Below are 230,686 nucleotides of genomic sequence, written 5' to 3'. Positions count from 1 at the left end.
GTTCGTACGGCTGTCGCGGCGCGCCGCGCACGGCTTCGTGCCGGTGGCCGAGGGCCGCACCGACGGCGACGGCCGCATCCGGGACTGGACGCCGCTGGGCCGGGAGTGGGACCCGGCCGAAGATCCGCGCCCGGGCACCTACCGGCTCGTGTTCGACACCGGCGCCTACCTGGGGGACGAGGCGTTCTTCCCCGAGGTGAGCGTCGTGTTCGCCATCCGGGAGGCGGGCGAGCACTACCACGTGCCGCTGCTGCTGAGCCCGTTCGCCTACTCGACCTACCGGGGGAGCTGACGTGGCCGTTCTGGGGCCGAACAGGTATGGCAAGGCCGAGACGAGGGTCGTGCGGGTGACCCGGCACGGCGACGCCCACCGGATCAAGGACCTCACGGTCAGCACGTCGCTGTCGGGCGACATGACCGAGGTGCACCTGAGCGGGGACAACTCCGCCGTCCTGCCCACCGACACACAGAAGAACACGGTCTTCGCGTTCGCCAAGAAGCACGGCGTCGGGATGATCGAGGACTTCGCGCTGCTGCTGGCCCGTCATTTCGCGGACTCCCAGCCCGCGATCCACCACGCGAGGGTCGCCGTCGAGGAGCACGCCTGGGAGCGCAACGGCGCGTTCGGGCACTCGTTCGTCCGCTCGGGCCGGGAGGTCCGCACCTGCGTGGCCCACCACGACGGGACGCGGTCCTGGGTGGTATCCGGGCTGCGCGACCTCGTCGTGCTCAACACGACCAACTCCGAGTTCTGGGGCTTCGCCAGGGACGAGTACACGACGCTGCCGGAGACCCGCGACCGCGTCCTGGCCACCGCGGTGGACGCGGCGTGGCGGCACGCGGACGCCTCCCAGGACTGGGACAAGACCTACGAGAACGCGCGGGGCGCCCTGCTCGCGGCCTTCGCCGACACCTACAGCCTGTCCCTGCAGCAGACGCTGTACGCCATGGGCACGCGCGTGCTGGCCGAGTGCCCGGGGGTCTGCGAGGTGCGGCTGTCGCTGCCGAACAAGCACCACTTCCTGGTGGACCTCGCGCCCTTCGGGCTGGACAACGACGGTGAGGTCTTCTTCGCCGCCGACCGGCCGTACGGGCTGATCGAGGGCACGGTGCTGCGCGAGGACGCGCCCGCCGCCGGCCCGGCCTGGGAGTAGCCGATGGACTTCCTGCGACCGCTGACCTGGGTGGACGCCCTGACGCTGAAGGCCGAGCGGCCCGAGGCCACACCGATCCAGGGCGGCACCGACGTCATGGTGGAGATCAACCTCGACAAGGGCCGCCCGGCCGCCCTGCTCGACCTCACCCCGATCGCCGAGCTCCGGGAGTGGTCGCGGGAGGGCGGCGAGATCCGCGTGGGCGCGGGCGTGACCTACTCCCGGCTGATCGCCGAGCTCGGGGCCGAACTTCCCGGCCTGGCCCAGGCGTCCCGCACGGTCGGCTCGCCGCAGATCCGCAACCGGGGCACGGTCGCGGGCAACCTCGGCGCGGCCTCGCCCGCGGGCGACAGCCACCCGCCGCTGCTGGCCTGCGGCGCGGTCGTGGAGGCCGAGTCGGTGCGCGGCACCCGGCTGATCCCGATCGGGGAGTTCTACACCGGCGTGAAGCGCAACGCGCTCGCACCCGACGAGCTGATCCGCGCCGTGCGCGTCCCGGCCGCCGCAGGACCGCAGTACTTCTCCAAGATCGGCACCAGGAACGCCATGGTGATCGCGGTGTGCTCGTTCGCGGTCGCGCTGGACCCGTCCGTGCGCCGGGTGGGCACCGGCATCGGCTCGGCCGCGCCGACCCCGCGCCACGCCCCCCGGGCCGAGGACTTCGCGGCAGGGGCACTGGACTGGGACGGCCGCGGCCCGCTCGATCCCGGTGCGGCGCGCCGCTTCGGCGAACTCGTGGCCGCCTCCGCCGCGCCGATCGACGACGTGCGGGGCCGCGCCGCCTACCGCACGCACGCGCTGGCCGTGATGGCGCGCCGCGCGCTCGGCTGGGCATGGGACGACTTCAGAGCCGGCGACCGCAGGGGGAGCGCATGAGGGTGAACCTCACGGTGAACGGCCGCCCGATGACGGCCGACGACGTGTGGGAGGGCGAGAGCCTGCTGTACGTCCTGCGCGAGCGGCTCGGCCTGCCGGGCGCCAAGAACGCCTGCGAGCAGGGCGAATGCGGCTCCTGCACGGTCTATCTCGACGACACCCCGGTCTGCGCGTGCCTGGTCGCCGCCGGTCAGGCGGAGGGACGCGAGGTGGTGACGGTCGAGGGCCTGGCGGCCTCCGGCGGCGGGCTGGACGGTGAACTCGGCGGCGGGCTGAACAGCGGACCGAACAGCGGACTGAACGACGTGCAGCGCGCGTTCGTGGACGCGGGGGCCGTGCAGTGCGGCTTCTGCACGCCCGGTCTCGTCGTCCAGGCCCACGCGCTGCTCACGGGCGCCGACGGCGTGCCGCCGGACGCCGACATCCGGGAGGCCCTGGCCGGCAACCTGTGCCGCTGCACCGGATACGAGAAGATCCTCGACGCGGTGCGCCTGGCCGCCGCCCGCCGCGCGGGGACGGCCTAGGTCCCGCCCATGACGAAACCACGATCCCGCCATCGTCCGCCTCCGGGGGTCCCGTTGCCCGAAAGCCCGCGTCCGGTCGTCATCGAGAACGCCTACGTCGTCCCCGTCGCCGGGGAGGAGAGCGCGTCCGGCCACGTCGTCGTGGAGGACGGTCTGATCACGGCGGTCGGCCCCGGCCCGGCGCCGCGCGTGCCGGAGGGGGCGGAACGCGTCGACGGCTCCGGCTGCCTGGCCACTCCCGGCCTGGTCAACACCCACCACCACCTCTACCAGTGGGCGTCCCAGGGGGTGACACCGGACGGCACGCTGTTCGAGTGGCTGGTGGCCAGCTACCGGCTGTGGGCCCGGATGGACGCCGAGGTGGTGTCGGGCGCCGCGACGGCGGGGCTGGCCTGGCTGGCCCTGTCGGGCTGCACGACCTCGACCGACCACCACTACGTCTTCCCCAAGGGCAGGGGAGACCTCTTCGAGGCGGAGATCGAGGCCGCGCGGCGGGTCGGGCTGCGTTTCCATCCCTGCCGGGGGTCGATGGACCGGGGCGCCTCGCGCGGTGGCCTGCCGCCGGACGAGGTCGTGGAGGAGGTCGACGAGATCCTCCAGGCCACCGACGACGCGATCCGGAAATATCATGATCCGTCGTTCGGGTCGATGCTGCGCGTCGCGGTCGCCCCCTGCTCGCCGTTCTCGGTCAGCGGCGAACTCATGACCCGTTCGGCCGACCTCGCCCGCGCCCACGGCGTACGGCTGCACACGCACGTGGCGGAGACGGCCGACGAGGACGAGCACTGCAGGGAGCAGTTCGGCGTGCTGCCCGTCGAGTATCTCGACCGGCTCGGCTGGCTGGGCCCCGACGTGTGGCTGGCCCACTGCGTCCACCTGACCGACAAGGACGTGCGGCGCTTCGCCGAGACCGGCACGGGCACGGCCCACTGCCCGTCGTCCAACGGCCGTCTCGGGGCGGGCATCGCCCGGATCTCCGACCTGCTGGCCGCGGGCGCGCCGGTCGGGCTCGGCGTCGACGGCGCGGCCTCCAGCGAGATGACCCCGCTGGCCGGGGAGATCCGCATGGCCGTGCTCACGCAGCGGGCCCGTTACGGCCCGCGCGCGCTGACCGCCCGCCAGGCCCTGGAGATGGCCACGCTCGGCGGCGCCCGCTGCCTCGGCCGGGAGACCGAGATCGGCTCACTGGAGCCCGGCAAGCTCGCCGACGTGGCGCTGTGGCGGCTCGGCGGCTTCCACGCCGCTATCGACGATCCCGTGGTCGCCTTCGCGTACGGCGCGACCCCGCCGCTCGCCCGGCTGCTCGTGGGCGGCCGGACCGTCGTGGACGACGGCGAACTGCGCACGGTCTCGGGAGAGGAGGCCGCGCGGGCCGGGGCCGACGCCCATCGCCGGCTGACCACCATGGATCATGTCTGAGGCGTTCCCGGACACGATCGAAGGGCCACAGGTGAGCCAGACCATGACAGGACACGTCGTCATCGCACCGGACAAGTTCCGAGGGTCGCTCACCTCGCCCGAGGTGGCCGCGCACGTGGCCGCCGGGTTGGGGAACGTCCCGGTCGTCGAGCTGCCGGTGGCCGACGGGGGCGACGGCACCGTGGACGCGGTCGTGGCGAGCGGGTTCACCCGGGTCGAGACGGAGGTGACCGGGCCGGCCGGCGATCCGGTCACCGCGAGCTACGCCGTGCGGAACGAGCCCGGCGCACGGGTGGCCGTGATCGAACTGGCCGAGGCCTCGGGCCTGCGCCGGTTGCCGGGCGACCCGGTGCCGCTGACCGCCACCAGCCGAGGCACGGGTGAGCTGATCGCCCACGCCGTACGGCACGGCGCGACGCGGATCGTGCTCGGCCTCGGCGGCAGCGCCTGCACCGACGGCGGCGCCGGGATGGCCCAGGCCCTCGGCGTGCGGCTGCTCGACGCGGCCGGCGACGACCTGCCGCCGGGCGGCGCCGCGCTGCGCGACCTGCACGCCGTCGACGCCTCCGGCCGCCTGAGCGGGTTCGAGGTGATCGTGGCGAGCGACGTGGACAACCCGCTGCTCGGGCCGTACGGCGCGGCGGCGGTGTACGGCCCGCAGAAGGGCGCGAGCCCGCAGGACGTGGCCGTGCTGGAGGCCGGGCTGGCCCGGCTGGCGGCCGTCGCCGCGCACACCCACGGCCTGGCCGGCGCCGCCGAGCACGACGGCGTCGTGCGTGCGATGGGCGTGGCCGGGCGGCCGGGGGCGGGCGCCGCCGGCGGGGTGGGCTTCGGCGCGCTGACGTTCCTCGACGCCGAGATCCGCCCCGGCATCGGCTATCTGCTGGATCTGGTGGAGTTCGACCGCCACGTGGAGGGCGCCCAGCTGGTGATCACGGGCGAGGGCTCGATCGACGAGCAGACCCTGCGTGGCAAGACGCCGGTCGGCGTCGCGGCGGCCGCGGCCAAGCACGGCGTGCCGGTCGTGGCCGTCTGCGGGCGGCGCACCGTCGGCGACGAGGAGCTGCGGGCGGCCGGCATCGAGGCGGCGTACGCGCTGACCGACGTCGAGCCCGACGTGCGGCGGTGCATGGCCGAGGCCGGGCCGCTGCTTGAGCGGCTGGCGGCGCGGATCGCCGCCGGACATCTCACGACATGAGGAGTGGCGCGTGGGGGAACCGTACGACCTGGTGGTGAGGTCCCGGCGGACCGTGACCCCGGAGGGGGAGCGCCCGCTCGCGGTCGCCGTGCGCGGCGGCGTGATCGCGGCCCTGTGTCCCTACGACGAGCCGCCGGCGGCGGAGGAGTCCGCCGACCTCGGCGACCTGCCGCTGCTGCCCGGGCTTGTCGACTCCCACGTGCACGTCAACGAGCCCGGCCGCACCCACTGGGAGGGCTTCGCGACCGCCACCAGAGCGGCGGCGGCCGGGGGCGTGACCACGATCGTGGACATGCCGCTCAACTCGCTGCCCCCGACCGTGGACGTGGCGGCGCTGGAGGTCAAGCGGAAGGCCGCCGAGGGCCGGTGCCACGTCGACACGGGCTTTTGGGGCGGCGCGATCCCCGGCAACCTCGCCGATCTGCGGCCCCTGCACGAGGCCGGGGTGATGGGTGTCAAGTGCTTCCTGTCCCCGTCCGGGGTGGACGAGTTCCCCTCGCTCGACCGCGACGGGCTGCGGGCCGCGCTGGCGGAGGTGGCGGCCTTCGACGGCCTGCTGATCGCGCACGCCGAGGACCCCGGGCTGTTGTCCGACCCCGGCGGCCCCGCGTACGACGACTTCCTGCGGTCACGCCCGCAGGAGGCCGAGCGCCGGGCCGTCGAGCAGGTGATCGCCCTCGCGGCGGAGACGGGCGCGCGGGCGCACATCGTGCACGTGTCGGCCGCCGCCTGCGTCGAACCGCTGCGCGCGGCGCGGGCGGCGGGGGTGCGCGTCACCGCCGAGACCTGCCCGCACTACCTGACCCTGGCGGCCGAGCAGGTCACCGGGCCCGCCTACAAGTGCTGCCCGCCGATCCGGGAGGCCGCCAACCGCGACGCGCTGTGGCAGGCGCTCGCCGACGGCGTGCTCATGGGGATCGTCTCCGACCACTCCCCGTCGACGCCCGACCTCAAGGTGCCCGACTTCGCCGCCGCCTGGGGCGGCATCTCCTCGCTCCAGGTCGGCCTGCCCGCCGTGTGGACCGCGGCCCGCGCCCGCGGGCACGGCCTGGCCGACGTGGCCCGCTGGATGGCCGAGGGACCGGCCCGCCTGGCCGGCCTGCCCCACAAGGGGGCGATCCGGGAGGGCGACGACGCGGACCTCGTCGCCTTCGACCCCGACGCCGAGTTCACGGTGGACGTCGCGACGCTCCACCACCGCAACCCGGTGTCTCCCTACCATGGCGCGCGGCTGGCGGGCGTGGTGCACACCACCTGGTTGCGCGGCACGCCGGTCGACTTCGCCAGGCCGCGTGGCCGGCTGCTGACGAGGGGAGCCCGATGACCGGCTTCACCCGCCTGCCCGATCTCGCCCTGCGCACGTACGGCGGGTCGGTCGTGGCCGCCAACGACGAGTCGTTCGCCGAGCGGGAGGCCCTGATCAGGCCGGGACCGGCCGAGTTCCGGCCGCACACCTTCGGGGCCAAGGGCCAGGTCTACGACGGCTGGGAGACCCGGCGGCGGCGCGAGCCCGGCCACGACTGGGCGATCGTGCGGCTCGGCCTGCCGGGGATCATCAGGGGTGTGGTCGTGGACACCGCGTGGTTCCGCGGCAACTACCCGCCGTACGCGTCGGTCGAGGCGTGCGCGGCCGAGGGCTGTCCCGCGCCGGACGAGCTGGACGGCTGGGTGGAGGTCGTGCCGAAGAGCCCGCTGAAGGGCGACGCGGTCCACGAGTTCGTCGTGACCGATCCCCGCCGCTTCACCCATGTGCGGCTGAACATCTTCCCCGACGGCGGCGTCGCGCGGCTGCGGGTCCACGGGCGGGTCGTGCCCGACCCGGCGTTCCTGGAGGGCCTGACGGTCGACCTCGCCGCGCTGGAGAACGGCGGCCTGGTGACCGCGTGCTCCGACGCGTTCTACTCCTCGCCGAACAATGTCCTCGCGCCCGGCCTGGCCCGCAACCAGGCCGAGGGCTGGGAGACCGCCCGCCGTCGCGGCGGCGGCAACGACTGGCTCGTCGTCGCCCTGGCCGGGCCCGGCCGGGTGGCCGTCGCCGAGATCGACACGACCAATCTGGTGTTCAACGCTCCCGGCTGGGCGTCGCTGAAGGGCGTGGACGCGGACCGGGCGCCGCTGGAGGACGAGGACGCCTGGTTCCCGCTGCTGCCCAGGACGCGCCTGCAGCCCGACACCCGCCACCGCTTCCGCCTCGACGACGGCCGCCGGATCACCCACGCCCGGCTCGACATCTACCCCGACGGCGGCCTCGCCCGTCTCCGCCTCCTCGGCACCCTCACCCCCTAGTCCCCGCCCTGACGGCGGGCTCATCCGTCTCGCTTCGTCACCGGAGCCGCTTGACGCTCCTGTCTGGGCACCGCGCCGCCGGGCGGTGCCCGTGAGCACGGCGGTGGCCGCGAACGGGATTCGGTAAGGCTTCCGAATTCGGGTGTTCGGGACGATCACGACCGCTGCGCCGCGTACCGGCGGACGACCGGTTCCAGGTGGTCGACGTGGGGCCCGCTGAGACGCGCGAGTTCGGCGGGGGAGTGGACAAGGGCGATCCGGTCCAGCTCCGGGTCGCGACCCAGAGCCGTCTCCGACTCCACGAGATCCGCGAATCGTTCGCGCAGGAACGACGCGGGCCGGGGCGGAGCGAGGAACAGGACACCGGCGCTTCCGTCCTCACCCCGGGTGACCAGCCACAGGGTCAGATCACCGGGCGCCGTGTCGACACCGATCTCCTCGGCCAGTTCCCGCGTGGCATGCCGGCGCAGCGCGGCCGTGTCGAGGAGCCCGCCGTCCTCGGGAGGCTCGGCGGAACCGCCCGGAAGTTGCCAGCGGCCCGGAGCGGCAGTCCACGGCGACATCCGCACCACCAGGAGGCGCCCGTCGTCCGACGGCTGCACGACGCTGACGAAGAGGGACGGCAGCCACACTGTGGCGCCCGGGACACGGCGCAGGGCATGGAGCCGGTAGGTCGTCCGTGCCCAGGTGATGACCAGGCCGTCCGGATCATCCCGTGCCAGCCCCGCGCACGACACGGCCGGTCCGTCGAAGAGGGTCGGATTGGCCCGCACCGCCTCATCCCACGCGCGGTTCACGGCCGCCTGCTCTTCGGGCGGGATCCGCGGCGCGGCGGCTTCGACGAGGCGGAGCCGGCGAGTCTCCAGGAGTTCGACGACGGAAGGTTCTGGCAGAGCGTCGCTCACCGGCTCATGTTCGCACGTACACCCCCCGGCCGGCTGTGACTCGTACGGCACAGGGGGCGCGTCCCGGCACGGCTCGTGTCTCCGCTCCGCCCTCGGCGACGCGTACGGTCAGGCGCCGCCGGCCGGCCGCGCGGCTCCGCGCCGGGAAGCGGCCTCGGACAACCGTGCGACCGGGCCGTACGCGACCGGATACCCGGCGTCAGTGCCAGATGGTGATGGCGGTGCCCGCGGGCTGCTGGCCGAGCGGGTTCTCGCCGATCACACGCTGGGTGCCCACGCCCGCCAGCTTGCGGACGTTCACCTTGAAGCCGGCCGCCTTCAGCTCGTTCACCGCGTCCTTCACGAACTTGAACCGTACGTCGGGCACGTTGACGACGGCGGGCGGGTTCTGGGTGGGGTCGGCGGGGTTGTTCTCCCACGGCCAGTGGAAGCCTTGGTCCGGCCCGCGTGACACGGTCAGGTGCACGATCGCCCCGGACACCACCTCGGCGCCTCCGGGAGGGTCCTGCGCGATCACGGTGCCCGGCGGGGCGTCGTCGGCGGTCTCGTCGATCTGGACGTTGAAGCCCTTCTCACGCAGGAACTTCTCCGCCTGGTCGCGCATCATCTGCGTGACGTCCGGCATCAGCAGTCCGGCGCTGACGACGAAGTTGACCGTGCTGCCCTTCTTGACGCGCTTGCCCACCGGCGGGTTGGTACGGATGACCTGGTCACGGGGGACGGTGTCGCTCGCGCTCTTGCTCACCCGCCCGGGAGTCAGTCCGGCCTCGGCGATCTTCGCCCGGGCGTCCGTCAGGCTGTACCTCTCGACCACCGGCACGGGGACGGTCTCCGGACCTGCCGACGGGATGAGGGTGAGCACCGAGCCCTTGACCACCTCGGCGCCCAGTCCCGGCTCGGTGTCGAGAACGATGTCCTTCGGCACCTTGTCGTCGAACCGCGCCTTGCCGATCCGGACCTCGAAACCGGCCTGCTGCGCCACCTGCCTGGCGGCCGTGACGGGCTTGTTCACCAGGTCGGGGACCTTCGTGTAGCGGCCCTGGGAGAACCACCAGCCGGTGAAGGCGACGCCCGCGAGCATGACGAGGGCCAGCGCGGCGACGAACCAGACGGGCCTGATCCTGCGTCCCCTGCGCCGCTCCGCCTCGGCCGGGCCGGTCAGCAGTTCCGAGCGCGGCTGGATCATCGTGTGCCCGTGCGGTGACCCGGGCTCCGCGAGCGCGTGCTGCGCGGTGCCGAACGACGAGGCCCCGCCGGCCGGCGGGGTGGTCCGGTGCGCGCCCGTCCGTATGCCGCTGTGGGCGCCGGTGTCCGGGGCCCCGTGCGGGGCGGCGTGCGCACCGGTGTGCCCGGTCTTCGGCAGCGTACGGTGGACCTCGACGGCGGCGACGAGCATGGCGGTCGCGTCCGCCGGGCGCCCGGCGGGGTCCTTGTCGGTGGCCGCGGCGACGAGCGCGTCGATCGGCGGCGGCAGTTCGGGCACGATCGAGGACGGCGCGGGGACGGTCTCGTGCACGTGCCGGTAGGCGATCGACATCGGCGTCTCGCCCGCGTACGGCTGCCGCCCGGTGAGCAGCTCGAACAGCATGATCCCGGCGGCGTACACGTCGCTGCGGGCGTCGGCCGTGCCGGTCGTGACCTGCTCGGGCGACATGTAGCCGATCGTGCCGATCATCATGCCGGTCTTGGTCTGGTTGGTCGCCTCGATCGCGCGGGCCAGGCCGAAGTCCACGACCTTCACCCGGCCGTCGTCGGCGAGCAGCACGTTCTCGGGCTTGACGTCGCGGTGGATGAGCCCGGCCTGGTGGGCCGCGCCGAGGGCGGCGAGCACCGGGATGACCATCTCCAGGGCCTCGCGGGCCGGGAGGCGGCCGCGCCGGCGCAGGACGTCGCGCAGCGTCCGCCCCGGGACGTACTCCATCGACAGGTAGACGTGCGCCCCGTCGGTGCCCTGGTCGAAGACCTGCACGATGTTGGGGTGCGAGAGGCTGGCCACCGACTTGGCCTCGCCGATGAACCGCCGCACGAACTGCGGGTCCTCGGCCAGCGAGCGGTGCATCACCTTGACGGCGACCGTGCGGTCGAGCCGGACGTCCAGAGCCAGATAGACAGAGGCCATGCCACCCCGGGCGATCCGGGACTCGACGCGGTAGCGCCCGTCGAGCAACTGCCCCACGAGCGGGTCGGTTAGCGTCGTGTCCACTCGCCAGAGTTTACGGGTGATTTGCCGCCCGGCGTGTTCCCGAATCCCAAACCGAGACCTATTCGGCCGCCTCTCCTGCCATCCGAAAAGCCGCGCCGATTCCGAAAACCGGGCTTACCAGACGTGAGATCGCCCGCCTTTGCCCGCCCGCGCGGACGTCCCGGGACGGGCGGGCGAGGGGAGGACGGCTGGTCGCGGCGACGGCGGGTTCAGGACGGGCGGGCGGGCGAGGACGCCTCGGCGTAGCGGCGGCGTGGGATGCGCCCGGCGAGGCGGGCCAGCCGCCCGGCCGTGACCGCCTGCCGCATGGCCGCGGCCATCAGACCGGGCCGGTGCGCCCGGGTCACGGCGCTGGCCAGCAGCACGGCGTCGCAGCCCAGCTCCATCGCCAGCGCGGCGTCGCTGGCCGTGCCGATGCCGGCGTCGAGGATCACCGGCACCGTGGCGGCCTCGACGATCAGCTCGATGCTGTGCGGGTTGCGGATGCCCAGCCCGGAGCCGATCGGGGCGCCGAGAGGCATCACGGCGGCGCACCCGGCGTCCTGGAGCCTGCGGGCCAGCGCCGGGTCGTCCCCGATGTACGGCAGCACCACGAAACCGTCGGCGACCAGCCGCTCGGCGGCGTCGAAGGTCTCGATCGGGTCGGGCAGCAGGGTCCGCTCGTCCGCGATGACCTCCAGCTTGACCCAGTCGGTCTCCAGCGCCTCGCGGGCCAGGCGTGCGGTCAGCACCGCCTCCCCGGCGGTGAAGCACCCCGCCGTGTTCGGCAGCACCTTGATGCCGCGGGCGCGCAGCAGGTCGAGCACCGAACCGCGGGACTCCGGGTCGAGCCTGCGCATCGCGACGGTCGTCAGCTCGGTGCCGGACGCCTCCAGCGCCTGGTCGAGCACCTCCAGCGACGGCGCGCCGCCTGTGCCCATGATGAGCCGCGAGGTGAACTTCTCCCCGCCCAGCACGAGGACGTCGTCGGTCATGCTCACCCTCCCTGCACGGCCGTGAGCACCTCGACGCCGTCGCCGTCGGCGACCTGGGTGGAGTCCCAGGCGCTCCGGCTCACGACTTCGCCGTTCAGCGCCACCGCGACCCCGGACGTGAGGGGCGTGAGGGTCCGTACGGCGTCGCCGATCGTGGCGCCGTCCGGCAGCTCGGCCGCGCCTCCGTTGATCGTGACTTTCATTGGCTGAATCTCCCTGGATCGCAGAACCGGGCGACCGGGGGCACCTCGTCGCCGGTGAGGAACGCGGCGACGGCGTCGGCGGTGATCGGGGACAGCAGCACCCCGTTGCGTCCGTGCCCGGTCGCCGCGAGCACGCCGGGCGGCCCGGCCGGGCCGATGAGCGGCAGGTTGTCGGGCGTGCCCGGGCGGAAGCCGGTCGTCGTCTCGGCCAGTTCGAGCTCCGTGATGCCGGGCACCAGTTCGCGGGCGTCGCGCAGCAGCTCGTACACGCCTCCTGCGGTGACCCGCGCGTCGAACCCCATCTCCTGGGTCGTGGCGCCCAAGGTGATCTCTCCGTCGCCCCGGGGGACCAGGTAGGCGGGGGCGCCGTGCACCAGCCCCCTGACGCACCGGGTGAGGAAGCCCCGGGGCCCGCGCAGCCGGAGGATCTCGCCCTTGACCGGGCGTACCGGCAGGCCGGGCAGCAGGGACGCCGACCACGACCCGGCCGCCACGACGACCTGACCGGCCGCGACGGCGCCGCCGGACTCCAGCCGTACGCACGGAGCGCCGGGCCCCTGGGCGTCGATCCCGGCGACGCGCTCGGTCACCAGCGTGCCGCCCGCCTTCTCGAACGCCGCGAGGAGGGCGCGCACGACCCTGCGGGGGTTGACCCACGCGTCGTCGCGGGCCAGCAGCCCACCGCGTACGGAGGGGGAGAGCATCGGCTCGAAGGAGCGGCACTCGCGCCCGGTGAGCCGCTCGACCCGCAGGCCGAGCGTCCGCTCGAAGGCCGCGAGGTCGTCGAGGACGGCCATGTCGTCCGCGCCGCGGGCGACCTCAAGCGTGCCCTCGGTCCGGTAGTCGAGGTCGTCGCCGGTCTCGTCCTCCAGCTCCGCCCGGAACGCCGGCCAGGCCGCCAGCGACGCGAGGCCGAGCCGCAGCAGCGGCTCCTCCGTGTAGGTCACCTCGCTGACCGGCGCGAGCATCCCCGCCGACGCGTGAGTGGCGCCGCCTCCTGGCGCGGGGTCGACCACCGCCACCGACAGGCCCCGCCGCGCGGTGCGCCAGGCCGCGGCCAGGCCCTCCACCCCGCCGCCCACGATCACGACGTCGTAGCCGGACTGCGCGCCGGACTGCACGCCGGACTGGGCGCCGGATGGCGGTGTGCGGGACACAGCGCTCCCTTCGCCGGCATTACCCGGATCAGGTCGGGGCGGTCGAGAGCCTCACGCTCTCCTCTCAGCCCGATCCGCCGGGCTCCCGCGCGTCTTACGCCCACAAGGGTAGTACGCCGCCCATAACGGCCGATCGCCGGATCGGCGGGTCCGGGGCCGTACGCGGGCGCATGATGGCGCGACGTGGATCGACCCGACGGAGGTACCCCATGGCCACGATGCTGTATTCGGCCACCATGTCCCTGGACGGCTTCATCGCCGGGCCGGGCGGCGACATGTCCTGGCTGACCGAACATCTCGGGCCCAACCCGACCGTGGACGCGCTCGTCGGCGACATCGGCGCGCTGCTCGTCGGTAACCGCACCTTCCGCGGTGACGACCCCTACCGGGACACCCCCCAGGAGGGCGAGCCGTTCGGCGGCGGGTGGAGCGGGCCGCAGTTCGTGCTCACCCACGATGTCCCGGCCGCGCCGGTGCCCGGCGTGACCTTCGTGACGGACTTCGGCGCCGCCGTCGCGGCGGCCAAGTCGGCCGCGGGGGACAAGTACGTCAACGTGCTCGGCGCGGACGTCGCCGCGCAGTGCCTCGACGCGGGCCTGCTCGACGAGATCCTCGTGTGCGTGGCGCCGGTCATGCTCGGCGACGGCGTCCGGCTGTTCTCCCACCCCGGCGGCGACCGGGTCCGGCTCGAACGGATCGGCCTCACGCACGTGCCGCACGCCACGAACATCTGGATGCGCGTGGTGCGGTGAGGACCCGGTGTCCTTCACAACGTGGGCCCCCGCGGAAGTGCGCGTCAATTGCCCAACTCGTTATGGGGGCCCCGTTGGCCAGGGCCCCCGTTGACAATCTATGGTCAAGCTGTGGATCACGTCGTGGTGGTGGGTGCCGGCCTTGCCGGCGTGCGAAGCATCGAGGCGTTGAGGGCCGGTGGATTCACCGGCCGCATCACGCTCATCGGCGAGGAACACCATCGCCCCTATGACCGGCCGCCGCTGTCGAAGGCGGTGCTGCTCGGAGAGACCGACTCCACCGTGGTCGACTCCGATCTCGACGCCCTCGACGTGCGGCTGTGCCTCGGCACGGCGGCCAAGGGCCTGCGCGACGGCGTGCTGGAGACGACCGAGGGCGAGCTGGAGTACGACGGCCTGGTCATCGCCACCGGCGCCACGCCGATCCGCCTGCGCGGAGAGGGCCGCCAGCACGTGCTGCGCACGATCGAGGACGCGCTCGCGCTGCGCGAGCGGCTGGTCCCAGGCGCCCGCGTGGCCGTCGTCGGGGCCGGCTGGATCGGCGCCGAGGTCGCCACGGCGGCGGCCAAGGCGGGGTGCGCGGTGACCGTGGTGGAGGCGGGGGAGAGTCCGCTCGCCGTGGCGCTCGGGCCCGCCGTGGGCAGCCACACCACCGACTGGTACGCGCGGGCGGGCGTTGAGCTGCGCCTCGGCGCGATGGTCGGCACCGTGGACCCCGACGGTCTCACGCTCATGTCCGGCGCCCGGGTGCCGGCCGACGTGGTCGTCACCGGTGTCGGGGTGCGCCCGGCCGTCGACTGGCTGAAGGGGTCGGCGGTCCGGCTCGACGACGGGGTGGTGGTCGACGAGCACCTGCGCACGTCGCTGCCCAACGTGGTCGCGGTGGGCGACTGCGCGAACTGGTGGTCGCGCAGGTTCCGCACCCGGCTGCGGGTCGAGCACTGGGACACCGCGCTCCAGGCCCCCGACACCGCCGCCGCCACCCTGCTGGGCGAGGAGGCGGTCTACGACCCCGTGCCGTACTTCTGGTCCGAGCAGTTCGGTCACATGGTGCAGTTCGCCGGTCACCGGGAGGCCGGCGACCGCATGGTGCTGCGCGGCGACCCGCGCAGGGACGCGAAGTGGTCGGTGTGCTGGCTGACGGCGGACGACAGGCTCGCCGCGGTGCTCACCGTCGACCGGCCGCGCGACGTGGTGCAGGGCCGCAAGATCATCGAGAGTGGCCGGCGGCTCGATCCCCTGCGGGTGGCGGATGCGGCCGTGGCGCTCCGCGACTGCATTATGGCCTAATCGAGGTGTTTCCCGGCAGCTCGCCTGTGGTAATGGTGGACCCGTGACGCTTACTGTTGCGCAGATCGACCGGGAGACCGACCAGCTCGTAGGGGAGTGGCTCCCCCTCTCGGATGCCGCCAAGAAGCTGGCACTCAGCATCGGCCGTGCCAAGCAACTCCTCAAGGACAAGAAGCTCGTCGGCGTCCGGCGGGGCGGCGGCGAGCCGCAGATCCCGGCGGTGTTCATCGCGGACGGCGAGGTGCTCAAGGGCCTGCCCGGCACGCTCACGGTCCTGTCCGACGCCGGGTACGACGAGGTGGAGTCGATCCGGTGGCTGTTCACCCCGGACGACTCGCTACCGGGGTCCCCGATCGACGCGATCGTGAAGGGCCGGCACACCGAGGTCAAGCGCAGGGCCCAGGCCCTGGGCTTCTGACCCCGCCGCCGCGTGGCATTGTGGTCGGGTGAACGACATCCGGCGACAGCGGCTCGCGCAGGCCAGGCTCTACCTCTGCACTGACGGCAGGAGGGACCGCGGCGACCTGGAGAAGTTCCTCGACGCGGTCCTGTCCGGCGGCGTGGACATCGTCCAGCTCAGGGAGAAGGGCCTGGAGGCGCGCGAGGAGCTGGACCTGCTGGAGGTCTTCCGCGCGGCCTGCGACAGGCACGGCGCGCTGCTGGCGGTCAACGACCGGGCGGATGTGGCCTACGCCGCCCGGCCCGACATCCTGCACCTCGGCCAGGACGACCTCCCGGTCCCGGTGGCCCGGGAGATCCTCGGTCCCGATGTGCTGATCGGCAGGTCCACGCACTCGGCGGCCGAGGCGTCGGCCGCGGCCGTGGAGCCGGGGGTGGACTACTTCTGCTGCGGGCCGATCTGGCCCACGCCCACCAAGCCCGGCCGTCCGGCGCCCGGCCCCGCGCTGCTGGAGCACGCCGCGCGCCTGGGCGCCGACCGGCCGTGGTTCGGCATCGGCGGCATCGACCTGGGCAACCTCGACGAGGTGATCGCGCACGGCGTGCGCCGCGCCGTGGTCGTCCGGGCCGTCACCGAGGCCGACGATCCGGGCGCGGTCGCCGCCGCGCTCAAGGCCCGGCTGTCCGCCGTCCCGCTCTGAGCGGAACGCCTTCTCCGGGCCCGTCCCGTCGCCCGCGACGCGGCCCGGTGGCAGGCGTCGGCCCGGTGGTGCCTGCCCAGTGGTGCCTGCTCAGGGCTGCCTGCTCGGTGCTGCTTACTCAGTGCGGCCGCCGGTCCTGCCGACGCGTCGCGTCAGGTGCGGCGGGACGTGGCGGCCACGGCCAGGGCGGCCAGTGCCGTGCGGGCCTCCTCCTCGATCGGCGCCTGGTCGAGGGCGTGCAGCGCGTCGTCGAGGTAGCGCTTGATCATGCCTTCGCACGCGGCCAGCGCGCCGGTCTCCTCGATCACCGTACGCAGCCGCCCGACCCCCTCGGCGTCCAGCCCGGGGTCGCCGAGCAGGGCCCGTACGACCGCCGTCTGCGCGGGGGTGGCCGAGGCGAGCGCACGCGCGATCAGGACGGTCCGCTTGCCCTCGCGAAGGTCGTCTCCGGCGGGCTTGCCGGTCTCCGCCGGGTCGCCGAACACGCCGAGGATGTCGTCGCGGAGCTGGAAGGCGATGCCCACCTGCTGGCCGTACTGCACGCAGAGCCGGTCGATCCAGGCGTGCGGGGCCCGGGCGGCGAGGACGAGCCCGAGCCTGAGCGGCTGCTCGACCGAGTATTTGCCGCTCTTGTACAGCGCCACCCGCAGCGCGCTGTCGAACGTGCTCTCGCCCTGCGCCTGTTCGAGGAGGTCGAGGTACTGCCCGCACATCAGCTCGGTGAGCATGTAATCGTGCAGCGGCTGAGCGGCGGCGATGGCCTCGGGCGCCAGGCCGCTGGTGCGCCACATCTCCCCGGACCACACCAGCAGCAGGTTGCCCAGCAGCACGGCCGTTCCCTCGCCGAACTGCCGCCCGGAGCCGTGCCAGCCCGCTTCTGCGTGCATCCGTTCGAACCGGCGGTGCGCCGACGGCATGCCCCGGCGCACGTCGCTCGCGTCCATGACGTCGTCGTGGATGAGCGCGCTGGCCTGCAGGAGTTCCAGCGAGGCGGCGGCGAAGTGCAGTCCCGGGTCGTCGCCTCCCCCGGCGGCGCGCCAACCCCAGTGACAGAAGGCGGGGCGCAGCCTTTTGCCGCCCGCTAGGAAGTCCTCCGCGGCGGACAGCAGGGTGGCCAGATGAGGGTCACCGAAGTGTGGTCGCTGCCGGTCGAGGAACTCCCGGAGTGCGCGGTCCACCTCCGTACGGATGGAATCGAGCGAGGCGGCGGAAGCGGTCATGCTCAGAGACTAACCGGGGTTGATCCGGGCACCCAGCAGCAGATCCCCTCCAAGTGGGCCAACTCACTCTGATAGGGCAAATGTCCACATAGCAAGACCGCGGGGGCCGTGAAAACCGCCATCGCTGTACTCTTGCCGGTATGGCTCTCGGTCTGCCCTCGCGGCTTCCTGATCGCGTCCCGACGGTCCGCGAACTGCTGGCCGCGGGCGAGCGCTCGTTCTCGTTCGAGTTCCTCCCGCCGAAGACCGACGAGGGGGAGCGCCAGCTGTGGAGGGCGATCCGCGAGCTGGAAGGGCTGCGGCCGACGTTCGTCTCCGTGACCTACGGCGCCGGCGGCTCGACCCGGGACCGCACGGTGGACATCGTCGAGCGGCTGGCGCACGAGACGACGCTGACCCCCGTCGCCCACTTCACCGCGGTCGACCACTCGATCCGCGAGCTGCGCCACCTCGTCGGCAGGTTCGCGGACGCGGGCGTGCGCAACATCCTCGCCGTGCGCGGCGACCCGCGCGGCGGCAACCCCCTGGACGAGTGGGTCAAGCACCCGGAGGGCGTCCTGTACGCCGAGGAGCTGGTGCGGCTGATCCGCCAGGCGGGCGACTTCTGCGTGGGGGTGGCCGCCTTCCCGTACAAGCACCCCAGGTCGGCGACCATCGAGTCGGACACCAAATATTTCGTGCAGAAGTGCCGGGCCGGCGCGGACTACGCGATCACCCAGATGTTCTTCCGGGCGGAGGACTATCTGCGGCTGCGTGACCGCGTGGCGGCCCAGGGGTGCGACACCCCGATCATCCCCGGCATCATGCCCGTGACGCAGATGAGCACGATCGCCCGGTCGGAGCAGCTGTCCGGTGCGCCGTTCCCGCCGGAGGTGGCCGAGCGGTTCGAGGCCGTCGCCGACGACCCGGCCGCGGTCCGCCGCCTCGGCATCGAGCACGCCGTCGAGCTGTGCCAGAAGCTTCTCGACGAGGGCGCGCCCGGCATCCACTTCATCACCTTCAACCGGTCGAGCGCGACCCGCGAGGTGTTCCAGGCGCTGCACAGCGTGCCCGCCGCCGTGGCCGGCTGAGCCGGCCGGTCCCGTCAGCCTTCGCGGGCCCCGGGCTCGGGCAGCGGCAGGCGCACCCCGGCGATGACGTACTCCTCGTAACCGCCCGGGAAGACGAACCGGGTCATCAGGTCGGCGAACCCGACGTCCCGGTAGAGGTGCCGGGCCACGGTGGGGGCGTCGTGCGTCGACAGCACGGCCGTGCGCTCCGGGCGGCCCTCGCACAGCGTGTGGATCAGCCGCCGGCCGATTCCCCGGCCCTGATACTCGGGGCGCACGTGGATCTCGGCGATCTCCAGGGCGTCGCCGAACCAGGCGTTCGCCACCACCGGCCCGGCCCGGTCCTGCAGCGCCCCGCGTACGACGTCGTGCCACCATTGCCCCTGGCCGCCGTGGAAGCCGTACGCGAAGCCGGCGATGCCGGAGGCCTGCGTGTCCTCCGCGAGCACACAGTCGAAGTCGGGATAGGTGGCGTGGTTGCGCATGATCGCCAAGCGGCCCGCGAGCTGGTCCGACGGCGGGCGCATGGCGACCGTGTAGATCTCCAGCACGGTGTCCAGCACCGCCCTGAACTCGTCGGGCCCCACCCGTCGCAGTTGGATCACTCGTCGCACACTAGCAAAACGACGCCGGGCCGGTCCGGCAGGCGTCACTCCACCTCGGCGGCCGTGCCCCCGGTGATACGCAGCAGCTCGTCGTAGGACGTGGGGAAGACGGTGTGGGGGTGCCCCGCGGCGGCCCACACGACGTCGTGCTTGCCCAGCCAGGTGTCCACCAGCGTCCGTACGGGCGCGGGGTGCCCGACCGGGGCGACGCCGCCGATGGGCTGCCCGGTGTGCTCGCGGACGAACTCCGGCGTGGCCCGCCGCACCTTCGCCGCGCCCACGAGCCGCGCGATCAGATCGGTGTTCACGCGGTGGGCGCCGCTGGTCAGCACCAGCAGCGGCGCGCCGTCCGCGTCGAAGATCAGGCTGTTGGCGATCGCGCCGACCTCGCAGCCCAGCTGGGCCGCCGCCGCGGCGGCCGTCGGGGCGGCCTCGTCGAGCACGACGACCTCGCCCGTCACCGCGTGGGCCCGCAGGGCCTCCTGAACCCGGACGACGTTCGGATGCAACTTTTCTGCCACCCGGTCACTCTAAACGGATTGCCAGGACATACGCGGCCGATTATGGCCACTTACGATCACGCGGCTCACAATCGGACCGTAAGGTGAGTCCTTTGATCGAGAAACGGGTTTATGAGGGGGTTGGTCATGATGAGGGGTCGACGGCGACTGCTCGTCGCGGTGGGGGCGGCGACGTTCGCGGCTGCCTTCGCGGCGACCGGCGTGAGCGGCACGGCGCAGGCGCGCACCGCCGTGCCGGCGGGGACCGTCACGGCGGGGACCGCGCTCCCGGCGCTTCAGGCGTCCTCGGCGCTCCCCGCGTTCCCGGTGCGAAGCGCCGTTCCCGCCCGCGCCGCCGGTTACCCGCCGTTCACCGCCCCGGGCAAGACGCTCAAGCTCGGCGCCAAGGGCTCCGCCGTGAAGGAGCTGCAGGCCCGGCTCAAGGAACTCGGGTACGTGCCCGGCAGCGTCGACGGCCGGTACGGCGGGGCCACGCTGACGGCGGTCTGGGCGTTCCAGAAGGTGCAGGGGATCACGCCGACCAGCACGGTCGCGGCCCGCACCTGGAGGGCGCTGGAGAACCCCCGGCTGCCCAAGGTCCTGGTGCCCAGGGGCAAGGCGACCCGCGTCGAGGTGAACCTGACCAAGCAGGTGATGGTTCTGTATCGGGGCGGCGCGCCGGTTCTGATCAGCCACATCTCCAGCGGCAGCGGCATCCCCTACACCGAGTACGCCACCTGGAACGGCAAGCGGCAGCGGTTCTCCGGCAGCGCCCGCACGCCGACCGGCGACTACGCGACCACCTGGCGGGCCAAGGGCTGGCACCGGTCCTACCTCGGCCAGCTCTACAACCCCATCTTCTTCAACGGCGGCATCGCGCTCCACGGCGCGCTGTCGGTGCCGCTCTACCCGGCGTCGCACGGCTGCGTGCGGCTGCCCATGAACGTGGCCGAGATCCTGCCCGGCATGCTCGGCAAGGGTGTCCCTGTGCACGTCAGGGGCGCTTTCAGGCGCTAGCGCCATCCCCGGAGGGGCCTCGCGCGAGGTGGTCGCGCGGGGCCCCTCCGCCGTCTGCGGCCCGTGTTTCGAACGTGGTCCTCGAACACATATTCGTTGACAGCCTTGACAGAGGACATGATCGAATCTATGTTCGATGGAGTGGGCGTGGGACTCGCGGCTCGCGCCCACCCCGTTGGATTCGTGCCTTCGTCGTCGGCGGAGACGGATGCGGCACGGCCCGCGGCGTGGGCCGGACGGGGAGAGGGGAAGCTCCTCGTCCGGCCGCCCACGGGAGCCTGAGAAAGCGTCGGGCGATCTCGAGCGGTTCACGGGATCTCCCGGCCGGCGGAATTGTCGGTGCGATCTGCGACTGTGAAGTCACCGACGGCTTTCGCCGGAGTGCCACGACTCAAGGAGGCGGGCATGACTGAGCAGAACGACGATCAGAAGAGCGGGCCCCGGCTCTCGCAGGCGGTTCTGGCACACCTCGCGGACGCCAGGGCGTGCCTCGCGGACGCCACCGTCGGGCCCACCCCCGCGGACCGCTACGTGTCGGCCCACCTGGCGGCCCTCCGTGCGGCCGCCGGGATCCTCGCGGCCCGTCCGCGGCCGATGGACGGCCGCAGGCGGCGGCTGCGCAGCGCCTGGGAGCTGCTGCCGGAGGCCGAGCCCAAGCTCGCGGACTGGGCGGCCTACTTCGCGGTGAGCGCGACCAAGCGCGCGGCGGCCGAGGCCGGCATGGTCCGAGCCGTCACGCAGAACGACGCAGAGGAGATCATAGCGGAGGCGGACAGGTTCGTCGGCGAGGTCGAGTCGATCCTCGGCCTGCCCGGCCGTCCCACTCTGCCCATGGCCGGCTGACCTCCGTCTCCGCCCATGGCCCCGCTCGCCCGTCCGGCACGGCCCAGGCGCCCACTGGGCCCGCGCCAAGGTCGGCCAGGAGCCGGGGCACCCACGGTGATGCCGGGAACGAGGCGCACGCCGGGGTGATCAGACGGGGTCGCGCTCCAGCGGGCAGCTCATGCACCGTGGCCCGCCGCGCCCGCGGCCGAGCTCGCTGCCCCGGATCGTGATGACCTCGATGCCGTGCCTGCGCAGGTGGTTGTTGGTCGTGGTGTTGCGCTCGTAGGCCACGACCACGCCGGGTTCCAGCGCCAGCACGTTGCAGCCGTCGTCCCACTGCTCGCGCTCGGCCGCGTGCACGTCCTGCGTCGGCGTGAGGACCTTGATGTCGTCAAGGCCGAGGGCCCGCGCGATCGCCTTGTGCATGTCCTCCGGCGGGTGGTCGGTGACCTTCAGCTCCTTGTCGGTGTCGCCCGGCTCCACCGTGTACGACGGGAGCATGCCGAGCCCGGCGTACTTGGTGAACACGCCCACGTCGACGTTGGTCATCACGGTGTCAAGGTGCATGAACGCACGGGTCTTGGGCAGGTCGAGCGCCACGATGCGGGTCGCCGACCCCGCCCGGAACAGATTGGTCGCCAGCATCTCCACGGCCTGCGGCTGGGTGCGCTCGCTCACCCCGACGAGCACGACGCCGTTGCCGAGCACCAGGACGTCGCCGCCCTCGATGGTGGCCGGGGCCATGCGCACGCCCTCGTACCAGACGTTGAACCCGCCGGCGTCGGGGTTGCCGTATCCCGCGGCGAACAGCGGGTGCCACCGGTAGACCGCCTCGTAGTTGACGGTCTCCCGCCTGCGCGCCTTCTTGCGCATCGCGTTGATCGACACCCCGTCGTACACCCAGCAGGAGGTGTCGCGGGCGAACAGGTGGTTGGGCAGCGGCGGGAGGACGAAGTCGTCCATGCCGAGCGTGTGGAAGGCGATGGAGCCGGGGTCGCAGCCCAGCTCCATGATCTCGCGTTTGGTGATCCCGCCGGTCAGCAGCGGCGCGAGCGTGTCCGCGTCGAGGGCGTCGAGTGTGTTGCGGATCGCGTCGGCGGCCAGCGGGCCGAACCAGTGCTCGTCGACGCTGCCGTCGAGGATGTGCTTGCGCGCGTCGGGGATCTCGATCACCTCCCGCAGGAGGTCGCCGAGGTGGTGCACCGTGACGCCGCGCCCGGCCAGCACCTCGCACCACTCCCGGTGCTCCTCCAGCGCGCGGTGCACCCACAGCACGTCGTCGAACAGCAGGCCGTCCTTGTTGCCCGGGGTGAGCCGCTTGAGCGCGAGTTCGGGTATGTCGACCAGGACCCGGCGAAGCCTGCCCACCTCGGAGCCCACGTAAAACGTCATGTCCTGACCTATCCCCGCGTGGCGGGAATCACTCGTACCGGCGGCTCCCCCTTGCGGAGGCGCCGCCCGTGACTACGCCGGAGAGGACGGGCATCGGCGCGGGGAGCCGCGTACGAACCGGGCGGGAGGTCAGAAGGACTCGACGGCGCGGCGGGCCTCGGCGTCGAGCACACCCCAGTGGATGAACTCCTCGGTCAGCTCGACCGGCGACTTGTCATAGATGACCGCGAGCGAGCGCAGGTCCTCCTGCCGGATGGACAGCACCTTGCCGTTGTAGTCGCCCCGCTGGCTCTGAATGGTGGCGGCGTAACGGGCAAGCGGGCCGGCCTTGTCCTTCGGCAGCTGCGACAGCCGCTCCAGGTCGATGACCAGCTTGGGAGCGGGCGCAAGCGGGCTGGGGGCGGCTCCGCCCGGAAGAAGCTCCGACACCGGCACTCCGTAGAAATCCGCGAGCTCGGCGAGCTTCTGCACGGTCACCGCGCGGTCGCCCCGCTCATAGGAGCCAACGACGACGGCCTTCCACCGTCCGCGGGACTTCTCTTCCACACCGTGCAGGGACAGCCCCTGCTGGGTCCGGATGGCGCGCAGGCGCGCGCCCAGCGACTTGGCGTAGTCAGACGGCATCGTGTGGCCCCCGGCTTTCTATGACTCTTCTCACTTGATTGTGCGTCCTTGTCCTAAGCGTTCCGAACACCGGGGCTGGTGCCCGTGACCGGCACCTTCGGTGACCGCTGCGTCGGGTTTTACCCAGGAAGGTCGCGTGTTGTGGTTACGGACAGTGACGGTAAAGCCGACACTCCCAAAGGTCAAGCTGATTGGAAAAAAGAGCGTCAAACAGTGCTCTCACCGAAATCACCGACACCCGGCGCGATGCGGCTTCCGATCCCGGCCCGCCCCCCGCCCGGCCCCCGAACGTCCCGGAACGTGACCGGAACGTCACCGGAAGGTTCCCGAAGGTCCCCGGCACGTCTCGTCACGCCGAGGGCGAACGACTCCTCCGGGGCCATCACCCCTGGCGGGAGGGGGGTTCGCAGACGGCCCTGATACTCTAAGCAGAACCGACACCCTTTTAAGACCCGTCCCGTGAGGCGGGAAAGGCGGTGACTTTTTCATGTCTGATGCCCGAAATCAGGCCCGTGCCGTCCTGGAGGGGCCCGACATCCACCGGGCGCTCACCCGGATCGCACACGAGATCCTCGAACGTACCAGGGGCGCGGAGAGCGTCGTCCTGCTCGGCATCCCCACCCGCGGCGCCACCCTCGCGCATCGCATCGCCGGGCGCATCGCGCAGTTCGAGGGGATCAAGGTCCCCGTCGGCGCCATCGACGTCACGATGTACCGCGACGATCTGCGCCTGCGGCCCGCGCGCCCGCTCGGCCGCACCGAACTGCCCCCGGACGGCGTGGACGGCAGGACCGTCGTCCTCGTGGACGACGTCCTCTACTCCGGCCGCACCGTGCGCGCCGCACTCGACGCGCTGAACGACGTGGGCAGGCCCAGGGCCGTCCAGCTCGCCACGCTCGTCGACCGCGGCCACAGGGAGCTGCCGATCCGCGCCGACTACGTCGGCAAGAACCTGCCGACCTCCAAGAGCGAGAAGGTCAAGGTCTTCCTGGAGGAGACGGACGGGCGCGACGCGGTCGTGCTCATCAAGGAGGACGACCGATGAAGCGTCACCTGATCTCGACCGGCGACCTCACCCGCGACGACGCGCTCCTCATCCTCGACACGGCCGAGGAGCTGGCGCGGGTCTCGCAGCGGTCCATCAAGAAGCTGCCGACGCTGCGCGGCCGCACGGTGGTGAACCTCTTCTTCGAGGACTCCACCCGGACCCGCATCTCCTTCGAGGCCGCGGCCAAGCGCCTGTCGGCCGATGTGATCAATTTCTCGGCCAAGGGGTCGAGCGTGTCCAAGGGCGAGTCGCTGAAGGACACCGCGCTCACCCTGGAGGCCATGGGCGCCGACGCCGTGGTGATCAGGCACAGCGCCTCGGGCGCGCCGCATCGCCTGGCCACCTGGGTGCGCGGCAGCGTGGTCAACGCCGGGGACGGCACCCACGAGCACCCCACCCAGGCGCTGCTCGACGCCTTCAGCATCCGCCGCCGGCTGGGCCGGCTGGAGGGCCTGAAGATCGCCGTCGTGGGCGACGTGCTGCACAGCCGGGTCGCCCGGTCCAACGTGCTGCTGCTGCACACGCTCGGCGCGGAGGTGACGCTGGTCGCGCCGCCGACCCTGCTGCCGGTGGCGGTCGGGACCTGGCCCTGCCAGATCTCGTACGACCTCGACGCCGTGCTGCCCAAGTCGGACGTCGTGATGATGCTGCGGGTCCAGCTGGAGCGGATGAACGCGGCCTACTTCCCCTCGGCGCGGGAGTACAGCCGCCGCTACGGCCTCGACCGCGACCGCTTCGCCCGCCTGCACGACGACGCCATCGTCATGCACCCCGGCCCGATGAACCGCGGCATGGAGATCTCCGCGGAGGTCGCCGACTCGCCGCGCTCGACGATCGTCGAGCAGGTCGCCAACGGCGTGACGGTCCGGATGGCCGTCCTCTACCTGCTGCTCGGCGGTTCCGAGCCCGCGATCGGAGGCGCCGAATGAGCACGTACGACCATCACGAGGAGACTGTGACCACCATCCTCATCAGGGGCGCCCGCATCCTGGGCGGCGCCCCGAGCGACATCCTGCTGCGCGACGGCGTCGTGGCCGAGACCGGCGACCTCGCGGGCGCGAAGGCCGACCAGACGGTCGACGCCGACGGGCTGGTCGCCCTGCCCGGCCTGGTGGACCTGCACACCCACCTGCGCGAGCCCGGCCGGGAGGACGCCGAGACCGTCGAGACCGGCACCCAGGCCGCGGCGCGGGGCGGGTACACCGCCGTCCACGCGATGGCCAACACCTCCCCGGTGGCCGACACCGCCGGCGTGGTGGAACAGGTCTGGCGGCTCGGCCAGGAATACGGCCACTGCGACGTGCAGCCCGTGGGCGCCGTGACCTCCGGCCTCGAGGGCCGCCAGCTGGCCGAGCTCGGCGCGATGGCCGACTCCGCGGCCCGCGTGCGGGTCTTCTCCGACGACGGCAAGTGCGTGTCCGACGCCGTGCTGATGCGCCGGGCGCTGGAGTACGTCAAGGCGTTCGACGGCGTCGTGGCCCAGCATGCCCAGGAGCCGAGGCTGACCGAGGGCGCCCAGCTCAACGAGGGCGAGGTGTCGGCCAGGCTCGGCCTGACCGGCTGGCCGGCGGTCGCGGAGGAGGCGATCATCGCGCGCGACTGCCTGCTCGCCGCGCACGTCGGCTCCCGGCTGCACGTCTGCCACGTCTCCACCGCGGGCTCCGTCGAGATCATCCGCTGGGCCAAGTCGAAGGGCTGGGACGTGACCGCCGAGGTCACCCCCCACCACCTGCTGCTGACCGACTCCTGCGCGGAGAGGTCGCCGCTCGGGCCGTACAACCCGATCTACAAGGTGAACCCGCCGCTGCGCACCGCCGAGGACGTGCGGGCGCTGCGCGAGGCGCTGGCCGACGGCACGATCGACTGCGTGGCCACCGACCACGCCCCCCACCCGGTCGAGGACAAGGAGACCGAGTGGGCCGCGGCGGCCATGGGGATGATCGGCCTGGAGACCGCCCTGTCCGTGGTCCAGGAGGCCATGGTCGAGACCGGGCTGCTCGACTGGGCCGGCGTCGCCGACCGCATGTCCGCGCGGCCGGCCGCGATCGGCCGCCTGACCGGGCACGGCCGCCCGATCGAGCCCGGCGCCCCCGGCAACGTCACGCTGTACGACCCGTCGGTCCGGCAGACCGTCGACCCTGCGGCGATGGCGTCGAAGAGCCGCAACACCCCCTACGAGGGGCTGACCCTGCCCGGCCGCGTCGTCGCCACGTTCCTGCGCGGCCGGCCCACCGTTCTCGAAGGGAAGCTCGTATGACAGCCCTGCTCGTGCTCGAGGACGGACGCGTCTTCGAGGGAACGCCGTACGGCGCCGTGGGCGAGACGTTCGGCGAGATGGTCTTCAACACCGGCATGACCGGCTACCAGGAGACGCTCACCGACCCCTCCTACCACCGCCAGATCGTCGCGATGACCGCCCCGCACATCGGCAACACCGGTGTCAACGACGAGGACCCCGAGTCCCGCAGGGTCTGGGTCGCGGGCTACGTGGTGCGCGAGCCGTCCCGGATCCCGTCGAACTGGCGCTCCCGCAGGACGCTCGACGACTACCTGCGCGACCAGGGCGTGGTCGGCATCGCGATGCCCGGCACCCGCGCCCTCACCCGCCACCTGCGCGAGCGCGGCGCGATGCGCGCGGGCATCTTCAGCGAGGGCGGCGAGATCGCCGACCTGGTCGAGCGGGTGCGGCGCTCGCCCGGCATGGAGGGCGCCGACCTGGCCCGCGAGGTCAGCACGGCCGAGCCGTACGTCGTGCCGGCGGTCGGGCGCAAGCGCTTCACCGTCGCCGCGGTCGACCTCGGCATCAAGGCCATGACCCCGCAGCGGATGTCCGAGCGGGGGTGCGAGGTGCACGTGCTGCCCGCGACCGCCAAGGCGGCCGACATCCTCGCCCTCGACCCCGACGGCGTCTTCTTCTCCAACGGCCCCGGCGACCCCGCCGCGGCCGGGTACGCGGTCGAGTCCCTGCGTGAGGTGCTGGACGAGAGCGTGCCGTTCTTCGGCATCTGCTTCGGCAACCAGATCCTCGGCCGGGCGCTCGGCCTCGGCACCTACAAGCTGCGGTACGGCCACCGCGGAGTGAACCAGCCGGTGCAGGACCGCAGGACCGGCAAGGTCGAGATCTCCGCGCACAACCACGGCTTCGCCGTGCGCGCGCCGCTCGACGGGCCCTTCGAGACCCCGTACGGCGCGGCCGAGGTGAGCCACGTCAACCTCAACGACGACTGCGTGGAGGGGCTGCGCCTGCTGGACCGCCCCGCGTTCAGCGTGCAGTACCACCCCGAGGCGGCCGCGGGCCCGCACGACGCGGCGTATCTGTTCGACGAGTTCTGCCAGCTGATGGACGACAAGAAGGGGGCCAAGGGTGCCTAAGCGTACGGACATCAGGTCCGTCATGGTGATCGGCTCCGGCCCGATCGTCATCGGACAGGCGTGCGAGTTCGACTACTCCGGCACCCAGGCCTGCCGCGTCCTGCGCAGCGAGGGATTCCGGGTCATCCTCGTCAACAGCAACCCCGCCACGATCATGACGGACCCGGAGTTCGCCGACGCCACCTACGTCGAGCCGATCACGCCGGACATCGTCGAGAAGATCATCGCCAAGGAGCGGCCCGACGCGCTGCTGCCCACGCTGGGCGGCCAGACGGCGCTCAACACCGCCGTGGCGCTGCACGAGGCGGGCGTGCTCGACAAGTACGGCGTCGAGCTGATCGGCGCCGACATCGACGCCATCCAGGCGGGGGAGAACCGCGAGCGGTTCAAGGAGATCGTCGCCAAGGTCGCCGCCGAGCACGGCCTCAACGCCGAGTCGGCGCGCAGCCTGATCTGCCACACCATGGACGAGTGCCTGCGCGCGGCCGGCGAGCTGGGCTACCCGCTCGTCGTGCGCCCGAGCTTCACCATGGGCGGCGCGGGCTCCGGCTTCGCCCACGACGAGCAGGAACTGCGCCGCATCGCCGGCGCCGGCCTCGACGCGTCCCCGACCACCGAGGTGCTCCTGGAGGAGTCGATCCTCGGCTGGAAGGAGTACGAGCTCGAGGTCATGCGGGACCGCAACGACAACGTGGTCATCGTGTGCTCCATCGAGAACATCGACCCGATGGGCGTCCACACCGGCGACAGCGTGACGGTGGCGCCCGCGCTGACGCTGACCGACCGCGAGTACCAGAACATGCGCGACGTCGCGATCGCGGTCATCCGCGAGGTCGGCGTGGACACCGGCGGCTGCAACATCCAGTTCGCGGTCGACCCGCAGACCGGCCGGATGATCGTCATCGAGATGAACCCGCGCGTGTCGCGGTCGTCGGCCCTGGCGTCCAAGGCCACCGGCTTCCCCATCGCCAAGATCGCCGCCAAGCTCGCGATCGGCTACACCCTCGACGAGATCCCCAACGACATCACCAAGGAGACCCCGGCGTCGTTCGAGCCGTCGCTCGACTACATCGTGGTCAAGGTGCCGAGGTTCGCGTTCGAGAAGTTCGCCGGGGCCGACCAGACGCTGACCACCCACATGAAGTCGGTCGGCGAGGCGATGGCGATCGGCCGCTCCTTCCCCGAGGCGCTGCAGAAGGCGCTGCGGTCGCTGGAGAAGAAGGGGTCGTCGTTCAGCTGGGCGGGCGAGCCCGGCGACCTGGACGAGCTCCTGGACGCCTGCCGCACGCCGCACGACGGGCGGCTGCGCACCATGCAGCAGGCCATCAGGGCGGGCGCGACCCCCGAGCAGGTCCACGAGGCCACGTCGGTGGACCCGTGGTTCGTCGACCAGCTCTTCGCGATCGACGAGGTCGCCCGGTCGATCACCGCGCTCGACCGGCCCACCCTTGAGCTGGCCAAGCGGCACGGCTTCAGCGACGCGCAGATCGCCGAGATCCTGGGCGTGCCGGAGCCCGAGGTGCGGGCCAGGCGCCACGAGCACGGCGTCCGGCCCGTCTACAACACCGTGGACACCTGCGCCGCCGAGTTCGCCGCGCGCACGCCGTACCTCTACTCGACGTACGACGAGGAGAACGAGGTGCCGGTGGGCGACCGGCCCAAGGTGATCATCCTGGGCAGCGGGCCCAACCGCATCGGCCAGGGCATCGAGTTCGACTACGCCTGCGTGCACGCGTCGTTCGAGCTGGCCAAGGCCGGCTACGAGACCGTGATGGTCAACTGCAACCCCGAGACCGTCTCGACCGACTACGACACCTCCGACCGGCTCTACTTCGAGCCGCTCACGCTGGAGGACGTCCTGGAGGTCGTGCACGCCGAGCGGGAGACCGGGCCGGTCGTCGGCGTCATCGTGCAGCTCGGCGGTCAGACGCCGCTCGGGCTCGCCCAGGCGCTCAAGGACGCGGGGGTGCCCGTGGTCGGCACCTCGCCCGAGTCGATCCACCTCGCCGAGGACCGCGGCGCGTTCGGGCAGGTCCTCGCCGAGGCCGGGCTGCCCGCGCCGAGGCACGGCACCGCGACGACCGTGGAGGAGGCGCGGGCGGTCGCCGAGGAGATCGGCTACCCGGTGCTCGTGCGGCCGTCGTACGTGCTCGGCGGCGCCGGCATGGCCATCGTGTACGACGAGGACACCCTCGGGGCGTACATGGCGAAGGCGGCCTCCGAGCACCCGGTGCTGATCGACCGGTTCCTCGACGACGCCATCGAGATCGACGTGGACGCGCTGTTCGACGGCGAGGAGCTCTACCTCGGCGGCGTCATGGAGCACATCGAGGAGGCCGGCATCCACTCCGGCGACTCGGCGTGCGCGCTGCCGCCGATCACGCTGGGCGGCTTCGACATCAAGCGGATCCGCGCGGCCACCGAGGCCATCGCCCGCGGTGTGGGCGTGCGCGGCCTGCTGAACGTCCAGTACGCGATGGCCGCCAACGTGCTGTACGTCCTGGAGGCCAACCCCAGGGCCAGCCGTACGGTGCCGTTCGTGTCCAAGGCCACGGCGGTGCCGCTGGCCAAGGCGGCGGCGCGGCTGATGCTGGGCGCGACGATCGCCGAGCTGCGCGCCGAGGGCATGCTGCCGGCCGACTACGACGGCGGCACGCTGCCGATGGACGCGCCGGTCGCGGTCAAGGAGGCGGTGCTGCCGTTCAACCGGTTCCGCGGCGTGGACACCGTCCTCGGGCCGGAGATGCGCTCGACCGGCGAGGTCATGGGCATCGACGAGTTCTTCGGCACGGCCTTCGCCAAGTCGCAGTCGGCGGCCTACGGCGCGCTGCCGACCAAGGGACGGGCGTTCGTCTCGGTCGCGAACAAGGACAAGCGGGCCATGATCTTCCCCGTGAAGGCGCTCGCGGATCTCGGCTTCGAGATCCTGGCCACGGAGGGCACGGCCGAGGTGCTGCGCCGCAACGGCGTCCGTGCCAAGATCGTGCGCAAGCACAGCGACGGCACCGGTCCCGACGGCGAGTCGACGATCGTGCGGCGCATCCTCGACGGGGAGGTGGACCTCATCGTGAACACCCCGTTCAGCAGCCCCGGCCAGTCCGGGCCGCGCCTGGACGGGTATGAGATCCGCACCGCCGCCGTCAACCGCGGCATCGCCTGCATCACGACCGTCCAGGGCCTGGCCGCCGCCGTGCAGGGCATCCAGCACATCGTCAGAGGCGACATCGACGTGTGTTCCCTCCAGGAACACGCCAGGAGGCTGCGAGACTAGCCCGGGACACGCGGAGGGCTTGGGCGCCCGGAGCCGCGCGAGCGGAGCGAGCGCCAGGAACAGGGAGCAGGGAGTGGCCGGCAGTCCGGTTCAGGTCACGGGCACGGTGCTGACGACGCGCCGCGTGGACGCCTACCATGCGCTGACCGTCGTCGCGCCGGGCATCGCCGACCGGTTCCGGCCCGGCCACTTCGTCACGGTCGCCGTCGGGGGCCGCGACTCCTCGATGCTCACCCGGCGGGCCTTCACGATCCACGACGTGAAGCCGGACTACGGTGGCACGGTGGAGCTCGTCTTCGGCGTGCGCGGTGCCGGGACGGCCTGGCTCGCCGACCTGCGGGCGCGCGACACGCTCGACATGGTCGGCCCGCTCGGCCGTCCCTTCCCTCTGCCCCGCGACCCCTGCACCTGCGTGCTGGTCGGCGACGAGCACGGCGCGGCGCCGCTGTTCGCGCTGGGGGACGCGCTGCAGCAGCGGGGCTGCCGCATCGACTTCGTGCTGGGGGCGCCGTCGGCCGACCGGGTCTTCGGGGCGCTGCGGGCCCGCCGGATGGGCGAGACGACCACGCTGACGACCGAGGACGGCTCGCTGGGCATGCGCGGCAAGGTGACCGACGTGCTGCCCGGCGTGATCGCCGACGCGCGGGCCGACGCGGTCTACGCGTGCGGGCCGATGGACACGCTGCGCGGCGTCACGGCGGTCGCCGTCGAGCTCGGCATCCCCGTGCAGGTGGCCGTGGAGGAGTCCATGGCCTGCGGCATCGGCGTCTGCATGACGTGCGTGGTGCCGGTCATCGGCGACGACGGGGTGACCCGCATGGTCCGCGCCTGCACCGAAGGGCCGGTGTTCCGGGGCGAGCGGGTGCGGTTCGACGACGTCGGCACGATCCCGTTCGACGCGCTCGGCGCGCCCGGCGGACGGCATGTCTGAGCCGGGGCGGGGGAGGCGGCCGTGACCGCCGACCTGCGGACCTACCTGGCCCATGTCGAGCTGCCCAACCCGGTGCTGACCGCCTCAGGCTGCGGCGGGACCGGCCGCGAGCTGGCCCAGTTCTCCGACGTCCACCGGCTGGGCGCGTTCGTCACCCGGTCGATCACCATGGCCCCCCGTGCGGGACGGCCGACGCCGCGGATGGCCGAGACCCCCTCCGGGCTGCTGAACGCCGTGGGCCTGCAGGGCCCCGGCGTCGAGGCGTTCCTGGAGCGCGAGCTGCCCTGGCTGGCCGAGCGCGGGGCCCGCACGGTCGTGTCGATCGGCGGCGGCACCGTGACCGAGTACACCGCGCTGGCGCGGCGCCTGGCCGGCGTCGACGGCATCACCGCCGTGGAGATCAACCTGTCGTGCCCGAACGTCGAGGACCGCGGCAGGGTGTTCGCCCGCGACGGGGCCGCCGCGGCGGAGGTCGTGGCCTCGGTGCGCGCGGCCACGCCGTACGAGGTGCCGGTGATCGCCAAGCTGTCCCCGGACGTGGCGGACGTCGTCGCGGTCGCACGCGCGTGCGTGGACGGCGGCGCCGACGCCCTCGCGATGATCAACACTCCGGTCGGGATGAGCATCGACGTGGACACGATGCGCCCCTCGCTCGCGGCGGGCACCGGCGGCCTGTCCGGCCCCGCCGTACGGCCCCTGGCGGTGCGCTGCGTATGGCAGGTCCACGCGGCGCTGCCGGGAGTGCCGATCATCGGCATGGGCGGCGTCTCGACCGGCAGGGACGCCCTTGAGCTCGTCCTGGCGGGCGCCTGCGCCGTCGCGGTGGGCACGGCGCTGTTCCACGACCCCTACGCCTGCCCGCGGGTCCTGAGGGAGCTTGAGGAGCTTCTGCAGGAGCGCGGGTTCGACCGGCTCGCCGACGCCGTGGGCCTGGCCCACCGCCCGGCGGGCGCGCAACCACGAAAACGAACAGATCTCGAGGAGAGTTCGCTTTGACCACGCCCGCTCCCATCGCCGTCGCCCTGGACGCGCCCGACCTGGAGACCGCGGCCCGCTGGGCCGGCTTGGTCACCCCGCACGTCACCACGGTGAAGGTGGGACTGGAGCTCTACCTGCGGTACGGGCCCGACGTGATCGCCTCGGTGCGCGGCGCGAGCGGCGTGCAGGTCTTCCTGGACCTCAAGCTGCACGACATCCCGAACACCGTCGGCGCCGCCGCCCGGGCGGTCGCCCGGCTCAAGCCGACGTACCTCACCGTGCACGCCGCGGGGGGCCCCGCGATGGTCAGGGCGGCCGTCGAGGGGGCCCCCAACACCCAGATCGCGGCCGTGACGCTCCTGACGTCGCTTTCTGAGGCCGATCTCCGCGAGATCGGTATCCAGGGACCCCCCGCGGACGCCGCGCGCCGTATGGCCGCCGTGGCCGTCGGGGCGGGCGCCCAGGCCCTCGTCTGCTCGCCCAGGGAGGTCGCCGCCGTACGCGCGGAGGTCGGTCCGGACGTGACATTGATCACCCCCGGCGTACGGCCCGTCGGCGCCGACACCCAGGACCAGGCGCGGGTGGCCACTCCGGAGGACGCGATCGCACACGGGGCCGACCTCCTCGTGATCGGACGGCCCATCACCGGGGCGCCCGACCCGGGCGCGGCGGCCGCCGCGATCGCCGCCGCGCTGCGCCGTGTGAGCCCCTGATCGAGCGCCGGGCGGTCTCCGGCGCCGTCACCATGCGTCATCCCGCTCCGGGCCTGCTGAGGCGGTTTTGATCTACGAAGAGTGACTTTTCCAATACCAAAAGTAGTAAAATCAATTTTGTAGTCCGAGAAACCGCCCTTGACGTTGCCGTTACGGCCAAGACCAGCTAGTTTCCCCTCCCGTCCGAGTACATCGACAAGAAATTCGAGGTGACCCGGCGTGGCTCTTCCTCCCCTGACCCCCGAGCAGCGCGCCGCAGCTCTTGAGAAGGCTGCCAAGGCACGCAAGGAGCGTGCCGAGGTCAAGAACCGGCTCAAGCACGGCGCGGTTTCTCTGGCTGAGGTGCTGAAGGATGGGCAGACCGACGACGTCATCGGCAAGATGAAGGTCTCGGCTCTGCTGGAGTCGCTCCCTGGCGTCGGCAAGGTCCGCGCCAAGCAGCTCATGGAGCGCCTTGGTATCGCCGAATCCCGCCGCGTGCGGGGTCTCGGCGCCAACCAGCGCGCCTCCCTGGAGCGCGAGTTCGGCGGCGCCGAGAGCTGATCTCGGCGGCGTACGAGCGAGTTTCACGGGGGTACGGAGTGACCGACACGTCCCGGTCCGCTGGAGATCGGGCCCACGAGGCAGTCGCGACCAGCGGGTTCAGGACGCGCGGCGGTGACTCCAGGCCTCGCCCGCGCCTGACGGTCCTGTCCGGTCCGTCGGGTGTGGGGAAGTCCACGGTCGTCGCCGAGCTCCGGCGGTCCCACCCTGAGGTGTGGCTGTCGGTCTCGGTGACTACCCGGAAGCCCCGTCCGGGGGAGCAGCACGGCGTGGAGTACTTCTTCGCCGGCAACGACGAGTTCGACGAGCTCGTCGCCTCCGGCGAGCTTCTGGAGTGGGCCGAGTTCGCCGGCAACCGGTACGGCACGCCCAGGCGGCCGGTGCTGGAGAAGCTGGCGGCAGGCGTCCCCGCTCTGCTGGAGATCGACCTGCAGGGCGCCAGGCAGGTGCGTACGACCATGCCCGATGCCCTGCTGGTGTTCCTGGCCCCGCCGAGCTGGGAGGAGCTGGAGCGGCGGCTGCGCGGCCGCGGCACCGAGCCTCCCGACGTGATCGCCCGCCGCCTGGAGGTGGGCCGGATCGAGCTGGCGGCGGAGAAGGAGTTCGATCTCACGATCGTCAACACGTCCGTCAAGGGCGTGTGCCACCGGCTGATAACCTTGATGGGACACTCACCTAGCCAGGGGAATCACTGACGTGGCAAGCAGCTCCGCCTACGCGGAAGGCATCACCAACCCGTCGATCGACGCGCTTCTCGACATCGTCGACAGCAAGTACAGCCTTGTGATCATGGGTGCGAAGCGGGCGCGCCAGATCAACGCTTACTACTCTCAGCTCGGCGAGGGCCTGCTGGAGTACGTGGGGCCCCTCGTGGAGACCCACGCCCAGGAGAAGCCGCTGTCCATCGCCCTGCGCGAGGTCTCCGAGGGCCTGCTCACCTCTGAGCCCATCGAGGGCTGAGCACCACTCCGTCGATGACGTCTGTCGTGCTGGGCGTGAGCGCCGGCATCGCGGTCTACAAGTCCTGCGAGCTGCTCCGCCTGTTCACCGAGTCGGGTCACGACGTGCGCGTCGTGCCGACCCGGGACGCTCTGCGGTTCGTGGGCGAGCCGACCTGGGCGGCGCTGTCGGGCAATCCGGTGACCACCGAGGTGTGGGAGTCGGTGCACGAGGTGCCGCACGTGCGCATCGGGCAGTCCGCCGATCTGGTGGTCGTCGCCCCGGCGACGGCGGACGTGCTGGCCCGCGCCGCGCACGGCATGGCCAACGACCTGCTCACCAACACCCTGCTCACGGCGCGGTGCCCGGTGGTGTTCGCGCCCGCGATGCACACCGAGATGTGGGAGCACCCGGCCACGCGGGCGAACGTGGCGACGCTGCGCGAGCGCGGCGCGATCGTGATCGAGCCCGCCGTCGGCAGGCTCACCGGCGCCGACACCGGTCCTGGGCGGCTGCCCGACCCCGCCGAGATCTTCGAGGTGTGCCGGCGTGTGCTGGCGGGCCGGCGCGAGGACCTGGCCGGGCGGCACGTCGTCGTCTCCGCCGGGGGCACCCGCGAGGCGATCGACCCCGTGCGGTTCATCGGCAACCGGTCTTCCGGGCTGCAGGGATACGCCCTCGCCCGTACGGCCGTCGCCCGGGGCGCGGAGGTCACGCTCGTGGCGGCCAACGTGACGCTGCCCGATCCCGCCGGCGCGAAGGTCGTGCGGGTGGAGTCGGCGCGGCAGCTGCGCGACGCGGTCCTCGCGGCGGCCGAGCACGCCGACGCGGTCGTGATGGCCGCCGCGGTCGCGGACTTCCGGCCCGTACGGCAGAGCGACACGAAGATCAAGAAGTCGTCCGCCGAGCCCGACCCAATCCATCTGGTGAAAAATCCGGACATCCTGGCCGAGCTGGGGGAGGTTCGCCGGGCCAGGCTGGAGGCGTACGCCGCGGGCGCCGCGGCGGCGGGCGGCGGGCGCGAGACCGGCGAGGGTCTGGCCGCCGCGAAGGAGGCCGGGGCGGACGGGCCGCGTCCCCGGGTGATCGTGGGATTCGCGGCGGAGACCGACGACGTCCTGGCCAACGGCCGGGCCAAGCTGGAGCGCAAGGGCTGCGACCTGCTCGTGGTCAACCAGGTCGGGGAGAACCTGGCGTTCGGCACGCCGGACAACGCTGCCGTCGTCCTCACGGCGGAAGGCGGGTCCGTGGAGATTCCGAGGGGTCCCAAAGAGGATCTCGCCGACGTAGTGTGGGATTTGGTGGCGCAGCGTCTCGCCTGACCTTCGCGTGGTGCCGGCGCGGGCGCCCGCCCCGCCCCCACAGGTCGTGTGTCGAGGGAGCGATCGCCATGCCGGTGTCCGCCACGATCAGGGAGCGCTGCCGGGCGATGCTCGGTCCCGGCGAGGACATCCGCTACGTGTTTCCCGCGGTGGCCCTGCCGCCTCCCGCCACGATCGGTTTCCTCGTCGTGGTGACGGACCGGTCGATCACCCTGTTGTCCACCAAGATGTTCAGCAGGGACGAGCCGTCAGGGGTGTGGGCGCGCTACCCCCGCCGCACCCGCCTCGGGCCGGTCGAGTTCGGGTCGGGGCCCCGCATCGAGATCGGTGGCATGACCCTGGAGGTCGACGACGAGTACGCCGCCGTGGTGGCGGCGGCGGACGCGGAGGCGTTCTCGCCCGGTGACCTGCCCAGAGATCCCCTGCCCGACCTCTGACACGCCGTCCGCGAGCGCGGCGGGTCTTCCCGCCGGCGGCCGACCCGGCGACCCGAACCCGGATGGCTTCGCGGCTCCGCAGCGCCTAGGGCTAGACTCGCGTGAGCATCGAGTGGCCGCGGTGGGGCTGGGCTCTACCGCCGGTCACTCATGGACGTCAGCAGCCGCTGCATGAGGAGCCCTGAGTTGTCCCGTCGCCTGTTCACCTCCGAGTCGGTCACCGAGGGCCACCCGGACAAGATCGCCGACCAGATCAGTGACGCGATTCTCGACGCCATGCTCAAGGACGACCCCAAGAGCCGGGTCGCCGTCGAGACGCTCATCACTACTGGCCAGGTCCACGTCGCCGGCGAGGTGACGACGGAGACCTATGTCGACATCCCCGCCCTGATCCGCGAGAAGATCCTCGAGATCGGCTACGACGCCTCCCACAAGGGCTTCGACGGCGCCTCCTGCGGCGTGTCGGTGTCCATCGGAGCGCAGTCGCCGGACATCGCGCAGGGCGTGGACGACGCCTACGAGCACCGCGCGGGCGAGGGTTCCGACGACTTCGACCGTCAGGGCGCGGGCGACCAGGGCCTGATGTTCGGCTACGCCTGCCGTGAGACCCCCGAGCTGATGCCGCTGCCGATCCAGCTCGCGCACCGGATGGCCCGGCGCCTGTCCGAGGTGCGGAAGAACGGCACCGTTCCCTACCTGCGCCCGGACGGCAAGACCCAGGTCACCATCGAGTACGACGGTGACCGGCCCGTCCGCCTCGACACCGTTGTCGTCTCCACGCAGCACGCTCCGGAGATCGACCTGCGGGAGATGCTGACGCCCGACATCCGCGAGCACGTGGTCGAGCCGGTGCTGGCCGACCTGGAGATCGAGACCGAGGGCTACCGCCTGCTGGTCAACCCGACCGGCCGCTTCGAGATCGGCGGGCCCATGGGCGACGCCGGGCTCACCGGCCGCAAGATCATCATCGACACCTACGGCGGCATGGCCCGGCACGGCGGCGGCGCCTTCTCCGGCAAGGACCCGTCCAAGGTCGACCGCTCGGCCGCGTACGCCATGCGCTGGGTCGCCAAGAACGTCGTCGCGGCCGGCCTGGCCGACCGCTGCGAGGTCCAGGTCGCCTACGCCATCGGCAAGGCCCAGCCGGTCGGTCTGTTCGTCGAGACGTTCGGCACCGAGAAGGCGCCGGTCAACGTGATCCAGGACGCGGTGCTCCAGGTCTTCGACCTGCGTCCTGCCGCGATCATCCGCGACCTCGACCTGCTGCGCCCGATCTACTCCGAGACCGCCGCCTACGGCCACTTCGGCCGTGAGGGCTTCTCCTGGGAGTCCACGGACCGGGCCGACGCCCTGCGTAAGGCCGCGGGCCTGTGACCTGCGCCTGACGAGCTCCGCGATCATCGTCGCACCGGGCGGCGCCCGCCACTGAGGGCGGGCGCCGCCCGCGCGTGCCCGGCGGATACCCGGACGTCCACAGGCGGCGGGCGTACGTGTGATTACGGCTCGCGGGGTCTGGTAGGACGGAGACGTGACCGAGCCGACCCGCGCCCCGCATCCTCAGGAGGCGCTCCTTCCGGCGCCCCCGGCCGCCCCGCAGCGGCCCACCGAGCGGACGCGGGGAGGCACCGAGCGGACGCGCGGGACGGCTGAGCGGGCGCGCGGAAGCGCAGGGCGGGCGGGCGCGTCCAAGGGCGCGCGCGAGGCGGCGCCGAACCTTCCCGTCGCCAGGGTCGTCGTGGACACGCCGCTGCCGCACCTCGACCGGCCCTTCGACTACCTCGTGCCCACCACGATGGACGCCGAGGCGGTGCCCGGCTGCCGGGTGCGCGTCCGCTTCGCCGGGCAATTGGCCGACGGCTACCTGCTCGAACGGCTCTCCGAGAGCGAGCACGAGGGCCGGCTGTCCTTTCTGGAGCGGGTGATCTCCCCGGAGCCCGTCCTCACCCCCGACATCGCGCGGCTGGCCCGCGCCGTGGCCGACCGGTACGCCGGGACCATGTCCGACGTCCTGCGTCTGGCCGTTCCGCCGCGGCACGCCCGGGTCGAGGCCGAGGCGAGGACCCCCGCGCGCCGGGCGGCTTCCCCCGGCGCCGCCGACGGCGACGCATCCCCGCCTGCCACCGGGCCCGTACGCGCGACGGCGGACGCCGGTGGCCCGCGGTCAAGCCCCGTCGAGGGCGCGGGGCCCGCAGAGCAGAATGCGGGATTCACAGAGCAGAATGCGGGATTCACCGGGCAGGATGCGGCCCACGAAGACGCGGCACCCGCGGCGGCGATCCACGCGGTGACGCTCCATGGGGAGGCGACGCCAGGGGAGGCCGTGCCACACGAGGCCGTGCCACACGAGGCCGTGCCACACGAGGCCGTGCCACACGAGGCGGCGGGGCGGCGGGCGGTGCGGGCCTACGGCGACGCCTGGAGGGCCTACCCGGCGGGTGCCTCCTTCCTGGAGGCGCTGGCCGAAGGCAGGGCGCCGCGCGCCGTGTGGACGGCCCTGCCCGGCACGGACGCCGGCGGGCCCTCGTGGCCGCACGCCATCGCGGCCGCCGCGCGGGCGACGCTGGACGGCGGCAGGGGCGTCGTCGTGGTGGTGCCCGACGGCAAGGACGTGGCGCTGGTGACCGCGGCGCTGGGGGAGACGCCGCACGTGGCGATCACGGCGGACCTCGGGCCCGCGGAGCGCTACCGGCGGTGGCTCAAGGCGTTGCGCGACGAGATCGGGATCGTGGTGGGCAACCGCCCCGCGGCGTACGCGCCGGTGGCCCGCCTCGGGCTGGCGGTCGTCTGGGACGACGGCGACGACCTGCACGCCGAGCGCCACGCGCCCTACCCGCACACGCGGGAGGTCCTCGGCCTGCGGGCGCACCAGGCCGGGGCGGGCCTGCTCGTCGGCGGCTACGCCCGCACCGCCGAGGCCACGGCGCTCGCCGAAACGGGCTGGGCGGCCCCGCTCGTCCCCGACCGGACGGCGGTCAGGGCCCGGGCGCCCCGGGTGCGCCCGGCGGGCGACGACGCGGAGCTGGCCCGCGACCAGGCGGCCAGGGCGGCCCGCCTGCCCAGCCTCGCCTGGCGGGCGCTGCGGGAGGGACTGGAGCACGGTCCCGTGCTCGTCCAGGTGCCGCGCAGGGGCTACCTGCCCGCGCTGGCGTGCCGCCACTGCCGCGCCCCCGCCCGCTGCTCGGGCCTGCCGCCGGTGCGCCCGGTCCCGGCGCCCGGGGCCGCGGAACCCGTGCTCGCGGAACCCGTGCTCGTAGAACCCACGGCCACCGGACCCGTGTGCTCGGGCCCGCTCGCGCTGCGCGGCGGGCACGCCGTGCCCTACTGCCGCTGGTGCGGCCGGATCGCGGGCGACTGGCGCTGCCCGTCCTGCGGCGGGACCGGCGTGCGGGCCGTCATCGTGGGCGCGCGGCGCACCGCCGAGGAGCTGGGCCGGGCCTTTCCTTCGGTGGCCGTGCGCACCAGCGGGCGCGACGGCGTGCTCGCGACGGTGAGCGGCGCCCCCGCGCTGGTCGTGGCGACGCCAGGGGCCGAGCCGGTGCCGGACGGCGGCTACGCGGCCGCCGTGCTGCTCGACGGATGGGCGCTGCTGGGCCGCCCCGACCTGCGCGCGGCCGAGGAGGCGCTGCGGCGCTGGACGAACGCGGCCGCCCTGCTGCGGCCCGCGGGCGAGCTGGTCGTCCTGGCCGACGCCGCGGTGCCCGCCGTACAGGCGCTGCTGCGCTGGGACCCCGTCACCTTCGCCGAACGCGAGCTCGACGAGCGGGCCGAGCTGGGTTTTCCCCCGGCCGTGCGGATGGCGACGCTGACGGGCCCGGGCGCGGCGGTCAGGGAGACGCTGGCGGGCGCCGGGCTGCCTCCCGGGGCGCAGGTGCTGGGCCCGGTGCCGGTGGAGGACGGGCTGGAACGGGCCATGGTCCGGGTGCCGCGCCACCTCGGGTCCGCGCTGGCCCGCGCGCTCAAGGGAGCCTCCGGTGTGCGCTCCGCGCGCAAGACGCCCGACGTGGTACGTGTGAACATTGATCCGCTCGACCTCATCTGACCGATTCGCCTCGCACAAAGCGAGCCGTTAGCGTGCCTGTGTGTCGATCGAATGGGTGAACCGGGCCGTCGACGGCCTGCGCGCCTGGGGGCGCGAGCGGAACGTCGAGGTCGACGTCGACGAGGTACGTCTGCTGTGCGACTACGCCAGCGACTACCTGGAGGTGAACGAACTGGGCGATTTCCGGCCGGGCACCTTCGAGGAGCTCCTGCTGGAAATCTACCCGCGCAAGGTCATCGCACCGCCGGAGAGCGCGCCGGAGACGGTCGCCGCGGCGCGGACACTGGTCGAGTTCCTGCTGGACACGGGCGAGATCGGCAGCAAGACGGCCGCCCGGATGCGGGAGACCATCGACCGCATCGAGCCGGAGATGCCGCAGGCGCTCGCGGACACGTCCAAGTTCGGCATGGCCAAGAGCCTGTTCAGCGCCATCGGGCCCGACTCCCTGGAGCTCGACGCGGCCCGGGGGGTGGGGACCCAGGGCGCGGCGGACGGCGACGAGTGCGACTGCCCCGGCTGCGCGCCCCTGCCGCCCGTACGGCTCGCGCCGCGCGAGGATGTGGCGCTGGCCGTGCGCGAGGTGCCGCTGCTGCGCGACGCCCACCGGGTGGTGACGTGGCTGGTGGAGGGCGGCCGCACGGTGACGACGCGCCGGTCGCTGCGCGTCAGGGACGCGCGGGCGTGCACGGCCGAGCTCGGCGTCGAGTGTCCAGAACCGGCGTGGCGCCTCGCGCTCGACCTGGGCCTGGCCCGGCTCGACGGCACGGCCGTCGTGGTCGCGGAGGACTTCCGTGAGCTGGACGCGCGCGGTGAGGACGAGCTGCTCGACCTGTGGCGGTCGGCGCTGGAGTTCCTCGTCGAGAGGTCAGTGCCGCTCACCGGGGAGGCGGTGGTGGACGAGGGGATGTCCCAGATCCACGACCTGCTCTACCGGCTGCAGTCGCCCGTCCCGGTGGACGCGCTCGCCGACTACCTGCGCGAAGTGGCCGCCGGGCGGCCGGTCGGCAGGCTGGACGAGGCGCTGAGCGCTCTGGCGTACGCGGGAACGGTCCAGCGCACCGAGGACGGCCTGGCCCTGACCTCGCACGCCCTGTGGGGCCTGCGGGAGGTGTACGCCGGCATGGGCCTGGACGCGCCGCTCGCGCCCGCACCGGCCGAGGGCGACGCGAGCGGGCTGATCGCCGGCCTGATCGGCGACGGCACGGCGGACGAGGCGGCCGAGCGGGACATCGCCGAGTGGCTGTCGCGGCGCACCCCGGAGCAGGCGGCGTCGGAGCTGCTCGCCGCCGTGGCCGGCGCCCCGGCGGAGGTGCGCGGGGTCGCCGTGACCATCGTGGACCGGCTGGGCGTCGAGGCGGCGCCGGTCGTGCGGTCCTACCTGGACGACGCCGAACTGCGCCCGCACGCCATCCACTGGCTGTCCTCGCGGGGCCTGGACGCGCCCGCGCTCACCCCCGAGGAGGTTCTGTGGGTGAGCGTCGACATGCTCGCGCTCGCACTGCCCGCCGCCGAGGCCGACCCGGAGGGTTTCGCGGAGAACATCGCGGCCTCTGGGCCGCCCGCGCATCTGATCGAGGACATGTGGCGGGTGGACCACCCCGACGTGGTCGAGGTTCTCGAACTGCTCGGCAGCACGCTGCCGGACCAGGCGGCCGCCAAAGCCGCCCGGAAAGCGGCGTTCAAGGCTCGTTCGCGGGGCATCAGGTGACTGCTGTGCAGTAAGTTGCTGGAATGGCCGACAGCGACGTGCTCACCTTCCCGCCGGTCGACATCGCCCCCGACGAGCAGCTCGTCCACGCGGTGCGGGAGGTCCCGCTCGTGCGGGACGCCCGCCGCATCGCCAAGTGGGTCGGGGCCCGGTGCGCCGCCTCTCCCCGGGGTGTGTGCGAGGTGACCGAGCAGGGGCTGCCGCACCCCGCCGAGGCCGAGGCGGTCGTCGCCGAGCTGGGCCTGGAGGCAGCCAGGCTGCGCCTGCTGTGGGTGGTCGCGGTCAACGGCCGTCTCGTGGAGGTCACCCGGCAGGGCGCCCGCCCCGGGCCCGGCGTGCCCGACCCCATGGAGTTCTGGGACGGCGTGGTCATGGACGTGCTCGACCGGACCGAGGAGGGCCTGACCGGGTCGGCCGTCGTCGACGAGCACCTCACCGAGATCCTCGCGACGATCTACTCGGTGCGTGAGGGCATGCCGCTCGCCGCCCTGGCTGGCGGCATCCTCCAGGCCCACGAGGTGGGCTGCGAGGCGCGGCCTGCGGACCTGCGGCGGCTGCGGATGACCCTGCCGGGGGAGCTGGCGGCGGCCATGGCGCTGCTGGAGTACTGCGGGCTGATCGAGCTGAGCGGGGAGCTCGTCCGGCTCAGCCAGCCGGGCGTGTGGGCCGTGCGCCGCGACCTGCTGAGGGAGGGGCACGACGCGCCGTCGCTCGGCGAGGTGGCCGCGCTCGCCGAGCTGGGCGCCGCCGACCTCATCGACGCCATGCTGACCGGCCGGGCCTCCGCCAGCGCCGCCACGCTGTGGCTGGAGCGCCGGGTGCCGGAGGACGCGGCGCGTGAGCTCATCAAGATCGCCGCGTCGGGCAACGCCGCCCAGCGCGGCACCGCGGGGACCGTGCTCGAGGAGCTGGGCCCGGAGGCCGCGCAGGCCGTGCGGGAGGCCCTGGACGAGCCGATGATGTGGCGCTACGCCGCGGCCTGGCTGGGCGTGCGGGACCTGGAGGCACCGGCCCTCGGCGAGGGTGACGGGGCCTGGGTGGCGGTGGACACCCTCGCCGCCCTGCTCTACATCGGCGCGCCGGTCGACTCGGTGGCCCATTTCGACCTCCTCGGGGAGGATCTGCTCACGCTGGTGCCCGAGATGGGCCGGGCCGACCATCCCGACGCCCTCGCGGTGCTGGAGATGCTCGGCAGGCACCATCCCGATCCGCTGATCGCGAAGACCGCCAGGAAGACGGCGATGAAGGTGCGTTCACGCCCGTAGACTGGGGTGATCCTCCTCGTGTACGTGACGTGAACGGAGCCAACCCTTGGCCATTCAGCCGATCCGCCTGTTCGGCGACCCGGTGCTGCGCACTCCGGCCGAGCCGGTGGTCGACTTCGACAAGGAACTGCGCAAGCTCGTCAAGGACCTGACCGACACGATGATGGACGCGCCGGGCGCGGGCCTTGCCGCGCCGCAGATCGGCGTCGGCCTGCGCGTGTTCACCTACTACGTGGACGATCAGCTCGGGCACCTCATCAATCCCGAACTCGACCTCGGCGGCGAGACGGACGAGGAGGGCGAGGAGGGCTGCCTGTCCTTCCCCGGCCTGACCTTCCCGACGCCCCGCGCGATCAGGGCGGTGGCCAAGGGCTTCACCATGCACGGCGAGCCGGTGACGATCGAGGGCACCGACCTCATGGCGCGCTGCTTCCAGCACGAGACCGACCACCTGGACGGCGTGCTGTTCATCGACCGGCTGGACGCCAAGCAGCGCAAGCTCGCCATGAAGGCGATCCGCGAGGCCGAGTGGAGCGGCCTGTCGGCACCGGTGGTGAAGATCTCGCCGCACGCCACGCAGGGAAGGGCCCTGTAGTGCGCCTGGTCTTCGCCGGCACGCCCGACACCGCGCTCCCGTCGCTGCGCGCCCTGCTGGACTCGCCCCGTCACGAGGTGGCGGCCGTGGTGACCCGGCCGGACGCGCAGTCGGGCCGGGGACGCAAGGTGCACCCCAGCCCGGTGGCCCAGCTCGCGGAGGAGTCGGGGATCGAGGTGCTCAGACCGGCGAAGGCCGGAGACCCGGAGTTTCTCGACCGGCTGAGGGCGATCGGCCCCGACTGCTGCCCCGTGGTCGCGTACGGCGCCCTCTTGCCGCAGGCAGCGCTCGACATCCCCCCGCAGGGGTGGATCAACCTGCACTTCTCCGTGCTGCCCGCCTGGCGCGGCGCGGCGCCCGTGCAGCACGCCGTGCTGCACGGCGACGACGTCACCGGCGCCTCGACCTTCCGCATCGTGAAGGAGCTGGACGCGGGGCCGGTGTTCGGCGTGCTCACCGAGCGGATCCGTCCGGACGACACGAGCGGCGCGCTGCTGGCCCGGCTCGCGGAGGCGGGGGCGGGCCTGCTGCTGGCCACCCTCGACGGCGTCGAGGACGGCACGCTTGAGGCGCGTCCGCAGCCCGCGGACGGCGTCAGCCTGGCCCCGAAGATCACGGTCGAGGACGCCAGGATCGACTGGGCCGCGCCCGCCATGCGGGTGGACCGGCTGGTGCGGGCCTGCACTCCGGCTCCTGGTGCGTGGGCCGAGTTCCGCGGCCAGCGGGTCAAGATCGGCCCGGTGCGGCTCGCGCCCGACGCGGACAAGCTCGCCCCGGGAGAGATCGCGGCCACGCGGAAGGCCGTCCTCGTCGGGACCGGCACCCACCCCGTGGAGCTCGGCGAGGTGCAGCCGCAGGGCAAGCGGCAGATGAGTGCGGCCGAATGGGGCCGCGGCGTCCGGTTCGCGGACGGTGAGACCCTGGTCTGAAGGGCCCCGCCCGCCGGGATCCCGGCCCCGGCACCGTGCCGGGCGGACGGCATGGCGGGTAGCGGAGAGCGGGCCGCTGAGCCGGAGCCGTCTCGGTGAGCGGCGGAGCCGAAGGCAGCGGATCAGCGAGTGACAGGGTCGTAGGCGGCAGCGTCGAAGGTGGCAGGGTCGAGGGTGACACCGTGAAGCAGGGCAGAGGTCAGGGCGGCGGCGGGCGGCGCGGCCAGGGGAGCGGCCAGAGCGGCGGCACTGGTGGCGGCACTGGTGGCGGCAGAGGGCAGGGCCGCCCGGGACACGGCGGCAGGGCGGGCCACGGCGGGCAGGCCGCGCACGCGGCTAAGGCCGGGCAGCCGAGGCAGGGCCGCGGGCGCCCGCCCCGCGACGAGGCGCGCAACGCCGCCTACGACCTGATGCGGGCCGTCGACGAGCGCGACGCCTACGCCAACCTGCTCATGCCGACCCTGCTGCGGCAGCGGCGCATCACGGGACGCGACGCGGCCCTCGCCACCGAGCTGGCGTACGGCACGCTGCGCGGCCTCGGGACCTACGACGAGGTCATCGCCGCGTGCAGTGATCGGCCGCCTGAGGAGGTGGACCCGCCGCTGCTCGACGCGGTGCGTCTCGGGGTCCACCAGCTTCTGCGCACGCGGATCCCGCCCCACGCGGCGGTCAGCGCCACCATCGACCTCGTACGGCTGCGCGTAGGGCCGGGCCCGTCCCGCTATGCCAACGCCGTGCTGCGCAAGGTCGCGGGCCGCACGCTGGAGGAGTGGCTGGAGATCGTCGCCCCGCCGCGGGCGCAGGACCCGGTCGGCAACCTGGCGGTCACCTACAGCCACCCGCGCTGGATCGTCACCGCCCTGCGCGACGCGGTGGGCGGGGACGTGGACGAGGCGGCCGCGCTGCTGGAGGCCGACAACGAACGGCCCCGCGTGGCACTGGTGGCGCGGCCGGGACGGGCCACGGTGGAGGAGCTGGTCGCGGCCGGGGGCGAGCGGGGCGCCTACTCGCCGTACGCGGTCTACCTGCCGGAGGGCGACCCGGGCTCCATCCCCGCGGTGGGGGAGGCGCGGGCCGCGGTGCAGGACGAGGCCAGCCAGCTCGTCGCGCTCGCGCTGACCCGCGTGCCGCTCGACCGGGACTCCACCTGGCTGGACATGTGCGCCGGCCCCGGAGGGAAGGCCGGGCTGCTCGACGCGGTGGCCGCGCAGCGGGACGCCCGGCTGCTCGGCGCCGACGTGCAGTATCACCGCGCCCGGCTGGTGTGGGGCACCACCCGCGAGGCGAAGGTGATCACGGCCGACGGCACGCGGCCCGCCTGGCGGCCCGGCGCGTTCGACCGGGTGATGCTCGACGCCCCCTGCACCGGGCTCGGCGCCCTGCGCAGGCGGCCGGAGGCCCGGTGGCGGCGCGACCCCCGGAGCATCCCCGAGCTCACCGCGCTGCAGCGGCGGCTGCTCGACTCGGCGCTGGAGGCCGTCCGCCCGGGCGGCGTCGTGGCGTACGTGACCTGCTCGCCGCACCTGGCCGAGACCCGGGCCGTGGTGGAGGACGTGCGCGACCGCGTCGAGGTGCTGGACGCCCGCGCGTACCTGCCCGAGGTGCCCGGCCTCGGCGACGGCCCGTACGCGCAGTTCTGGCCGCACCGGCACGGCACGGACGCGATGTTCCTGGCGCTGCTGCGCCGCTCCTGACAGGGATCGTCGTCATCGACCGCGGACGAGGGCGAGCATCTCATCCACTGAACCGGCCGGATCGCTGATCGGAAACTGCACCGCCCGGATGATCGCGTCGGGGTCGACCAACAGGGTGAGGCGCTTGAAGCGGTCGACGCCGGCCGTTCGGAAGGTCGGCAGCAGCAGCCCGGCGGCGAGTTTGCTGTCCTGGTCGGACAGGAGGGGGTAGGACAACCTCGCGTGCGTGACGAAGGCTGCCAACTGGTCGGGGCGCTGGGTGCTCACGCCTCGGATCGTGGCACCTGCCGCCTCGAAGTCGGCACACCGTGACGCGTAGGTGAGAGCCTCCAAAGTGCACCCCTTCGTCCCCGGGATGTCCGCCCAACCGGGCGGGTAGCCCTGAGTGCCCGGGGCGAAGGCGCCGGGGAAGAAGTAGAGCACGGTCCAGACGCCCGCCGCGTTGGGCGTGACCGGCTCGCCGTCATGTCGCTCCAGCACGACATCCGGCATTTTCCGGTTGACCAGCTCGCGCACGCGACGGCTCTCGGCGGACCCGCCCTCGCTGGTCGCGGTCAGCGCCCCATCGCCCATCACATGTCTGGCGCCCCAATCCTGCAGGGCGATGAGCGCCGGCAGCAGGCCTTCACCCTTCGTGGTCAGCACGTAGTCGTAGCGCGGCGGGCGATCGGAATAGGGCCGCCTCTCGAGCAAGAGGCGCCGGATGGGAATCGACAGTGGAGGTGGGGCGGGCGTCTTCTGGCGGTGGTGGACGGCCGGCACGACCAGCGCGGTCGGCTCGGCGGTAGGCGCAGTGGCGCTGCCGCTGACGGCCTTGACGGTGCTCGACGCCTCCGCGCTCGAGATGGGCATGATCGCCGCCGCCGGTTACGTCGCCTGGATCGTGATAGGCCTGCCCGCCGGGGTGGTGGTGCAGCGACTCCCCATGAGAAGGGTCCAGGTCGGCGCCGACCTGATCCGCGCGGCGGCGGTCGTCTCCATCCCGCTGACCTGGTGGCTGGACCGGCTGACGATCGCCCAGCTGGTGATCGTGGCCCTCGTGATGAGCTTCGCGAACGTCGTCTTCGACGTCGCCAACTCGACCTTCCTGCCGTCGATCGTGACCAAGGAGCAGTTGCAGTCCCGCAACAGCCTGACGTCCGGCACCCATGCCACTACTCAGCTCGGTGGGCCGTCGGTCGGCGGCCTCGTCGTCCAGGTGCTCGGGGCGGTGCCCACCCTCCTCGTCGACGCGGCCGGCTACCTTGTCTCAGCCCTGCTGCTGCGGACCCTGCCCGAACGCCGCGCAGAGGCCCCCGACCGCTGGCCACCGGTGCGCGCGATGATCCGCGAAGGCTGGCGCTTCGTCGTGCACCACCCGGTCATGGGTCCGTGCATGTGGGCCGCCACCGCGGCCAACACGGTCTGCGGGGCACAGCACGCGCTCTACGCGTTGTACCTCGTACGCGAGCTGCACGCCGAACCCGGCCTCGTCGGCCTGCTGCTGGCGGCGGACGGCGTCGGCACGCTGATCGGCGCGGCTTTGACGAACCAGGTCACGGCCAGGCTCGGCACCGCCCGCACCCTGATCGTCGCCGGCTTCGTCGCGGTCGCCGGGGCGCTCGTCGTTCCCCTCGGCACCGGTTGGCAGGGCTTCGCCGCATTCGCCGCGGGCAACGTGGTATTCGCCGCCGGCGTCGTGATGCTCAGTGTGGTGACCCGCACGTACCGGCAGATCGCCAGCCCGCCCGACCTGCTGCCTCGGGTGATGGCCACGGTCCGCTTCGTCTCCTGGGGTGCGATCCCGATCGGCGGGTTGATCGCCGGACTGATCGCCGGGGTGCTCGGCGGCCGGGTCACCCTGATGATCTTTGTCGTCGCGGCCGTCTGCATACCGCTGGTCCTGCTGGCCTCGTCGATCCGGCACCTGCGCGACCTCACCGACTATCAGCAGAGCGACGAATCCACCGGCTCGCCATCGCATCGCCGGCAGCTCGCCCCTGACGTCCAGGCGGACACATCCAACCTGTAAGCCCAGGTACGCGAACTCTCGCCTGTCGACGGGAGCCGGACACAGGGCCGGGCGGACGCCCGGGCGAAATAGACTGCAGGCACTATGGCCGTTCAGATCTCGCCCAGCATCCTGTCCGCAGACTTCGCCCGCCTCGCCGACGAGGCCGCACGGGTGGAGAACGTCGCCGACTGGCTCCACGTCGACGTGATGGACTACCACTTCGTGCCGAACCTGACGCTCGGCCTGCCGGTCGTCGAGTCGCTGCTGAAGACCACCTCGACGCCGATCGACTGCCACCTCATGGTCCAGGACCCGGACCGGTGGGCGCCGGACTACGCGGAGGCGGGAGCCGCCAGCGTCACCATCCACGCGGAGGCGGCCAAGGCCGCCGTGCGTACGCTGCGGGCGATCCGCGCCGCGGGGGCGAGGGCCGGTCTGGCGCTGAACCCGGCGACCGCCGTCGAAGGGTACGAGGACCTGCTGCCCGAGATCGACATGTTGCTCGTCATGACCGTCGAGCCGGGCTTCGGCGGGCAGCGCTTCCTCGACATCGTGCTGCCGAAGCTGGCGCGGGCGCGGGCGCTGATCGACAAGTACGGCGGCGAGGTGTGGCTCCAGGTCGACGGCGGCGTCTCCGTGGAGACGATCGAACGCTGCGCCGAGGCCGGGGCCGACGTCTTCGTGGCGGGCAACGCCGTCTACGGCGCCGACGACCCCGCCCGCGCCGTCGCGGAACTCCGCAGCCTCGCCGAGCGGGCCACCCCGCCCGCCTGAGCGGACGCTCCCCTGCCCGGGAAAGCCGCCTCCTTATCGGTCCGTCAGGCCGTGCCGTACGGCACGGCCTGACGAGGCGAGCGCCCGCTCGGCGGGCTCACTCACCGGCTGCGAACCCGTGTGCTCGCGTCAGGCGAGGGCGGGGTCGAGGACCACGTCCTCACCCTGCGTGGTGGGCGCCTCGGGGAAGTGGCAGGCGGTCAGGTGACCCTCGCGGTTGCCGCTGAGCCTGACCAGGGGCGGCACCTCGGTGGCGCACTTGTCCTGGGCCTTCCAGCAGCGCGTGCGGAACCGGCACCCGGACGGCGGGTTGATCGGCGAGGGCACGTCTCCGGCCAGGCGGATGCGCTCGCGCGGCTCGCTCGACACGTCCGGCTCGGGCACGGCCGACAGCAGGGCGTGCGTGTACGGATGCCGGGGCCGCTCGTAGATCGACTGGCGGTCGCCGATCTCGACGATCTTGCCGAGGTACATGACGGCGACGCGCTGGGAGAAGTGCCGTACGACGGCGAGGTCGTGCGCGATGAACAGGAACGCGATGCCGAGGTCGCGCTGCAGTTCCTGCAGCAGGTTGACCACCTGGGCCTGGATGGAGACGTCCAGCGCCGACACCGGCTCGTCGGCGATGATGAGCTTGGGGTCGAGCGCCAGGGCCCGGGCGATCCCGATTCGCTGCCGCTGACCGCCGGAGAACTCGTGCGGGAAGCGGTTGAAGTGCTCGGGGTTGAGTCCGACGATCTCCAGCAGTTCCTGGACCCGCTTCTTGCGCCCGCCGGACGGGTTGATGTCGTTGACCTCCATCGGCCCGCGGATGATCGTGCCCACGGTCTGGCGCGGGTTGAGCGAGCTGTAGGGGTCCTGGAAGATCATCTGGATCTCGGGGCGGATCGGCTTGAGCCGCTTGCGCGAGCTGTGGCTGATGTCCTGGCCCCGGTAGAGGATCTTGCCCGAGGTCGGTTCGAGCAGGCGGGCCGCCAGGCGGCCGGTGGTGGACTTGCCGCAGCCCGACTCGCCCACCAGACCGACGGTCTCGCCCGCGCCGACCGTGAGGTCGACGCCGTCCACCGCGTGGACGGCCCCGACCTGACGCTTGATCAGCGTGCCGCCCCGCACGGGGAAGTGCTTGACCAGCTCCTTGAGCTCCAGCAGCGTCTCGTTCATGCGCGGTCCTCGGTCTTCGCGGTGCGGAGTTCCCTCTTCTGCTCGAGGGTGAGGTAGCAGGCGTCGCCGTGCCCGGTCTCCGGGGAGATCGACGGCCGCTGGTTGAAGCACAGCTCCGGCCCGGCGAGCTTCGGATAGTCGCAGCGCGGGTGGAACGGGCAGCCGGACGGCGGGTTCAGCATGCTCGGGGGAGTGCCGCGCACCGGCCTCAGCGGGACGTCCACGGACGAGTTCAGGCGCGGCATCGACGACAGCAGGCCCCAGGTGTAGGGGTGGCGCGGCTCGCGCAGCACCTCGCGGACGGTGCCGCGCTCGGCCGCCCGGCCGGCGTACATGACCAGGACGTTGTCGGCGGTGCCGGCCACGACGCCGAGGTCGTGGGTGATCAGGATGATCGCGGTGCCGAACTGCTGCTGAAGCTCCTTGAGCAGGTCGAGGATCTGCGCCTGCACGGTCACGTCGAGCGCGGTCGTCGGCTCGTCGGCGATGAGCAGGTCGGGGTCGCACACCAGCGCCATCGCGATCATCGCGCGCTGCCGCATGCCGCCGGAGAACTCGTGCGGGTAGTGGTCCACCCGCGTCTCCGGCTGGGGGATGCCCACGCGCCGGAGCATCTCGATGGCCCGGTCGCGGGCCTCCTTCTTGCTCGCGCCCTTGTGCTTGCGGTAGACCTCGCCGATCTGCCGGCCGATCGTGTGGAACGGCGACAGCGCGGTGAGCGGGTCCTGGAAGATCATGGCGACGCGGTTGCCGCGGAGTTTCTCCATCGTGCCGCGGCCCGCCGAGATCAGCTCCTGGTCCTCCAGCCAGATCTCCCCGCCGATCTTCGTGTGGGCGGGGTCGTGCAGGCCGAGGATGGCGAGGTTGGTCACCGACTTGCCCGATCCGGACTCGCCGACGATGCCGAGCGTGGTGCCCTTCTCCAGATCGAAGGACAGGCCGTCGACGGCGTGCACGATGCCGTCCTCGGTGCTGAACTCGACGCTCAGGTCGCGGACGGACAGGAACGGCCCGGGGCCGCGCGAGGTCCCCGGCTCGCCGCTCCACGACACGGTGGTCACTTGCTGCTCCAGTTCCCGGTTCGACTTGGTTGGGCGTTCGACGTGATGGGCGGGGCTCAGCTCAGGCGGACCCGCGGGTCGATGAACGCGTAGAGCACGTCCACGACGATGTTCAGCAGGACGATCGCCGCCGCGCCCACGATGGTCACGCCGAGCAGCATCGGCAGGTCGGTGTTCTGCACGGCGCGTACGGCCAGCTCGCCGATGCCGTGCAGGCTGAACGTCTGCTCGGTGATGATCGCGCCACCAAGGAGCGTGGCGAGGTCGACACCGAAGATCGTGAGGATGGGGATCATCGCGCCGCGCCAGGCGAACCGGAAGAACACCGACCGGCTCGACATGCCCTTGGCGCGCGCCGTGCGGACATAGTCCTCGGCGAGCTGCTCGACCATCTGGGAGCGGGTCATGCGGGTGTAGTTGGCGGTGAAGATGATCGACAGCACCACCCACGGCAGCATCAGGTGGGTGAACCAGTCCAGCGGGTTCTCGGTGATCGGCACGTAGGACGGGCGCGGGATCAGCTGCATGGTGTCCACCAGGTAGAACGCCAGCAGCGGCCCGACGAAGTAGATCTGGAGCGAGGCCCCGATGACCGACGAGGAGCTGGCGATCTTGTCGAGCGGCTGCCCGACCTTCCAGGCCGCGATCATGCCGGTGAGGATGCCGAACGCCAGGATGACCACCGAGGCGCCGAGGGTGAGCGACACCGTCACCGGGAAACGGTCGACGATGGCGCTGAAGACGGGCTCCTGGGTGGCGAAGGAGTAGCCGAGGCAGGGCGCCGGGCAGGAGCCGAACTGGACGAACTCCCGGCCCGCGAAGATGCCGACCAGCCAGTGCCAGTACTGCACGAACAGCGGCTCGTCCATGCCCAGGTTGTGCCGGATCAGCGCCAGCGTCTCGGGCTGGCAGATCTTGCCGCAGAACGCCCGGGCGGGGTCACGCGGGACGGCGTAGAAGAGGTAGAACGTGATCGCGCTGATGATCATCAGGATCACGAGTGCGCCGGCGACGCGGCGTACCAGATAGCTGGTCATGGTCTCGCACTTGCTCCTGAGGGCGGGACGGGCCTGGGGCCCGCCGCCCCGCGGAGGGGCGGCGGACCCGGGTTGCCGCTACTTGACGAAGATGTCGAGCGCCGACTGCTCGCCCTCGACCGGGTCGAACTTGACCCCGCCGAGGCCCGAGCCGTACAGGCCGAAGTAGGTCTGGTAGAACTCGGGGACGATCGCGGCCTGGTCCATGATCTGCCGGTCGATCGCGGCCCACGCCTTGCCCGCCTCGGCGGCGTCGGCGATCGCGTTGGCCTTGTCGATGGCGTCGTTGATCTCCGGCATGTTGAGGTGCGTGTAGTTCGGCTGGTTGTCGGAGATCAGACGGCCGTCGTACTGCGGCTGGATCGCGGTCGAGCCGGTCGGCCAGTCGGCCGCCCAGCCGCCCCAGTAGATGTCGTACTTGTTGTCCACCGGGCCGATGGCGTCGTAGTAGGTGCCCGCGTTCAGCGGCTTGGCCACCACCTTGAAGCCGGCCTTGCCGAGCGCCTCCTTGATGGCGACGGTGACCTTCTCCTGGGTCGGCGTCTGGTTGTAGGCGTAGACCACGGTCGGGTTCGGGTTGCCCGCCTTGGCGAGCAGCGCCTTGGCCGCCTCGGGGTCGCCCTCGGGCTTCTGGAGCTTGTTGTACAGGTCGAACGCCTCGTAGCCGAGCACCGTCGGGCTCATGACCGTCGTGGCGATCTTGCCGGCCGAGATCTCACCACCCTGGAGCTGCTGGATCTGCTTGGACGGCCAGGCCGTGATGATGGCCTTGCGGACGTTGACGTCGGTGATCCGCTTGGTGTTGATGTTGTAGAAGGTCGTGAACGGCGTCAGGCCCTGCAGCGACCGCTTCATCAGCTCGGGGTCGTTCAGCACCTCCTGGGTGCGCTCGGGCGCGACCGGGTTGTGGAAGGTGAACGCCTGCTTGTCGTTGCCGGCGTCGGCCATGAAGCGCTCGGTGGTCTGCTGCGACTGAAGGCCGAACTCCATGTGGAACTTGTCCGGGTAGGCGTGCCGGATCGGGTCGGTCTTCGGGTCCCAGTTCTCGTTGCGCTCCAGGTCCATCGACTTGTCCGTGATGTGGCTCACGATCTTGTACGGACCCGAGGAGAACGGCTGCTTGTCGTACTTCTGCTTCGTGTCCTGCGCCTTGGGCACGGCGCCGTAGCCGGTCATGGCCACGGTGAAGTTGAAGTCGGGGTGCAGCCCGTTGAGGTGGAAGATCACCGTCTTGTCGTCCGGAGTCTCGATCGTGTCGAGCTCCTTGCCGTCGTACGGGCCCTTGTACTGGTCGCGGAACGGCTTCTTCGGGTCCGGGACCAGCCAGGTCTCGGCGTAGTCCGGGCCCTCCGTGATGAAGTCGGCGAACAGGCGCTCGAAGCTGTACTTGATGTCACCGGAGGTGATCGGCGTTCCGTCCTGCCACTTCAGGCCGTCCTTGAGCGTGAACTTCCACGTCTTGCCGTTGTCGGTGGTGGTGCCGGTGTCGGTGGCCAGGTCGCCGACGAGCTTGATGTTGCCCGAGTCGTCGTGCTTGTACGCGGTGAGCTGGCGGGTGAACAGGTGGGACACCGAGGAGTTGTAGTTCACGTAGACGCGGCCCGGGTCCAGGTGGCTGAAGTCGTCCCGGTCGATCATGTAGACCGTGCCGCCGGACTTGGCGCCCTGCACCTCGGGGGCGGGGCCGGTGGAGTCGGCCGCGGTGCCGACCGAGATGGCGCTGACGGCCTTGTTCTCCAGCGGCTTCTGGGAGGCGCCCCCCGCGCTCTGGGGCGCTCCGCCCCCTCCGCCCTTGGCGCAGCCGGCCAGGGCCAGCGCGCCCGCCGCGAGCACGGCCGTCATCGAGGCGATCCGCCTGCTATGGGATCTCATGTGGTCCTTCCTATGGGGGAGAGCGCGCGTGGTCAGCGCTTTGTCTTGGGGTCGAAGGCGTCGCGGATGGAGTCCCCGAGCAGGTTGAAGGCGACGACGAAGATCAGCATCGACACGCCGGGGAACAGGAGGTAGGTCACGTCGGAGTGGTAGACGTTCGCGCCCACCTGGAACATCCGGCCCCAGTCGGGGGTGGGCTCGGTCATGCCGACGCCGAGGAAGCCGAGACCGGCCTCGGCGCCCACGTACAGCGGGAGCGCGAGCGTGGCCTGGATGATGATCGGCGTCCAGAGGTTGGGCAGCAGTTCCTTGAAGATCACCCGCGCCGGCGACGCACCGGTGACGCGGGCGGCCTCCACGAACTCACGAGCCCGCAGCGACAGCACCTGGGCGCGCAGCAGGCGGGCGATCGTGGCCCAGCCGAGGACGGTGAGGACGACGCAGATGGACACGTAACGCAGCCAGACCGGCGTCTCCTCCTCGGGCAGCACGAACGCCGCCTCGACGACCGGGAGGAAGACGATGAGGAAGAGCTGCGAGGGAAAGGCGAGCAGCGTGTCGATGACCCGCCCGATCACGTAGTCGGTCTTGCCGCCGATGTAGCCCGAGGTGATGCCCATCGCGATGCCGATGATCGTGGACACCACGGTGACGATGACCGCGATGCTCAGCGAGGTGCGGATGCCGTACACGAGCTGCGTGAACACGTCGCGGCCCAGGCCCGGCTCCAGCCCGAACCAGAAATCGCCGCTCACGCCGCCGTTGGGCGCGATGGGATAGCCGAACTCGTTGAGCAGGCCGGGCTGATTCTGGCCGTAGGTCGTGTACGGGTCCTTGCCGTACAACGCCGCGATCACGGGAGCCAGAAGCGCGATCAGGAAGAACGCGAGCACGATGATCGCCGAGACCACGCCCGTCTTGTCGCGCCGGAAACGGCGCCACATGAGCTGGCCGGGCGAGCGGCCGACGACGGCGGAACCGGAACCGGCCGTGCCCGCGGTGTCCGCGGACTCCGCGGCGGCGTCGGTCGCGGTCGAGGAGGGGAACGTCATGGTGCGGTGCTCCCGGATGGACCATTAACGATCGGAAGAGATCCGACTATAGGGAACCCTGGCAACTAATTTTGCGGGGGTCAATCACTTGAGGCGGGTAGTTCGCCACTTGCCTGCTTCGTTGTGCAAAGTAAATCACCTTGTGTCCTGCGACCGCATTGACCTCGGTATACGTGGCACGGAACACTACTTATTACACAAATGCTTTTGTGTCACAGCTTTGTGACACAACCCGCACATGGTTGAGACCAACCGCATCCGGTTAACCGTGTGCCGCAGATCACCACAATCCCGCCCTAGGGCAACGTGCCGGGCATGGCTACACTGACGGGTAGCAGAGCAGCGTGCTCCGGGGTCGGTGTAATTCCGAACCGGCGGTGACACCCCTGTCCCCAGGGGTGACAGTCCGCGACCCGGCCGAAGCCATCGGCCGGTGGACCTGGTGAGATTCCAGGACCGACGGTGAAAGTCCGGATGGGAGGAAGCGCGCGAACGGGCGGCCGTGGTGTCGCCGGGCGGCCGTGTGGCCGCGCCGGCAGCGAGGCCGTCCGTGCAGGTGATGCGAGGCCGCATCCCGAAGGATCCCCGGGGCCCGCCGTAGACAACGGCGAGAGGAAGACCGGGGTGACCTCAGCGGACATCCTTCACATGCGGCGCGCGATCGCGCTCGCCGCCCGGGGCCTGGGCGGCACCAGCCCCAATCCCGTCGTCGGCTGTGTGATCCTCGACCCGTCGGGCGAGGTCGCGGGAGTGGGCTTCCACGCCTACGCCGGCGGCCCGCACGCCGAGGTCGTGGCGCTGCGCGAGGCCGGCGGCCGGGCCAGGGGCGGCACGGCCTACGTGACGCTGGAGCCCTGCAACCACACCGGCAGGACCGGCCCCTGCTCCGCCGCCCTCCTTGAGGCGGGCGTGGCCCGGGTCGTCGTCGCCGTCTCCGATCCCAACCCGAAGGCCGCGGGCGGCGCCGCCGTCCTGCGGCGGCACGGCGTCGTGGTGGACGAGGGCGTGCTGGCCGCCGAGGCCGAGGAGGTCAACGCGGCCTGGCTGACCTACGTGCGGGCCGGCAGGCCGTACGTGACCTGGAAGTTCGCCGCCACCGTGGACGGCCGGTCGGCGGCCGAGGACGGCACCAGCCAGTGGATCACCTCGCCCGAGGCCAGGGCCGACGTGCACCGCCTGCGGGCCGAGAGCGACGCCGTCGTCGCCGGCATCGGCACCGTGCTCGCCGACGACCCCCGGCTGACCGTCCGGCTCACCGCCGGCGTCCCCGCCCCTCCGCGGGCGGCGCCCGTGCTGCGCGTGGTCGTGGACTCGGGCGCCCGCACCCCGGCCGCAGCCCGTGTCCTGGACGGCGAGGCGCCGACGCTGGTCGCCGTGGCCGAGGACGCGGCCGTCCCCGCCCACCTGTCCCCCCACGCCGTACGGCTCCCGCGCGTCCCCGGCGGGATCGACCTGCACGCCCTCCTGGCCGAGCTGCACGACAGGCAGGTCGTGAGCGTGCTGATCGAAGGCGGGCCCGCCCTCGCCGGCGCCTTCCTCCGCGAGGGCCTGGTCGACCGGGTCGTCGGCTACCTCGCCCCGGCGCTGCTGGGGGCGGGGGCGGCCGCGCTCGGCCCCGCGGGCGTCTCGACGATCACCGAGATCCACCGGCTGGAGTTCGCCGAAGTCACCCCCGTCGGACCGGACCTCAAGCTGGTCCTGCGTCCGAAGTCCCCTGTGTTTCCCAACCCTGTGTCTTCAAAGTCCTCCGGCCCGCAGTCCCCTAAGGAGAGCTGAATGTTCACCGGAATCGTCGAGGAGCTCGGCGAGGTCGTGGCACTCGAGCCGCGGGGCGACTCCGCGCGCCTCACGGTGCGCGGCGCGGTCGTCACCGCCGACGCCGGGCACGGCGACTCGATCGCCGTCAACGGCGTCTGCCTCACGGTGGCCGACGCCGAGGGGGACTCCTTCACCGCCGACGTGATGAAGGAGACCCTCGACCGGTCCTCGCTCGGGGCCCTGAGCCCCGGCTCACGCGTCAATCTGGAGCGCGCCGTACGGGCCGACCAGCGGCTCGGCGGGCACATCGTGCAGGGCCACGTCGACGGGACCGGGGAGGTGCTGTCGCGCGAGCCCGGGGAGCACTGGGAGGTCGTGCGGCTCTCGCTGCCCGCGAACCTCGCCCGGTACGTCGTGGAGAAGGGCTCGATCGCGGTGGACGGCGTCAGCCTCACCGTGGCCGGCGTGACGGACGACTCCTTCTCCGTCAGCCTGATCCCCACCACCCTCGAACTCACCACGCTCGGCCGCAAGAAGCCGGGCGAGCCGGTCAACCTCGAGGTCGACGTGATCGCCAAATACGTCGAGAAGCTCACCGCGGCGACCGTCAAGGGGGTTTCGGCATGAGCGAGCGCAGCGAGCGAATCATCAGGCACAGCGTCTGGCGAATGCCATTCCGAGCCGAAGGCGAGGAGGCGGCATGAGCTGGACCGACGCGGCGGCCTTCTACGCGTTCGGCAAGCCCGTGCTGTGGACCGACCTGGTGGGCAACGTGTGCGCGCTGGGCACGGTCTGGCTCGCGATCAGGAAGACGATCTGGACCTGGCCGGTGCAGCTCGTCGGTTCCGTGCTGCTGTTCGTGGCCTCGATCAGCGCGCACATCACCGGCAACGCGCTCAAGCAGGCGCTGTTCGGCATCCTGGCGATCTACGGCTGGGTGAAGTGGTCGCGCGGCACGCGCGGCGGCGCGGAGCTGCCGATCCGCTCGGCGCGCGTCCGGGAGCGCGTGGCGCTCGTCAGCGTCATGATCGCCGGGACGGTCGCGGTCGCGCTGCTGTTCGTCTTCCTCAACTCCCGGGGCTGGAAGATCTCCTGGGCGCCGTGGCCCGACGCGTACATCTTCGTCGGCAGCGCGGTCGCCACCTGGGCGCAGGGCAGGGCCCTGGTCGACTTCTGGATCATCTGGGTCGCCGTGGACCTCGTGGGGGTGCCGCTGGCGTTCAACTCCGGGCTCGTGGTCTCCGGCCTGGTCTACGGGGTGTTCTTCGTCATGGTGTTGATCGGGTTCCGCGGCTGGCTGCGGCAGTCGCGCGAGTTGCGGGCGGTGACCGCGTGAGTGTGATCAGGCTGGACCCGATCGAGCGGGCCGTCAACGACATCAGGGACGGCAGGCCCGTCGTGGTGGTGGACAACGAGAACCGTGAGAACGAGGGCGACCTCATCTTCGCGGCGTCGAAGGCCACGCCCGAACTGGTCGCCTTCATGATCCGCCACACGAGCGGCGTCATCTGCGTCGGCATGGAGGGGGCCACGCTCGACCGGCTCGGCCTGCCGCTGATGGTGCAGGACAACCGCGAGCGCCTGCGCACCGCGTACACGATCAGCGTGGACGCCAGGGACGGGGTGACGACGGGCATCTCCGCCGCCGACCGGGCCAAGACGATCAGGACGCTGTGCGACTCGGCCACCGAGCCGTACGAGCTGGTCCGGCCGGGGCACATCTTCCCGCTGCGCTACCGCGAGGGCGGCGTGCTGGTGCGGCCGGGGCACACCGAGGCGTCGGTGGACCTCGCCAGGCTCGCCGGGCTGACCCCGGCCGGCGCGCTCGCCGAGATCGTCAACGACGACGGCACGATGGCGCGCCTGCCCCGCCTGCGCGAGTTCGCCGACGAGCACGACCTCGCGCTGGTGTCGATCGAGCAGCTCATCGAGCACCGCCGCAGGTCCGAGCGGATGGTCACCCGGGTCGCCGAGACGCGCATCCCCAACCGCTACGGCGTCTGGCGCGCGTACGGCTACGCCAGCGCGCTCGACGGCGGCGAGCACCTCGCGCTGGTGTACGGCGACATCGACGACGGCGAGAACGTGCTCGTCCGGGCGCACTCGGAATGCCTCACCGGCGACGTGCTCGGCTCGCTGCGCTGCGACTGCGGCGTGCAACTCGACACGGCCATGCGCATGATCGCCGAGAACGGGCGCGGCGTGATCGTCTACCTGCGCGGCCACGAGGGGCGGGGCATCGGCCTGCTGGCCAAGCTGCGGGCCTACAGCCTGCAGGACAACGGCAGCGACACGGTCGACGCCAACCTGGAGCTGGGGCTGCCGGTGGACGCCAGGGAGTTCTCCAACGCCGGGCAGATGCTCGCCGACCTCGGCGTGAAGTCGGTGCGGCTGCTGACCAACAACCCGGCCAAGGTGCGCGGCATGGACGGGTACGGCATCAAGGTCCTGGGCCGCGAGGCCATGCCGGTGGCGATGAACCCGTACAACGAGAGGTATCTGACCGCCAAGCGCGACCGGCTCGGTCACGAGATCTCGGGCGACGTCCCCCGGGACATCCACGGCGAGCACTTCGGCAAAGAGGCCTCGTGAGCGAGCGAAGCGAGCGAATCAGCGAGCACGGCGGCTTCGGGCCGTCAGGCGAGGAGGGCGTATGAGTGGCGAGGGACGGCCGGACGCGGCGGCGGTGGACGCGGGCGGGCTGACCGTCGGCATCGTCGCCGCCCGGTGGCACGAGAAGATCACCGACCAGTTGCTGGAGCGGGCGGAGCGGGCGGCGCGGGACAGCGGCGCGGCCGTGGTCACGGCCCGCGTGGCGGGGTCGCTGGAGATCCCGGTGGTCGCGCAGGCCCTGGCCCGGCGCTGCGACGCCGTCGTCGCGCTCGGCGTGGTGATCCGGGGGGACACGGCCCACTTCGACTACGTCTGCGACTCGGTGACCACGGGTCTGACCAGGGTCTCGCTCGACGAGTCGACCCCGGTGGGCAACGGGGTGCTGACCTGTGACACCCTTGATCAAGCGGTCGAGCGGTCCGGCGTGCCGGGCAGCAAGGAGGACAAGGGGTACGAGGCGACGATCGCCGCCCTGGAGACCGCGCTCCTCTTGCGCGGCCTCGCCGGCTGACCTCGCCCGAACCTCGTAGCCGCAGCGCTCGCATCCGCAGCGCCGAGCCGGGAAGACTTGACTGGTGATCACGCAGCATCCGCCCGCGGCCCCGCCGGCCGGGCACGCCGTACGCCGCCGCGCAGTGCCCACCCGCGGGGGTGGTCATGTCTGACAGTGCGCCGCCGCTGCCCGTCACCTGGCGGCCCCGCGCTACGACGATCATCGCGTACGGCCTGGCGGCGGTGATGGTGATCGGCTCGATCCTGCTGGCCGTCGGCCTGCCGGAGCAGTTCAAGCTTCCCGACCGGCTGGGCATGGTCGCCTTCGGCGTGGCGGTGGCGTGCGTGCTGCACCTGCTCGGCCGCCTGCGGGTGCGGGCGGACGAGAAGGGGATCACGGTGGTGAACCCGCTGCGGGTCCATCACTTCGAGTGGGCCGAGGTGCTGGACGTCACCATGGTGGAGGGCGACCCCTGGCCCAAGCTGGATCTCGCCAACGGGATCAGCCTGGGCGCGATGGGCATCCAGAGCACCGAGCGGGAACGATCGCGGCGGGCGGTGGCCCAGCTCGCCGCCCTCATCCGCGAGCGCGGCGAGGCCCCCGACCGCCTGTGACGGGGGCGCGGGGCCCGCCGGGCCGTCAGGCGCTCAGCCGTACGGGCTCGCCGGCGCCGAGCAGGCCCCGCCGGCGCAGTTCGGGCAGCACGCCCTCGCCGAACCAGAAGGCCTCCTCCACATGCGGGTAGCCCGACAGCACGAACTCCTCCACGCCGAGTGAGGCGTACTCCTCGACGAGGTCGGCGACCTCCGCGTGGCTGCCGACGAGCGCGGTGCCCGCGCCGCCTCGCACCAGGCCGACCCCCGCCCACAGACCGGGGTGGATCTCCAGGTCCCTGACCCTGCCGCCGCGGCGGCCCCCCTGGAGGCCCTCCTGGAAGCCCCCGTGGAAGCCTTCGTGGAGCGCGAGCATCCGCTGTTGCCCCACCGACTCGCTGCGGGACAGGACGGCCCGCGCCGACGCGATGTCCTCGGGGGAGATCTGGTCGAGCAGCCGCCCGGCCTCCGCCCACGCCTCCTTGGAGGTGTCCCTCGTGATCACGTGCAGGCGGATGCCGAAGCGCAGTGTGCGGCCCTCCGCGGCGGCCAGTTCGCGCATCCAGTCGAGCTTGGCCGCGACCTGGGACGGCGGCTCGCCCCAGGTGAGGTAGACGTCCACGTGCCGGGCCGCGACCGGGCCCGCGGCGGCCGAGGAGCCGCCGAAGTACAGCTCGGGCACGGGGTCGGGCCGCTCGGCGACCGTCGCCCCCTCGACGTCGTAGTAGTCGCCGGCGAAGTCGAACGGGCCGTCCCACGCGCCGCGCACGATCGACAGGAACTCGGCGGTGCGCGCGTACCGCTCGTCCTTGCCCAGGTGGTCGCCGAACCGCCGCTGCTCGGCCGCCTCCCCGCCGGTCACCACGTTCAGCAGCAGCCGGCCGCCGGAGATCCGCTGGTAGGTGGCGGCCATCTGGGCCGCGAGCGTGGGGGACAGCGCCCCGGGCCGGAACGCGACCAGGAACTTCAGCCGGGTCGTCACCTGGGTCAGCGCGGCGGTGACCAGCCAGGCGTCCTCGCAGTAGGTGCCCGTGGGGGTGAGCACGGCCTCGAACCCGGCCTGCTCGGCCGCGCGGGCCACCTGTGCGAGGTAGTCGATCGTGGGCGGCCGGAACGCGGCGGCCGGCGACTGCCCGTGCACGCGGCGCAGGCCGTGCCCGCCGCCGGTGATCGACCTGCCGTCGCCCGAGGTGGGCAGGAACCAGTGGAATTTCATCGCTGCGCCTTCCTGACGACGTCGTTGAAGCGGTCGTCGACGAACTGGGAGAACGTGACGGTGCCCGGCACGAGGCCCTCGGCGGTGAACGCGTCGGCGATCTCCTGCTCGGAGGAGACGACCGAGTCGTCGATCACGACGGGGGTGGCGACGGCGTTGGCCACGGCCGCGTCCGCCACCTCGACCGGCAGGCCGGTCTCCCGCGCCCACACCTTCGCCCACTCGTCCAGGTGGGTGGCGGCCCAGTTCCGCGCCTTGGCCAGCCGGGTGAGGAAGTCGCCGATCGCGGCCCGCCTGCCCGCGTCGTCGAGCGCGGCGGGAGCGGCGACCTGGAAGCCCAGGCCGTTGACGATGCCCGCGCCGTCGACCACGAGCCGGGCCTTGTGCTGGATCTCGGCCTGTGACGTGAAGGGGTCCCAGATGGCCCAGGCGTCGACGGTGCCGGACGAGAACGCGGCCAGGGCGTCGGCGGGCTGGAGATACTGCGGCTGGATGTCCTTGAAGGACAGGCCCTCCTTCTTCAGGACCGCCAGCAGGTGGTAGTGGGCCGAGCTGCCCTTGGCCACCGCGATCTTCTTGCCCTTGAGCTGGGCAGGCGAGGTGATCGCGGAGCCGTTGGGGACGAGGATCGCCGATCCCTTGGCGCTCTGCCGGTACGCCGCCACGATCTTGATCTTCGAGCCGGAGGCGGCGGCGAAGACGGGCGGGGTGTTGCCCACGCCGCCGATGTCGACCGCGCCCGCGTTGACCGCCTCCAGCAGCGGCGGCCCGGAGGTGAACTGCGACCACGTGATCGCGTAGGAGGTGCCGTCGAGCAGCCCGGCGGCCTTGAGCAAAGCCTGCGACCCGGCCTTCTGGTCGCCGACCCGGAGGGTGACGCGGCCCGTGGCCTGTCCGTCCTTCCCTCCGGACGCGCCCTGTGCCGTCGAGGCGCAGGCCGTGGTGACGGCCGCCAGGGCGATCAGCAGCGCGGCGAGCGGTCTCCTGGTCATGCGGGTCCTTCCGGGGTGACGCCCAGCGCGGAGAGCAGGGCCGCGCGCAGAGTGAGCAGGTCGGGGTGATCGCGGTGCCGGGGGCGCGGCGCGGCGACGGTCCACTCGTGTGCGAGGCGCCCGCCGTCGAGCACCAGGATCCGGTCGGCCAGCAGCAGCGCCTCGTCCACGTCGTGGGTCACCAGCAGCACGGCCGGGCCGTGCGCCGCCCACAAATCGAGCACCAGGCGGTGCACGGTGATCCGGGTCAGCGCGTCGAGCGCGCTGAACGGCTCGTCGAGCAGCAGCAGCCCCGGCTCGCGGACGAGCGCGCGGGCCAGGCTCGCCCGCTGCGCCTCGCCGCCGGACAGCGTCAGCGGCCACGCCCGCGCCCGGTCGGCCAGGCCCACCTCGGCCAGCGCCGCCTCCGCCCTGCCGGCCGGGTCGGGCGCGGTCAGGCCGAGCGTGAGGTTGTCGCGCACCCGCTTCCACGGCACCAGCCGGGGCTCCTGGAATGCCACGGCCACCGAGCCGTCCACCTCCAGGCCGCCCTCGACCTCCTCGTCCAGGCCGGCGAGCGCGCGCAGCAGCGTGGACTTGCCCGAGCCGCTGCGGCCGAGGAGCGCGACGAACTCGCCCCGCCCGATCGTCAGGTCGAGGCCGTCGAGCACGGTGCGGTCGCCGAAGCGCCGGGTGAGTCCGCGCACGGTCGCCACCACCGTGGCCACCGCAGTGGCCACCGCAGTGGCCGCCACCGTGGCAGCCGGCCGTACGGCGCCCGGGGCCTGCGCGCTCACCGTGGCACTCACCGGGCCAGGAACTCGCGCCGCCATACCAGCGCCCTCCTTTCCAGGAGCCGGACCAGGGCGTCGGTGAGCAGGCCGAGCGCGCTGTAGACGAGCAGGCCGACCACGATCACGTCGGTGCGCAGGAACTCCCGCGCGTCGTTGATCATGTAGCCGAGGCCGGCGTCGGCGTTGACCTGCTCGGCCACGATCAGCGCCAGCCAGGCCACCCCGAGGCTCTGCCGCAGCCCGACGAGCGTCTGGGGAAGCGCGCCGGGCAGCACGATGTGCCGCACGAGCGCGGTCCGGCCGAGCCTGAGCGTCCGGGCGACCTCGGCGAGCTTGCCGTCCACGCCCCGGATGCCCGCGAACGTGTTGAGGTAGAGCGGGAAGGAGACGGCGAGCGCCACCAGCAGCACCTTGGGCGTCTCCCCGATCCCGAACCAGAGGATGAACAGGGGGATCAGCCCGAAGAACGGCAGCGCCCGGAGCATCTGCATGATCGGATCGACGGCGTTCTCGCCGGTCCGGCTCAGCCCGGCGACCAGTGCGAGGCCGACGCCCGCGACCGCTCCGGCGGCGAAGCCGAGGAGCACCCGTTCGAGGGACACCGCGATCGCCGTGGGCAGCGTCCCCGAGCGCACCAGGTCGAGCGCGGTCGCGGCGATCTGCGACGGGGCGGCGAGCAGCCGGGCGGGCAGCAGCCCGAGCACGCTGGCGAGCTGCCACAGCAGCACGACGACGAGGGGGCTGATCCACCTGTGCCACCCCCTCCGCGGGCCGCGGGCCGTGGCGGAGCGGAGACGCGGCCGGGGATCCGCCCGGACCGCGCCCCCTAACTCGCCCTGGAGTTGGACGACGGACATGGACACACCTCGCTGTTGACGACGAAGGATTTCGCCACCAGAGTTGCCCACATTTCCTACCAAGTCAATAGGTTTACCTTCATGGCGACGAGGCGCGGGCCGCGCGGGCGCCCAGCGCACGCAGATACGCGCGCAGCTCCGGCGGCTCGTGCACCTCGAACTCGCAGCCGAGCATGAGCAGACGCGACGCGAGCCACTCCAGGGTGTCGGCCGGTCCGCGCAGGCGGCAGCTGTGATCGTCGATCGGTTCGACGTCCCCCGCGGCGGCGCCGAGCCTGCGTGCCGCCTGACCGGCCGGAAGTCGCAGGGTCGCCACCGCCTCGTAAACGGGTGCGGACGAGTACAGCTTGGCGGCGACGAACTCGGCCGGGTCCTGTTCCGGCGGCACGCGGGCCGGGAACCGTACGCCGGTCGGGTGAGGGTCGCCGATCCGGTCGGCGCGGAAGATGCGCCAGTCGTCGCGGTCGTTGTCGTATGCCAGCAGATACCACCGGCGTCCGGCCGTGACCAGGCGGTACGGCTCGGTCAGGCGCCTGCTCTCGGCGCCGTCGCCCGACCGGTAGGCGAAGCGCAGCCGCTCGCGGTTGGCGGCGGCCCCGGCGAGCACCACCAGGGTCCGCGGGTCCACGGGCGGCTCTGCTCCGGCGAGCATCGGCACGGTCGCGGCGGCGAGCGCGCCCACCCGGTGCCGCAGTCGGGAGGGCAGCACCTGCTCCAGCTTGGCCAGGGCGCGCACGGACGCCTCGTCGATGCCGTCCACCGGATGCGCGGCGGCCGTGCGCAGCCCGACGGCGATGGCCACCGCCTCCTCGTCGTCCAGCAGCAGCGGCGGCATGGCCGCACCCGCGGCGAGCCGGTAACCGCCCACCGAGCCCATCGTCGCCTGGACCGGATATCCCAGCTCGCGCAGGCGATCGACGTCGCGGCGGATGGTCCGGGGGCTGACCCCCAGACGCTCGGCCAGTAAGCTCCCCGGCCACTCGCGGGGCGTCTGCAGCAGCGACAGCAGAGCGAGCAACCGCGCGGACATGTCACTCATGGCACCAAGCATGCCCGGTCATGTAGGACAGACCACGACCTACATGACCCCTAGCGTCGATCCCGTCATCGCGACGCATCGGGAGAGACATGAGCACCGAGATCCGCCCATTCCGTATTGAGATCGCTTCGGCCGACCTGGACGACCTGAACGACAGGCTGGACCGCGCCCGGTGGCCCCGTACGCTGCCCGGCGACGGATGGAGCCGCGGCGTCCCCGCCGCCCTCCTCCGGGAGCTCGCCCGCTACTGGCGTCAGGAGTACGACTGGCGCCGGCACGAGGCGCGGCTGAACGAGTTCCCGCAGTTCATGACCGAGATCGACGGTCAGGACATCCACTTCCTGCACGTACGCTCGGCCGAGCCCGGCGCTCTGCCGCTCGTCCTCACGCACGGCTGGCCGAACTCGTTCCTGGAGTTCACCGAGCTCATCGGCCGTCTTGCCGACCCCCGCGCGTACGGCGGCGATCCCGCCCGAGCGTTCCACGTCGTGGTGCCCTCCCTGCCGGGCTTCGGCTTCTCCGCGCCGCCGCGCGGCACCGGCTGGACCGCGGCGCGCGTGGCGCGGACCTGGGCGGAGCTGATGCGTCGTCTCGGCTACGAGCGGTACGGCGCGCAGGGCGGGGATTTCGGGGCCTACGTCGCCCCGGAGGTGGCCAAGGCGGCGCCGGACAACGTGGCCGGCGTCTACATCGTCAGCGGTCTCGGCTTCCCCGCGGAGAAGGACCTTCCGGAGATGACCGAGGACGAGCGGGCGGCCTATGCCCGGCTGCTGGCACAGGACTGGATGAACGGCGTCGACCACCACGGTCTGCTGCGCGCGGCGCCGCAGACCTTCACGTACGGGTGGCACGACTCACCGCTCGCGGCACTGGCCTGGATGACCCAGAAGTTCCACGAGTTCAACGCCTCGGGCAGGCCTCTCGAGGAGGTCGTCGACCGGGACCTGTTCCTGACCAATGTGAGCCTGTACTGGCTCACCGGGACGTTCGGGACGTCGGCCTGGCCGTACTACGAGAGCACCGGCTTCGGCTGGCCGGAGGGCCAGACCGTCGCGCCGACCGGCGTGTACAGCGGACCGCCCGGCATCCGCCGGCTCGCCGAACGGCACAACACCGTCCTCCACTGGCCGGAGGACAACCCGGGCGGCCACCACTTCATCGCGATGGACCAGCCGGATCACCTCGCCGCCGACATCCGCGCGTTCTTCGCCAAGGTGGGCTGACCGGCGCGGACCGGCCGCGCCGTCCTCACCCCGCCGCCTCGCGGAGGCGACGCGGCCGCTCGTCGGGTGAACGCCCCGGCCAGGTGCGCGGGGCACCGGGCCGGGCCCGGAGCGGCGTCTTCCGCGGCGGTCAGCTCGCGCCCGGGATGTTGACGTTCTGCTCCTTGAACTTGTAGCCGGTCTTCGCGGCGTCGCGCTGCAGGCCGTCCATCGAGCTCTTGCCGGCGTCGATGTCGGCCGGCGTGGCGGTGCCGTTGTGCAGCTTGCCGGTCAGCGCGGCGAACCGGGAGTTGACGCCCTCGACGGCCCTGCACAGGCTCGGATTGGCCGTGGCGAAGCTCTTGGCGACCTTCAGCTGGTGCAGGGCGAAGGCGCCGGCGATCGCGGCCTTCGCGATCGTGCGCTTGCGCTTCTCCGCTCCGGCCCTGAAGCCTCCGCTGCGCAGCGGTTTGTAGATGTAGCGGTGGAAGGCGCCGAGCGCGAGACCCGCGTGCAGCGCGAACCTGGTCTTGGCGAACTTCTTGGCGTTGCCGCCGGTCGGGCACGGCGAGTTGTACTCGCTCTCGGCCGCGGTCGGCGTGACGAGCGCGGCCGGGCCGGCCGCGCCGGCCGCGGCGGCGCCTCCGGACGCCGGGGTGGTGGTCGTGCCGCCGCCGCAGCCGACGAGCAGCGCCATCGTCAGCACGGCCGCCGCCGCGAGCGCGGTAAGGGATCGAACAGTTCGTGCAGCCATCGTTTCCCCCTGTGACCAGTGGATCGTGTGGACCCTGTGGTTCCGCGGCGCACCGGCCCGCGCACCGTATGGCGTCCCGAATCCGGGCCGTCGCGGGTGTGTGATCGGCGCCCTTCGCCGCGACGCTCACGGGGTCGCGGATGTCGCGGGGCCGTACTGACCCTCCAGCGTGAGGGCGTTCTGGACGACGGTTGCCGCCCATGTGGCGACTATGCGGGCTTTTGCCGGGTCGGGGCGCTTTCCATGCCGTGGCCGGACGGACATTTTGGGGCCGCCGCACGGTTGGTATGGCGAAAGCACGGAAGGCGCTGCGAATTCGCCGGGGAATCCGGCGTGGCGCGGTCCGGCGCCTCGTGTGGACGTAGATCCCGCGCCAGTGGAAACCAGAGGCGGGACCATTCCGGAGCCGACCCGGCCCGTCATTCATCGATCCATGCCAATCGCCGGATCGGGATTCGCATCGGATTTTCCCTGGATCATCCCGCGTGGCGGGTGTTGGGCTGGACGCCCGCCGGAAGCGATTCGGACAATGAGGGAGAAACGACCCGATCCGCCGCACCGCGGCTTTGATCGGAAGGGAGAAAGGCCATGCGAGGTGGACGATTCAGCATGATCGTCGGCTCGGCGCTCCTCGGCACGATCGCGCTCTGGCCGGCCGCGGCGTCTCCGGCGTCGGCGGGCACGGGTGGCACGGGTGGCGCGGCCGTCACGCAGGCGGCTGCCGGTAATTCGTACGCGAAGCCGAAGCCGCCCAAGTGCACCTATCGATGCACGAACCACCGTAAGTACAAATGCTGTCCCAAGTGCCAGCGAGTCCCGGGGAAATGCTAGGAGGTAATCCCTGCTACGGCAGCCCTCGGGGGACCGTCGGCGCGTTCTCCGGTCATCTGTGATTCGCTCCGAATCCGCCACCGCCGTGCCGGCTGCCGTATCGCCGGGGGACGGGCGGCGGCGAAGTGGCGGCCGGCGCCCCGGGCTATGCTCGCCCGGGACGACACCGGGGGGATGGCCCCCGGACCCCGCAGGGACCGATCGGGTAGTCCTCGCTTCGCTGCGGGTCACCCGATCGGCCCGGGGGAGGGGCGCATGGCGGTGCTGATCGACCGGCCGAACTGGCCGGGACCCCGGGGCCTGCTGTGGTCGCATCTGGTCAGCGACTCCTCGCTGGAGGAACTGCACGACTTCGCCCGCCTGCTCGGCGTGCCCGAGCGGGCCTTCGACCGGGATCACTACGACGTGCCGGAGACGGTCTACGACCGGGCCGTGTCCCTCGGGGCCGAGCCCGTCGGCAGTCAGGAACTGGTGCGCCGCCTGCGCGAGTCGGGCCTGCGCCGGCCGAAGACGCGCGCCTGATCTACATCGTAAAGGCGGGCGATCGGGCGACCGACGGACAGTCGCCCGTGACGTCCCCGGGCTCGAACCGAACGGTGCGGCCCGCGCCGAGCGCTATGCATTTCAGAGGCCGAGCATCTCAGAGGCAGGGCATCTCAGAGGCCGGCCAGCTCGGCGGCGATGTTCTCGCGTGCCCGCAGCTCCCACAGGTCCCGGCCCACGGGAGTGCCGAACAGGCGGGGCTTGCCGAGCAACTCCCGCAGCACCCCGGCCCGTCCGGCCCTGAAGGCCGCGTCCGGCACGTGCCGGTACTCCTCGCGTACGGCCCTCGTGTACGCCTCGTAGGCGCCGGGCGGTGCCGCGAGGATCGCCAGATCGGCGTCGCACAGGACGGCCGCGTTCATGTCGCCGGGCTCGTAGGTGTGCCCCGCCGTCAGCCGCACGAGCCGGGCCACCTCGCGCACCCGCTCCGCGGGCAAACCGCAGGCGGTCAGCCGGGCCTGCGCGAGCTGGGCGCTGCGTTCCTCGTCCCATCCCGGCCGCCCGTCGTAGACGGCGTCGTGGAACCACGCGGCCAGCCGTACGGCGTCGGCGTCCCCGGCCTGGGCGGCGAGCGGCTCGATCGCGGCCAGGACCGCCCGCAGATGGGACGTGGTGTGGTAGCGCCGGTGCGCCTGCGCCCAGCGGGCCTCCAGCTCGGCGGCGAGCGCCCGCCCGGCCGGCGAGCCGGTGAGGCAGCCGGGCCGGGGCAGGCTCCGATCGTCGGTCATGTGCCGAACCCTAAGCGCCCCAGGCGGCGTTTCTTCAGGCCGGGCGGGCCGCACGCTCGCGGACGAGGCCCAGGACCGCCGCGAGGAGGGCCAGGACGACGACCCCGCAGCCGTACACGGTGGCCGTGGCCCGCAGGCCGAGCGACGAGACCGCGAGCCCCGCCACCAGCGCGGGGACGCTGAAGGCGAGGTAGCTGACGACGTAGACGGAGGCGAACAGCGCGGCCCGCTCGGCCGGACCGGCCAGCGTCGCGAGTGAGCGGAGCGCGCCGAGGAAGGCGCTGCCGAACCCGCAGCCCGCGACGACCGCCCCGGCGAAGAACAGCGGCGCGGAGGCGGCGGCGAGCGCCGCCAGGGTCAGGCCGGTGCCGGCGGCGAGCATCAGCGACCCGCCCGCCATGACCCGCCCCGCGGCCCTGTCGCGTACGGTCACCGACGCCACGGCGCCCGCGGCGGTGAGCGCGGCGACGACGAGCCCGCCGACCAGGTGGTCGGAAATGCGCAGGACGCCCGCGGTCAGCGAGCCGCCGAGCGACAGGTAGAGCCCGCCCATGGCCCACGTGGCGACCAGGCAGGGCGCGGCCGCCGTGAACGCGCTGCGGGCGTGCCGCGGCACGCCCGCACGCGGGCGCAGCGAGACGAGCGCGTCCCGGCCCCGGCCGGGACGGGGCGCGACCGGCTCCGGCAGCAGCGCCATCGCGGCCGCCAGCACCACGAAGACGGCCGTGAGCAGGACGAAGACCGACGTCGTCGGCGTGGTCGTGTAGCGCACGAACAACCCGGCGCCGAGCGCTCCCGCCGCCAGGCCGCCGCTCGGCGCGGCGCTGTTCACCAGCGCGCCCAGCTGACGGACGCGGCGGGACCCCGGCTGCAGGTCCACCAGGCCGGCGCTGATCGCGCCCGTCGCCGCGCCGGTGGCGAGGCCCTGCACCGCCCTGGCCAGCAGCAGCGGCCCGACGCCGTCCGCCGTCAGGAACGCGACCATGGCGCCGGCCTCGGCCAGCAGGGCCGCGATCAGCACGGGCCGCCGGCCGACGTGGTCGGACAGCTCGCCCACGGTGAGCAGCGCGATCAGCAACGCCAGGGCGTAGACCGCGAACACGGCGGTCAGCGTGGCCGCCGAGAACCCCCAGCGCTGCTGGTAGAGCACGTAGAGAGGGGAGGGGGTGCTCGATGCGGCCATGAACGCCACCAGGGTCCCGGCGAGCAGCCAGAACCCGGCCGCGCGGGAGATCCGGCCGCGCGCCGCCGTCCCTGCCGGGCCGTCCCGCCGTCCGGCCGCGTGGTCTCGCCGTCCGGCCGCGCGGCCCGGCGCCCGCGGGTCCGCCTCCAGGGTGTTCGCGGACGGAGCGCAGCCCCCCGAGTTCGTCATCTCGGCACTCCCATCGTTCACGGTTCCAAAATTCTCGAACCGTCACACCGTACGACGGAGCGCCCGATAGTTCAACTATTATCGAACCATGCCTGGAGCCCGGGACCTACCGCACCCCGACGCCGCGAGCCTGGTGCTGACCGACGTGCTGTTCGCGCTCAGCGACCCCTCGCGGCTGGCGCTCGTACGCCGGCTGGCGCAGGGCCCGCTGGAGGTGGCGGCGTGCCAGCCCACCGGTGGAGAGGTGCCGAAGTCGACGCTGTCGCACCACCTGAAGACCCTTCGCGAGGCCGGTGTCGTCCGCAACGTGCCGGAGGGCCGGCAGCGGTACGTGAGCCTGCGCAGGGAGGACCTGGACGACCGCTTCCCCGGCCTGCTGGACGCCGTGCTCGGCACGACCGCGGAGGAGGACCCGGGCGGATCTGTGTGATCGTGGCGACGCGGCGCCGTGTGACAGGCCCGGCTTTGGCGGATTCGGCCAGAGCCTCGCGGAACGCCCGCCACGTAGCCTGTCCGTGTGCTGCGGCGGACGACCACGATCTCGGACATCGACGCGCCGGCGAGGCTGGCGGAGCTGCTCGACCACCACGACTACCTGGCCGACGAGGGCGTGACGACCGCGGCCTACCTCGCCCTGAAGATGGGCCGGCCGCTGTTCCTGGAAGGCGAGGCGGGCGTCGGCAAGACCGAGCTGGCCAAAACGCTGGCGGCGATCCTGGACGCGCCGCTGATCAGGCTGCAGTGCCACGAGGGGCTCGACGCGGCGCAGGCCATGTACGACTGGGACTTCCCGCGTCAGCTCCTGCATCTCAAGGCGGCCGAGGCGGCCGGCGTGGCCGACGTCGCCGCGCTCGAGGGCGAGATCTACGACCGGCGGTTCCTCATCGCCAGGCCGCTGCTGCGGGCCCTGGAGACGCAGCCCAGCGTGCTGCTCGTGGACGAGATCGACCGGGCCGACGACGAGTTCGAGGCGTTCCTGCTCGAGGTGCTGTCCGACTTCACGATCTCGGTGCCGGAGATCGGGACGATCAGCGCGGCGAGCCCGCCGGTCGTCGTCCTGACCTCCAACAGGACCCGCGAGGTGCACGACGCGCTCAAACGGCGCTGCCTGTACCACTGGCTGGAGCACCCGGGGTTCGATCGGGAGGTGGCGATCCTGCGTCGGCGCCTGCCCGGATGCGCGGAGCGGCTCGCGGCCGACGTGGCGCGGACGGCGGGCCGGATGCGCGAGGCCGGCCTGGTCAAGCCGCCGGGCATCGCCGAAACCCTCGACTGGACCGAGGCGCTGCTCACGCTCGGTGCGGTGGAGCTCGATCCGGCCCTGGCCGCCGCCACGCTGGGCGCGGTGCTCAAGCACCGGGAGGACCAGGAGAGCGTCCGGGCCCGGGGGCTGCTCACACCGGACGGCGGCCGTGGCTGACGATGCCGCCGTGACCGGCCGGGGCGGGGGCGGCCACCACCCGGGCCTGCTCGCGTCGCCCGGTCCCGAACCTGTCGCGGTGCTGACCGGGTTCGCCCGGACGCTGCGGGCGGCGGGGGTCGCGGCCGACCACCATCGCACCCAGAGCTTCCTCGCGGCGCTCGGCCACCTCGACGCCGCCGATGGGCGGAACGTCTACTGGGCGGGCCGTCTCACCCTGTGCGCCGGGCCCGACGACCTGCCCCGCTACGACCGCTGCTTCGCGGCCTACTTCTCCGCCGCCTTCCGCGCACCGCGCCGCGTGCGCGCGACGGCCGTGTCCGTGACCCGCCCGGTGGCGGCGCCGTACGGCGGCGGGGAGCCGGAACCGGCGGGCGAGCCGGGCGCGCCCCCGGCCGCGGCGAGCGAGATCGAGGTGCTGCGGCACCGGGACGTGGCGCGGATGAGCGAGGCCGAGCGGCGGGAGGTGCACCGCCTGCTCGCGCTGCTGCGCGGCACGCGGCAGCCGCGCAGGGCGCGGCGCTACCGCCCGGCGCCCCACGGCGGCGCGACCGACGCGCGGCGCACGGTCAGGGAGATCCTGCGGCACGGCGGGGAACCGGCCCGGCTGCGCCGCCGCGTGCGCACGCACCGCCCGCGGCGGGTCGTCATGCTCGTGGACGTCAGCGGCTCGATGGCCGCCTACGCCGACACGCTGCTGCGCTTCGCCCACGCGCTGGTGCGCGCGGAGCCGGGGGCGACCGAGGTGTTCAGCGTGGGAACCCGGCTCACCAGGATCACCGCCGCGCTGCGCCACCGCGACCCCGGCCTCGCCATGGACGAGTGCTCGGCGGCCATCCCCGACTGGAGCGGTGGCACCCGGCTGGGCGAGGAGGTGCGGGCGCTGCTGCGCCTGCCCGATCCCCGGGGCGCGATCGTCGTGATCGCCTCCGACGGGTGGGAGCGGGGCCAGGCCGACCTGCTGGGTGCGCAGATGGCCCGGCTGTCCCGGCTCGCCCGCCGCGTCGTGTGGGTCAACCCGCACAAGGGCGACCCGGCGTACCGGCCGCTGACCGCGGGCATCCGCGCGGCGCTGCCGTACGTCACGGACTTCGTCGCCGGGCACAGCCTGGCCGCGTACGAGGACCTGGCCGCGCTGCTGGCCGGCGACCGGCCCGCGCGGGCAGTGAGGAGAGGAGGGGCCGATGCGTGACGTGCTGGACCAGGTGCTGCGCTGGTGGGAGCAGGGGCGGCGGTTCGGCCTCGCCACCGTCGTCGGCACCTTCCGCAGCGCGCCGCGCCCGCCGGGGGCGGCCATGGCGGTCCTCGACGGCGAGGCGGCCGGCAGCGTGTCGGGCGGCTGCGTCGAGGGAGCGGTGTACGAGCTCGCCGCGCAGGTCGTCGCCACCGGGACGCCGGTGCTGCAGCGGTACGGCGTGAGCGACGACGACGCCTTCGCGGTCGGCCTGACCTGCGGCGGGATCATCGACGTGTTCGTGGAGCCGGTCTCGAAGGAGGACTATCCGCAGCTGGGGGAGGTCGCCGCGGACGTCGCCGCGCGGCGTCCGGTCGCGGTGGCCACGATCGTCGCGGGCCCCGGTCGCGTGGGGGCCCGCCGCGTGGTCTGGCCGGACCGGGCGGCGGGCTCGCTCGGCTCGGCCCGGCTCGACGACGCGGTGGACGACGACGTGCGCGGCATGCTCGCGCAGGGCCTGACCGGCGTGCGGCGCTACGGCCCCGAGGGCGAGCGGCGGCTGGACGACCTGCGGGTGTTCGTGCAGTCGTTCGCGCCGCCGCCGCGCATGCTGGTCTTCGGCGCGATCGACTTCGCCGCGGCCGTCGCGCGGATCGGCCGCTTCCTCGGCTACCACGTGGTGGTGTGCGACGCGCGGCCGGTCTTCGCCACGGCCAAGCGGTTCCCCGAGGCCGACGAGGTCGTGGTGGCCTGGCCGCACGACTACCTGGCCGCCGCCGAGGTCGACGAGCGCACCGCGATCTGCGTGCTCACCCACGACCCGAAGTTCGACGTGCCGCTGCTGGAGGTGGCCCTGCGCACCCCCGCGACGTACGTCGGGGCCATGGGGTCGCGGCGCACGCACGCGGACCGGCTGGCCCGGCTGCGCGAGGCCGGCCTGACCGAGGACGAACTGGCCCGGCTGAGGTCGCCGATCGGGCTCGACCTCGGGGCGCGCACGCCGGAGGAGACGGCCGTGTCGATCGCGGCCGAGCTGATCCAGCTGCGCTGGGGCGGCAGCGGCAGGCCGCTCACCGAGACGTCGGGACGCATCCACGGCGAGTCGCGGTGAGCGGTGCGGCGGTCGCCGGGCTGCTGCTGGCCGCCGGAGGCGGCAGCCGGTTCGGCGGGCCGAAGGCGCTGGTGGAGTTCGAGGGCGAGCGGCTGGCCGACCGCGGGGTGCGGCTGCTCGCCGAGGGCGGGTGCCGGCCGGTGCTGATCGTCGTCGGGGCCGCCGACGTGCCGGTCGCCGGCGCGGTCGTCGTGCGCAATCCCGGCTGGGCGTCCGGCATGGGGTCGTCGCTGCGGGCCGGGCTGCGCGCGCTCCCGCCGGCCGCCCCCGCGGTGGTGATCGCGCTGGCCGACCAGCCGCTGGTGCGGCCCGAGGCGGTGCGCCGGCTGGTCGCGGCGTTCGAGGCCGGCGCCCGCGTCGCCGTCGCGGCGTACGGCGGGGCGCCGCGCAACCCGGTGCTCATCGCCCGCGAGCACCTGGCGGAGGTGGCCGCGCTCGCCGAGGGCGACGTGGGGGCGCGGCCCTTCCTGCGCGCGCACCCCGAACTGGTCACGGCCGTGCCCTGTGATGACGTGGGCGACCCCGCGGACGTCGACACCCCGGCTGACCTGCGCCGACTGAAGAAGAGGTGATTCGTCCGATTCGCCGCCCTTGGTGAGCTCCATCACAATGATCGCGAAGAGCAGTCCGGCCGAACGGGGAGCGCGTCATGACGGAGCAGGCGCCCGGCGGGTTCGACGTCACTCAGCCCAACGTCGCCCGCATGTACGACTACTACCTGGGCGGCAAGAACCACTTCCCGGCCGACCGGGCGGCGGCCGAGCGGATCATCGAGCTGTCCGAGGGGCACGTACGGGAGGCCGTGCGGGAGAACCGCGCGTTCCTCGGCCGGGCCGTGCGCTACCTTGCGGCCGAGTGCGGCATCCGCCGGTTCCTCGACCTCGGCGCCGGCCTTCCGACGCAGGGCAACGTCCACGAGATCGCGCTGGAGGAGGCCCCCGACTCGCTCGTGACGTACGTGGACAACGACGCGGTGGTGGCGGCGCACGCGCGGGCGCTGCTGGAAGGCGATCCGCGGGTGCGCTTCCTGGAGGGCGACCTGCGCAGGCCCGAGGAGATCGTCGCCGCGGCGTCGGCGAGCGGTCTCACCTTCGACCGGCCCGTCGCGCTGCTGCTGGTGGCCTGCCTCCACTTCGTGCCGGACGAGGAGGACCCGGAGGGGATCGTGGCGGCCTACCGCGAACTGCTCCCCTCCGGGAGTCACATCGTCATCTCGCACGTCTGCTCCGACCTCGTCCAGGAGGCGATGGCCGCGGCGGGCGGCGTGTACGGCAGGGCCAACGCGCCCTTCGAGGCCAGGCCGGCGGCGCGGATCATCCGGTTCTTCGACGGGTTCGACATGGTCGAGCCCGGGCCGGTCCCGCTGAACGAGTGGCGCCCCGAGCTCGACGCGCTGCCGCTGCGCGGCGGCTTCCTGCCGGTGCTCGGAGGCGTCGGCCGCCGACCCTGACGGTGGTCATGCCCGGTCCGCGCCACTAGCCTTGGGGTCCGAATACGGAACATCATTCGGTTACTGGCGGGTTCATGCGCGGAAGGACGAAGCGGATGCGGATCGGGATGGCCCTCAACTACTCGGGGGGCTTCAAGGAGACCGTCGCCGAGCTGGCCGACTACGAGAAGGCCGGTCTCGACATCGTGTTCGTGGCCGAGGCGTACAGCTTCGACGCCGTCAGCCAGCTCGGTTACATCGCGGCGAGGACCGAGCGGCTGCAGATCGCCTCGGGCATCCTGCCGATCTACTCCCGCACGCCGGCCCTGCTGGCCATGACGGCCGCCGGTCTCGACTACGTCTCCGACGGGCGGTTCACGCTCGGCATCGGCACGTCGGGCCCGCAGGTCATCGAGGGATTCCACGGCGTGCCGTACACCGCGCCGCTCGGCCGCACCCGCGAGGTCATCGAGATCTGCCGCACGGTGTGGCGGCGCGAGCGGCTGCAGTACGCGGGCAAGCACTACACGCTGCCCCTGGAGGGCGGCACCGGCCTCGGCAAGCCGCTCAAGCTGATCAACCACCCGGTGCGCGAGCGCATCCCGATCGTGATCGCGGCCATCGGGCCGAAGAACGTGCAGCTGGCCGCCGAGCTGGCGGAGGGCTGGGAGCCCATCTTCTTCGTGCCCGAGAAGGCCGGCGACGTGTGGGGAGCGTCCCTCGCCGCCGGGCGGGAGCGCCGGGACCCCGCGCTCGGCGAGCTGGACGTGATCGCCCAGGCCATGCTGGCGATCGGCGACGACGTCGACGACGTGCTGGAGCTGGGCCGTTCCATGGCCGCCCTCTACATCGGCGGCATGGGCGCCAAGGGCAGGAACTTCTACAACGACCTGGCCCGCCGCTACGGCTACGAGAAGGAGGCCGAGCAGATCCAGGACCTCTACCTGGAGGGCAGGAAGAAGGAGGCCGAGGCGCTCGTGCCCAGGGACCTGCTGGAGCGCATGTCCCTGGTCGGCTCGGAGGGGCACATCAGGGAGCGGCTCGCCGCGCTGCGCGAGGCCGGGGTCACCACGCTCAACGTCGCGCCCATGGCCCGCACCCACGAGGAGCGCGTCAAGCTCATCGAGAAGATCCGCGAGCTGGCCTCCTGACCGCCGCGCCCCGGACCCCGCGCCCCGCCGCCGGTGGGACGCGCGGAGAGGGGAGCCGGAAAGGCTCCGGCGGGGGCGGCGGTAGAGTCCGTCCGTGACCGATGCTGCAGGGACGCACGCCGCAGGGACGCACGCCGCACGCACCGGGACCACCGTCACCGGCGCCGCGGCGATCCACGCCGCGCGCCGCGCACGGCTGGCCGGGGCGCTGCGCGAACACGAGGCGGCGGCCGCCCTCGTCACCTGGCCGGTCAACGTCCGCTACCTGACCGGCCTGGCGAGCTCCAACGCCGCCGTGCTCGTCACCGCGACGGGCGAGGCCGCGCTCGCCACCGACTCGCGCTACCTGGAGACGGCGCAGGCGGTGTGCTCGGGCGTCGAGGTGATCGAGGACCGCGACGTGGCGGGAGCCCTGCTCAAGCGGGGGCCGGGCGCGGCGCGGGTCGCGGTGGAGGCCGACCACATGCCGGTGGGGCTGTTCCAGCGGCTGTCCGCCGAGCATGCCGGCCTCAATCCGGCCGGCGGCCTCGTGGAGGCCGTCAGGGCCGTGAAGGACGAGGGGGAGATCGCGGCGCTGCGGCGCGCCTGCGCGATCACCGGCGAGGCGTTCTCCCTGGTCGTGGAGCGCATCGCCCCCGGCGTCACCGAGCGGGAGATCGCCCGGTGGCTGGAGGCCGCCATGGTCGAGCTCGGCGCCGACAAGCCGGCCTTCGACTCCATCGTGGCGAGCGGCCCCAACGGCTCGATCCCGCACCACTCGCCCTCGGACCGGCCGGTCGAGCGGGGCGACCTGGTGACCATGGACTTCGGCGCCCGCTACGACGGCTACCACGCCGACATGACCCGCACCGTCGCGGTGGGCCCGCCCGCGGCGTGGCAGCGCGACCTCTACGACCTCGTACGACAGGCCCAGCGCGCCGGCCGCCACGCCGTACGGCCGGGGGCGACGGCGCACGAGGTGGACGCCGCGGCGCGCGACGTGATCGCGGAGGCGGGTCACGCCGGGCGGTTCGGCCACGGGCTGGGCCACGGAGTCGGCCTGGAGATCCACGAGCTGCCGTTCCTGGGCCCTGGCAGGACCGGTAGACTAGAGGATCGAGTTCCGATCACCGTCGAGCCGGGGGTCTATCTCCCGGGCAGGGGCGGTGTGCGCATCGAGGACACGCTGGTGACGCGTGGTGACGGGCCGGAGCTTCTCACACTGACGACCAAGGAGCTGCTCGTCCTGTAGGGCAGCCGCACGCGGGAGACGCTACGTGGCGACGACGAACGACCTGAAGAACGGACTCGTGCTCAAGCTCGACGGTGGGGAGCTGTGGACCGTTGTCGAGTTCCAGCACGTCAAGCCGGGTAAGGGCGGCGCGTTCGTCCGCACCAAGCTCAAGAACGTCATGTCCGGCAAGGTCGTCGACAAGACCTTCAACGCCGGCGTGAAGGTTGACGTGGCGAACGTCGACAAGCGGGACATGCAGTACTCCTACCTCGACGGCGACGACTTCGTCTTCATGGACACCGAGACCTACGACATGGTCAACATCCCGCGCGAGGTGGTGGGCACCGCCGCCAACTACATGCTGGAGAACACGACCGCGACCGTCGCCTTCAACGAGGGCAACCCGCTGTACGTCGACCTCCCGGCGGCCGCGGAGCTGACGATCTCGCACACCGACCCGGGCCTGCAGGGCGACCGCTCCACCGGCGGCACCAAGCCCGCCACCCTGGAGACCGGCGCCGAGATCAAGGTCCCGCTCTTCATCACGACCGGCGAGAAGGTCAAGGTCGACACCCGCACCGGCGAGTACCTCGGTCGGGCCTGACGTGTCGGCCAGGGGGAAGGCCCGCCGCCGCGCGCTGGACATCCTCTTCGAGGCCGAGGCCCGGCTGCTGAGCCCGCTCGACGTGCTCGCCGAGCGGGTGGAGCGGGCTGACCCGCCGGTCAACGAGTACACCTCCTTCCTCGTCGAGGGCGTGGTCCGGCACCTGGACCGCATCGACGAGCTGATCTCGACGTACGCCGAGGGCTGGACCCTGGAGCGCATGCCGGCCGTGGACCGCAACGCGCTGCGCGGCGGGACCTACGAGATGCTGTGGTCGGAGGAGGTCCCGGAGGGCGTGGTCATCAGCGAGTGGGTGCACCTGGTGGCGGAGCTGTCGACCGACGAGTCGCCGCAGTTCGTCAACGGACTGCTGGCCCGCTTCAAGCAGCTCAAGCCCTCGCTTTCGCTCTGACCCCACGGCCCTCGGCCCGGCGGCACCGGCAGTTCCGGCGGTTCCGGTGGTTACGAGAGGCCGACAGTTCCGAGAGGCCGGACAGGGAGGCCGCAAGTGCGTGACGCCACACGCCGCGCCGTCGTCTGGGAGGCGCTGCGCGCGCTCCTGGCCGAGCGGACGGCCGCCACCGGGCGCGACACGCTCGACATCGTGGACGCCGGCGGCGGCACGGGCGGCTTCGCCGTGCCGCTGGCCACGCTCGGACACACCGTGACCGTGGTCGACCCGACCCCCGACTCGCTGGCCGCGCTGGAGCGCCGCGCCGCCGAGACGGGCGTCGGCGTGAAGGGCCTGCAGGGCGACGCCGCCGACCTCGGCGACCTGCTGGACCCCGGAAGCGCCGACCTGGTGCTGTGCCACAGCGTGCTGGAGTACGTCGAGGACCCGGCGGGCGCGCTGGGCGCGGTCGGCGGCATCCTGCGGCCGGGCGGCGTGGTGAGCGTGCTGGCCGCCAACTCGGTCGCCGCGGCCGTCCACCGCTCGCTGGCCGGCAACTTCGACGAGGCGCGCCGGGTGCTGTCGGACCCGGCGGGCCGCTGGGGCGACCGCGACCCCACGCCGCGCCGCTTCTCCCGGGAGACGCTGGGCGCGCTGCTGGCAGGTGCCGGGTTCACCGTCGGCGAGGTGCACGGCGTGCGGATCTTCGCCGACCTCGTCCCGGGCATGCTGGCCGAGAGCGACCCCGAGGGCCTCGTCGCGCTGGAGCGGGCGGCGGCGACCCATCCGGTCCTCCGCGACGTCGCCACCCAGATCCACGTCATCGCCTACCGCCAGTAGAAAAAATGTTCGGATCGCGCGGTGGCCGGGTAGGGTGAGCTCATGTCCCGGAACCAGCTGCTGCCTCGGGATCCGTCACCACCGCCGGACGGTCCGGCCGACGACAGCGGCTGCCCCATCCTGCACGTGGACATGGACGCCTTCTATGCCAGCGTCGAGCTGCTCGACCGCCCGGAGCTGCGGGGCACCCCGGTCATCGTCGGCGCCACCGGCGCGCGGGGGGTCGTGCTGAGCGCCACCTACGAGGCCCGCAGGTTCGGGGTCCACTCGGCGATGCCGATGACCCGGGCCCGGCGCATCTGCCCGCAGGCCACGGTCATCCCGCCCCGCCACGCCAAGTACGCCGAGGTGTCCCGCGGTGTCATGGAGATCTTCCAGGCGGTCACCCCCGAAGTGGAGCCGATCGCCTCCGACGAGGCGTTCCTCGACGTCGGCGGGGCCCGCCGCAGGCTCGGCAGCCCGGCGGCCATCGCCCGGATGATCCGCGCGCAGGTCGCCGAGCGGTACGGCATCACCTGCTCGGTGGGGGTGGCGAGCACGAAGTTCGTGGCCAAGCTCGCCTCGCGCCAGTGCAAGCCGGACGGCCTGCTCGTGGTCCCGGCCGACCGGGTCGTGGAGTTCCTGCACCCGCTGCCCGTCGCCGCCCTGTGGGGCGTGGGAGAGCGCACCGAGCAGGCCCTCGTACGGCTCGGCATCCGCACCGTGGGGGACCTGGCCCAGGTGCCGGCGGCGACGCTCCAGCGCGAGTTCGGCGCCGTCGGCGCGCACCTGGCGGCCCTGGCCTGGGGGCGCGACGAGCGCCGGGTGGTGCCGCACGCGCCCGACAAGAGCATCGGCAACGAGGAGACGTTCCCGCACGACGTCGACGACCCCGAGACGATCAGGCGTGAGCTGCTGCGACTGTCGGAGCGGGTCGCCGCGCGCCTGCGGGCTGGAGGGCACGTCGGCCGCACGGTCAGCGTCAAACTCCGCCGATCCGACTTCACGACCATCACCCGGTCGCGTACGCTGCGCGAGGCGACCGACGTCGCGAAGGAGATTTTCGACACATCATGCGAGCTCTACGAGGCCGCCGGGCTGGAGCGGGTGCGGTTGCGGCTGGTCGGCGTGCGCGTGGAGAACCTGCTTCCGGCCGCCGCGGCGACGCGTCAGCTGGGCCTGGGGGAGCGGGAGACCGGCTGGCGGGAGGCCGAACAGGCCATGGACCGGGCGGCCCGCCGCTTCGGTCCGGACGCGGTGAAGCCGGCATCGCTTGTTCGGCGTCCGTTTGGTCCAATAGGTCCATGACGTCACCTCCGGTTTGGACCGCGTTGGACGTTTTCTTTCGCCTACGTCTGAGGCCTCGTATTCTGGGGATAACCGACCGCGAGGTTCGGACACCCCGTGTCGTCCGTTGCCGTCTTCCCCTGAATGGGGCCGTCCTTGGGAGGCGCCGTGCCGCTGTCTGAGCACGAGCAGCGCTTGCTCGACCAGATCGAGCAGGCCCTCTATGCCGAGGACCCGAAGTGGGCGAACACCGTACGGATCAGCGATCCGCGCAGCCACTACAAGCGCCGCCTGGTGAAGGCCTCCATAGGCTTCGCACTCGGCGTGGTCCTGCTGATGGTCGGCGTCGTCGCGGCCCAGATCTGGCTCGGTGCCGCCGGCTTCGTGGTCATGCTGGCCACCTGCCTGTGGGGTCTGTCGAGCTGGAAGCGCATGAACGGGTTCGGTGACTCCCCGCCGTCCCACAACCGCGGCCGCCGCCCTCAGCGCCAGCGCCAGAGCTTCATGGAGCGTATGGAGGAGCGCTGGCGCCGCCGCCACGACGAGCACTGATCCCCATCTGAGCCACCGCTCCCCATCCGAGGCAACGCCGGTGGGCCCGCGACGCGGGCCCACCGAGTCGTCTGCGGCGACCGCCACTCATCCTCGCGTCGCCTGCGGCTGTTCGCCGGCCGCGTGCCGCGCCCCGCTTGACCCGGTAGGGACCCGCCGCCCCCGGCCCCACGTCGTGTGGCGCGCGGCTGCCGGGGGCCCAATCAGTGGCGGGCGCAGATCAGCGGCGGGCGCAGATCAGCGGCGGGCGCCGGTCAGGGTCCGCTCCCTCGCGGAGTCGCCGGCTCCGGCCCGGGTGCCGCCGGGGCGTTCCGGCGTGGTGGCCGTCCGCGTCGCGCCGGGCCGCGCCCGCCAGAGCCGCAGTCCCTCCAGCCGGTCGAACACGTCGAGCGCGCCCTCGCCGGCCGCCCGCACCCGCAGCAGAACGGATGTCGGAGCCAGCGCGGCCCCCAGGCGCCGCCACCGTGAGGTCCTCGACGCCAGATCGCGCCTGATCCGGCGCAGGTCCGCGGGGACGGGCCCCGACGCCGAGGGCGTGGGAGCGTACCTGAGCCGCTCCTCGGACGTGACGACGCGGGTGAGCGACTCGGCGGCCTGCGGCCCGAGCGCGTACCGCTCGCCGATCCGGCGGCCGAGCGCGCGCGGCGTCTCGCTCGACTCCCCGGCCATTCCCAGGTCCGTGAGCATGTCGCGCAGCTCGGCCCAGGCCGCGTGGCCTCCCGTCGCCGTCCGCGTCATCCGGCGAAGGCGCCGGCGGCGCACCACGAGCCGCGCGGCGGCGGGCAGCAACAGCAGCGCGAGCGCGGCGGCGGCGCCGATACCGATCTTGACGGTCATGGGCGTGCCCGGGTCGGCCGCGATGGCCGTGCCGTCGAGGTCGCGGTCGAGCTGGCGCGGGTTCGGCCGGGCCGGCCCGGTGCTCTGGCCGCTGTCGTCCTTCTCGTCCGCCGACGGCCCGTCGGACGGGCCCGTCGTGGGATCGTCCGTCGGCGTGACGGGCAGTGAGTACAGCGGCACCTGGGCAGTGCCCTGCCCGCCGGCCCCGGCGGGGGTGGGCTCGAACCGCAGCCAGCCGATCCCGTCGAAGAACAGCTCCGGCCACGCGTGGGCGTCGTGGGTGCGGACCGTCCACACTTCGCCGATCTTGGTGCCGCCCGTGTATCCGATCGACACCCGCGCCGGGATGTTGAGCAGACGCGCCATCACGGCCATCGCGCCGGCGAACTGCTCGCAGTAGCCGATGCGGTCGCGCAGCAGGAAGCGGGACAGCGCCTGCGCGCCCGAGCCGGACGCGCGCACGTCGTAGGTGAACCGGCCGGCCCGGGTGAACCACTCCTGCAGCTCGACCGCGGCCTCGTACGGCGTGGCGGCGTTGGCGGTGACCCGGCGCGCGAGGGCGGCCACCCGGGGATCGAGCCCGTCGGGCAGCTGCAGATAGCGTTCGCTTTCCGGGAGGGTCACCGCCGTGCGCAGCTCGGTCATGGTGGGCTCCGGCTCCTCGGTCACCACCCGATACTCCAGCCCGGACGCCTCGTCCTCCGTGGAGAAGACCATGAGCGAGGACCGATCCGCGCGCCAGTCGCCGTCCGCGTCGACCTGCCGGGCCGGGTACGGCAGCGGCAGGAAGTTGAGCTTGTCGATGTCCTCGCTCATCGTGACCCGCATCTCGGCGCGCTTCACCGACACCCCGGGGCGGAGCCCGGGAGTGGGCGGCAGCGGCCCTTCCGACACGCGGTCCTCCGAGAGCCCCCGCAGCGGGGACAGCGTCCACTTCGTCCCGTCGAAGATGTCGAGAGAGTAGATCCGCAGATAGCGCGGCACGTCGTCGCTGCTGGTGTAGGTGAGCACGGTCGCGTTGCCCTGCTGCCTGAGCTGGCCGCCGAGCTTGGCGATGGCGTCGGGGATGCCGATGTTGCCGCCGCCCCCTCCGAGGCCGTTGCCGACGCCGAAGCCGAACAGCGGATCGGGGGAGAGCGCCGGCAGCACCGCGGGCACCAGGACCGCCAGCGCGATGGCCGTCACGCCGATGCGCTTGCCGGACAGGGCGAGCCGCTCGGTGTCAGGGGTGGCGCCACGCGCGGAGCCGGAGGAACGGCGCACCACGACGGCCCGGCCCCAGCGGCTTAGGCGCTCCCGCCCGTCGGCGACGAGCAGGCCGATGTAGCCGAACGCCGCGACGACGAACGCGATCCACCCGATCGGCTCCGTGACCACCGCCGCGGGCACGGTGAACAGGGCGAGCAGCGGCAGCCCGGCCAGCGCGGCCCTGCGCAGCCGCACCGCGAAGACGTCCACGAGCAGGGCGATAAGCGCCACGCCCACTGCGGTGAGCAGCGTGATGCCGGGGTTGTCCGGCACCGGGGCGGCGTACTGCTGGATGTCGTCGAACCCGGAACCGACCAGCTCGGCGAGCCGGGCGAGCGAGTCCATGGTGGGGACGATCCGCAGCCACGCCTCGTCCGGCGTGAAGACGAGCGTCAGGTAGAGCAGGGCCGCCACGGGCGTCACGGCGGGCGCCACCCACGGACGGGCGCCAAGGCGGGAGGCCACCGCCCCGGCCACGGTGGTGACGAGGATCGCCCCCATGCAGGACCAGAACCAGGCGCCGCCCTCGAAGAGCGGGTAAAGCGTGACCGTGACGGCCGCCGTGGCCAGCCCCGCCGCAACCGGCAGTTTCATTGCTTCTTACCCTCCGTCACGCCGGAGCGGCCGGCTCAGGCCGCGCTCCTGTTGTTTCCGGCCTCCGGCCACACGCCGGCGAGCGAGGCGCCGGCGGGCAGGTCGAGCACCCGCCACCCGGCACCGGTCAGGACCGAGCGCGCGGCCCGCGCGTTCTCGTCGGCGACGGCGTCCCAGGAGGCCCCGGCCCCGGAAGCACGGTCCCAGGAGGCGAGGTCGAGCAGGACCGCGACCGCGGTCACGCCCGAACGCCTGAGCTGGGCGAGCGCCCGGGCCTCCTCCGGGTCGAGCGCCCCGAGGACCGCGATGATCAGCCCCTCCCCGCCGCCCTGGCGCAGCGCGCCGACGCCGTGCTCCAGCGAGCGCGCCGTGCTCTGCCGGATGACGGCGAGCGTGTCGAGCAGCGACCACGACTGGCCGGTGTCCACCACGTGCCGCGCGCCCTGGTCGGTGACCAGGCGCAGGGCGAGCCCCTCCGCGGACAGGTGCACGCCGATGGACGCGGCGGCCGAGACCGCGACCTCGAACGACGAGCGCGGCCCCTCGCCCCGGTGGGCGTGCCTGCGGGTGTCGAGCAGCAGCGCGCCCCGGCTCTGCAACTCCTGCTCCTCGCGCCTGACCATCAGCTCGCCGCGCCGCGCGGTCGAGCGCCAGTGGACCCGGCGCAGGTCGTCGCCCTGGCGATACTCGCGGGGCGCCACGTCGTCGTCGCCCGCCGCCGCGACCGACCGCGTACGGCTGTCGCCGCCGCCGCTGTACTCGCCCGACAGGCGCACCGGCGGCAGCGGCACCACCTCGGGGGTCACCACGAGCGTGTCGGTGACGGTGAAGGAGCGGGTCAGCTCGACCAGCCCGAACGGGTCGGCGATCCGCACCGAGAGGGGCCCGATCGGGAAGCGTCCCCGCAGGTCCGAGCTCACCTTGTAGTCGATCTCCCGGACGCCGCGCGACTCCATCCGGTCGAGGACGAACCTCGGCCGCGTGCCCAGCGCGTACTGCAGGGTGTCCTCCACCAGCAGCAGCCCGGTGGGCAGCCGGGTGACGTTCTCCAGCCGCAGGGTGACCGTGCTGTCCTCGCCGGCCTGCACCCGCGCCGGGCTGAGCCGCCGGGCGGAGGCCAGACGGTATCGCGTGCGTGCGACGACCATCGACGCGATCAACGGCATCGCGATGATCAGCACGGCCACGCGCAGCAGGTCCTGCTCCCCGAGGACGAGGGCGCACAGCAGGGCCGCCACGCCGGAGGCGAGGAACGAGCGTCCTCGCGGGGTCAGAGCCTTCAGCCCGGTCATGGGCCCTCCGTCACTTGCTCACTGTCACATCGCCGGGTGTACGCCCGGCTCACTCGCGTCCGCTACTTGGCGTCGGGGACGGGGACGCGCCGCACCAGCTCGCCGACGAGCTGTTCGGGGTGGCGGCGCTGCCCCTGCGCCTCCATGCTCGGCAGCAGGCGGTGCGCCAGCACGGGGACGGCCAGGTCCTGCAGGTCGTCCGGGATCACGTAGTCGCGGCCGGACAGCGCGGCGTGGGCCCGCGCGCTGCGCACCAGATGAAGGGTGGCCCGCGGGGAGGCGCCGAGCCGCAGGTCGGGGGAGTGCCTGGTGGCGGACACCATGTCGACGGCGTAGCGCTTGACCGGCTGGGAGACGTAGACCGCGCGGACGGCCTGGATCAGTGCGGCCACCTCGGCCGTGGTCGCGACCGGGTCCATCTTGTCCAGCGGCTGGGAGGCGCCGTGCACGTCGAGCATCTCCAGCTCGGCGGCCGCCTCCGGGTATCCCATCGCGATCTTGGCGGTGAAGCGGTCGCGCTGCGCCTCGGGGAGGGGATAGGTGCCCTCCATCTCGATCGGGTTCTGCGTCGCGATGACCATGAACGGCGACTCCAGCGCGTAGGTCACGCCGTCGACCGTGACCTGATGCTCCTCCATGCACTCCAGGAGGGCGGACTGTGTCTTCGGGGAGGCGCGGTTGATCTCGTCGCCGACGACGATGTTGGCGAAGACCGGTCCGGGCTTGAACTCGAACTCCCGCGTCTGCTGGTTGTACGCGCTGACTCCGGTGATGTCGCTCGGCAGCAGGTCGGGGGTGAACTGGACGCGCTTGACCGGGCAGTCGATCGAGCGCGCCAGGGCCTTGGCGAGCATCGTCTTGCCCACGCCGGGCACGTCCTCGATCAGCAGGTGGCCCTCCGCCAGGAGCACGGTGAGAGTAAGGCGGACGACGTCGCTCTTGCCCTCGATCACTGATTCGATCGAGTTGCGGATCCGGTGGGCGGTGTCGATCAGATCCTCGAGCCGGGCTGAAGCATCGGTGACGTCGGGAGTTACTGCCACCAGGCCTCCATGAGGGTGCGTCCCCGAGAATGGGGCGTTAAACGTTCCTTTTCCATTCTGTGTACTGACCCTATGTCCCCTCTGGTTCTCGGGCGACTTTGTCCGGAAATCCGGGCGAACTGCCCACAGTGTTGTGGCATCTCTTCACGGTCACGTGGCGCGTTCGTCCGAATCCCGTGACACGTGAAGCCCGGCCGCCCCGGCACGCTCCACTTCCCCCCACCGGTTTCCTCCACCGGGCCCCGGCCGCCGCCGGGAACCCCGTACGCGCCGGGGTTCCCGCGGGGCCGACACGCCCGTGCGCGGGCCGGGGGGCGCCGCGGCGCCCCACTCCGACCCACCCCATTTCACCTGCGAAAACGCCGCCGATTTTGAATGCCGACACGCTCAGAATCAGTTGACGGTGGGGAGAAGTGGAGTATGGTGGTGCGCAGTGGAGGGCAGGGGCTATAGCGCTGAGCGCTCCACAAGGCACAGGAGGTGGGTCCGGTGTTCCTCGGCACCCACCACCCGCGCCTCGACGACAAAGGACGGCTGTTCCTGCCGGCGAAGTATCGCGAGGAGCTGGCGGAGGGTCTGGTGATCACCAAAGGCCAGGAGCGCTGCCTCTACGTCTTCCCCGTAGAGGAGTTCCAGCGCATCACCGAGGCCCTGCGCACCGCTCCGGTGACGGCGAAGGCGGTCCGCGACTACAGCCGTGTCTTCTTCGCCAGCGCGTCCGACGAGGTGCCGGACAAGCAGGGACGCATCACGATTCCCCAGACGCTGCGGCGGTACGCCGGGCTGGAACGTGACTGCGTCGTGATCGGCGCCAACACGCGGCTGGAGATCTGGGACGCCCAGGCATGGGACACCTACCTGGAGGCTCAGGAGCAGGCATTCTCCGATCTGTCGGAGGAGGTGCTGCCCGGGATTCTGTAGATCGGTCCTTTCTTTTGATCAATTGACCCGTCGGTGACGTTCGGCGAGGTCTCCACCCGCTCCCATGTGGCAGCTGATGCACCTTCCCCGGTGTCAGACGCCATGGCCGGCGACGCGGATGGGGACCTGGCCGGACGGGTCGGTTCTCCGGGAACCGGCATGGGTGGGGGTCCGTTGGGTAGTCACCGGCGGCACAGCCGCGAATCCGCGAGTACTGCGGCGTAAATGGGGGTTGGAAGCGTTGTCGCACGAGCCCGGTCAGCCGGGTGGTCACGTTCCGGTCATGCTCGATCGCGTGCTGGAGTTGCTCGCTCCGGCGTTGTCCGGACCGGAGCCGGTGGCCGTGGACGCCAACCTCGGTCTCGGCGGGCACGCCGAGGCGCTTCTGGCCGCCCACCCCTCTCTTCACCTCGTCGGCATCGACCGCGACCCCACCGCCATCGAGCGTTCCACCGCCCGGCTCGCGCCGTACGCGGACCGGATCACTCTGGTGCGCGCCGTCTCCGACGAACTGGCCGACGTGCTCCGTGACGCCGGACGGCCCCGCGTGGACGCCGCGCTGTTCGACCTCGGCGTGTCCTCCCCTCAGCTCGACGAGGCCGAGCGCGGTTTCGCCTATTCCTACGACGCCCCCCTCGACATGCGGATGGACCGCGAGCAGGAGCTCACCGCCGAGCGTGTGGTGAACACCTACTCCGCCGCGGACCTCACCCGCATCCTGCGCGACTACGGCGAGGAGCGCTTCGCGGCACGCGTCGCGAACCTCATCGTCAAGGAGCGCGCCAAGGACCCCATCACCAGCACGAAACGGCTTGCCGACCTGGTCCGCGCGGCGATACCCGCCGCCACGAGGCGGACCGGGGGCAACCCGGCGAAGAGAACGTTCCAGGCGCTGCGCATCGAGGTGAACGGAGAGCTGTCGGCGCTCGAGCGCGCGCTCCCCGCCGCGCTCGACGCGCTGGTGCTGGGCGGGCGCGTGGTCGTGCTCGCCTATCACTCCCTGGAGGACCGGCTCACCAAGCAGGTCCTCGTGGCGCGAACCAGGGACACCAGCCCCCCCGGGCTGCCGGTCCCCCTGGAGGCTCACCAGCCCCGGTTCCGCCTTCTGACGAGGGGAGCGGAGCTCCCGGACGACGAGGAGGTGGCCCGCAACCCGCGGGCGGCCTCGGCCCGCTTGCGGGCGGCAGAGAGGATCCGCGAGGGATGAGGACAGAGCAGGAGAGCAGGAGGGCGGCCGGGCGCACGGCCGCGCCGCCCCGCGTGCCCGGCCGCACGCCGGGCCGGACCGCCGCGACGGCGGGCGAGGCCGTCGCCGCTCCGGAGAAGCGCCGCGTCCGCCCCGGCGCGCCCACAGCGGGCGACGACCGCACACGCGAGGCCGTCCCGGCTTCCCGGCCCGGCGCGGAGAGCCGTCGCGGGGAGGCCGCCCCGGCTTCCCGGCCCGGCGCGGACGGCCGGCTCCGTCGTGAGGCGGTCCCGGCCCCCCGGAAGGCTCGTACGGACGCGCGCCGGAGTGAGGCGGCCGCGGCCACCCGGCCGGGCGGCGCGCCGTCCGCGGGATCCGTCGCGGCCCCGAAGCGCGACGGCTCCCGGACGCGTACGGCCGCCCCCGCCGCTTCCGGCACAGCCGCGTCCGGCACGGTCGGATCCCGCACGGCCACCCGTCCCGCGCCGTCCCGTGAGGCCCGGGGCCTCACCGAGGTCGCGCCCGCTCCGCGGCGCGTCCGGCGCGGCGGCTCGGAAACCCGGCCGGCGGCGACCGCGCGTGCCACAATGGCGCGGCGGGCGTTCCGGCGGCCGCCGCGTGCGCCCTTCGTGCTGCTCGTCGTGGGTCTCATGTGCGGCGGCCTGGTGACCCTCCTGCTGCTGAACGTGGTCCTCTCGCAGGACTCGTTCAGGCTGAGCGACCTGCAGTCGAGCATCGACGAGCTGCACGAGCAGGCCGCGGAGCAGGAGAACCAGCTCCGCCAGTGGACGCAGCCGGGCCCGCTGGGCGATCAGGCCGCGGCGCAGGGCCTCGAACCCGACACGTCGGCGCCGGAGTTCATCGACGCGGGCGGCGGCGCGGCGGCGCAGGAGCAGGCCCAGAAGGAGGGCACGGACCGGTGAGAGACAGCGGCCGGAACCCGGGTCCCGGCCGCGGGGGTCCCAGCGGGCGAGGCGGTGGCCAGGGCCCGGGCGGTGACAGGAGGAGCCCGGGCTCCCCGGGGCGGCCGTCCCGTCAGGACGGGCCGCCGAGGCCCGGACGTCCCGGCAGACCCGCCGACCCCGGACGTGACGACGCGACGGGCGGCACGACCGGCGGAACGGCACGGCGCGGCAGGACCGGCGGCGCCTCGGAAGGCGGAGGCAAGCAGGGCGGCGGCCGGGCGGACGGTGCGCGCGACGCCGCGGGCGGGCGTGACGACGCCCGGAACGGCCGCACCGGCGAGTCGCCCGGGAGGCGCCGGTCGGCGCCGGGCGGATCGGTCCCGCCCTCTCGCACGCCGCGAAGGGGCGAGCCCGGCGTGCCCGGCGGTGGCCCGCGCCGCGCCGTCGCGCAGCACCCGGCCCCGGGTGAGGGGCGTCCGCGTGGCGCGCGCGCGAGCGGATCGGGCGACGACGGGGACCGGCCGCGTGGCGCGGGATCCGGGCAGTCGCGGGCGGGTGCGCCAGGAACCTCCGACCGCCCGCATGGCGGCGCGCCGGGTCACGGCGCGCGGGGAGCCGCGTCCGGCGCTTCCGGCCGCCCGCGCACCGCGGCCGCCGGCGACCCGCGTTCCGGCGGCCCAGGAAAATCCGGCGCTTCCGGAAAGTCCGGTGCCGCCGGAAAGTCCGGCGCTCCCGGCAGACCCGGCGTCCCGGGAACATCGGGAACGTCCGGAGACGGCGCTTCGGCGAAGGCAGGGGCTCCGGGCAGGACCGGCTCATCGCGGCCGTCCGCGCCGGGAGCGCCCGGCGGGACCGGCGCGGGCCGTCCCCGTATCGGCGGCGCCCCGCCGCGCCCCCAGCGTCCGCAGGGACCGCACGGTCCGCAGCGTCCTTCAGGCCCGCCGGGCCCGCCGCGTCCGCCCGCCGTGCTCCGGCTGGGCAACCCCGCCCGGCGGCTGAGGGCGGCGCTGGTGGTGATGGCGATCGTGCTGTCGCTGTTCGCCGGCCGGCTGGTCCAGCTCCAGGGCTTCGACTCCAAGGTGCTCCAGGCGAGGGCAGCCGAGCAGCGCGTACGGCCCGAGACGCTGCCGGCGCGGCGCGGCTCGATCACCGACGCCGGGGGCCACGACCTCGCCGTGACTGTGGAGGCCAGGGAGATCTACGTCGACCCCAAGGACGTCGACCCGGACAAGCGCGACCTCGTCGCCACCACGCTGGCACGGGAGCTGAACAAGCCCAAGGAGGAGATCGCCGCCGCGCTGGCCAAGACCACCCAGCGGTACATCCCGCTGGCCCGTAACGTCGAGCCGCCGCGGGCCAAGCGCATCATGGGCTTCGAGCTCAAGGGCGTGGGCACGAAGGAGACCTACCGCCGCCTCTATCCCGGGGGCTCGCTCGCGGGCGGCCTGCTCGGCTTCGTCGGCGTCGACGGCAGGGGCCTGGAGGGCCTGGAGAGCGCGTACGACGACATCCTGGCGGGCAAGGACGGCAAGCAGAGCGTCGAGCTCGGCGCGAACCGGCAGCGCATCCCGATGACGCGCAGCCAGCGCGAGGCGCCGGTGCCCGGGCGGGACGTGCGCCTGACCGTCGACAGGGACATTCAGTGGGCCGCGGAGCAGGCGCTGGACCGGCAGGTCCGCGCGACGGGGGCGCGCAGCGGCAGCGTGATCGTCATGGACGTGCGGACCGGGCAGATCCTCGCCATGGCGAACGCGCCCCAGGCCAACCTCAACGACTGGCAGTCGGCCCCGGCCGAGGACCGCGCCAACCGCGCGGCGTCCGAGGTGTTCGAGCCGGGCAGCACCAACAAGGTGATCACGGCCGCGGCGGCGATGGAGGCGGGCGTCGTCACCCCCGACACCGTCTTCCGCGTGCCCGACCACATCCAGTGCGCCGACCAGCAGCTCAAGGACGCCCACCCGCACAAGCCCGAGCCGCTGACGTTCACCGGGATCCTCGCCGAGTCGAGCAACGTCGGCACGATCATGGTATCCGAGAAGATCTCCAGCCAGCGGCTGTACGACATGTTCCGGTCCTTCGGATTCGGCGCGCGCAGCGGATCGGGTGTCCCGGGTGAGCAGGCCGGCCTGCTGCCGCAGTGGCAGACATGGTCGGGCAGCCAGCGCTGTACGATCGCCTACGGCCAGGGCATCTCGGTCACCGCGCTGCAGATGGCCAGCGTCTACCAGACGATCGCCAACGGCGGAGTGCGGGTGACCCCCTCGATCGTGGCGGGCACCACCGACGAGCACGGCGTGTTCGTCCCCAGCCCCGCGGCCAAGGGCACGCGGGTGATCAGCGAGACCACCGCCAAGAAGATCGCGCTGATGCTGGAGGCCGTGGTGGGCCACGAGGGCACGGGAGAGGAGGCCTCGATCGAGGGCTACCGTGTCGCGGGCAAGACCGGCACCGCCATGCGATACGACGAGAAGTGCGCGGGATACTGCGGGTACACCGCCACGTTCGTCGGCTTCACCCCTGCGGACCAGCCCCGGCTGATGGCCCTGGCGGTCATCCAGGACCCGAAGAAAGACCACTACGGCGGCTCCGTCGCCGCCCCGGTGTTCAAGGACGTCATGACTTTCGCGTTGAAGAGCAGGAAGATCCCGCCGAGCGGCACGAAGGCGCCCGCGATGGTCCTTCGCCCGTCGGAGTGACGGCGGAGTGACCGGAGCAGGAGTGGCCGGGGCGAGCGACGGAGGGGGGTACGCTCTCGCCGTGCGTTCCCCGTCGTCCATGCGTCCCGAGGCCGTCCAGGCCCGTCCGCTGTCCGCGCTGGCGTCCCTGCTCGGCACGTCGTCGGCCGTCCCGTCCCCCGGAGCGCGGGCGGTGCGCGGCACGGTCACCGGCATCACCCTCGACTCGCGCCGGGTGCGGCGCGGCGACCTGTACGTGGCCGTGCCCGGCAACGCCAGGCACGGCGCGGAGTTCGCCGGCGACGCCCTGGCGTCGGGCGCGACGGCGATCCTGACCGACGAGGAGGGCCGCGACCGGGCCGCCGCCACCGGACTGCCGGTGCTCGTCGTGCCCGACCCGAGGGCGGTGCTCGGCGAGGTCGCCGCCTGGGTGTACGGCAGGCCGGCGGCCGGCATCACGCTCATCGGCGTCACCGGCACCAGCGGCAAGTCCACCTCGACGTTCCTGCTGGAGGCGGGCCTGCGGGCGGCGGGTCACCGCACCGGCCTGGTCGGCGGCGTGGAGATCCGCGCGGGCGACGTGCGGTTCACCCCCGAGCTCACCACTCCGGAGGCGACCGACCTGCAGGGGCTGTTCGCGCTGATGCGCGAGCGGGGCGTGAGCGCGGCGGCCATGGAGGTCTCCAGCCACGCCCTGGCGCTCGGCCGCGTGGACGGCCTGTTCTACGACGTGTCGATCTTCACCAACCTCTCGCAGGACCACCTGGACTTCCACCGCGACCTGGACGACTACTTCGCGGCCAAGGCGCGGCTGTTCACCCCCGAGCTCAGCCGGGCGGGCGTGGTGAACATCGACGACGCCCACGGACGGGAGCTGGCCGCCACGGCCAAGATCCCGATCACCACGTTCTCCGCCGCCGGGGCGCCGGAGGCCGACTGGCGCGCCGAGGACGTGCGCCTCGGCTCCGCCGGCAGCACGTTCCGCCTGGTCGGTCCCGGCGGGGTCGAGGCCGAGGTGTCGGTGGCCCTGCCCGGCCCGTTCAACGTGGCCAACACGCTCGGCGCGCTGGTGGCGCTGGTGGAGGCCGGGGTCCCGCTGCAGGCCGCGGTGACCGGCGTGGGCGAGTTCGGCGGCGTGCCGGGCCGGATGGAGCGGGTGCCGGGCGCGGACGACGTCCAGGTGATCGTGGACTACGCGCACAAGCCGGGCGCGGTGGAGTCGGTGCTGCGCTCGCTGCGCGCCGTGCTGGACGACGGGCCGGGAGGCCGTCTGGTGATCGTGCTGGGCTGCGGCGGCGACCGCGACCGCGGCAAGCGGCCGATGATGGGCGAGGCCGCCGTCCGCCTCGCCGACCTGGCCGTGTTCACCAGCGACAACCCTCGCACGGAGGACCCGCTCGCGATCCTCGCCGCGATGCTGGAGGGCGCGCTGCGGGTACCTATCAAGGAGCGGGGCCACGTGGTCGTGGAGCCGGACCGGGCGGCCGCCATCCGCCTGGCCGTCGGCGGTGCGGCGCCCGGAGATGTGGTAGTTGTGGCCGGCAAGGGGCACGAGCAGGGGCAGTATGTCGGGGGCGAGGTCGTTCCCTTCGACGACCGCGAGGTGGCCGCCGCGGCCGTCGCGGAGCGGAGCCGGGCGCGGCGGGCGGCGCGAGAGGCCGCCGATGCGTGAGCCGATGCCGGGCCGTGCCCTGGCGGCCGAGTTAGCGACGCGAAAGAGAGCAGGAAAGACACCATGATCCCGATGCCGCTGGCCCGGGTCGCCGAGATCACGTCCGGAGCGCTGAACGGGGCGGCCGACCCCGCGGTCGTGGTCCGGGGGCCCGTCGTGATCGACTCACGGGCGGCCGGACCGGGCTCGCTGTTCGTGGCGATCAAGGGTGAACGGGCCGACGGGCACGACTTCGCCCGGCAGGCCCGCGACGCCGGCGCCGCCGCCGTCCTCGCCACCCGGCCCGTCGAGGCGCCGGCCGTGATCGTGGGCGACCCGCTCGCGGCCCTGGCCTCGCTCGCCACCGCCGTGCTGTCGGAGCTGCCCGGCACGACCGTGGTCGGGGTGACCGGTTCCGCGGGCAAGACCACGACCAAGGACCTGCTGGCCGGTCTCGCCGCCCGGCTCGGCCCCACGGTCGCCCCCGTCGGCTCGTTCAACAACGAGATCGGCCACCCGCTGACCGTCCTCAAGGCCGACGAGACCACCCGGTTCCTGGTCCTGGAGCTGAGCGCACGCAACATCGGCCACATCGCCTACCTCGCGAGGATCGCCCCGCCGCGCATCGGCGTCGTGCTCAACGTCGGCACCGCGCACCTCGGGGTGTTCGGCGGCAAGGAGGCGATCGCGCAGGCGAAGGGCGAGCTCGTCGAGGCGCTGCCCGCCGACGGGGTCGCCGTGCTCAACGCCGACGACCCGCTGGTGCGCGCGATGGCCGGCCGTACGAGCGCGCGGGTGACCTACTTCGGGCGCTCGCCGGAGGCGCACGTGCGGGCGGAGGACGAGACGCTCGACGCGACCGGCCGCGCCTCGTTCACGCTGCGCACGCCGTCCGGCACCGCTCCGGTCCGGCTGCGCCTGTACGGCGCGCACACGGTGGAGAACGCCCTGGCCGCCGCGGCGGCCGCGCACGAGCTGGGGCTGCCGGTGGCCGACATCGCCGAGGAGCTGTCGGCGGCCGAGCCGCGCAGCCGCTGGCGGATGGAGGTCACCGAGCGGCCCGACGGCGTGACCGTGATCAACGACGCCTACAACGCCAACCCCGACTCCATGCGGGCCGCCTTCGGCAGCCTCGCGGTGATCGGGGAGGGGCGGCGGCGGTTCGCGGTGATCGCCGCGCTGCGCGAACTCGGCGAGGACGGCCCGGCGCTGAACGAGGACCTCGGGCGGCTGGCCGCGGGCGCGGGCCTGGAGGCGGTCGTCGTTGTGGGGGAGGACGCCGAGCCGGTGCTCCTGGGCGCGCCCGGCGCGATCCACGTCCCGGACGCCTCGGCGGCGGCGCGGGAGTTGTCGGACCGGCTCGCGCCGGGCGACGTGGTGCTGGTGAAGGGGCCGCGTGCGGCCGGACTCGAGCGGGTCGCCGAGGCGATCCTCGGAGGTGACGCCCGGTGAGGAACATCCTCATCGCGGGGGCGATCTCGCTGATTCTCTCCATGGTCGGCACGCCGCTGGCCATCCGGCTGTTCGCCCGCAGGGGCTACGGCCAGAACATCCGGGAGGAGGGCCCGTCGGGACACTACGACAAGAAGGGCACTCCCACGATGGGCGGCACGGTGATCGTCATCGCGTCGCTGATCGGCTACTTCGTGGCCCACGGGGCGACCGTCTTCTCGGCCGTCGGCGACCCCCCGACGGCATCGGGACTGCTGGTGCTGTTCCTGATGACGGGCCTCGGCGCGGTCGGCTTCCTCGACGACTTCATCAAGATCTACAAGCAGCGGAGCCTGGGCCTGCGCAGCGGCGCCAAGGCGGGCGGGCAGCTCGTCGTCGGGGCGATCTTCGCGGTGCTCGTCCTGCGGTTCCCCAACGCCTACGCCGTGACCCCCGCGGAGACGCGCGTGTCGTTCCTGCGGGACATCGGGCCGTCGATCGGGCTGATCGGGTTCATGATCTGGGTCGTGTTCTTCATCGTGGGCTTCTCGAACGCGGTGAACCTGACCGACGGTCTCGACGGCCTGGCCTCCGGCGCCACCTGCCTGGTCCTCGCGGCGTACGTGCTGATCGGCAACTGGCAGCTGCGCAACAGCTGCACGACGGTCGGCTTCGGCCCCAACTGCTACTGGGTGCGAGATCCGCTCGACCTGGCGGTGGTCGCTGCGGCGGTGCTGGGCGCCTGTCTGGGCTTCCTGTGGTGGAACGCCCCGCCCGCCAAGATCTTCATGGGTGACACCGGCTCGCTGGCCCTCGGCGGCGTGATCGCCGGCCTGGCCTTCACCACCCGGACCCAGCTCCTGCTCGTCATCCTGGGCGGGCTGTTCGCGATCATCACGATGTCGGTGATCATCCAGGTCGGGTCCTTCAAGCTGACCCGCAGACGCGTCTTCCGGATGGCGCCACTCCAGCACCACTTCGAGCTGTCGGGCTGGGCCGAGACGACGATCGTGGTGCGCTTCTGGCTGATCGCCGCCTTGTGCGTCGCCGCCGGTCTCGGACTGTTCTACCTCGAATGGATGCCGAAACAGTGAACGTCGTCGTCGCCGGCCTCGGCGTGTCGGGCGCCGCGGCGGCGCGGGCCCTGGCGGCGCGCGGCGAGCGCGTGACCGTGCTGGAGGCCGCCGACGGCGAGCGGCAGCGCGCGACGGCCGCCGAGCTCGCCGAGCTGGGCGTGGAGGTGCGCTTCGGCGAGCCCGCCCTGCCCGCCGCGACCTCGCTCCTGGTCACCTCGCCGGGCTGGCGTCCCACCCACCCGCTGCTCGTCGCCGCCGCGGACGCGGGCGTCGAGGTCATCGGGGAGGTCGAGCTGGCCTGGCGGCTGCGGCAGGAGCCCGCGGCCCCTTGGCTGGCGCTGACCGGCACCAACGGCAAGACCACCGCCGTCCGCATGCTCACGTCCATGCTGTCCGCCGCCGGGCACAAGGCCGTGGCCGTGGGCAACGTCGGCGTTCCCATCGTCGAGGCCGTCGACGGGCCGTACGACGTGCTGGCCGTGGAGCTGTCGAGCTTCCAGCTCCACTGGTCCTCGACCCTGGCCCCGCTCGCGGCGGCCGTGCTCAACGTGGCGCCCGACCACATCGACTGGCACGGCTCCATGGAGGAGTACGCCGCGGCCAAGGCGCGTATCTTCGCGGGAGCGGGGACGGTGGTCTACAACGCCGACGACGCGTCGTCGTCCCGCCTGGCCGAGCCGTACGCCTCACGGGTGGGCTTCACGCTCGCCGTGCCCCGGCCCGGGCAGCTGGGAGTCGTGGAGGACCTGCTGGTCGACCGGGCCTTCGTGGCCGACCCGGCGACCTCGGCGGAGGAGCTGGCCTGCCTCGCCGACGTGCGGCCGTTCGCGCCGCACAACGTCGCCAACGCGCTCGCCGCCGCCGCCCTGGCCCGCGCCTACGGCGTGCCGCCCGAGGCCGTACGGCGCGGCCTGCGGGAGTTCACGCCCGACCCGCACCGGATCGCCCACGTGGCCCGCGTCGGCGAGGTCGACTACGTGGACGACTCGAAGGCCACCAACCCGCACGCGGCCGCCGCGTCCCTGGCCGCCTACGAGTCGGTCGTGTGGATCGCGGGCGGCCAGCTCAAGGGCGCCGACGTCGACGATCTCGTACGGCAGTCTGCCCCCCGGCTGCGCGGCGCGGTGCTGCTGGGGACCGATCGGGATGTGATCCGCCGCGCATTGGCGCGACACGCCGCGAATGTCCCCGTGGTGGACGTGCCAGGGCAAGACACTGGGGTCATGGACCGTGTCGTCGCCGAAGCCGCCCGGCTCGCCACCCCGGGTGACACCGTGCTGCTCGCCCCCGCCGGGGCGTCACTGGACATGTTCGCCGGATACGGAGCGCGTGGGGAGGCCTTCGCCCGAGCCGTGCGGCGGCTGGCGGCCCGGTGACGGGCCCCGCGACCGGCTCCGCCGGCGCCGCCACCGCGCGGAAGGAGCGTCAGGGGCCCGAGCCCGTCGGCTGGGCCGGCGCCCAGCTCGCCGCGCTGCGCGAGCTGCTCGCGCGCCCGCTGACGTCCTACCACCTGGTGCTCGGCTGCAGCGCGCTGCTGCTGGCGCTCGGGCTGATGATGGTGCTGTCGGCGTCGAGCATCGAGGCGCTGCAGCGGACCGGCGACCCGTTCTACTGGTTCCTCAAGCAGGTCACGTCGGTGGCGATCGGGCTTCCCCTGATGTGGGTCTGCTCCCGGTTGCCGCAGCGGTTCTTCCGCCTGGCCGGCTATCCGCTGATGGGTCTGTCGATCCTCGGCCTGCTGATGGTCATCTTCCTCGGCCAGGAACTGCTGGGCGCCCAGCGGTGGATCGTCATCGGCCCGTTCTCGGTCCAGCCGTCGGAGCCGGCGAAGCTGGCCCTGGTGCTGTGGGGCGCCGACCTGCTCGCGACGCGGGCGCGCGCCGGCCGCATCGAGTGGCGCCAGCTGCTGATCCCGCTGATGCCGGGCGTGGCCCTGCTGGCCGTCCTGGTTATGCTGGGGCGCGACCTCGGCACGACGCTCGTGCTCATGATGATCTTCCTGGCGCTGCTGTGGGTGGTCGGCGCGCCGGTGCGGCTGTTCGGCGGGATCCTCGCGCTGCTCGCGCTGGCGACCGCCACTATGATCGTCGTCGAGCCGTACCGGCTCGGCCGCCTCACCGGCTTCATGCACGTGTGGGAGACCGCGCAGAACGAGGGGTTCCAGTCCGCCCAGGGACTGATGGCCATCGGCTCCGGCGGCTGGTTCGGCCTCGGGCTCGGCGCGGGCCGGCAGAAGTGGAACTACGTTCCGCACGCGGAGAGCGACTTCATCTTCTCGATCCTGGGCGAGGAGCTCGGGCTGATGGGGACGCTCGTGGTGGTCGCGCTGTTCGGCCTGCTCGGGTACGCCGGGCTGCGTATCGCCATCCGGACGAAGGACCCCTTCGTCCGGCTGTCGGCCGCCGCCGTCACCGCCTGGATCGCCGGTCAGGCCGTCGTCAACATCGGCGCGGTCATCGGGGTCTTCCCGGTCACCGGCATCCCGCTGCCCCTGGTGTCGTACGGCGGATCGGCGCTGCTGCCGACGCTCGCCGCGCTCGGCATGCTGGTGTCGTTCGCCAAACAGGAGCCCGGAGCGCCCGAGGCGCTGGCCGCCCGTGGCCCGGGACCGGTCGCGCGGGCTCTAAGCTGGCTTGGCCTGAACGGCCGCGCCGGGCGGCGGCCCGTGATCTCGCGGGCACCGGCCCGTCAGCAGGCGGCACGGCCGCGGACGGCACGAAGAGGAACGACAGGGAACGGACGCGGGAACATTCGCGAGAAGATCCGGGAAGACGTCCGCGAGAACATCCGCGAAGACGTCCGCGAGAACAGGGAGTGACATGAGGGTGGTCCTCGCCGGCGGCGGGACGGCCGGCCATATCGAGCCGGCGCTCGCGCTGGCCGACGCGCTTCGCCGGCTCGACCCGAGGATCGGCATCACCTGCCTCGGCACCGAGCGCGGCCTGGAGACCCGCCTGGTGCCCGCCCGGGGCTACGAGCTCGAACTCGTGCCCGCCGTGCCGTTGCCCCGCTCGCTCAGCCCCCAGCTCCTCACCGTGCCAGGCCGCCTCGCCGGGTCCATCGGCAGCGCCGCGGGCATCCTCGACAAGGTCGGCGCGGACGTCCTGGTCGGCTTCGGCGGATACGTCGCCACGCCCGGCTACCTCGGCGCCCGGCGGCGCGGCGTGCCGATCGTGGTCCACGAGGCCAACCCCCGGCCCGGCCTGGCCAACCGGCTCGGCGCCCGCCTCACCGAGCACGTCTTCACCGGCCACCCGGACGCCGTGCTCCCGAACGCCGAGTACATCGGCATCCCGCTGCGCCGCGAGATCAGCATGATGGACCGCCTGTCGATGGGCGACAAGGCGCGGTCGTACTTCGGGCTGGAGTCCGACCGGGTGACGCTGCTCGTGTTCGGCGGCTCCCAGGGCGCCCGCTCGATCAACCAGGCGGCGCTGGAGGCCGCGCCCTACCTGCGGGCGGCGGGCGTCCAGGTGCTGCACGTGATCGGGCCCAAGAACACCGTCGAGGCGGAGCTCCCGCCGGGCGACCCGCAGTACGTCATCCTGCCGTACGTCGACCGGATGGACCTCGCCTACGCCGCCGCCGACCTCGTGCTGTCCCGCGCGGGCGCCATGACCTGCGCAGAGCTCACCGCCGTGGGGCTGCCCGCGGCGTTCGTGCCGCTGCCGCACGGCAACGGCGAGCAGCGCCTGAACGCCGAGCCCATCGTGCGGGCCGGGGGCGGTCTGATGGTCGACGATGCGAACCTGTCGGCCGCCTGGATCGTCCAGACGCTGCTGCCGATCCTGAACGACCCCGAGCGTGTGGTCGCGATGTCCGAGGCCGCATCGCGGATGGGCCGCAAGGACGCCGACATGGCGCTCGCCCGCAAGGTGCTGGAGATCGCTCACCGATGAGTCTCGTCAAGCTCGTGGATCCCGTCCCGGCGGCCGACCTGGGGCGGGTGCACTTCATCGGCATCGGCGGCGCCGGGATGTCCGGCATCGCCCGGATCCTGCTCAAGCGGGGCGTGCCGGTGTCGGGCAGCGACGCGCGGCCCTCCGAGCTGCTGGCCGAGCTGCGCGAGCTGGGCGCCGTCATCCACGTCGGCCACGCCGCCTCCCACATCAAGGAGGTGGACACGGTCGTGGTGTCCACCGCCATCCGCGACTCCAACCCCGAGCTGGGGGAGGCGTTGCGGCAGAACCTGCGGGTGATCCCGCGCGCCGCCGCGCTGGCCTCGGTCATGACCGGCCGCACCGGCATCGCCGTCGCCGGCACGCACGGCAAGACCACGACGACCTCGATGCTGACCGTGGCCCTGCAGAAGTGCGGCGAGGACCCGTCGTACTGCGTCGGCGGGCAGCTCGTGACGACCGGGCTCGGCGCCGACGACGGCGCGGGCGAGGTGTTCGTGGCGGAGGCCGACGAGAGCGACGGCTCGTTCCTCATGCTCGCGCCGCGCATCGCCGTGGTGACCAACGTCGAGGCCGACCACCTCGACAACTACGGCGACCCCCAGGCCGTCCACGACAGTTTCGCCCGCTTCGTCGAGCGGATCGGGTCGCTGCTCGTGGTGTGCGCCGACGACCCGGGCGCCGCCGCCCTCGTGCCCCTCGCGCGTGAGCGCGGCCTCACCGTCGTCACGTACGGCGAGAGCGCCGGCGTCGACCTGCGCACGACCGACGTGGTGCCGCGCGGCCTCGGCGTGGAGTTCTGCGTGGAGCTCGGCCCCGCCGTGCCCGGGGGAGCGGGACGCGGCGAGGTGCGCCTCGCCGTGCCGGGCCGGCACAACGCGCTCAACGCCACCGCGGTGATCGCCGTGGCGCTCCACCTCGGTCTGCGCTTCGACGACGTCAAGGAGGGCCTGGCCGCCTTCACCGGGGCCAAGCGGCGGTTCGAGTCCAAGGGCGAGGCCGCGGGCGTGACGGTCTTCGACAGCTACGCCCATCATCCGACCGAGCTGACCGCCGACCTGCGTGCCGCCCGCGACGTCGTCACCGGCGACGGCCGGGTCATCGCGGTCTTCCAGCCGCACCTGTACTCGCGCACCCGGTTCTTCGCCGACGAGTTCGGCGCGGCGCTCGGCCTCGCCGACGAGGTGGTCGTGCTGGACGTGTACGGCGCGCGCGAGGACCCCGAGCCGGGGGTCTCCGGCGCGCTGGTCGCGGGGAAGATCCCGCTTCCCGTCGAGCGGGTCGTCTACGCGCCCGACCGGCAGGCCGTGCCGGCGCTCGTCGCCGGCCGGGCCCGTGCCGGGGACATCGTGCTGACGATGGGCGCGGGAGACGTGACGGAGCTCGGCCCGAAGATCGTCGCGGAGCTGTCCGCCCGGTGATGCGGGCCGTGATCCGGAGGGTGGGGGACCGGTGAGGCGGGCCGTCCGGCGTTCGGCCCTCGCGACCCTGCTGACCGGCGGGGTGGTGGGCGTCGCCACATGGGTGGTGTTCTTCTCGCCCGTCCTCGGCGTGCGGGAGGTCGAGATCACCGGCAACAGCCGGATCCCCGCCGAGCAGCTGCGGCAGGCCGCGGGGGTGCGCACCGGCACGCCGCTCGCCACCGTCGACCTCGCCGGGGTCGAAGGGCGGCTGCGGGCGATGCGCGCGATCGAGTCGGCCACCGTCGACCGCGGCTGGCCGGGAACGCTGCGCATCAGCGTGGTAGAACGCGTCCCCGCCGCCGCCGTGCCCATGGGCGGGACGACCGCGGTGATCGACCGGTACGGCGTCGTCCTGCAGCAGGTGACCGTGGCCCCGCCCCGGCTGCCGGTGCTGCGCGTCCAGCGGGCCGCCGTGGACGACCCGGCCACCAGGGCCGGGCTCACCGTGCTGCGGGCGCTGCCGGAGAGCGTCCTGCAGCGCCTGCGGGAGCTGCGCGTCTCCTCACCACGGTCGATCACGCTCAAACTCACCGACGGCCGTACGGTCGTATGGGGAGACGCGGGGCGCTCGGCGCAGAAAGGACGTGTCCTGCTGGCCGCCCTCGCCAAGCCGGGAACCAGCTACGATGTCAGCTCGCCGCAGGTGGTGACGGTCAAGTGAGATATCTCACCGGCCGCGGACGCATGATCCGGGACCGCCTTTCAGCGGGGCATCGTGTGAATAGGACAGCGCGCGACACGCCGGACGGCCTTGCGGCGCGGTTAGTTGACCCTGGGGGACGCGCAACCCTACTGTCCGTATCAATCCTCAGGTTGACATAACTCTAAATCTCAACTTGAGGGTGAGAGTTCAGAAGACGGCGGGCCCTGCCCGCATGAAACGCAAACGAGCGGAAAGGCCCCTCGTCGTGGCAGCACCGCAGAACTACCTCGCGGTCATCAAGGTCGTCGGCATCGGCGGCGGCGGAGTGAACGCCGTCAACCGGATGATCGAGGAGGGACTCAAGGGCGTCGAGTTCATCGCCATAAACACTGACGCCCAGGCGCTGCTGATGAGTGACGCCGACGTGAAGCTCGACGTGGGGCGCGAGCTCACCCGGGGTCTCGGCGCGGGCGCCAACCCGGAGGTGGGCCGCAAGGCCGCCGAGGACCACCGGGAGGAGATCGAGGAGGTCATCAAGGGCGCCGACATGGTCTTCGTGACCGCGGGCGAGGGCGGCGGCACCGGGACCGGCGGCGCGCCGGTCGTGGCCAGCATCGCCCGCTCGCTCGGCGCGCTCACGATCGGCGTGGTCACCCGGCCCTTCAGCTTCGAGGGCAAGCGCCGGGCCATGCAGGCCGAGGCCGGCATCGAGACCCTCCGCGAGGAGGTCGACACGCTGATCGTCATCCCGAACGACCGGCTGCTGTCGATCTCCGACCGCCAGGTGAGCGTGCTCGACGCGTTCAAGGCCGCCGACCAGGTGCTGCTGTCCGGTGTGCAGGGCATCACCGACCTCATCACCACGCCCGGTCTGATCAACCTGGACTTCGCCGACGTGAAGTCGGTCATGTCCGGCGCGGGCTCGGCCCTCATGGGCATCGGCCACGCCAGGGGCGACGACCGGTCGGTCGCCGCCGCCGAGATGGCGGTCTCCAGCCCGCTGCTGGAGGCGAGCATCGACGGCGCCCACGGCGTGCTGCTGTCCATCGCGGGCGGCTCCGACCTGGGCCTGTTCGAGATCAACGAGGCGGCCCAGCTCGTCAGCAACGCCGCCGCGCCCGACGCCAACATCATCTTCGGCACGGTCATCGACGACGCGCTCGGCGACGAGGTGCGGGTGACGGTCATCGCGGCCGGTTTCGACGAGCCCGAACCGGCCAAGGCGGTGGCCGCGCCGCTGTCGCGGCCCCAGCAGGCCCGGCCGGCGCCGGCCGCGCCCGCGACCCGTCCCGCGCCCGCCCCGGCCAAGCCGGAGCCGCGCGCGGAGCCCGCGCAGCCGCCGGTGCGTCCGATGAGCAGCATGGCGCAGCCCGCGCCCGCGCCGGCGCAGCCCGCTACTCCGCCGGTGACCCAGCTGCCGATGAACGCGCTTCCGGCGAACCCCGTGCCGCCGCCGGCCCAGCCCGCGAGCCAGCCGGTCCAGCAGGCGACGTCGCAGGCGGCGTCCGCGCCGCAGGCCCAGCAGGCCGAGCCGGTCACGCCGTTCCCGCGCGACGCGGCGGCCGACGGCGGGCGCGACCAGGGCGCCACCGGGCCGCTGTCGATCCCGCGCCCGACTCCCGAGCCGCCGACCCCGATCACCTCCAGGACCGCTCAGCCGGGTCCCCGGCGTCCGGTGGTGTTCGAGGAGCAGGAGGAGGAGCTCGACGTGCCGGACTTCCTCAAGTGACGCTGGACGTCCGTACGGCCGGGGGCGCGGTCCGTGGGTGACCGGCGCGAGGAACTGGCCGCGGCGCTGGACGAGGTGGAGCGGCGCATCGACGACGCCTGCCGGGCCGCGGGCCGGTCGCGGTCGGAGATCACGCTGATCGCGGTGACGAAGACCTACCCGGCCTCCGACGTGCGGCTGCTCGCGGAGCTGGGCGTGTCGCACGTCGGCGAGAACCGCGACCAGGAGGCGGCGGTCAAGGCGGCCGAGTGCGGCGATCTCGGCCTCACGTGGCATTTCATCGGCCAGTTACAGACGAACAAGGTCCGCTCGGTCGCCTCCTACGCCCACATGGTCCACTCGGTGGACCGCCCCCGTCTGGTGGACGCGCTCAGCCGCGAGGCCGTACGCGCGGGGCGCGAGGTGGACTGCCTCATCCAGGTCGACCTCGACGCCGCTCCGGGTGAGGGCGGGGCCGGGCGGGGCGGCGCCGCGCCGCAGGAGGTGCCGGCGCTCGCGGGGCTCGTCGCGAAGGCGGAGGGGCTACGCCTGCGGGGGGTCATGGCGGTCGCCCCGCTGGGGGAGGACCCGGCCGCCGCGTTCGCCCGGCTGCGGGCCGTCGCCGAGCGGGTCCGCGAGGAACACCCCGCGGCCGATGTGATATCGGCCGGGATGAGTGGAGACATCCCCCAGGCTGTGGCGAACGGCGCGACACACCTGCGAGTCGGTACGGCGTTGCTCGGCCGCAGAAAGCCCTTCGTCAGGTAATGTCCCCCAAGTGGACCATGGTGTCCGCGCTCAGGTAGAGGTCGATCAGCGGTGAGCTCCAAGGGGGGTACGGCTACCGCCCTGGCCTTCCGAAGGGACCTTGAAGGCACCAGTAAAGCGGAGGACGACGAGCGATGGCCGGCGCGATGCGCAAGATGGCGGTCTACCTCGGTCTCGTGGAGGACGACCGCTACGAAGACAGGTACGCGGCAGAGTACGGCACCGACGAGGAGTACGGCGACGAGGAGTTCGAGTCGCCGCGGCGCGGCTTCGCCGGCCCCTCGGGCACGCACTCCGGGCCCCTGGAGCGCGAGGACGACACCGAGACGGCCGTTCCCGCTCCGCGTCCCCCCACAACCGTGCTGGAGCGCCGCACGACCGATCTGGCGCGCATCACCACCCTGCATCCCCGCACGTACAACGAGGCGCGGACGATCGGCGAGCACTTCCGCGAGGGCACGCCGGTCATCATGAATCTGACAGAGATGGTCGACAGCGACGCCAAGCGCCTTGTCGATTTCGCGGCAGGTCTCGTCTTTGGCCTACACGGCAGCATCGAACGTGTTACCAACAAGGTGTTCCTGTTGTCCCCCGCCAACGTTGAGGTGACCGCCGAGGACAAGGCCAGAATCGCGGAACGCGGCTTCTTCAACCAGAGCTAGAGTTCCATACATGAACAGTGACCGGCTGAGCGGTGCCCGTGCGGCCCGAGGACGGCTGGACCGAGGGGAGGCGGGGCTCGACCGTGGGGATCATTAGCGAGATCTTGGTCATCGCCCTGACCCTCTTCCTGGTTCTGCTGATCGGCAGAATGATCATAGATACGGTGCAGGCGTTCGCCCGCGCCTGGCGGCCCACCGGGGTCGTCCTGGTGCTGGCGGAGGCGGTTTACACAGTGACCGACCCGCCTCTCAAGTTCCTCCGCCGTTTCATTCCGCCCCTCAGGTTGGGTACGGTGGCCTTTGACCTGAGCTTCACAGTGCTGTTCATTGTGGTTTTGGTCTTGATCCAAGTCGTGAACGCGCTTCGTTGATCGGGTACCGTCCGACCGGACAGACTCCAAGCGCGCCAAGGAGACCCAAATGCCGTTGACGCCCGCCGATGTGCGGAACAAGCAGTTCAGTACCACCCGGCTGAGGCCGGGGTACGACGAGGAGGAGGTCGACGCGTTCCTCGACGAGGTCGAGGCCGAACTGGACCGCCTCATCCAGGAGAACGAGGAACTCCGCGCGAAGCTGGCCGAGTGCCTCAGGGGCAAGGTTCCCGGGGGCATGGGCATGCCCGGCTCCATGCAGATGGCGCCCGCTCCCGTGGCCGAGCCGAAGCCCGAGATGATGGCCCCCCAGCCGGAGCCGATCAAGCCTCCGGAGCCGGCCCGTCCCGAGCCGGTGCCCGTCGGCATGGGCCTGCCGCCCGCCGAGGACAACATGGACACCGCGGCCCGCGTGCTCGCCCTCGCCCAGCAGACGGCCGACCAGGCGATCGCCGACGCCCGTCGCGAGGCGGACGAGACCGTGACCCGCGCCCGGCGTGAGGCCGACGACATCCTCGGCAAGGCCCGCCGCCAGGCCGAGCAGATCATCGGCGACGCCCGCGCCCGCGCCGAGACGCTGGAGCGCGACGCCCAGGAGCGGCACCGCCAGGCCATGGGCACCCTCGTGCAGACCCGCGACGAGCTGGAGCGCAAGGTCGAGGAGCTGCGCAGCTTCGAGCGCGAGTACCGCAGCCGTCTCAAGCTGTACCTGGAGAACCAGCTCGCCGAGCTGAACGTCGCGGGTGAAGGCAGCGGAGGCTTCCCGATCGTGGGCGCCGCCCCGGCCATGGCCCACGCCGTCGCCCCCGGTCCCCAGCAGATGACCGCCGCCCCCAACCCGTTCGGCCAGGAGCCCTCGCAGCACTCCGGCGCCTTCCCCGGACCCGACGGCCCCCACAACGACCGCCGGTAAGCAGTGGCGGGTCCTCACAGGGACCCGATAGCTCGGAGAACCCCCCGTGATCCTCATCAGTGCCGCACTGGTCCTCGCCGCAATCGTCCTGCTCATCGCGGGCGTCGTGCTGGGGACACCCCCTCTAGTGATGTGGTCGATCGTCGTCAGCGTGCTGTCGGCGGTCTGCCTGCTGATCGGGGCACTGCTGAGACGCCATGAGCTGTTCCCCGCCGGTGGGCGTGCCGCCGAGGGAACCGCTCCCACCCCCCAGGGTTCGTCCGTGCCCCAGCTCGCGCACGTCGGTGCCGTGAGCGGGGCGTACGGCGGAGCCCTCGCCGGGGCACCGGCGCATCCGGTGGCGACGCCCATGGTGGCGGCCCCGCCGGTCACGCATCACGGGGCATTGCCCCCGCAGGCCTTCCCATCTCCGCCGCCCCAGCGGACGGGACCGATCATGCGGCCGCCGACCGGTTCCGGTCGCGGCCTCGCCCCCGACGCGATCGTGCTCGTGATCCCCGGGCGCAAGCGCTTCCATCTGGCCACCTGCCGCCAGCTCGCCGGGCGTGAGACCGAGGAGCTCACGCACGAGGAGGCCCGCGAGGAGGGCTTCACTCCCTGCACCACCTGTCTCCCCGAGATCTCCACCCGCACGGCGGAGCCGGAGGAGGCCGCCCTCCGCGACGACACGGCTCGCGACGAGAGCCTGCGCGCGGAAGCCGCCCCCACGACCACCACGCCTTCGGCCGCGACCTCCGGCACGACCGGCCAGGAAACGTCCCGTCCCACGCCCGCTGATCGCGAGCCGCCCGTCGCGCGGTTCCCTCAGCCCGGCGTCCCGGGGCCGCGCCTGCCCGAGTCGTCCTCCCCTGAATCGTCCGGCCCTGAATCGTCCGGCCCCCAGTCGTCCATTCCCGGTGCGTCAGGCCCTTCCACGGCCGGCCCGTCCACGCCCTCCGGCGGCAAGCCGTCCGACGACGAAGCGCGCGAAGAGCCCGGTGAGACGGCGGAAAAGGCGTCAGGGAAGACCGCCGACGCCGGCGAGGCCGATGAGGAAGACGGTCCGGCGCGTGACACGGCTTCCGAGGCCGACGCCGGGACCGAGGGCGACGAGCACACGCCGGTGGACTGGTTCGGCCGGAGCGGGTCGCCTGAGTCCGGCGCCGAGACGACGGCGCCGCCGCGGCCTGCCGCCTCCACGCCGCCGCCCTCGCCTTCCGATTCCTCCTCCGCCGCGTCTTCAGGGTCGTCGTCCGGATCCTCCGCGCCGTCCTGGCCTTCTGCCACGTCATGGTCCGCACCGGCCTGGTCTCCGCCGGCGGCAGGATCGGCGTCGGGCCAGGCGGACGACGAGACGGACGACTCGCTGACCGACACCGCGGAGCACGACTGGTTCAGGCCCGGCAGGGTCCCCCTGCCGTGGGACCCCGCACGGTCCAAGTCGACCGGGGAGGCGGGGAAGGAAACCCCGTCGTCGGGGGACGGCGAGTCCGACGATCCCGCGGCCGGGGACAAGGCCCCCGGTGCGGGTGCGGGTGCGGCCTCGCCGCAGAAGGCCTCCTCTTCCCGGGCGGACGACGAGCAGGCCCGTGACGACCAGAGCGACTCCGGCGACGCGGACGCGCAAGCGGCGTCCCGCCCGGAGAACGTCCCCACGCCCCCGCGTGCGAGGACCGGAAAGCCGGTGGAGCCGGCAGAGACCCGCGGATCCGGGCGCGCCGGATCCGCGGCCTCGGCCGGCTCCACCACCGGCTCCGCGGAGGAGGAGGACGGCGCCCGGCAGGACGACGGCGCCTCCGGAGCGGCCCCCGCGGGAAAGGCGGCCACGCCCGGGCCCGGTGGCACGGACGAGGACAGCACGGACAAGGACAGCACGGACAAGGGTGGCGAGGACCGCGGCGGGTCCGGGAGCGAGACCGATGAGGATCGCACGACCGACGCGGCCGAGTCGTCCGCGGACGGGGACACGCGGGTGCGGGTCATGGTCGGCACGCGGCGCTACCACGAGACCGGTTGCCCCCTGATCAGCGGAATGGGCGACTCGGGCATCGAGACCATGACACGGGCCGAGGCCGACGAGGCCGGCCTCACCCCCTGCTCGGTCTGCCAGAACGGCTGAGACGCGGCCTGCGCATTCGACGGGGCGCGAGCGCCGCTCTTTCCGCCTCGGCATGGTCACGTAGGCGCCCCTGGCGGGCACCGCTCCCACCCGGATCGGCTAGTGCCGCGACCGCCAAGGTCTGCCCGACGGAGCGGTGTCGGTCACCTTCTTTCGCGCGATGACCACACGGCCGGGGCACCCGTCTGATCAGGGGTTTTGCCAGGCTGGGTGGTGACACACCACGATGGGGCCGGTCGCCGACCGGCCCCATCTCAGCGTTCCGCCGGGGACCGCAGCTCGGCGCGCGCCCAGGCCGCCAGCAGGTGGACCGCCGCCTCGGCGGCGCCGTCGGCAGCGGGGACGAGCACGACCAGCCGCTGCCGGGGGTCGCCCGCCGGCACGAAGTTCTCATAGCAGAACGTGATCGTGCCCAGGGCGGGATGCCGGAAGCTCTTGGTCCCGGATGTACGGACGTCCACCTCGCGGGCGTTCCACAGCCCGCGGAAGGTCTCGCTGCCGTCGCCGAGTTCGCGGACCAGCCCGGCCAGCTCGGCGTCTTGGGGGTGCAGCCCCGCGGCCACCCGCAGCTGCCCGGCGGTCGCGGCGGCGACGTCGGCCCACTCGACGTAGAAGTCCCTGCTTCCCGAGTCGAGGAACAGCCGCCTGGCCAGGTTCGCCCGTACGGGCGAGGCGGTGTCGAGGGCGAAGAGGCGGGCCGCGACGGCATTGGCCGCGAGGACGTCGAACCGGTCGTCGATGACCATGGCGGGCGTGTGGATCAGGTCCAGCATCCGCACCAGCTCCGGCCGGGCGTCCTGGGGCCGGGCCGCACGCCGGGGACGTTCCCGCACGGCGAGCGTGCGCAGGTGCTCGCGCTCCACGTCGTCAAGGCGGAGCGCCGCGGCGAGGGCGTCGAGCACCTCGGACGACGGCCGCGCGGCCCGCCCCTGCTCCAGCCGCTGGTAGTACTCCACGCTGATCCCGGCGAGCTGCGCGACCTCCTCCCGGCGCAGCCCCCGGACACGGCGGCGCGGCCCGGCGGCGATCCCTGCGGTCTGGGGTGTGATTCGGCCCCGGCGGGACCGGAGGAAACCCGCCAGCTCGTGTCGATCTCCCACGACGTCCAGTATGTCGGCTTTTTCGCGGCCCGCGGCGGGCTCAGGGTGGCCCTGCCGGTACCCGTACAAGCCGGGCCTGGGCCGCCCGCCGTGCGCGCGGGAGGCTGACTCTCGTCACCGGACGAAGAGGAGACCACGATGTGCCACGACATCGACAGCAGACCGCCCGCCGCCCCCGTCGTCACCGGAGGGGTGGCAGAACACGGGCCACTGAAGATCGGCACCGTCGACGGCAACAGGTTCCGCGCCTACCGGGCCGCCCCGGCCGTGCCGAACGGCCGCAGCGTGCTGCTGCTACCCGACCTTCGCGGGGTGCACCCGTTCTACGAGAGCCTGGCGCTGCGATTCGCCGAGGCGGGCTTCCACACCCTGGTCATGGACTACTACGGGCGCAGCGCCGGCACCGGCGACCGGGACGACTCGTTCGACGGGTGGGCCCACCTCGCCCTGCTGGAACCGCTTCACGTCGAGACCGACGCCGCGGCCGCCGTCGAGGCGATCCGCGCCTGGCATCCCGGCCCGCTGTTTAGCGTCGGCTTCTGCCTCGGCGGTGGCTACTCCTGGCGGCTCGGCGCCGCCGGGCTCGGCCTCGCCGGCGCCATCGGCTTCTACGGTCCGCCCCGCTTCCTTGGCGACCGTACGACCGAGCCGTCCGTACCGCTGCTCATGCTGCTCGCCGGGGCCGACGTGGCAACCACTCCGGAGGAGTACGCCGCACTGACCGCCGCCTTCGACCGGGCCGGAAAGGAATACGAGGCGCACGTGTACGACGGCGCTCCGCACTCGTTCTTCGACGACTCCTACAACCAGTGGCAGGAGGCCTGCGCCGACGCATGGCACCGCATCCTCGGCTTCACCGCCCGCCACGGCGTGGAGGCCGCCGCGTGACCGAGCGCTACAAACGCGGCGTCGCCCGCCAGACCGAGCTCGGCGCCACCCGCACCGAGGCGTACGACGCCCTCGCCGACATCGCCCCGGACCTGTCGCGGCTGGCGGTCGAGTTCGCCTACGGGGACGTCCACGCCCGCCCCGGGCTCGACGCCGCCCGGCGGGAGCTGGTCGTCATCGGTGCGCTGATCACCCTCGGCGGGGTCGAGCCCCAGCTCCGGGCACATCTGGAAACGGCACTCAACGCGGGCCTGCGGCCCGGCGAACTGGTCGAGGCGATCATGCAAGCGCTTCCGTACGCGGGCTTCCCGCGCGTCTTCGGCGCGATGACACTGGCCCGGCAGGTCCTGGACGCCCGCGGACTGCTCCCCGTCAGACCGGCCGGGACAGACGCGATCGGTCCATGACGGTGAAGACACGGCTTCCCGGTAAGGCCGAGGATCACTGAACCGGCACCGGTGAGTGCTCCACCTCGTGGGATGGTCGCTGTACCTGTGCCACGTCGACAGAAACCACGCGTTCAGCGACTCGTAACAGCGCGACCGGCCCCTGCCTTGCCTGGAGGAACAGTACCTCGCGCACCTCCGGAAGGGCAGGTGACCTCCCAGGCCGCCTCGATCATGTGGAAGATCTCGTCCACCGCGGTCTCGGGATCGGCCGCCTCTCGAGCCAGCGAATAGGCGTCGATCACGAACCTCGCGATCGTCCGGCAGGCCGTTGTGGTCTCTGACAGGTCGAGATCGGCGGCGATGGCCCTAGCCAGCGACTCCGCATGGCGCAGCCTCATCGACTCCTCGTACTCCCGCAGGGCGGGCGATTCGTCGACCATGCGCCAGATCGGGGCGGAGCTGTCGGCCGTGCAATGCCGCACCAGGGCCTGGATCTCGCGGCGCAGCGCAGGCATGAGCGGCTCGTGCGGGGCCCGGCAGGCGACCGCCTGCGTGAGGCGTTGCTCGAAGTCTCCGTCCTGCTCGAACACCAGGGCCTCTTTCGAGGCGAAGTGGGAGAAGAGCGTGGTGACGGCCACGTCGGCCTCGGCGGCCACGTCACGGATGCCCACCGCGTCATACCCGCGTTCCAGGAAGAGCCGCAGGGCGGTATCGGCGATCTTCTGGCGGGTCGCGGCCTTCTTGCGCTCACGGCGTCCGGACGGGACGGTCATGTCCTGATACTAGCAGATACAAAAGCAGAACGGTTTTTAAACGCTAACGGTTAGTGCTACGGTCGGCCGCATGAAGAAAGTGAGCTTCGCCGAGTTCGGCGGTCCGGACGTTCTGCGACTGGTCGACGCCGAGGAGCCCCACGCGGCCCCCGGCCAGGTACGCATCGCCGTGCGGGCGGCGGGCGTGAACCCCGTCGACTGGAGGGTCCGCGAAGGCCAGTTCCAGAAGGTCCATCCGATCGAGTTGCCCGCCGGAGTCGGGCTGGATGCCTCCGGGGTGGTGGACGAGGTCGGCGAGGGCGTCGAAGGGGTCGAAATCGGCGACCACGTGTTCGGCGAAGGTTCGAGCACCTATGCCGAGTTCGCCGTGCTGTCGGCCTGGGCCCCCATGCCCGAGGGGCTGACGTTCGAAGAGGCGGCCGGGTACCCCTCCGTGGTGGAGACCGCGCTGCGCATCATCCGCCAGGTCGGTGTGCGGCCCGGGCAGACGCTGCTGGTCAGCGGTGCGTCCGGGGGAGTCGGATCGGCGGTGCTGCAGATCGCCCGCGACCGCGGCATTGTGGTGATCGGCACGGCTGGGGCCGCGAACCAGGACTATCTGCGCAGCCTGGGCGCCGTCGCGACGACGTACGGCGAGGGCTGGGTCGAGCGGGTGCGGCAGCTCGGCCATGTCGACGCGGCTCTCGATCTGGCCGGCTCGGGCGTGATTCGCGAGCTCGTCGAGCTGACCGGGGATCCGCAGATGGTGATCTCCATCGCCGATCTCGGCGCGCCGGAGCTCGGTGTCCGATTCTCCGGCGTGGCCGGGAGCATGCCGGAAGCGCTCGCCGAGGCCGCCGGCCTCATCTCTCGAGGAAAGCTCCACATCCCGGTCGAGAAGTCGTACACGCTCGCCGAGGCCGTGGCGGCGCATATCGACAGCCAAGCCGGTCACACGCGCGGGCGCCGGGTCGTTGTCGTTTGAGCCGTTTCCTGCGCAGTCGCACGGCCCGGCATGCTGAGTTCCTCGGCGGTGGTGGACGTGCTTCCCGTCGCCGAGTCCGCCGGGCAGGGGTGGCTGCCGGTCTTCGGGCTGGTGCTCGCGGCATGCGGTCCACGCGATGACCAAGTGGTCGGGCTGCCCGATCGGGGCAGATGGAGGCCTTGCGCGGCCCGCGTCCTGCCGCCTCCGATGACGGAGGCGTGCGGGCGATCCACACGCCGATGGGGCCGGTCGGCGACCGGCCCCATCGGCTGCGGGATCAGGCCTTGCGCAGGCGGAAGGACAGGCCGAGGTCGGCGTCCTCGTGGACCCGCAGGTCCTCGTCAGGGACGCCTTCGGTGAGGCTCGCCGCCAGCACCTCGTCGGCGACGGCGTCGCCGCCCTCGCGCAGCGCCTCGGCCAGCTCACCGTCGGCCGACCACCACAGGTGGATGCGGTCGGTGATGGACAGGCCGGTGGACTTGCGGGCCTCCTGGACGAGCCGGATCACGTCGCGGACCAGGCCGGCCCGGCGCAGTTCGTCGGTGATCGCCAGGTCCAGCGCCACGGTCTCGCCGGTGCCGGTGTCCACCGCGCCGGTCTCCACGGCCCAGCCCGACTTCGGCTGCTCGGTCACGATCACGTCGTCCGCGCCCAGCTCCACCGTGCCCAGCTCGGCGGCCTCGACCGTCGCTGAGCCGCCCGAGCGCAGGGCCCGGGCCAGCGCCGCCGCGTCGGCGCCCGACACGGCCGCGGCGACGAGCTTGGTCTGCGAGCCGAACCGCTTGCCCAGGCTGCGGAAGTTGGGCTTGACCGTGAACGTCACCAGGTCGGCGGAGAACCCGGACAGGTCCTCCAGCCGCTGGACGTTGAGCTCGTCGGCGATCAGGTCGCGCAGCTCGCCGGGCAGCGCGGCCCAGCCGGGGGCGCCGACCAGGGCCCGGCCGAGCGGCTGGCGGGTCTTGACCGACGACGAGGCGCGGGCCGACCGGCCCAGCTCTACCAGGCGGCGCACCAGCGCCATCCGCTCCGACAGCTCGGGGTCGAGCAGCGCGGAATTCACCTCCGGCCAGGTGGCCAGGTGCACCGAGGCCGGGGCGTCCGGGTCGCGCAGCACGTCCCAGAGGTAGTCGGTGAGGAACGGCACGAGCGGGGCCATGAGCCGGGTGACGGTCTCCAGGCACTCGTACAGCGTCGCGAAGGCCGACGCCTCGCCGGACCAGAAGCGGCGGCGCGAGCGGCGGACGTACCAGTTGGACAGGTCGTCCAGGAACTCGGTGAGCCGACGCCCGGCCCGGGCGGTGTCGAACTCCTCCAACGACGCGGTGACCTCGGCCACCGTGCGGTGCAGCTCCGCCAGCGCCCACCGGTCGATCAGCGGCCGCTCCGCGTACGCCGGGGCCTCGGCCATCCGGGCCGGGGACCACGACTCGGCGTTGGCGTAGAGCGCGAAGAACGACGCGGTGTTCCAGTAGGTCAGCAGGACCTTGCGGACGATCTCCTCCAGCGCGGCGTGGCCGATCCGCCGGGGCGCCCAGGGGGACCCGGAGGTGGCCATGTACCAGCGCAGGGCGTCGGCGCCGTGCTGGTCCATGAGCGGCATGGGCCGCAACACGTTGCCCAGGTGCTTGCTCATCTTGCGGCCGTCCTCGGCGAGGATCAGGCCGAGGCAGAGCACGTTCTCGTACGACGACCGGTCGAACACCAGCGTGCCGACGGTCATCATCGAGTAGAACCAGCCGCGGGTCTGGTCGATCGCCTCGCAGATGAACTGGCCGGGGAAGGAGTTCTCGAAGACGTCCTTGTTGACCAGCGGCGCGCCCCACTGGGCGAACGGCATGGCGCCCGAGTCGTACCAGACGTCGATCACGTCGGGCACCCGCCGCGCCTCCGCCTGGCACAGTGCCCCTGACGCGTCTCCGACACGATGCTGACAGGGGAACGTGATGTCGTCGACGAACGGGCGGTGCGGGTCGAACCCGGTCAGGTCGCGGCCCGCCAGCTCGCCCAGCTCCTGCAGCGAGCCGACGCAGGTGACGTGCTCCTCGTCCTGCGAGCAGACCCACAGCGGCAGCGGGGTGCCCCAGTAGCGGGACCGCGACAGCGCCCAGTCGACGTTGTTGCGCAGCCACTCGCCGTACCGGCCGTGCTTGATCGTCTCAGGGAACCAGTTGGTGCGCTCGTTCTCGGCGAGGAGCCGGTCCTTGATCGCGGTGGTCCTGATGTACCAGGACGGGAGCGCGTAGTAGAGCAGCGGGGTGTGGCAGCGCCAGCAGTGCGGGTAGCTGTGCTCGAAGTGCTCGCCGCGGAACAGCAGCCCGCGCTCGCGCAGGTTCTCCGTCAGCGGTTCGTCGGCGTCCTTGAAGAACAGGCCGCCCACGAACGGCACGTCCGGCAGGAAGCGCCCGTCCGGGCCGATCGGGTTCACCACCGGCAGGCCGTAGCGCTTGCAGACGGCCATGTCGTCGGCGCCGAAGGCGGGGGCCTGGTGGACCAGGCCGGTGCCGTCCTCGACCGTGACGTACGTGCCGAGCACGACGTAGTGGGCGCCCTCGATGTCCACCAGATCGAAGGGGCGCCGGTAGGCGGTGTGCTCCAGCTCGGAGCCCTGGTAGGTGGCCAGCACCTCGGCGTCCTCGCCGAGGACCCGCCGCAGCAGCGGCTCGGCCACCACGAGCACCTCGTCGCCGCGCCGGGCCGCGACGTACGTCACGTCGGGGTGCACGGCGACCGCGGTGTTGGACACCAGGGTCCAGGGAGTGGTGGTCCAGATCAGCAGCGAGGCGTCCATCTCGGCCAGGGGGCCGGAGACGACGGGCATCCGCACGTACACCGACGGGCTGGAGACGGTCTCGTAGCCGCCGGGCTGGCCGAGCTCGTGGTCCGACAGCCCGGTGCCGCAGCGGGGGCAGTACGGCGTGATCCGGTGGTCGCGGAACAGCAGGCCCTTGTCCCAGACGACCTTGAGCGACCACCAGACGGCCTCGACGTACTGGGGGTCCATGGTGCGGTAGGCCTGGGACATGTCGACCCAGTAGCCCATCCGCTCGGTCATCTCCTCGAACGCGTCGACGTTCCGCAGCACCGACTCGCGGCAGCGCGCGTTGAACTCGGCGATGCCGTACGACTCGATCTCGGGCTTGCCGGACAGGCCGAGTTCCTTCTCGACGGCGACCTCGACGGGCAGGCCGTGGCAGTCCCAGCCGGCCTTGCGGGGCACGTGGTAGCCGCGCATCGACTTGTAGCGGGGGAAGACGTCCTTGAAGACGCGGGCCTCGACATGGTGCACCCCGGGCATGCCGTTGGCCGTGGGCGGGCCCTCGAAGAACACCCAGGAGGGGCCGTCGGCGTTCTGCTGCAGCGAGCGCTCGAAGACCTTCCCGTCCCGCCAGCGTTCGAGGACCTCGTGTTCGAGGGCCGGCAGGTCGACCTGCGCGGGAAGTGAGCGGAAATATTGGGAAGACATCGTCGGGCGGGACCTCCACGCGGTGGCTGTGACAGCGCTGCTGACATTGGCGTGAAGGGACGAAGCCGGAGACGGCCCCGCGGTACCACCCTTCTTGACGTCCGGCCGGTGCCGGACGCCCTCTCGTTTTGCTCTCCGCTGCCGGTTCTACTCGGCCGGGACGGCCTTTCTTCCGGCGGCTCCGGGGTGATCTTTCCCTTCGCGGCCCGCCCCGGGCTCACACCGTCCCCGGGTCGCTGAGCGGGCGGATGCGGAGGTACTCGTCCCCATCAACGCCTTGCAGACTAAGACGATAACGCAACCTGGCCGGAAGGGCTTCCCGATATGCGGGTGACGTCCCGGGTGAGACCCGGCTCGTCGCGGGAATACGTGGGAGGAACACGCAGAGACCCCGCGATTGTTGTGAGGGTGTGCGGGTGGGCACCGGCGGCCGGTGGAAGGGCGACGGAGGCGGCCCCGCGGGCCGTCGCCTCGGGATCCGGGGCATGGGTCCCGGTGGCACCGCCCGCGACAAAGTGATCGAAACAGAGGGCGACAAGGAGGAGCCGGCCGAATGCGCCACCCGCTTACGGGTGGGGTAAAAGCCTCAGCGAGTCCGTTGCCGATCCGTTATCGGCGGCTTATTCTGCCCGGACCGGCTCGAATCACACCCGCTCGAAGGGCGTCCGGGGCTCGAAGGGTTCTGGGCGAAGGGGAGGCCCGCAATGACGACGCGCACGGCGAGAACCGCCATCAGTGACGACGTCTGGTCCGACGAGGAGCTCGCCGAGGTCCGTGAGCGGCTGCGGCACGAGATCGAGGAGTTGCGCGCCGACATCGCCCGGGCGGAGGAACAGCTCGCGTCCGGTGACGTGAGCCAGGGCGCGGGGGACGATCCGGCGGACGCCGGGGCCAAGACGTATGAGCGTGAGCGTGAGATCGCCCTTACCCTGAATGCGCGCGACCTGCTCGCGCAGAACGAGCGGGCGATCGCCCGCGTCGAGGCAGGGACTTACGGAGAGTGCGAATCGTGCCACAAGCCGATCGGCAAGGAACGCCTGCGGGCATTCCCGAGGGCGACGCTGTGCGTAGCGTGCAAGCAGCGGGAGGAGCGCCGCTGAGCGGCGAACCGGCGCGGCCCAACCGGGCGCGGAGGATCGCTCTCCTCGTCGCCGTGGCCGCGGTCGTGTACGTGCTCGACCAGGTCAGCAAGTTCCTCGTCGTGGAGTTCCTGGAGCACGAGGAGCCTCTCACCGTCGTGCCCGGCGCGCTGGTGCTGACCGTGATCCGCAACGCCGGCGCCGCCTTCAGCATCGGCACCGGCATGACGATCGTGTTCACGGTGATCGCGCTGGCCGTCGTCGTCGCGATCGTGCGCACGGCGCGGAAGCTGCACAGCCTGCCCTGGGCGATCACGCTCGGCCTGCTGCTGGGCGGGGCGGTCGGCAACCTGACCGACCGCATCTTCCGGTGGCCGGCCCCGTTCCAGGGGCATGTGGTCGACTTCATCCAGGTGTTCCCGGTCACCCGGTTCCCGGTGTTCAACCTCGCCGACTCGGGCATCGTGTGCGGCGGCGTGCTCGCCGTGTTCCTCGCCTGGCGCGGCTACCAGATCGACGGCACCCGCCAGACGGACGAGCCCGTCGAGGACCACGCGCGGGACCACGCGGAGGGCGAGGCGGGCAAGCAGGCCGGCGAGCCGGCGGGGGAGCGGGCCGATGGGTGACCAGCGCAGCCTGCCCGTGCCGGACGGCCTGGAGGGCGAGCGCCTCGACGCCGCCCTGGCCCGGCTCTTCGGTTTCTCCCGCACCCGCGCGGCCGAACTGATCGCCTCCGGGGACGTGCTGGTCGACGGCGCCGTCCCGGCCAAGTCCGACCGTGTCCACGCCGGTGCCTGGCTGGACGTCACGATCCCGCCGCCGCCCGCCGCGCCGATGCCCGTGGCCGAGCCCGTGCCGGGCATGGCGATCCTGTACGAGGACGACGACGTCGTCGTGGTGAGCAAGCCGATCGGTGTGGCGGCGCACCCGACCGTCGGCTGGACCGGCCCCACCGTGATCGGCGGCCTGCTCGGCGGCGGCCACCGGGTGTCCACGAGCGGCGCGGCCGAGCGGCAGGGCATCGTGCACCGGCTCGACGCCAACACCACCGGCGTCATGGTCGTCGCCAAGAGCGAGCGGGCCTACTCGCACCTCAAGCGGGCGTTCAAGGAACGCACGGTCGACAAGCGCTACCACGCGCTCGTCCAGGGGCACATGGACCCGCTGCGGGGCACCGTGGACGCCCCGATCGACCGGCATCCGTCGGGCGACGGGCGCTTCGCGGTGGTGGCCGGCGGCAAGGACTCGGTCACGCACTACGACACGATCGAGGCGTTCCGGGCGGCGTCGCTGCTCGACATCAAGCTGGAGACCGGAAGGACCCACCAGATCCGGGTCCACATGGCCGCGCTCAGGCACCCCTGCGTGGGCGACCTGCTGTACGGCGCCGACCCCACCCTCGCCGCCCGCCTCGGAGTGGGCCGGCAGTGGCTGCACGCGGTCTCGCTGTCGTTCGAGCACCCGGCGACGGGGGAGTGGATGACCTTCACCAGCGACTACCCCGCGGACCTGGCCAACGCGCTGGAGATCCTCGCGGACGAGGGCTGACGCCGCGCTCCGGGCATCCCGTCCATTGCCCGCCCGATGGCAGCCTCGTGGCGCTTCGTGACGGCGCGGTCAGGCGGTGACGGCGCGGTCGGGCGGTACGGACGCCGGCGCCGGCGGGAGCTCAGGCATCCGAGTCGTTTTCCGGCTGGGTGTAGCCGTCGGGGATGTCACCGGTGTCGTCCGTGGCGGCCTCCTGGCCCTCGCCTTTTCCCTGGCCCCCACCCTCGCCCTGGGACGGCTTGGCGCTTCCGCCGCCGTTCTCGGGCTTGGACGTGGGGGACGTCCCCTTGTCGGATCCCTTGCCTGTCTGCTTCCCGGGGGGAGATCCCTTGGACGCGGCCCCGGTGGGCCTGTCCTTGGGCTTTCCCCCGCCGGGCTTCTCGGGTGACCTTCCGGCGGACCTGTCGGCGGGCCCCCCGCGTTCCTCCGTACGGTGCCCGCCGGCGGCGCCGCTCCCGGTGTTCGCCACCGGCTGTGTGTCCGTCTTGCCCGCCTCGCGGCTCTCTGTTCGCTTTCCGGTCTTGGGGGCCTCGGCGGTCCTGGTCGCGAAGACCGTCACCGTGGGCGTGCTCACCACGGTGGTCCCCCTCGGGTCGGCCGGAAGCCTGGCGGTGGTGAACGCGACGGCGCCGGCCGCCAGCCCGACGAACGCGACGAGTGCCCCGGAGCCCGCCGCCAGCGCCCAGGGCCTGCGGCGTCCGCCCACCGGTACGGGCGCGGGCACCGGGACCGGCGTCGGGGTGCCCTCGCCGAGGGGCACGGGCGCGGACACGGGCATGGACGCGGGAGCCGAAGTCGTGGTGTCGAAGATGGGCATCAGCCGGGCGAGCCGGGGCGGCTGCCGCGGACGCGGCACGACGGGGTCGGTCACCTGGCCGGTGGCCACGGCGTGCAGGTGCTGCGCCGCGTAGTCCGCGGTCATCCTGCGGGCCGGGTCCTTGATCAGCAGGCCCTCGATCACCGGTGCCAGCGGTCCGGCGTTGTGCAGCGGGCCCGCCTCCTCGTACATGACGGCGGCCAGCGTCGCCAGCGCGTGCCCACGGTGGAACGGCGAGCGTCCCTCGACGGCCAGAAACAGCGTCACTCCGAGCGACCACAGGTCCGATGCCCGCTGTGCCTGCTGTCCCGCCGCCCGCTCCGGTGCGATGAACGCCGGGGTGCCGATCAGCATGCCGGTGCGGGTGACCGGCGAGTCGTCCTCCATCGCGGCGATGCCGAAGTCCGTCAGCACGACCCGGCCGTCGTCGGCGAGCAGCACGTTGTCGGGTTTGACGTCTCGGTGCAGCACCCCGTTCACGTGGGCGACGCGCAGTGCGGCCAGCACCTGGGACCCGATCTCCGCCACTCGCCGCGGCGGCAGGGGGCCCTCCTCGCGGATGACCGATCCCAGCGTCCGGGACGGGATCAGTTCGAGGACGATCCAGGGGTAGCCGTTCTCCTCGAAGGCGTCGTACACTGCCGCCACGCTCGGATGGCTCAACCGTCCGGCGGCCCTGGCCTCGCGGAAGGTCCTGATGGTGAAGACCTCCCGCTCCGGACCGGTGAGCTCGGCCGACGCGAGCAGCTCCTTGACGGCGACCTCTCGTTCGAGCACCTGGTCGACGGCCCGCCACACGGTGCCCATGCCGCCCCGCCCCAGCGGCTCGATCAGGCGATAGCGTCCTGCCACGACACGTTCGGAGGTCTGCGCTTCAGCCATGGTTGTCGCGCTACCCGTCTTGGGCGAACGCATGCGACATCGTTACTCTTCTGGGGCGAAATCCCCCTTGACCTGCGGATCTTCACCAAATCGTTATTATGGCTGGAAGGTGCGCGCGAAGGCGTTGAAGTAGGACAAACCGGATGTCCATCGGGAGTCGGCGACCTGCCAGTAGAGGGCGACGCAGCGGCCGTCGTCGAGCCTGAAGGCGCGGTCGAGCACCCGCACCTTGCCGGCGTCGGTCGTGTGGGTGAACTCCCAGTCCGCGGCGGGAACACCGAGGTATTTCCGGTACGTCAGGCCGATGCGCTCGTAGCCGCGCAGGTAGCCCTTCTTGGTCGAGGCCGCCTCGACCGTGCGCAGGGCGGCCACCGGGTCCGTGGTCTCCCAGGGGGTGAAGTCGACCTGCAGGTAGTCCCGTCCGCTCGGGCCGTGGAAGCGTACGCGGGTGGCCTCTCTCTGGAACGGGACCCAGCCGCCGGGCAGGGCGATCGAGAAGCCCAGCGGGTCGCGGTGGGTCTTCCACCCCTTCGGCAGCGTGGCCGCCGTCGGCGTGGGGGATTCCGGCGACGGCTCCTCCGAGGGCTCCTCTGTCGGCCCCTCTGTCGGCTCCTCCGTCGGCTCCTTCGACGGGGGCGCGGACGGCTCGCCGGAGGCGCTCTGGCCAGTGTCCCCCGACGTGTGATCGGAGCCCGAGGTGGGATCGGTCCCCGTAGGCGTGAGGTCCTCGGCGACGGTTCCGCTGCCGGCCAGTGTGCGGTAGCCGTACCAGCCGCCAGCGACGACGGCCACGAGCAGCAGCGGTAACAGGACGAACAGGGTCACCTTGGCAGCCGAGCCGCGCCCCGGAGGGCGCGCACCCGGTGCGGGGTACGCGCCGGGGTGGCCTCCCGGCGGGACGGCAGGTCCGCCGGGACCCGCGTGGCCCGTCTGGACCCCTTGGCCGCCCGGACTCGTGGGGTAGCCCGCCATGCCCGCGCCGCCGCCAGGGCCGGTCGGCCCCGGGTGACCGGCGGCCCCGGGCCAGGAGGTGGAGCCGCCGGACTGGTGTGGGCCGCCGTACGACTGGTGGGCACCGTACGACTGGTGGGCGCCGTACGGCTGCGGGGGGCCGGCCGGGCCCTGGCTCCAGGATCCGGGCTGTCCCGGCTGCCCCGGCTGCCCCGGGACGGACGGCCCGCTGTCCATGCTGTTCCAGCCGGAGGGGGTCTGCGGCCACGGGCCGGCGGACGGCTGCGACGGCCCGGACGGGGCGCCGCTCCACGAGCCGGGCTCGGGCCGGTTCTTCAGGAGATCGGACCCGGCGGCGTGTCCCGGGCCGGCCGCGATGGCGGCGTTGAGCAGGGCGGCGGCCTCGGCCGCGCCGATGCGCCGGGCCGGGTCCTTGCACAGCAGGCCTTCGAGCACCGGCGTCAGGGCGCCCGCCCGCTGGGGCGGGGCCGGGTCGTCGTGCAGGATGGCCGCCATCGTGGCCACGGGGGAGTTGCGGTCGAACGGGGTTCTCCCCTCGACCGCGGCGTACAGCGTCGCGCCGAGCGACCACAGGTCGGACTCCGGGGTCGCGGGGTGGCCGTTCAGCCGCTCGGGCGGCATGAACGCGGGAGTGCCGGTGATGCCGCCGGTCATGGTCAGTGCGGCCTCCTCCGGCATCGTCGCGATGCCGAAGTCGGTCAGCACCACCCGGGTCTCCCCGTTGAGCAGCACGTTCTCCGGTTTGACGTCCCGGTGCAGCACTCCCGCGGCGTGCGCGGTGCACAGCGCGTCGAGCACCTGCAGGCCGATCGCGGCGACCCGGCCGGGCGGGAGGGCGCCCTGCTCGCGCAGCACCTGGCCCAGCGACCGCGACTGCACGAGCTGCATCACGATCCAGGGGCGGCCGTCCTCCTCGATCACGTCGTGGACGACGACGACGTTCGGATGGTCGATGCGGCCCGCCGCCCGCGCCTCGCGGATGGTGCGCCGGTTGAACGTCTCCCTGTCCTCATCGGAGGTGGGGTGGTAGAGCACCTCTTTCACGGCCACCGTGCGGTCGAGCAGGTCGTCGTGGGCGCGCCAGACCACACCCATGCCTCCGCGGCCGATCGGCTCGAGCAGGTGATACCTGCCCGCCACCCGACGCTCCTCGTCCACCCTGTCCTCCTCGAAACCCCCTGAATGGTCCCACAGCCCGGCGCGCGGCCGTCCGTCTTCGATCTCACGACACCGCGCCGGCGGTGGAACTCGCGCGCCGCACCGGCGGACTGTGACCGCCGCTGACGCGGGCGAACCCGATGCGCAGTCGTTATCGGACGTTATAAAAGGACGATTCGGTCAGTCGCTCCCACATTGACTTGCGAAAACGCCATTGCTCACAGTTTTCCATTCAGCGTGGTTATGTTTCGCGGCGTCTTGTCCGGTTTATTCCCTTCTAATACTGTCCGCAGTGACTTTGTCGTTTCCCGGACGGGTGCTCCCCCCGAGACATCCCCCCGTCCCCCCGCCTGGAGGCGAGATGCGGTTACGCACGACGTTGTGCGGAAAATCCCCCTACGGCATGGCGCTCGGCACCGCGATCCTGGTGTCGGCCGCGCTCACGCTGACGCCCGCGTCCCCCGCGCGGGCCGACCCGGCCGACGCCCGCGAAGCGCCCGGACGGTGCAGCACCGACCCGAACGCCCACCTGGGCGCGGTGCCGGCCCCCGAGCAGTTCTTCGGCTTCCCGCTGGGCAAGGGACAGCCCCGGGTGCTCACGACCGAAGAGATCGACAAGTACGTGGAAGCCGTGGGAGGCGCCTCGGACCGCGTGGTCACGGGCACCGTGGCGCACAGCGTGACCGGCCAGGACCTGCCGTACGCCATCGTGTCCGACTCCCGCAACATGGTCCCCGGGCAGCTCAAGAAGATCGCGGACCAGATCCGCTCGCTGCGCGACCCGAGGTCGCTGCGGGCCGACAAGGCGGCGCGCATCGCCGACGACTCGCCCGCCATCGTCTGGATCGCCGGCAACGTGCACGGCGGCGAGAAGAGCGGCGCCGACGCCGCGCTCAAGACCCTGTACGAGCTGGCGAGCGGCCTGTCCTGCGACGTCGCGAAGCGCAACGACAACCTGGTCACGGTCATCATGCCGACCCAGAACCCGGACGGCCGCGACGCGAGCCGCAGGCAGAACGAGTACGGCTTCGACCTCAACCGGGACTGGTTCGCCCGCACCCAGCCGGAGACCGACGGCAAGATCGAGATGCTGCGCCGGTATCCGGCGCAGGTCTTCGTCGACGCGCACGAGATGGGCGGGCGGCAGTACTTCTTCCCGCCCAACGCCGACCCCATCCACCACGAGATCGCCGACCAGCCGGTGAACTGGATCAACCGGATCGGGGCGGCGAACGCGGCGGGCTTCGGTTACAACGGCGCCTGCGGCGGCGCGGTCACCGCCGAGTGCTACTTCAACTACGCGACGTACGACCTGTTCTACATGGGCTACGGCGACAGCGTCCCGGCCGCGGGCTTCGGCGCCGCCGGGATGACGTTCGAGAAGGGCAGCTCGTCGGCGGTCGAGGACCGGGTGCAGCAGCAGTTCAACACCCAGTGGGCGACGACCGGCTGGGCCGCCGACAACCGGCGCGAGGTCCTGAACGGCTACTACTCCATCTGGCAGACCGCGCTCGCCGAGGGGGCCGCCGGCTCCCTGGAGCCGAACGAGGTCGTCCAGCCGGCGAACACCGTCCGGTTCCCGGTGCCCGAGATCACGATCCGGTCGTACTTCCTGCTGCCCGACCGGCAGATCGGCGACGTGCGCCGGCTGGTCGAGCGGCTGCGCCGCATGGACGTGGAGGTCTACCGGGTGAAAAAGCCCGTGAAGGTGCCCTCCGCGCGGGTCTTCGGCGGCCGGACGGCCAGTGACGTGACGGTCCCCGAGGGGGCCTACTGGATTCCGATGGACCAGCCGCAGAAGCACTGGATCCAGGCGGTCATGGGGGAGGACCCGTACGTCCCGTTCCCCTACTTCTACGACGTCTCCTCGTGGAGCAACCCGCTGCTCGCGGGCGTGAACACCATCTCCACCGGCGACGAGCTGTCGCCGAAGGCCGACCTCGTCAGGGACGTCGACGGCGGCGTGGCCTCCGCCGCGCCCCGGGGCGGGTCGTACTCCTACCCGATGGACTCGGCGGCCGCCTCCGAGCTGACCTTCCGGCTGCTCGGCGCGGGCGTGCCGCTCACACGTGACGACCGGACCGGGGTCGTCGGCCTGCCCGCCAGCGCCATGAACCGCGGCGAGCTGGACAAGCTGGCCCGCTCCTTGGGCGTGACGGTCGAGGGCGGCGGCGCCCCGGCCTCCGGCGCCGCGCTGCGCACGCCCGACGTCGGTCTTTTCGCCGGCACCGGCGTCTCCACCACCTCCGGCTCGTACGGCGAGGCCCGCTACGTGCTCGGCGACCGCTGGGGCCTCGGGCTCACGCCGGTGACCACGGCCGACATCAACGGCAACACCCCGGCCTTCACCGGGCGGACCGTCCTGCTCGTCCCGGACGGCAGCAGCGCGAACGGCGGGCTGACCGCGCAGGGCCTGGCCAACCTCAGGCAGTGGGTGGCCGCGGGCGGCACGTACGTCGGGCTGCGCAACGAGGGCACCCGGGTCGCCAGGGCCGCCGGCCTCACCTCCACGACCGAGAAGGCCAAGCCGACCGGCTACCAGGTCATCGGCTCGCACTTCCGGGTGGACGTGGCCCAGGGCAGTCCGGTGTCGCTCGGCCGCCCGGCGGAGGACTTCCAGTTCAACAACGGCGACCCGATCCTCAACCCCAGCCAGACCGGGGTGAACGTGCTCACCTACCCCTCGGATGACACGTTCTGGTCCAACGGCTACACCGTGGGCGCCGAGGCGCTCAAGGGCACGGTCTCTCTCGTCGACGAGCCGGCCGGCGCGGGACACGCCGTGCTGTTCGCGTACAACCCGCTGTTCAGGGCGTACAACGAGAACGGCATCCACCTCCTCGCCAACGCGCTGCTCTACCCGGCGGGCGCTGCGCAGGCGCCGCACGCGTCGCCTCAGGCGAAGCAGCGCATCGCTACGGCACAGCCGGACACGGAGTCCCTGCGCAGCGCCGCGGCGGCGGCGCAGGAGCCGCCGAACCTCGGCGGGGAGTGGCGGCCGATCGTCATCCAGGTGGCCGACGCCGACCTCGCGCGGACGCGGGCGGTGGTCGAGCGCTACACGGACACGGCGCTGACCGCGTCCGCGGACGGCTCGTCCTACGTCACGATCCCGAACCCCGGCGGACTGTCCGCCGACGAGCACCCGTTCGTCCGCGACCTGGTCCGCGACCTCGGCGCGGCGGGCATCCCGCTCCGCTCCGTCGTCGCCTGATCCCACGCAGGAAACCGGGCCGAGCGGCCCGCCCCCGGCCGCTCGGCCCCATGAAAGGACTCCCATGACATCGTCCCGTTCGCGCCGGGCGGCGCGGCTCGGCGGTGCCGCCCTCGCGGCCGCGCTGCTCACCGCGACCCAGGCGACCACCGCTCTCGCCGCTCCCGGAAACCCGGGGGAGCCGCGCTACTCCGCGGGCGCCCCCTCGCTCGGCGACCCCTACTTCCCCGACCAGGGCAACGGCGGCTACGACGTGCGGCACTACGACGTCACGTTCACGTACGACCCCGCCACCAAGGTCATGGACGCGACGACGGTGATCACCGCGGTCGCCACCCAGGACCTCGACCGGTTCGACCTGGACTTCCGCGGCCCGCAGATCACGTCGCTGAAGGTGGGCAAGCACCCGGCCGCCTACCGGCGGGACGGGCAGGAGCTCGTCGTCACCCCGCGGCCGAAGCTCAAGACAGGGGAGGCCTTCACGGTCACGGTGACGTACGCCGGGACGCCGCCGGTCGTCACCGACCCCGACGGCTCCATCGAGGGCTGGGTGCCGACCGACGACGGCGCCTTCGTGCCGGGCGAGCCGCAGGGCGCCCCGGCGTGGCTGCCGGCCAACGACAGCCCCGCGGACAAGGCGACGTTCACCTTCCGCGCGACGGTCCCCGAGGGCGTCACGGTGGTCGGCAACGGCCGCCTGGTGTCCACGACGACCGCGAACGGCAAGACGACGTTCGTCTGGGACTCGGCCGAGCCGATGGCGACCTACCTCGCCACGGTGACCCTGGGGAACTTCGTCGTCAACGAGACGACCACGCCCGGCGGCATCCCGGTCTACACGGCGGTGGACCCGCGTCTGGTGACCCAGTCGGCCGCGGCCGTCGCCCGGATTCCCGACATCCTGGACTACTTCTCCTCGATCTTCGGGCCGTACCCCTTCAACCAGGCGGGCGCCGTCATCGACCGCGCGCCGGACGTCGGCTACGCCCTGGAGAGCCAGACCAAGCCGATCTTCTCCAGCGCGCCCGGCGTCGGCACGATGGCGCACGAGCTCGCACACCAGTGGTACGGCGACAGCGTGAGCGTCGGCAAGTGGTCCGACATCTGGCTGAACGAGGGCTTCGCGACGTACGCGACCTGGCTGTGGACCGAGCACACCGGGGGCGCCACCGCGCAGCAGACGTTCAACGGCTCCGGCAACTACGGCCGGGCGGCGACCTCGTCGTTCTGGCAGATCGTCACGGCCGACCCCGGGCCCGAGGACATGTTCGGCAACGTGCCGTACAACCGCGGCGCGATGACGCTGCACGCGCTGCGCGGCAAGATCGGCGACGCCGCCTTCTTCACGCTGATCAAGGACTGGGCGAGCCGGCAGCGGTACGGCAACGCGAGCACCGCCGACTTCATCCGGGCGGCGGAGGAGGTCTCGGGCATGGACCTGAAGGCGTTCTTCGACGTGTGGCTGTTCCAGAAGGGCAAGCCCGTCTCCTGGTGATCCCGTTCCGGCGGCTCCCGTTCGCGGGAGCCGCCGGTTCTCGGAAGACGCGGCCGGGGACGCGGTTCAGTGACGCAGATGCAGGGCGAGCTGGATGCGGTCGCGCAGGCCCAGCTTGCGCAGCACGCTGGACACGTGGTTCTTGACCGTGCCCTCGGTGATGAACAGGCGCGCCGCGATCTCCCTGTTGGCGGCCCCGGCGGCGACCATCCGCGCCACCTCCACCTCGCGAGCCGACAGCAGCTCCTGCCCGCGGAAGGCGACCGGGCTCACCGGCAGGTGCCGCAGCTCGGCGACCAGTCGGGCCGCGACCGGGCTGCCCAGCACGGTCTCCCCGCGGCTCACCCGGTGGACGGCCGCGACCAGGTCCTCCGGCGAGCAGTCCTTCAGCAGGTAGCCGGTCGCGCCGCCGCGCAGCGCGCCGAAGATGAACTCGTCCTCGTCGAACGTGCTGAGCACGACGACCGCCACCTCCGGATGCTCGGCCGCCAGGCGGACGATCAGCTCCACCCCGTTCATGCCCGGCATGCGCATGTCCACGAGCGCAACGTGCGGACGGCGGTCGCCGATCACCCGCAGCGCCTCGTAGCCGTCGGCCGCCTCGCCGACGACCTCGATGCCGTCCTCGACCTCCAGCAGCTTGCGCAGCCCCTGGCGCAGCAGCGCCTGGTCGTCGACCAGCACGACCCTGACCGGCGTCATGCCCGCACCCCCAGCGGCAGCTCGGCGCGCAACTCGAACCCGCCGCCCGGCCTGTTGCCGCCGGCCAGCGTGCCGCCGAGCGCCCTGGCCCGATCCGCCAGCGACGTCAGCCCGAAGCCGCCGCGCGCCCGGTCGTCCCTGCCCGTTCCGTCGTCTCTCACCACGAGCGCCACCTGGTCGTCGCCGAACGTGAGCGTGCCGTGCACGTGCTCCGCCTTCGCGTGCCGCAGCGCGTTGGTGAGCCCCTCCTGCAGCACCCGGTAGAGGACGAGCTCGGTGTCGGCCTCCAGGCGCCGCTCCTCGCCCCGCACCTCGAAGCTCACGGTGATGCCGGTGCCGTCGAACGACGCCGCGAGCCGTTCGAGCGCGGCGCTGCCGACGCGGCCGTCCAGCGCGAGCGGCCGCAGCGCGCGCACCCAGCGCCGCGCGTCGGCCAGCGCCTCCACGGTGAGCTCCTTGGCCTGGCGGACCTCCGCCCAGGCGGACTCGGGGCGGCGCTCGCGGAACCGCTCGGCGTTCTCCAGGCCCATCTTGATGACGGTCAGGTGGTGGCCGACCGAGTCGTGCATCTCCGCCGCCATCCGCGCCCGCTCCTCGGCGACGGCCAGCTCCCTGATCCGCTCCAGCAGGCCCTGGGCCTCCTCCCGCCTGCGCCGCGCCTCAAGTATGGACGCCACCATGCCCAGGACGAACGCGGAGAACACCGCCATCGCGGTGGCCTGGACGATGCCGTCGGCGATCGTCGACCCGAAAAGCGGGGGCACGAACACGGAACCGACCACGACGCAAGACAGGATGGCGGTCGCGACGCGCATGCCGTACAGGAAGGCGAGGTTGGCCACCGCGATGAGGATCAGCGGCAGGTGGGTCTGCCGCGAGCCGGTCAACCCCAGCATGATCGTCGCCGCCAGGAACAGCGGGGCCACCCAATGACGGCCCCGCGCCGGATTCCAGGGCAGCGTCGGCCAGAGCACCGCGAGCAGCACGACGTTGGCGGCGAAGAGCACGTACTCCAGCGGGGTGGCGGCGGCGGTCGCGACCGCCTGCACGAGGCCGGTGGTCAGGAGTGTCATCATCGCCCAGAACACGACGTTGAACAGGAACGGCCGGTCCGCGTCGCGAAGCCAGTCGAAACGCGCCATGACTCGACCCTAGAGCGATTCGGATCGGACGCAATCGCCCATCGGAACCATGACTGCGGTCATGCCCGCGTCTATCCGCCGCTCGATGTGCCGGCGAGCAGGGCCGACCTAGCGTTCCGCCCATGAGAGCCGCCAAGCCGGTGTGAGAGCGGGGGCCCGCGCCCGCCCGTGCGTACGGGCGGGCGCGGCCGGGTGTCAGCCGGTGGTGCAGGAGATCGGCGACGGGACGTCACCGGCGCCGTTGGCGGTGAAGCCGAACGACGTGGACGCGCCGGCGGCCAGGCTGCCGTTGTAGCTCACGTTCTTCGCCGTGACGACGGCGCCCGACTGGGACACCGAGGCGTTCCACGAGGAGCTGATCGTCTGGCCGTTCCGGTACGACCAGCCGACGGTCCAGCCCGAGATCCCGGTGGTGCGGGTGTTCGTCACCGTCACATCGGCCTGGAAGCCGCCCGGCCAGGAGTTGACCACCTTGTACGTCGCCGAGCACCCCGAGCCGCCGGGCGTGGGAGAGGCCGTGGGAGAGGCCGAGGGCGAGGCCGACGGGGAGGGCGACGGCGTACGCGAGGGCGAGGCGGACGGCGAGGGCGACGGCGACGCGGTGCCGCCGCCGGACGCCTTCAGGACCGTGATGGAGTACGGCGGGAGCGTGATCGAGGTGGCGGACGACGCGGTGCTCGTGCTGATCGAGGTGGCGCCCTTGCGCCACTGCACGACGGTGGCCGCGCCGCCAGGGGAGAAGCCGGAGTAGGACAGCGAGACCGTCGTGGAGTTGTTCAGGTCCTTGTTGACGAGCACGACGTTGACGCCGCCGGAGGTCTTCACCGCGTGCGCGGCGAGCAGCGAGCTGGACGAGGACGCCTTGACCAGCGTGTCACCCGGCGATCCGGCCCTGCCGACCATGGCCAGGCCGTAGTACGGCGGGAGCGGCGTGTTGACCGCGGGCTCCCCGGAACTGCCCGAGGACAGGATGCCGAAGTCGTTGTAGTCGGTGGTCCCGTCGTCGTTGGTCTTCGGGCTGCTGCTGGTGCCGTTGTGGAGGCTCCACCAGTCGACGTTCATCACCCCGTTCTCGAACCAGGTGAGGTAGCTGTCCGCGGCGCCCAGGGCGGTCGTCGCGCTGTTGAGCTGGTAGTTGAGGTTCGCCTCCGTGACCGCGATGCCGATGCTCGACGCCCTGCTCCCGGCGTACTTGCCGAGAAGGGAGCGAATCGTGCTCACCATGGGGGCGATCTGCGAGACCTTCGTCAGGCTGTCGGCCGCCGACGTGGCGCCCGGATACCAGTGGACGATCACGAAGTCGGCCTTGTCCTGCACGATGGACATGACCGTGTTGTTCCAGTCGGCGCTGTCGCCCGAGCCGACGACGCCGTCCGGCCAGCCGCCCGGGGTGGTGAGCACGACGCCCACCTTGATCGAGGAGTCCACGGCCTTCATCGCCGAGATGTACTGCAGGACGTTGTTCGCGTACGCCCTCGGGCTCTTGTCGGCGTGGTTGTCCTGCTCCCAGCCCGAGCCGTAGTGGCCGTTGCCGTAGACCTCGTTGCCGATCTCCCAGTATTTGACGCCGTACCCCTTGGTGACGTTGGCGTACCGCACCCAGTCGGCCGCCTCCTGGGCCGTGCCCGTTCCGTAGTTGGCGATGACGACGGGCTGCGCGCCGGCCGAGCGCACCGTGCCCACATAGGTGTCGAAGTCGGTGCCCGGGGCGACGTAGCCGCCCTCGGTGGTGTGCGTCTTCCAGTGGTAGATGTCGCCGTACGACCCGCCGGGGTAGCGGACGGCGGTGAAGCCGGCGTCCCGCAGCAGACCCGAGATGGGGGAACTGTTCATGTTCCCGTCGTAGACGGCGACGTTGACGCCGTGCCCGGCGGCGGGGATCGTGCCGAGGCTCGTGCCGGTGTTCACCGTCACGGTGGCGGAGGTCGCGGCGGAGGCGGGCGCGGTGACGGCCGTCGCCGCCACCAGGGCCGACGCGGCGGCGAGCGCCGCCGACGTCAGCAGGGCCAGGCCGGCGCGCCGCCGGCGGGTGAGCGAGCCGTGCATGGGGAGCTCCTTCGAGCGGTCGCGCTGTCGCCCTCTCCGGGCGCAGGTCGAGCCGCATCCTTTTCCGCGCCACGCCGTACGGTCAACGCTCAGGCGGCCCGCAAGGCCCTGACCTGCGGCTGATTTCGTATGGACGTGCAACTTTCATCGGCGATCCGGGCCGGGCCTGCCGCCGTCGCCGGAGCGGACGGGGCTACCGGGGCTCGGCCGGGGGCGCCCGTGAATGAATCGCATGCCGTTCCCATGCAAATCATTCCTATTGTCGTCGGTGTCGGAGAAACCGGCCCCTCCCGAAAGGGAGGAAAACCAATGGAAAGAGGTGTGAGAATGGTTCGGACTCTCGGGTCGCTCACCGACCGCATGCTGAGCACGGTGGTTCCCGCGGCGGAGGCTCAGGCCGTGGCCAAGTGCGTCACTATCGGTACCGAGCAGGTCAACTGCACCGGCGGATATCCCTTCACGGTGGCGACCGTCACGAAGAAGATCTGCGTGGACTTCGAGGCCAAGACCATCACCCTGCAGACGTCGGGCGGCTGCTGACCGACCGGAATCCGGCGGAAAACCGGGACCGCGATGAAACGACGAAAGCGCGATTCGCGGTTCCGGTGGTGATTCGCCGGCGATTCCGGTGAACGGTCACACCGGTCCGCGTAATCGCAGTGCGCGGTGAACACGCCGCCCGGATCACACGAGGTGCGATCCGGGCGGCGTTTGTGTCCATTCCCGATCCGCTGCCCGAACGGAGTCACCGTGGAGTACGTCCTGATCTGCTGTCGCCTTTTCGTGGGCGCCGTGTTCGCCGTCTCGGCGGTGAGCAAGGTGCGTGGCCGGGGCGCGTACGCCGCTTTCCTGGACGCGGCCGGCGCGCTGGCGCCGTGGGTTCCGCCGCCGGCGCGGACGGTGACGGGACCGGTGGTCGTCGCCGGGGAACTGGCCGTGGCCGTGCTGCTCGTCCCGCCGGCCACCGTCGTGGCCGGGTTCGCGGTCGCGGCGGCGCTGCTGGCGGCGTTCACCGCGGCCATCGCGTCGGCCCTGCTGTCACGGCGGCGCGTGCCGTGCGCCTGCTTCGGCGGTGGTTCGCGGTCGCCGGTGGGCCCGGCCCACCTGGTCCGCAACGGTGTGCTGCTGGCCGGCTCGCTGACCGGCTCGGTCCTCGGCCTCGACGCCTCCGGCGCCGTGCCGGAACCGGCCGGCGCCGTGGCCGCCGCGTTCCTCGGCCTGGTGGTGGCCGGCCTCGTCCTGCTCACCGACGGCATCGCCGGTCTGCTCCGGCCGTCGGGCGCGTGAATGCCAATTCCTGAGACGTGGGAGTCCTCGTGTCGATCTTCGCAGTGTCGTTCGCCGGCCTTGTCGGCGTACTGAACCTCCTGCTCACGGCCGGTGTGATCCGCCGCCTGCGCGCGTATGACATCCTGCCGGCCGCGCGCTCCGATCCGGGGCGCTGGCGAGTCGTGCACAAGCCCCCGCGCGCGATGCGTGCCGCAGGCGAGCGCGTGGGCGCGTTCCACGGCCACACCGTGCGCGGTGAGCCGATCGGCGAGGAGTTCTTCGCCCGATCCACCACGCTGGTCGGGGCCTTCACCGCGGGCTGCCAGGCGTGCGAGGAGCGACTGCCCGAGTTCGCGGAGTTCGCCGCGGCCTTCCCCGGCGGTGGCACCCAGGTGCTGGCGCTCCTTGTCGGCGACGCCCGTGACCTCGCCGACAAGGTCCGGCAGTTGGAGCCGGTCGCCACCGTGGTGGTGGAGCCGGACCGGGGCGGCCCGGTGGGTGAGGCGCTGGGCGTCAGGGCGTACCCGGCGCTGGCGCTGGTCGACCCGGGCGGCGTGGTCAGCGCCTCCGGGGCCGGCATGGAGCACCTGTTCCTCGATCCGGCGGAGGTGTGACGGTGGGCGGGATCATCGAGGCCCTGCGGCTGACTTGGCGGGCCGGCCGGCTGCACACGGGCGTGTTCGCGGTGTGCACGGTTCTGGGCGCGGTGGCGCCGGTCGCGGGGGCATGGCTGACCAAGCTGCTCCTGGACGGCGTCACGACCGGGGGCGGCGCCGGGGCGGTGCTCGGGCCGGGTGTGGCCCTGGCCGCCGCCGGGCTCGTCATGGCGCTGGTGCCGCACGTCCTGCGGTACGCCTCGGCCGAGACCGGGCGCCGGGTCGGGCTGCTGGCGCAGGAGCGGCTGTTCGCGGTGACCGAGCGGTTCGTCGGCATGGCCAGGTTCGAGGACCCGGCCTTCCTCAACCGGATGCGGATGGCGCTGCAGCACGGCGGCACCACCCCGGGCGTGGTCGTCTCCGGCGCGCTGTCCACGGCCGGCGCCGCCGTCACCGGGCTGGGGTTCCTCGGCTCGCTGCTGGTCCTCTCGCCGTGGATGCCCGTCCTGGTGCTCGCTTCAGCAGTGCCGGTGCTGGGCCTGGAGCTGCGGCTGGCCCGGCGCAGGGCCGCCGTTTACTGGCGGCTGAGCCCGGTGGAGCGCCGGGAGATCTTCTTCCGGGACCTGCTGACCGACGCCCAGGCCGCCAAGGAGATCCGGCTGTTCGGCATCGGCGCCCACCTGCGCGAGCGCATGTCGGCCCAGCGCCGCAGGGCCGACGGCGAGAACCGGCGGCTGGACCGCAGGGAACTGGGCGCCCAGGGGCTGACCGGCATGATCGGGGCCGCGGTGGCGGGCGGGGCGATGATCTGGGCCGTGCTCGCGGCGGCGGGCGGGCGCATCACCGTCGGCGACGTCTCCCTGCTGGTGGCGGCGGTGGCCGGAGTGCAGGCGGCGGGCCTGGCCGTCGTCAACGGGATCGCCCAGTCGCACCAGCAGCTCCTGCTCTTCACCCACTATCGCGAGGTCCTGGCCGCAGAGCCCGACCTGCCGGTGCCCGCGCACCCCGGGAAGGTCGCTCCGCTGGCCCGCGGCATCGAGTTCCGCGACGTGTGGTTCCGTTATTCGCCGGGTCACCCCTGGATTCTGCGGGGCGTGAACCTCACCATCGCGTACGGTCGCACCGTGGGGGTGGTCGGCCGCAACGGCGCCGGCAAGAGCACCCTCGTCAAGCTGCTGTGCCGGATGTACGACCCGGAGCGGGGCGCGATCCTGTGGGACGGGGTGGACCTGCGGGACCTGGACCCGGCCGAACTGCGGTCCCGGATCAGCGCGGTCTTCCAGGACTACATGGAGTACGACCTGACCGCCGCGGAGAACATCGGCCTGGGGGACCTGGCCCACCTCGGCGACCGGGACCGCATCGCCGCCGCGGCCCGGGACGCGGGGGCCCACGAGTTCGTCACCGCGCTGCCGGACTCCTACGACACCCTGCTGTCCCGGCTCTTCTTCCAGGGAGACGACCAGGAGGACGGCGACACCGGCGGCGAGACGGGGGTCACCCTGTCCGGCGGGCAGTGGCAGCGGCTGGCCCTGGCCCGCGCGCACCTGCGGGCGGAGCGCGATCTCATGATCCTTGACGAGCCCAGCTCCGGCCTGGACGCCGAGGCCGAGCACCGCATCCACCACTCCCTGCGAGAACGGCGGGCGGGCCGGACCAGCGTGCTCGTCTCACATCGCCTCAACACCCTGCGGGACGCCGACACGCTGGTCGTCCTGGCGGACGGCGCGGTCGCCGAGCAGGGCACGCACGAGGAACTGATCGCACTCGACGGCGTCTACGCCGGCCTGTTCCGCATGCAGGCCGAGGGCTATGCGGAGCCGCCGCCCCCGCAGGCCGAGGACCTGCTGGAGCTGGTTCGAGGGAGGTTCGGCCTGTGACCGCCGCACCGCTGCCGCTCCTCCTCGCCCTCGTCGCAGCCATCGCCGCCACCGCGGCCGCGGGCCTGGTCTGGGCGCGCAGGAGACTGCTGATGGTGAGCGTCTCCGGGGACAGCATGCGCCCCACGTACCGGTCCGGCGACCGGGTGCTGGTGCGGCGCGTCCCCGCCGGCCGCCTCCGCCGGGAGGACGTCGTCCTGGCCGACGTGGCCGGGCTCGTGGTGGAGCGCGCGGGCCTCATGCCGAGCCAGGTCACCGTGGATCCCGGTGCCGGCTACGTGGTCAAGAGGGTCGCCGCGATCCCGGGCGACCCCGTCCCCGCCGAGGTCCCCCGTCAGGCGGACGAGACCGCCGTTCCACGGGGGGCCTTCGTCCTGCTCGGCGACAACGCCGGACACAGCATGGACTCCCGCCACTTCGGATACGTCCCCGCGGCCGGCCTCGTCGGGAAGGTGGTCCGCGTGCTCCCCGCGCGGGCACCGGGCGCCCGGAGGGACTGAGGGTCCGGGGGATTGGGGGTCCGGGGGATTGGGGGTCCGGGGGATCGGGGGCCCGGGGCGGGAGAGACGTGAAAGGGCCGCGAGGCGGAACGCCTCGCGGCCCTTTCTGCGCGACCCGCCTCTTCAGGCCCAGGATCTAGAAGACACGATCTAGTGCGGTGACCATGAACGTTCACCGGGTGGACAACGCGCCAGCTTGACCGCGCTCACGTTGATCCATGCGGTTGCCGATCTCGTTGTTGTATGGTCTGAAATCCACAAATATCGGGGGAGAGCAAGGCTGTGGAGCGCGAAACACTGCTCGGTTACCTGGACTCGCAGCGCAAGCACGTCCTGGGCATCCTGGACGGCCTTGGCGAGGGGGACCTACGCAAGGCGGTGCTGCCGTCCGGTTGGTCACCCCGCGACCTGGTGCACCATTTGACCTGGTCCGAGGTGCTTTGGTTCCGTGGAGCGATGGCCGCCGATCGCCAGGTCATCGACACGCTCGTGGCCGGCGAGTTCGGTTGGAAGGTCCCCGAGGAGTTCTCCGGCGCGGACGTGCTCGCACGGTATCGACAGACGATCGAGCAGTCGAACAGGGTCATCGGGGCGACGGCGATCGATGCCGTGCTGGCCTGGTGGCCGACGAAGATGTTCGGTTCGGGGTCATGGCGGCTGGGGTCTTTGCGCGAAGTGCTGATGCACGTGATCGTCGACACTGCGACGCACGCCGGACAGCTCGACGCGGTCCGGGAGCTGATCGACGGGCGGCAGTGGCTGGTCAACGACGACCGACCGGCCGCAGATCACTGAACTCGGTGAACGCTAGTGCGCTCACCGGGGTTGATCATGCCGCTGCTCGGCGTGGTCGGCCCCAGCGTTGCTGGCGTTCGCTGCGGATGCGGGCGCGTTCGCGGCGTTGGGCGACCAGGACGTCGGGGTGGCGGGCGTTGGCGTTACGCCAGCGCAGGTAGTCCTGCAGTTTCCGGGCCAGGACGGTGTGGTTGGGGTGGTCGCTGTTGCCCATCACGAAGTTCCGCAAGGGCCCGAACTGGGCCTCGATGGGGTTGGCCCATGAGGCGCTGGTGGGTGTGAAACACAGCTCGACCTTGTGTTTTTTCGCCCACGCGCGGATCGCGGGGGTCTTGTTGGACGACAGATTGTCCATGATCGCATAGATGGGTGCGCCGTCGGGTTTGCGGGCCCGGATCGTCTTCAACGCCGCGAGGGTGTTCTTCCCGCCCTTGCGCTCCCGGTTGACGCCCCAGAGCTGGTCGTCACTCAGGGAGTAGCAGCCGTGGAAGTACCGGACGCCATGAGTGCGGTGGTAGGTCGCCGGCAGTCGGTCGGGCTTGCCCTCCGGCGCCCAGGACGTGCCGTGGCAGGGGCGGATCGACAGGGGCCCGAACTGGTCGAAGGCGAAGCACCGGTCCAGGTAGTGCGTGGTGACGTGTTCGATCCGGTCGAGTTTGGCGTCCTTGTCGGGGTCGCGTGATTCCTTCTAGGTCCGCGTCCGCTGGAAGGAGATCTTGTGTTCATGCAGCAGCAGACGCAGCCGTTCCCGCCCGACCCGCATCGGCCGGTCGGGGCAGATGGCGAGGTAGTCGACGAGTTTGCGGATACTCCAGTGCGTGAACGGACGGCCCAGACTGGCCGGGCGCATCTTGACCGTCGCGATGACGAATGCTTCGTCGTCGCTGGTCAGCAGGCGGGGACGGCCTCCCGCCCAGTTAGGGTCCAGTGCTGACAGACTCCGCTCGTTGAAGGCGTGGATGACGTCCCGCGCCGTGTCCTCATCGGCCGCCACCAGCCGGGCGATCGCCGGGGCCGGGGTCCCGGACGCCGACGCCATGATGATCAACGCCCTACGGACTTTGATCGATCCGTGTTTGCCCCGCCGGACGATGCGTTGCAGGTACTGCCCCCCGTGATCGTCCAGCCGTCGAGCCCTTACCGGTTCTGCCACCCGCCACCTCCGCAGACTCGATCCCTACAGGGGGGAGTCTGGAAGCAGAACCCGCCCGAACCCGGCAAGCCCGACGGCGTGTCACCCACCCGGTGATCATTTCCGGTCAACGCACTAGCAGGCGGCCTGCGGCTGGGGGACGACGGCGCCGCGGACGGCGTCGTCGTCCCGGCGGAGCACGGCGAGGTGGAGTTCGTGCAGCTCGGCCGACGGGTCGAGGCCGAGCTGGCCGCCGAGCACCGCCGTGGCGCGTCCCCAGGCCGAGATCGCGCCGGCCACGTCCCCGCCCAGGTAGTACGCGCGCATCAGGTGCGCCCAGGAGGTCTCCCGGAAGGGGGCGTCGGCCAGCACCTCCAGGATCTCGGGGATGAGGTCGGCCGTGCGGCCCAGGCCCAGGCGAGCCTCCACCAGCCGCTCCCGCACCGTCAGGTGCAGCTCGCCGAAGGCCGTGAACCGGGATCGCAGCAGCTCCGAGGCGGTGCAGTCCTGCCCGATCGGCCCCTGCCACAGCCGGAGGGCCCCGGTGAGCGCTTCCTCGGCCGCGTGGGGCCGCCGGGCGCGCAGCAGGGCGAAGCCCTCGGCGGCGAGCCGCCTGAACATGACCGCGTCCACCTCCTCGGGCACGGTCAGCAGCCGGTAGCCGCCCTCGCCGCCGCCTCCCCGAAGGGTGATCAGGCGGTCGCGCAGCCCCAGGGCCGCCAGCCGGTTGCGCAGCCGGGCGATGTGGAGTCTCAGGTTCTTACGGGCCGAGCCGGGCGGGTCCTCCCACAGGTATCTCATCAATTGCTCCACCGGCACCGAGCGTCCCTCTTCGAGCAGGAGCGCGGCGAGCAGCCCCCTTACCGGGGCCGATCCGATGGTCGTGGGCGCGTCGTCGTCGCCGACCTGAACACGTCCCAGCAGGTGGAAGAGCATGTCGTGGCCTTTCTCTGGCTATCGAATCGGCGGCCTTCGTGAAGGCCGGTTCACTGCCCGGCCAGGAGGGGAGCTCGTGCTCGCCTTCCGCGCGCACCGGACCGCGGCGTACGCGGACGCCGTGCCGGAGAGGAAGGGGCCGAGACGGCCGCCGGGAGGGGCAGGCGGCGACGGAGGCGCCCGGCTTACGGCAGCGGCCTGTGCTGCGACCCTGTGCTCCGGCCCTGTGCCGCAGCCCTATGCCGTGGCCCTGCTTCGGAGCCCTGTTTCGAAGCCCTGCGCCGTGGCCCTGTCGAGGGGCCCATCGGAGGGCAGGCGTCGACGTCGACGCCGGCGGGCGGTCCGCCTTCTCGAGTGGCCATGACCGAGGCGTCGCTCCCAGCGCGTCCACGTTGACGGGCTGGCCGGCTGTTCCCATCCTGCCGGTGCACGAGACGGACGAGGATAGCCAGTTGCAGGGCATTCACGGTCTTTAGTGGACAGGTGCGCCTGCCGCGTCAGCAGGGGCACGGGACCAGATGGTCCAGGCAGCGGATCATCTTCCCCAGCGCGCGGGACAGCACCGCCTCGGTGAGGTGGTTGTGGCTGACCAGGAAACCGTTCCTGGCGGGAACCAGGCCACTCCACTCGTACCGCGCGGTGGCCGGTGCCACGATCCCCTTCGTTTCGAATGCCCGGATGACGTGGTCGACGTGCACTTCGGGGCGCAGTTCGACGTGCACGTGCGACCCGGACTGGGCGCCGCTCAGCCGCTCCACGGCCGGGTGGCGGGCCAGGGCGTCCACCACGAGTTGCCGTTTGGCCTGATACGCGTGGCGCAACCGGTCGACGCGGACGCGGGTCTCGGCCGAGGCGAGCATCTCGGCCACGGCGCGCTGCGCCACCGCCACGGTGCCCGACTGCCGCAGCGACAGGTGCTCGGCCAGCTGCCGCAGCCGGCGCCCGCGGGCGAGGATGTATCCAGTGCACACCACGTCCGGGAGCAGCCGGCACAGACAGCCCACGTAGACGACGTCGTCGGTGCGATCCCGGCTCAGGTCCCACAACGACTGCGGCCGGATCGTCTCGCTGAAGTCGTGGTCCCGGTCGTCCTCCACTATCAGCGCCCCGCGTGCCGCCGACAGCTCGACCAGCGCGCGCCGCCGCGAAAGGGACAACTCCACGCCCAGCGGCATCTGGTGGGAGGGACGCACCACGACCGCCCCCACGGTGCGGGGCACGGCCTCCACCAGCGCCCCGTCCGCGTCCACGGGGACGGGCACGGTGGTGACGTCGTGCTGGCGCAGCAGCCGGATCACCGTGGGCAGGCAGGGGTCCTCGACCGCCGCGACGGCGCCCGGCTGTATCGCGACCGCCGCCACCAGGTCCAGAGACTGGCGGACCCCGGTCGTGATCAGCACGTTCTCCGGATCGGCCTCCAGACCGCGCACCGCGCGCAGGTGCGCCGCCACCGCCCGGCGCAGCACCGTCTCGCCGGGTATCTCCACCGCGCCCGGAATGCGGTGCGCGGCCCGTCGCCACGCGGCGCGCCACACCGGCACCGGGAAGTCCTCTCCGGACGGCTGGTCCGGGGACAGGTCGACGAGCGTCCGGCGGACCCGGTCCGCGGAAGGCTGTCCTCCGCCCGGCTCCCCGGCGGCCTTGTCCGGCCGGGCCCGCCTGACGTAGGTCCCCGACCGCCGCCTGCTCTCGACCAGGTCCCCGGCTTCCAGGATGCGGTAGGCCTCCTGCACCACCGGCCGCGACACCTTCAGCAACTCGGCGAGGGTGCGGCTGGACGGCAGGCGCGTGTCCGGCGGCAGGCGGCCGTCCAGGACGGCCTGCCTCAGCTGCCTGGCCAGTTGTGCCGCCATCGACTCGGAAGAGCCACGTGCCAGCTCGACATAGATGGCCAGAGTCGTCGCCGTCCGCATCATGCCCCTTCGGCTCGCCATAACCACGGTTCTCGCGCAGGCCGGCGGGGTGAAGGCTCGAAAGGCCGCGCCGGCTCCGCGGGAACGGCCACTCCGGCGTCGCGGTTCCCGGGCCAGGCAATCTCAGATGACTTTCAGTTCGCTTACAGAAGCGTTGCAAAAAGCGGGAGGCCTTGAGCGCGCCGCACCGGGACGCTCCCGGGATGCCGAACGCGGGGCCGGCTGCCGCTTGAGGAGGTCGCCGCTCGCGGGCCCCTGCCGTCCACGCCGCCGCGGGCACCCGCCCCGATGCCGTCGTATGGTGACACCCCCGGACGACGGCCTGTCGTGACGATCCCTCACGGCGTACGGAACCCCCGGAACGTCACGCGCTTGCGGACCACGAAGCCGAGCCGCTCGTAGAGTGCGATCGCGTTGACGTTGGCCTCGGCCACGTGGAGGAACGGGCGCTCGTTCCGAGCCGTGATGCGGGTGACCAGGGCGCGCACCAGACGGGAGGCATGACCTCGCCCGCGGGCTTCGGGGGCGGCGCAGACGGCGCTGATCTCGGTCCACCCGGGCGGGCGGAGCCGTTCGCCCGCCATGGCGACCAGGGCGCCGTTCTCGCGGACACCCAGATAGGTGCCGAGCTCGTGCGTCCGGGGCCAGAACGGCCCCGGCCGGGTCCGCGCGGTGAGATCGAGCATCTCGGGCACGTCGTCGACGCCCAGCTCGGCTATCCGTGAGCCGGACTCGGCAGCGGCGTGACCCGGGTCGGTTCCCGCGGGCCAGATCATCTGGAAGCCGCCGAGAGTGAAGACCGGCTCCCAGTCCGCGGGCGGGGTCGCCGGGCAGCTGAACAGGTCGGCGAATTCGCCGCGGCCGAGCAATCGCGCGAGGTCGGCCCATTCCGCCGGGTCGGGGTCGGCGGACACCGTGGAGAAGGTCGCGACCTCCGGCAGGTATCCGGCCGCCCGGCCGAGCCGGCGGGCCAGGTGCGCGTGGTGGCCGCGGAGCGACTCGCCGACCGGGTCGTCGAGTGTGACGGCGTCACGGTCGACCATTGTGTGCGGTGCCTTTCGTGTCTGCGCGCGTGAGCGTCGGTGACCAGCCGTCGACAGGGTCGTGACCGGGGGGTTCTCGCAGCCGAAGTGTAGTCAGGCGGGTTCCTGTCCTCGCCCCGGGAGGGGTGCCGCCCGATCGGCGGGACGCGGCCGATCGCGCGCTCGCGGGGGCTTGAACCTCCCGCCGGGGGAGGTCGTAGCGTTTCGGGCGTGATCGGGGCAGACGACGCCGGACGGCGATGGTCGATCGGCGAGCTGGCGCGGGCGACCGGGATGACGGTGCGCGCGCTGTACCACTACGACGAGATCGGGCTGCTGAGCGCGAGCGAGCGTACGCCCGCCGGGCACCGCCGATACACCGAGCGCGACCTGCGTCGGTTGTACCGCGTCCGCGCCCTGCGGGCGCTCGGCCTGTCGCTGGAGGAGATCGCGGGTGTTCTCGACGGCGCGGCGGACGACCCCGAGTCGATGCGCGAGCTGCTGACGGCGCAGTTGCGCAGGCTCGACGAGCACGCCGAGCTGATCGGGACGCTGCGTCAGCGGATCCGCGGCCTGCTCCGGCAGGCCGGCGACTCGTCCGGCCCCGATCCGGAACGGTTGATGACCACATTGGAGTTGATGTCGGTGTTCGAGACCTACTTCACGGAAGAGCAGCGCGAGCGGCTGGCCGAGCGCAGGAACGCGCTGGGCGGCGAGGGCGTCGAAGCGGCCAGGCGCGAGTGGGCGGGGCTGGTCGAGGAGGGCCTGCGGCTCGTGGAGACCGGCGTGCCCGCGGAGGACGAGCGCGCCCGGGACCTCGTACGCCGCTGGGACGCGCTGGCGGGCGGGTTCCACCCCGGCGGACCGGACGGCGAACGCACCAGGGCGGCGGCCCGCAGGATGTGGCGGGACAACAGCGCGGAGATCGGCCGGAGCCTGCCCTGGCCGGCCGAGCGGATGGCGGGCCTGGTGTCCTACCTGGAACAGGCCCGCCGGTCCGGCTGAGCGGCCCGTCGCCCCCCGTTTTCGCCGCGCGTGTTCACGGGCGGGTTCGTACAGTGGAGGGAGTGATCGCTTCCGGCCGCCTCGCGGCCGGAGGAAGACCGCCGCGAACGGCCCCGGGAGCGGGCCGGGACCGGCGGCCTGGTGTCCCTCCCATCCGGCCCCACGACGGGGGTTCTCATGGCGCTGACGATCGAACGGGTTGTCCGGGTGATCCTGGTGATCCTGGGAGTGGTCACGGCACTCCCGGTGCTCGCCCTGGTCTCCCCGGGACGGGCGCTGGACTTCTCCTACGGCATCTCCCCACCGTCCGACCCCATGGCACTGGCCCTGCTCCAGCATCGCGGCATCCTGCAGGCGGCGCTGGGCGCGGCCCTCATCTGGGCCGCGTTCCAGCCGGCGGTGAGGGTTCCGGCGGCGGTGACGGCGATCGTCACCAAGTCCGTCTTTCTCGGCCTGATGGCGACCTTGCCCGCCACGGTGAGGGCGGGCGCGACGCCCGGCATCCTGTTCGACATCGGCGCGATCGTCCTCCTCGCGGCCGTCACGCTCCACCGCACGCTGACGGGCTCACGCGGGCAGGACGGCGGGAGCCCGGCCCGGCTGTCCTCCGGTGGACGAGGACGGCCGGCGGCCGGGCGCTGAACTCCCGCGCCGCCGTCGGCTCCTCGGCGGGGGAGCGCGTCACTTCGCCGGCTTGAAGGTGGAGGCGATGGTCTCGAAGAGATCCTTCTTCTTCTTCCAGTCCTTGTCCTGGGTCTTGTAGAGCAGCGCGTAGCCGTTGTGCTTGTCGGTGACGAAGCCGCGGTCGATCACACGTGACCGGTAGCGGCTGTCGCCGAAGGTGAACTCCCAGTCGGCCGCGGTCTTCCAGTACCCCTTGACCTCTCTGATCTCGATGAGCTTGTAGCCGGGGAAGTTCCGGCTCATCCCGGGCACATCGCGCCGCCAGACCTTCAGAGCGTCCGACTCGGGGCTCGTGGTGTGGTGGACCTCGAGATACGTGTGCGAGTCCCCGCGGAAGCGGACCTCGCCGTTGCCCCTGCCGTCGACGTGCCACCCCTTCGGCAGCGCGAGCGAGAACCCGCTCGAGTGCTTGTACTTGTGCCAGCCCTTGGGGACGTCGGCGGGCTCGGAGGTCTTGGGGCTCGGGGAGGGCTCGGGGGACGGGGACGTCGCCTCGTCGGAGGCGGACGCGGACGGCGCGGCGGAGGACGGCGCGGCGGAGGAGGGCTTGTCGGTGGTCTTCCCCGTCGCGGCCGGGGCCGCGTCCGACCCGGCGGCGGGGTCGCCCGCCGAGTCGCCCTCGCCCGCCATCAGGCCGAGGTAGCCCGCCACACCCGCGATGACCAGCAGCGCGGGGATGAGGACCAGTGCGACCTTCAGCATGCCGTTCGACGACCGCGGCGAAACCGCGCTGGTGGACGCTTCGTGCCACGCCGCCCCGCCCTGCGAGGGCACCGTCGCAGGCGCCTGCCTCAGCCCGGCCATCGGGCTCCCGGCGCCGGCGATCCCGGCCGCGCCCGAGCCGTCCTGCGTCCGGTCCGCCGTGGCGCGGGCCGCTGCTCCGGCGCGGTCGCCCGCCCGGTCCGTACGGCTGTCGCTCCCGCCCGCAGCGCCGGTGCCGGAGCCGGTGGTCCCTCCCGCGGTGCCCTTCGGTGTCGCACTCCCGCCGGAGGCCGTCGAGGGCCGTGACGCCGAGGACTGTGACGCCGAGGACTCTGGCGTCGTGGGCGGACGCTCGCCGGAGGAGGTGCCGGAACCCGTCGTCTTCCCTGAGGCGGCCGAGCCCTCCGGCGCCTTGCGGTCCTCCGCGCCGGAGGCCGCGCCCGAGGTGACGGCGGGGCCGACCTTGACGGTGCCGTCGTCGGCGCTCGCTTCCGCCGCCGGACCGGCTTGCCCGCCGGGCTTCTCCTTCGCGGGAGCGCCGGTCGAGGGCTTCGTACGGGCGGGCGGGGCGGCCTGCGCTCCCGTCTCCGGCATGGTCGCCGGCGCCTTCCCGGCCTTCTCCTGATGGGGGCCGTCCCCCTGCTCCGGTGCCCCTTCGTCGCGTATCACCGGGAGGGGCGAGGTGATCTCGCCGGGGCCCGCGGCCTCGCTCGCGGCCCCGGCCCCACCGCGCCCGGCCGCCGCTCCCTTGTCGGGGGCGGGCGCATGGCCCGCCCCCGCCGCCTCGTCGCCCTCCGCGGGACGCTCGTCCCGCCGGGCGGAGGACACGGGCGGGGAAGACACGGGCGGGTACGGCGCCGCGCCCCGGGACGCCTTGCCCTGCCGCGAGGCGGGCGTTTCGGGCTTCGCGGCCTCCGGCGTCGCGGGCCGCGGCGAGGCAGGCTCGGCGGGCCGCGACGGCGGCGGGGACAGCTCCCGCGACGCGCGCTTGAGCAGCCGGGTCAGCTCGTCGTAGCCGGGCCGGTCGGCGGGCTCCTTGGCGAGCATCCGCAGGAGCACGGGACCCAGCGCGCCCGCGCGCCGCGGCGGGGCAGGGTCGTCGTTCAGCACGGCGTGCATGGTGGCCATCGCCATGCCCCGGTCGTGCGGGGGCTTGCCCTCCACGGCGGTGTAGAGCGTGGCGCCGAGCGACCACAGGTCCGATTCGCGCTGCGCGGCCTCGCCGCGGAGCCGTTCGGGGGCGATGAAGGCGGGGGTGCCGACGAGGCCGGTGCGGGTCATGGTGGAGTCGGCTTCGAGCCTGGCGATGCCGAAGTCGGTCAGGACCACGCGGGCGTCTTCGGTGAGCAGCACGTTCTCGGGCTTGACGTCGCGGTGCAGCACGCCCTGGCGGTGGGCGGCGCGCAGCGCGTCCAGGATCTGCAGGCCGATCTCGACGGTGCGCTCGGGGGACAGCGGGCCGTCCTCCCTGATCACCTGCCCGAGCGAGCGGGACGGCACCAGCTGCATGATGATCCAGGGGCGGTCGTCCTCTTCGATCACGTCGTGGACGACCACCACGTTCGGGTGGGTGAGGCGGCCCGCGGCCCGGGCCTCGCGCATGGTCCGGCGATTGAGGTCGCTGAGCTCGTCGCCCATGGCGCTGTCGTAGCGGACCTCCTTGACCGCGACCGCGCGGTCCAGCAACTGGTCGTGGGCGCGCCAGACGACGCCCATGCCACCCCGGCCGATCGGCTCCATCAACTGGTACCGGCCTCCGACGAGCCGGCCTTCCGCACGCGACACTCGAACCCCTTCCTGGACCCATGAATCGTCCCACGGATGGCAAAGGGATCAACCGCGTCCATGACTGGCGATCCCGGAATCCGAGACAGATCGGTTCGAGTCGTGGCCCGTCGCTGCTAAGGTCCTTGTTATGGGTAGGTACAGCTCGTTTACAAGGCCGGCTCCGGGAGGGCCGGTCGCGTGACGTGAGCTAGCGACCATCCGGAGCCGGCTTGAGGCAGGGACGCCAGCGTCTCTGCCTTTTTCGTTCTCTCGGAAGTCCGATCTCAGCGAATCCCCATGGCAGACGGCCGGTTCCGCGGGGCCGGCCCACGGAGGAGCCCACATGTCGAAGGCAGCCCAACTCGACCGCGACGCCGTACGGATCGGCGACCTCGTGATCGGCGACGGGCGCCCCGTTGTGGTCATCGGGGGCCAGGACGCCCGCTGGCTGCGCCTGCGCGGCGACGGCGGCCCTCCCGTCGACGGAGCGGAGACCGTGCAGGACCTGCCGGGGGACCCCTCGAGGGACGGGTCTTCAGGGGATGGGGCGGTCGCCGAGGCCAGGGCGCGCTGGGCGGGCCCGCTGCTGGTGGAACCCGCCACGGTCGCCGACCTGCCCGCCGTGGCCCGGCACGCCGACGGAGTGGTGGTCGGGGCGGCCTGGGCGGCCGACCCCGATCTCGTCCGCGCCGCGGCCCGGCTCGGGCTCCCCGTCGTCCTCCAGCGGGGAAGTGTCCGGCATGGGCGCGCGGCGACGCTGGAGGAGTGGCTGGCCGCGGTGGACGACTGCGCGGCCGAGGGCAACGAGGCGGTCGTGCTCTGCGAGAGCGGCGGTCGCGGCGAACCGGAGGACGCCGCGCCCGACCTCGGGCTCATGCGCGCCGCCCGGGAGCGCACCGGCCGCCCCGTGCTCGCCGGGCTGGGCGGCGACGGTGGGCTGGCGGACGCGGCGGTGGCGGCGGGGGCGGACGGCCTGCTGGTCGGCCCGGGCGCGCCCGAGCGGGCCCTCGCGGCGGCGCACGAGGCGGCCACCGTCATGGCGGCGCTCGTACGGCCGGGCGATCCCGAGACCCTCGACGCGGCCCGGGCCGCGATCGACCGGGTGGACGCGGCCCTCGCCACGCTCCTCGAACGCCGGGCCGCGCTGGCCGGGCGGATCCAGCGGCTCAAGCCCGTCGGCGGGTTCCGCGGGCGGGACATGGAGCGCGAGCGGCGCCTCGTCGCGGCCATGGCCCGCCGTGCCCCCAGCCTGGGCGCGGGGCTGCTCGCCCCCATCATGAACGCCGTGATCGAGGCCGGGTTGCGCCTGTCCGAGGAGAGGCGGGACGGCGAGGAACGGAGGTAGGATTCTGTTTCACCTGAGTCCCACTGGTTCGCGATCACGGCGTAGGCTCTGGACCGCGGTCCGGTGACGATGGGGGTCTCATGGGTGATTCGTTTGTTCATCTGCACGTCCACACCGAGTATTCGATGCTCGACGGAGCGGCGCGGCTGAAGCAGATGTTCAAACTCGTGGGCGAGCTGGAGATGCCCGCGATCGCGATCACCGACCACGGCAACATGCACGGCGCCTACGACTTCTACAAGCAGGCGACCGCCGCCGGGGTGAAGCCCATCCTCGGCATCGAGGCCTATGTCGCGCCCGAGTCGCGCATGCACAAGAAGCCGGTGCTGTGGGGCGAGCCGCACCAGAAGAGCGACGACGTCTCGGCGGGTGGCTACTACACCCACATGACCATCTGGGCGCGGAACAAGGCCGGGCTGCAGAACCTGATGAAGCTCAGCTCGCGCGCCTACACCGAGGGCTTCGTCCGCAAGTGGGCCCGGATGGACGCCGAGATCCTCGCCGAGCACGCCGAGGGCCTGATGGCCACGACCGGCTGCCCGTCCGGAGAGGTGCAGACCCGGCTGCGGCTCGGCCAGTACGACGGGGCGCTCAAGGCGGCCGCGAGATATCAGGAGATCTTCGGGAAGGACAACTACTTCCTGGAGATCATGGACCACGGGCTCGACATCGAGCGCCGGGTCCGCGACGGCCTGATCCGGATCAGCCGCGAGCTGGACATCCCGCCGGTGGTCACCAACGACTCCCACTACACCTACGAGTCGGACGCGGCCGGCCACGACGCGCTCCTGTGCATCCAGACCGGCAAGCAGCTCAGCGACCCCGACCGGTTCCGGTTCGACGGCAGCGGCTACTACGTGAAGTCGGCCGACGAGATGCGGGCGGTCGACTCCTCCGACATCTGGCAGGAGGGGTGCCGCAACACGCTGCTGGTGGCCGAGAAGGTCGAGCCCGAGGGCTTCTTCCCCTACCACAACCTGATGCCGACCTACCCGATCCCCGAGGGGCTGACGGAGGAGGAGTACTTCCGGCAGCAGGTCTGGGAGGGCATGAAGCGCCGTTTCCCCGGCGGGGTGGACGAGGAGCACCGCGTCTGGGTCGAGAACGAGATCGGCGTCATCCTCCAGATGGGCTTCCCGAGCTACTTCCTCGTGGTCGCCGACTTCATCATGTGGGCGAAGAACAACGGCATCCGGGTCGGTCCGGGCCGAGGTTCGGCCGCCGGCTCGCTGGTGGCGTACTCGCTGGGCATCACCGACCTCGACCCGATCCCGCACGGCCTGATCTTCGAGCGGTTCCTCAACCCCGAGCGCGTCTCGATGCCCGACATCGACATCGACTTCGACGAGCGCCGGCGCGCCGACGTGATCCGCTACGTGACCGAGAAGTGGGGCGCCGACAAGGTCGCCATGATCGCCACCTTCGGCACCATCAAGGCGAAGGCGGCCGTGAAGGACGCCGGCCGCGTCCTCGGCTACCCGTACGCGCTGGGCGACCGCATCTCAAAGGCGTTCCCCCCGGCGGTGATGGGCAAGGACATCCCGCTGTCGGGCATCTTCGACTCCGACCACCCGCGGTACAACGAGGCGGGCGAGCTGCGCAAGCTGTACGACGAGGACGTCGACGTCAAGGCGACGATCGACCTCGGGCGCGGCCTGGAGGGCCTGATCCGGCAGACCGGCGTGCACGCCGCGGGCGTCATCATGTCGGCCGAGCCGCTGACCGACCACATCCCGATCATGCGCCGCGACTCGGACGGCGCGATCATCACGCAGTTCGACTATCCGACCTGCGAGACGCTCGGCCTGCTGAAGATGGACTTCCTGGGCCTGCGCAACCTCACGATCATCGACGACTGCCTGAAGATGATCGAGGGCAACACCGGGAACAGGATCGAGCTGCTTGAGCTCCCGCTCGACGACACCAGGACGTACGAGCTGCTGGCCAAGGGCGACACGCTCGGCATCTTCCAGCTGGACGGCGGCGGCATGCGCACGCTGCTGCGGCTGATGAAGCCCGACAACTTCGAGGACATCTCCGCGGCCCTCGCGCTCTACCGGCCCGGCCCGATGGGCGCCAACTCGCACACCAACTACGCCCTGCGCAAGAACGGCCAGCAGGAGATCATCCCGATCCATCCCGAGCTGGAGGAGCCGCTCAAGGACATCCTCAACACGACCTACGGCCTGATCGTCTATCAGGAGCAGGTCATGGCCATCGCGCAGAAGGTGGCCAACTACACGCTCGGCGGCGCCGACCTGCTCCGCCGCGCGATGGGCAAGAAGAAGAAGTCCGAGCTGGACAAGCAGTTCGAGTTCTTCGAGAAGGGCATGAAGGAGAACGGGTTCTCCGCCGCGGCCATCAAGGCCCTGTGGGACATCCTTCTCCCGTTCTCCGACTACGCCTTCAACAAGGCCCACACCGCCGGCTACGGCCTGGTGTCCTACTGGACCGCCTATCTCAAGGCCAACTACCCGGCCGAGTACATGGCGGCGCTGCTGACCAGCGTCAAGGACGACAAGGACAAGTCGGCGCTCTACCTCAACGAGTGCCGCCGCATGGGCATCAAGGTGCTCCCGCCGGACGTCAACGACTCCGACTTCGACTTCACCCCGCGCGGCACCGACATCCGGTTCGGCCTGTCGGCCATCCGCAACGTCGGCGCGAACGTCGTGGACGGGATCATCGCGGCGCGCAAGGAGAAGGGCAGGTTCACCGACTTCAAGGACTTCCTGCGCAAGGTCCCGGCGGTCGTCTGCAACAAGCGCGTCATCGAGTCGCTGATCAAGTCGGGCGCGTTCGACTCGTACGGGCACGTGCGCAAGGGCCTGCTGATGGTGCACGAGCAGGCCGTCGACGCGATCATCGACATCAAGAAGAACGAGGCGATCGGCCAGGACTCGCTGTTCGGCGCGATCGACGGCGGCGAGGACCAGACCTTCGACGTGCAGATCCCGCCGGGGGAGTGGGACAAGACGACGCTGCTGCAGTTCGAGCGGGAGATGCTCGGCCTGTACGTCTCCGACCATCCGCTGTTCGGCGTCGAGCACATCCTGTCGGCCGGGGCCGACTGCTCGATCGCCGCGCTGCAGGACGACAGCCGCCCTGACGGGCAGGTCGTCACGGTCGGCGGCATCCTGTCGGGCCTGCAGCGGAAGGTGACCAAGAAGGGCGACACCTGGGTCCTCACCATGCTGGAGGACCTGGAGGGCTCGATCGAGGTCATGATCTTCCCGTCGGCCTACCAGCTCTGCGCGACCGTGCTCGCCGAGGACGCGATCGTCTTCGTCAAGGGCAGGATCGACAAGCGGGAGGACGTCGCGAAGATCATCGCGATGGAGGTGACCGCGCCGGACCTCACGGCCGAGTCGGGCGGGCCGCTGGTGGTGAGCATGCCGATCAACCGCTGCACGCCGCCCGTCGTCGGCCGGCTCAAGGAGGTGCTCACCACCCACCCCGGGACCACGGAGGTCCACCTCCAGGTGCACAACGGGCCGCGTACGACGGTCATGCGGCTGGACGACCGGCTCCGCGTGAGCCCGTCTCCCGCCCTGATGGGCGACCTCAAGCAACTGCTCGGCCCGGCCTGCCTGGCCGGTTGACCGGCCGCCCGGACGAGCGCGGAGGAGATCGAACGGCGACCGTCCCGGCCTCGACGAGGACCCCGAAAGCCGATCCACGCCGTCTCGCGGCTCAGCCGATGTTGCAGCCGGGGATGAGCACGTCGCCGAGGCGTTCGTCGTCGCCGCGCAGCACGGCGTGCGGGAGGTCGTCCACCCAGTCGCGGACCTGCTCGGACTCGTCGGCCGTACACGCCTCCCGGCGGGGTGGCTCCGTACGGTCCGTCCGTGACAGGGCGCGCACCTCCCGGCACTCCCGCCCGGCGCCCAGATCCTCGAAGATCGACAGCGCCTCGGCCAGGCTGCGGCGGGCCTCCTCCGGCCCGGCCGCGAGGCCGAGCGCCGTCAGCGCCCGGGCCCGGTGGTAGGAGTCGCCCAGCTCTTCGAACAGCGTGACCGCGCGCCGGCCCCACGCCAGAGCGGACGGTCCGTGGCAGGCCGCGCACCTGTTCCGGTAGGCCGTGGACAGGTTCATGAAGATCAGCGCCTGCGCGTGGCGGTCGTCGAGGTCCCGCGCCGCGGCGAGGGCGGCGCACAGCTGCCAGAGGATGTACGTGGGCGTGCGGTCCGGGCGGCCGGCCAGGTAGGTGAGCGCGAGATTGACCCGCGCGTGCATGAGAGCGGTGCGGTTGCCCAGCCCGAGGCCGTCGAGACGCTGGAGCAGCGTGACGGCCTCGGTCAGCACCTTTGCCGCCTCCGGGTGGCGCCGCCTCGCGCGCAGGGCATCCCCCAGCGCGACGGCGGCCTGCGCCCTGCCGCGAAGGTCGCCCGCGAGAGCGCAGATGCGGCGGTCGCGGCGGTGGCACGCCTCCGCCTTGGCCAGGGCCCCCATCCGCAGGTACGTGAGCCCGAGGTTGTGCAGCACCGGGCTGCGGGCGCGGTCGTCGCGCGCCAGGCTGAGGGCCCTGCGCAGCTGGGCGGCGGACTCGTCGTAGCGGCGGGCGAGGCGGTAGGCGTTGCCCAGGGTCATGGCCGCGGCGAGCTCGGCGTGGTGTCCGAGCCGTCCGGCCGCGTCCACGGCGGCCAGCGCCGTGGTGATCCACTCGCCGGTGCGCTGCCGGAACTCGAAGTAGGGAGCGAGGTCCACCGCGAGCGCGTGCGACCGCGCCCGGTCGCCGCGTCCGGCGGCGGCGGTGACGGCCGCCACGAGCGTGCGTCCCTCGGCGTCCAGCCATGTCACGGCCTCCTCCCGGGAGGCGAACTCCTCCCGCCGGGCCTGCGACTCTCGCTGGAGCTGGGCCTCCTGCCGGGCCTGTGTCTCCCGCCGGGCCTGGGCCTCCGGCAGCGACAGCCACGCTCCGGCCGCACGGGCCCGGGCGCAGCAGTGGTCGAGCAGCCGGTCGCACGCCTCCTCGTGCCGGTCGGGCCCCGCCTGGTCGCGGGCCCGCTCCTCGGCGTACAGGCGGACGAGGTCGTGCATGCGCCACCGGCCGTACGCGCCGCCGCGCTCCACGAGATGCGCGCGGTGCAGGGCCTCCAGCAGGCGGCGGGCATCGCGCGGCCCGCGGTCCGCGACGACCGCTGCGGTCTCGACGGACAGGTCGGGGCCGGGGGCGGCGGTCATCAGCCGGAACATCCGGGCCTCCTCCGCCTCCAGGTGGCGGTAGGACAGCTCGAAGGCCGCGCGCACCCCACGATCCTCGTACGACAGCTCGTCGAGCCGGGTCGCGGCCTCCTCCAGGTCCTCGGCCATCGCCCTCAGGGGACGGGCGGGATCGGCGGCCAGGAGCGCGGCCACGATCCGCACGGCCAGGGGCAGCCCTGCGCACAGACCGGCGATGTCCGCCGCCGCGGCGGGCTCCCGGGCGACCCGGGTGTCGGCGTCGCCCAGGGCCAGGCGAAGCGCGCGGGCCAGGAGTTCGACGGCCGCGCCGGGCGCGAGCATGCCGAGATCGAGGAGGCGCGCCCCCACGTCCAGCGTGTGCCGGGAGGTGATCAGCGCCTTTCCCGTGCCGGGCAGCAGCGGCCTGACCTGCTCGGCCGAGGAGGCGTTGTCGAGGACCAGCAGGATCGGCCGGCCCTGCTCGGCGTACGCGTCCAGCACCGTCGCGAACAGCCGGGACCTGTCCTGGGTGCCGGGAGGGACGCGTTCGGGGTCCAGCCCCAGCGCCCGCAGCAGCTCGCCGAGCACCTCGCCCGGCCGCGCACCGCGTTGCCGCCCTTGTGCGGCCTGATCGTGGTTGGGTCGTTCGTCCCGGCCGTGCTGTTCCGCGTGGCTGGGGACGTCGCAGTGGCACGGGAGGTCGGCGTAGCCCCGCAGGTCGGTGAACAGCACCCCGCCGGGAAACCAGCCGCGCTCCCGGGCGAGGTGCGCGGCCTGCAGGGCGAGCTCCGTCTTGCCGGCTCCGCCGAGGCCCGTGACAAGGGCGGCGCGCGGGCGGTCCGGCTCGGCGCGCGTACCGGCACCGGTGTCCCGAGCGGGGTCGAGCAGGCCGAGCAGCGTGGACAGCTCGTCGTCCCTGCCGGTGAACGCCTCCGTCCGCGGGGGCGCCCCGGAAAGCGCCGGGGTCACCTGCGGGGGAAGCTGCACGGTGACGGTGTGGCCCTGGATCACCGCGCTGAGGAAGAGCCCGCCGCTGATCGTGTTGCGGGTCGCGGCCACCCGTTCAGTCCTTCCCCGCGCGCTCGTCCGGCACGGCCGGGCGGGGACCGGAGACGACCGGACCGCTGATCGTGTGCCCCTGGATGACCGGGCCGTGGATCGTGCCGCCGCTGATCTCGTTGTGCACCGCGGCCCGCACATCGCGGTTCACGGCGCTGTCCACGGCGTTGTCCACGGTGCCCGCGCCGCTCGCCGGTGCGGGCGGCTCCTGCCGGGTCAGCAGCAGCCCCCACACCCCGACGACCAGGCCCGCCAGGCCCACGAAGAGCCCGATGACGCTCGCGAGTTTGTCGGCCTTGTCGAGCCCCACCATGGAGAGGTACACGGCGAGCGCCGAGCCGGCGCCGAGCGCGGCGATCCCGCCGGCCCATGTGAGAACACGTGTGAGAACACGTCCGCGCATTCCCCCATCATCGCCCCCCGCCTCCCTGCGCGGCAGGCGCAATGGCGGGGACGGCATCATTCCCTCAGCCGTGGCGCCGTACGCGGTGGGCAGAGGGGTGGCGTCGAGCCGGTGATTCGGCTCGACGGGTTGCCCGGCCTCGCGCCGGATGCTTCGCCGCGTGCGCCGCGTCGTGGGTCGCGCCGTGCGCAGCGCCGTGGGTCGTTCGCGGGTGCGTGCTCTCGTGGCTCACCGCGCTGTGCCGGCCCCGGGGCGTGCGGGGCGGGACCGCCGCGCGGCGTTCTGTCGTCCCGTGGTCGGCCGTCCCGTGTTTCGGCGTCCCGCGCTCTGCCGCGCCGTGTCGCGCCGCGTCACCTCGTGCTTTGGCGCGTCGGACGGCGGGCGGCGCCGCGGGGGGAGCGGCGTGGGGGCGGGCGAGACTCGCCCAGCCCGTCCTGCCGGCCGTCGCCGGCACGCCGCTGGGCCCTCTGCGCAGTGGCGCACGGGGCGAGGTGCCACGGGCCGCCGAGCGGGCTCCGGTGGCGACCGGCGAGTTGCGGGTGGGGTGGACCACGGTGGAGTGACGCGGAGGGGCGGCGGGGGCGGCCCGGACGGCGGTGGGGGTGGTCCTGCCGCCTCCGGCCAGGGGGGTGGTGGTGCTGCCGGACGCCTGCTCGCCGCCGCTCGCCGCGCCGTCCGTCGCGTCCTTCTCGGTGGCCGAGGCGCTGTCGCCGTCGTCGTGCTTCCCGCGCTCGGCCTCCCGCTTCTTCTTCTCCTTCTCGCGCTGCTTCTCCAGCGCCTCCTTCAGGCCGGGCGTGAAGCCGCCGCCGAACCGGGCCATATCCGGGGGGACGAAGCCGTACGCCGGGGTGTCCCGCAGGGCCGCGTGCATCGAGGCCACCCAGATCGGGCCGGGCAGCGAGGCGCCCTGCACCGCCCCGTAGTAGCGGCCGCCGATGGTGACGCCGGTGAGCGGATAGCGGTAGGAGCCGCGGATGTCGCCCACGCTGACGGCGGCGGCGAGGCCGGGCGTGTATCCGGCGAACCAGGCCGAGGTGTAGCCGTTGTTCGTGCCCGTCTTGCCCGCTGCGGGCCGGCCGATGGACTGGCCGCGCATCGTGCCCTTGGTGAAGACTCCCGTGAGCACATGGCTCACCGCGTCGGCGACCGCGGGTTCGAGCGCGGTCGCGCAGGCGGGCGGTATGTCGGTGCGGGTGCCGTCGCGCTCCACGACGGCGGTGACGGCCATCGGCCGGCAGTAGCGGCCGCGGGCGGCGAACGCCGCGTACGCCGCCGCCACGGTCGTCGGGTCCATCTCGTTGGCGCCCAGCGTGAACGTCGGCACCTCGTGGAGCGGCGCGCCGTCCGCCCGCCTGATGCCGAGCGACTTGGCCGTCTGCACGACGTCGCACAGGCCGACCTCGCGCTCCAGTCGCATGTAGAAGATGTTCACCGACTGCCAGGTGCCCATCTCCAGGCTGTACGGCCCGCCGCCGCCCTCGCCGCCCGCGTTGTGGATGACCGTGTTCGGGTCGTTGACGGCCCTGCCGGAGCAGTCGCGGTAGCCGTACGACGGGACGTACGCGCCGGGGATCGTGAAGCCGTCGCCGAACCGCATTCCCTGCTTGAGCGCGGTGGCCAGCGTGAACACCTTGAACGTGGACCCCGCCTGCAGGCCCAGCCCGCCGCCGTGCGCGGTGTCGGCCGCCAGGTTGTAGGTGGTGCTGGGCCCGAGGTCGCGGTCGTGCGGGTTGCGCCCATAGCGCTTGCTCACGGCCATCGCGCGGATGCGCCCGGTGCCCGGCTCGATCATCGTCTCCGACGCCACCTGGTTGTCGCGAGGCCTGACCCGGGCGGCGATGGCACGCTCCGCGGCCCGCTGCGCGACCGGGTCGATGGTCGTCCAGATGGTCAGCCCGCCCCGCTGGAGGCGCCGCTCCCGGTCGGCCCTGGTGTATCCGAACGCGGGGTTGGTGAGCACCTCGCGCTCCACATACACGCAGAAGAAGGGGTGGGCGCTGCCGGCGCAGCCGCCGGGCTCGGGGCGCAGGTGCAGCGCCAGCGGCTCGGCCGCGGCGGTCCGCGCCGCGTCCTTGCCGATCACCCCGAGCTCGGCCATCCGGCCCAGGACCAGGTCGCGCCGCGCGCGCAGCCGGTCACGGCGCTCGTCGCCCAGGGAGGGATCGGTGTCGTACGGCGTGCGCACGGCGCCGGCGAGCGTCGCGGCCTGCGTGAGCGTGAGGTCGGCGGCGTCGACGCCGAAGAACCGCTTGGCCGCCGCCTGGACGCCGAACGCCCCCGCGCCGAAGTAGGCGATGTTGAGGTAGCGCTCGAGGATCTGGTCCTTGGTGTATTTGCGCTCCAGCGCCAGCGCGTACCGCAGCTCGTCCAGTTTGCGGCGGAACGAGCGGACGAGGGCCTGCGCGCGTTCCTGCTCCGACTCGGCCTGGGTCAGCATGATGTTCTTGACGAGTTGCTGGCTGATGGACGAGCCGCCCTGCCGGATCCCGCCGGCCCGGGTGTTGGTGACGAAGGCACGCAGCGTGCCCTTGAGGTCCAGGCCGCCGTGCTCGTAGAACCGGGCGTCCTCGATGGCCACGATGGCCTGGCGCATGACCGGGGCGACCGCGCTCAGCGGCACCGACTGCCGGTTCTGGTAGTAGAACTGGGCGATCTGGTGCCCGTTGCGGTCGAGCAGCCGTGTCACCTCGGGCAGCGGCTCCTCGCGCAGGGGCGCGGGCAGGTCGGTGAGGGCGGACGCGGCGCTCCTGGCCGCCAGGCCGGCCCCGCCCGCGAAGGGCATCACCAGCCCGGCGACCAGGGTGCCCCCGGCCGCGCCGCACAGGCTCAAGGCGAGGACGGCGCGCCCGAGGTTGACGTGGCCGACAAGACGAGAGGTCACGGGATATCAGTGCGACCTCTGGCGTTTCTCCAAACCCGGGGGCCGCAAAGCTTTACGTGAGCCTGTTGATCTTCAACCCGAGGGAGGTGAACTGTTCGAACGGTCTGTGGTAACCGCGTTCGATGTGGTTGACGCCCCGCAGGGTCGAGGTGCCCTCGGCCACGGCGGCGGCCAGCACCGCGGAGAACCCGGCGCGGATGTCGGGGAGCGTGACGTCGGCCCCGCGCAGGTTGGAGATTCCGCGTACGACCGCCGAGTGCTTGGCGTTGGTGTCGTGGTAGCGGCACGCCGGTCCGCCCAGGCACTGGGCGAACACCTCGATCTCGCACCCCATCTTCTGCAGCGCGGGCACGTACACGAGCCGGTTCTCGAACACCGTCTCGTGCAGCACCGACATGCCTTCGGCGCGGGTGAACAGCACCATCAGCGGCGTCTGCCAGTCGGTCATGAAGCCGGGGTGGGTGTCGGTCTGCACCGCCGCGGCGCGCAGGCCGTCCGGGGCGGAGGCGCACAGCCACTCGTCGGTTATCTCGAACCGCGCGCCCATCCTCGCCAGCGTGGTGATGGCGGTGACGAGCCGGTCCTGGTGGCAGCCGTGCACGCGCACCTCGCCGCCCGTCACCAGGCCCGCCACGAGGTAGGAGAACGCCTCGATGCGGTCGCCGGCCAGCCAGGTGGAGGCGCCGTGCAGCCGCTCGACGCCCTCGATGACGATGCGGCGGTCGGGGCTCAGCTCGATCATCGCGCCCATACGCTGGAGGAACAGCGCCAGCTCCACCACCTCGGGCTCCATCGCCGCGCCCTTGATGACGGTCTTGCCCTCCGCCAGCACCGCCGTCATGAGGATCGTCTCGGTGGCGCCCACGCTGGGGTAGGGGAGCGTGATGCGGCTGCCGCGCAGCCGGGCCGCCTTGGCGGTGATGCCGTTGTCGCCGACCTCGATCTCCGCGCCCATCGACCGCAGCGCCTCGACGTGGAAGTTGACCGGCCGTCTGCCGATCGGGTCGCCGCCGACGAGGGGGACGAACGCCTCGCCCGCCAGGTGCAGCAGCGGGCCGAGCATCAGGATCGGGATGCGGTTGAGCCCGGTGTACTCCTCCGGCACCCGCGGCCGGATCTCGCTGCCCCGCTCGATGGTGATCTCACCCGGAGTGATCTCCACGTGGATGCCGAGGGCTTCGAGCATGGCGGCGGTGAGTCCCACCTCGCCGACCTCGGGGGCGTTGTGCAGCGTGCTCGGACCCGTGCCGAGCATCGCCGCGACCATGTGTTTCGAGACCGCGTTCTTCGATCCCCGGACCTCCACGTCCCCCCTCAAGGGGCCGGACGGGTCGATCTGCCATACCTCTTCGCTCACTCGGCCTCCTTGGCCCACACCGATGCCGTGTGTCCCCTGCACCCGGCTTCAGCAAGAGTAACGGGACCGGCCCCGATCACCACGTGGGTACTATCGGGACGGTGCGGCATCTGAGGGGCAATCTGGCGACGATCGGCCTTACCGTCCTCGTGCTCGCCCTCCTCGGGGTGGTCGCCGGATACGTGTGGTCGGCGCTCGCCCCCGCCGCGCAGTACGTGCTGATCGACGGGACGCCGCATCTGGCCGACCCCGAGACGCAGTCGCTCATCGAGGCCGACGGCTGGTTCGCCGTGGTCACCGGCGCGTTCGGCCTGGTCTGCGGGATCGCGGGGTACGTGCTGTCGCGAGGCAGGCCGGTCGAGGTCCTCGTGGGACTCGCCGCCGGCGGGTTGCTCGCGGGGTACGTCGCGATGCTGATCGGCGGCACGGCCAAGGGCGGGGTCCAGGCGGCGGGACCGGGCGGCTACACCACCACGACCTCGCTGGACCTGACCGCGCACGGCGTGCTGTTCGCCTGGCCGCTCGTGGCCACCGCGGTCTTCTGGGTCATCGAGTTCGCCGTGACCTACAACGAGAGAAGCCGCTGAGCCCTGCCGCCTGAGCTCTGCCGCCTGAGCCCTGTCGCCTAAGCCCTGCCGAGGCCCGGCTCGGTCCGCCAGAAGCCGGTCGCCCGCTCGAAGGCGTGCCCGAGGCGCAGGACGTCCATGTCGGCCCACGGCCTGCCCACGATCTGCAGGCCGACCGGAAGGCCGTCGGGCGTGAAACCGCACGGCACCGACATCGCGGGCGCGTGCAGCACGCTGATCCAGTAGCACGACCGCATCCAGGCCAGGTAGTCGGGCATCTCCACCCCGGCCACCTCCGTGACGTACGGCTGCTCGACCGGGAACGGCGGCACCTGGCTGACGGGCGCCACCAGGAAGTCGTAGCGGCCGAAGAACTCGCGCATGCGGTGGAACAGGCCGGTGCGCAGCCGCTCGGCCCTGGCGAGGTCGGCCCCGGTGACCTTCCGCCCCTGCTCCACATTCCAGGCGACGTTGGGGCCCACCTCGGGGAGGTCGCCGAAGTTGAGCGCGTAGTACCACGACCGGTAGACGCGGAACGCCTCCTCGGCGCCGGACAGGTCCAGGTCCACCCGCTCGACCTTGGCACCCAGCGCGGCCAGCGTCTCGGCCGCCCGCGCCGTCGCCGCAGCCGTGCGGGGGTCGACCGGAAGGCCGCCGAGGTCGGGGCTGAAGGCGACGCGGACTCCGGCGAGGTCCATGTCGAGGGACGCCGCGAACGCCGAGCCGTCCTCGCGGATCGAGAAGGGCGAGACCGGGTCGAACCCGGCGATGGCCGACATGAACAGCGCCAGGTCGCCGGCCGTGCGGGCCATCGGCCCCGGCACGCTCAGCGTGAACCAGCCCGCCGTCGCCGACTTCGCCGGCACCCGCCCCGGGGTGGGCCGCAGGCCCGCCACGTTGCAGAACGACGCGGGGTTGCGCAGCGACCCGCCCATGTCGGAACCGTCGGCGAGCGGCACCATCCGGCACGCCAGCGCCGCCGCCGCGCCGCCGCTGCTGCCGCCCGCGCTCTTCGCCAGGTCGTAGGGGTTGCGGGTCGCCCCGAACACCTCGTTGACCGTGTGTGAGCCGGTGCCGAACTCCGGGGTGTTCGTCTTGCCCAGCGCGATCCCGCCCGCCTCGCGGATGCGCCGCACGAGCGGGTCGTCCTCGGTGGGGACGTGGTCGGCGAACGCCCGCGAGCCGTACGTGGTCCGCACGCCCGCGGTGTCGGCGAGGTCCTTGTGCGCGACCGGGATGCCGTGCAGCGGGCCGCGCACCAGGCCGCGCCGCAGGTCCTCGTCGGCGCGTGCGGCCTGGTCGAGGGCCCGCTCGGCGGTCAGCGTCACGACGGCGTTGACCCGCGGGTTCGCCTCCTCGACGCGCCGCAGGCACGCCTCGGTCAGTTCGACCGCGCTCACCTCGCGCGCCCGCAGCAGCGCGGCCATCTCCGTCGCGGTGAGGTCGACCAGCTCGTTCACGTTTCCCCCGTTCGGTGCGGTTCCCGGCCAGTCTTATGGCCGGTGAGCCGTACGGGCGACGGCAACAGTAGACAGGCTCAGAGCTTCGCGATGGGGGCGGTCACGGCCTGGGCGAGCCGGATGAGGTTGCCCGGCGCCGTCTCGATCTGCAGGCCGCGCCGCCCGGCGGAGAAGTAGATCGTCTCGAAGCCGAGCGCGGACTCGTCCACCACGGTCGGGAGCCGCTTGCGCTGCCCGAGCGGGCTGATGCCGCCGACCACGTAGCCGGTGACCCGCTCCACCTTGGCCGCGTCGGCCATCGCGGCCCGCTTGCCCTTCAGCGCCGCCGCGAACGCCTTAAGGTCGAGCTTGCCCGCCACCGGAACGACCGCGACCGCCAGGCCCGCCTCGGTCTCCGCCACGAGCGTCTTGAAGATCCGCTCGTACGGCAGCCCGAGCGCGTCGGCCGCCTCCTCGCCGTACGCCTGGGCGTTCGGGTCGTGGTCGTAGGGATGAAGGGTGAACTCCGCCTTCACCTGCGTGAGGGCGACCGTCGCCGGAGTGCTCTGGCCGCCCTTGCTCTTGGTCTTGCTCACGACCGCAAGCCTAGTGCGGACGCTCCTCCCCGCTTCGCCCCCTGCGGACAAGTCCGCGATCTCGAACGGAGAGCACGGCCGCGAGACAGTGCCCGGCTGGTGTGGGCGACCCGTCAGGGCAGGACGGAGCGCACGGCCTCGGGGGAGCGGGCCACCACGGCCGTGCCGTCGTCGGCGGTGATGATCGGCCGCTGGATCAGGATCGGGTGGGCGGCCATGGCCTCGATCCACCGTTCGCGGGACGCTCCGTCGCGCGGCCACGACTCCATGTCCAGCTCGGCCGCGACGGGCTCGCCGAGGCGGGCGACGTCCCAGGGCTCCAGCCCGAGGCGGCGCAGCACCTCGGCGAGCTCCTCCGCACTCGGCGGGTCCTCCAGGTAGTTGCGGACCGTGTATCCGGCGCCCTCGGCGTCGAGCAGCGACAGGGCCGACCGGCACTTCGAGCAGGCCGGGTTGATCCAGATCTCCATGCGGCCATTGTCCCGCCCGGCGCCCACGGGCGCGCCGGGCTCCGCGGCGGCGGACTCAGCCCAGTGAGATGGTGATCGGACCGCCGCGCGGGTCCGCGCCGGACAGCAGGGACGACGGCACCCGGAACACCCGGCCGGGGGAGACCGGCCACGGCAGGGTGCGGCGGGCGATCTCGCGGCCGTCCTGCGTCACCACCACCCTGGCGACGGCGCGGTGCTCGTCCGGCCACAGCAGGATCCGGTGACGAGGCGGCGCGCCCGCACCCGGCCTGACCAGGCCGGGGGAGACCCATCGGAACGGCGCCTCGGCCCGCAGCGGAATCCCCGGGCGCCGGCCCGTGCCCGAGCCCGTCGTGCCCGAGCCCGGTGTGCCCGAGCGTCCGGTCACGTACGCCAGGACGTGCCGCACCACGTGGCGGCCGTCGAGGGCCGCCACGTCGGCGGTGTCCACGGGGTGGACGAGGTTGCCGACGGCGAACACGCCTGGACGGCTGGTCGCCAGGGTGTTGTCCACGACGGGGCTCCTGCTGCCCGGGTCCATCGCCAGCCCGGCCGCCCGGGCCAGTTCGTGGTCGGGGACCCAGTCGCCCGTGAACACCACCGTGTCGCAGGGCACCGTGCGGCGCTCGCCCGTGCGCAGGTCCTCGACCTCGACCGACTCCACGGCGTCGCGGCCGCCGATCCGCACGACCCGGGTGGAGGTGGCGACCGGCACGCGCAGCAGGGCCCGTCCCGGCACGCTGAACGCCGCGTACGACTCGGCGCGGGCGTGCTCGCTGGTCATCAGCACCGTGCGGCAGCCCGCCTCGCGCAGGGTGAGCACGGCCGACCAGCTCACCAGCTCGGCCCCGACGACGACGGCCCGCGTGCCGACCCTGCCGTGGTGCAGGTGGACCACGTTCTGGAGCTGCCCGGTCGTCAGCACGCCCGGCGGGCGGTCGCCCGGCACCATACGAGCCGTACGGGGACGTTCCCTGGCGCCGGTCGCCAGGACGACGGCGCGGGCGTCCACCCGCAGGCGGCCCTCCGGGGTGGTGACGTCGAGGGCGTGCATCCCATCCCCGCCGGTGGCCGTGGCCCATCCGGTGACCATGGCCGAGGTGCGCACCTGCGCCCCGGCCTCCAGCGCGCGGTTGGCCAGCAGGCGGGCGTACGCCGGGCCGGTCATCACCGTGCGCAGGTCGCGCAGGCCGTAGCCGGTGTGGTCGCTGTGCCGGGGGATGCCTCCCGCCTCGCGCTCCCGGTCGAGCACCAGGACCCGCAGACCGGCCGCCGCGAGACCGGCGGCGGCGGTCAGGCCGGAGGGGCCGCCGCCCACGACGGCGACGTCGGTGACGAGGTTCATCGCGACTCCTTCGTGAGAGCGAGGCGCCGGCCGATCTCGGCTCCGCAGAAGAAGCCCTGGCAGCGGCCCATCATGGCCCGGGTGCGGCGGCGCAGGCCGTCGATGTCGGCCGGGGGAAGCGGGGAGGCGAGGGCGTCTCTGATCTCCCCGGCGGTGACCCGCTCGCAGAAGCAGACCACGGTCCCGTACGCCGGGTCCCCGGCGATGAGGTCGTCGCACATGTACGGCCGGGGGAACGCCTCGCCGATGTTGGGCATCCGGGGCGGCCCCGGCGGATCCTCGCGTACGGAGGTGACGAGGCCCGCCTCGGCCAGCAGCCCGGCGGCGTGCTCGGCGAGCGCCATGGACGAGGTCAGCCCGGTGGACCGGATGCCGCCGAGCACGAGATAGCGCTGCGCGGCGTCGAGGTGCACCTGGTAGTCGCCGTGCTCGGTGGCCGCCCGCAGCCCGGCGTAGGAGGCGGTGACGTCCTCCTTCATCAGGGCGGGCATGAGCGTGAGGCCCTTGTCCACCAGGAACGCGAACCCCTCCTCGGAGGTGGAGGTGTCGGCGCGGTCGCGCAGGTCCTCGGCGGTCGGGCCGAGCATCACGTTGCCGTAGATCGTCGGGCTGATCAGCACGCCCTTGCCGCGCGAGCTGGGCACGGGCAGCACGATGCGGTTCGCCAGCGGCCTGGCCATCTTGTCGAAGACCAGCAGCTCGCCCCGGCGTGGCGTGACCGTGAACCGCTCGTGCCCGAACATGCGGTCGACGCGGTCGGAGCCGAGCCCCGCGGCGTTGACGACCCAGCGGGCCCGCAGCGGGCCCCGGTTCGTCACCAGCACGGTCTCCCCGTCGCCGTCGTGCTCGACGCCCTTGACCCGCGTGTTCAGCAGCACGGCGGCGCCCCGCGACAGCGCCTCCGTGGCGAACGCGAGCGTGGTGGTCCACGGGCAGATGATCGACTCTCCGGGCACGGTCAGCCCGCCGAGCGCACCCGGGCCGAGGGCCGGGACCAGCCGGTAGACCTCGTCCGCGCCGACGATCTCGCACTCCCGATAGCCGTTCTTCACCGCCTTGTCCGCCAGCCCGGCAAGCGCGGCCAGCTCCTCGCCGGTCCAGGCGACCAGCAGCGCGCCGGTCCGCTCGACGGGGATGCCGGCGCGCTCGGCGTACCCGCCGAGCAGCTCGTACCCCCGCCGCACCAGGCGCGACTCCAGCGTGCCCGGCGTCGCGTCGAAGCCGGTGTGCAGGATCGCGGTGTTGGCCTTGCTGGTGCCGTCGCCGACGTCCGAGCGCGCCTCGACCAGCGCGACCGACAGGGCACGGCCGTCCGACGACTGCCGCCCTGCCAGCTCGCGGGCCACGGCGGCGCCCACGACGCCGCCGCCGACCACCGCCACGTCGACCGTCCCGTCCGGCAGCGGCCCGGACCTGCTGACTTCTCCGCTCATGCGTCCCTCCCCGTCTCGATCGCCGCGCGGACGCCCCGCCGCCAGCGCGTCATGAACTCCTCCGCCCGCTCCGCCGGCCAGCGCGGCTCGTACGTCGTCGCCGGGGCCCACGCGGGCACGGCGTCCGCCACCGTGAGCGAGGGGGTCACGGCGAGGCGGGCCAGCGCGGCGGCGCCGAGTGCGGTCGCGTGCGGCGACGGGTAGACGTCCACCGGCGCCTGCAGCAGGTCGGCCTGGGCCTGCATGAGAGCGGCCGACCGGGTGAGCCCGCCGTCCACCCGCAGGCGGGCCAGCGGGCGGCCGAGGTCGGCCGCGACGACCGCGGCCAGGTCGGCCACCTGGGCGGCGATGCCCTCCAGGACGGCGCGGATCAGGTGACCGGGCCGGGTGGACAGCGTCATGCCGAGGAACGCGCCGGTCGCGTCGGGCCGCCACCAGGGCGCGGCCAGCCCGGCCAGCCCGGGGACGAACAGGGCGCCCTCGGCGTCCGGCGCGGCCAGCGTGTCCAGGTCGGAGGCGTCGCCGACGAGGCCGAGGCCGTTCAGCCACCGCACCGCGGAGGCCGCCGTGTAGACCTGCCCGTCCACGCAGTAGGGCGTGGCCCCCCTGGCCCGCCACGCCACCGACGTGGTCAGGCCGGAGAGCGAGCGCACGGCCCGCTCGCCGGTGTTGGCGAGCAGGAACGCCCCGGTGCCGTACGTGCACTTGGCCTCGCCGGCCGACAGGCAGCCCTCGGCCAGCAGCGCGGCCTGCTGGTCGACGACCAGTCCGCCGACCGGGATCTCCCCGCCGAAGGCCCGGGTCGTCCCGACCACCTCGTCGCAGGCGACGATCGCGGGCAGCCGCTCGCCGTCCAGGCCGAACAGGCCGAGCAGCTCCCCACTCCACTCGACCGCGTCGAGGTCGAGCACCGCCGACCTGCTCGCGGTCGCCGCGTCGGTGACGAACTCCCCGGTCAGACGGTGGACGAGCCAGGTGTCGCTGGTCGTCACCACCCCCTCGCGGGTGAGGTTGCGGCGGATCCACGCCATCTTCGGGGCCGAGAAATACGGGTCGAGCACGAGCCCGGTCAGCTCGGCGATCCTCTCGGCGTGCCCGGCGAGACCGGCGCACACCTCCTCGGCCCGCCGGTCCTGCCACACCAGCGCGGTGGTCAGCGGCTCGCCGGTCACCGGGTCCCAGGCCAGCACGGTCTCGCCCTGGTTGGCCAGCGTGACCGCGCCGACGGGCACGCCCGCCGCCTCGATGGCCTCCCGCCCGGCGGCCAGCACCGAGCCGAGCAGTTCCCGCGGGTCCTGCTCCACCCGCCCGCCCGGCAGGTAGGCGGGGCGGACCGGCGCCTCGGCCAGCGCGAGGACGGCGCCGTCGCCGCCGACCACGACCGCCTTGGTCCCCGAGGTGCCCTGGTCGATCGCCAGTACGGCAGGCGCGCTCACAGCGAGTCCGTCGATTCGCCGGGCTCCCTCGTCAGGCGCTCACGCCCGCGCGCCCACACGACGGCGAACACGACCGCGCCGAGCACGAGCGAGCCCAGGGCGTACACCTGCGCGGTGCGGAAGTCGGACGGGATGAGGAAGATCGCCAGCTCGATCACCAGCCAGATCACGGCCCCCGCCACGACCAGCGGCTCCCACTTCCCGAGGCGGAAGTCGTCGGGCCGCGGCCGGTGCCGGCGGCGGGTGGCGAGGTAGAGCGCGACCGTGCCGGCGTACAGCAGGGCCGGCATGAGCGTGCCCGCTCCGAGGAGCTGCGACAGGGCGTCGGCGTTGCCGGAGAAGGCGAGCACGATGGCGATCGACGCGCCGGCCGCGAGCACGGTGGCCCAGGTCGGGCCGCCGGTGGCGCGCGGCACCCGGCTCAGCGCCGTGGAGAACGGCAGCCGGCCGTCGCGGGCCATCGCGTGGACCAGGCGGCTGCAGCTCACCATGATGACCAGGCCGCAGGCGAAGATCGCGAGGCTCACGACGACGAGGAAGGCCCGCGCCACCCCGGCGCCGAGGACGTTCTCGACCACCTGGGCGACGGGCGCGGAGGAGGCGGTGATCGCCGCCACGTCGTTCCCGAGAGCGGCGGTGACCACGACGAGGAACACCATGCCGAGGGCGACGCTGAGCAGGATCGCGCGGACCATCGCCCGGGGCACCACCTGCTTGGGGTTGATCGTCTCCTCGGCGAGGTTGGCCGCGGACTCCCAGCCGACCAGCGTGAACGCGCCGAGCAGGGCCGACAGCATGAACGGCCCGAGCCAGCCGAAGTAGCCGTCGCCGGAGACGGCTCCGGTGGAGGTGAGGTTGGACCATTCGGCGTGCCCGCCGAAGATCGCGAAACCGGCGATCAGCAGGGTCAGCCCGATCATCGCGATCACCTCGGCGCTCACCGCGAGGTTGTTGATCTTCGTGGTGATCGGGGTGGACCAGATGATCAGGGCCATCTGGACGACCAGCACGACGAGCGTGGTGAGCGCGCCGGCCATGGGCGTGTACTCCCAGCCCAACAGCGGGAACAGCGCCACCTGGGCCAGGCCGTAGTCGACCGCCACCGCGACGATCGCGAGGAACGCGAACGACACCCAGCCGAACCACCAGCCCAGCACCGGCGAGGCGAGCCTGCTCGCCCACTGGTAGCTGTAGCCCGACAGCGGGATGCGGCTGGCCAGCGCGCCGTACAGGAGGGCGACCGCGACCGTGCCCGCGCCGACGATCGGCCAGGTCCAGATGCCCGCGGGACCGCCCGAGTTGAGCACGGTGCCGTACGTCGTGAACAGGCCCGTGGTGATCGAGATGAAGGAGAACGCGACGGCGAAGGACTCGAACGACTTCAGCGAGCGCGAGAACTGCTGGGCGTACCCGGCGTGGGAGATGGCCGCGTCGGCCTGATCATGCGATGACGGACGCGTGGAAGGATGGGTCATGGATCGTCTCCTGGCTGGAGCTGGGGAGATTGCAACGGTCCGGGCCCGGCGGCGTGGCCGCGCCGCCGGGCCACCTTTCGGTCGTGTCCGACGAATCAAGCCCTGCTGCGCGTGGCCCAGGCGGCGCCTCGCCGCGTTATCGTCGTCGCCCGTGGCCTCCGGCCACGAGCTCCTCCTCCGCCTTGCGATGCATCCACCTGGAGCCACGCTCGCGACGGGCAGCATTCGTCGGACACTCCCTACGGGTTGATCATCTCGGCACCCGCCCTGACCAGGGCGGATGCGAGCGCGGGGGAGGGTTCCCCGTCCGTGATGAGGCCGGACAGGTCGTCCAGGGCGCACACCCGGTAGGCGGCGACCCTGCCGTGCTTCGAACTGTCGGCGAGCACGTACGTCCGGGCGGTGTTGGCGAGGATCACGCGCTTGGTCGCGACCTCGTCCAAGAAGTAGTCGGTGAGCCCGGCTTCGGCGTCCACCCCGCCCGAGCCGAGGAACGCCACGTCGGCGCGCAGGTCCTGGAAGAACCCCAGCGTGTGGGCGTTGGAGACGGCGAGGTCGCCCTGCCGGACGCGCCCGCCCGCCACCAGCACCTCCACGCCGGGACGGCCCGCGAGTTCGGCCGCCACCAGCAGCGAGCAGGTGGCGACCACCCCCCGGAAGGACGGGGGGACGGCCCTGGCGACGTGGACAGCGGTGGTGCCGACGTCGATGATCACGGTCTGGCCCGGCCGCAGGAGTTGCGCCGCGAGCTCGCCGATCACGGCCTTCGCCTCCGACTGGCTGGTCGAGCGCTCCAGGTAGGACAGCTCCTCGCCGGTGCCGGACGGCGCCGAGGTGGCCCCGCCGTGCACGCGGACGAGCAGCGCCCGGCGTTCCAGGATCGCCAGGTCGCGCCGGACGGTCTCGTGGGAGACGCCGAGCAGCGCGGCCAGGTCCTCGGTGCGCACGGTCCCCTTCCGCCCGAGGGCTTCGATGATCCGCTGGTGGCGCTGTGCCGGAAGCAAGAGATCCGCCTTTGACCGAATGTGACTGGTATTGCCCGAGAGTGTGGATTAGTGCCCGAAAACCTGTCAAGAGGCGGGCCCGGAAAACGGGCGGCGGAGAAGAATCCCAGCTCCCGAGTGGTGCGCGCGCGGGTGAAACGCCCGTCCCGAATGCTGGACACACGCTGATCCGTCCCAGGTCGTCCGTAGACTGGGACGGTGATTTCCCGTATCGACCTGCGCGGGTCCCTTCCTGCCGACCTGCGCGACGTGCTGCCCCGCGCCGAACTCGACGTCGAGGCCGCCCTGGAGAAGGTGCGGCCCATCTGTGAGGACGTACGCCATCGTGGCGCGGCAGCCGTACGGGAGCTGACCGCGAGATTCGACGGCGTCGAGCTGGAGTCCGCCCGGGTGCCCGCCGAGGCGATCACCCGCGCCCTGGAGGAGCTGGACCCGGCTGTGCGCGCGGCACTGGAGGAGTCGATCCGCCGCGCCCGCCTGGTCCACCGCGACCAGCGGCGCACCGACACCACCACGCAGGTCGTGCCGGGCGGCACGGTCACCGAGCGCTGGGTGCCGGTCGACCGCGTGGGGCTGTACGTCCCCGGCGGCCGGGCCGTCTACCCCTCCAGCGTGGTCATGAACGTGGTCCCCGCCCAGGAGGCGGGCGTGCCCTCGCTGGCCGTCGCCTCGCCCCCGCAGAAGGAGTTCGGCGGGCTCCCGCACCCCACCATCCTCGCCGCCTGCGCGCTGCTCGGCGTCGACGAGGTGTACGCCGTGGGCGGCGCCCAGGCCGTCGCGATGTTCGCCTACGGCACCGAGGAGTGCCGCCCGGTCACGATGGTGACCGGCCCCGGCAACATCTGGGTGGCCGCGGCCAAGCGCCTTCTCAAGGGCCGCATCGGCATCGACTCCGAGGCCGGGCCCACCGAGATCGCGGTCCTCGCCGACGAGACCGCCGACCCCGTGCACGTCGCGGCCGACCTGATCAGCCAGGCCGAGCACGACGTCATCGCCGCCTCCGTGCTGGTCACCACCAGCGTGGAGCTGGCCGACGCGGTGGAGAAGGAACTGCCCGGCCAGGTGGCCGCGACCCGGCACAGCGAGCGGATCACCGAGGCGCTCGCCGGCCGTCAGTCGGGCATCGTGCTCGTCTCGGACATCGAGGACGGGCTGAGGGTCGTGGACGCCTACGCCGCCGAGCACCTGGAGATCCAGACGGCCGACGCCCGCGCGGTCGCCGCCCGGGTGCGCAACGCCGGCGCGATCTTCGTCGGGCCGTACGCGCCGGTGTCGCTCGGCGACTACATGGCGGGCTCCAACCACGTGCTGCCGACCGGCGGCTGCGCCTGCCACTCCTCGGGGCTGTCGGTGCAGACGTTCCTGCGCGGCATCCACGTGGTGGACTACAGCCGCGAGGCGCTGGCCGGGGCCGCACCGTACGTGTGCGCGCTCGCCGACGCCGAGGACCTGCCCGCCCACGGCGCCGCGATCCGCGCCCGCTTCGACTGGGAAGTGCCCGCATGACGACCCTCGACGACCTGCCGATCCGCGACGACCTGCGCGGCAAGCAGCCCTACGGCGCGCCGCAGCTCGACGTGCCGGTGCAGCTCAACACCAACGAGAACCCCTACCCCCCGTCGGCCGCGCTGATCGACGACCTCGCCCGTGCCGTGCGGCAGGGCGCGGCGACGCTGAACCGCTACCCCGACAGGGACGCCGTCGAGCTGCGCAAGGACCTCGCCGACTACCTCGGCCACGGGCTGACGGCCCGCCAGCTGTGGGCGGCCAACGGCTCCAACGAGATCATCCAGCAGATTCTCCAGGCGTTCGGCGGCCCCGGCCGCTCGGCCATCGGGTTCGAGCCGTCGTACTCCATGCACCCGATCATCGCGGGCGGCACGAACACCCGCTGGACCGAGGGCCTGCGCGAGGAGGACTTCGCGATCGACCCCGACGCCGCCGTGGCCGCGATCGAGGAGCACCGCCCCGACGTGGTGTTCCTGACCTCGCCGAACAACCCGACCGGCACGGCCCTGCCGCTGGAGGTCATCGAGCGGATCCTCGCCGCCGCGCCCGGCATGGTCGTGGTGGACGAGGCGTACGCCGAGTTCGCCCGCACGGGCACGTCGTCGGCGCTGACCCTGCTGCCCGGCAACCCCCGGCTGATCGTGACGCGCACCATGTCCAAGGCGTTCGCGATGGCCGGCACCCGGCTCGGCTACCTCGCAGCCGACCCGGCGGTGGTCGACGCCATGCTGCTGGTCCGCCTGCCCTACCACCTGTCCACGCTGACCCAGGCGGCGGCCCGGGTGGCGCTCGCGCACCGCGAGGAACTGCTGGGCACGGTGGACGCGCTGCGCGCCGAGCGGGACGCCACCGTGGACTGGCTGCGGGGGCGTGGCCTGGTCGCCGCCGACTCCGACGCCAACTTCGTGCTGTTCGGTACGTTTGCGGATCGGCGGTCCGTGTGGGAGGGACTGCTCGACCGCGGGGTGCTGATCCGGGAGACCGGTCCCGCGGGCTGGCTGCGCGTGTCGATCGGCACGCCGGATGAGATGGCGGCGTTCCGCGCCGCGCTGGAAGGGGTCCTCGCATGACCGAGCTCAACGAGCGCCGCGGCCGCGTCGAGCGCGCGACGAAGGAGACGTCGGTGCTGGTCGAGGTGGGCCTCGACGGCACCGGGATCGTCGACGTGTCCACCGGCGTCGGGTTCTACGACCACATGCTCGCCCAGCTCGGCAAGCACGGCCTGTTCGACCTGACCGTGAAGACCGAGGGCGACCTGCACATCGACGCCCACCACACGATCGAGGACACCTCGATCGCGCTCGGCGCGGCGTTCCGCGAGGCCCTGGGCGACAAGTCGGGCATCCGGCGGTTCGGCAGCGCCTCCTGCCCGCTGGACGAGGCGCTCGCGCAGGTCACGGTGGATCTGTCCGGCCGGCCCTATCTCGTCCACACCGAGCCCGAGGGCATGGCCCCGATGATCGGGCCCGACTACGACACCACCATGACCCGGCACATCCTGGAGTCGTTCGTCGCGCAGGCGGCGGTCTGCCTCCACGTGCACGTGCCGTACGGGCGCAACGCCCACCACATCGTGGAGGCGCAGTTCAAGGCGCTCGCGCGGGCGCTGCGCGAGGCGTCGGAGCGGGACCCCCGGGCGACCGGTGTGCCCAGCACCAAGGGCGTCCTCTGATGACCTTCGCGTCCGGCGGGATGATCTTCATCGGCCTCTTCCTGATCGGCGGGGTCATCTCGGGCATCCGGCAGGGCCTCAAGCTGCTGGCGGCGCTCGCCGGCGTCGGGGCCGCCATAGCGATCACCGCGGGAGTGATGTGGTGGCAATGAGCAGACGGGTCGTCGTTCTCGACTACGGCTCGGGCAACCTCCGCTCGGCCGAGCGGGCGCTGGCCCGGGTGGGGGCGGACGTCACCGTCACCGCCGACTTCGACGCGGCCCTCGACGCGGACGGGCTCGTCGTCCCCGGCGTCGGGGCGTTCGCCGCGTGCATGGAGGGGCTGAAGGGCGTGCGCGGCGACCAGATCGTCGGCCGCCGCCTTTCCGGCGGGCGCCCGGTGCTCGGGATCTGCGTCGGCATGCAGATCCTGTTCGAGAAGGGCGTCGAGCACGGCGTCCACACCGAGGGCTGCGGCGAGTGGCCCGGCACGGTCGAGCGGCTCGACGCGCCCGTGCTGCCCCACATGGGCTGGAACACCGTGACCGCGCCCGAGGGCAGCGTGCTGTTCCGCGGCCTGGAGGAGGGGACGCGCTTCTACTTCGTCCACTCCTACGGCGTGCGCGACTGGCGGCTGGAGGCCGGCGACGGCTTCCGCGAGCCGCTGGTGACCTGGGCCGAGCACGGCGTGCCGTTCGTGGCCGCCGTCGAGAACGGTCCCCTCATGGCCACCCAGTTCCACCCGGAGAAGTCCGGGGACGCGGGGGCCGTGCTGCTGTCCAACTGGCTGAGCACGCTGTGAGCGTGTCCGGCACGCGAAATCTCGAGGCAGCGGTGCGACACTGGGAACCGGCGGGGCTGCGGCGCGTACGGCCGGCCAGGCCGTGACCGGACCCGAGCGGGAGGCCCGATGAGCAAGGAACGGGCCCGCCGGAGGGCGGAGCGCGAAGCCGAGCGCGAACGCCTCGCGGCGGCCCGGGCCGAGCGCGAGGCGAGGGCCGCCAGACGGCGCGAGATGCGCGAACGGCTCGTCGGGCCCGTCGCCGGAGCCGTGGCCGCGGTGCTGCCGCGGCCGGCCAGGCCGGTGCGGGTTGCCCGGCAGCGCGGGTATCTCGCCCGCCGCCGCCGCACGGAGAACGCCGTCGTCGTCGTGCTGTGGTTCCTCGTCCAGGTGCTCGCCTGGATTCTGCTCGACTCGTGGATGGCCCGGCTGGGCGTGTTCCTCGGCTCGATCCTGCTGCTCCCGGTGCTCGTCACCATCGTTTTCGACCGGAGGTCATGACCAAATGTCGCTCGTATTGCTCCCAGCCGTCGACGTCGCCGACGGTCAAGCCGTCCGCCTCGTGCAGGGCGAGGCGGGGACGGAGACCTCGTACGGGGATCCGCTCGCCGCCGCCCTGGCCTGGCAGAAGGCCGGCGCGGAGTGGATCCACCTGGTCGACCTCGACGCGGCGTTCGGCCGGGGGAACAACCGCGAGCTGCTCGCCTCCGTCGTCGGCGCGCTCGACGTGAACGTGGAGCTGTCCGGCGGGATCCGCGACGATGCCTCGCTCAAGGCGGCGCTGAGCACCGGTTGCCGGCGGGTCAACATCGGCACCGCCGCGCTGGAGAACCCGGAGTGGTGCGCCAAGGCGATCGCCGAGTACGGCGACCGCATCGCGGTGGGGCTCGACGTGCGAGGCACCACGCTGGCCGCCCGCGGCTGGACCCAGGAGGGCGGCGACCTGTGGGAGGTGCTCGACCGGCTGGAGTCGGAGGGCTGCCCGCGCTACGTCGTCACCGACGTCACCAAGGACGGCACGCTGCGCGGTCCCAATCTCGACCTGCTGCGCGAGGTCTGCGCGCGGACCGGCCGCCCGGTCGTCGCCAGCGGCGGGGTGTCCTCGCTCGACGATCTGCGGGCGATCGCGACGCTCGTGCCGGACGGCGTCGAGGGCGCCATCGTGGGCAAGGCGCTGTACGCCCAGGCGTTCACGCTGGAAGAGGCCCTCGCGGCGGTGAAGAGCGCATGAGCACCCAGATGCCGGACGGGCGGATCTCCTCGGGCGGCCCGTGGGAGGACCGTTACGGCTACGCCCGCGCGGTCGTCGCCGGGCCGCACGTGCTCGTGTCCGGCTGCACCGCCACCGTGGGCGGTGAGGTCCAGCACGTGGGCGACGCCTACCAGCAGACGCTCACCGCCTTCTCCATCGCGCTGGACGCCGTGGAGAAGGCCGGCACCACCCGGGCCGACGTGGTGCGCACCCGCATGTACGTGGTGAACGCCGACGACTTCGACGCGGCGGGCAAGGCCCACGGCGAGATCTTCGGCGAAGTACGGCCCGCGTGCACGAGCGTGCAGGTCGCCGGGCTGGTCGACGCGCGCATGCTGGTCGAGGTCGAGGTCGAGGCCTACCGGCCGGTGGAACGCGGCAACGATGAGGACTGAACGATGACCGTAGCGGTGCGGGTGATCCCCTGCCTGGACGTCGACGCGGGCCGGGTCGTCAAGGGGGTCAACTTCGAGAACCTCAGGGACGCCGGCGATCCGGTCGAGCTGGCCGCGCGTTACGACGCCGAGGGGGCCGACGAGCTGACCTTCCTCGACATCACCGCCTCCTCGGGCGAGCGCGAGACCATGCTCGACGTGGTGCGCCGCACGGCCGAGCAGGTGTTCATCCCGCTGACGGTCGGCGGAGGCGTGCGGTCGGCCGACGACGTGGACCGGCTGCTGCGCGCGGGCGCCGACAAGGTCGGCATCAACACCGCCGCCATCGCCCGGCCGGAACTGCTGACCGAGACCTCGCGCCGGTTCGGGTCGCAGTGCATCGTGCTGTCGGTGGACGCGCGCCGGGTGGTCGACGGGCCGCCCACGCCCTCCGGGTTCGAGGTGACCACCCACGGCGGGCGCCGGGGGACCGGCATCGACGCGGTGGAGTGGGCCCGGCGCGGGGAGGAGCTCGGCGTCGGCGAGATCCTGCTCAACTCGATGGACGGCGACGGCACCAAGTCGGGATACGACCTGGAGATGCTGCGGGCCGTGCGGGCGGCGGTGAGCGTCCCGCTGATCGCCTCCGGCGGCGCCGGGCGGCTGGAGGACTTCCCGCCCGCGGTGGACGCCGGGGCGGACGCCGTGCTGGCCGCCTCGGTCTTCCACTTCGGCCAGCTCAAGATCCACGAGGTCAAGGACACGCTGCGCGCGGCCGGTCACCCGGTCCGCTGAGCGCCCACCGGGGGCCGGGATCCGGCCCCCGGTCGGTGGGTCCTCAGTCGATGTCGACGATCGCCGTGGGGTAGGCGTCCGGGCCGGTGCCGAGCGAGGAGGACGCCATCGACTGGTACTGCCACTGTCCCTGGAAGGAGCCGCCCTGGCCGCACCCGTTGTCGCCCCAGCAGGTCGTGGCGGCGGAGGCGTCGTGGGCCGGCTGGGCCGCCGCGAGGCCGACGGCGGCGAGGAAGGCCAGGCCCAGCAGGCTCGGGAAACGCTTGGCACGCATAGCTGTCTCCTGTCCGTCGAGGGATCATGCGGCGCTCCGGAGTCCGCCCTCCTCAATGGTCGGCCGGACATCACGCAACCGTCCATACCAATCACCCCAAATAGGGCGATAGCGGGAGAAAACCGGCATGCGCGATTGTGTGGCCTTTTCCCGGGATCCCTTCTGCGGCGCCTTTCTCGTGCCCCGCTCGCCGTCGCACCCGCTCCATGTCGGCGGCCTGCTCGAACGTGCGGACTTCGTCTGGCACTACGCCTGGTATGTCGCGTTCGGCTACCGGCTCTTCCGAGGCCCCGTCGACGCGGCCGACCGGGTGGAAACGATCAGTTCCAGGCGCGCGTGAGGCGAGGGCCCCGAGGTAGGGGCTCGAATCCCGAGGGCGGATGTGCGGGCTCTCCTGCACGAGCCCTAGAGTTGCCGGTGATCATCGTCTCGACACCCGGAGGAACATGTGTCCGGCCCCACCTCGCTCGACGACGTCCGCCGCCGGATCGACGAGCTCGACGCCCGTCTGACGACGCTGCTGGCCGAGCGGCAGCGTCTCGTGCGGGCCGCGGCCGCTTTCAAGACGGACGAGCAGGCCGTACGGGCTCCCGACCGGGTGGAGCGGGTCGTGACCGCGGCGCGGGAGCGCGCGGAGCGCGAGGGGCTGTCGCCGGAGGTCGCCGAGGCCGTCTGGCGGGCGATGATCGGGGCGTTCGTGGAGTACGAGCTCACGGAGCACCGGCAGCGCGGATAGCACTCGCCGTGCGCCCGTTCTCGTTCACGGGAGCCCTGCGGAACCGCGGGTGTGGGAACGGGACGTGGGGGCAGAGGTGTCGACCTCGGGGTGCGCCGCTCGCCGGTCATGAGGGGATGCGAAAGGAGAGGCCGGCGGAGCAAGGGCGGATGCCCTGCCGGCCTGTGCGCGGAGAGCCTGGGGGCTCTGGCTGTCACTACTGTTCGATAGTGGTTGGTCGCTGCCTGTGGTTGTGGCCGGGGTCACCTGTGGGAGAGCGGGGACGGGCGGTCCGCGGCCTCAACTCAGGACCGAGGTGAAGAAGGTCGCCAGTCGGCTGGCTCCGGTGTTGACCGTGTCGAACACGCCTCGCACGGCGCCTGCCGCAGCGTGCGGCTGGCTGTAGAGGTAGAAGACCACGAACGCGATGGCCGCGTACGTAAGAACCTTCTTCACCTTCATCGGGGGGCCTCCTGCAATCGGTATCCCGGTTGTTTGTACCCGGCGGCAGTGTTGATCATAACTAGCCGAGAGGACATGAGGCCGTTCCGCCCTCATCGTGAGACGGCGGGATCGACGGCCTTCTCGCGGCGCGTCGAGGAGTCCTCGCGGGCCTGGCAGGACGCCGTCGGCAAAGCCCGGAAAGAACACGGCGCAGCCCGGAAAGATCGCGATCCGGCCCGCAAAGAGCGGGGTTCAGCCCTGGAAGAGCGGGGTCCGGCCCTGGAAGAGCGGGGTCCGGCCCGGGAAGAGCGGGGTTCAGCCCGAGAGGAGCGAGGTGAAGAACGCGGACAGGCGTTCGGCTCCCGTGGTGATGCCTCCGAACACGTTCCTGACCGCGCCGGCGGCGTTCGCGGGCTGCGTGAACAAATAAAAGATCACGAACGCGATGGCCAGGTAGGTCAGGACCTTCTTGACGTTCATCCGGGGCTCCCAAACGCTCCCACACATCGTGCGCTGGTCTCATGCTGCCCCATGGCACGACGTTTACGTGGAGAATTCCGGACAACTCCCGCGACTTCGTCCTCATGGCCCCAATCGGGCCTCCTGGAGCCGGGCGACCGCCGCGGCGTCCCCGTCGTACGTCACCCGGGCGTGCGCCTGCCGTCCGAACGCGAACAGCAGCAGCTCCGACGGCTCGCCGGTGACCACCACGGCGGGCTCCGCCATCCGCCCGGCGGTCTTGGCCCCGTCGGGACGGCGGAGCACGACCCCGACAGGAGCCTTGCGCAGGAAGAGCCGGGCGGTGCCGCGCAGCCGGTTCCAGAACGCCTCCTGCAGGTCCCGCGGGATGACACGCGGCTCCCAGCCGGCCTGCGCCCGGCGCACGTCCTCATGATGGATGAAAAGCTCCACCGTGTTGACGATCTCGTCCAGGCGAGGGACCAGCCCGTACGGCGTCCAGCGCGGCGGGCCGTGCCGGACGAGCCCGACCAGCTCGGGATAGGGGTGGCGCCGCTTGATGCGGTCCTGCACGGCGGCGGTGTAGCCCGCCAGGAACGGCAGCGCGATGCCGGGTGCGGCGTCGAGCCGCCGCTCGCGCAGGACGAGGTGGGCCGTGAGGTCCCCGGTCGCCCACCCCTCGCACAGCGTGGGCGCCTCAGGACCGAGGCGGTCGAGCAGGTCACAGAGCGCCGCGCGCTCCGTCTGGGCGTGTGTCACGTGATCAGCCTATGTGTCCGTCATCCCGTCCGGACCGGTGGCCGCGCATCACCGAGGAATAAACCGATTGATCAGGATGATAGGGAGTAACTAGGACTGTCGAGCAGATGCTGCCCGTCGCAGCGATCCGCGAGACACGACTAGGACCAAGGGCTTGGGCGGCGTCGGTCCGGTGACCGATCCGGTGGCGTCCCCGAGTGAGTAACGTCCCCCTCCGGGGCGCTCGCAGGGAGCGGCCCCGGCTGGTCCCCGATCGGAAGGAACGCACCGCGTGCCGACGAAGGAGTCTCCCGCGCGGCCCGGCAGCTCAGTCATGCTCCAGGGTCTCAAGGTCATCGGCGTGGCGATCAGAACCGAGCCGAGGATCTTCACCGGCGCGGTCCTCGCCAGCGCCCTCTACGGCGCGATGACCGTCGCCTCGTCCTGGGCGCTCGGCTGGGCGACCGACAACGCGGTGCTGCCCGCGTTCAGGGACGGCGCGGCGGGCACCGGCGCGCTGGTCGTGGCGGCCCTGTTGATCGTGGGCGTGGCGGTGCTCAAGGCCGCGGGGATCATGGGCCGGCGCATCATGGCCGGGATCCACCAGTACCGCATGCAGGCCCACTCCCGCCGCGCCGTCACCCGGCAGTATCTGCGGCTGCCCCTCGCCTGGCACCACCGTCACCCGACCGGGCAGCTGCTGTCCAACGCCAACTCCGACGTCGAGGCGGCCTGGGGGCCGCTCGCCCCGCTGCCCATGGCGGTGGGCGTGGTCGTGATGCTCGTGACGGCCGCCGTGGCGATCGTGCTGGTCGACCCGGTGCTCGCCGTCGTCGGCTTCCTGATCTTCCCGGCCGTGGCCGTGCTCAACCTGGTCTACCAGCGCAGGCTTTCACCGCTCGCGATGCGGGCCCAGCAGCTGCGGGCCGAGGTGAGCGAGGTCGCGCACGAGAGCTTCGACGGCGCGCTCGTCGTGAAGACCCTCGGCCGGGAGGACGCGGAGACCGCGCGCTTCCAGGCGAAGGCCGACGCGCTGCGGGACGCGAACGTCGCCGTCGGCCGCGTCCGCGGGCTGTTCGACCCCCTGCTCGAGGCGCTGCCCACGCTGGGCGTGCTCGCCGTGCTGCTCGTCGGGTCGCTGCGGCTGGAGTCCGGCGGCGTCGCGGCCGGCGACCTGATCCAGGTCGCCTACCTGTTCACCCTTCTCGCCTTCCCCGTTCGGGCGCTCGGCTGGGTGCTGGCCGAGCTGCCGCGCAGCGTCGTCGGCTGGACGCGGGTCAGGGACGTCCTCGACGCCACCGGCTCCATGGAGTACGGCACCGCCCGCCTGGACGCCTCCGGCCCGGCCCGGGTGGAGACCGAGGGCGTCTCCTACGCGTACGTGCCGGGGAGCCCGGTGCTGAGGGACGTGGGCTTCGCCGTCGCGCCGGGCCGTACGGTCGCGGTCGTCGGGCCGACCGGGGCGGGCAAGTCGACGCTCACCCAGCTGCTCGCGCGGCTGATCGACCCCGGCGAGGGCGTCGTCCGCGTCGACGGCGTCGACCTGCGCGAGGTGGCCAAGGGTGAGGTGAGCGCCTCGGTGGCGCTCGTCCCGCAGCAGACGTTCCTGTTCGACGACACCGTGCGCGGCAACATCGCGCTCGCCGGGCAGGTGCCGGACGAGCGGGTCTGGGCCGCGCTGCGGCTCGCGCAGGCCGACGGCTTCGTCAGCGCGCTGCCGTCCGGCCTGGACACCCGGATCGGCGAGCGCGGCGCGACGCTGTCGGGCGGTCAGCGCCAGCGCCTCGCACTGGCCCGCGCGCTCGTGCGCGAGCCCCGGCTGCTCATCCTCGACGACGCCACCTCCAGCGTCGACCCGCAGGTCGAAAAGCGCATCCTGTACGGCCTGCGCGACGGCGCCGCCGAGGCCACGGTGATCGTGGTCGCCTATCGCATGGCGACGATCGCGCTGGCCGACGAGGTCGTCTACCTGGAGCAGGGCGTGGTCGCCGACCACGGCACGCACGAGGAGCTGCTGGTCCGCTGCGCGGGCTACCGCGACCTCGTCACCGCCTACGAGCGCGAGGAGGCCGAGCGGGCCGCGCTCGACACCGATGAGGAGGTCGTCGCATGACGCACGGCCCGAAGCCTTTGACGAGGAGTGTGACGCGGTGACCGCCGTGACCGACACGGCCACAGGAGAGACCTCGTCCCTGCGGGCGGCCGACCGGGGCGCCCTGGAGACGCTCAGGCAGGGCCTGCGGCTGTCGCCGGAGTTCCGCCGCGGGCTCGCCGGGACGCTCGTGCTGGCCGTGCTGGCCACCCTGGGCAAGGTCGTCGTGCCGATCGCCGTGCAACAGGTGATCGACCGCGGTCTGCGCTCGGGCGTGCCCGACCTGCCGTTCATCCGGAACGCGGTAGTCCTGTGCGCGCTCGCCGTCGTGCTGACCGCGCTGTGCGGCTACCTCATGAACGTCCGGCTCTACCGATCCACCGAGTCGGGCCTGGCGGCCCTGCGCGGCAAGGGCTTCCGCCACGTGCACGACCTGTCGGTGCTGACGCAGAACACCGAGCGGCGCGGCGGCCTGGTCTCACGTGTGACCGGAGACGTCGACCAGATCAGCACGTTCATGCAGTGGGGCGGGCTGATGGTCATCGTGTCCGCCGGCCAGCTGGTGGTGGCGACCGTGCTCATGGCCGTCTACTCCTGGCAGCTCACGCTGATCGTGTGGGCCTGCTTCCTGCCGCTGGTGCTGGCCCTGCCCCGGTTCCAGCGCCTGGTGGCCGGGGCGTACACCCGGGTGCGTGAGCGCGCCGGCGACGTCCTCGCCGCCGTCAGCGAGTCGGTCGTCGGCAGCGCGGTGATCCGGGCGTACGGCTCGGAGGACCGCACGGCGGAGCGGATCGACACCGCGGTGGACGGGATGCGCGCGGCGCAGACCCGGGCCCAGAAGATCGTCGGGTTCACGTTCCCGGCCACCGAGCTGATCGCCTCGATCACGGTCGCGCTGGTGGTCGTGGCCGGGGTCTGGCTGGGCGTCGCCGACTCGATCACGGCGGGGCGGCTCATCGCGTTCCTGTTCCTGATCACGCTGTTCATCAGCCCGCTGCAGACCGCGACCGAGGTGCTGAACGAGGCGCAGAACGCGATCGCCGGATGGCGGCGCATCCTGGGCGTGCTCGACACCCCGGCCGACGTGGCCGACCCGGAGAACGGCGCGGCGCTGCCGCGCGGCCCGATCTCGGTCCGCTTCGACGGCGTGGGCTTCGCCTACCCCGGCGGGCCGCCCGTCCTCCACGACGTGTCGGTCGAGATCCCGCCGCGCACGCGGGTCGCGGTGGTGGGGGAGACCGGCTCGGGCAAGACGACCTTCGCCAAGCTGCTGACCCGGCTCATGGACCCGACCTCCGGCCGGATCCTCGTGGACGGGACCGACCTGCGCACGGTCAGCTTCTCCTCGCTCAGGGAGCGGATCGTCATGGTCCCGCAGGACGGGTTCCTGTTCGACTCGACGCTTGAGGACAACATCCGCTTCGGACGGCCATCGGCGACCCGGGAGGAGATCGCCCGGGCGCTGACCGAGCTCGGCCTGGCCGACTGGCTCGACGGCCTGCCCGCCGGCCTGGACACCCCGGTCGGCCAGCGGGGCGAGTCCCTGTCGGCCGGAGAGCGGCAGCTCGTCGCGCTCGCCCGTGCCTACCTCGCCGACCCCGACCTGCTGCTGCTCGACGAGGCCACCTCCGCCGTGGACCCCGCCACCGAGGTGCGCCTCGCCCGTGCCCTCGACGGCGTCACCCGCGGTCGTACGGCGATCTCGATCGCGCACCGCCTTTCCACCGCCCAGGCGGCCGACGAGGTCATCGTGTTCGAGCACGGCCGGATCGTCCAGCGCGGCCCGCACGCCGTCCTGGTCGAGCAGCCCGGCGTGTACGCCGACCTCTACGCCTCCTGGACCACCGCCACCACCGCCCGCTGATCTTCCACCGGAGCCGGAGGACATCGGCCGACGTCTTCCGGCTCTGATCAGGCCCGCAAGGCGTCGGCGAGGCCCATGGGGTTCCAGTAATCGCGGAGGAGGAGGATCTGCCCGTCGCGGATGCGGAACACCTGCACCGACCGGGCCTGATAGGGGGCGCCCGTCGCGGTCACCAAAGCCCTGGTCTCGAGTTCGACGACGAGCACCTCCGGATCCGTCGTCTCGTAGACGCTCGTGGTCCACATGTCCTCGATCCGCAACGCCGCGGTCGCCTGCCCGGAGGAGAAGTCGCGGATGGCCTCGCGGCCCTCGACGCGCACGGGCATCCCCGGTGGTGCGAACGGCAGCTCGATCACCCCGTCGGGGGCGAACAGGTCGGCGAAGCCGTCCAGGTCGCCGTCGAGGATCAGGGCGCGTCTGCGAGCGAGGACGTCTCGCGGGCTCGGCCGGTCCATCGTGCCCCTCCTTTCGTTGAACGCGTGTTTATTAAACGACCGTACAACGAAATGGGGAAAGGGATCGGTCACGCCGTAGAATCGACCGGTGACCGAGGCCGGAGCCCGCCTGACGCGGGCGGAGCGACGCCGCAGGACCGAGGCGCGGATCCTCGCGGAGGCGGCTCGCCTGTTCGCCGAGTCGGGATACGCGGACACGACGATCCGGGCCGTCGCCGCGGCCGCCGGGGTGAACCCCGGGCTCGTCATGCACTACTTCGGCTCCAAGGAGGAGCTCTTCCTGAGCGTCGCCCGGGCCCGGCCGTCCGGGCCTCTCGGAGGCGAGCCGGAGCAGGTCGTCCAAGAGATGCTCGACCGGCTCGCCGCCTCGATGGCCGTCGAGCCGGTCGAGTCGCTGGCCGTCCTGCGCTCGATGCTCACCCATCCGGGAGCCTCCGAGGCCGCCTCCGAGGGGGCGGCCCGATACCGGGCGCAGCTCGCCGCGGCCATCCCCGCCGCCGACGCGGGCGTACGGGCCGCGCTGATCAGCGCGGTGCTCATCGGCGTGGTCCTCGGGCGGCACCTGCTGAAGCTCGAAGAGCTGCGCGACGCGCCTCCGGAGCAGATCGCCGAACTGCTGCGCCCCTGCCTGCGCTCCCTGACGGGCGCGGACGGCTGATCCGTCCAGGCGCCCTTCAGTGCGTCTGCGGGTCGCCGCCGGACAGGCGCTGGGCCAGGTAGATCGGGATCACCGACAGCAGGATCAGCGCGGCGGCGACCACGTTGACCACCGGCGCCTGGTTGGGCCGGAACAGGTTCTCGAAGATCCAGATCGGCAGCGTGCGGACGCCGGCCCCGGCGGTGAACGTCGTGACGATGATCTCGTCGAACGACAGCGCGAAGGCGAGCAGCCCGCCCGCGAGCAGTGCCGAGCGCATCATCGGGAACGTCACCAGGCGGAACGTCGTGAACGTGTCCGCGCCGAGATCGGCCGACGCCTCCTCCAGGTTCAGGCCCATGCGGCGCAGCCGGGCCAGCACGTTGTTGTAGACGGTGACCACGCAGAACGTCGCGTGGCCGACGATCACGGTCAGCAGCCCGAGGGGGAGGCCGAGCACCGTGTGGAAGGTGTTGCTCAGCGCGATGCCGGTCACGATGCCGGGCAGGGCGATGGGCAGCACGATCACGAGTGAGACCGTCTCCCGGCCGAAGAACCGGTAGCGCTGCACCGCGAAGGCGGCCATCGTGCCGAGCACGAGCGCGATCGCGGTCGCGCCGAGACCCGCCTGGACCGAGGTCCACAGCGCGTCGCGCAGGCCGGCCGAGTCCCAGGCGGCGCCCCACCAGCGCAGCGTGAACCCGGCGGGCGGCCAGGAGAAGGTCCGGTCGGAGTTGAACGAGTTGAGCAGCACCACGGCCAGCGGCACGTAGACGACGGCCAGGCCGGCCACCAGCGCCGCCCGCAGCAGCGTCCGGGACGTACGAGAGAAATTCACCGCGCCTCCTTCACAGGTTCTCCAGCGCGCCGGTGCGGCGTACGGCCGCGAGGTAGACCAGCATGATCACGACGGGGACGGTGGCGACGGCGGCGGCGAAGGGCAGGTTGTTGGCCGCGCCGATGTTGTCGTAAACAACGTTGCCGATGAGCTGGGTCTTGCCGCCGACGATCTTCACGGTGATGTAGTCGCCCAGCGAGAGCGAGAACGTGAAGATCGACCCCGCCACGGCGGCGGGGAAGGTCAGCGGCCAGACCACGGTGCGGAAGGTCCGCCACCCGCGCGCGCCGAGGTCGCCGGCCGCGTCGAGCAGCGAGTTCGGCAGCCGTTCGAGCCCCGCGTAGATCGGCAGGATCATGTACGGCAGCCACAGGTACGACAAGGTCACCACGGTGGCGGTCAGGCCGTAGCCCCAGCCGAGCACGCCGTCCGAGGACAGCATCACCCGCCACGCGTACGCCTTGACCAGATAGGACGCCCACAGCGGGGTGAGCACGGCGATCACCAGCCAGCGCTGGGCCCGCGGCGAGGCCAGCTTGGCCATCGCGAACGCCATGGGGAAGGCCACCACCAGGTCGATCAGCGTGACCGCCGCGGCCACGCCGATCGAGCGCAGGGCGACCGTGCGGTAGACCTCGCCGGTGACCAGGTCGGTGAAGTTGGCCCAGGTGAACACCTTGACCACGTCGCCGGTGAACACGTCGGTCGACCAGAACGCGGTGACGAGAAGGGCCGCGAGCGCGCCCAGGTAGGCCAGCCCCAGCCAGGCCAGGGGCGCCGACAGCAGCAGCGACAGCCGCACCCCGGCGTGCCGGTGCAGGAACGAGGCGGCCCGCCTCCGGGGGGAGGCGGCCGTCGTGGTGATGGTCGTCATCGTCTTCTCTCCGTGCGGCTTCTCTCCGTGCGGCCGAGGGGGACGGCCGGGCGGCCGTCCCCCGGGGGGAGCGCTCAGCCCTTGATCTCGGTCCAGGCCCGGGTCCACGCGGAGTAGTCGGTGCACTTGACGTCGGTGCGCCCGTCGAGGCACTGCGCGATCGGCGTGGTCCAGTAGTGGACCTTGGAGAAGTACTCCTCGTCGGTCGCGTGATAGGTGTCGCAGAACGACTTGTCGGAGGTCTGCTCGCACGCCTTGGCGTTGGACGGCGCCTCGCCGAACCACTCGGCCACCTGCGCGTTGGCCGTGGGGGAGATGATCCAGTCGAGCCACTTGTAGGCGCAGTTGGGGTGCTTGGCCTTCGCGGCGACCATCCACGTGTCCGACCAGCCGGTGGAGCCCTCCTTCGGCAGCGTCGTCTCGACCGGCGCCTTGTCGGCCTCCACCAGGTTGGCGATCACCTGCCACGTCGTGCCCACGACCGTGTCGCCGGACTTGAACGACTGCACCGCCTTGGTGTAGTCGGACCAGTACTCGCCGATGTTCTGCTTCTGCTGCTTGAGCAGGTCGACCGCGGCCTGGAGCTGCTTGTCGTCCAGCGCGTACGGGTCCTTGATCCCCAGCTCCGGCTTGGCCGACATCAGGTAGAGCGCGGCGTCGGCGATGTAGATGGGGGAGTCGTACGCCGTCACCTTGCCCTTGTACGGCGAGCCGGGGTCGAACACGACGCCCCAGGAGTCGGGGGCCGGCTTCACGGTGTCCGTGCGCCACATGAGCAGGTTCGCGCCGCGGCCGTGCGGGATGCCGTACGCGACCCCGTTGACCGAGTTCCACGGCTTGAGCTTCAGCCCGTCGAACACGTCCTTGTAGTTGGGCACGAGGTCGGTGTTGACCGGCGCGACCGTGCCCGAGGCGATCAGGCGCAGCGAGGCGTCGCCCGAGGCCGAGACGGCGTCGTACTCGCCGGTCTTCATCAGGTTGACCATCTCGTCGGAGGTGCCGGCCGTCTTGGTGTTGACCGTGCAGCCCGTGGCCTTCTCGAACGGGTGGACCCAGTCGACCTTGGGGTCGTTGGAGCCGTCCTCCGCGTAGCCGGCCCAGGCGACGAGGTTGACCTGTCCCTCGCCGGGGCCGAGGGACTTCAGGGCCTCGATCTTCGGCGGCGTGAAGGCGCCGCCGCCGGGGGCCGCGGCCGAGCCGCCGCCGGCGGTGGACGACCCGCCGCCGCAGCCCGCGACGGCGGCGAGCGCCAGCGCGGCGGTGACGACGAGAGAAGGCCTGGCGAAACGCGGACGGGGGGACCGCATCGTGGTTCTCCTTGCTGTGAGTGGTGCTGTGGGCGCGGTGGCGGAGCTCAGCCGGCGGCGACCGGCTCGGCGGGGGCGTCGATGGGGAACTCGTGCCGCCGGTTCCACACGAGGCGGACGCGGGCGCCGCGCAGGCCCGTCACGTCCATGGACGACGCCTGCAGGTTCTGCTGGAGGGCGATCAGGCGCCCGCCCGCGTCGAGGTCCACGACGAACCGGGTCGCCGGACCGGCGTACACGACCTCGCGGATCACGCCGGCCGCCTCGTGCTCGTCCGGTCCCGGCGGCTCCTCGCCGAGGACGACGCGCAGCTTCTCGGGCCGGACGCTGAAGGTGCCCTCCCTGCCCAGCACGGCCCGCGCGGCATCGCCGGAGATGAGGTTGGAGGTGCCGACGAAGGCGGCGACGAAGGCGGTGGCCGGGCGCTCGTACACCTCGGCGGGGGTGCCGACCTGCTCGATCCCGCCCTGGTTGAACACCGCGATCCGGTCGCTCATCGTCAGCGCCTCCTCCTGGTCGTGGGTCACGAACAGGAACGTGATGCCGACCTCCCGCTGGATCGCCTTCAGCTCGACCTGCATCTCCTCCCGGAGCTTGAGGTCGAGCGCGCCGAGCGGCTCGTCGAGCAGCAGCACGCGCGGCCGGTTGACCAGCGCGCGGGCCAGCGCGACCCGCTGGCGCTGGCCGCCGGACAGCTGGGCCGGGCGCCGCTTCTCGAAGCCCTCCAGCCGCACCGAGCGCAGCGCGGCGAGCGCCCGCTCGCGCCGCTCCGCTCTGGGCACCTTCTTCACCCGCAGGCCGTACTCGACGTTGTCGAGCACGCTCATGTGGGGGAACAGCGCGTAGTCCTGGAAGACCGTGTTCACGTCCCGCTCGAACGGCGCGAGCCGCGTGACGTCACGCCCGCCCAGCTCGACCGTCCCTGCGGTGGGCGACTCGAACCCCGCGATCATGCGCAGCACGGTGGTCTTCCCCGAGCCCGACGGCCCGAGCATCGCGAAGAACTCCCCGTCGGCGACGTCGAGGTCGATCCCGGCGACCGCCTCGACCGGCCCGAAGCTCTTGCGCAGGCCGCGGAGACTGACTGCTTGGTCTGGCATGACCTGAAACATATGGAGTTAAATGTTTCACGTAAAGACCCGATCAGGTATCACTGTTGTCAACTTTCGCGGATGGCGATCTTTCGCGGACGGCGTGGGCGAACAGGAGTGCGACCGTGAACATGGCCCGCCTGGCCGTCTTCTCACCTGTGGACAGCACCGCCAGGGTGGACGTCGTCGTCCGGCGGCTCGCCGACGCGATCGCGGTCGGCCTGCTCGCCGACGGAGAGCAGCTGCCCAGCGAGGCGGAGCTCGCGGGCAGGCTCGGCGTCTCCACCGTGACCCTGCGGGAGGCGCTCATGGCGCTGCGCCAGCGGGGGATGGTCGAGACGCGGCGCGGCCGGGGCGGCGGCAGCTTCGTACGCCTGCCCGCCGGGCTCGACCCCCTGGCGCGGCTGCGCGCGTTCGCGGCCGACGAGCTGCGCGACTTCGGCGACCACTACGCGGCCGTCGCCGGGACGGCGGCCAGGCTCGCCGCCGAGCGCTCGCTTCCCTCGGACGTCGCGCCGCTGTGGCGCACCCTGGACGAGATGGACGCCGTCGCCGCCGCACCGGAGGCGGCCGGGTCCGCGGAGGCGTGTGCCCGGCTGCGCAGGCTCGACGGCCGGTTCCACATCGAGGTGGCGGCGGCCTCGCAGTCGGCCCGCCTCACTCAGGAGGAGATCCGGTTACAGGCTGACATCGGACCGTTGCTCTGGCTTCCGCACGAGGGCCTGAGCGGGCACGATGAGACGGCGGCACAGCATCGCGCCATCGCCGGGGCCGTCGAGCGCGGCGACGGCGAGCAGGCCAGGGCCGTCGCCGAGCGGCACGTGCTCGACGCGACACGACACCTCATCGAGCTTCGGCTGCGGCTGCGGGAGTAAGAAGCATGAGCACACCGGCGTCACTTGTGCAGGCCGGGCACGACCACGCCGCCGCGGCGGTGGCGCGGGTGCGCGAGGCGGCCGAGGGCGTGTTCGAGGCGCTGCGCGAGGTCCGCGACGCCGCCGTCGCCTGCGTCCTGCCCGCGGGCGGCACGCGCCGCCCGGTCGTGGCCGACCTCGCGGCGCTGCGCCCGCTGCTGTGGGCCCGGCTGCGCGGCGGCGCGCTGCCCGCCCATCTGCCGGCCCACCTGCCGGCGCTGATCGCGGGGATCGGCTTCATCGCCGCGCCCGGCCTGCTGGCCGACGCGCCGTGGTACCTCGAATGGTGGCAGGAGAACCCCTCCGGCGACCCCGTGCAGCTGCTGCGGGACATGGACCCGGCGAGCAGCGCCTTCTACGACTACACCCACTGGGACTGGTACGCCGGCCCATCCTCCGGTGCGGAGCGCACGATCTGCGGCCCGTACGTCGACTACCTGTGCACCGACGAGTACAGCCTCACGCTGTCGGTGCCCGTGCTGGCCGGGGGGAGCTTCGCCGGGGTGGCCGCGGCCGACGTGTTCGTCCGGCGGTTCGAGGCCGCGGTGCTCCCGGCGCTGCGGGAGATCCCCGGCCCGGCGTTCCTGGTCAACGCCGAGGGCCGGGTCGTCGCGTCCAACACCGCGAGCCGGGTCGCGGGATCGGTCTACCGGGGCGGCCCGCGCGACGGGGACCACGTCGTACGCCGGGTGGGCGACCTGCCGCTGTCTCTGGTGACCGCGACGGCCGGCGGGCCCGAATAGCGCGGCGAGGAGGCAGGGGGAGGCAGGGCGGTGGCGACGGGGTAGCGGCGGCTGGGGCGGCCGGGACCTGCGGCACAATTGGCCTCATGGCCCTCGACCCGAAGATCGCCGACCGGCTGAAGCGCACCCCGGACGGCCTGGTGCCCGCGATCGTCCAGCAGCACGACACCGGCGAGGTGCTCATGCTCGCCTGGATGGACGACGAGGCGCTGCACCGCTCGCTCACCACCGGCCGGGCGACCTACTGGTCCCGCAGCCGGGGGGAGTACTGGGTGAAGGGCGACACCTCCGGCCACGTGCAGTGGGTCAGGCACGTGGCGCTCGACTGCGACGGCGACACGATCCTGCTCAAGGTCGACCAGGTGGGGGCGGCCTGCCACACCGGCGACCGCACCTGCTTCGACGCCGACGTCCTCGACGTGAGCGGCGCGCCGTGACCGCTCCCGCGCCCGCCCGCGACCAGGCGCGTACGACGCGGCGCTCGCTGCTCGCCTGGCTGGCCGCCTGTGCCGTGGGAGGCGGCCTCGCGCTGTCGGCCGCGGGCCGCGTGTGGGTCACGCTCGGCACGGCGGGAAGCCCCGCAGGAGCGGGTGGCGGCTCCCTCACCGGCAACGACCTGGTCGCATGGCTCACCCCCGCGGCGCTGGCCGCGCTCGCCGCCGTGCTGGCCCTACTGGCGACCCGGGGGGTCGCGCGGCGGGTGACGAGCGTGGTGGTCGCCCTCCTCGGCGCGGCGGTCGCGGCCGGGGCGTGGGACGGCACGCGCGGCGCGACGATCGCCTCCGTGGCCGCGCAGCACATGACGACCGCGGTGACGTCCTCCGGTCACATCTCCGTGGAGTCGCGCGACTGGGTCTGGCCGGTGCTGACCGCCGCGGGCGGGCTCGTCCTGGCCGGGGCGGGCGTGGCGGCGGCAGTTCTGAGCGTGCGCTGGCCCGGCATGTCGAGCAGGTACGAGCGGGGGGCCGGGCGTGCGGGCACGGGCGGAGCAGCCCGGGTGAAGGACGCCGACAGGGCGATGTGGGACGCGATCGACGAGGGTGAGGACCCCACCGCCTAGCCGGTTCGCCGGCGGGGGAGTCCTCCCCCCGCGCGTTGGATCGTTCCCACCTCAGATTACAAATTGTCCACAAAGCGGATTATTGCCCGGCCCGGCCGCCCTGCTGCCGATAGGCTTCGCGCCGACCTCTGATCATCGCACAGGAGACCGAATGAGCCACGGGAGTCGGCCGGGCGGCACGGGCGGCCACGGCCGCCCGCCCGGCCGGGGTGACCGGCCGCCGGCCTCCGACGGCCATCGCCATCCGCTCCGGCCGGTCCGCACCGGCGCCGGCCACCCTCCGGCGCCGGCGGGAACGGCATGGTCGTCGCGTCGCTCCTCCCCGGCATCCCCGGCCCGTCTCCATGCGGTGCTCCACGGATCCTCGGGGTCGTCTCCGGTCTCGTCGCGCTGAAGAAGATCCGAGACTCCTTTTCCCCCACTCACGCAGGAGCATCACATGACGTACGGCAACGACCCGGGCTACAACCCGGGTGGTTACCCCCAGAACCAGCCCGGCCAGCCCGGCCCGCAGGGCGGGTATCCCCCGCCGCAGGGCGGCTACCCGCCGCCTTCCCAGGGCGGCTACCCGCAGGGCGGCGGTTACCCGCCGCCGCAGGGCTCGTACCCGGCCCCGCCCGCCGGTGACCAGTACGGCGGTCAGTACGGCGGCGCGTACGGCGCGCCCGGCGGCTACCCGGCGCCCGAGCTCGCGCACTGGGGCCTGCGCGTCGGCGCCACGCTGATCGACGGCCTCATCGTCGGCGTCCCCACCTGGATCCTGAGCATCATCGGCAGCGCCCTGAGCGCCGGCTCCGTGGACCAGGAGACCGGCCAGGTCGGCTCCGGCTTCGGGATCGGCCTGGTGCTCTCCCTCGTGGCCATCGTCGTCGGCCTCGGCCTCGGCCTGTGGCTGAAGCACAAGGAGGGCACGACCGGCCAGACGGTGGGCAAGAAGGTCGTCGGCATCCAGACGGTCAAGGAGCAGACCGGCGAGTTCATCGGCTTCGGCATGGCCGTCGTCCGGTACATCTGCCACATCGTGGACGGCCTGCCCTGCTACATCGGCTACCTGTGGCCGCTCTGGGACGCCAAGCGGCAGACCTTCGCCGACAAGATCGTCGGCACGGTGGTCGTGCGCGCCCCGCGTTAGGCTGACCTCCATGGAAGTGACCGGACGGCGCGCGTGGGACCGGGTGCGGTCGCTGCGCGCGCCGTTCGGCGCCGCGGCCGCGCTGAGCGCGGCGGTGACGTACCTGGCGGTGGTCGACCCGCACGAGCCTGGCCACTACCCCGCCTGCCCCCTCTATTACCTGACCGGCCTGTACTGCCCCGGGTGCGGCGCGCTGCGCGCCGTGCACGACCTCGCCCACGCCGACCTCGCCGGGGCGGCGCGGATGAACCTGCTCTTTGTCTTCTGCGTCCCTGTCGTAATCACGTTGTGGGCCCGCTGGGCGTTACGATCATGGCAGGGACGGCCCGTGCGCCCGGACATCGCGCGCCCCGCATACCTGTGGGGACTCCTCGCCGTCGCGGCCGTCTTCGGAGTGGTGCGTAATACGCCTTTCGGGCAATTCCTCGCACCGTAATCGACCCGGTGGCGGATCGACGCGAGACGGGCCGATACCATCGCAGGGCAGGACACGCAGAGCAGCCGACCGGAGGGACCCTTACGCGTGAGCGAGCGGACAGGCAAATCGCGCGAGCTCCGAGCCGAAGGCGAGGAGGACGCGTGAGTGTTCTTGAGGACATCATCCTGGGCGTGCGGGAGGACCTCGAGGAGCGGCAGCGCGACGTGCCGATCGAGGAGCTCAAGCGGCTCGCCGCCCGTGCCCCCGAGCCCCGGGACGCCTACGCCGCGCTCGGCGGCGACCGGGTGTCGGTCATCGCGGAGGTGAAGCGGTCGAGCCCCTCCAAGGGCGCGCTCGCCGCCATCGCCGACCCCGCCGCCCTCGCGGCGGACTACGAGGAGGGCGGCGCCCACGTCATCAGCGTGCTGACGGAGCGGCGCAGGTTCGGCGGGACGCTCGCCGACCTCGCGGCCGTGCGCGCGGCCGTGGACATCCCCGTCCTGCGCAAGGACTTCATCGTCACCTCCTACCAGCTGTGGGAGGCCAGGGCGCACGGTGCGGACCTCGCCCTGCTCATCGTGGCGGCCCTCGACCAGCCGGCGCTCGTCTCGCTGATCGAGCGGGCCGAGTCGATCGGGCTCGCCCCGCTCGTCGAGGTGCACACCGAGGAGGAGCTGGTCCGCGCGGTCGACGCCGGCGCGAAGATCATCGGGGTGAACGCCCGCGACCTCAAGACGCTCGAGGTGGACCGCGAGGTGTTCGCCAAGCTCGCGCCCAAGGTGCCGGACGGCGTCATCAAGGTGGCCGAGTCCGGGGTGCGCGGCCCCCACGACCTGCTCGCGTACGCGCGGGCGGGGGCGGACGCCGTGCTGGTGGGCGAGAGCCTGGTCACGGGCAGGGACCCCAAGACGGCGGTCAACGACCTCGTGACCGCGGGTGCCCACCCGGCCTCCCGGCAGGACACCGGCTCCGAGAGGCACTCGTGAACGACAGCGCAGCGGAAGGAGGCCGCGTGACCGCGACGGAGGGGACCATCCTCACCTCCGCGGACCTGGCCGGCAACGGGGTCCACGGAAACGACCCGGACGTCCACGGCAAGTTCGGCAGGTTCGGCGGCAGGTATGTGCCGGAGGCGCTCATCCCGGCCCTCGACGAGGTCGCCGCGGAGTACGAGAAGGCCAAGACCGACCTGGGCTTCCTGCGCGAGTTCGACCACCTGCTGCGCACGTACGCCGGTCGTCCCACGACACTGACCGAGGTGCAGCGCTTCGCCGAGCACGCGGGCGGCGCGCGGATCCTGCTCAAGCGCGAGGACCTGACCCACACGGGCGCGCACAAGATCAACAATGTGCTCGGCCAGGCGCTGCTGACCAAGCGGCTGGGCAAGCGGCGCGTCATCGCGGAGACCGGGGCGGGCCAGCACGGCGTCGCCACCGCCACCGCCGCGGCCCTCATGGGCCTGGAGTGCGTCATTTACATGGGCGCGGTCGACTGCGAGCGCCAGGCGCTCAACGTCGCCAGGATGAAGCTCCTCGGCGCGACGGTCGTGCCGGTCACCAACGGCAGCCAGACCCTCAAGGACGCCATCAACGAGGCGTTCCGCGACTGGGTCACCAACGTCGACCACACCCATTACCTGTTCGGCACCGTCGCCGGTCCGCACCCGTTCCCGGAGATCGTGCGGGACTTCGCCCGGATCATCGGCGTCGAGGCCCGCCGTCAGGTGCTCGAGCTCACCGGCGCGCTGCCGGACGCGGTCTGCGCCGCCGTCGGCGGCGGGTCGAACGCCATCGGCGTCTTCCACGCCTTCATCGAGGACGAGGGCGTCCGGCTGTACGGCTACGAGGCCGGCGGCCGGGGCGCGGGGACCGGCGAGCACGCGCTGACCCTGACCGAGGGCAGCGTCGGCGTGCTGCACGGCGCCCGCACCTACGTCCTTCAGGACGAGGAGGGCCAGACGATCGAGTCGCACTCGATCTCGGCCGGCCTCGACTACCCCGGCGTGGGCCCGGAGCACGCGTGGCTGAAGGACACCGGCCGGGCCACCTACGAGGGCGTGACCGACGAGGAGGCCATGGAGGCCTTCGCCCTGCTCGCCCGCACCGAGGGCATCATCCCGGCCATCGAGTCCTCGCACGCGCTCGCGGGCGCGCTGCGATTGGGCCGCGAACTCGGCCCGGACGCCGTCATCCTGGTGAATCTGTCGGGCCGCGGTGACAAGGACATGGGCACCGCCATGAAGTACTTCAACCTCTGATCAGCATCGATAGGGCATCCCGATGACGACACTCCACGCGGTGTTCGACAAGGCCCGCGCCGAGGACAGGGCCGCGCTCGTCGGCTACCTGCCGGCCGGCTTCCCGACCAAGGACGGCGCGGTCGCCGCGGCGACCGCGATGGTCGAGGCCGGCTGCGACGTGATCGAGATCGGCCTGCCGTACTCCGATCCGCTCATGGACGGCCCGACCATCCAGGACGCCGTGCACCGGTCGCTGACCAACGGCACCCGCATCGCCGACGTGCTGCGCACCGTCGAGGGCGTGGCGAAGTCGGGGGCCGCGACGCTGGTCATGACGTACTGGAACCCGATCGACCGCTACGGCGCCGAGCGCTTCGCGCGCGACCTCGCCTCTGCGGGCGGCGTCGGGACCATCACGCCGGACCTGACGCCCGAGGAGTCCGAGCCCTGGCTCGCCGCGAGCAAGGAGGCCGGCATCGACACGGTCTTCCTCGTCGCGCCCAGCTCGCCCGACGAGCGGATCGCCCGGGTCGCCGCCTGCTGCACGGGCTTCGTGTACGCGGCCTCGCTGATGGGCGTGACCGGCGCCAGGGAGACCGTCGGCTCGGCGGCGGAGGGCCTGGTCAAGCGGACCAAGGCGAACACGCCGCTGCCCGTCTGCGTCGGCCTCGGCGTCGGGAACGGCGCCCAGGCCGCCGAGGTCGCGGCGTACGCCGACGGCGTCATCGTCGGGTCCGCCTTCATCCGGCGCCTGCTCGACGCGCCGGATGAGAAGTCCGGTCTTGTGGCGGTACGCGAGCTCGCGTCCGAACTCGCCCGGGGCGTCCGGCGCTGAGCCGCCCTGGGGTTTCCTTCCCGTACATGCGCCGTGAGCAGCTAAGATGAGGCGGCTTACCATGCTCTTATCCAGCACATGGTGAGGTTGAGTCCCGGTACTGTTCAGTCGGTGTTGCCTACCGGGCGAGGAGACTCATGGTTCAGTTGGCATCCGGCGCCTCGGTGTCCGAACGGTTACAGCCTGCGAAACCCGTGCTCTCCTGGGTCACGACCGCCGCACGGGTCGTGCTCGCCGGCGTACTGATCGTCGCCGGGGCGCTCAAGATCGGAGCGCCCGCGTTGTCGGTGCAGGCGGTGCGGGCCTACCAGCTCCTGCCGGACTCCGTCGCGCAGGTGGTCGGGTACGGCCTGCCCGTCCTGGAGATCATCACGGGCCTGCTGCTGCTCGTCGGCCTGTTCACGCGCGCGGTGGCGGCCGTCGGCGGGGTGCTGATGGTGGCGTTCGTCATCGGCATCGCGTCGGCCTGGGCCAGGGGGCTGCGCATCGACTGCGGCTGCTTCGGCGGTGACGGCACGCTCGCCGCGGGTCAGGACCCCAACTACTTCTGGGAGCTGATGCGCGACCTCGGGCTGCTGGTCTGCGCGGCGTGGATCGTGGTCAGGCCGGCGGGCCGCCTGTCGCTGGACTCCGCGCTGGGCTTCACGGGGGAGCGGGAAACGGCGGACGAGGACGACTCGGACGGCGGCGAGGACGACGGTGCGTGACCGCGGACGACCGCGGGACGTCGCCGTGAGAACAGCCAGGGGGGAAGCTTCGTGAGCAAGCGGACGAGTGAGGCGGCCAGGGCCCGGATCGCGGCCCAGCGGGAGACCTTGCGCAAGCAGGAGCAGCGCAAGCGCATCACGATGATCGTCACCATCGCGGTGATCGTCGTGATCGCCGCCGCCTTCACGGTGTGGTCGGTGCGGCAGGGGACCGCGGAGGAGGCCTCCGGGGGCGTCGCTCCCGTCACGGTGGAGAAGGACGGGACGGTCGTGATGGCCAAGTCCGGCGTGACCAAGCCCGTGGTCGACGTGTTCGAGGACTTCCAGTGCCCGGCGTGCAAGCAGTTCGAGGAGACCAGCGGCTCGACGCTGAAGAACCTGGCCGCCGAGGGCAAGGCCAAGGTCGTGTACCACCCGATCACGATCTTCACGCAGGAGCCGACCAAGGGTAACTCGCTGCGCGCGGCCTCCGCCGCCCGCTGCATAACCGACGGCCGGCAGTGGCTGGCGTTCCACGACGCGCTCTACAAGAACCAGCCGAGCGAGACCGTGACCGGCTTCAGCGCCGACGAGCTGATCAAGTGGGGCAAGGACGCCGGCGTCACCGCCGAGGACTTCGACAACTGCGTACGGCAGCAGCGCAACGTCGCCGCGCACCAGCAGTTCTCCGCGCAGACCATGAGCGCGCAGAAGCTGACCGGCACGCCGACCGTCAAGCTCGACGGCAAGGAACTCGACACCAACGTCGCCTTCGTGCCGAGCTCCCTGCGCGACGCGGTGGAGAGCGCAGGCAAGTGACCGCCCGCCGGGACGGCTCCACGCGGGCCGTCCCGCGCCCGGCCTTCGCCGGCCAAGAATCGGGCAAGGGCCGCGTGGTTCTCCCCTGACGGGGGTATCGAGCGCGATGTCACAAGCTCCGCACAGGGCGGGGAGAGGCCGGTCCGACCGGACTCCCGCCCGCGCCCGCCGCGAGCGGTTCCGCCGCGATGAGCCGAGCGAGGAGGCGCCGTGCCCGCCCACACCGGTGAGAAGGCCCGCAAGACCGGCGTCTTCCACTGCGCCGTCTGCGGGGAGAAGGTGTCGGTCCACGAGGGCGACACGATCCCGAAGTGCCCGAACGGCCATACCGAGTTCGACAGCCGCACCCAAGAACCGGACAACCGGTCGTGACCGAGCGGCGGCCGATGCCGGTGCCGCCGCCGTGATGGCCCTGTCCGCCACCAGGTTCGCGATCACCGGTGTCTACGAGCTCACCGCGTCCGCGGGATGGAGGACCACGGCGGGCGTCGCCGGTCTGGTGCTCGCGGTCGTCGCCTACTACGCCGCCCTGGCGTTCGAGCTGGAGGACGCGCACGGGCGTGCGCTCCTCCCCGTGGCCCGCCTCGGCCGGTCCCGTACGGCCCTGCGGGGCGACCTGCGCGACCAGACGAAGGGGCTGGCGCGCGAGGCGGGCGTGCGCGAGCAGCTCTGACGCTCGCCGGAGAGGCTTTCGGACGGCCGCGCGCCGGGTTTCGCCTCCGCGGCCGTGGTTAGCATGCCCGCATGCCGTACGACGACCTGTCTTCCCTCACCGAATCCGCGGGCGCCGCGAGGAGGATCCACGGGGCGATGATCGCCTTCGCCGCGGGCGACGCGCTCGGCGTGCCCTGGGAGGGCCGCCCGCCGCAGAGCATCGACCCGGCCGAGGTCGTCCGGCTGCCGGCTCCGGACCGGGGGTGGCCGCGCGGTTCGACCTCCGACGACACCGCGCAGATGGTGCTGGTCGCCCGGTGCCTGGCCGACACGGACGGGCGCCCCGCCTCCATGGACTTCCTGACCCGTCTGGCCGACGCGGCGCCCGGGGTGCGCGGCCTCGGGCCGACGACGAGGCGGGCCCTCGCGCACTTCCACGCCACGGGGGAGCTCCCGGCGCCCTCGGCCGGTGACCTGCCCACCAACGGAGCGGCCATGCGCATCGCCCCTGTCGGCTGGGCCGTGCCGTCCCGTCTACCGGAACGCCGCCGGAACCTGTGCGAGGCGCTGTCGGCCGCGACGCATCGCGCGCCGGCGGCCGTGGCGGCGGCCTGCGTGATCGCGGCCATGGCGTCGTCCGCGGTCGAGGGGGCGGGCGCGGCCGATCTGCCGGCCGTGGCCGCGGCCGAGGCCCGCTGGACGGGCGAGCACTACGGGCCGATGGACGCCGTGGCGGACGCCGCCCGCGGCCGGTGGTCGCCTCCGTCCGAGGGCGTCTCCCTCGACGCCGTGGAGACGGCCGCCGCGGTGGTCCACGTGATCCGCGAGGCCCCCGACCTGGCCGCGGCGCTCCCGTACGCCGTGTCGCTCGGCGGGGACACCGACACGGTCGCGGCGCTCGCGGGCGGCGTCCTCGGCGCGCTCGACCCCGAGGGGGTCACCGAACTCGGCTGGCTGGGGCTGGTGGATCTCGGCGAACACCCGGGCCTGGGGGAGCTCGCCGCACGCCTGGCCGCCCTCCGCGAGAGGCCTGCCACCGGGCCCTGAGCGGGGTGCGGCGGATGGTCGGCGCAGGTCGCGAGGCGGATGGCCGCGCCTCGCTCCGGACCCACCCTCTCTTGCGGTAACGTCACGTTACATGCCCCTCCTCGCCTCGATTCCCAGCCCGTCACAGGGGGTCTGGAATCTCGGACCGATCCCGATCCGCGCGTATGCGCTGTGCATCGTGCTCGGCGTCATCGTCGCCGTCTGGATCGGCGAACGCCGCTGGCGCGCCCGTGGCGGCGCCCCCGGGACGATCACCGATCTCGCGGTCTGGGCCGTGCCGTTCGGCCTCGTCGGCGGACGCCTTTATCACGTCATCACCGACTGGCAGATCTACTTCGGCTCGGAAGCGCCCAAGCGGCCGATCGACGCTCTGTACATCTGGGAGGGCGGCCTCGGCATCTGGGGCGCGATCGCCCTCGGCGCGCTCGGCGTCTGGATCGCCTGCCGCCGGCGCGGCATCTCCTTCACCGCCATCGCCGACACCCTCGCCCCCGGCGTCGCCGTGGCACAGGCCATCGGCCGGTGGGGCAACTACTTCAACCAGGAACTGTTCGGCGGCCCCACCGACCTCCCGTGGGGCCTGGAGATCGAGCCGGGCCGCCCGGGCACCGTCCCCGGCGCGACCACCTACCACCCGACGTTCCTGTACGAGTCGCTGTGGGACCTCGCGCTCGCCGGCGTGCTGATCCTGGCCGCCCGCCGGTTCGGCCTGCGGCACGGCCGGGTGTTCGCGATGTACGTCGCGGGCTACACGCTCGGCCGGTTCTGGGTCGAGGGGCTGCGGGTGGACCCCGCCCACCACATCCTCGGCCTGCGGCTGAACCAGTGGACCTCGGTCGTCATCTTCCTGTGCGCGCTGGCGTACCTGTGGCTGGCCCGCAACCGCACGGGCGAGGAGCCGCTGGGCGCGCAGACCGGCGACGACACCGGCGGAGACCACGCCGACCCCGCCCACGGGCGGGACCAGGCCGACGAGCCGGAACTCCTGCGCGACGACGAGAGGGAGGATCGGGAGACGCGAGGCGGCGCCGACGATCCGGCCCCACCGGACGGCGACGCGGGCTCGGGCAAACCGACGGCGACCGCGGGAGCGGGCGCCGCGAGCGACGGCGCGGCGGCGGAACCGGAGGCCGGCCAGCGATGACGAAGGCCACGACGGGGGCGCGGGCCGAGATTCACCACGAGCACCGGGACGTCAACGGCGGCTGGTTACGCCCCGCGGTCTTCGGCGCGATGGACGGGCTGGTCTCCAACTTCGCGCTGATCGCGGGCGTCGCCGGAGGCACCGCGGAGACCAGGATCGTCGCGCTCGCCGGCATCGCCGGCCTGGCCGCCGGAGCGTTCTCCATGGCGGGCGGCGAGTACGTGTCGGTCGCCAGCCAGCGCGAGCTCGCCCAGGCGGAGATCGACGTCGAGCGCCGGGAGCTGGAGCGGCACCCCGAGGCCGAGGAGGCCGAGCTCGCCCGGATGTACGAGCAGCGGGGCGTGGACCCGGAGACCGCCAGAGAGGTCGCCCGGCAGATCTCCCGGAACCCGGAGGAGGCCCTGGCGGTCCACACGCGGGCCGAGCTGGGCGTGGACCCCGACGATCTGCCCTCACCCGTGCTGGCCGCCGTGTCGTCGTTCCTGTCGTTCAGCATCGGCGCGCTGATCCCGCTCCTGCCCTACCTGCTGGGCGTGCGGGGGCTGTGGATCTCCGCCGCGGTGTCGATGGTCGCGCTGTTCGCCGCGGGTGCCGTGGTCTCCCGGGTGACGGCCCGCAGCTGGTGGTTCAGCGGCCTGCGCCAGCTCGTGGTGGGGGCCGTGGCGGCGGCGCTGACCTGGGGTCTGGGCTCGCTGATTGGAACCGGCGGTCTATGACCAAGCGCAAGCGCCGGTCGTCCACGCCGGCCGAGGGGCGGACCGGGGCCGCCCTCGCCGAGCTGGGGCTGGACGACCGGCAGCAGCGTGTGTTCGTGTGGTCGGTCACCGCTGTGGGAGTGCTGGCGATCGCCCTGGTGCTGACGCTGGTGGTCAACGCGATCGGCGGCGGGCAGTCGCAGCCGGCGCAGGCGTCGGGTGAGGTGTCCGGGGAGGGCCTGCCCGCGTCCTTCCAGTCCTGGCCGTCTCTGAAGGAACTGGCCCCGATCGCCGACAGGAAGGCCGACACCGCGGCGCTGACCGTCCAGGAGGTGTTCGGCGCGCGGACGCTCACGGCCGGGAAGGTCACGCTGCGCAGGCTGGCCGGCCGCCTGGACCAGGCCTGCGCGGGCGCCGTCTGGGGAGCCGACCTCGCCGAGGCTCTGGCCGAGGCCGGATGCGGCCAGGCCGTCCGCGGCCTGTACGCCACCGCCGACGGGGTGTACGTCGCGCAGTACACCTTGTTCAACCTCGCGGACGTCGCGGCGGCCGAGTCGCTGGCGAAGTCGCTGGCGTCGCTCTACCGGGGCGCCTGGGTGCAGCCGCTGGAGTCGCCGCGGGCGAAGTTCGGCGCCTACAGCGAGGGAAACGCCTACGTCCTGGGGCACTACCTCGGGGTGGCCTGGATCGGCCGGGCCGACGGCGCGGAACCGGGGGAGAAGGACGACTTCATCATGCTCGGCCTGGCCGTCCGGGAGGCCGAGAAGGCGGTCTTCCGGCGTGTGGTCAAGGTGGCCGGGGTGCCGTCGGACCCCGCGCAACCACCGGGCCCGGCCGACACCGCCCAGCCCTCAGAGGAGCCCCCCTCCGATCCCGGCGCCTCTCCCGCCGTGTCCGCGCCCGTCGCGAGCACGTCCGCGCAGCCGTCCGCCCCGGCCGCGCGATAGACGAGCACGATAGACGAGCACGATAGACCAGCGCGACGGATTCAGCGCGATCTGCCCGGCCCGGCCTCGTCAGGCCGTGGTGGGAGCGCCGATTCGCGCCCTCATCCGGGCGAGGCGGTGGAGGGGGAGTTCCAGAGGGGTGGCGTCGAGGGCCCACGGCGCGGCCTCCTCGACGGCGGCCCTGGCCTGCCGCTTGGTGAGCCCGGCCGTCCCGGCCGGGCCGGGTTCGGTGAGCGCCTCGCGCCAGGCGTTGGCGACCTTCCCATGGGCGCTGTCCATGATCCTGCGCACCACCCGCTCCGGACCGCTGTCGGGGGGCGAGAGCCGTACGGCGTCGAGGACGTGGCCCTCGGCGGCCAGGCGATAGACGGGGGCGAGCAGGGCGGCGAGCGCGGGCAGGTCGGCGACTGTGTCCACCACGGGGCCCGGCGTGAGCACGCGCACGTGCCGGGCGCGCGTCGCGAGCAGCAGCCGGGGCAGCGCGGCCTCCAGCCCGGCGGGCACGGCGATCGCCACCCTCCCGGGGTCGGCGGCGTACGGCTTGGCCAGCAGGGTGGCGAGCCGGGTGCGCGGCACCTGCGGCAGCAGGCCGCGCGGCCAGTCCCCGGCGAGCAGGTCCGGTCCGAACGCGGTCACGGCCGCCTCGTCCGGCGGCGCCGCGGGGGCGGACTCGACGGCCTGGGGGCCCTGGGTATAGATGGCCGTGGCGAGGCGGTCGAGCCGGGCGGCGATCGCCGGCCACGTCTTCGTGGTGGGCCGCAGCACGTACAGGTCCGCCGCGCTGCCGATCGCCTCCGCCCCGAGATACCGGTTGAAGTGCGGAAAGATCGCCTCGTGCAGCAGGTTGAGGTCGAAGAGGGCTTTTTGCACCTTCAGGGCGAGCATCGGGGTGCGCTCCGAGGCGCCGTACGCCACGAGGATCCGTCCCTGGTCGCGGTCGCGCAGGCCCTCGGCGGCGCGGGCGGCGAACAGCCCGATCCCCTCGGGCGTGTACGGCGGGTCGGTGATCGCGAGGTCGGCCCAGCCGCGCAGCGACGGCGGCAGGCCGAGGCGCAGGTCGGCCCAGCGGGTGCGCACCCCCAGGCCCTGGGCGTCGATGTACTCGAGGATGCGGTCGTCGATGTCGGCCACGGCGACCTCGACCTCGGGGTGGACCATCCGCACGGCCAGCGAGGTCAGGTCGTGGTCGCCGACGCACAGCAGGCGGGCGCCGGGCAGCCAGAACCGCCGCCCCAGCAGGAGGGCGCGGCGCAGCACGGTCTCCGCGGTCGCGGAGACGTGGTCGAGGGCGTGCCGCCCCCGGGGTGCCTCGGCGATCAGCGTCTCCAGGCGTTCGAGCGTCTCGGCGTGCGCCGCGACCATTCCGGCGACCGGATTCCCAAGACCGGAAATATCCGTATCAACCCCGACGTTGTAGCGGTTGACCTGATCAATGGGAATACGGACATGGTCGCCGCTGTGCTCAAGGGGGAGCACTCGCAACAGCGACTCGATCGTCCGCCGCGACGTCGCGGTCTCCCGGACCAGGTCGGCCAGGGTCCACCAGCGGCCGCCGGACAGGAGCGCCACCGCTCCGCGCAGGCGCAGGCCGTCCACGCCGGCCTCCGCCAGCAGTTCGTCGATCGCCTCATGACCACTCATGCGCAAACCATATCCACGGCGCTGACCTGTGAAGGTTCGCGAAGCGGACCTGGGGGGCACTATTCCGGCAGCGTGTTGTAATCTCTAAGCACCACAACCGCAGCAGGGCCAGCGTCGTCCCTCTGTTCCACGCAGACGTTGACGACGGGAGTGACTACATGCCTGCTGCCCGCCTTGGCCTTCCCGGAGGTCTCCCCGAGCCCCAGGGACTCTACGACCCCGGATTCGAGCACGACGCCTGTGGCGTAGCCATGGTGGCCGATGTCGCGGGCCGCCGCAGCTACGACATCGTCGCCAAGGCACTGACCGCGCTCCGCAACCTCGACCACCGGGGTGCCAGCGGCAGCGAGCCGGACACCGGCGACGGTGCGGGCATCCTCACCCAGATCCCCGACGCGTTCTTCCGTGCGGTAGTGGAGTTCCCGCTGCCGGCCGAGGGCGCGTACGCCGCGGGCGCCGCCTTCCTGCCGCTGGACGAGCAGGCCAGGCAGACCGCGATCGGCCTCATCGAGCAGATCGCCGCCGAGGAGGGCGTGACCATCCTCGGCTGGCGCGACCTGCCGGTGGACCGCGACCTGCCCGGCGCCACCGCGCGGGCGGTCATGCCGCACTTCACGCAGCTGTTCGTGACCTCGCCCGGCGGCGAGACCGGCGTCGAACTCGACCGGATCGTGTTCGCCTTCCGCAAGCGGGCCGAGCACGAGGCGGACGTCTACTTCTCCTCGCTGTCCTCGCGGACCATCGTCTACAAGGGCATGCTGACCTCGCTGCAGGTCGAGCCGTTCTTCGCCGACCTGTCCGACGAGCGCTACGTCAGTGCCATCGCGCTGGTCCACTCGCGCTTCTCGACCAACACCTTCCCCTCCTGGCCGCTGGCCCACCCGTACCGGTACGTCGCCCACAACGGTGAGATCAACACCGTGCGCGGCAACCGCAACTGGATGCGCGCCCGCGAGGCCATGCTCGCCACCGGCCTGATCCCGGGCGACCTGCGGCGGCTGTTCCCGATCTGCGACCCCGACGGCTCCGACACCGCCTCGTTCGACGAGACGCTGGAGCTGCTGCACCTCGGCGGCCGGTCGCTGCCGCACGCCGTGCTGATGATGATCCCGGAGGCGTGGGAGAACCACACCGAGATGGACCCGGCCCGCCGGGCCTTCTACGAGTTTCACTCCACCCTCATGGAGGCGTGGGACGGGCCCGCGTCCATCACCTTCTCCGACGGCACGCTGGTCGGCGCGGTCCTCGACCGCAACGGCCTGCGCCCGGGCCGGTTCTGGGTCACCGACGACGGCCTGGTCGTGCTCGCCTCCGAGGCGGGCGTGCTGTCCGACATCCCGCAGGAGAAGGTCGTCCGCAAGGGCCGCCTGCAGCCGGGCCGCATGTTCCTGGTGGACACCGCGCGCGGCCGGATCATCGAGGACGACGAGATCAAGGCCGAGCTCGCCGCCTCCCAGCCGTACGGCGAGTGGCTGCACGCGGGCCTGGTCCGCTTCGAGGAGCTGCCCGAGCGCGAGCACGAGCACCCCACCCACGAGGCGCTGGTCAAGCGGCAGCAGACCTTCGGCTACACCCAGGAGGAGCTGCGGGTCATCCTCACGCCGATGGCCAAGAACGGCGCCGAGCCGATCGGCTCGATGGGCACCGACACCCCGGTGGCGGTGCTGAGCGAGAAGCCGAGGCTGCTGTTCGACTACTTCAGCCAGCTGTTCGCGCAGGTCACCAACCCGCCGCTGGACGCCATCCGCGAGGAGCTCGTCACCTCGCTGCAGTCGACGATCGGCCCCGAGGGCAACCTGCTCGAGCCCGGCCCGGCCTCGTGCCGCCGGCTCGTGCTGCCCTACCCGGTGATCGACAACGACGAGCTCGCCAAGATCATCCACATCAACGACGAGGGCGCGCTGCCCGGCTTCCAGCCGTACGTCGTGTCCGGCCTGTTCGACGCGGCCGGCGGCGGCGAGGCGCTGGTGCGGCGGCTGGAGGAGATCCGCCAGGAGGTCTCCCGGGCCATCGAGGACGGCGCGCGGATCATCGTGCTGTCCGACCGCGGGTCCTCCCGTGAGAAGGCGCCGATTCCGTCGCTGCTGCTCACCGGCGCCGTGCACCACCACCTCATCCGGGAGAAGTCCCGCACCCGGGTCGGACTCGTGATCGAGACCGGCGAGGCCCGCGAGTGCCACCACATGGCCCTGCTCATCGGCTACGGCGCCAGCGCGATCAACCCCTACCTCGCCCTGGAGACGGTCGAGGACATGATCGCCACCGGTCAGCTCGACCTCGACCCGCGCAAGGCCGTGCGCAACCTGATCAAGGCGTACGGCAAGGGCGTGCTGAAGGTCATGTCCAAGATGGGCGTGTCCACGGTCGCCTCCTACACCGGCGCGCAGATCTTCGAGGCCCTCGGCCTCGGCGCCGAGGTCATCGACCAGTGCTTCGCCGGCACCACCTCCCGTCTCGGCGGCGTCGGCTTCGACGTGCTCGCCAAGGAGGCGCTGGAGCGGCACGCGCGGGCCTACCCCCGCGCGGAGAACCCGCACCGGCGGCTGGAGGTCGGCGGCGAGTACCAGTGGCGCCGCGAGGGCGAGCCGCACCTGTTCAACCCGACCACCGTCTTCAAGCTGCAGCACTCCACCCGCACCCGGCGGTACGAGATCTTCAAGGAGTACACGTCCCTGGTGGACGGGCAGTCCGAGAAGCTCATGACGCTGCGCGGCCTGTTCACGCTGCGTCCCGGCGGCGCGCCCGTGCCGATCGACGAGGTCGAGCCGGTCGAGTCGATCGTCAAGCGGTTCTCCACCGGCGCCATGTCGTACGGCTCCATCTCCATGGAGGCGCACGAGACGCTGGCCATCGCGATGAACCGGCTCGGCGCCAAGTCGAACACCGGTGAGGGCGGAGAGGACCCCGAGCGGCTGCACGACCCCGAGCGGCGCAGCGCGATCAAGCAGGTGGCCTCCGGCCGCTTCGGCGTGACCAGCGAGTATCTCGTCAACGCCGACGACCTGCAGATCAAGATGGCGCAGGGCGCCAAGCCCGGCGAGGGCGGCCAGCTGCCCGGCCACAAGGTGTACCCGTGGATCGCCAAGACCCGGCACTCCACGCCCGGCGTCGGCCTCATCTCGCCGCCGCCGCACCACGACATCTACTCGATCGAGGACCTGGCCCAGCTCATCCACGACCTGAAGAACTCCAACCCGCGCGCCCGCGTCCACGTGAAGCTGGTCGCCGAGGTCGGGGTCGGGACCGTGGCGGCGGGTGTCAGCAAGGCCCACGCCGACGTCGTGCTGATCTCCGGCCACGACGGCGGCACCGGCGCCTCCCCGCTGACCTCGGTCAAGCACGCGGGCGCCCCCTGGGAGCTCGGCCTGGCCGAGACCCAGCAGACGCTGCTGCTCAACGGTCTGCGCGACCGCATCGTCGTCCAGGCCGACGGCCAGCTCAAGACCGGCCGCGACGTGGTCATCGCGGCGCTGCTCGGCGCCGAGGAGTACGGCTTCGCCACCGCTCCGCTGGTCGTCTCCGGCTGCGTCATGATGCGGGTCTGCCACCTCGACACCTGCCCGGTGGGCGTGGCCACCCAGAACCCCGAGCTGCGCAAGCGGTTCACCGGCAAGCCCGAGTTCGTGGTGAACTTCTTCGAGTTCATCGCCCAGGAGGTGCGCGAGTACCTCGCCGAGCTCGGCTACCGCTCGCTCGACGAGGTCATCGGCCGGGCCGACCTGCTCGACACCACCCGGGCGGTCGAGCACTGGAAGGCCGCCGGCCTCGACCTGTCGCCGATCCTGCACCAGCCGGAGCTGCCCGAGGGCACCCCGCGCCGCAAGGTCGTCGAGCAGGACCACGGGCTCGACAAGGCGCTGGACAACACGCTGATCCAGCTCGCCGAGGGCGCGCTGAACTTCGGCGACCAGGTCACGCTGGAGCTGCCCATCCGCAACGTCAACCGCACGGTCGGCACGATGCTCGGCCACGAGGTGACCAAGCGGTACGGCGGGGCCGGCCTGCCGGACAACACGATCGACGTGTCGTTCACCGGCTCGGCGGGCAACTCGTTCGGCGCGTTCGTGCCGCGCGGCGTCACGCTGCGGCTGACCGGCGACGCCAACGACTACCTCGGCAAGGGCCTGTCGGGCGGCCGGATCGTCGTCCGCCCGCACCCCGACGCGCCGTTCGAGGCCGAGACACAGGTCATCTCCGGCAACGTCGGCCTGTACGGCGCGACGTCCGGCGAGGTCTTCGTCCGCGGCGTCGTGGGCGAGCGGTTCTGTGTGCGCAACTCCGGCGCGACCGCCGTCGTGGAGGGCGTGGGCGACCACGGCTGCGAGTACATGACCGGCGGCCGGGCCGTCGTCCTCGGGCCGACCGGCCGCAACTTCGCCGCCGGCATGTCGGGCGGCGTCGCGTACGTGCTCGACCTGCGGCCCGAGTGGGTCAACCGCGAGATGGTCGAGCTGGAGGCGCTGGACGACGACGACGCCGAGTTCCTTCGGGAGATCGTCGAGAAGCACTTCGCGGAGACCGGGTCCACGGTGGCCAAGGCGCTGCTCGCCGACTGGGACGCCGCGCTCGGCCGGTTCGGGAAGGTCATGCCGACCGACTACAAGCGGGTCCTGCGGGCGCGGGCCGCCGCCGAGGCCGAGGGCCGCGACATCGACGAGGCGGTCATGGCCGCCGCCCACGGGTGACGCCGATGCGAATCATCACGACCGTTTCCACGCAGGGATAGAGGGGGGTAACACCGTTGGCTGACCCGAAGGGGTTCCTGACACACGGGCGCGAGCTGCCGGCGCGCCGCCCGGTCGACGTCCGCATCCGCGACTGGCGCGAGGTCTACGAGGACTTCCCCCGGCCCGCCCTCACCAAGCAGGCGGCCCGCTGCATGGACTGCGGCATCCCGTTCTGCCACAACGGCTGCCCGCTCGGGAACCTCATCCCCGAGTGGAACGACCTCGTCTACCGCGACGACTGGCGCGAGGCGATCGAGCGGCTGCACGCGACCAACAACTTCCCGGAGTTCACCGGCCGCCTGTGCCCCGCGCCGTGCGAGTCGGCGTGCGTCCTCGGCATCAACTCCGACCCGGTCGCGATCAAGCGGGTCGAGGTCGAGATCGTCGACCGCGCCTTCGCCGAGGGCTGGGTCACGCCGCAGCCGCCCGCCGCCAAGACGGGCAGGAAGGTCGCGATCGTCGGCTCGGGCCCGGCCGGCCTCGCCGCCGCGCAGCAGCTCACCCGCGCCGGGCACGACGTGGTCGTGTTCGAGCGGGCCGACCGGATCGGCGGGCTGCTCCGCTACGGCATCCCCGAGTTCAAGATGGAGAAGCGGCACGTCGACCGCCGCATCGCCCAGATGGAGGCCGAGGGCACCGAGTTCCGCACCGGCGTCAACGTCGGCGTGGACGTCACCGCGGCCCGGCTCCGCGAGGAGTTCGACGCCGTCGTGCTGGCGGGCGGCGCCACGGCCTGGCGCGACCTGCCGGTGCCCGGCCGCGAGCTCAAGGGCGTCTACCAGGCGATGGAGTACCTCCCGCCCGCGAACAAGACCCAGGAGGGCGACTACGCCGAGTCGCCGATCTCGGCCGAGGGCAAGCACGTCGTCGTGATCGGCGGCGGCGACACCGGCGCCGACTGCATCGGCACGGCGATCCGCCAGGGGGCCCTGTCGGTCACGCAGCTGGAGATCATGCCGAGGCCGCCGGAGACCCGTCCGGGTAGCCAGCCGTGGCCGACCTACCCGATGCTGTTCAAGATGGAGAGCGCGCACGAGGAGCTGGAGGCCGGGGCGGGCGACCGCGTGTACGCGGTGTCCACCACCGAGTTCGCCGGCGACGGCGAGGGCAACGTGCGGGCGCTGCGCCTGGTCGAGGTCGAGGGCCCGGCGGCGGGCTTCAAGCCGATCCCCGGCACCGAGCGGGAGATCCCGGCCGAGCTGGTGACGCTCGCGATGGGCTTCCTCGGCCCGGAGAAGGGCCCGCTGCTGAACGACCTCGCGGCGCTGTCCGGCGACCCGGAGTCGTTCTTCGACGCCCGGGGCAACGTGGCCAGGAACGCGTCGTACGAGACGTCGGTCGAGGGCGTGTTCGCGGCCGGCGACATGGGCCGGGGCCAGTCGCTGATCGTGTGGGCGATCGCCGAGGGCCGGTCGGCGGCGGCGGCGGTGGACCGCCACCTGAGCGGGCGGACCGTCCTGCCCGTTCCCATTCCGCCGACCGCGAGGCCCCTCGTCTGAGATGTGACCCGCCGCCGTGGTCCCAGGGGACCGGACCACGGCGATCGGGGCGTTGGGGATAAAACGGGCATATCCAAGTTCGGTGGCCGGGTTGCGAGCGCGTACGGCTGCCGGGAGGATGCTGTGCCCGGATCGAGGGGCCTCCGCACCAGGGGCCCGCAACCGAGGAGGATCGTTGTACGCACGGGGGCGGCTCGCCGGGGCCATCATGTCCATCACCATGCTCGGCGGGCTGGGGGCCGCGGCACTGCCGGGGGCGGCGGCCGCGGCTGAGCCCGCGCAGAACTACCTGGTCTTCTACAAGGACGGCGGCTCGGCCGCCGCGCAGCGGGCGGCCGAGGCCGCCGGAGGAACGGTCCAAGGGCGGGACGACAAGCTCGGCTACCTCGTCGTGCGCGCGTCCGACCCCGAGAAGATCGGCGCGGACCCCTCCGTGATCGGTGTGACGCTCGACCGTCCCATCGGCAAGACCGCCGGCGCGCCCGCCACATCCGGGGCATCCGTTTCTGCCGGCACGCGGCGCACGGAGCACGTCCGGTCGGCGCCGGGCGGCGACCCGCTCTCGGGCCGCCAGTGGGACATGAAGATGATCGGCGCCACCCCCACCGGGTCGTACGCCAAGGCCCGGGGCAGCCGCAAGGTGCTGGTGGGCGTCATCGACACCGGCGTCGACGGCACGCACCCCGACATCGCGCCCAACTTCAACCGGGCGCTCAGCCGCAACTTCGTCGTCGACCAGCCGACCGACGAGAACGGCAAGACGCTCGACGGGCCCTGCGAGCACAAGGGCTGCAAGGACCCGGCCGACGTCGACGACGACGGCCACGGCACCCACGTCGCGAGCACGATCGGCTCGCCGATCAACGGCCTCGGCGTCAGCGGGGTCGCCCCCGACGTGTCGCTGGTCAACCTCCGCGCCGGCACCGACTCGGGCTTCTTCTTCCTCAAGCCCACCATGGACGCCCTGGAGTACGCCGCCGACGTCGGCGTCGACGTGGTCAACATGAGCTTCTACGTCGACCCCTGGACGTTCAACTGCGCGAACAACCCGAGCGACACGAACAGGGAGCGGCTGGAGCAGCGGGCGATCCTGGAGGGCATGCGCCGCGCGGTCAAGTACGCCCGCGCGCACGGCGTCACACTCGTCAGCGCGATCGGGAACGAGGGCCTCGACCTCGGCAAGGTGAAGAGCGACACCTCCAGCCCCGACTTCCCGAAGGGCGCGGAGAAGAAGCGGTCCGTCGACAACACCTGCATCAACGTCCCGGCAGAGCTGGACGGCGTCATCTCGGTGTCCTCCGTCGGCCCCGGCGGGCGCAAGGCGTCGTACTCCGACTACGGCGTCGAGCAGACCGACATCGCCGCGCCGGGCGGCGACATGTTCGACGGCGGCACCGATTTCAAGGGCGCGAGCCGGGAGATCCTGGCCGCCGCCCCCGAGAAGGTCCTGCGCGCCAAGGGCCTCATCGACGCCGCGGGAAAGCCGAAGACGTCCTCGGTGATCCGCGACTGCCACGACGGCAAGTGCGCCTACTACCAGTACATGGAGGGCACCTCCATGGCCGCGCCGCACGTCACCGGGGTGGCGGCGCTGATCATCGGCCGGTTCGGCAAGCCGGGCAAGGGCGGGCTCCAGATGGACCCCGCGCAGGTGGAGCGCCTGTTGTACGCGGCGGCGACGCCGAAGGGCTGCCCGGCGCCCCGCACCTACCGGTACGGCACGGGTGAGAGCCAGCTCTGCGAGGGGCCCACGGCGAAGAACGGCTTCTTCGGCCACGGCCTGGTCGACGCCGCCCGGGCCGCCACCGTCGCGCCCTGAGGCTCTTCCTGAGGCTCTTCCCGGGGCTCGCCCCCGGGGCTCGTCCCCACCTGAGTACGCGCCTGAGTAGTCCACCGGATGCCAGGCGAGCCACGGCGGCCTACCCTCCTTCGCGGAGGAGGGCAGACCATGATCTACCGGCTCGTCTGGCAGGCCACGATGGTGGCGCATTTCCTCGTCATCGCCTACATCGCCCTGGGCGGCTTCCTCGCCTGGTGGCGGCCCCGGCTGATCTGGCCGCACCTCGCGCTGTGCGCCTGGGGGCTGGTGCAGCTCGCCGGGCTCGTGGAGTGCCCGCTGACCGCGCTGGAGAACTGGGGGCGGGCCAGGGCGGGGGAGACCGGCCTGTTGCCCGGCGGCTTCATCGACACCTACATCGAGGGCGCCGTCTACCCGGAGGCGTACGTCTGGCACGTGCGGCTGGCGGTGATCGCCGTCGTGCTCGCCTCCTGGGCGGGTCTCGCGATCAGGATCCGCCGACGCCGCACACGTCCTGCGCGTACGACAGGAACGTCTGCTGCACCGGAGCCGGGGGCGTCGCGATGAGGTAACGTTTCTCGCCGCCGCCCACGGTGCCGTAGATCGGGAACAGGTAGGCCTTCTTGGCCTCCGCGAACGCGTGCCAGTCGCAGCGCATGGGGGTGACCTCCACCGGGATCTCCAGCCGCGTGGCGTCCGCCGCGAGCACGGCCACCGGCCTGCGCTTGCCGGAGCGGGGGAGCATCGTGTAGTGCGTGGTGGCGCCGAGGTCGTCGATGGTGATCGGCTCCGATCCGCCCTTCCTGGTGACGACGAGGTTCCCGTGGAGGGTCCGGCCCGCGCGGGTCCAGGTGTCCCCGAACGTCACGTCCACCGACCGGCGCAGGATGTAGGCCCCGCACTCGGCCTTCACCAGCCCGTCCAGCGTGGGATCGGGGTGGTGGACCGGGAACACCACCTTGTGCGGTGTCCCGCCGCCGACCTGGATGTGCGCCACCACCGTGGCCGGGCGTACCGGCGGGATCTTCGCCGGGTCGCAGCGCGCCTCGCCGTACGGGATCCGCAGGTCCGTGCGCGGCGTCCTGCCGAGGGTGGTGTCCAGGCGGGTCGGCGGGAGCGTCGCGAACGAGCCGGTCACGAGCTGGACGTCCCGGAAGCGCACCTGCGTGCCGGTGTCGTTGCGCACGGACACCTCCAGCTCGTGGGACGTCTCGTCGCTGCGCCACTGGTTCAGCGATACCGAAACACCCGTCGGCGGCGCGGTCGATTCGGTACCCTGGCCTCCGCACGCGGCCAGGGTGAACAGCGCCGTTATTACCCCCCAAGTCCGGGTACGTCCCATGGCTGCCAAGGCTAGGGCACGCGGATGATCGCGTGAAGTGTCTGAACATTTGGCGACAGCTGTGTGCGCCGTCATTGCAAGTGGTCTGTACCAATTAGGGTAGTGCTGTGAGTCGTCGAGCAAAGATCGTCTGTACCCTCGGGCCCGCCACCTCCTCGCCGGAGCGCCTACGCGAGCTCATCAAGGCGGGCATGAACGTCGCCCGCTTCAACCTCTCGCACGGCAGCCATGAGTTGCACAAGGAGGTGTTCGACCGGGTCAGAGCCGCCGCCGACGAGCTGGGCTGCGCCGTGGGCGTCCTCGCCGACCTCCAGGGCCCCAAGATCCGCGTCGGGCGTTTCGCCTCCGGTCCCGTACGGCTCGGCTTCGGCGACGTCTTCACGATCACGACTGAGGACGTCCCCGGCGACCGGGACCTCGTCTCCACGACATACGCGGGCCTGCCGGGCGATGTCAAGCCCGGCGACACGATCCTCGTGGACGACGGCCGGCTGAACCTCGAGGTGACCGCGGTCGAGGGGCCGCGCGTCGTCACCCGTGTCGTCATCGGCGGCATGATCTCCGACAACAAGGGCCTCAACCTCCCCGGCGTCGCCGTCAGCGCTCCAGCGCTCACGGAGAAGGACGAGGAGGACCTGCGCTGGGCGCTGCGCACCGGCTTCGACATGATCGCCCTGTCGTTCGTCCGGTCGCCGGACGACGCCGCGCTCGTCCACGCGATCATGGAGGAGGAGGGCGTCAGGCTCCCGCTCCTCGCCAAGATCGAGAAGCCGCAGGCCGTCGACTGCCTCGAGGAGATCGTGGACGCCTTCGACGGCGTGATGGTCGCCCGCGGCGACCTCGGCGTCGAGCTTCCGCTGGAGCAGGTGCCGATCGTCCAGCGCCGCATCATCGAGCTGTGCCGCGAGAAGGCCCACCCGGTCATCGTGGCCACCCAGATGCTCGACTCGATGATGAGCGCTCCCCGGCCCACCCGCGCCGAGGCGTCCGACGTCGCGTACGCGGTGATGGACGGCGCGGACGCGGTGATGCTGTCCGGCGAGACCTCGGTCGGCACCTACCCGATCGAGTCGGTCTCCACGATGGCCCGCATCGCGGTCGCCGCGGAGGGCACCACGCTGCAGGCCACCCACACGCTGGAGCGCCTGCCCGAGACGACCGGCGGCGCCATCGCCCGCGCCGCGGCCGAGGTCGGCGCGATCGTCGGGGCCAAGGCCCTGGTGGCGTTCACGATGTCCGGCGAGACCGCCCGGCGCCTGGCCCGCTACCGCTCGCCGATCCCGCTGCTGGCCTTCACCTCCAACCCGCAGGTGCGCGGCCAGCTCGCGCTGACCTGGGGCGTGGAGACGTTCGAGGTGCCGTTCGTGCACCACACCGACGACATGGTCCGTCAGGTGGAGGCCTCGCTGCTGTCGCTCGGCGTCTGCGAGAAGGGCGACAAGGTCGTCGTCGTCGCCGGCTCGCCGCCCGGCAACCACGGCTCCACCAACGCCCTGCGCGTCCACACGATCGGCTCTGCGGTCGCCCACCCGTCGACCTGACCCCGGCGGCCGGGTTCCCCCCGGGTCACACGGCCTGGGGCACCCGGCGGCGGGAGAAAACCCCTTGAAGGCGCGGCGCCCTTCGACGGAGCATGGCAGGAGCGAGTCGACCTTTCCTGTCAGATGCCGGAGGAGCGCTGCGCCCGTTGATGGACTCCCCTCAGGCACCTGACTCCCCTCAGCCACCTGGGCCCGACGCGAGTGACGACGCTGTTCGCCGGACGTCGTGGCGCTCGCTGTGGCGGTTGCGGTCCTACCTGCGCCCGTACGTGCCCAGCCTGGTGGTGTCCTGGCTCGCCGCGCTGCTGGGGATCGCCGCGGCCACGGTGATCCCGCTGGTGAGCAAGGAGATCATCGACGGCCCGGTGGCTCACGGCGACCTCGGCGGGCTGGTCCCCCTCGGGCTGCTGGCCCTCGGCCTCGGCGTCGCCGAGGCGGTCCTCACGTTCGTTCGCCGCTGGTCCCAGGCGGGGCCGGTCCTCGGCCTCGAGACCGCGATCCGCGACGACCTCTACCGGCACCTCCAGCGGCTGCCGATGGGCTTCCACGACGGATGGCAGTCGGGCCAGCTGCTGTCCAGGGCGACGACCGACCTGTCGACGATCCGCAGGTTCCTCGGCTTCGGCGTCCTGTTCCTGATCATGAACATCCTGCAGCTCACCGCGGTCACCGTGGTGCTCCTGCGGATGTACTGGCCACTCGGCCTGCTCGTCGCCGTCTCGGCCGTCCCGGTCGTGGTCCTGGCGCTGCGCTTCGAACGGCGCTACATCGTCATCTCCCGGCAGGTGCAGGACCAGCAGGGCGACCTCGCCACGCTGGTCGAGGAGTCGGCCGTGGGAATCCGCACGGTCAAGGCGTTCGGGCGGCGTGAGCACGTCTTCGCGAACTTCGCCGCCGCCGCCCGCGAGATCCGCCGCACCTCGCTGGCCAAGGTGCGGCTGGCCTCCCGGTTCTTCACCTTCCTCGAAGTCGTGCCGAACGTCACGCTCGCCCTGGTCCTGCTGCTCGGCGCGATCGCGGTCGGCGCCGGCGCGCTGACGCTCGGCACCCTGGTCGCCTTCACCACGCTGGTCCTCCAGCTCGTCTGGCCGGTCGCCTCGCTCGGCTACATCCTCGCCATGGGCCAGGAGGCCATGACCTCGGCCGACCGGGTGGTCGAGGTGCTCGACACGGTGCCCGCGATCAGCGGCGGCCCGGCCGTCATCGCGCGCCCGCGCGGCCACGTGCGCTTCGAGGGCGTCGGGTTCCGCTTCCCCGGCGCCGACCGGCCGGTGCTGCGCGACGTGTGGCTGGAGGTGCGGCCGGGGGAGACCGTGGCCCTCGTGGGGGCCACCGGATCGGGCAAGACGACGCTCACCGCGCTCGTGCCCCGCCTGATCGACGTCACCGCGGGCCGCGTCACCGTGGACGGGCACGACGTGCGGGACCTGTCGCTGACCTCGCTGCGCTCGGTGGTCGCCACGGCGTTCGAGGAGCCGACGCTCTTCTCGATGAGCGTCCGCGAGAACGTGACGCTCGGCCATGGACACGCCACCGAGGAGGAGATCAGGCAGGCCCTGGAGATCGCGCAGGCGACCTTCGCCTACGACCTGCCGTGGGGGCTCGACACCCGCATCGGAGAGCAGGGGATGTCGCTGTCGGGCGGTCAGCGGCAGCGGCTCGCGCTGGCCAGGGCGGTCCTCGGCAGGCCGCGGGTGCTCGTCCTCGACGACACCCTGTCGGCGCTCGACGTGGAGACCGAGGCGCTGGTCGAGGAGGCGCTGCGGCGGGTGCTCGCCGAGGCGACCGGCATCGTCGTGGCGCACCGCGCCTCGACCGTGCTGCTCGCCGACCGGGTGGCGCTGCTGCGCGACGGCACCGTCACCCACGTCGGCCGCCACGGCGACCTGCTGTCTGCCGTGCCGGAGTATCGCCGACTGCTCGCCCAGGACGCCGACCTCGACCCCGAGGGATCGATGCGATGAGCCAAGAGACCGACAGCGACGCGGGGAATACCGGGCGAGCGGGACGTGAGCGCCCCGATGGCGACGCGGGAAGCACGGAGACGTGGCGCGGGGTCGCCGCCGAGAACCGGGACGAGATCTCCGAGCGCGTCTCCCTGCTGCTGCGCACCCGGTCGCGCCGCCTGCTCGGCGACCTGCTGCGGCCGCACCGCCGGGCCATCGGCGTGCTCACGGCGGTCATCGTGGTGTCCAACGCCGCGGGCCTGGCCCTGCCCTACCTGGTGAAGGCGGGCATCGACGACGGCATCCCGCCCATGGTGCGCGGGCAGGGCGCGGGCACGCTGCTCGCGATCGTCGGCGCGGTGCTGGCCGCCGCGCTCACCCAGGCGCTCACCCGGCAGGCGTTCCTGCAGATGTCGGGCCGGATCGGCCAGGACATCCTGCTCGAGCTGCGCCGCCGGGTCTTCGACCACTTCCAGCGCCTGTCGCTGCCGTTCCATGAGAAGTACACCTCCGGGCGGGTCATCTCCCGGCTCACCTCCGACGTGGACGCCATCGCGGAACTGCTCGACTCCGGTTTCGACGGCCTGGTCACGGCCGTGCTCACGCTGTGCGGCACGGCGGTCATGCTGCTCGTGCTCGACGTGCGCCTCGGCCTGGTGGCGCTGCTGCCGCTGCCGGTCCTGCTGCTGTTCACCCGGTGGTTCCGCCGCCAGTCGAGCGTCGCCTATCGCCGTACGCGGGAGGCGGTCGCGCTGGTCATCGTCCACTTCGTGGAGTCGATGACCGGGATCCGCGCGGTGCAGGCGTTCCGGCGGGAGCCGCGCAACCAGGAGATCTTCGAGCGGCTCAACGCGGACTACCGCGCCGCCAACACGCGGGGCATGCGCCTGGTCGCCGTGTTCATGCCCGGGATCAAGCTGATCGGCAACGTCACCGTCGCGGCCGTCCTGCTGTACGGCGGCCTGCTCGCGCTGCGCGGCACGGTCACGGTCGGCGTGCTCGCCGCCTTCCTGCTCTACCTGCGCCAGTTCTACGAGCCGATGCAGGAGATCAGCCAGTTCTACAACGCCCTGCAGTCGGCGGGGGCGGCGCTGGAGAAGCTGTCGGGCGTGCTGGAGGAGCGGCCCTCGGTGGCCGAGCCCCGCCGCCCGGCGCCGCTGCCGCGCGCCGCCGGGGCGTTGCGCTTCGAGGCCGTCCGGTTCGCCTATCCCGACGGCCCGCCGGTGCTGCCGCTGCTCGACCTGGTGATCCCCGCCGGGCAGACCGTGGCCGTCGTCGGCACCACGGGCGCGGGCAAGACGACGCTGGCCAAGCTCATCGCCCGGTTCCACGACCCGGTCGCCGGGCGGGTGCTCCTCGACGGCGTGGACCTGCGCGAGCTGGACGAGGACACCCTGCGCCGTCACGTGGTGATGGTCACCCAGGAGAACTACCTGTTCAGCGGGACGGTCGCGGACAACGTGCGGTTCGGGCGGCCCGGCGCGCCGGATTCGGAGATCGAGCGGGCCGCCGAGGCCATCGGCGCCCACACGTTCGTCTCCGCGCTGCCCGACGGGTACGAGACCCAGGTCGGCAAGCGCGGCGGCCGCATGTCGGCGGGGCAGCGGCAGCTCGTCGCGTTCGCCCGGGCGTTCCTCGCCGACCCCGCCGTGCTGATCCTGGACGAGGCCACCTCCAGCCTCGACGTGCCCAGCGAGCGCCTCGTGCAGCGGGCGCTGCGGACGATCCTCGCCGACCGGACCGCACTGATCATCGCCCACCGCCTGTCCACCGTGGAGATCGCCGACCGGGTGCTCGTCATGGAGCACGGCCGGATCGTGGAGGACGGCCCGCCGGACCGGCTGATCGCCGGCACCGGCCGGTTCGCCCGCCTCCACCGCGCCTGGCTCGACAGCCTCGCCTGACCTCCTGCCGTTGGCGGCTACTCCCGGCGTCTTAGCGCGGGCAGCCGGGGGTGATCCCGGTGGGGTAGCGGCAGATGACTCCGTGGGTGGGACGCCGTCGAACTCCGGCTGGACGACGATAGCCGTTCATGGGAACCCCATTCAGGTACATCCACGGGGCGGCGTTGCTGGCCACCGGCCTGCTCGCGGGCGCGTTCGCGTACGGCGCGGCCAACGTGATCCCCACGTTCGGGGCCGTTCCGCTGAATGTGCGCCTGACCTTCCACACCACGATGATGAAGGTCAACGAGCCGGTCATGCAGAGCGCGATGGCGCTGGCCATCCTCACGACCTTCGGTCTGGCGATCGCCGGCCGCGGCCGGGCGCGCCGGCTGGCGCTCGGCGCCGGTGCGCTGGCGCTGACCTCGCTGCTCGTCACCGTGTTCGGCAACGTTCCGCTGCATGCGCGTTTCCGCGAATGGGCTGCCGGTCCGGTCCCGGATGGCTACGCCGAGATCTTCCGGCGGTGGGAGCTGTTCCACGACCTGCGCACCTTGACCGCGTTGGCCGCTTTCATCTTGATCATCACCATCGCCGTCGTCAACCGGCCCTCCAGCCGCTAAGGAGAACAGTCATGTTCCGTCGCCGTCCTGGTCACCGTGCCGCCGGACCTCCCGAGCTCGGCGAGGTGGACAACCCCGAACCCGAGGACGTGCTCACGATGAGCGTGTGCGAGGTGGTCTGATGCCCGGCTTCCACGCCTTTCTGACGCGCCTGCCGTACGAACTGGCCTTCAGCCGGGAGGACCCGGCCACGATCGTGGACCGCTACTACACCCCCGACCTCGAATATCGCAACGACGGCATCGTCCTCGACCGGCAGCGGCTGATCGACCATGCCCGCCCGGCCCGGAGGAAGGCCCGCGAGCTGGAGATCGAGGTCCACGACACGCTGATCGACGACGACCGGGCCGCCGCCCGTTACACCATGACCGTCCTGACCAGAAAGGACACGACCCTGCAGATCGAGGTTCACCTGTTCGCCAGGTTCGCCCCCGACGGACGGGTTCAGCGCGTCGACTCGATCACCCGGACGGTGAAGCCGTGAACCTCACTCTGATCGGCTCCACCGGTCGCACCGGCCGCTACGTCCTGGCCGAGGCGCTGCGCCGCGGCCACCGGGTCACCGCCTTCACCCGCAACGCCGCCGCCCTGGAAGCCCGGCCGGATGCCGTCGTCGAAGGCGACGGCCGCGACCTGGACAAGATGCGCGCGGCCGTGGAGGGCGCGGACGCGGTGATCTCCATCATCAACGGCGGCGACAGCCGCGACCCGCACCGCGCGGCCGAGGCCACCCGCACCGTCATCCAGGCCATGACCGAGACCGGGGTCGAGCGGCTTATCGTCACCACCCCCTACCCGATCGTCGCCCGCAGGCCGTTCTTGCTCATCTGGCTGCTGCGCCGCCTGCTGGCCACCCCCTACGCCGACGCTCGCGACCTGGAGCAGGCCGTGAGCACCAGCGAACTGGACTGGACCATCGTCCGGCTGACCCGGCTCACCGACCGGCCCGCCGTAGGGGCGGTCGTGATCCGCCGCGAGCTGCTGGCCAAGCCGCGTTCCCTGACCCGGGCGGACGTGGCGACCACGCTGCTGGACATCGCCGAGGGGGGCCACCTGAGCGGCGTGGCCGTCAACGTCCACGGTCGCTGAAACCGCTAAACGGGGGGACGGGAGAGGAGGCGTTCCATGGCGGGGCGCAGGGGCGGGCCGATCTCCATGGGGCGGCGGGTGTGCCGGTCCACGAAGACGTGCGTGAAGTCGCCCTCGGCGACCAGCGTGTCGCCGGCGAACAGCGCGAGCTCGTAGCGGACGCTGGAGCGGCCGAGGTGCCCGATCCGCAGGCCCACGCTGATCACCTGCGGGAAGGACACCGAGGCCCGGTAGGAGCAGCGCGACTCCACGCACAGCCCGATCGCCGGGCCCTCGTGGATGTCCAGCCCGGCCTCCTCGATCAGCCAGGTGTTGATCACGGTGTCCATCAGCGAGTAGTGCACGACGTTGTTGACGTGCCCGTAGACGTCGTTGTCCTTCCACCGGGTGGGCACGTCCCGCCAGTGGCGATACGCCGTCCGGTCGTTCACAGGCCCGTTCACAAGCCGAGGTCCCGGCCGATGATCTCGCGCATGATCTCGTTGGACCCCGCCCAGATCCGGGTCACCCGGGCGTCCGTCCAGGCCCGTGCCACGCGGTACTCCTTCATGTAGCCGTAGCCGCCGTAGAGCTGCACGCAGGCGTCGATCACCTGGTTCTGCACCTCGGCGGTCCACATCTTGGCCTTGGCCGCGTCGACCGCCGTCAGCTCCCCGCCGGTGTGGGCGGCCACGCACTGGTCGACGTACGCCCGGGTCACCTCCACCTTCGTCACCAGGTCGGCCAGGGTGAACTTGTTGTACTGGAAGCTGCCGATCGCCTGGCCGAACGCCTTGCGCTCCTTCACGTACGACAGGGTCTCGGCGAGCACGGCGGCGGCGTGGGAGATGTTGGTGACGGCGCTGCCGAGCCGCTCCTGGGGGAGGCGCTCCATCATGGCGACGAACCCCCGGTCCACCTCGCCGAGCACGTTGCCGGCGGGCACCCGCACGCCCTCGAAGAACAATTCGGCCGTGTCGGCCTCCGGCTGGCCGACCTTGTCCAGTTTGCGCCCCCGGTGGAAGCCGGACATGCCCTCCTCGACCGCGAACAGCGTGATGCCCTTGGCCCGCTTCTCCGGGCTCGTCCGGGCCGCCACCACGACGAGGTCGGCCTGGTAGCCGTTGGTGATGAACGTCTTGGAGCCGTCGATGATCCAGTCGGAGCCGTCCCTGACGGCGGTCGTGCGCAGCGCCGCCAGGTCCGACCCGCCGCTCGGCTCGGTCATGCCGATCGCGGTGATCATCTCTCCCGAGCAGAACGGCGGCAGCCAGCGCTTCTTCTGCTCGTCCGTCGTCAGCTCCACCAGGTAGGGCGCGACCACGTCGAAGTGGATGCTGAAACTGGACGCCAGAGCCATGCCCACCCCGGCCAGTTCCTCGGTGAGCACGGCGTTGAAGCGGTAGTCGCCCGCAGCCGCGCCGTCGTACTCCTCGGGGACCTCCAGACCGAGGAATCCCTGCAGGCCGGCCTCCCGCCACACCTCGCGGTCGATCAGCCGGCGCTCGATGAACTCCTCGGCCCTCGGGGCGACCGAGCGGATCACGAACTGCCGCACGGAGTCGCGGAAGGCCTCGTGGTCCTCGCCGTAGATGGTGCGTCGCATCGATTCTCCAGACGATTGTTCGGTATCGGGATACTAGTGTCCCTCTTTCCGATCTTTGCCCCGTCGCGTCGCCCAGAGCGGCACCTCGCTGCGTTGTCGTCGTCGCCGATGACGCTGTCATCGGCTCCTCCTCCGCCTTGCGATGCACCACTCTGGACACCGCTCCTTCCGGGCAAATCTCGTCAATCGCGACACCTGCGAGTAACCTCATGGCGTGGGCACGGGCCTGTCCGCGTCAGCCCACCGGCACCGGGTAGTCCTTCGCCAGCTCCGAGACCTCCGCCTCCCTGAAGACCACCGCGCCACCGAGCGCCGCCTTGTCGGGCTTGAGCACGTACGACGACCGGGAGGCGGGCTTGTCGAAGAACGTGAAGTTCATCGGAGTGCCGAGGTCGCCACCGAAGGTCGACTGCGAGCGGTGCGCGTTCAGGACGCCCTCCCGGGTGAGGTCCTTGGCCTCGCACGCCTTCCTCATCGCCTCGTCCACGATCATCGCCGCGCTCCAGCCGGTGGGCACGCCGCTGTCGAGCGTCTCGCCGGGATACTTCGCCTGGTAGTCGGCCACCAGCCGCTGCATCGCCGGATTCTTCGCGCTGACCGGCGTCCCCGCCGACACGTAGTAGAAGTCCTTCAGCAGGGCCGGCCCGGCCGGGGTCGCGAGAAGCTGCGGAGCGTAGGCCGAGTTGCTGCCGACGAACGGCACGTCCATGCCCTTGGCCAGGGACACGCCGACCAGCGAGGCCGTCTGCCGGGGCCCCACCGAGACGAGCACGGCCTTCACCCCGGCCGCCTTGAACGCCGCCACCTGGGCGCTCATGTCCTGGTCGGTCGCCTTGATCTTCTGCTCGACGATCTGCAGGCCGAGCTTGCCCGCGGCGTACTTCGAGCCGTTGAGCGAGCTCTCGCCGTAGTCGCCCTCGAAGTACAGGTGCCCGATCCTGTCGCCGGACTTGATCCCCTTCTCCTTCGTGAGGAACTCGACGGCGTTGATCATGTCCACGTCGTACGTCGTGCCGGTCACCTGGATGGCCCGGCTGCCGAGCAGCGTGGTCGCCCACGCCATCGGGATCGTGAGCAGCTTGTCGCCGTCGATGCGCTGCTTCAGCGCGGTGATCATCGGGGAACCGATGAACTGCGCGATCGCCGCCGACTTGGGCGCGACCTCGGTGTAGGCGGCCACTGCCTTCTGCGTGTCGTAGCCGTGGTCGCGCACGACCAGCTCGTATCTGCGGCCGCAGACCCCGCCGCCGGCGTTGACCTGGTCGAAGTACAGCTGCTGCGCCTGCGTCTGGCTCTTGCCGAACGACGCGTAGGGGCCGGTCAGGTCGGTGAGCGCGCTCACGGTGATCGTGGTGGCCGTGACGCCGGGGCCGGTCTTCACCCCGTCGCCGCCGGCCGCCGCCCCGGCGCCTCCGCCACCGCCCGTGGCCTTGCCGCTGGCGCACCCCGCCGCCGAGGTCGCGACGGCCAGGGACAGCAGGGCTAACGCCGCGACGCCGGCGCGGGTGCCGATTTTGCCCATCTGAGCTCCTTGAGTCGAACGCGGCCGAGCCGCGTGGCGAGCCCGGCCAGACCGCCGGGCAGGAACAGCACCACCGCGACGACGGCGGCACCGTAGAGGATCCGCGCGGTCTCGGCGGGGGAGACCCCGCCGGAACCCGGCTCGGCCACCAGCGGCAGGGCGTCGCTGTAGCGCGTGAGCAGCTGGGGGAGCAGGGAGACGAACGCGGCCCCGACGACCGCGCCGGCGACCGATCCCAGGCCGCCGATCACGATCATCGCGAGGTAGTCGAGCGACAGCAGCATGCCGAAGTAGTCCGGCACGACCTGCTGGAAGACCAGGGCGACCAGCACCCCGGCGAGCCCGCCGTACATGGACGACAGGACGAACACGCCCGCGCGGTATCGGGCGACCGGGACGCCCATGACCCCCGCGGCGATCTCGTGGTCCCTGATCGTGTTCATCGCCAGGCCGGGACGGCCGCGCAGCACGCCCCTGGCGAACACCGCCGCGCCCGCGAGCAGCGCGATCCCGAGGAACCACAGCCGTTCGAGCGAGCCGAACGGCACGTTCAGCACCACCAGCTCCGGGGTGTCGGCGAAGACGAACCCGAACAGCTCCATCGGCGGCACCGGCCGGCCGTTGAAGCCGCCGGTCACCGGCTCGGCGTTGAACAGGATGTGCTGGCCGACGAAGATCAGGGCGAGCGTGGCGATGCCCAGGTAGGCGCCCTTGAGGCGGCCCGCGATCGGGCTGAACAGGCCGCCGGACATCCCCGCGACGATCACCGCCGCCACGGCCGCGAGCGGCGTCGGCAGCCCCAGGTCGGACGAAAGGAAGACGTAGGAGTACGCCCCGACCGCGAGGAAGAAGGCATGTCCCAGGGACAGTTGCCCGGTCGCCCCGGTCAGCAGGTTGATCCCGATCGCGCCGATCGCCGCCGACATCGCGAACAGCCCCGCCTGCAGCCAGAACCCCTCCAGGTAGAAGGGCACCGCGACGGCTCCCGCGAGCACCGCGATACACAGCGCGGCCCGGAGGGGCCGGGGCGTGTCGCGTGTGGGCGTCGCGGCCGTGGGCGTGGGTTCAGACACGGGCCGGCTCCTTCGTGCCGAACAGCCCGGAGGGCCGCAGCAGCAGGATCACGATCATCACGAGGAACGGCGCCGCGTCGCCGATGCCGCGGCCGAGGAAGGCGAGCTCGCTCTGGTAGCCGCTCATCAGCGTCTCGGTGACGCCCACGATCAGCCCGCCGGCCAGCGCGCCCGTGGTCGAGTCGAGCCCCCCGAGGATGGCGGCGGGGAACGCCTTCATCGCCGCCGCGGTCGTGCCCCTGTCCAGGCCCGGCGTCGGGAAGACGCACAGGAACATCGCCGCGACCGCGGCCAGCGCCCCGGCGACGGCCCACGCGCTGAGCGAGACCCGGCCGAGCCGCACGCCCATCAGCGCGGCGGTCTCCGCGTCCTCGGCCGTGGCGCGCATCGCCACGCCCCAGCCGGTGAACTTGAAGGCGAGCAGGAACGCCACGATCAGTGCGGCGGCGACCGCGAGGGCCACGACGCGGGTCTCCGCGACCGTCACGGGGCCAAGACGCAGCACCCGGTCGCCCCAGGGATCGCCGAGGGCGAGCACCTCGGTGCCGATCTGGCGGGTGAGTTCGGTCGTGAGCAGGATGTCCACGCCGATCGTGACGATGGCCAGCACGCCGCGCGAGCCGACGTGCGCCCGGCGCAGGATCAGGAACTCCACCAGCGCGCCGACCAGCGCCGCCGCCGCGATCCCGGCCGCCAGCGCCGCCCAGAACCCGATCAGCGGGTGCAGCCTGGCGATCACGTAGCCGCCGGCCAGCAGCAGCGACGCGTGCGTGAAGTTGACCACCTCGGTCGCCTTGAAGATCACCACGAAGCCGAGCGCGATCAGCGCGTACACGGCTCCGACCGAGATCCCGTTGACGAGAAGCTCCAGGAAGACCGCCATCACGCCTCCCCTCGCTCACCGGAGGGGCCGCCGAAGTCGCCGAGATAGGCGCGGATCACCTCGGGGTCGCGCTGGACCTCCTCGGGCGGCCCGTCCGCGATCCGCCTGCCGAAGTCGAGCACGGTCACCGCGTCGGCGATCCGCATGACCATGCCCATGTCGTGCTCGACCAGCAGGATCGAGATGCCGAGGCTCTCGCGCACCGACTCGATGAGGTCGGCCATCTCCCGCCGCTCGCCGCCGTTCATCCCCGCCACCGGCTCGTCCAGCAGGAGCAGCCGTGGCTCCATGCACAGCGCCCGGGCCAGCTCCACCCGCTTCTGCACGCCGTACGGCAGCAGCCCCACCGGGATGGACAACGCGTCGCCGACGCCGGCGAACTCCGCGATCTCCGCGACGCGCGCCCCGTGACGTACGGCCTCGCGCCTGGCCGAGGGCAGCCGCAGGCCGGCCGAGACGAAGCCGGCACGGGTCAGGCGGTGCCGGCCGAGCATGAGGTTGTCGCGGACCGTCAGGTGCGGCGACAGGGCGATGTTCTGGAACGTCCGCGCCACGCCCAGCGCGGCCACCTGGTGCGGGCGCAGCGAGGTCAGCTCGGCGCCGCCGAAGCGCACGCTGCCCGAGGTGGCGCGGTAGACGCCCGACAGCACATTGAAGCAGGTGGACTTGCCCGCGCCGTTCGGGCCGATCAGCGCGTGCACGCTGCCGGGGGCGACGGTGAAGCTCACCGCGTCGAGCGCGGTGAGCCCGGCGAAGCGCACCGTCACCTCGCCGACCACCAGTTCCGCCGGGCCGTCGCCACCGACCGTACCGACCGGTTGGTTTCTCGCGGGTATGCGGCGGCGCCTCGTCGGGGGCGTGCGCGGTACGCCGCGGCGGTGGGTCATGCCGTCCATCTCGCCAGCCTGGTCCTTTCGTGCCGCTCGAGCCTTTCGTGCCCCTCATGGCCGGGGCCGAGGTCGGTACCGACCGGTCGGTCTGTCTCGGGCATGCCGACGCCGAGGTAGCGGCGGCGCACCTCGTCGCTGGCCGCGAGGTCCGCCGCCGGTCCCGACAGCGCCACCTCGCCCACCTCCAGCACGTACGCCCGCTCGGCCAGCGCGAGCGCCATGGCCGCGTTCTGCTCCACCAGCAGCACCGACGTCCCCTGGGCGTTGATCTGCCGCACGGTGTCGGCGATCCGGGCCGCCATCAGCGGCGCGAGCCCGAGCGTGGGCTCGTCCAGCAACAGCAGCGAGGGTCCGGCCATGAGCGCCCGGCCGATCGCCAGCATCTGCTGCTCGCCACCCGACAGCAGGCCCGCCCGCTGGTGGGCCCGCTCGGCCAGCACGGGGAAGAGTTCGAGCACCCGCTCACGGGCCGCCGCGGCGCGCCTGCCCGGCACGCCCAGCGCTCCGGCGCGGAGGTTCTCCGCCACCGTCATCCGGGCGAACACCCGCCGTCCCTCCGGCACCTGGACCACGCCGCGCCGCACGACGGCCGCGGCCGCCACTCCGTCAATGCGGAGTCCGCCGAAGGCGACCGTCCCCGACGTGATGGCGCCCCGGTGGAACCGCAGCGTCCCCGACACGGCGCGCAGCAGCGTCGTCTTGCCCGCGCCGTTCGCGCCGAGCACCGCGGCCACCGCGCCCCGGGGCACGGCCAGGTGGACGCCCCGCAGGGCGCGTACGGGGCCGTATCGCACCTCCAGGCCCCTGATCTCGAGGCCCCCGCTCTTCGGGTCCGCAGTCCTCGGGTTCCCAGTCCTCGGGGCCGCGGTCTCCGGGCCGTCGATCTCTGGGCCGCTGGTCCCCGGGCCCGCCTCACCAGACATCCGCGCCTCCTGTGACTTCGATGAAGGCACACCCAACCCACCGTGGTCGAGGGCCGTCCAGCGCCGGGAGTCAAGTCGGGACCCCAGCCCATGCCCGCCGGTCGTGCCCTGTGCTCCAGCACAATCCCGCATCACGAAACGAAAACCGAACCTTGTTCCGGACGCTGCCGGCTGGCACATTCGGGGCATGAGGTCCAGGACGGACTCCGAGGTCCGGGAACTGCTGCGGACCTCCGCCGCAGGCCTGCTGGAACGGCTCCCCGAGCTCGCCGACGAGCTGGTGAGGCGCGGCAGGGAAAGCGACGAGGCCTACCGCATGACGGTCCCCTACGAGGACCACTGGAAGAGCACCCACGAGGGGCTGCGGGTCGGCATCACCGCGATCCTGCAGCTGCGGCACGAGCGGCGCGACGTGGCGTACGCCCAGACGGTGGGGCGCAGGCGGGCCGAGTTCGGGCTCCCGCTGGACTCGCTCATGCGCAGCTACCGCCTGGCCGCGCAGGTCACCTGGAACGGCGTCATCGACATCATCGGCGACCAGGGCCAGGAGCGGTTGCCCGCCCTGCTGCGCAGCGCCACCCACGTGTGGCATGCCATCGACCGCCAGGCCGTGGCGGCGGCCGACGCCTACCGCCGCCGGGAGAACGAGCTGCTCGGCCGGACCAACCAGCGCGTCAACGCCATGCTCGACGCCCTCCTGGAGGGTCGCGCCGACCCCGCCGTGGCCGGGGTGGCCGCCGACGCCCTCGGCCTGCCGGAGCACGGTCGCTATGCGGTCGTCACAACACGGCTGCCCGCGCAGCCCGACCGCGTGCACCGCCCCGACGAGATCGGCGGGCTGCGCTTCCTGTGGCGCATGCGCCCGGACCTGGAGATGGCGGTGGTGTACCTCGGCGACAGGGAGCTGGACGACCTGGTCGCCGCGATCACCCCGATCGTCTGCGCGAGCGCCGGCGTCAGCCCGGTGGTGGAGAGCCTCGCCGACCTCGGCACGGCCCGCCGCCTGGCGGAGGTGGCCATGCGCACCTGCTCGGGGACCGCGCCGGAGATCGCTCGGCTCGACCGGCGGCTCCCCGCGGCCCTGGTGGTCTGCCAGCCGGAGCTGGCCGGGCACCTCGCGGGCGGCGTCCTCGGCCCGATCATCGCCTCACCCGACGGCGGCGTGCTGCTCGCGACGCTGGAGGCGTGGCTGCGCTGCGAGGGGTCCGCGGCCCGGGCGGCGGCAGAGCTCTACTGCCACCGCAACACCGTCTTCAACCGCGTGCGCCGCATCGAGCAGCTCACCGGCCGGTCGTTGGCCCGTCCCCTGGACGTCGTCGAGCTCTCCCTCGCCCTCGACGCCGTCCGCCTTCTCCCCGGCGGCTGATTTCCTGCATTCAGAGTGACGGGGCGGTGACAACGCGTATCATCTGCCCACTGTGGCTCTCTTGGCGTTTGTGGACGAAAGCATGCGGCGCAGGAGCGGTGACGCTTACGTCTACGCCTTGGCGGCCGTACTGCTGGAGGAGCATGTCTGTGCGGACCCGCGCGAGCGGTTGCTGGGTCTGAGGGCCGGCAGGAGCCGGAGGATCCACTGGCGGGACGAATCCGCCGCTCGTCGAATGCTCATCACTCAGGTGGTGGCGAGGATGCCGTTACGGGCAATGGTTGTAGTCGACATATATCCGGAAAGCGGCAAAGCGGAACGAGTGAGGCGTCTCTGTCTGGACCGGCTCCTGTGCGAGTTGTCTCAGCAGAAGGTGGAGACGGTCTGTATCGAGGCGCGGGACCAGTGGCATGACAGACGAGACCGCGCATTGGTGGACGCGCTTCGAGGGGCTGGCCGAGTCGAGCGTGGCCTGCGAGCGGAGTGGAGGAGATCGGTGGACGAACCGCTGCTCTGGCTCGCCGACGTGCTCGTGGGCAGTGTCGTGTGGTGGCTCGGCGGCGAGGGTGAGAGCTTCGACATCCTCGGGCCGAGGATCGAGTTCCTGTAACCGCTCCTTGTGGCGTCCGGCTCTGAAACCGCGAAGGCCGGGCGCCCGATTCCATCGGGAGGTCCCGGCCTCACTTCCGCGGCCCCAGCGGGGCCCGGCGGTCACAGTATGTCACCGCTGGCCGCTGGAGCGCAACCGTGGCCCCATCGTCGTCGCTCTGACGGCTTCTTAGGGGGTCGCTATTCGTGCAAGTGCCCCGAGTGGGATTCGAACCCACACTGAATGGATTTTGAGGCCATCGACTCTGCCGATTGGTCTATCGGGGCTATTTCCGGATATGTCCGGTTTTGGCAATGGGTGCCACGCAGCAGTCGATCTTGCTTGGAGATCGCTTGGGACATCCCCTGCCGTGGTCCTAATGTAGCGGACGTCGGTAACCTCTTGTGCGTGAGTACGCAGCGGCGAGTGGTGATCGCGGAAGATGAGGCGCTGATTCGCCTCGACCTGAAGGAGATGCTCGAAGAGGACGGTTACGCCGTGGTCGGCGAGGCCGGCGACGGAGAGACGGCGGTCAAACTCGCCATGGAGCTCCGGCCCGATCTGGTGATACTGGACGTCAAGATGCCCGTGCTCGACGGGATCTCCGCGGCCGAGCGCATCGTCTCCGAACGTATCGCGCCGTGCCTCATCCTCACCGCGTTCTCCCAGCGCGACCTGGTCGAGCGGGCCAGGGACGCGGGCGCGATGGCCTACCTGGTCAAGCCGTTCACCAAGGGCGACCTGGTGCCGGCCATCGAGATGGCGGTCAGCCGGCACGAGGAGCTCGCCGCGCTGGAGAAGGAGGTCTCCACGCTGTCGGAGCGGCTGGAGACCAGGAAGCTCGTGGAGCGCGCGAAGGGCCTGCTCATGGCCCAGCACGGGTGGACGGAGCCGCAGGCCTTCCGGTGGATCCAGAAGGCGTCCATGGACCGGCGCATGAGCATGCGCCAGGTGGCCCAGGTCGTGGTGAACGAGAACGGCGGCGAGACCCAGCCGCCCGCCTGAACGTCGCCCTGCTGATCGCGGAGGAGAAGACTCCTGGTCAGGGGCCGTCCCACTAAGTTGAGGAGTTATTACGACTCCGCATCCAAGTGCGGACAGTTCTGATGCATCCCTGGTCGGGCCATGCCTGGCCTATGTACCTTTCAGCCATTCGATCGGGACCAGTCGGCAGCGCTGACGATTCCCGGGCCTGGATGAAGGAGATGCTTCATGATCCGCATTGCCCCTCTCGGGCGGGCGCTGGCCGTCGCCGCGGCCGCCAGCCTCGCGCTGACGGCCTGTGGCGGTGGTGAGGACAGCGCCGCGCCGGCCTCCTCGGCGCCGGCGGCCCAGTCCTCCGCGCCCGCTGCCGCCACCGCCCAGGGCGATGGCGTTCTCACCGTCGGCACGTTGCTGCCGCAGACCGGCTCGCTCGCCTTCCTCGGCCCGCCGGAGTTCGCGGGTGTCGGGCTGGCGGTCAAGGAGATCAACGACGCCGGTGGTGTCCTCGGCAAGCCGGTGACCGAGGTCGACACGGACTCGGGTGACACCTCGACCAACATTGCGTCCCAGTCTGTCGACAAGTTGCTGCAGCAGAAGGCCGACGTGGTCATCGGCGCCGCCTCGTCCTCGGTGTCGCTGTCGGTCATCGACAAGATCACCGGTGCCGGTGTTGTCCAGATCTCGCCGGCGAACACCTCCGACCAGTTCACCACGTACAACGACAAGGGCCTGTACTTCCGTACGGCTCCGCCGGACGTGCTGCAGGGCCGTGTCCTCGGTGACCTCATCCTCGCCGACGGCAACGACACGGTCGGCATCCTGGCCCTCCAGGACGCGTACGGCACCGGCCTCGCCGACAACGTGCAGAAGGCGGTCGAGGGCGGCGGCGGCCAGGTCGTGGAGAAGGTCGTCTACGACCCGAAGGCGGCCGACTACTCGGCGGACGTCGCCAAGATCAAGGAGGCCAACCCGAAGGCCGTCGCGCTGATCGGCTTCGACGAGACCAAGAAGATCATTCCTGAGCTCGTCAAGCAGGGCCTGACCGCCAAGAAGGTGAAGTACTACTTCGTCGACGGCAACCTGTCCAACTACGGCACGGGCAAGGACGGCTTCCCCAAGGGCACGCTCGACGGCGCCAAGGGCACCCAGCCGGGCGCCCAGGTCTCCGACGACTTCAAGAAGAAGCTGAAGACGGTCGACCCGAACCTGAAGGACTACAACTACGGCCCCGAGTCGTACGACGCGACCATCCTGACCGCGCTCGCGGCGGTCGCCGCCAAGAGCGACGCGCCCAAGGACATCGCGGCCCATCTGGCGGAGGTCTCCTCGGGCGGGGAGAAGTGCAAGGACTTCAAGTCCTGCAACGACCTGCTGTCGGCGGGCAAGGACATCGACTACGACGGCGCGTCCGGCCCGATCGAGTTCAACGAGGCCGGTGACCCGGCCGAGGCGACGATCGGCATCTACCAGTACGGCGCCGACAACACCAACAAGAACATCGCCTTCAACACCGGCAAGATCGCCGGCTGATCGCGAGCACGAAGGGCCCGCTCCCCTGGAGCGGGCCCTTTCCGCGTCCCGGGACCTTCCGTCGTCGCGGGGGACGTCCCAGGCGTCTCGCCGCGCGGGTCAGGAACGGCCGCAGGCGGTGAGGACGACGGCGGACGCCTTGCGATACCGGCGCAGCAGGTCCGTGCGCAGGGAACCGGCCGTGTCGGCCCGGGACAGGGTCTCGGCGAGGCCGTCGACGGTCGCGACGGCGGCCGAGGCCGAGGCCGGCAGGTGGGGGCCGTACATCGCCAGCGTGCCGCGCAGATAGCCGAAACGGCCGCGTACGTCCCCGTCCCAGTGCTGGGCCTCCTCCTGCCCGGCGGGCAGCAGCGACAGCCCCAGGTAGCCGATGGCGGACACCACGCGGGCGCAGGGGTCGTCTCCGGCCTTCGCACCGGTGACGTAGACCGCGCCGCTGGTCTTCCCGGACGCGGTCCCCGTGGAGGACACAGTGGACGACACGGCGTCCGACGAGGCCTTGGGCTCCGGGGGCGGTGACTGGCAGGCGGACAAGCCCACCGCGAGCGCCGAGACGACCAGTGCCGTGCGGAGGGGGGTTCGGGTCATACGGCTCATTGTCGCCCCGCTGGTTGCCGATCAGGTGGAAATACGGTCACAGACATACGACGAGGGCCCC

209 protein-coding genes, 1 tRNA gene, 1 pseudogene and 2 riboswitches (1 of these 213 running past the window's edge) are annotated in these 230,686 nt (G+C 72.4%); of the genes and pseudogenes, 139 read left to right on the top strand and 72 right to left on the bottom strand.

Annotation, left to right across the window (positions count from 1 at the left end; genetic code table 11):
- The 8 genes in view from uraH to alc are tightly spaced (at most 54 nt apart) and all read left to right on the top strand, a layout consistent with a single transcriptional unit that may run on beyond the window.
- A protein-coding gene (gene uraH, locus FH610_RS12645; RefSeq protein ID WP_139574500.1) for a hydroxyisourate hydrolase crosses the window boundary here: on the top strand, positions 1–292 show its 3' portion. 56 nt of this gene lie to the left of the window's left edge; 292 of the gene's 348 nt are visible here — the last part of the coding sequence; its start codon lies beyond the left edge, outside the window; its stop codon occupies positions 290–292.
- Position 293: 1 nt separating this feature from the next.
- Positions 294–1,154: a factor-independent urate hydroxylase gene (gene pucL, locus FH610_RS12640; protein ID WP_139574499.1), complete on the top strand. Its 861-nt coding sequence runs from the start codon at positions 294–296 to the stop codon at positions 1,152–1,154.
- Between the two features lie 3 nt (positions 1,155–1,157).
- Complete coding sequence (locus tag FH610_RS12635) at positions 1,158–2,030, top strand: FAD binding domain-containing protein (protein ID WP_139574498.1); 873 nt, start codon at positions 1,158–1,160, stop codon at positions 2,028–2,030.
- Positions 2,027–2,554, top strand: a complete 528-nt coding sequence (locus FH610_RS12630) for a (2Fe-2S)-binding protein (RefSeq protein WP_139574497.1) — start codon at positions 2,027–2,029, stop codon at positions 2,552–2,554. The genes FH610_RS12635 and FH610_RS12630 overlap by 4 nt, the downstream gene beginning before the upstream one ends.
- A gap of 54 nt (positions 2,555–2,608) precedes the next feature.
- Entirely contained in the window at positions 2,609–3,973 is a 1,365-nt protein-coding gene (locus tag FH610_RS12625; protein ID WP_240808918.1) for an 8-oxoguanine deaminase, read from the top strand.
- Positions 3,974–4,016: 43 nt separating this feature from the next.
- Positions 4,017–5,171 (top strand): glycerate kinase, encoded by a 1,155-nt coding sequence (locus tag FH610_RS12620; protein WP_205825719.1) that lies wholly within the window; start codon positions 4,017–4,019, stop codon positions 5,169–5,171.
- A gap of 10 nt (positions 5,172–5,181) precedes the next feature.
- A complete protein-coding gene (allB, locus tag FH610_RS12615; RefSeq protein WP_139574494.1) occupies positions 5,182–6,495 on the top strand; it encodes an allantoinase AllB in 1,314 nt (437 codons plus the stop codon).
- Complete coding sequence (gene alc, locus FH610_RS12610; RefSeq protein WP_139574493.1) at positions 6,492–7,457, top strand: allantoicase; 966 nt, start codon at positions 6,492–6,494, stop codon at positions 7,455–7,457. The genes allB and alc overlap by 4 nt, the downstream gene beginning before the upstream one ends.
- 155 nt (positions 7,458–7,612) lie before the next feature.
- Here the strand turns inward: alc and FH610_RS12605 are convergent, their stop codons facing one another.
- The 5 genes from FH610_RS12605 to thiO all read right to left on the bottom strand — a co-directional run bounded on the left by FH610_RS12605 (position 7,613) and on the right by thiO (position 12,899).
- Positions 7,613–8,362 carry an NUDIX hydrolase gene (locus tag FH610_RS12605; protein ID WP_205825718.1) on the bottom strand — a complete coding sequence of 250 codons (750 nt, stop codon included), beginning with the start codon at positions 8,360–8,362 and terminating at the stop codon, positions 7,613–7,615.
- 199 nt (positions 8,363–8,561) lie between these two features.
- Positions 8,562–10,565: a Stk1 family PASTA domain-containing Ser/Thr kinase gene (gene pknB, locus FH610_RS12600; RefSeq protein WP_139574492.1), complete on the bottom strand. Its 2,004-nt coding sequence runs from the start codon at positions 10,563–10,565 to the stop codon at positions 8,562–8,564.
- 209 nt (positions 10,566–10,774) lie between these two features.
- A complete protein-coding gene (locus tag FH610_RS12595) occupies positions 10,775–11,539 on the bottom strand; it encodes a thiazole synthase (protein WP_139574491.1) in 765 nt (254 codons plus the stop codon).
- A 2-nt stretch (positions 11,540–11,541) separates the two neighbouring features.
- The gene (gene thiS / locus FH610_RS12590; protein WP_139574490.1) at positions 11,542–11,742 is read right to left on the bottom strand and encodes a sulfur carrier protein ThiS; all 201 of its coding nucleotides are present in this window, start codon (positions 11,740–11,742) and stop codon (positions 11,542–11,544) included.
- Positions 11,739–12,899 (bottom strand): glycine oxidase ThiO, encoded by a 1,161-nt coding sequence (gene thiO / locus FH610_RS12585; RefSeq protein ID WP_240808917.1) that lies wholly within the window; start codon positions 12,897–12,899, stop codon positions 11,739–11,741. The genes thiS and thiO overlap by 4 nt, the downstream gene beginning before the upstream one ends.
- Positions 12,888–12,998, bottom strand: a riboswitch (TPP riboswitch). Its footprint overlaps the gene before it by 12 nt.
- Positions 12,999–13,108: 110 nt before the next feature.
- On the opposite strand from thiO, the gene FH610_RS12580 reads away from it, so the two are divergent.
- From FH610_RS12580 to thiE, 4 genes are all read left to right on the top strand, one after another.
- Entirely contained in the window at positions 13,109–13,651 is a 543-nt protein-coding gene (locus FH610_RS12580) for a dihydrofolate reductase family protein (RefSeq protein WP_139574489.1), read from the top strand.
- Between the two features lie 111 nt (positions 13,652–13,762).
- Positions 13,763–14,941 carry an NAD(P)/FAD-dependent oxidoreductase gene (locus tag FH610_RS12575; protein WP_139574488.1) on the top strand — a complete coding sequence of 393 codons (1,179 nt, stop codon included), beginning with the start codon at positions 13,763–13,765 and terminating at the stop codon, positions 14,939–14,941.
- Positions 14,942–14,984: 43 nt separating this feature from the next.
- Positions 14,985–15,359, top strand: a complete 375-nt coding sequence (locus tag FH610_RS12570; RefSeq protein ID WP_139574487.1) for an Rv2175c family DNA-binding protein — start codon at positions 14,985–14,987, stop codon at positions 15,357–15,359.
- A gap of 28 nt (positions 15,360–15,387) precedes the next feature.
- Positions 15,388–16,041 (top strand): thiamine phosphate synthase, encoded by a 654-nt coding sequence (gene thiE / locus FH610_RS12565; RefSeq protein WP_420813683.1) that lies wholly within the window; start codon positions 15,388–15,390, stop codon positions 16,039–16,041.
- Between the two features lie 152 nt (positions 16,042–16,193).
- Here the strand turns inward: thiE and FH610_RS12560 are convergent, their stop codons facing one another.
- On the bottom strand, positions 16,194–17,261 hold the full coding sequence (locus FH610_RS12560) for a polyprenyl synthetase family protein (protein ID WP_139574486.1): 1,068 nt from the start codon (positions 17,259–17,261) through the stop codon (positions 16,194–16,196).
- A 140-nt stretch (positions 17,262–17,401) separates the two neighbouring features.
- On the opposite strand from FH610_RS12560, the gene metF reads away from it, so the two are divergent.
- Positions 17,402–18,331 (top strand): methylenetetrahydrofolate reductase [NAD(P)H], encoded by a 930-nt coding sequence (gene metF, locus FH610_RS12555; RefSeq protein ID WP_139574485.1) that lies wholly within the window; start codon positions 17,402–17,404, stop codon positions 18,329–18,331.
- A 14-nt stretch (positions 18,332–18,345) separates the two neighbouring features.
- Here the strand turns inward: metF and FH610_RS12550 are convergent, their stop codons facing one another.
- Together FH610_RS12550 and FH610_RS12545 are read right to left on the bottom strand one after the other, a co-directional pair.
- A complete protein-coding gene (locus tag FH610_RS12550; protein WP_139574484.1) occupies positions 18,346–18,915 on the bottom strand; it encodes a GNAT family N-acetyltransferase in 570 nt (189 codons plus the stop codon).
- A 44-nt stretch (positions 18,916–18,959) separates the two neighbouring features.
- Positions 18,960–19,436 carry a YbaK/EbsC family protein gene (locus FH610_RS12545; protein ID WP_139574483.1) on the bottom strand — a complete coding sequence of 159 codons (477 nt, stop codon included), beginning with the start codon at positions 19,434–19,436 and terminating at the stop codon, positions 18,960–18,962.
- A gap of 126 nt (positions 19,437–19,562) precedes the next feature.
- On the opposite strand from FH610_RS12545, the gene FH610_RS12540 reads away from it, so the two are divergent.
- Both FH610_RS12540 and FH610_RS12535 read left to right on the top strand, forming a co-directional pair.
- The gene (locus tag FH610_RS12540) at positions 19,563–20,432 is read left to right on the top strand and encodes a L,D-transpeptidase family protein (RefSeq protein WP_240808916.1); all 870 of its coding nucleotides are present in this window, start codon (positions 19,563–19,565) and stop codon (positions 20,430–20,432) included.
- A gap of 405 nt (positions 20,433–20,837) precedes the next feature.
- Positions 20,838–21,275, top strand: a complete 438-nt coding sequence (locus FH610_RS12535; RefSeq protein ID WP_076432068.1) for an SAV_6107 family HEPN domain-containing protein — start codon at positions 20,838–20,840, stop codon at positions 21,273–21,275.
- A 129-nt stretch (positions 21,276–21,404) separates the two neighbouring features.
- Here the strand turns inward: FH610_RS12535 and FH610_RS12530 are convergent, their stop codons facing one another.
- Positions 21,405–22,649 (bottom strand): arginine deiminase, encoded by a 1,245-nt coding sequence (locus tag FH610_RS12530; RefSeq protein ID WP_139574482.1) that lies wholly within the window; start codon positions 22,647–22,649, stop codon positions 21,405–21,407.
- 129 nt (positions 22,650–22,778) lie between these two features.
- A complete protein-coding gene (bldD, locus tag FH610_RS12525; RefSeq protein WP_030508976.1) occupies positions 22,779–23,273 on the bottom strand; it encodes a transcriptional regulator BldD in 495 nt (164 codons plus the stop codon).
- A gap of 487 nt (positions 23,274–23,760) precedes the next feature.
- Between bldD and pyrR the strand changes: the two genes are divergently transcribed.
- The 20 genes from pyrR to FH610_RS12425 all read left to right on the top strand — a co-directional run bounded on the left by pyrR (position 23,761) and on the right by FH610_RS12425 (position 47,057).
- On the top strand, positions 23,761–24,318 hold the full coding sequence (gene pyrR, locus FH610_RS12520; RefSeq protein ID WP_139574481.1) for a bifunctional pyr operon transcriptional regulator/uracil phosphoribosyltransferase PyrR: 558 nt from the start codon (positions 23,761–23,763) through the stop codon (positions 24,316–24,318).
- Positions 24,315–25,250, top strand: a complete 936-nt coding sequence (locus tag FH610_RS12515) for an aspartate carbamoyltransferase catalytic subunit (RefSeq protein WP_139574480.1) — start codon at positions 24,315–24,317, stop codon at positions 25,248–25,250. The genes pyrR and FH610_RS12515 overlap by 4 nt, the downstream gene beginning before the upstream one ends.
- Complete coding sequence (locus tag FH610_RS12510) at positions 25,247–26,578, top strand: dihydroorotase (protein ID WP_240808915.1); 1,332 nt, start codon at positions 25,247–25,249, stop codon at positions 26,576–26,578. The genes FH610_RS12515 and FH610_RS12510 overlap by 4 nt, the downstream gene beginning before the upstream one ends.
- Positions 26,575–27,693, top strand: a complete 1,119-nt coding sequence (carA, locus tag FH610_RS12505) for a glutamine-hydrolyzing carbamoyl-phosphate synthase small subunit (protein ID WP_139574479.1) — start codon at positions 26,575–26,577, stop codon at positions 27,691–27,693. The genes FH610_RS12510 and carA overlap by 4 nt, the downstream gene beginning before the upstream one ends.
- Entirely contained in the window at positions 27,686–30,964 is a 3,279-nt protein-coding gene (carB, locus tag FH610_RS12500) for a carbamoyl-phosphate synthase large subunit (protein WP_139574478.1), read from the top strand. The genes carA and carB overlap by 8 nt, the downstream gene beginning before the upstream one ends.
- Positions 30,965–31,037: 73 nt before the next feature.
- Positions 31,038–31,895, top strand: a complete 858-nt coding sequence (locus tag FH610_RS12495) for a dihydroorotate dehydrogenase electron transfer subunit (RefSeq protein ID WP_139574477.1) — start codon at positions 31,038–31,040, stop codon at positions 31,893–31,895.
- 21 nt (positions 31,896–31,916) lie between these two features.
- On the top strand, positions 31,917–32,891 hold the full coding sequence (locus FH610_RS12490; RefSeq protein ID WP_139574476.1) for a dihydroorotate dehydrogenase: 975 nt from the start codon (positions 31,917–31,919) through the stop codon (positions 32,889–32,891).
- Complete coding sequence (pyrF, locus tag FH610_RS12485; RefSeq protein ID WP_139574475.1) at positions 32,888–33,586, top strand: orotidine-5'-phosphate decarboxylase; 699 nt, start codon at positions 32,888–32,890, stop codon at positions 33,584–33,586. Before FH610_RS12490 ends, pyrF begins: the two co-directional genes overlap by 4 nt.
- A 219-nt stretch (positions 33,587–33,805) precedes the next feature.
- A complete protein-coding gene (gene mihF / locus FH610_RS12480; RefSeq protein WP_030450375.1) occupies positions 33,806–34,129 on the top strand; it encodes an integration host factor, actinobacterial type in 324 nt (107 codons plus the stop codon).
- A gap of 137 nt (positions 34,130–34,266) precedes the next feature.
- Entirely contained in the window at positions 34,267–34,824 is a 558-nt protein-coding gene (gene gmk, locus FH610_RS12475; RefSeq protein ID WP_240808934.1) for a guanylate kinase, read from the top strand.
- A gap of 1 nt (position 34,825) precedes the next feature.
- Positions 34,826–35,089: a DNA-directed RNA polymerase subunit omega gene (gene rpoZ, locus FH610_RS12470; RefSeq protein WP_030508986.1), complete on the top strand. Its 264-nt coding sequence runs from the start codon at positions 34,826–34,828 to the stop codon at positions 35,087–35,089.
- Positions 35,090–35,103: 14 nt separating this feature from the next.
- A complete protein-coding gene (gene coaBC / locus FH610_RS12465) occupies positions 35,104–36,390 on the top strand; it encodes a bifunctional phosphopantothenoylcysteine decarboxylase/phosphopantothenate--cysteine ligase CoaBC (protein ID WP_139574473.1) in 1,287 nt (428 codons plus the stop codon).
- Positions 36,391–36,458: 68 nt separating this feature from the next.
- Positions 36,459–36,827, top strand: a complete 369-nt coding sequence (locus FH610_RS12460) for a hypothetical protein (RefSeq protein WP_079320031.1) — start codon at positions 36,459–36,461, stop codon at positions 36,825–36,827.
- Positions 36,828–37,013: 186 nt separating this feature from the next.
- Positions 37,014–38,201, top strand: a complete 1,188-nt coding sequence (metK, locus tag FH610_RS12455) for a methionine adenosyltransferase (RefSeq protein ID WP_139574472.1) — start codon at positions 37,014–37,016, stop codon at positions 38,199–38,201.
- A gap of 154 nt (positions 38,202–38,355) precedes the next feature.
- The gene (locus tag FH610_RS12450; RefSeq protein WP_240808914.1) at positions 38,356–40,866 is read left to right on the top strand and encodes a primosomal protein N'; all 2,511 of its coding nucleotides are present in this window, start codon (positions 38,356–38,358) and stop codon (positions 40,864–40,866) included.
- A 40-nt stretch (positions 40,867–40,906) separates the two neighbouring features.
- Positions 40,907–42,574 (top strand): hypothetical protein, encoded by a 1,668-nt coding sequence (locus FH610_RS12445; protein WP_139574471.1) that lies wholly within the window; start codon positions 40,907–40,909, stop codon positions 42,572–42,574.
- A gap of 23 nt (positions 42,575–42,597) precedes the next feature.
- Entirely contained in the window at positions 42,598–43,839 is a 1,242-nt protein-coding gene (locus FH610_RS12440) for a hypothetical protein (protein ID WP_139574470.1), read from the top strand.
- Between the two features lie 46 nt (positions 43,840–43,885).
- Entirely contained in the window at positions 43,886–44,434 is a 549-nt protein-coding gene (gene def / locus FH610_RS12435) for a peptide deformylase (protein WP_139574469.1), read from the top strand.
- On the top strand, positions 44,434–45,363 hold the full coding sequence (fmt, locus tag FH610_RS12430; protein WP_139574468.1) for a methionyl-tRNA formyltransferase: 930 nt from the start codon (positions 44,434–44,436) through the stop codon (positions 45,361–45,363). Before def ends, fmt begins: the two co-directional genes overlap by 1 nt.
- A 182-nt stretch (positions 45,364–45,545) precedes the next feature.
- Complete coding sequence (locus tag FH610_RS12425; protein WP_139574467.1) at positions 45,546–47,057, top strand: RsmB/NOP family class I SAM-dependent RNA methyltransferase; 1,512 nt, start codon at positions 45,546–45,548, stop codon at positions 47,055–47,057.
- Positions 47,058–47,069: 12 nt separating this feature from the next.
- On the opposite strand, the gene FH610_RS12420 is transcribed toward FH610_RS12425, so the two are convergent.
- Positions 47,070–47,750: a redoxin domain-containing protein gene (locus FH610_RS12420; protein ID WP_205825717.1), complete on the bottom strand. Its 681-nt coding sequence runs from the start codon at positions 47,748–47,750 to the stop codon at positions 47,070–47,072.
- Between the two features lie 10 nt (positions 47,751–47,760).
- Here FH610_RS12420 and FH610_RS12415 point away from each other — a divergent pair, with 10 nt between their 5' ends.
- Positions 47,761–49,068: an MFS transporter gene (locus tag FH610_RS12415; protein ID WP_205825716.1), complete on the top strand. Its 1,308-nt coding sequence runs from the start codon at positions 47,761–47,763 to the stop codon at positions 49,066–49,068.
- Between the two features lie 84 nt (positions 49,069–49,152).
- A complete protein-coding gene (rpe, locus tag FH610_RS12410) occupies positions 49,153–49,824 on the top strand; it encodes a ribulose-phosphate 3-epimerase (RefSeq protein ID WP_139574464.1) in 672 nt (223 codons plus the stop codon).
- A gap of 129 nt (positions 49,825–49,953) precedes the next feature.
- Here the strand turns inward: rpe and FH610_RS12405 are convergent, their stop codons facing one another.
- The 5 genes from FH610_RS12405 to FH610_RS12385 form a co-directional block, all read right to left on the bottom strand.
- Positions 49,954–50,985 carry an ABC transporter ATP-binding protein gene (locus FH610_RS12405; RefSeq protein ID WP_139574463.1) on the bottom strand — a complete coding sequence of 344 codons (1,032 nt, stop codon included), beginning with the start codon at positions 50,983–50,985 and terminating at the stop codon, positions 49,954–49,956.
- Entirely contained in the window at positions 50,982–52,046 is a 1,065-nt protein-coding gene (locus FH610_RS12400; protein ID WP_139574462.1) for an ABC transporter ATP-binding protein, read from the bottom strand. The genes FH610_RS12405 and FH610_RS12400 overlap by 4 nt, the downstream gene beginning before the upstream one ends.
- A gap of 56 nt (positions 52,047–52,102) precedes the next feature.
- Positions 52,103–53,083, bottom strand: coding sequence for an ABC transporter permease (locus FH610_RS12395; protein WP_139574461.1), 981 nt, complete (start codon positions 53,081–53,083; stop codon positions 52,103–52,105).
- 78 nt (positions 53,084–53,161) lie between these two features.
- Positions 53,162–54,955: an ABC transporter substrate-binding protein gene (locus FH610_RS12390; protein ID WP_139574460.1), complete on the bottom strand. Its 1,794-nt coding sequence runs from the start codon at positions 54,953–54,955 to the stop codon at positions 53,162–53,164.
- Positions 54,956–54,987: 32 nt separating this feature from the next.
- Positions 54,988–56,007, bottom strand: coding sequence for an ABC transporter permease (locus tag FH610_RS12385; protein WP_139574459.1), 1,020 nt, complete (start codon positions 56,005–56,007; stop codon positions 54,988–54,990).
- A gap of 340 nt (positions 56,008–56,347) precedes the next feature.
- Positions 56,348–56,499: riboswitch (FMN riboswitch) on the top strand.
- 132 nt (positions 56,500–56,631) lie between these two features.
- Here FH610_RS12385 and ribD point away from each other — a divergent pair.
- From ribD to FH610_RS12355, 6 genes are all read left to right on the top strand, one after another.
- Entirely contained in the window at positions 56,632–57,783 is a 1,152-nt protein-coding gene (gene ribD / locus FH610_RS12380; RefSeq protein ID WP_240808913.1) for a bifunctional diaminohydroxyphosphoribosylaminopyrimidine deaminase/5-amino-6-(5-phosphoribosylamino)uracil reductase RibD, read from the top strand.
- Positions 57,784–58,392, top strand: coding sequence for a riboflavin synthase (locus tag FH610_RS12375; RefSeq protein ID WP_139574458.1), 609 nt, complete (start codon positions 57,784–57,786; stop codon positions 58,390–58,392).
- 73 nt (positions 58,393–58,465) lie between these two features.
- Positions 58,466–59,101 (top strand): nicotinamide mononucleotide transporter family protein, encoded by a 636-nt coding sequence (locus tag FH610_RS12370; RefSeq protein ID WP_139574457.1) that lies wholly within the window; start codon positions 58,466–58,468, stop codon positions 59,099–59,101.
- Positions 59,098–60,357 (top strand): bifunctional 3,4-dihydroxy-2-butanone-4-phosphate synthase/GTP cyclohydrolase II, encoded by a 1,260-nt coding sequence (locus tag FH610_RS12365; protein WP_139574456.1) that lies wholly within the window; start codon positions 59,098–59,100, stop codon positions 60,355–60,357. The genes FH610_RS12370 and FH610_RS12365 overlap by 4 nt, the downstream gene beginning before the upstream one ends.
- Before the next feature lie 61 nt (positions 60,358–60,418).
- On the top strand, positions 60,419–60,889 hold the full coding sequence (gene ribH / locus FH610_RS12360; protein WP_139574455.1) for a 6,7-dimethyl-8-ribityllumazine synthase: 471 nt from the start codon (positions 60,419–60,421) through the stop codon (positions 60,887–60,889).
- 146 nt (positions 60,890–61,035) lie between these two features.
- The gene (locus tag FH610_RS12355) at positions 61,036–61,485 is read left to right on the top strand and encodes a PH domain-containing protein (RefSeq protein ID WP_139574454.1); all 450 of its coding nucleotides are present in this window, start codon (positions 61,036–61,038) and stop codon (positions 61,483–61,485) included.
- Between the two features lie 25 nt (positions 61,486–61,510).
- Here the strand turns inward: FH610_RS12355 and FH610_RS12350 are convergent, their stop codons facing one another.
- The 5 genes from FH610_RS12350 to FH610_RS12330 all read right to left on the bottom strand — a co-directional run bounded on the left by FH610_RS12350 (position 61,511) and on the right by FH610_RS12330 (position 66,341).
- The gene (locus FH610_RS12350; RefSeq protein ID WP_139574453.1) at positions 61,511–62,680 is read right to left on the bottom strand and encodes an LLM class flavin-dependent oxidoreductase; all 1,170 of its coding nucleotides are present in this window, start codon (positions 62,678–62,680) and stop codon (positions 61,511–61,513) included.
- On the bottom strand, positions 62,677–63,672 hold the full coding sequence (locus tag FH610_RS12345; RefSeq protein ID WP_139574452.1) for an ABC transporter substrate-binding protein: 996 nt from the start codon (positions 63,670–63,672) through the stop codon (positions 62,677–62,679). Before FH610_RS12345 ends, FH610_RS12350 begins: the two co-directional genes overlap by 4 nt.
- On the bottom strand, positions 63,669–64,448 hold the full coding sequence (locus tag FH610_RS12340) for an ABC transporter ATP-binding protein (RefSeq protein ID WP_240808912.1): 780 nt from the start codon (positions 64,446–64,448) through the stop codon (positions 63,669–63,671). Before FH610_RS12340 ends, FH610_RS12345 begins: the two co-directional genes overlap by 4 nt.
- 8 nt (positions 64,449–64,456) lie before the next feature.
- Positions 64,457–65,302, bottom strand: coding sequence for an ABC transporter permease (locus tag FH610_RS12335; protein ID WP_139574450.1), 846 nt, complete (start codon positions 65,300–65,302; stop codon positions 64,457–64,459).
- Between the two features lie 79 nt (positions 65,303–65,381).
- Entirely contained in the window at positions 65,382–66,341 is a 960-nt protein-coding gene (locus FH610_RS12330) for a helix-turn-helix transcriptional regulator (RefSeq protein ID WP_139574449.1), read from the bottom strand.
- 89 nt (positions 66,342–66,430) lie between these two features.
- Here FH610_RS12330 and FH610_RS12325 point away from each other — a divergent pair, with 89 nt between their 5' ends.
- Entirely contained in the window at positions 66,431–67,564 is a 1,134-nt protein-coding gene (locus FH610_RS12325) for an epoxide hydrolase family protein (RefSeq protein WP_139574448.1), read from the top strand.
- A gap of 130 nt (positions 67,565–67,694) precedes the next feature.
- Here the strand turns inward: FH610_RS12325 and FH610_RS12320 are convergent, their stop codons facing one another.
- The gene (locus tag FH610_RS12320) at positions 67,695–68,297 is read right to left on the bottom strand and encodes a hypothetical protein (protein ID WP_205825715.1); all 603 of its coding nucleotides are present in this window, start codon (positions 68,295–68,297) and stop codon (positions 67,695–67,697) included.
- 1,086 nt (positions 68,298–69,383) lie between these two features.
- On the opposite strand from FH610_RS12320, the gene FH610_RS12310 reads away from it, so the two are divergent.
- On the top strand, positions 69,384–69,650 hold the full coding sequence (locus tag FH610_RS12310) for a DUF4031 domain-containing protein (RefSeq protein WP_139574447.1): 267 nt from the start codon (positions 69,384–69,386) through the stop codon (positions 69,648–69,650).
- 134 nt (positions 69,651–69,784) lie between these two features.
- Here the strand turns inward: FH610_RS12310 and FH610_RS12305 are convergent, their stop codons facing one another.
- Together FH610_RS12305 and FH610_RS12300 are read right to left on the bottom strand one after the other, a co-directional pair.
- A complete protein-coding gene (locus FH610_RS12305) occupies positions 69,785–70,399 on the bottom strand; it encodes an HD domain-containing protein (RefSeq protein ID WP_139574446.1) in 615 nt (204 codons plus the stop codon).
- A 34-nt stretch (positions 70,400–70,433) separates the two neighbouring features.
- Positions 70,434–71,771 (bottom strand): MFS transporter, encoded by a 1,338-nt coding sequence (locus FH610_RS12300; RefSeq protein WP_139574445.1) that lies wholly within the window; start codon positions 71,769–71,771, stop codon positions 70,434–70,436.
- Between the two features lie 88 nt (positions 71,772–71,859).
- On the opposite strand from FH610_RS12300, the gene FH610_RS12295 reads away from it, so the two are divergent.
- The 13 genes from FH610_RS12295 to FH610_RS12235 all read left to right on the top strand — a co-directional run bounded on the left by FH610_RS12295 (position 71,860) and on the right by FH610_RS12235 (position 82,922).
- Positions 71,860–72,201, top strand: coding sequence for an ArsR/SmtB family transcription factor (locus FH610_RS12295; protein WP_139574444.1), 342 nt, complete (start codon positions 71,860–71,862; stop codon positions 72,199–72,201).
- Positions 72,202–72,288: 87 nt separating this feature from the next.
- Complete coding sequence (locus tag FH610_RS12290; protein WP_139574443.1) at positions 72,289–73,191, top strand: AAA family ATPase; 903 nt, start codon at positions 72,289–72,291, stop codon at positions 73,189–73,191.
- Positions 73,184–74,383, top strand: coding sequence for a vWA domain-containing protein (locus FH610_RS12285; protein ID WP_338104535.1), 1,200 nt, complete (start codon positions 73,184–73,186; stop codon positions 74,381–74,383). The genes FH610_RS12290 and FH610_RS12285 overlap by 8 nt, the downstream gene beginning before the upstream one ends.
- On the top strand, positions 74,376–75,476 hold the full coding sequence (locus FH610_RS12280) for an XdhC family protein (protein WP_139574442.1): 1,101 nt from the start codon (positions 74,376–74,378) through the stop codon (positions 75,474–75,476). Before FH610_RS12285 ends, FH610_RS12280 begins: the two co-directional genes overlap by 8 nt.
- Positions 75,473–76,048, top strand: coding sequence for a nucleotidyltransferase family protein (locus FH610_RS12275; protein ID WP_139574441.1), 576 nt, complete (start codon positions 75,473–75,475; stop codon positions 76,046–76,048). The genes FH610_RS12280 and FH610_RS12275 overlap by 4 nt, the downstream gene beginning before the upstream one ends.
- Before the next feature lie 77 nt (positions 76,049–76,125).
- A complete protein-coding gene (locus FH610_RS12270) occupies positions 76,126–76,926 on the top strand; it encodes an SAM-dependent methyltransferase (RefSeq protein WP_139574440.1) in 801 nt (266 codons plus the stop codon).
- A gap of 95 nt (positions 76,927–77,021) precedes the next feature.
- The gene (locus tag FH610_RS12265) at positions 77,022–78,056 is read left to right on the top strand and encodes an LLM class F420-dependent oxidoreductase (RefSeq protein WP_139574439.1); all 1,035 of its coding nucleotides are present in this window, start codon (positions 77,022–77,024) and stop codon (positions 78,054–78,056) included.
- Positions 78,057–78,150: 94 nt separating this feature from the next.
- Positions 78,151–79,287: an aminopeptidase P family protein gene (locus FH610_RS12260; protein WP_338104534.1), complete on the top strand. Its 1,137-nt coding sequence runs from the start codon at positions 78,151–78,153 to the stop codon at positions 79,285–79,287.
- Positions 79,288–79,312: 25 nt separating this feature from the next.
- On the top strand, positions 79,313–79,873 hold the full coding sequence (efp, locus tag FH610_RS12255) for an elongation factor P (RefSeq protein WP_139574438.1): 561 nt from the start codon (positions 79,313–79,315) through the stop codon (positions 79,871–79,873).
- 1 nt (position 79,874) lies between these two features.
- On the top strand, positions 79,875–80,285 hold the full coding sequence (gene nusB / locus FH610_RS12250; RefSeq protein WP_139574437.1) for a transcription antitermination factor NusB: 411 nt from the start codon (positions 79,875–79,877) through the stop codon (positions 80,283–80,285).
- A 96-nt stretch (positions 80,286–80,381) separates the two neighbouring features.
- Entirely contained in the window at positions 80,382–81,104 is a 723-nt protein-coding gene (locus FH610_RS12245; RefSeq protein ID WP_139574436.1) for a methyltransferase domain-containing protein, read from the top strand.
- Positions 81,105–81,146: 42 nt separating this feature from the next.
- Complete coding sequence (locus tag FH610_RS12240) at positions 81,147–82,391, top strand: DNA polymerase IV (RefSeq protein ID WP_139574435.1); 1,245 nt, start codon at positions 81,147–81,149, stop codon at positions 82,389–82,391.
- Positions 82,392–82,538: 147 nt separating this feature from the next.
- Positions 82,539–82,922, top strand: a complete 384-nt coding sequence (locus FH610_RS12235; RefSeq protein ID WP_139574434.1) for a DUF3040 domain-containing protein — start codon at positions 82,539–82,541, stop codon at positions 82,920–82,922.
- A 237-nt stretch (positions 82,923–83,159) separates the two neighbouring features.
- On the opposite strand, the gene FH610_RS12230 is transcribed toward FH610_RS12235, so the two are convergent.
- The 3 genes from FH610_RS12230 to FH610_RS12220 form a co-directional block, all read right to left on the bottom strand.
- Positions 83,160–85,601 carry a transglutaminase TgpA family protein gene (locus tag FH610_RS12230; RefSeq protein WP_139574433.1) on the bottom strand — a complete coding sequence of 814 codons (2,442 nt, stop codon included), beginning with the start codon at positions 85,599–85,601 and terminating at the stop codon, positions 83,160–83,162.
- A gap of 35 nt (positions 85,602–85,636) precedes the next feature.
- Positions 85,637–86,893, bottom strand: a complete 1,257-nt coding sequence (locus FH610_RS12225) for a DUF58 domain-containing protein (protein ID WP_139574432.1) — start codon at positions 86,891–86,893, stop codon at positions 85,637–85,639.
- Positions 86,894–86,955: 62 nt separating this feature from the next.
- On the bottom strand, positions 86,956–87,936 hold the full coding sequence (locus tag FH610_RS12220) for an AAA family ATPase (protein ID WP_139574431.1): 981 nt from the start codon (positions 87,934–87,936) through the stop codon (positions 86,956–86,958).
- Positions 87,937–88,425: 489 nt separating this feature from the next.
- Between FH610_RS12220 and mraZ the strand changes: the two genes are divergently transcribed.
- The 18 genes from mraZ (at position 88,426) to FH610_RS12130 (ending at position 110,306) form a co-directional block, all read left to right on the top strand.
- Positions 88,426–88,857: a division/cell wall cluster transcriptional repressor MraZ gene (gene mraZ, locus FH610_RS12215; protein ID WP_079318531.1), complete on the top strand. Its 432-nt coding sequence runs from the start codon at positions 88,426–88,428 to the stop codon at positions 88,855–88,857.
- Positions 88,858–89,140: 283 nt separating this feature from the next.
- Entirely contained in the window at positions 89,141–90,064 is a 924-nt protein-coding gene (gene rsmH, locus FH610_RS12210) for a 16S rRNA (cytosine(1402)-N(4))-methyltransferase RsmH (protein WP_139574430.1), read from the top strand.
- On the top strand, positions 90,061–90,966 hold the full coding sequence (ftsL, locus tag FH610_RS12205; RefSeq protein WP_139574429.1) for a cell division protein FtsL: 906 nt from the start codon (positions 90,061–90,063) through the stop codon (positions 90,964–90,966). The genes rsmH and ftsL overlap by 4 nt, the downstream gene beginning before the upstream one ends.
- A 947-nt stretch (positions 90,967–91,913) precedes the next feature.
- A complete protein-coding gene (locus FH610_RS12200) occupies positions 91,914–93,644 on the top strand; it encodes a peptidoglycan D,D-transpeptidase FtsI family protein (protein ID WP_240808911.1) in 1,731 nt (576 codons plus the stop codon).
- Between the two features lie 79 nt (positions 93,645–93,723).
- Complete coding sequence (locus FH610_RS12195; protein WP_139574550.1) at positions 93,724–95,295, top strand: UDP-N-acetylmuramoyl-L-alanyl-D-glutamate--2,6-diaminopimelate ligase; 1,572 nt, start codon at positions 93,724–93,726, stop codon at positions 95,293–95,295.
- Positions 95,296–95,358: 63 nt separating this feature from the next.
- Positions 95,359–96,726 carry a UDP-N-acetylmuramoyl-tripeptide--D-alanyl-D-alanine ligase gene (locus FH610_RS12190; RefSeq protein ID WP_139574427.1) on the top strand — a complete coding sequence of 456 codons (1,368 nt, stop codon included), beginning with the start codon at positions 95,359–95,361 and terminating at the stop codon, positions 96,724–96,726.
- Positions 96,723–97,799 (top strand): phospho-N-acetylmuramoyl-pentapeptide-transferase, encoded by a 1,077-nt coding sequence (gene mraY, locus FH610_RS12185; protein WP_139574426.1) that lies wholly within the window; start codon positions 96,723–96,725, stop codon positions 97,797–97,799. Before FH610_RS12190 ends, mraY begins: the two co-directional genes overlap by 4 nt.
- Positions 97,781–99,157, top strand: coding sequence for a UDP-N-acetylmuramoyl-L-alanine--D-glutamate ligase (gene murD, locus FH610_RS12180; protein ID WP_139574425.1), 1,377 nt, complete (start codon positions 97,781–97,783; stop codon positions 99,155–99,157). The genes mraY and murD overlap by 19 nt, the downstream gene beginning before the upstream one ends.
- Complete coding sequence (gene ftsW / locus FH610_RS12175) at positions 99,154–100,599, top strand: putative lipid II flippase FtsW (protein ID WP_139574424.1); 1,446 nt, start codon at positions 99,154–99,156, stop codon at positions 100,597–100,599. The genes murD and ftsW overlap by 4 nt, the downstream gene beginning before the upstream one ends.
- Before the next feature lies 1 nt (position 100,600).
- Positions 100,601–101,680, top strand: a complete 1,080-nt coding sequence (murG, locus tag FH610_RS12170) for an undecaprenyldiphospho-muramoylpentapeptide beta-N-acetylglucosaminyltransferase (RefSeq protein WP_139574423.1) — start codon at positions 100,601–100,603, stop codon at positions 101,678–101,680.
- Complete coding sequence (gene murC / locus FH610_RS12165; RefSeq protein WP_139574422.1) at positions 101,677–103,101, top strand: UDP-N-acetylmuramate--L-alanine ligase; 1,425 nt, start codon at positions 101,677–101,679, stop codon at positions 103,099–103,101. Before murG ends, murC begins: the two co-directional genes overlap by 4 nt.
- 31 nt (positions 103,102–103,132) lie before the next feature.
- Positions 103,133–103,804, top strand: a complete 672-nt coding sequence (locus FH610_RS12160; protein ID WP_139574421.1) for a cell division protein FtsQ/DivIB — start codon at positions 103,133–103,135, stop codon at positions 103,802–103,804.
- Between the two features lie 247 nt (positions 103,805–104,051).
- The gene (ftsZ, locus tag FH610_RS12155) at positions 104,052–105,515 is read left to right on the top strand and encodes a cell division protein FtsZ (protein ID WP_139574420.1); all 1,464 of its coding nucleotides are present in this window, start codon (positions 104,052–104,054) and stop codon (positions 105,513–105,515) included.
- Positions 105,516–105,548: 33 nt separating this feature from the next.
- On the top strand, positions 105,549–106,262 hold the full coding sequence (locus FH610_RS12150; RefSeq protein WP_139574419.1) for a YggS family pyridoxal phosphate-dependent enzyme: 714 nt from the start codon (positions 105,549–105,551) through the stop codon (positions 106,260–106,262).
- A 134-nt stretch (positions 106,263–106,396) separates the two neighbouring features.
- A complete protein-coding gene (locus tag FH610_RS12145; protein WP_139574418.1) occupies positions 106,397–106,924 on the top strand; it encodes a cell division protein SepF in 528 nt (175 codons plus the stop codon).
- A gap of 104 nt (positions 106,925–107,028) precedes the next feature.
- A complete protein-coding gene (locus FH610_RS12140) occupies positions 107,029–107,295 on the top strand; it encodes a YggT family protein (RefSeq protein WP_220504880.1) in 267 nt (88 codons plus the stop codon).
- Positions 107,296–107,344: 49 nt separating this feature from the next.
- Positions 107,345–108,208: a DivIVA domain-containing protein gene (locus FH610_RS12135; protein WP_079318308.1), complete on the top strand. Its 864-nt coding sequence runs from the start codon at positions 107,345–107,347 to the stop codon at positions 108,206–108,208.
- A gap of 46 nt (positions 108,209–108,254) precedes the next feature.
- Entirely contained in the window at positions 108,255–110,306 is a 2,052-nt protein-coding gene (locus tag FH610_RS12130) for a hypothetical protein (protein WP_139574417.1), read from the top strand.
- A gap of 254 nt (positions 110,307–110,560) precedes the next feature.
- On the opposite strand, the gene FH610_RS12125 is transcribed toward FH610_RS12130, so the two are convergent.
- Positions 110,561–111,406 carry an MmyB family transcriptional regulator gene (locus tag FH610_RS12125; protein WP_139574416.1) on the bottom strand — a complete coding sequence of 282 codons (846 nt, stop codon included), beginning with the start codon at positions 111,404–111,406 and terminating at the stop codon, positions 110,561–110,563.
- A 138-nt stretch (positions 111,407–111,544) separates the two neighbouring features.
- On the opposite strand from FH610_RS12125, the gene FH610_RS12120 reads away from it, so the two are divergent.
- Both FH610_RS12120 and FH610_RS12115 read left to right on the top strand, forming a co-directional pair.
- Positions 111,545–112,294: a dienelactone hydrolase family protein gene (locus FH610_RS12120; RefSeq protein WP_139574415.1), complete on the top strand. Its 750-nt coding sequence runs from the start codon at positions 111,545–111,547 to the stop codon at positions 112,292–112,294.
- Complete coding sequence (locus tag FH610_RS12115; protein WP_205825713.1) at positions 112,291–112,701, top strand: carboxymuconolactone decarboxylase family protein; 411 nt, start codon at positions 112,291–112,293, stop codon at positions 112,699–112,701. The genes FH610_RS12120 and FH610_RS12115 overlap by 4 nt, the downstream gene beginning before the upstream one ends.
- Before the next feature lie 113 nt (positions 112,702–112,814).
- Here the strand turns inward: FH610_RS12115 and FH610_RS12110 are convergent, their stop codons facing one another.
- On the bottom strand, positions 112,815–113,456 hold the full coding sequence (locus FH610_RS12110; RefSeq protein ID WP_139574413.1) for a TetR/AcrR family transcriptional regulator: 642 nt from the start codon (positions 113,454–113,456) through the stop codon (positions 112,815–112,817).
- Positions 113,457–113,526: 70 nt separating this feature from the next.
- Between FH610_RS12110 and FH610_RS12105 the strand changes: the two genes are divergently transcribed.
- Positions 113,527–114,420 (top strand): NADP-dependent oxidoreductase, encoded by an 894-nt coding sequence (locus FH610_RS12105; protein ID WP_139574412.1) that lies wholly within the window; start codon positions 113,527–113,529, stop codon positions 114,418–114,420.
- A 277-nt stretch (positions 114,421–114,697) separates the two neighbouring features.
- Here the strand turns inward: FH610_RS12105 and ileS are convergent, their stop codons facing one another.
- Positions 114,698–117,883, bottom strand: coding sequence for an isoleucine--tRNA ligase (gene ileS, locus FH610_RS12100; RefSeq protein WP_139574411.1), 3,186 nt, complete (start codon positions 117,881–117,883; stop codon positions 114,698–114,700).
- A 704-nt stretch (positions 117,884–118,587) separates the two neighbouring features.
- On the opposite strand from ileS, the gene FH610_RS12095 reads away from it, so the two are divergent.
- Genes FH610_RS12095 through FH610_RS12085 form a run of 3 tightly spaced genes read left to right on the top strand, consistent with a single transcriptional unit; the run spans position 118,588 to position 120,510 of the window.
- Positions 118,588–118,983 (top strand): TraR/DksA family transcriptional regulator, encoded by a 396-nt coding sequence (locus FH610_RS12095; RefSeq protein ID WP_139574410.1) that lies wholly within the window; start codon positions 118,588–118,590, stop codon positions 118,981–118,983.
- Positions 118,947–119,588 (top strand): signal peptidase II, encoded by a 642-nt coding sequence (gene lspA, locus FH610_RS12090; protein WP_338104533.1) that lies wholly within the window; start codon positions 118,947–118,949, stop codon positions 119,586–119,588. The genes FH610_RS12095 and lspA overlap by 37 nt, the downstream gene beginning before the upstream one ends.
- Positions 119,581–120,510: an RluA family pseudouridine synthase gene (locus FH610_RS12085; RefSeq protein WP_139574408.1), complete on the top strand. Its 930-nt coding sequence runs from the start codon at positions 119,581–119,583 to the stop codon at positions 120,508–120,510. Before lspA ends, FH610_RS12085 begins: the two co-directional genes overlap by 8 nt.
- A gap of 121 nt (positions 120,511–120,631) precedes the next feature.
- Here the strand turns inward: FH610_RS12085 and FH610_RS12080 are convergent, their stop codons facing one another.
- Together FH610_RS12080 and FH610_RS12075 are read right to left on the bottom strand one after the other, a co-directional pair.
- Positions 120,632–122,209 (bottom strand): serine/threonine-protein kinase, encoded by a 1,578-nt coding sequence (locus tag FH610_RS12080; RefSeq protein WP_139574407.1) that lies wholly within the window; start codon positions 122,207–122,209, stop codon positions 120,632–120,634.
- 96 nt (positions 122,210–122,305) lie between these two features.
- On the bottom strand, positions 122,306–124,339 hold the full coding sequence (locus FH610_RS12075) for a serine/threonine-protein kinase (protein ID WP_139574406.1): 2,034 nt from the start codon (positions 124,337–124,339) through the stop codon (positions 122,306–122,308).
- A 361-nt stretch (positions 124,340–124,700) separates the two neighbouring features.
- On the opposite strand from FH610_RS12075, the gene FH610_RS12070 reads away from it, so the two are divergent.
- Both FH610_RS12070 and FH610_RS12065 read left to right on the top strand, forming a co-directional pair.
- The gene (locus FH610_RS12070) at positions 124,701–127,553 is read left to right on the top strand and encodes a M14 family zinc carboxypeptidase (protein WP_205825712.1); all 2,853 of its coding nucleotides are present in this window, start codon (positions 124,701–124,703) and stop codon (positions 127,551–127,553) included.
- 64 nt (positions 127,554–127,617) lie between these two features.
- Entirely contained in the window at positions 127,618–129,048 is a 1,431-nt protein-coding gene (locus FH610_RS12065) for a M1 family metallopeptidase (RefSeq protein ID WP_139574405.1), read from the top strand.
- A gap of 66 nt (positions 129,049–129,114) precedes the next feature.
- Here FH610_RS12065 and FH610_RS12060 read toward each other — a convergent pair whose 3' ends face one another.
- The 3 genes from FH610_RS12060 to FH610_RS12050 all read right to left on the bottom strand — a co-directional run bounded on the left by FH610_RS12060 (position 129,115) and on the right by FH610_RS12050 (position 132,938).
- The gene (locus FH610_RS12060; RefSeq protein WP_139574404.1) at positions 129,115–129,750 is read right to left on the bottom strand and encodes a response regulator; all 636 of its coding nucleotides are present in this window, start codon (positions 129,748–129,750) and stop codon (positions 129,115–129,117) included.
- Entirely contained in the window at positions 129,747–130,892 is a 1,146-nt protein-coding gene (locus FH610_RS12055; protein WP_139574403.1) for a sensor histidine kinase, read from the bottom strand. The genes FH610_RS12060 and FH610_RS12055 overlap by 4 nt, the downstream gene beginning before the upstream one ends.
- A 195-nt stretch (positions 130,893–131,087) precedes the next feature.
- Positions 131,088–132,938 carry a cellulose binding domain-containing protein gene (locus FH610_RS12050; RefSeq protein WP_139574402.1) on the bottom strand — a complete coding sequence of 617 codons (1,851 nt, stop codon included), beginning with the start codon at positions 132,936–132,938 and terminating at the stop codon, positions 131,088–131,090.
- Between the two features lie 327 nt (positions 132,939–133,265).
- Between FH610_RS12050 and FH610_RS12045 the strand changes: the two genes are divergently transcribed.
- The 6 genes from FH610_RS12045 to FH610_RS12020 all read left to right on the top strand — a co-directional run bounded on the left by FH610_RS12045 (position 133,266) and on the right by FH610_RS12020 (position 137,978).
- The gene (locus FH610_RS12045) at positions 133,266–133,478 is read left to right on the top strand and encodes a hypothetical protein (protein ID WP_139574401.1); all 213 of its coding nucleotides are present in this window, start codon (positions 133,266–133,268) and stop codon (positions 133,476–133,478) included.
- Between the two features lie 210 nt (positions 133,479–133,688).
- Positions 133,689–134,225: a MauE/DoxX family redox-associated membrane protein gene (locus tag FH610_RS12040; RefSeq protein WP_161627983.1), complete on the top strand. Its 537-nt coding sequence runs from the start codon at positions 133,689–133,691 to the stop codon at positions 134,223–134,225.
- Positions 134,226–134,254: 29 nt separating this feature from the next.
- Positions 134,255–134,821: a TlpA family protein disulfide reductase gene (locus FH610_RS12035; protein WP_139574399.1), complete on the top strand. Its 567-nt coding sequence runs from the start codon at positions 134,255–134,257 to the stop codon at positions 134,819–134,821.
- A gap of 2 nt (positions 134,822–134,823) precedes the next feature.
- Positions 134,824–136,683, top strand: coding sequence for an ABC transporter ATP-binding protein (locus FH610_RS12030; RefSeq protein WP_139574398.1), 1,860 nt, complete (start codon positions 134,824–134,826; stop codon positions 136,681–136,683).
- The gene (locus tag FH610_RS12025; protein WP_205825710.1) at positions 136,680–137,183 is read left to right on the top strand and encodes a S26 family signal peptidase; all 504 of its coding nucleotides are present in this window, start codon (positions 136,680–136,682) and stop codon (positions 137,181–137,183) included. The genes FH610_RS12030 and FH610_RS12025 overlap by 4 nt, the downstream gene beginning before the upstream one ends.
- Before the next feature lie 282 nt (positions 137,184–137,465).
- Complete coding sequence (locus FH610_RS12020) at positions 137,466–137,978, top strand: mycothiol transferase (RefSeq protein WP_205825709.1); 513 nt, start codon at positions 137,466–137,468, stop codon at positions 137,976–137,978.
- 34 nt (positions 137,979–138,012) lie between these two features.
- On the opposite strand, the pseudogene FH610_RS45465 reads toward FH610_RS12020, so the two are convergent.
- The 4 genes and pseudogenes from FH610_RS45465 to FH610_RS12000 form a co-directional block, all read right to left on the bottom strand.
- A pseudogene (locus FH610_RS45465) lies at positions 138,013–139,131 on the bottom strand (IS630 family transposase).
- Positions 139,132–139,245: 114 nt separating this feature from the next.
- Positions 139,246–140,046: an AfsR/SARP family transcriptional regulator gene (locus tag FH610_RS12010; RefSeq protein ID WP_139574396.1), complete on the bottom strand. Its 801-nt coding sequence runs from the start codon at positions 140,044–140,046 to the stop codon at positions 139,246–139,248.
- Between the two features lie 497 nt (positions 140,047–140,543).
- Positions 140,544–141,980, bottom strand: a complete 1,437-nt coding sequence (locus FH610_RS12005) for an aminotransferase-like domain-containing protein (RefSeq protein ID WP_139574395.1) — start codon at positions 141,978–141,980, stop codon at positions 140,544–140,546.
- 317 nt (positions 141,981–142,297) lie between these two features.
- Positions 142,298–143,002, bottom strand: coding sequence for a GNAT family N-acetyltransferase (locus FH610_RS12000; protein WP_139574394.1), 705 nt, complete (start codon positions 143,000–143,002; stop codon positions 142,298–142,300).
- Positions 143,003–143,212: 210 nt separating this feature from the next.
- Here FH610_RS12000 and FH610_RS11995 point away from each other — a divergent pair, with 210 nt between their 5' ends.
- Both FH610_RS11995 and FH610_RS11990 read left to right on the top strand, forming a co-directional pair.
- Positions 143,213–143,986 (top strand): MerR family transcriptional regulator, encoded by a 774-nt coding sequence (locus FH610_RS11995; protein ID WP_139574393.1) that lies wholly within the window; start codon positions 143,213–143,215, stop codon positions 143,984–143,986.
- A 177-nt stretch (positions 143,987–144,163) separates the two neighbouring features.
- Entirely contained in the window at positions 144,164–144,628 is a 465-nt protein-coding gene (locus FH610_RS11990) for a hypothetical protein (RefSeq protein ID WP_205825708.1), read from the top strand.
- 39 nt (positions 144,629–144,667) lie between these two features.
- On the opposite strand, the gene FH610_RS11985 is transcribed toward FH610_RS11990, so the two are convergent.
- Complete coding sequence (locus FH610_RS11985; protein WP_139574392.1) at positions 144,668–147,157, bottom strand: serine/threonine-protein kinase; 2,490 nt, start codon at positions 147,155–147,157, stop codon at positions 144,668–144,670.
- A 325-nt stretch (positions 147,158–147,482) separates the two neighbouring features.
- Between FH610_RS11985 and FH610_RS45630 the strand changes: the two genes are divergently transcribed.
- Both FH610_RS45630 and dnaE read left to right on the top strand, forming a co-directional pair.
- Positions 147,483–148,484: a chorismate mutase gene (locus FH610_RS45630; RefSeq protein WP_139574391.1), complete on the top strand. Its 1,002-nt coding sequence runs from the start codon at positions 147,483–147,485 to the stop codon at positions 148,482–148,484.
- Between the two features lie 80 nt (positions 148,485–148,564).
- Positions 148,565–152,086, top strand: a complete 3,522-nt coding sequence (gene dnaE, locus FH610_RS11975) for a DNA polymerase III subunit alpha (protein WP_139574390.1) — start codon at positions 148,565–148,567, stop codon at positions 152,084–152,086.
- A gap of 91 nt (positions 152,087–152,177) precedes the next feature.
- On the opposite strand, the gene FH610_RS11970 is transcribed toward dnaE, so the two are convergent.
- From FH610_RS11970 to murA, 4 genes are all read right to left on the bottom strand, one after another.
- Positions 152,178–154,706 (bottom strand): ATP-binding protein, encoded by a 2,529-nt coding sequence (locus FH610_RS11970; protein WP_161627982.1) that lies wholly within the window; start codon positions 154,704–154,706, stop codon positions 152,178–152,180.
- A gap of 4 nt (positions 154,707–154,710) precedes the next feature.
- On the bottom strand, positions 154,711–155,109 hold the full coding sequence (locus FH610_RS42835; RefSeq protein ID WP_161627981.1) for a hypothetical protein: 399 nt from the start codon (positions 155,107–155,109) through the stop codon (positions 154,711–154,713).
- A gap of 64 nt (positions 155,110–155,173) precedes the next feature.
- The gene (locus tag FH610_RS11965; protein WP_240808909.1) at positions 155,174–157,990 is read right to left on the bottom strand and encodes a transglycosylase domain-containing protein; all 2,817 of its coding nucleotides are present in this window, start codon (positions 157,988–157,990) and stop codon (positions 155,174–155,176) included.
- A 52-nt stretch (positions 157,991–158,042) separates the two neighbouring features.
- Positions 158,043–159,347, bottom strand: a complete 1,305-nt coding sequence (gene murA / locus FH610_RS11960; protein WP_139574388.1) for a UDP-N-acetylglucosamine 1-carboxyvinyltransferase — start codon at positions 159,345–159,347, stop codon at positions 158,043–158,045.
- Between the two features lie 101 nt (positions 159,348–159,448).
- Here murA and FH610_RS11955 point away from each other — a divergent pair, with 101 nt between their 5' ends.
- Positions 159,449–159,934 carry a hypothetical protein gene (locus tag FH610_RS11955; RefSeq protein WP_139574387.1) on the top strand — a complete coding sequence of 162 codons (486 nt, stop codon included), beginning with the start codon at positions 159,449–159,451 and terminating at the stop codon, positions 159,932–159,934.
- A gap of 38 nt (positions 159,935–159,972) precedes the next feature.
- On the opposite strand, the gene FH610_RS11950 is transcribed toward FH610_RS11955, so the two are convergent.
- The 8 genes from FH610_RS11950 to FH610_RS11915 all read right to left on the bottom strand — a co-directional run bounded on the left by FH610_RS11950 (position 159,973) and on the right by FH610_RS11915 (position 169,111).
- A complete protein-coding gene (locus tag FH610_RS11950) occupies positions 159,973–161,373 on the bottom strand; it encodes an amidase (protein WP_139574386.1) in 1,401 nt (466 codons plus the stop codon).
- A gap of 77 nt (positions 161,374–161,450) precedes the next feature.
- Complete coding sequence (gene ybaK / locus FH610_RS11945; protein WP_139574385.1) at positions 161,451–161,948, bottom strand: Cys-tRNA(Pro) deacylase; 498 nt, start codon at positions 161,946–161,948, stop codon at positions 161,451–161,453.
- 113 nt (positions 161,949–162,061) lie between these two features.
- Entirely contained in the window at positions 162,062–162,418 is a 357-nt protein-coding gene (locus FH610_RS11940) for an arsenate reductase family protein (RefSeq protein ID WP_139574384.1), read from the bottom strand.
- A gap of 55 nt (positions 162,419–162,473) precedes the next feature.
- Positions 162,474–163,763 (bottom strand): NAD(P)/FAD-dependent oxidoreductase, encoded by a 1,290-nt coding sequence (locus tag FH610_RS11935; protein WP_139574383.1) that lies wholly within the window; start codon positions 163,761–163,763, stop codon positions 162,474–162,476.
- Positions 163,760–165,196: an NAD(P)/FAD-dependent oxidoreductase gene (locus FH610_RS11930; protein WP_205825707.1), complete on the bottom strand. Its 1,437-nt coding sequence runs from the start codon at positions 165,194–165,196 to the stop codon at positions 163,760–163,762. The genes FH610_RS11935 and FH610_RS11930 overlap by 4 nt, the downstream gene beginning before the upstream one ends.
- Positions 165,193–166,632, bottom strand: a complete 1,440-nt coding sequence (locus FH610_RS11925; RefSeq protein ID WP_139574382.1) for an FGGY family carbohydrate kinase — start codon at positions 166,630–166,632, stop codon at positions 165,193–165,195. Before FH610_RS11925 ends, FH610_RS11930 begins: the two co-directional genes overlap by 4 nt.
- Entirely contained in the window at positions 166,629–168,107 is a 1,479-nt protein-coding gene (locus FH610_RS11920; RefSeq protein ID WP_139574381.1) for an amino acid permease, read from the bottom strand. Before FH610_RS11920 ends, FH610_RS11925 begins: the two co-directional genes overlap by 4 nt.
- A 239-nt stretch (positions 168,108–168,346) precedes the next feature.
- Positions 168,347–169,111: a DeoR/GlpR family DNA-binding transcription regulator gene (locus FH610_RS11915; protein WP_139574380.1), complete on the bottom strand. Its 765-nt coding sequence runs from the start codon at positions 169,109–169,111 to the stop codon at positions 168,347–168,349.
- Between the two features lie 198 nt (positions 169,112–169,309).
- On the opposite strand from FH610_RS11915, the gene hisD reads away from it, so the two are divergent.
- The 9 genes from hisD (at position 169,310) to hisF (ending at position 175,473) form a co-directional block, all read left to right on the top strand.
- Positions 169,310–170,617, top strand: a complete 1,308-nt coding sequence (gene hisD / locus FH610_RS11910) for a histidinol dehydrogenase (RefSeq protein WP_139574379.1) — start codon at positions 169,310–169,312, stop codon at positions 170,615–170,617.
- A complete protein-coding gene (locus FH610_RS11905; protein WP_139574378.1) occupies positions 170,614–171,690 on the top strand; it encodes a histidinol-phosphate transaminase in 1,077 nt (358 codons plus the stop codon). Before hisD ends, FH610_RS11905 begins: the two co-directional genes overlap by 4 nt.
- Positions 171,687–172,292 (top strand): imidazoleglycerol-phosphate dehydratase HisB, encoded by a 606-nt coding sequence (gene hisB / locus FH610_RS11900; RefSeq protein WP_139574377.1) that lies wholly within the window; start codon positions 171,687–171,689, stop codon positions 172,290–172,292. The genes FH610_RS11905 and hisB overlap by 4 nt, the downstream gene beginning before the upstream one ends.
- A complete protein-coding gene (locus tag FH610_RS43270; RefSeq protein WP_167538712.1) occupies positions 172,292–172,444 on the top strand; it encodes a hypothetical protein in 153 nt (50 codons plus the stop codon). The genes hisB and FH610_RS43270 overlap by 1 nt, the downstream gene beginning before the upstream one ends.
- A complete protein-coding gene (hisH, locus tag FH610_RS11895; RefSeq protein WP_139574376.1) occupies positions 172,441–173,073 on the top strand; it encodes an imidazole glycerol phosphate synthase subunit HisH in 633 nt (210 codons plus the stop codon). Before FH610_RS43270 ends, hisH begins: the two co-directional genes overlap by 4 nt.
- Before the next feature lie 108 nt (positions 173,074–173,181).
- A complete protein-coding gene (locus FH610_RS11890) occupies positions 173,182–173,553 on the top strand; it encodes a hypothetical protein (RefSeq protein ID WP_139574375.1) in 372 nt (123 codons plus the stop codon).
- 4 nt (positions 173,554–173,557) lie between these two features.
- Positions 173,558–174,283, top strand: a complete 726-nt coding sequence (priA, locus tag FH610_RS11885) for a bifunctional 1-(5-phosphoribosyl)-5-((5-phosphoribosylamino)methylideneamino)imidazole-4-carboxamide isomerase/phosphoribosylanthranilate isomerase PriA (protein ID WP_139574374.1) — start codon at positions 173,558–173,560, stop codon at positions 174,281–174,283.
- A complete protein-coding gene (locus FH610_RS11880; protein ID WP_205825706.1) occupies positions 174,280–174,699 on the top strand; it encodes a RidA family protein in 420 nt (139 codons plus the stop codon). Before priA ends, FH610_RS11880 begins: the two co-directional genes overlap by 4 nt.
- A gap of 3 nt (positions 174,700–174,702) precedes the next feature.
- On the top strand, positions 174,703–175,473 hold the full coding sequence (gene hisF, locus FH610_RS11875; RefSeq protein ID WP_139574373.1) for an imidazole glycerol phosphate synthase subunit HisF: 771 nt from the start codon (positions 174,703–174,705) through the stop codon (positions 175,471–175,473).
- A gap of 43 nt (positions 175,474–175,516) precedes the next feature.
- Here the strand turns inward: hisF and FH610_RS11870 are convergent, their stop codons facing one another.
- On the bottom strand, positions 175,517–175,747 hold the full coding sequence (locus tag FH610_RS11870; protein ID WP_139574372.1) for a hypothetical protein: 231 nt from the start codon (positions 175,745–175,747) through the stop codon (positions 175,517–175,519).
- A gap of 127 nt (positions 175,748–175,874) precedes the next feature.
- On the opposite strand from FH610_RS11870, the gene FH610_RS11865 reads away from it, so the two are divergent.
- Together FH610_RS11865 and FH610_RS11860 are read left to right on the top strand one after the other, a co-directional pair.
- The gene (locus FH610_RS11865; RefSeq protein ID WP_139574371.1) at positions 175,875–176,087 is read left to right on the top strand and encodes a hypothetical protein; all 213 of its coding nucleotides are present in this window, start codon (positions 175,875–175,877) and stop codon (positions 176,085–176,087) included.
- Positions 176,088–176,195: 108 nt separating this feature from the next.
- Positions 176,196–176,483, top strand: a complete 288-nt coding sequence (locus FH610_RS11860; protein ID WP_079319720.1) for a chorismate mutase — start codon at positions 176,196–176,198, stop codon at positions 176,481–176,483.
- 279 nt (positions 176,484–176,762) lie between these two features.
- Here the strand turns inward: FH610_RS11860 and FH610_RS43265 are convergent, their stop codons facing one another.
- The 3 genes from FH610_RS43265 to FH610_RS11855 all read right to left on the bottom strand — a co-directional run bounded on the left by FH610_RS43265 (position 176,763) and on the right by FH610_RS11855 (position 178,124).
- Positions 176,763–176,918, bottom strand: coding sequence for a hypothetical protein (locus FH610_RS43265; protein ID WP_167538708.1), 156 nt, complete (start codon positions 176,916–176,918; stop codon positions 176,763–176,765).
- 303 nt (positions 176,919–177,221) lie between these two features.
- Positions 177,222–177,386, bottom strand: a complete 165-nt coding sequence (locus tag FH610_RS43260) for a hypothetical protein (protein WP_167538711.1) — start codon at positions 177,384–177,386, stop codon at positions 177,222–177,224.
- Positions 177,387–177,488: 102 nt separating this feature from the next.
- Positions 177,489–178,124, bottom strand: a complete 636-nt coding sequence (locus FH610_RS11855) for a TIGR03085 family metal-binding protein (RefSeq protein ID WP_139574370.1) — start codon at positions 178,122–178,124, stop codon at positions 177,489–177,491.
- Positions 178,125–178,437: 313 nt separating this feature from the next.
- Here FH610_RS11855 and FH610_RS11850 point away from each other — a divergent pair, with 313 nt between their 5' ends.
- Together FH610_RS11850 and FH610_RS11845 are read left to right on the top strand one after the other, a co-directional pair.
- A complete protein-coding gene (locus tag FH610_RS11850) occupies positions 178,438–180,216 on the top strand; it encodes an ABC transporter ATP-binding protein (protein ID WP_139574543.1) in 1,779 nt (592 codons plus the stop codon).
- A gap of 37 nt (positions 180,217–180,253) precedes the next feature.
- Positions 180,254–182,059: an ABC transporter ATP-binding protein gene (locus FH610_RS11845; protein ID WP_240808908.1), complete on the top strand. Its 1,806-nt coding sequence runs from the start codon at positions 180,254–180,256 to the stop codon at positions 182,057–182,059.
- A gap of 47 nt (positions 182,060–182,106) precedes the next feature.
- On the opposite strand, the gene FH610_RS11840 is transcribed toward FH610_RS11845, so the two are convergent.
- Positions 182,107–182,514 (bottom strand): nuclear transport factor 2 family protein, encoded by a 408-nt coding sequence (locus FH610_RS11840; RefSeq protein ID WP_139574368.1) that lies wholly within the window; start codon positions 182,512–182,514, stop codon positions 182,107–182,109.
- A gap of 88 nt (positions 182,515–182,602) precedes the next feature.
- On the opposite strand from FH610_RS11840, the gene FH610_RS11835 reads away from it, so the two are divergent.
- Entirely contained in the window at positions 182,603–183,172 is a 570-nt protein-coding gene (locus FH610_RS11835; RefSeq protein ID WP_139574367.1) for a TetR/AcrR family transcriptional regulator, read from the top strand.
- 16 nt (positions 183,173–183,188) lie between these two features.
- On the opposite strand, the gene FH610_RS11830 is transcribed toward FH610_RS11835, so the two are convergent.
- The 4 genes from FH610_RS11830 to FH610_RS11815 all read right to left on the bottom strand — a co-directional run bounded on the left by FH610_RS11830 (position 183,189) and on the right by FH610_RS11815 (position 187,270).
- Positions 183,189–183,989, bottom strand: a complete 801-nt coding sequence (locus tag FH610_RS11830; RefSeq protein ID WP_139574366.1) for an ABC transporter permease — start codon at positions 183,987–183,989, stop codon at positions 183,189–183,191.
- Positions 183,990–183,999: 10 nt separating this feature from the next.
- Complete coding sequence (locus tag FH610_RS11825; protein ID WP_139574365.1) at positions 184,000–184,863, bottom strand: ABC transporter permease; 864 nt, start codon at positions 184,861–184,863, stop codon at positions 184,000–184,002.
- 74 nt (positions 184,864–184,937) lie between these two features.
- The gene (locus FH610_RS11820; RefSeq protein WP_139574364.1) at positions 184,938–186,170 is read right to left on the bottom strand and encodes an ABC transporter substrate-binding protein; all 1,233 of its coding nucleotides are present in this window, start codon (positions 186,168–186,170) and stop codon (positions 184,938–184,940) included.
- A gap of 47 nt (positions 186,171–186,217) precedes the next feature.
- A complete protein-coding gene (locus FH610_RS11815) occupies positions 186,218–187,270 on the bottom strand; it encodes an ABC transporter ATP-binding protein (RefSeq protein ID WP_139574363.1) in 1,053 nt (350 codons plus the stop codon).
- A gap of 122 nt (positions 187,271–187,392) precedes the next feature.
- On the opposite strand from FH610_RS11815, the gene FH610_RS11810 reads away from it, so the two are divergent.
- The 17 genes from FH610_RS11810 to FH610_RS11730 all read left to right on the top strand — a co-directional run bounded on the left by FH610_RS11810 (position 187,393) and on the right by FH610_RS11730 (position 200,594).
- Positions 187,393–188,136: a FadR/GntR family transcriptional regulator gene (locus FH610_RS11810; RefSeq protein WP_139574542.1), complete on the top strand. Its 744-nt coding sequence runs from the start codon at positions 187,393–187,395 to the stop codon at positions 188,134–188,136.
- Between the two features lie 5 nt (positions 188,137–188,141).
- Positions 188,142–188,918, top strand: coding sequence for a cache domain-containing protein (locus tag FH610_RS11805; protein WP_139574362.1), 777 nt, complete (start codon positions 188,142–188,144; stop codon positions 188,916–188,918).
- Positions 188,919–189,004: 86 nt separating this feature from the next.
- Entirely contained in the window at positions 189,005–189,355 is a 351-nt protein-coding gene (gene hisI, locus FH610_RS11800; RefSeq protein ID WP_139574361.1) for a phosphoribosyl-AMP cyclohydrolase, read from the top strand.
- Positions 189,352–189,978 carry a Trp biosynthesis-associated membrane protein gene (locus FH610_RS11795; RefSeq protein WP_161627980.1) on the top strand — a complete coding sequence of 209 codons (627 nt, stop codon included), beginning with the start codon at positions 189,352–189,354 and terminating at the stop codon, positions 189,976–189,978. The genes hisI and FH610_RS11795 overlap by 4 nt, the downstream gene beginning before the upstream one ends.
- Before the next feature lie 439 nt (positions 189,979–190,417).
- Positions 190,418–191,110, top strand: a complete 693-nt coding sequence (locus FH610_RS11790) for an RDD family protein (protein WP_139574359.1) — start codon at positions 190,418–190,420, stop codon at positions 191,108–191,110.
- Positions 191,111–191,120: 10 nt separating this feature from the next.
- A complete protein-coding gene (locus FH610_RS11785) occupies positions 191,121–191,546 on the top strand; it encodes a DUF2752 domain-containing protein (protein WP_139574358.1) in 426 nt (141 codons plus the stop codon).
- 143 nt (positions 191,547–191,689) lie between these two features.
- Positions 191,690–192,514 (top strand): indole-3-glycerol phosphate synthase TrpC, encoded by an 825-nt coding sequence (gene trpC / locus FH610_RS11780; protein ID WP_139574357.1) that lies wholly within the window; start codon positions 191,690–191,692, stop codon positions 192,512–192,514.
- A gap of 65 nt (positions 192,515–192,579) precedes the next feature.
- Positions 192,580–193,785 (top strand): tryptophan synthase subunit beta, encoded by a 1,206-nt coding sequence (trpB, locus tag FH610_RS11775; RefSeq protein ID WP_240808928.1) that lies wholly within the window; start codon positions 192,580–192,582, stop codon positions 193,783–193,785.
- A 22-nt stretch (positions 193,786–193,807) separates the two neighbouring features.
- Entirely contained in the window at positions 193,808–194,602 is a 795-nt protein-coding gene (trpA, locus tag FH610_RS11770) for a tryptophan synthase subunit alpha (protein WP_139574355.1), read from the top strand.
- A gap of 137 nt (positions 194,603–194,739) precedes the next feature.
- Positions 194,740–195,309, top strand: coding sequence for a DoxX family protein (locus FH610_RS11765; RefSeq protein ID WP_139574354.1), 570 nt, complete (start codon positions 194,740–194,742; stop codon positions 195,307–195,309).
- Between the two features lie 51 nt (positions 195,310–195,360).
- Positions 195,361–196,107, top strand: coding sequence for a DsbA family protein (locus tag FH610_RS11760; protein ID WP_240808907.1), 747 nt, complete (start codon positions 195,361–195,363; stop codon positions 196,105–196,107).
- 210 nt (positions 196,108–196,317) lie between these two features.
- Positions 196,318–196,479 (top strand): zinc ribbon-containing protein, encoded by a 162-nt coding sequence (locus FH610_RS11755; protein ID WP_030509970.1) that lies wholly within the window; start codon positions 196,318–196,320, stop codon positions 196,477–196,479.
- Between the two features lie 31 nt (positions 196,480–196,510).
- Positions 196,511–196,780, top strand: a complete 270-nt coding sequence (locus FH610_RS11750) for a hypothetical protein (protein WP_139574353.1) — start codon at positions 196,511–196,513, stop codon at positions 196,778–196,780.
- 71 nt (positions 196,781–196,851) lie between these two features.
- Complete coding sequence (locus FH610_RS11745) at positions 196,852–197,808, top strand: ADP-ribosylglycohydrolase family protein (RefSeq protein ID WP_205825704.1); 957 nt, start codon at positions 196,852–196,854, stop codon at positions 197,806–197,808.
- A 91-nt stretch (positions 197,809–197,899) separates the two neighbouring features.
- Complete coding sequence (gene lgt / locus FH610_RS11740; RefSeq protein WP_139574352.1) at positions 197,900–198,952, top strand: prolipoprotein diacylglyceryl transferase; 1,053 nt, start codon at positions 197,900–197,902, stop codon at positions 198,950–198,952.
- Positions 198,949–199,668: a VIT1/CCC1 transporter family protein gene (locus FH610_RS11735; RefSeq protein WP_139574351.1), complete on the top strand. Its 720-nt coding sequence runs from the start codon at positions 198,949–198,951 to the stop codon at positions 199,666–199,668. Before lgt ends, FH610_RS11735 begins: the two co-directional genes overlap by 4 nt.
- Positions 199,665–200,594: a hypothetical protein gene (locus FH610_RS11730; RefSeq protein ID WP_139574350.1), complete on the top strand. Its 930-nt coding sequence runs from the start codon at positions 199,665–199,667 to the stop codon at positions 200,592–200,594. The genes FH610_RS11735 and FH610_RS11730 overlap by 4 nt, the downstream gene beginning before the upstream one ends.
- A 69-nt stretch (positions 200,595–200,663) precedes the next feature.
- Here the strand turns inward: FH610_RS11730 and FH610_RS11725 are convergent, their stop codons facing one another.
- A complete protein-coding gene (locus tag FH610_RS11725; RefSeq protein ID WP_139574349.1) occupies positions 200,664–202,235 on the bottom strand; it encodes a bis-aminopropyl spermidine synthase family protein in 1,572 nt (523 codons plus the stop codon).
- A 158-nt stretch (positions 202,236–202,393) separates the two neighbouring features.
- On the opposite strand from FH610_RS11725, the gene gltB reads away from it, so the two are divergent.
- The 4 genes from gltB (at position 202,394) to FH610_RS11705 (ending at position 210,826) form a co-directional block, all read left to right on the top strand.
- Entirely contained in the window at positions 202,394–206,920 is a 4,527-nt protein-coding gene (gene gltB, locus FH610_RS11720; protein ID WP_139574348.1) for a glutamate synthase large subunit, read from the top strand.
- A 56-nt stretch (positions 206,921–206,976) separates the two neighbouring features.
- On the top strand, positions 206,977–208,461 hold the full coding sequence (locus FH610_RS11715; protein WP_139574347.1) for a glutamate synthase subunit beta: 1,485 nt from the start codon (positions 206,977–206,979) through the stop codon (positions 208,459–208,461).
- Positions 208,462–208,636: 175 nt separating this feature from the next.
- Positions 208,637–210,280 carry a S8 family peptidase gene (locus FH610_RS11710; protein WP_240808906.1) on the top strand — a complete coding sequence of 548 codons (1,644 nt, stop codon included), beginning with the start codon at positions 208,637–208,639 and terminating at the stop codon, positions 210,278–210,280.
- 129 nt (positions 210,281–210,409) lie between these two features.
- The gene (locus FH610_RS11705; RefSeq protein WP_139574346.1) at positions 210,410–210,826 is read left to right on the top strand and encodes a DUF2784 domain-containing protein; all 417 of its coding nucleotides are present in this window, start codon (positions 210,410–210,412) and stop codon (positions 210,824–210,826) included.
- Here the strand turns inward: FH610_RS11705 and FH610_RS11700 are convergent.
- Positions 210,747–211,601: a hypothetical protein gene (locus FH610_RS11700; protein ID WP_139574345.1), complete on the bottom strand. Its 855-nt coding sequence runs from the start codon at positions 211,599–211,601 to the stop codon at positions 210,747–210,749. The genes FH610_RS11705 and FH610_RS11700 overlap by 80 nt on opposite strands.
- Positions 211,602–211,708: 107 nt before the next feature.
- Between FH610_RS11700 and pyk the strand changes: the two genes are divergently transcribed.
- The 6 genes from pyk to FH610_RS11670 all read left to right on the top strand — a co-directional run bounded on the left by pyk (position 211,709) and on the right by FH610_RS11670 (position 218,683).
- The gene (gene pyk, locus FH610_RS11695) at positions 211,709–213,142 is read left to right on the top strand and encodes a pyruvate kinase (protein ID WP_139574344.1); all 1,434 of its coding nucleotides are present in this window, start codon (positions 211,709–211,711) and stop codon (positions 213,140–213,142) included.
- 245 nt (positions 213,143–213,387) lie between these two features.
- Positions 213,388–215,106 carry an ABC transporter ATP-binding protein gene (locus tag FH610_RS11690; RefSeq protein ID WP_205825703.1) on the top strand — a complete coding sequence of 573 codons (1,719 nt, stop codon included), beginning with the start codon at positions 213,388–213,390 and terminating at the stop codon, positions 215,104–215,106.
- Positions 215,103–216,992, top strand: a complete 1,890-nt coding sequence (locus tag FH610_RS11685; RefSeq protein ID WP_139574342.1) for an ABC transporter ATP-binding protein — start codon at positions 215,103–215,105, stop codon at positions 216,990–216,992. The genes FH610_RS11690 and FH610_RS11685 overlap by 4 nt, the downstream gene beginning before the upstream one ends.
- Positions 216,993–217,156: 164 nt before the next feature.
- On the top strand, positions 217,157–217,594 hold the full coding sequence (locus tag FH610_RS11680) for an anthrone oxygenase family protein (RefSeq protein WP_240808905.1): 438 nt from the start codon (positions 217,157–217,159) through the stop codon (positions 217,592–217,594).
- A gap of 121 nt (positions 217,595–217,715) precedes the next feature.
- The gene (locus FH610_RS11675; RefSeq protein ID WP_139574340.1) at positions 217,716–218,078 is read left to right on the top strand and encodes a nuclear transport factor 2 family protein; all 363 of its coding nucleotides are present in this window, start codon (positions 217,716–217,718) and stop codon (positions 218,076–218,078) included.
- Positions 218,075–218,683, top strand: coding sequence for an NAD(P)-dependent oxidoreductase (locus FH610_RS11670; RefSeq protein WP_139574339.1), 609 nt, complete (start codon positions 218,075–218,077; stop codon positions 218,681–218,683). Before FH610_RS11675 ends, FH610_RS11670 begins: the two co-directional genes overlap by 4 nt.
- Positions 218,684–218,688: 5 nt before the next feature.
- Here the strand turns inward: FH610_RS11670 and FH610_RS11665 are convergent, their stop codons facing one another.
- The 7 genes from FH610_RS11665 to FH610_RS11635 form a co-directional block, all read right to left on the bottom strand.
- Complete coding sequence (locus tag FH610_RS11665; RefSeq protein WP_139574338.1) at positions 218,689–219,114, bottom strand: acyl-CoA thioesterase; 426 nt, start codon at positions 219,112–219,114, stop codon at positions 218,689–218,691.
- An 8-nt stretch (positions 219,115–219,122) separates the two neighbouring features.
- Entirely contained in the window at positions 219,123–220,268 is a 1,146-nt protein-coding gene (locus FH610_RS11660) for an acyl-CoA dehydrogenase family protein (protein WP_139574337.1), read from the bottom strand.
- Between the two features lie 235 nt (positions 220,269–220,503).
- Entirely contained in the window at positions 220,504–221,790 is a 1,287-nt protein-coding gene (locus FH610_RS11655; RefSeq protein WP_139574336.1) for an ABC transporter substrate-binding protein, read from the bottom strand.
- Positions 221,751–222,863 (bottom strand): branched-chain amino acid ABC transporter permease, encoded by a 1,113-nt coding sequence (locus tag FH610_RS11650; RefSeq protein WP_139574335.1) that lies wholly within the window; start codon positions 222,861–222,863, stop codon positions 221,751–221,753. The genes FH610_RS11655 and FH610_RS11650 overlap by 40 nt, the downstream gene beginning before the upstream one ends.
- Positions 222,856–223,746: a branched-chain amino acid ABC transporter permease gene (locus FH610_RS11645; RefSeq protein WP_139574334.1), complete on the bottom strand. Its 891-nt coding sequence runs from the start codon at positions 223,744–223,746 to the stop codon at positions 222,856–222,858. The genes FH610_RS11650 and FH610_RS11645 overlap by 8 nt, the downstream gene beginning before the upstream one ends.
- Positions 223,746–224,642: an ABC transporter ATP-binding protein gene (locus FH610_RS11640; RefSeq protein ID WP_240808904.1), complete on the bottom strand. Its 897-nt coding sequence runs from the start codon at positions 224,640–224,642 to the stop codon at positions 223,746–223,748. The genes FH610_RS11645 and FH610_RS11640 overlap by 1 nt, the downstream gene beginning before the upstream one ends.
- Positions 224,630–225,559, bottom strand: coding sequence for an ABC transporter ATP-binding protein (locus tag FH610_RS11635; RefSeq protein WP_139574333.1), 930 nt, complete (start codon positions 225,557–225,559; stop codon positions 224,630–224,632). Before FH610_RS11635 ends, FH610_RS11640 begins: the two co-directional genes overlap by 13 nt.
- A 187-nt stretch (positions 225,560–225,746) precedes the next feature.
- Between FH610_RS11635 and FH610_RS11630 the strand changes: the two genes are divergently transcribed.
- Complete coding sequence (locus FH610_RS11630; RefSeq protein WP_139574332.1) at positions 225,747–226,925, top strand: PucR family transcriptional regulator; 1,179 nt, start codon at positions 225,747–225,749, stop codon at positions 226,923–226,925.
- An 802-nt stretch (positions 226,926–227,727) separates the two neighbouring features.
- Here FH610_RS11630 and FH610_RS11625 read toward each other — a convergent pair.
- A tRNA-Leu gene (locus tag FH610_RS11625) sits at positions 227,728–227,801 on the bottom strand.
- A gap of 121 nt (positions 227,802–227,922) precedes the next feature.
- On the opposite strand from FH610_RS11625, the gene FH610_RS11620 reads away from it, so the two are divergent.
- The gene (locus FH610_RS11620; protein ID WP_276607654.1) at positions 227,923–228,519 is read left to right on the top strand and encodes an ANTAR domain-containing response regulator; all 597 of its coding nucleotides are present in this window, start codon (positions 227,923–227,925) and stop codon (positions 228,517–228,519) included.
- Between the two features lie 207 nt (positions 228,520–228,726).
- Positions 228,727–230,028, top strand: a complete 1,302-nt coding sequence (locus tag FH610_RS11615; protein WP_139574331.1) for an ABC transporter substrate-binding protein — start codon at positions 228,727–228,729, stop codon at positions 230,026–230,028.
- Between the two features lie 99 nt (positions 230,029–230,127).
- Here FH610_RS11615 and FH610_RS11610 read toward each other — a convergent pair whose 3' ends face one another.
- Positions 230,128–230,616: a hypothetical protein gene (locus FH610_RS11610; protein WP_139574330.1), complete on the bottom strand. Its 489-nt coding sequence runs from the start codon at positions 230,614–230,616 to the stop codon at positions 230,128–230,130.
- Positions 230,617–230,686: the final 70 nt, after the last annotated feature.

The organism is Microbispora catharanthi, assembly GCF_006334915.2.
Taxonomy (GTDB): Bacteria; Actinomycetota; Actinomycetes; order Streptosporangiales; family Streptosporangiaceae; genus Microbispora; species Microbispora catharanthi.
Note: the sequence above shows the minus strand (reverse complement) of the source record. Positions and strands in the feature narration are given on the sequence as shown.

What these genes read in the sequence shown, in the direction of transcription:
- FH610_RS12635 (WP_139574498.1), top strand. Translation starts at nt 1,158, where the DNA reads ATGGACTTCCTGCGACCGCTGACCTGGGTGGACGCCCTGACGCTGAAG.
- FH610_RS12630 (WP_139574497.1), top strand. Translation starts at nt 2,027, where the DNA reads ATGAGGGTGAACCTCACGGTGAACGGCCGCCCGATGACGGCCGACGAC.
- FH610_RS12620 (WP_205825719.1), top strand. Translation starts at nt 4,017, where the DNA reads ATGACAGGACACGTCGTCATCGCACCGGACAAGTTCCGAGGGTCGCTC.
- alc (WP_139574493.1), top strand. Translation starts at nt 6,492, where the DNA reads ATGACCGGCTTCACCCGCCTGCCCGATCTCGCCCTGCGCACGTACGGC.
- FH610_RS12595 (WP_139574491.1), bottom strand. Translation starts at nt 11,539, where the DNA reads ATGACCGACGACGTCCTCGTGCTGGGCGGGGAGAAGTTCACCTCGCGG.
- thiS (WP_139574490.1), bottom strand. Translation starts at nt 11,742, where the DNA reads ATGAAAGTCACGATCAACGGAGGCGCGGCCGAGCTGCCGGACGGCGCC.
- FH610_RS12580 (WP_139574489.1), top strand. Translation starts at nt 13,109, where the DNA reads ATGGCCACGATGCTGTATTCGGCCACCATGTCCCTGGACGGCTTCATC.
- FH610_RS12560 (WP_139574486.1), bottom strand. Translation starts at nt 17,261, where the DNA reads ATGACCGCTTCCGCCGCCTCGCTCGATTCCATCCGTACGGAGGTGGAC.
- metF (WP_139574485.1), top strand. Translation starts at nt 17,402, where the DNA reads ATGGCTCTCGGTCTGCCCTCGCGGCTTCCTGATCGCGTCCCGACGGTC.
- FH610_RS12540 (WP_240808916.1), top strand. Translation starts at nt 19,563, where the DNA reads ATGATGAGGGGTCGACGGCGACTGCTCGTCGCGGTGGGGGCGGCGACG.
- FH610_RS12535 (WP_076432068.1), top strand. Translation starts at nt 20,838, where the DNA reads ATGACTGAGCAGAACGACGATCAGAAGAGCGGGCCCCGGCTCTCGCAG.
- FH610_RS12530 (WP_139574482.1), bottom strand. Translation starts at nt 22,649, where the DNA reads ATGACGTTTTACGTGGGCTCCGAGGTGGGCAGGCTTCGCCGGGTCCTG.
- bldD (WP_030508976.1), bottom strand. Translation starts at nt 23,273, where the DNA reads ATGCCGTCTGACTACGCCAAGTCGCTGGGCGCGCGCCTGCGCGCCATC.
- pyrR (WP_139574481.1), top strand. Translation starts at nt 23,761, where the DNA reads ATGTCTGATGCCCGAAATCAGGCCCGTGCCGTCCTGGAGGGGCCCGAC.
- FH610_RS12515 (WP_139574480.1), top strand. Translation starts at nt 24,315, where the DNA reads ATGAAGCGTCACCTGATCTCGACCGGCGACCTCACCCGCGACGACGCG.
- FH610_RS12510 (WP_240808915.1), top strand. Translation starts at nt 25,247, where the DNA reads ATGAGCACGTACGACCATCACGAGGAGACTGTGACCACCATCCTCATC.
- carA (WP_139574479.1), top strand. Translation starts at nt 26,575, where the DNA reads ATGACAGCCCTGCTCGTGCTCGAGGACGGACGCGTCTTCGAGGGAACG.
- coaBC (WP_139574473.1), top strand. Translation starts at nt 35,104, where the DNA reads ATGACGTCTGTCGTGCTGGGCGTGAGCGCCGGCATCGCGGTCTACAAG.
- FH610_RS12460 (WP_079320031.1), top strand. Translation starts at nt 36,459, where the DNA reads ATGCCGGTGTCCGCCACGATCAGGGAGCGCTGCCGGGCGATGCTCGGT.
- FH610_RS12440 (WP_139574470.1), top strand. Translation starts at nt 42,598, where the DNA reads ATGGCCGACAGCGACGTGCTCACCTTCCCGCCGGTCGACATCGCCCCC.
- FH610_RS12415 (WP_205825716.1), top strand. Translation starts at nt 47,761, where the DNA reads ATGGGAATCGACAGTGGAGGTGGGGCGGGCGTCTTCTGGCGGTGGTGG.
- rpe (WP_139574464.1), top strand. Translation starts at nt 49,153, where the DNA reads ATGGCCGTTCAGATCTCGCCCAGCATCCTGTCCGCAGACTTCGCCCGC.
- FH610_RS12405 (WP_139574463.1), bottom strand. Translation starts at nt 50,985, where the DNA reads ATGAACGAGACGCTGCTGGAGCTCAAGGAGCTGGTCAAGCACTTCCCC.
- FH610_RS12395 (WP_139574461.1), bottom strand. Translation starts at nt 53,083, where the DNA reads ATGACCAGCTATCTGGTACGCCGCGTCGCCGGCGCACTCGTGATCCTG.
- FH610_RS12390 (WP_139574460.1), bottom strand. Translation starts at nt 54,955, where the DNA reads ATGAGATCCCATAGCAGGCGGATCGCCTCGATGACGGCCGTGCTCGCG.
- FH610_RS12385 (WP_139574459.1), bottom strand. Translation starts at nt 56,007, where the DNA reads ATGACGTTCCCCTCCTCGACCGCGACCGACGCCGCCGCGGAGTCCGCG.
- FH610_RS12375 (WP_139574458.1), top strand. Translation starts at nt 57,784, where the DNA reads ATGTTCACCGGAATCGTCGAGGAGCTCGGCGAGGTCGTGGCACTCGAG.
- FH610_RS12370 (WP_139574457.1), top strand. Translation starts at nt 58,466, where the DNA reads ATGAGCTGGACCGACGCGGCGGCCTTCTACGCGTTCGGCAAGCCCGTG.
- ribH (WP_139574455.1), top strand. Translation starts at nt 60,419, where the DNA reads ATGAGTGGCGAGGGACGGCCGGACGCGGCGGCGGTGGACGCGGGCGGG.
- FH610_RS12355 (WP_139574454.1), top strand. Translation starts at nt 61,036, where the DNA reads ATGTCTGACAGTGCGCCGCCGCTGCCCGTCACCTGGCGGCCCCGCGCT.
- FH610_RS12350 (WP_139574453.1), bottom strand. Translation starts at nt 62,680, where the DNA reads ATGAAATTCCACTGGTTCCTGCCCACCTCGGGCGACGGCAGGTCGATC.
- FH610_RS12345 (WP_139574452.1), bottom strand. Translation starts at nt 63,672, where the DNA reads ATGACCAGGAGACCGCTCGCCGCGCTGCTGATCGCCCTGGCGGCCGTC.
- FH610_RS12335 (WP_139574450.1), bottom strand. Translation starts at nt 65,302, where the DNA reads ATGTCCGTCGTCCAACTCCAGGGCGAGTTAGGGGGCGCGGTCCGGGCG.
- FH610_RS12330 (WP_139574449.1), bottom strand. Translation starts at nt 66,341, where the DNA reads ATGAGTGACATGTCCGCGCGGTTGCTCGCTCTGCTGTCGCTGCTGCAG.
- FH610_RS12325 (WP_139574448.1), top strand. Translation starts at nt 66,431, where the DNA reads ATGAGCACCGAGATCCGCCCATTCCGTATTGAGATCGCTTCGGCCGAC.
- FH610_RS12320 (WP_205825715.1), bottom strand. Translation starts at nt 68,297, where the DNA reads ATGGCTGCACGAACTGTTCGATCCCTTACCGCGCTCGCGGCGGCGGCC.
- FH610_RS12310 (WP_139574447.1), top strand. Translation starts at nt 69,384, where the DNA reads ATGGCGGTGCTGATCGACCGGCCGAACTGGCCGGGACCCCGGGGCCTG.
- FH610_RS12305 (WP_139574446.1), bottom strand. Translation starts at nt 70,399, where the DNA reads ATGACCGACGATCGGAGCCTGCCCCGGCCCGGCTGCCTCACCGGCTCG.
- FH610_RS12300 (WP_139574445.1), bottom strand. Translation starts at nt 71,771, where the DNA reads ATGACGAACTCGGGGGGCTGCGCTCCGTCCGCGAACACCCTGGAGGCG.
- FH610_RS12295 (WP_139574444.1), top strand. Translation starts at nt 71,860, where the DNA reads ATGCCTGGAGCCCGGGACCTACCGCACCCCGACGCCGCGAGCCTGGTG.
- FH610_RS12280 (WP_139574442.1), top strand. Translation starts at nt 74,376, where the DNA reads ATGCGTGACGTGCTGGACCAGGTGCTGCGCTGGTGGGAGCAGGGGCGG.
- FH610_RS12270 (WP_139574440.1), top strand. Translation starts at nt 76,126, where the DNA reads ATGACGGAGCAGGCGCCCGGCGGGTTCGACGTCACTCAGCCCAACGTC.
- FH610_RS12265 (WP_139574439.1), top strand. Translation starts at nt 77,022, where the DNA reads ATGCGGATCGGGATGGCCCTCAACTACTCGGGGGGCTTCAAGGAGACC.
- FH610_RS12240 (WP_139574435.1), top strand. Translation starts at nt 81,147, where the DNA reads ATGTCCCGGAACCAGCTGCTGCCTCGGGATCCGTCACCACCGCCGGAC.
- FH610_RS12230 (WP_139574433.1), bottom strand. Translation starts at nt 85,601, where the DNA reads ATGAAACTGCCGGTTGCGGCGGGGCTGGCCACGGCGGCCGTCACGGTC.
- FH610_RS12225 (WP_139574432.1), bottom strand. Translation starts at nt 86,893, where the DNA reads ATGACCGGGCTGAAGGCTCTGACCCCGCGAGGACGCTCGTTCCTCGCC.
- rsmH (WP_139574430.1), top strand. Translation starts at nt 89,141, where the DNA reads ATGCTCGATCGCGTGCTGGAGTTGCTCGCTCCGGCGTTGTCCGGACCG.
- ftsL (WP_139574429.1), top strand. Translation starts at nt 90,061, where the DNA reads ATGAGGACAGAGCAGGAGAGCAGGAGGGCGGCCGGGCGCACGGCCGCG.
- FH610_RS12195 (WP_139574550.1), top strand. Translation starts at nt 93,724, where the DNA reads ATGCGTCCCGAGGCCGTCCAGGCCCGTCCGCTGTCCGCGCTGGCGTCC.
- FH610_RS12190 (WP_139574427.1), top strand. Translation starts at nt 95,359, where the DNA reads ATGATCCCGATGCCGCTGGCCCGGGTCGCCGAGATCACGTCCGGAGCG.
- murD (WP_139574425.1), top strand. Translation starts at nt 97,781, where the DNA reads ATGGATGCCGAAACAGTGAACGTCGTCGTCGCCGGCCTCGGCGTGTCG.
- murG (WP_139574423.1), top strand. Translation starts at nt 100,601, where the DNA reads ATGAGGGTGGTCCTCGCCGGCGGCGGGACGGCCGGCCATATCGAGCCG.
- murC (WP_139574422.1), top strand. Translation starts at nt 101,677, where the DNA reads ATGAGTCTCGTCAAGCTCGTGGATCCCGTCCCGGCGGCCGACCTGGGG.
- FH610_RS12145 (WP_139574418.1), top strand. Translation starts at nt 106,397, where the DNA reads ATGGCCGGCGCGATGCGCAAGATGGCGGTCTACCTCGGTCTCGTGGAG.
- FH610_RS12135 (WP_079318308.1), top strand. Translation starts at nt 107,345, where the DNA reads ATGCCGTTGACGCCCGCCGATGTGCGGAACAAGCAGTTCAGTACCACC.
- FH610_RS12120 (WP_139574415.1), top strand. Translation starts at nt 111,545, where the DNA reads ATGTGCCACGACATCGACAGCAGACCGCCCGCCGCCCCCGTCGTCACC.
- FH610_RS12110 (WP_139574413.1), bottom strand. Translation starts at nt 113,456, where the DNA reads ATGACCGTCCCGTCCGGACGCCGTGAGCGCAAGAAGGCCGCGACCCGC.
- FH610_RS12105 (WP_139574412.1), top strand. Translation starts at nt 113,527, where the DNA reads ATGAAGAAAGTGAGCTTCGCCGAGTTCGGCGGTCCGGACGTTCTGCGA.
- ileS (WP_139574411.1), bottom strand. Translation starts at nt 117,883, where the DNA reads ATGTCTTCCCAATATTTCCGCTCACTTCCCGCGCAGGTCGACCTGCCG.
- FH610_RS12095 (WP_139574410.1), top strand. Translation starts at nt 118,588, where the DNA reads ATGACGACGCGCACGGCGAGAACCGCCATCAGTGACGACGTCTGGTCC.
- FH610_RS12085 (WP_139574408.1), top strand. Translation starts at nt 119,581, where the DNA reads ATGGGTGACCAGCGCAGCCTGCCCGTGCCGGACGGCCTGGAGGGCGAG.
- FH610_RS12080 (WP_139574407.1), bottom strand. Translation starts at nt 122,209, where the DNA reads ATGGCTGAAGCGCAGACCTCCGAACGTGTCGTGGCAGGACGCTATCGC.
- FH610_RS12070 (WP_205825712.1), top strand. Translation starts at nt 124,701, where the DNA reads ATGCGGTTACGCACGACGTTGTGCGGAAAATCCCCCTACGGCATGGCG.
- FH610_RS12065 (WP_139574405.1), top strand. Translation starts at nt 127,618, where the DNA reads ATGACATCGTCCCGTTCGCGCCGGGCGGCGCGGCTCGGCGGTGCCGCC.
- FH610_RS12060 (WP_139574404.1), bottom strand. Translation starts at nt 129,750, where the DNA reads ATGACGCCGGTCAGGGTCGTGCTGGTCGACGACCAGGCGCTGCTGCGC.
- FH610_RS12055 (WP_139574403.1), bottom strand. Translation starts at nt 130,892, where the DNA reads ATGGCGCGTTTCGACTGGCTTCGCGACGCGGACCGGCCGTTCCTGTTC.
- FH610_RS12050 (WP_139574402.1), bottom strand. Translation starts at nt 132,938, where the DNA reads ATGCACGGCTCGCTCACCCGCCGGCGGCGCGCCGGCCTGGCCCTGCTG.
- FH610_RS12045 (WP_139574401.1), top strand. Translation starts at nt 133,266, where the DNA reads ATGGTTCGGACTCTCGGGTCGCTCACCGACCGCATGCTGAGCACGGTG.
- FH610_RS12010 (WP_139574396.1), bottom strand. Translation starts at nt 140,046, where the DNA reads ATGCTCTTCCACCTGCTGGGACGTGTTCAGGTCGGCGACGACGACGCG.
- FH610_RS12005 (WP_139574395.1), bottom strand. Translation starts at nt 141,980, where the DNA reads ATGGCGAGCCGAAGGGGCATGATGCGGACGGCGACGACTCTGGCCATC.
- FH610_RS12000 (WP_139574394.1), bottom strand. Translation starts at nt 143,002, where the DNA reads ATGGTCGACCGTGACGCCGTCACACTCGACGACCCGGTCGGCGAGTCG.
- FH610_RS11990 (WP_205825708.1), top strand. Translation starts at nt 144,164, where the DNA reads ATGGCGCTGACGATCGAACGGGTTGTCCGGGTGATCCTGGTGATCCTG.
- FH610_RS45630 (WP_139574391.1), top strand. Translation starts at nt 147,483, where the DNA reads ATGTCGAAGGCAGCCCAACTCGACCGCGACGCCGTACGGATCGGCGAC.
- dnaE (WP_139574390.1), top strand. Translation starts at nt 148,565, where the DNA reads ATGGGTGATTCGTTTGTTCATCTGCACGTCCACACCGAGTATTCGATG.
- FH610_RS42835 (WP_161627981.1), bottom strand. Translation starts at nt 155,109, where the DNA reads ATGCGCGGACGTGTTCTCACACGTGTTCTCACATGGGCCGGCGGGATC.
- FH610_RS11940 (WP_139574384.1), bottom strand. Translation starts at nt 162,418, where the DNA reads ATGGAGATCTGGATCAACCCGGCCTGCTCGAAGTGCCGGTCGGCCCTG.
- FH610_RS11935 (WP_139574383.1), bottom strand. Translation starts at nt 163,763, where the DNA reads ATGAACCTCGTCACCGACGTCGCCGTCGTGGGCGGCGGCCCCTCCGGC.
- FH610_RS11930 (WP_205825707.1), bottom strand. Translation starts at nt 165,196, where the DNA reads ATGAGCGGAGAAGTCAGCAGGTCCGGGCCGCTGCCGGACGGGACGGTC.
- FH610_RS11920 (WP_139574381.1), bottom strand. Translation starts at nt 168,107, where the DNA reads ATGACCCATCCTTCCACGCGTCCGTCATCGCATGATCAGGCCGACGCG.
- FH610_RS11905 (WP_139574378.1), top strand. Translation starts at nt 170,614, where the DNA reads ATGACGACCCTCGACGACCTGCCGATCCGCGACGACCTGCGCGGCAAG.
- hisB (WP_139574377.1), top strand. Translation starts at nt 171,687, where the DNA reads ATGACCGAGCTCAACGAGCGCCGCGGCCGCGTCGAGCGCGCGACGAAG.
- FH610_RS43270 (WP_167538712.1), top strand. Translation starts at nt 172,292, where the DNA reads ATGACCTTCGCGTCCGGCGGGATGATCTTCATCGGCCTCTTCCTGATC.
- hisH (WP_139574376.1), top strand. Translation starts at nt 172,441, where the DNA reads ATGAGCAGACGGGTCGTCGTTCTCGACTACGGCTCGGGCAACCTCCGC.
- FH610_RS11890 (WP_139574375.1), top strand. Translation starts at nt 173,182, where the DNA reads ATGAGCAAGGAACGGGCCCGCCGGAGGGCGGAGCGCGAAGCCGAGCGC.
- priA (WP_139574374.1), top strand. Translation starts at nt 173,558, where the DNA reads ATGTCGCTCGTATTGCTCCCAGCCGTCGACGTCGCCGACGGTCAAGCC.
- FH610_RS11880 (WP_205825706.1), top strand. Translation starts at nt 174,280, where the DNA reads ATGAGCACCCAGATGCCGGACGGGCGGATCTCCTCGGGCGGCCCGTGG.
- hisF (WP_139574373.1), top strand. Translation starts at nt 174,703, where the DNA reads ATGACCGTAGCGGTGCGGGTGATCCCCTGCCTGGACGTCGACGCGGGC.
- FH610_RS11870 (WP_139574372.1), bottom strand. Translation starts at nt 175,747, where the DNA reads ATGCGTGCCAAGCGTTTCCCGAGCCTGCTGGGCCTGGCCTTCCTCGCC.
- FH610_RS11865 (WP_139574371.1), top strand. Translation starts at nt 175,875, where the DNA reads ATGCGCGATTGTGTGGCCTTTTCCCGGGATCCCTTCTGCGGCGCCTTT.
- FH610_RS43260 (WP_167538711.1), bottom strand. Translation starts at nt 177,386, where the DNA reads ATGAACGTCAAGAAGGTCCTGACCTACCTGGCCATCGCGTTCGTGATC.
- FH610_RS11850 (WP_139574543.1), top strand. Translation starts at nt 178,438, where the DNA reads ATGCTCCAGGGTCTCAAGGTCATCGGCGTGGCGATCAGAACCGAGCCG.
- FH610_RS11840 (WP_139574368.1), bottom strand. Translation starts at nt 182,514, where the DNA reads ATGGACCGGCCGAGCCCGCGAGACGTCCTCGCTCGCAGACGCGCCCTG.
- FH610_RS11825 (WP_139574365.1), bottom strand. Translation starts at nt 184,863, where the DNA reads ATGACGACCATCACCACGACGGCCGCCTCCCCCCGGAGGCGGGCCGCC.
- FH610_RS11820 (WP_139574364.1), bottom strand. Translation starts at nt 186,170, where the DNA reads ATGCGGTCCCCCCGTCCGCGTTTCGCCAGGCCTTCTCTCGTCGTCACC.
- FH610_RS11815 (WP_139574363.1), bottom strand. Translation starts at nt 187,270, where the DNA reads ATGCCAGACCAAGCAGTCAGTCTCCGCGGCCTGCGCAAGAGCTTCGGG.
- FH610_RS11810 (WP_139574542.1), top strand. Translation starts at nt 187,393, where the DNA reads ATGGCCCGCCTGGCCGTCTTCTCACCTGTGGACAGCACCGCCAGGGTG.
- FH610_RS11805 (WP_139574362.1), top strand. Translation starts at nt 188,142, where the DNA reads ATGAGCACACCGGCGTCACTTGTGCAGGCCGGGCACGACCACGCCGCC.
- hisI (WP_139574361.1), top strand. Translation starts at nt 189,005, where the DNA reads ATGGCCCTCGACCCGAAGATCGCCGACCGGCTGAAGCGCACCCCGGAC.
- FH610_RS11790 (WP_139574359.1), top strand. Translation starts at nt 190,418, where the DNA reads ATGACGTACGGCAACGACCCGGGCTACAACCCGGGTGGTTACCCCCAG.
- FH610_RS11785 (WP_139574358.1), top strand. Translation starts at nt 191,121, where the DNA reads ATGGAAGTGACCGGACGGCGCGCGTGGGACCGGGTGCGGTCGCTGCGC.
- trpA (WP_139574355.1), top strand. Translation starts at nt 193,808, where the DNA reads ATGACGACACTCCACGCGGTGTTCGACAAGGCCCGCGCCGAGGACAGG.
- FH610_RS11765 (WP_139574354.1), top strand. Translation starts at nt 194,740, where the DNA reads ATGGTTCAGTTGGCATCCGGCGCCTCGGTGTCCGAACGGTTACAGCCT.
- FH610_RS11745 (WP_205825704.1), top strand. Translation starts at nt 196,852, where the DNA reads ATGCCGTACGACGACCTGTCTTCCCTCACCGAATCCGCGGGCGCCGCG.
- lgt (WP_139574352.1), top strand. Translation starts at nt 197,900, where the DNA reads ATGCCCCTCCTCGCCTCGATTCCCAGCCCGTCACAGGGGGTCTGGAAT.
- FH610_RS11735 (WP_139574351.1), top strand. Translation starts at nt 198,949, where the DNA reads ATGACGAAGGCCACGACGGGGGCGCGGGCCGAGATTCACCACGAGCAC.
- FH610_RS11730 (WP_139574350.1), top strand. Translation starts at nt 199,665, where the DNA reads ATGACCAAGCGCAAGCGCCGGTCGTCCACGCCGGCCGAGGGGCGGACC.
- FH610_RS11725 (WP_139574349.1), bottom strand. Translation starts at nt 202,235, where the DNA reads ATGAGTGGTCATGAGGCGATCGACGAACTGCTGGCGGAGGCCGGCGTG.
- gltB (WP_139574348.1), top strand. Translation starts at nt 202,394, where the DNA reads ATGCCTGCTGCCCGCCTTGGCCTTCCCGGAGGTCTCCCCGAGCCCCAG.
- FH610_RS11705 (WP_139574346.1), top strand. Translation starts at nt 210,410, where the DNA reads ATGATCTACCGGCTCGTCTGGCAGGCCACGATGGTGGCGCATTTCCTC.
- FH610_RS11700 (WP_139574345.1), bottom strand. Translation starts at nt 211,601, where the DNA reads ATGGGACGTACCCGGACTTGGGGGGTAATAACGGCGCTGTTCACCCTG.
- FH610_RS11685 (WP_139574342.1), top strand. Translation starts at nt 215,103, where the DNA reads ATGAGCCAAGAGACCGACAGCGACGCGGGGAATACCGGGCGAGCGGGA.
- FH610_RS11675 (WP_139574340.1), top strand. Translation starts at nt 217,716, where the DNA reads ATGCCCGGCTTCCACGCCTTTCTGACGCGCCTGCCGTACGAACTGGCC.
- FH610_RS11660 (WP_139574337.1), bottom strand. Translation starts at nt 220,268, where the DNA reads ATGCGACGCACCATCTACGGCGAGGACCACGAGGCCTTCCGCGACTCC.
- FH610_RS11655 (WP_139574336.1), bottom strand. Translation starts at nt 221,790, where the DNA reads ATGGGCAAAATCGGCACCCGCGCCGGCGTCGCGGCGTTAGCCCTGCTG.
- FH610_RS11645 (WP_139574334.1), bottom strand. Translation starts at nt 223,746, where the DNA reads ATGGCGGTCTTCCTGGAGCTTCTCGTCAACGGGATCTCGGTCGGAGCC.
- FH610_RS11640 (WP_240808904.1), bottom strand. Translation starts at nt 224,642, where the DNA reads ATGGACGGCATGACCCACCGCCGCGGCGTACCGCGCACGCCCCCGACG.
- FH610_RS11635 (WP_139574333.1), bottom strand. Translation starts at nt 225,559, where the DNA reads ATGTCTGGTGAGGCGGGCCCGGGGACCAGCGGCCCAGAGATCGACGGC.
- FH610_RS11630 (WP_139574332.1), top strand. Translation starts at nt 225,747, where the DNA reads ATGAGGTCCAGGACGGACTCCGAGGTCCGGGAACTGCTGCGGACCTCC.
- FH610_RS11615 (WP_139574331.1), top strand. Translation starts at nt 228,727, where the DNA reads ATGATCCGCATTGCCCCTCTCGGGCGGGCGCTGGCCGTCGCCGCGGCC.
- FH610_RS11610 (WP_139574330.1), bottom strand. Translation starts at nt 230,616, where the DNA reads ATGACCCGAACCCCCCTCCGCACGGCACTGGTCGTCTCGGCGCTCGCG.